At 60.8% G+C, this 193057-nt stretch carries 144 protein-coding genes, 5 tRNA genes, 6 rRNA genes and 2 pseudogenes (1 of these 157 running past the window's edge); 80 read left to right on the top strand and 77 right to left on the bottom strand.

Annotated features, from left to right (window positions below; translation table 11 throughout):
* The 8 genes from V6093_RS17150 to rrf (V6093_RS17115) form a co-directional block, all read left to right on the top strand.
* Nucleotides 1-2253 (top strand): 23S ribosomal RNA (locus V6093_RS17150) (it extends 640 nt beyond the left edge of the window).
* Nucleotides 2254-2384: 131 nt separating this feature from the next.
* Nucleotides 2385-2500: ribosomal RNA gene (gene rrf / locus V6093_RS17145) — 5S ribosomal RNA — on the top strand.
* A gap of 446 nt (nucleotides 2501-2946) precedes the next feature.
* Nucleotides 2947-4483 (top strand): 16S ribosomal RNA (locus tag V6093_RS17140).
* Nucleotides 4484-4568: 85 nt separating this feature from the next.
* Nucleotides 4569-4645 (top strand) — tRNA-Ile (locus V6093_RS17135).
* 24 nt (nucleotides 4646-4669) lie between these two features.
* Nucleotides 4670-4745 (top strand) — tRNA-Ala (locus V6093_RS17130).
* A gap of 243 nt (nucleotides 4746-4988) precedes the next feature.
* A 23S ribosomal RNA gene (locus V6093_RS17125) occupies nucleotides 4989-7881 on the top strand.
* Nucleotides 7882-8011: 130 nt separating this feature from the next.
* A 5S ribosomal RNA gene (gene rrf, locus V6093_RS17120) occupies nucleotides 8012-8127 on the top strand.
* 109 nt (nucleotides 8128-8236) lie between these two features.
* A 5S ribosomal RNA gene (gene rrf, locus V6093_RS17115) occupies nucleotides 8237-8352 on the top strand.
* The 16S, 23S and 5S rRNA genes sit together here with 2 tRNA genes alongside, the layout of an rRNA operon.
* A gap of 66 nt (nucleotides 8353-8418) precedes the next feature.
* On the opposite strand, the gene V6093_RS17110 is transcribed toward rrf (V6093_RS17115), so the two are convergent.
* From V6093_RS17110 to V6093_RS17095, 4 genes are all read right to left on the bottom strand, one after another.
* Nucleotides 8419-10833, bottom strand: a complete 2415-nt coding sequence (locus V6093_RS17110) for a TonB-dependent siderophore receptor (RefSeq protein ID WP_406669826.1) — start codon at nucleotides 10831-10833, stop codon at nucleotides 8419-8421.
* 165 nt (nucleotides 10834-10998) lie between these two features.
* Nucleotides 10999-11955: a FecR family protein gene (locus V6093_RS17105; protein WP_179052696.1), complete on the bottom strand. Its 957-nt coding sequence runs from the start codon at nucleotides 11953-11955 to the stop codon at nucleotides 10999-11001.
* Nucleotides 11956-11959: 4 nt separating this feature from the next.
* Nucleotides 11960-12463, bottom strand: coding sequence for a sigma-70 family RNA polymerase sigma factor (locus tag V6093_RS17100; RefSeq protein WP_003256011.1), 504 nt, complete (start codon nucleotides 12461-12463; stop codon nucleotides 11960-11962).
* Between the two features lie 106 nt (nucleotides 12464-12569).
* Nucleotides 12570-13259: a GntR family transcriptional regulator gene (locus tag V6093_RS17095; protein WP_003256010.1), complete on the bottom strand. Its 690-nt coding sequence runs from the start codon at nucleotides 13257-13259 to the stop codon at nucleotides 12570-12572.
* A 203-nt stretch (nucleotides 13260-13462) separates the two neighbouring features.
* Between V6093_RS17095 and lapG the strand changes: the two genes are divergently transcribed.
* Nucleotides 13463-14224: a cysteine protease LapG gene (gene lapG, locus V6093_RS17090; protein WP_346641668.1), complete on the top strand. Its 762-nt coding sequence runs from the start codon at nucleotides 13463-13465 to the stop codon at nucleotides 14222-14224.
* Nucleotides 14225-14234: 10 nt separating this feature from the next.
* Nucleotides 14235-16181, top strand: a complete 1947-nt coding sequence (lapD, locus tag V6093_RS17085) for a cyclic di-GMP receptor LapD (protein ID WP_003256007.1) — start codon at nucleotides 14235-14237, stop codon at nucleotides 16179-16181.
* Between the two features lie 155 nt (nucleotides 16182-16336).
* Here the strand turns inward: lapD and V6093_RS17080 are convergent, their stop codons facing one another.
* Nucleotides 16337-17695: an HlyD family type I secretion periplasmic adaptor subunit gene (locus tag V6093_RS17080; protein ID WP_014859068.1), complete on the bottom strand. Its 1359-nt coding sequence runs from the start codon at nucleotides 17693-17695 to the stop codon at nucleotides 16337-16339.
* Between the two features lie 7 nt (nucleotides 17696-17702).
* A complete protein-coding gene (locus tag V6093_RS17075) occupies nucleotides 17703-19859 on the bottom strand; it encodes a type I secretion system permease/ATPase (RefSeq protein ID WP_003256004.1) in 2157 nt (718 codons plus the stop codon).
* 997 nt (nucleotides 19860-20856) lie between these two features.
* Between V6093_RS17075 and V6093_RS17070 the strand changes: the two genes are divergently transcribed.
* The 6 genes from V6093_RS17070 to V6093_RS17045 all read left to right on the top strand — a co-directional run bounded on the left by V6093_RS17070 (nucleotide 20857) and on the right by V6093_RS17045 (nucleotide 54962).
* Nucleotides 20857-50592, top strand: a complete 29736-nt coding sequence (locus tag V6093_RS17070; RefSeq protein WP_406669565.1) for an immunoglobulin-like domain-containing protein — start codon at nucleotides 20857-20859, stop codon at nucleotides 50590-50592.
* Between the two features lie 145 nt (nucleotides 50593-50737).
* Nucleotides 50738-51079, top strand: coding sequence for a hypothetical protein (locus V6093_RS17065; protein ID WP_003255921.1), 342 nt, complete (start codon nucleotides 50738-50740; stop codon nucleotides 51077-51079).
* Nucleotides 51080-51277: 198 nt separating this feature from the next.
* Nucleotides 51278-52177 carry a TauD/TfdA family dioxygenase gene (locus tag V6093_RS17060; protein ID WP_003255919.1) on the top strand — a complete coding sequence of 300 codons (900 nt, stop codon included), beginning with the start codon at nucleotides 51278-51280 and terminating at the stop codon, nucleotides 52175-52177.
* Between the two features lie 17 nt (nucleotides 52178-52194).
* Nucleotides 52195-53214, top strand: a complete 1020-nt coding sequence (locus tag V6093_RS17055) for an ABC transporter substrate-binding protein (RefSeq protein ID WP_004576406.1) — start codon at nucleotides 52195-52197, stop codon at nucleotides 53212-53214.
* Nucleotides 53215-53220: 6 nt separating this feature from the next.
* Complete coding sequence (locus V6093_RS17050; protein ID WP_003255915.1) at nucleotides 53221-54084, top strand: ABC transporter ATP-binding protein; 864 nt, start codon at nucleotides 53221-53223, stop codon at nucleotides 54082-54084.
* A 14-nt stretch (nucleotides 54085-54098) separates the two neighbouring features.
* Nucleotides 54099-54962, top strand: coding sequence for an ABC transporter permease (locus V6093_RS17045; RefSeq protein ID WP_054889027.1), 864 nt, complete (start codon nucleotides 54099-54101; stop codon nucleotides 54960-54962).
* Nucleotides 54963-55079: 117 nt separating this feature from the next.
* Here V6093_RS17045 and V6093_RS17040 read toward each other — a convergent pair whose 3' ends face one another.
* The gene (locus V6093_RS17040; RefSeq protein WP_003255912.1) at nucleotides 55080-55640 is read right to left on the bottom strand and encodes a WYL domain-containing protein; all 561 of its coding nucleotides are present in this window, start codon (nucleotides 55638-55640) and stop codon (nucleotides 55080-55082) included.
* 207 nt (nucleotides 55641-55847) lie between these two features.
* Between V6093_RS17040 and V6093_RS17035 the strand changes: the two genes are divergently transcribed.
* From V6093_RS17035 to V6093_RS17005, 7 genes are all read left to right on the top strand, one after another.
* Nucleotides 55848-56642, top strand: a complete 795-nt coding sequence (locus V6093_RS17035; protein ID WP_003255910.1) for a tetratricopeptide repeat protein — start codon at nucleotides 55848-55850, stop codon at nucleotides 56640-56642.
* Between the two features lie 207 nt (nucleotides 56643-56849).
* A complete protein-coding gene (locus V6093_RS17030; protein WP_003255908.1) occupies nucleotides 56850-57302 on the top strand; it encodes a MarR family winged helix-turn-helix transcriptional regulator in 453 nt (150 codons plus the stop codon).
* Nucleotides 57299-59386 (top strand): FUSC family protein, encoded by a 2088-nt coding sequence (locus tag V6093_RS17025; protein ID WP_047603251.1) that lies wholly within the window; start codon nucleotides 57299-57301, stop codon nucleotides 59384-59386. Before V6093_RS17030 ends, V6093_RS17025 begins: the two co-directional genes overlap by 4 nt.
* Nucleotides 59383-59595: a DUF1656 domain-containing protein gene (locus tag V6093_RS17020; protein ID WP_003255905.1), complete on the top strand. Its 213-nt coding sequence runs from the start codon at nucleotides 59383-59385 to the stop codon at nucleotides 59593-59595. Before V6093_RS17025 ends, V6093_RS17020 begins: the two co-directional genes overlap by 4 nt.
* Entirely contained in the window at nucleotides 59592-60467 is an 876-nt protein-coding gene (locus tag V6093_RS17015) for an HlyD family secretion protein (protein WP_003255903.1), read from the top strand. The genes V6093_RS17020 and V6093_RS17015 overlap by 4 nt, the downstream gene beginning before the upstream one ends.
* Nucleotides 60464-61882 (top strand): efflux transporter outer membrane subunit, encoded by a 1419-nt coding sequence (locus V6093_RS17010; protein ID WP_047603250.1) that lies wholly within the window; start codon nucleotides 60464-60466, stop codon nucleotides 61880-61882. The genes V6093_RS17015 and V6093_RS17010 overlap by 4 nt, the downstream gene beginning before the upstream one ends.
* Before the next feature lie 110 nt (nucleotides 61883-61992).
* Nucleotides 61993-63936 (top strand): FTR1 family protein, encoded by a 1944-nt coding sequence (locus tag V6093_RS17005; RefSeq protein WP_182375466.1) that lies wholly within the window; start codon nucleotides 61993-61995, stop codon nucleotides 63934-63936.
* 62 nt (nucleotides 63937-63998) lie between these two features.
* Here V6093_RS17005 and V6093_RS17000 read toward each other — a convergent pair whose 3' ends face one another.
* Together V6093_RS17000 and V6093_RS16995 are read right to left on the bottom strand one after the other, a co-directional pair.
* Nucleotides 63999-64244 carry a TIGR02647 family protein gene (locus tag V6093_RS17000; protein ID WP_003255900.1) on the bottom strand — a complete coding sequence of 82 codons (246 nt, stop codon included), beginning with the start codon at nucleotides 64242-64244 and terminating at the stop codon, nucleotides 63999-64001.
* Between the two features lie 69 nt (nucleotides 64245-64313).
* Complete coding sequence (locus V6093_RS16995; protein ID WP_010951568.1) at nucleotides 64314-64616, bottom strand: hypothetical protein; 303 nt, start codon at nucleotides 64614-64616, stop codon at nucleotides 64314-64316.
* Nucleotides 64617-64764: 148 nt separating this feature from the next.
* Between V6093_RS16995 and V6093_RS16990 the strand changes: the two genes are divergently transcribed.
* Complete coding sequence (locus tag V6093_RS16990) at nucleotides 64765-65427, top strand: glutathione S-transferase (RefSeq protein WP_406669564.1); 663 nt, start codon at nucleotides 64765-64767, stop codon at nucleotides 65425-65427.
* A gap of 106 nt (nucleotides 65428-65533) precedes the next feature.
* Here the strand turns inward: V6093_RS16990 and argH are convergent, their stop codons facing one another.
* Nucleotides 65534-66928, bottom strand: a complete 1395-nt coding sequence (argH, locus tag V6093_RS16985) for an argininosuccinate lyase (RefSeq protein ID WP_003255897.1) — start codon at nucleotides 66926-66928, stop codon at nucleotides 65534-65536.
* A gap of 297 nt (nucleotides 66929-67225) precedes the next feature.
* Between argH and V6093_RS16980 the strand changes: the two genes are divergently transcribed.
* The 7 genes from V6093_RS16980 to V6093_RS16950 all read left to right on the top strand — a co-directional run bounded on the left by V6093_RS16980 (nucleotide 67226) and on the right by V6093_RS16950 (nucleotide 73605).
* Nucleotides 67226-67969 carry a LytTR family DNA-binding domain-containing protein gene (locus V6093_RS16980; protein ID WP_003255896.1) on the top strand — a complete coding sequence of 248 codons (744 nt, stop codon included), beginning with the start codon at nucleotides 67226-67228 and terminating at the stop codon, nucleotides 67967-67969.
* A gap of 118 nt (nucleotides 67970-68087) precedes the next feature.
* Nucleotides 68088-69029 carry a hydroxymethylbilane synthase gene (gene hemC / locus V6093_RS16975; protein WP_003255895.1) on the top strand — a complete coding sequence of 314 codons (942 nt, stop codon included), beginning with the start codon at nucleotides 68088-68090 and terminating at the stop codon, nucleotides 69027-69029.
* Nucleotides 69026-69793, top strand: coding sequence for a uroporphyrinogen-III synthase (locus V6093_RS16970; RefSeq protein WP_003255894.1), 768 nt, complete (start codon nucleotides 69026-69028; stop codon nucleotides 69791-69793). Before hemC ends, V6093_RS16970 begins: the two co-directional genes overlap by 4 nt.
* Nucleotides 69794-69838: 45 nt before the next feature.
* Entirely contained in the window at nucleotides 69839-70939 is a 1101-nt protein-coding gene (locus tag V6093_RS16965; protein WP_003255892.1) for a uroporphyrinogen-III C-methyltransferase, read from the top strand.
* The gene (locus tag V6093_RS16960; protein WP_003255891.1) at nucleotides 70936-72174 is read left to right on the top strand and encodes a heme biosynthesis protein HemY; all 1239 of its coding nucleotides are present in this window, start codon (nucleotides 70936-70938) and stop codon (nucleotides 72172-72174) included. The genes V6093_RS16965 and V6093_RS16960 overlap by 4 nt, the downstream gene beginning before the upstream one ends.
* Nucleotides 72175-72396: 222 nt before the next feature.
* Nucleotides 72397-72903 (top strand): disulfide bond formation protein B, encoded by a 507-nt coding sequence (locus V6093_RS16955; RefSeq protein ID WP_004576400.1) that lies wholly within the window; start codon nucleotides 72397-72399, stop codon nucleotides 72901-72903.
* Between the two features lie 231 nt (nucleotides 72904-73134).
* On the top strand, nucleotides 73135-73605 hold the full coding sequence (locus V6093_RS16950; RefSeq protein ID WP_003255887.1) for an Rsd/AlgQ family anti-sigma factor: 471 nt from the start codon (nucleotides 73135-73137) through the stop codon (nucleotides 73603-73605).
* A gap of 8 nt (nucleotides 73606-73613) precedes the next feature.
* Here the strand turns inward: V6093_RS16950 and V6093_RS16945 are convergent, their stop codons facing one another.
* Nucleotides 73614-74252: an FKBP-type peptidyl-prolyl cis-trans isomerase gene (locus tag V6093_RS16945; RefSeq protein ID WP_047603245.1), complete on the bottom strand. Its 639-nt coding sequence runs from the start codon at nucleotides 74250-74252 to the stop codon at nucleotides 73614-73616.
* A gap of 178 nt (nucleotides 74253-74430) precedes the next feature.
* Between V6093_RS16945 and V6093_RS16940 the strand changes: the two genes are divergently transcribed.
* On the top strand, nucleotides 74431-75459 hold the full coding sequence (locus V6093_RS16940; protein ID WP_265978618.1) for an AlgP family protein: 1029 nt from the start codon (nucleotides 74431-74433) through the stop codon (nucleotides 75457-75459).
* Here V6093_RS16940 and V6093_RS16935 read toward each other — a convergent pair.
* On the bottom strand, nucleotides 75438-75917 hold the full coding sequence (locus V6093_RS16935) for a TIGR02444 family protein (RefSeq protein WP_047603240.1): 480 nt from the start codon (nucleotides 75915-75917) through the stop codon (nucleotides 75438-75440). The genes V6093_RS16940 and V6093_RS16935 overlap by 22 nt on opposite strands.
* A 50-nt stretch (nucleotides 75918-75967) precedes the next feature.
* On the opposite strand from V6093_RS16935, the gene V6093_RS16930 reads away from it, so the two are divergent.
* The 3 genes from V6093_RS16930 (at nucleotide 75968) to V6093_RS16920 (ending at nucleotide 79197) form a co-directional block, all read left to right on the top strand.
* Complete coding sequence (locus tag V6093_RS16930; protein ID WP_003255882.1) at nucleotides 75968-77878, top strand: ATP-binding cassette domain-containing protein; 1911 nt, start codon at nucleotides 75968-75970, stop codon at nucleotides 77876-77878.
* Nucleotides 77878-78465: a mechanosensitive ion channel family protein gene (locus tag V6093_RS16925; RefSeq protein WP_003255880.1), complete on the top strand. Its 588-nt coding sequence runs from the start codon at nucleotides 77878-77880 to the stop codon at nucleotides 78463-78465. Before V6093_RS16930 ends, V6093_RS16925 begins: the two co-directional genes overlap by 1 nt.
* Nucleotides 78466-78564: 99 nt before the next feature.
* Entirely contained in the window at nucleotides 78565-79197 is a 633-nt protein-coding gene (locus V6093_RS16920) for a LysE family transporter (protein WP_003255879.1), read from the top strand.
* 45 nt (nucleotides 79198-79242) lie between these two features.
* Here the strand turns inward: V6093_RS16920 and V6093_RS16915 are convergent, their stop codons facing one another.
* Complete coding sequence (locus V6093_RS16915) at nucleotides 79243-79998, bottom strand: slipin family protein (protein ID WP_014861487.1); 756 nt, start codon at nucleotides 79996-79998, stop codon at nucleotides 79243-79245.
* Nucleotides 79999-80000: 2 nt separating this feature from the next.
* The gene (locus tag V6093_RS16910) at nucleotides 80001-81347 is read right to left on the bottom strand and encodes a nodulation protein NfeD (RefSeq protein ID WP_265978622.1); all 1347 of its coding nucleotides are present in this window, start codon (nucleotides 81345-81347) and stop codon (nucleotides 80001-80003) included.
* A 98-nt stretch (nucleotides 81348-81445) separates the two neighbouring features.
* On the opposite strand from V6093_RS16910, the gene V6093_RS16905 reads away from it, so the two are divergent.
* The 3 genes from V6093_RS16905 to V6093_RS16895 all read left to right on the top strand — a co-directional run bounded on the left by V6093_RS16905 (nucleotide 81446) and on the right by V6093_RS16895 (nucleotide 82916).
* A complete protein-coding gene (locus tag V6093_RS16905; RefSeq protein WP_003255874.1) occupies nucleotides 81446-81904 on the top strand; it encodes an aminoacyl-tRNA deacylase in 459 nt (152 codons plus the stop codon).
* 61 nt (nucleotides 81905-81965) lie between these two features.
* Nucleotides 81966-82208, top strand: a complete 243-nt coding sequence (locus tag V6093_RS16900; protein WP_161774164.1) for a DUF2789 domain-containing protein — start codon at nucleotides 81966-81968, stop codon at nucleotides 82206-82208.
* A gap of 69 nt (nucleotides 82209-82277) precedes the next feature.
* Complete coding sequence (locus tag V6093_RS16895; protein WP_003255871.1) at nucleotides 82278-82916, top strand: hypothetical protein; 639 nt, start codon at nucleotides 82278-82280, stop codon at nucleotides 82914-82916.
* A 6-nt stretch (nucleotides 82917-82922) separates the two neighbouring features.
* Here V6093_RS16895 and V6093_RS16890 read toward each other — a convergent pair whose 3' ends face one another.
* The 3 genes from V6093_RS16890 to V6093_RS16880 form a co-directional block, all read right to left on the bottom strand.
* Nucleotides 82923-83360 carry a CBS domain-containing protein gene (locus V6093_RS16890; RefSeq protein WP_265978626.1) on the bottom strand — a complete coding sequence of 146 codons (438 nt, stop codon included), beginning with the start codon at nucleotides 83358-83360 and terminating at the stop codon, nucleotides 82923-82925.
* Between the two features lie 170 nt (nucleotides 83361-83530).
* Complete coding sequence (locus tag V6093_RS16885) at nucleotides 83531-85261, bottom strand: dipeptidase (protein WP_367244074.1); 1731 nt, start codon at nucleotides 85259-85261, stop codon at nucleotides 83531-83533.
* Nucleotides 85262-85423: 162 nt separating this feature from the next.
* A tRNA-Arg gene (locus V6093_RS16880) sits at nucleotides 85424-85500 on the bottom strand.
* Between the two features lie 30 nt (nucleotides 85501-85530).
* Here V6093_RS16880 and V6093_RS16875 point away from each other — a divergent pair.
* The 4 genes and pseudogenes from V6093_RS16875 to V6093_RS16860 form a co-directional block, all read left to right on the top strand.
* Nucleotides 85531-85746: pseudogene (locus tag V6093_RS16875) on the top strand (aryl-sulfate sulfotransferase); the annotation flags it as partial.
* A 222-nt stretch (nucleotides 85747-85968) separates the two neighbouring features.
* A complete protein-coding gene (gene gabD / locus V6093_RS16870) occupies nucleotides 85969-87411 on the top strand; it encodes an NADP-dependent succinate-semialdehyde dehydrogenase (protein ID WP_003255867.1) in 1443 nt (480 codons plus the stop codon).
* Nucleotides 87412-87593: 182 nt separating this feature from the next.
* A complete protein-coding gene (gabT, locus tag V6093_RS16865) occupies nucleotides 87594-88871 on the top strand; it encodes a 4-aminobutyrate--2-oxoglutarate transaminase (protein ID WP_003255866.1) in 1278 nt (425 codons plus the stop codon).
* Nucleotides 88872-89008: 137 nt separating this feature from the next.
* Nucleotides 89009-90268, top strand: coding sequence for a response regulator (locus V6093_RS16860; RefSeq protein WP_003255865.1), 1260 nt, complete (start codon nucleotides 89009-89011; stop codon nucleotides 90266-90268).
* Between the two features lie 102 nt (nucleotides 90269-90370).
* On the opposite strand, the gene V6093_RS16855 is transcribed toward V6093_RS16860, so the two are convergent.
* Entirely contained in the window at nucleotides 90371-91399 is a 1029-nt protein-coding gene (locus V6093_RS16855; protein ID WP_003255864.1) for a sensor domain-containing diguanylate cyclase, read from the bottom strand.
* Nucleotides 91400-91498: 99 nt separating this feature from the next.
* Nucleotides 91499-92683: a delta-9 fatty acid desaturase DesA gene (gene desA, locus V6093_RS16850; RefSeq protein ID WP_003255863.1), complete on the bottom strand. Its 1185-nt coding sequence runs from the start codon at nucleotides 92681-92683 to the stop codon at nucleotides 91499-91501.
* Nucleotides 92684-92829: 146 nt separating this feature from the next.
* Between desA and dibA the strand changes: the two genes are divergently transcribed.
* The gene (gene dibA, locus V6093_RS16845) at nucleotides 92830-94725 is read left to right on the top strand and encodes a phosphodiesterase DibA (RefSeq protein ID WP_033726065.1); all 1896 of its coding nucleotides are present in this window, start codon (nucleotides 92830-92832) and stop codon (nucleotides 94723-94725) included.
* Between the two features lie 28 nt (nucleotides 94726-94753).
* Here dibA and V6093_RS16840 read toward each other — a convergent pair whose 3' ends face one another.
* From V6093_RS16840 to tcyJ, 9 genes are all read right to left on the bottom strand, one after another.
* A complete protein-coding gene (locus tag V6093_RS16840) occupies nucleotides 94754-95398 on the bottom strand; it encodes a methionine ABC transporter permease (RefSeq protein WP_014861478.1) in 645 nt (214 codons plus the stop codon).
* On the bottom strand, nucleotides 95388-96497 hold the full coding sequence (locus V6093_RS16835; protein WP_033726693.1) for a methionine ABC transporter ATP-binding protein: 1110 nt from the start codon (nucleotides 96495-96497) through the stop codon (nucleotides 95388-95390). Before V6093_RS16835 ends, V6093_RS16840 begins: the two co-directional genes overlap by 11 nt.
* 1 nt (nucleotide 96498) lies before the next feature.
* On the bottom strand, nucleotides 96499-97299 hold the full coding sequence (locus V6093_RS16830; protein WP_047603227.1) for a MetQ/NlpA family ABC transporter substrate-binding protein: 801 nt from the start codon (nucleotides 97297-97299) through the stop codon (nucleotides 96499-96501).
* Nucleotides 97292-98677 (bottom strand): LLM class flavin-dependent oxidoreductase, encoded by a 1386-nt coding sequence (locus V6093_RS16825; RefSeq protein ID WP_406669563.1) that lies wholly within the window; start codon nucleotides 98675-98677, stop codon nucleotides 97292-97294. The genes V6093_RS16830 and V6093_RS16825 overlap by 8 nt, the downstream gene beginning before the upstream one ends.
* A complete protein-coding gene (locus V6093_RS16820; RefSeq protein ID WP_060538820.1) occupies nucleotides 98677-99858 on the bottom strand; it encodes an SfnB family sulfur acquisition oxidoreductase in 1182 nt (393 codons plus the stop codon). Before V6093_RS16820 ends, V6093_RS16825 begins: the two co-directional genes overlap by 1 nt.
* Nucleotides 99859-99999: 141 nt before the next feature.
* Entirely contained in the window at nucleotides 100000-101241 is a 1242-nt protein-coding gene (locus V6093_RS16815; RefSeq protein ID WP_406669562.1) for an SfnB family sulfur acquisition oxidoreductase, read from the bottom strand.
* 317 nt (nucleotides 101242-101558) lie between these two features.
* Nucleotides 101559-102317 (bottom strand): L-cystine ABC transporter ATP-binding protein TcyN, encoded by a 759-nt coding sequence (gene tcyN / locus V6093_RS16810; RefSeq protein ID WP_003255850.1) that lies wholly within the window; start codon nucleotides 102315-102317, stop codon nucleotides 101559-101561.
* A 2-nt stretch (nucleotides 102318-102319) separates the two neighbouring features.
* Nucleotides 102320-102988 carry a cystine ABC transporter permease gene (gene tcyL / locus V6093_RS16805; protein WP_003255849.1) on the bottom strand — a complete coding sequence of 223 codons (669 nt, stop codon included), beginning with the start codon at nucleotides 102986-102988 and terminating at the stop codon, nucleotides 102320-102322.
* Nucleotides 102985-103779: a cystine ABC transporter substrate-binding protein gene (gene tcyJ, locus V6093_RS16800; RefSeq protein WP_003255847.1), complete on the bottom strand. Its 795-nt coding sequence runs from the start codon at nucleotides 103777-103779 to the stop codon at nucleotides 102985-102987. Before tcyJ ends, tcyL begins: the two co-directional genes overlap by 4 nt.
* Before the next feature lie 307 nt (nucleotides 103780-104086).
* Here tcyJ and epsC point away from each other — a divergent pair, with 307 nt between their 5' ends.
* The gene (epsC, locus tag V6093_RS16795) at nucleotides 104087-105019 is read left to right on the top strand and encodes a serine O-acetyltransferase EpsC (RefSeq protein ID WP_003255846.1); all 933 of its coding nucleotides are present in this window, start codon (nucleotides 104087-104089) and stop codon (nucleotides 105017-105019) included.
* Nucleotides 105020-105287: 268 nt separating this feature from the next.
* Complete coding sequence (betT, locus tag V6093_RS16790) at nucleotides 105288-107291, top strand: choline transporter BetT (protein ID WP_406669561.1); 2004 nt, start codon at nucleotides 105288-105290, stop codon at nucleotides 107289-107291.
* Nucleotides 107292-107354: 63 nt separating this feature from the next.
* On the opposite strand, the gene tauD is transcribed toward betT, so the two are convergent.
* From tauD to tauA, 4 genes are read right to left on the bottom strand one after another with little or no spacing between them, the layout of a single operon-like run.
* Complete coding sequence (gene tauD / locus V6093_RS16785) at nucleotides 107355-108188, bottom strand: taurine dioxygenase (RefSeq protein ID WP_108078826.1); 834 nt, start codon at nucleotides 108186-108188, stop codon at nucleotides 107355-107357.
* 48 nt (nucleotides 108189-108236) lie between these two features.
* The gene (gene tauC, locus V6093_RS16780; RefSeq protein ID WP_003255842.1) at nucleotides 108237-109076 is read right to left on the bottom strand and encodes a taurine ABC transporter permease TauC; all 840 of its coding nucleotides are present in this window, start codon (nucleotides 109074-109076) and stop codon (nucleotides 108237-108239) included.
* Nucleotides 109073-109861 (bottom strand): taurine ABC transporter ATP-binding subunit, encoded by a 789-nt coding sequence (gene tauB, locus V6093_RS16775; protein ID WP_265978638.1) that lies wholly within the window; start codon nucleotides 109859-109861, stop codon nucleotides 109073-109075. The genes tauC and tauB overlap by 4 nt, the downstream gene beginning before the upstream one ends.
* Nucleotides 109862-109874: 13 nt before the next feature.
* Nucleotides 109875-110846 (bottom strand): taurine ABC transporter substrate-binding protein, encoded by a 972-nt coding sequence (tauA, locus tag V6093_RS16770; protein WP_003255840.1) that lies wholly within the window; start codon nucleotides 110844-110846, stop codon nucleotides 109875-109877.
* A 518-nt stretch (nucleotides 110847-111364) separates the two neighbouring features.
* Between tauA and V6093_RS16765 the strand changes: the two genes are divergently transcribed.
* The 8 genes from V6093_RS16765 to V6093_RS16730 all read left to right on the top strand — a co-directional run bounded on the left by V6093_RS16765 (nucleotide 111365) and on the right by V6093_RS16730 (nucleotide 118440).
* On the top strand, nucleotides 111365-112705 hold the full coding sequence (locus V6093_RS16765; protein WP_108191881.1) for an OprD family porin: 1341 nt from the start codon (nucleotides 111365-111367) through the stop codon (nucleotides 112703-112705).
* A 165-nt stretch (nucleotides 112706-112870) separates the two neighbouring features.
* Nucleotides 112871-113509 carry a peroxiredoxin gene (locus V6093_RS16760; RefSeq protein ID WP_108078827.1) on the top strand — a complete coding sequence of 213 codons (639 nt, stop codon included), beginning with the start codon at nucleotides 112871-112873 and terminating at the stop codon, nucleotides 113507-113509.
* A gap of 218 nt (nucleotides 113510-113727) precedes the next feature.
* Nucleotides 113728-114321: an NADPH-dependent FMN reductase gene (ssuE, locus tag V6093_RS16755; protein WP_003255835.1), complete on the top strand. Its 594-nt coding sequence runs from the start codon at nucleotides 113728-113730 to the stop codon at nucleotides 114319-114321.
* Between the two features lie 85 nt (nucleotides 114322-114406).
* Nucleotides 114407-115372 (top strand): sulfonate ABC transporter substrate-binding protein, encoded by a 966-nt coding sequence (locus V6093_RS16750; protein WP_004576375.1) that lies wholly within the window; start codon nucleotides 114407-114409, stop codon nucleotides 115370-115372.
* Between the two features lie 59 nt (nucleotides 115373-115431).
* On the top strand, nucleotides 115432-116580 hold the full coding sequence (gene ssuD / locus V6093_RS16745) for an FMNH2-dependent alkanesulfonate monooxygenase (RefSeq protein ID WP_004576374.1): 1149 nt from the start codon (nucleotides 115432-115434) through the stop codon (nucleotides 116578-116580).
* Nucleotides 116581-116590: 10 nt separating this feature from the next.
* Complete coding sequence (gene ssuC, locus V6093_RS16740; RefSeq protein ID WP_003255831.1) at nucleotides 116591-117388, top strand: aliphatic sulfonate ABC transporter permease SsuC; 798 nt, start codon at nucleotides 116591-116593, stop codon at nucleotides 117386-117388.
* Nucleotides 117385-118197 carry an aliphatic sulfonates ABC transporter ATP-binding protein gene (gene ssuB / locus V6093_RS16735; protein WP_010951617.1) on the top strand — a complete coding sequence of 271 codons (813 nt, stop codon included), beginning with the start codon at nucleotides 117385-117387 and terminating at the stop codon, nucleotides 118195-118197. Before ssuC ends, ssuB begins: the two co-directional genes overlap by 4 nt.
* Before the next feature lie 27 nt (nucleotides 118198-118224).
* Complete coding sequence (locus tag V6093_RS16730) at nucleotides 118225-118440, top strand: molybdopterin-binding protein (protein ID WP_003255829.1); 216 nt, start codon at nucleotides 118225-118227, stop codon at nucleotides 118438-118440.
* Between the two features lie 142 nt (nucleotides 118441-118582).
* Here V6093_RS16730 and V6093_RS16725 read toward each other — a convergent pair whose 3' ends face one another.
* From V6093_RS16725 to V6093_RS16710, 4 genes are all read right to left on the bottom strand, one after another.
* Nucleotides 118583-119215, bottom strand: a complete 633-nt coding sequence (locus tag V6093_RS16725; protein ID WP_265978644.1) for a TetR/AcrR family transcriptional regulator — start codon at nucleotides 119213-119215, stop codon at nucleotides 118583-118585.
* Nucleotides 119215-120792, bottom strand: a complete 1578-nt coding sequence (gene gshA, locus V6093_RS16720) for a glutamate--cysteine ligase (RefSeq protein ID WP_029380490.1) — start codon at nucleotides 120790-120792, stop codon at nucleotides 119215-119217. The genes V6093_RS16725 and gshA overlap by 1 nt, the downstream gene beginning before the upstream one ends.
* 153 nt (nucleotides 120793-120945) lie before the next feature.
* Nucleotides 120946-121329 carry a PaaI family thioesterase gene (locus V6093_RS16715; RefSeq protein ID WP_003255824.1) on the bottom strand — a complete coding sequence of 128 codons (384 nt, stop codon included), beginning with the start codon at nucleotides 121327-121329 and terminating at the stop codon, nucleotides 120946-120948.
* Nucleotides 121329-123653: a Tex family protein gene (locus V6093_RS16710; RefSeq protein WP_004576371.1), complete on the bottom strand. Its 2325-nt coding sequence runs from the start codon at nucleotides 123651-123653 to the stop codon at nucleotides 121329-121331. The genes V6093_RS16715 and V6093_RS16710 overlap by 1 nt, the downstream gene beginning before the upstream one ends.
* Before the next feature lie 217 nt (nucleotides 123654-123870).
* On the opposite strand from V6093_RS16710, the gene ompR reads away from it, so the two are divergent.
* A complete protein-coding gene (ompR, locus tag V6093_RS16705; RefSeq protein WP_003255821.1) occupies nucleotides 123871-124611 on the top strand; it encodes a two-component system response regulator OmpR in 741 nt (246 codons plus the stop codon).
* Between the two features lie 13 nt (nucleotides 124612-124624).
* On the top strand, nucleotides 124625-125938 hold the full coding sequence (locus V6093_RS16700; RefSeq protein WP_003255819.1) for an ATP-binding protein: 1314 nt from the start codon (nucleotides 124625-124627) through the stop codon (nucleotides 125936-125938).
* A gap of 97 nt (nucleotides 125939-126035) precedes the next feature.
* Here V6093_RS16700 and rimK read toward each other — a convergent pair whose 3' ends face one another.
* The gene (gene rimK, locus V6093_RS16695) at nucleotides 126036-126941 is read right to left on the bottom strand and encodes a 30S ribosomal protein S6--L-glutamate ligase (RefSeq protein WP_003255817.1); all 906 of its coding nucleotides are present in this window, start codon (nucleotides 126939-126941) and stop codon (nucleotides 126036-126038) included.
* Nucleotides 126938-127420, bottom strand: coding sequence for an ATP-dependent zinc protease (locus tag V6093_RS16690; RefSeq protein ID WP_004576370.1), 483 nt, complete (start codon nucleotides 127418-127420; stop codon nucleotides 126938-126940). Before V6093_RS16690 ends, rimK begins: the two co-directional genes overlap by 4 nt.
* A gap of 109 nt (nucleotides 127421-127529) precedes the next feature.
* Between V6093_RS16690 and V6093_RS16685 the strand changes: the two genes are divergently transcribed.
* Entirely contained in the window at nucleotides 127530-127931 is a 402-nt protein-coding gene (locus tag V6093_RS16685; protein WP_014755033.1) for an RNA-binding S4 domain-containing protein, read from the top strand.
* Between the two features lie 27 nt (nucleotides 127932-127958).
* On the opposite strand, the gene V6093_RS16680 is transcribed toward V6093_RS16685, so the two are convergent.
* Nucleotides 127959-128753 carry a phosphatase PAP2 family protein gene (locus tag V6093_RS16680; RefSeq protein ID WP_004576368.1) on the bottom strand — a complete coding sequence of 265 codons (795 nt, stop codon included), beginning with the start codon at nucleotides 128751-128753 and terminating at the stop codon, nucleotides 127959-127961.
* Nucleotides 128754-128873: 120 nt separating this feature from the next.
* Here V6093_RS16680 and hslO point away from each other — a divergent pair, with 120 nt between their 5' ends.
* From hslO to V6093_RS16665, 3 genes are all read left to right on the top strand, one after another.
* Nucleotides 128874-129773: an Hsp33 family molecular chaperone HslO gene (hslO, locus tag V6093_RS16675; protein WP_003255808.1), complete on the top strand. Its 900-nt coding sequence runs from the start codon at nucleotides 128874-128876 to the stop codon at nucleotides 129771-129773.
* 179 nt (nucleotides 129774-129952) lie between these two features.
* Nucleotides 129953-131494: a phosphoenolpyruvate carboxykinase gene (locus V6093_RS16670; protein WP_003255806.1), complete on the top strand. Its 1542-nt coding sequence runs from the start codon at nucleotides 129953-129955 to the stop codon at nucleotides 131492-131494.
* A 281-nt stretch (nucleotides 131495-131775) separates the two neighbouring features.
* A complete protein-coding gene (locus tag V6093_RS16665; RefSeq protein WP_003255804.1) occupies nucleotides 131776-132216 on the top strand; it encodes a thioesterase family protein in 441 nt (146 codons plus the stop codon).
* 55 nt (nucleotides 132217-132271) lie between these two features.
* On the opposite strand, the gene V6093_RS16660 is transcribed toward V6093_RS16665, so the two are convergent.
* From V6093_RS16660 to fdhD, 3 genes are all read right to left on the bottom strand, one after another.
* Nucleotides 132272-132754: a glycine zipper domain-containing protein gene (locus tag V6093_RS16660; protein ID WP_003255803.1), complete on the bottom strand. Its 483-nt coding sequence runs from the start codon at nucleotides 132752-132754 to the stop codon at nucleotides 132272-132274.
* A 196-nt stretch (nucleotides 132755-132950) separates the two neighbouring features.
* Nucleotides 132951-135296 (bottom strand): FdhF/YdeP family oxidoreductase, encoded by a 2346-nt coding sequence (locus V6093_RS16655; RefSeq protein ID WP_406669560.1) that lies wholly within the window; start codon nucleotides 135294-135296, stop codon nucleotides 132951-132953.
* Between the two features lie 5 nt (nucleotides 135297-135301).
* Nucleotides 135302-136132: a formate dehydrogenase accessory sulfurtransferase FdhD gene (gene fdhD / locus V6093_RS16650; RefSeq protein WP_003255800.1), complete on the bottom strand. Its 831-nt coding sequence runs from the start codon at nucleotides 136130-136132 to the stop codon at nucleotides 135302-135304.
* A 175-nt stretch (nucleotides 136133-136307) separates the two neighbouring features.
* On the opposite strand from fdhD, the gene lysM reads away from it, so the two are divergent.
* Nucleotides 136308-136748: a peptidoglycan-binding protein LysM gene (gene lysM / locus V6093_RS16645; RefSeq protein ID WP_004575933.1), complete on the top strand. Its 441-nt coding sequence runs from the start codon at nucleotides 136308-136310 to the stop codon at nucleotides 136746-136748.
* A gap of 111 nt (nucleotides 136749-136859) precedes the next feature.
* Here lysM and yrfG read toward each other — a convergent pair whose 3' ends face one another.
* Nucleotides 136860-137522, bottom strand: a complete 663-nt coding sequence (gene yrfG, locus V6093_RS16640) for a GMP/IMP nucleotidase (protein ID WP_003255795.1) — start codon at nucleotides 137520-137522, stop codon at nucleotides 136860-136862.
* 64 nt (nucleotides 137523-137586) lie between these two features.
* Here yrfG and nudE point away from each other — a divergent pair, with 64 nt between their 5' ends.
* Together nudE and cysQ are read left to right on the top strand one after the other, a co-directional pair.
* Nucleotides 137587-138153 carry an ADP compounds hydrolase NudE gene (gene nudE / locus V6093_RS16635; RefSeq protein ID WP_003255794.1) on the top strand — a complete coding sequence of 189 codons (567 nt, stop codon included), beginning with the start codon at nucleotides 137587-137589 and terminating at the stop codon, nucleotides 138151-138153.
* Nucleotides 138150-138968: a 3'(2'),5'-bisphosphate nucleotidase CysQ gene (gene cysQ / locus V6093_RS16630; protein WP_003255792.1), complete on the top strand. Its 819-nt coding sequence runs from the start codon at nucleotides 138150-138152 to the stop codon at nucleotides 138966-138968. The genes nudE and cysQ overlap by 4 nt, the downstream gene beginning before the upstream one ends.
* Before the next feature lie 151 nt (nucleotides 138969-139119).
* Here cysQ and V6093_RS16625 read toward each other — a convergent pair whose 3' ends face one another.
* Genes V6093_RS16625 through rfbC form a run of 4 tightly spaced genes read right to left on the bottom strand, consistent with a single transcriptional unit; the run spans nucleotide 139120 to nucleotide 143380 of the window.
* A complete protein-coding gene (locus V6093_RS16625) occupies nucleotides 139120-139575 on the bottom strand; it encodes a YiiD C-terminal domain-containing protein (RefSeq protein WP_004575932.1) in 456 nt (151 codons plus the stop codon).
* Nucleotides 139575-140981 (bottom strand): sigma-54 dependent transcriptional regulator, encoded by a 1407-nt coding sequence (locus V6093_RS16620; RefSeq protein WP_014589347.1) that lies wholly within the window; start codon nucleotides 140979-140981, stop codon nucleotides 139575-139577. Before V6093_RS16620 ends, V6093_RS16625 begins: the two co-directional genes overlap by 1 nt.
* On the bottom strand, nucleotides 140978-142792 hold the full coding sequence (locus V6093_RS16615; RefSeq protein WP_004575931.1) for an ATP-binding protein: 1815 nt from the start codon (nucleotides 142790-142792) through the stop codon (nucleotides 140978-140980). Before V6093_RS16615 ends, V6093_RS16620 begins: the two co-directional genes overlap by 4 nt.
* Before the next feature lie 42 nt (nucleotides 142793-142834).
* Entirely contained in the window at nucleotides 142835-143380 is a 546-nt protein-coding gene (gene rfbC / locus V6093_RS16610) for a dTDP-4-dehydrorhamnose 3,5-epimerase (RefSeq protein WP_003255787.1), read from the bottom strand.
* Between the two features lie 277 nt (nucleotides 143381-143657).
* On the opposite strand from rfbC, the gene aguA reads away from it, so the two are divergent.
* Both aguA and V6093_RS16600 read left to right on the top strand, forming a co-directional pair.
* Nucleotides 143658-144764, top strand: a complete 1107-nt coding sequence (gene aguA / locus V6093_RS16605; protein ID WP_047603203.1) for an agmatine deiminase — start codon at nucleotides 143658-143660, stop codon at nucleotides 144762-144764.
* Between the two features lie 194 nt (nucleotides 144765-144958).
* Nucleotides 144959-145165, top strand: coding sequence for a hypothetical protein (locus V6093_RS16600; protein ID WP_033726529.1), 207 nt, complete (start codon nucleotides 144959-144961; stop codon nucleotides 145163-145165).
* A gap of 66 nt (nucleotides 145166-145231) precedes the next feature.
* Here the strand turns inward: V6093_RS16600 and V6093_RS16595 are convergent, their stop codons facing one another.
* The gene (locus tag V6093_RS16595) at nucleotides 145232-147301 is read right to left on the bottom strand and encodes a TonB-dependent receptor (protein ID WP_406669559.1); all 2070 of its coding nucleotides are present in this window, start codon (nucleotides 147299-147301) and stop codon (nucleotides 145232-145234) included.
* Between the two features lie 474 nt (nucleotides 147302-147775).
* Between V6093_RS16595 and V6093_RS16590 the strand changes: the two genes are divergently transcribed.
* Nucleotides 147776-149095, top strand: coding sequence for an OprD family porin (locus V6093_RS16590; RefSeq protein WP_003255784.1), 1320 nt, complete (start codon nucleotides 147776-147778; stop codon nucleotides 149093-149095).
* Between the two features lie 30 nt (nucleotides 149096-149125).
* Here the strand turns inward: V6093_RS16590 and V6093_RS16585 are convergent, their stop codons facing one another.
* From V6093_RS16585 to V6093_RS16575, 3 genes are all read right to left on the bottom strand, one after another.
* A complete protein-coding gene (locus V6093_RS16585) occupies nucleotides 149126-150793 on the bottom strand; it encodes an FMN-binding glutamate synthase family protein (protein WP_004575927.1) in 1668 nt (555 codons plus the stop codon).
* 245 nt (nucleotides 150794-151038) lie between these two features.
* Nucleotides 151039-152406 (bottom strand): ATP-binding protein, encoded by a 1368-nt coding sequence (locus tag V6093_RS16580; protein WP_265978653.1) that lies wholly within the window; start codon nucleotides 152404-152406, stop codon nucleotides 151039-151041.
* Nucleotide 152407: 1 nt separating this feature from the next.
* The gene (locus V6093_RS16575; RefSeq protein WP_060545248.1) at nucleotides 152408-153127 is read right to left on the bottom strand and encodes a response regulator; all 720 of its coding nucleotides are present in this window, start codon (nucleotides 153125-153127) and stop codon (nucleotides 152408-152410) included.
* 140 nt (nucleotides 153128-153267) lie between these two features.
* Between V6093_RS16575 and V6093_RS16570 the strand changes: the two genes are divergently transcribed.
* Entirely contained in the window at nucleotides 153268-155565 is a 2298-nt protein-coding gene (locus V6093_RS16570) for a TonB-dependent siderophore receptor (protein WP_088513480.1), read from the top strand.
* 167 nt (nucleotides 155566-155732) lie between these two features.
* Here V6093_RS16570 and V6093_RS16565 read toward each other — a convergent pair whose 3' ends face one another.
* The gene (locus tag V6093_RS16565) at nucleotides 155733-155939 is read right to left on the bottom strand and encodes a DUF3079 domain-containing protein (protein WP_014860378.1); all 207 of its coding nucleotides are present in this window, start codon (nucleotides 155937-155939) and stop codon (nucleotides 155733-155735) included.
* A 183-nt stretch (nucleotides 155940-156122) separates the two neighbouring features.
* On the opposite strand from V6093_RS16565, the gene V6093_RS16560 reads away from it, so the two are divergent.
* Entirely contained in the window at nucleotides 156123-157730 is a 1608-nt protein-coding gene (locus V6093_RS16560; RefSeq protein ID WP_054888469.1) for a sensor domain-containing diguanylate cyclase, read from the top strand.
* A 412-nt stretch (nucleotides 157731-158142) separates the two neighbouring features.
* On the opposite strand, the gene V6093_RS16555 is transcribed toward V6093_RS16560, so the two are convergent.
* From V6093_RS16555 to V6093_RS16520, 8 genes and pseudogenes are all read right to left on the bottom strand, one after another.
* The gene (locus V6093_RS16555; RefSeq protein WP_406669558.1) at nucleotides 158143-159072 is read right to left on the bottom strand and encodes a hypothetical protein; all 930 of its coding nucleotides are present in this window, start codon (nucleotides 159070-159072) and stop codon (nucleotides 158143-158145) included.
* Between the two features lie 106 nt (nucleotides 159073-159178).
* Nucleotides 159179-159877 (bottom strand): SLATT domain-containing protein, encoded by a 699-nt coding sequence (locus V6093_RS16550; protein ID WP_265978661.1) that lies wholly within the window; start codon nucleotides 159875-159877, stop codon nucleotides 159179-159181.
* A gap of 384 nt (nucleotides 159878-160261) precedes the next feature.
* Nucleotides 160262-160921, bottom strand: coding sequence for a hypothetical protein (locus V6093_RS16545; protein WP_265978663.1), 660 nt, complete (start codon nucleotides 160919-160921; stop codon nucleotides 160262-160264).
* Nucleotides 160922-160978: 57 nt separating this feature from the next.
* A complete protein-coding gene (locus V6093_RS16540; protein WP_265978665.1) occupies nucleotides 160979-161878 on the bottom strand; it encodes an SMEK domain-containing protein in 900 nt (299 codons plus the stop codon).
* 253 nt (nucleotides 161879-162131) lie between these two features.
* On the bottom strand, nucleotides 162132-162407 hold the full coding sequence (locus tag V6093_RS16535; RefSeq protein WP_265978667.1) for a hypothetical protein: 276 nt from the start codon (nucleotides 162405-162407) through the stop codon (nucleotides 162132-162134).
* On the bottom strand, nucleotides 162404-163384 hold the full coding sequence (locus V6093_RS16530) for an integrase domain-containing protein (RefSeq protein ID WP_265978669.1): 981 nt from the start codon (nucleotides 163382-163384) through the stop codon (nucleotides 162404-162406). Before V6093_RS16530 ends, V6093_RS16535 begins: the two co-directional genes overlap by 4 nt.
* A gap of 283 nt (nucleotides 163385-163667) precedes the next feature.
* The gene (locus tag V6093_RS16525; RefSeq protein ID WP_245150127.1) at nucleotides 163668-164045 is read right to left on the bottom strand and encodes a hypothetical protein; all 378 of its coding nucleotides are present in this window, start codon (nucleotides 164043-164045) and stop codon (nucleotides 163668-163670) included.
* A 261-nt stretch (nucleotides 164046-164306) separates the two neighbouring features.
* Nucleotides 164307-164627: pseudogene (locus tag V6093_RS16520) on the bottom strand (integrase); the annotation flags it as partial.
* Between the two features lie 173 nt (nucleotides 164628-164800).
* On the opposite strand from V6093_RS16520, the gene V6093_RS16515 reads away from it, so the two are divergent.
* Nucleotides 164801-165151 carry a type II toxin-antitoxin system RelE/ParE family toxin gene (locus V6093_RS16515; protein WP_265978737.1) on the top strand — a complete coding sequence of 117 codons (351 nt, stop codon included), beginning with the start codon at nucleotides 164801-164803 and terminating at the stop codon, nucleotides 165149-165151.
* Here the strand turns inward: V6093_RS16515 and V6093_RS16510 are convergent.
* The 3 genes from V6093_RS16510 to V6093_RS16500 form a co-directional block, all read right to left on the bottom strand.
* A complete protein-coding gene (locus tag V6093_RS16510; RefSeq protein ID WP_265978673.1) occupies nucleotides 165148-165471 on the bottom strand; it encodes a helix-turn-helix domain-containing protein in 324 nt (107 codons plus the stop codon). The two genes, V6093_RS16515 and V6093_RS16510, sit on opposite strands and share 4 nt — an antisense overlap.
* Before the next feature lie 287 nt (nucleotides 165472-165758).
* Nucleotides 165759-165834 (bottom strand) — tRNA-Thr (locus V6093_RS16505).
* A gap of 98 nt (nucleotides 165835-165932) precedes the next feature.
* The gene (locus tag V6093_RS16500) at nucleotides 165933-166181 is read right to left on the bottom strand and encodes a hypothetical protein (protein WP_265978675.1); all 249 of its coding nucleotides are present in this window, start codon (nucleotides 166179-166181) and stop codon (nucleotides 165933-165935) included.
* A 530-nt stretch (nucleotides 166182-166711) separates the two neighbouring features.
* On the opposite strand from V6093_RS16500, the gene V6093_RS16495 reads away from it, so the two are divergent.
* Nucleotides 166712-166999 carry a DUF3077 domain-containing protein gene (locus V6093_RS16495; protein ID WP_047603189.1) on the top strand — a complete coding sequence of 96 codons (288 nt, stop codon included), beginning with the start codon at nucleotides 166712-166714 and terminating at the stop codon, nucleotides 166997-166999.
* 354 nt (nucleotides 167000-167353) lie between these two features.
* Here V6093_RS16495 and V6093_RS16490 read toward each other — a convergent pair whose 3' ends face one another.
* The 5 genes from V6093_RS16490 to V6093_RS16470 form a co-directional block, all read right to left on the bottom strand.
* Entirely contained in the window at nucleotides 167354-168559 is a 1206-nt protein-coding gene (locus tag V6093_RS16490) for an adenovirus L4-33K/L4-22K family protein (protein WP_047603187.1), read from the bottom strand.
* A 111-nt stretch (nucleotides 168560-168670) separates the two neighbouring features.
* The gene (locus V6093_RS16485; RefSeq protein WP_010951649.1) at nucleotides 168671-169360 is read right to left on the bottom strand and encodes an ABC transporter permease; all 690 of its coding nucleotides are present in this window, start codon (nucleotides 169358-169360) and stop codon (nucleotides 168671-168673) included.
* Nucleotides 169360-170052, bottom strand: a complete 693-nt coding sequence (locus V6093_RS16480; RefSeq protein ID WP_003255749.1) for an ABC transporter permease — start codon at nucleotides 170050-170052, stop codon at nucleotides 169360-169362. Before V6093_RS16480 ends, V6093_RS16485 begins: the two co-directional genes overlap by 1 nt.
* Before the next feature lie 54 nt (nucleotides 170053-170106).
* Nucleotides 170107-170859 (bottom strand): ABC transporter substrate-binding protein, encoded by a 753-nt coding sequence (locus tag V6093_RS16475; protein ID WP_003255747.1) that lies wholly within the window; start codon nucleotides 170857-170859, stop codon nucleotides 170107-170109.
* 11 nt (nucleotides 170860-170870) lie between these two features.
* On the bottom strand, nucleotides 170871-171644 hold the full coding sequence (locus tag V6093_RS16470; RefSeq protein WP_003255746.1) for an ABC transporter ATP-binding protein: 774 nt from the start codon (nucleotides 171642-171644) through the stop codon (nucleotides 170871-170873).
* A 631-nt stretch (nucleotides 171645-172275) separates the two neighbouring features.
* Here V6093_RS16470 and gabP point away from each other — a divergent pair.
* Nucleotides 172276-173661 carry a GABA permease gene (gene gabP / locus V6093_RS16465; protein ID WP_003255745.1) on the top strand — a complete coding sequence of 462 codons (1386 nt, stop codon included), beginning with the start codon at nucleotides 172276-172278 and terminating at the stop codon, nucleotides 173659-173661.
* Nucleotides 173662-173910: 249 nt separating this feature from the next.
* Here gabP and V6093_RS16460 read toward each other — a convergent pair whose 3' ends face one another.
* Nucleotides 173911-174348 carry a hypothetical protein gene (locus V6093_RS16460; protein WP_003255744.1) on the bottom strand — a complete coding sequence of 146 codons (438 nt, stop codon included), beginning with the start codon at nucleotides 174346-174348 and terminating at the stop codon, nucleotides 173911-173913.
* A gap of 239 nt (nucleotides 174349-174587) precedes the next feature.
* Here V6093_RS16460 and V6093_RS16455 point away from each other — a divergent pair, with 239 nt between their 5' ends.
* The gene (locus V6093_RS16455; RefSeq protein WP_003255743.1) at nucleotides 174588-174815 is read left to right on the top strand and encodes a hypothetical protein; all 228 of its coding nucleotides are present in this window, start codon (nucleotides 174588-174590) and stop codon (nucleotides 174813-174815) included.
* Nucleotides 174816-175002: 187 nt separating this feature from the next.
* On the opposite strand, the gene V6093_RS16450 is transcribed toward V6093_RS16455, so the two are convergent.
* From V6093_RS16450 to V6093_RS16435, 4 genes are all read right to left on the bottom strand, one after another.
* A tRNA-Phe gene (locus V6093_RS16450) sits at nucleotides 175003-175078 on the bottom strand.
* Nucleotides 175079-175168: 90 nt separating this feature from the next.
* Nucleotides 175169-175441 (bottom strand): oxidative damage protection protein, encoded by a 273-nt coding sequence (locus tag V6093_RS16445; RefSeq protein WP_003255742.1) that lies wholly within the window; start codon nucleotides 175439-175441, stop codon nucleotides 175169-175171.
* Nucleotides 175438-176505, bottom strand: a complete 1068-nt coding sequence (gene mutY / locus V6093_RS16440; RefSeq protein ID WP_003255741.1) for an A/G-specific adenine glycosylase — start codon at nucleotides 176503-176505, stop codon at nucleotides 175438-175440. Before mutY ends, V6093_RS16445 begins: the two co-directional genes overlap by 4 nt.
* Nucleotides 176502-178748, bottom strand: a complete 2247-nt coding sequence (locus tag V6093_RS16435) for an AsmA family protein (protein WP_179052322.1) — start codon at nucleotides 178746-178748, stop codon at nucleotides 176502-176504. Before V6093_RS16435 ends, mutY begins: the two co-directional genes overlap by 4 nt.
* A 268-nt stretch (nucleotides 178749-179016) precedes the next feature.
* Between V6093_RS16435 and V6093_RS16430 the strand changes: the two genes are divergently transcribed.
* From V6093_RS16430 to hisF, 6 genes are all read left to right on the top strand, one after another.
* Nucleotides 179017-180678: an OFA family MFS transporter gene (locus V6093_RS16430; RefSeq protein ID WP_014860392.1), complete on the top strand. Its 1662-nt coding sequence runs from the start codon at nucleotides 179017-179019 to the stop codon at nucleotides 180676-180678.
* Between the two features lie 271 nt (nucleotides 180679-180949).
* Nucleotides 180950-181543 carry an imidazoleglycerol-phosphate dehydratase HisB gene (hisB, locus tag V6093_RS16425; RefSeq protein WP_003255736.1) on the top strand — a complete coding sequence of 198 codons (594 nt, stop codon included), beginning with the start codon at nucleotides 180950-180952 and terminating at the stop codon, nucleotides 181541-181543.
* Nucleotides 181544-182182 (top strand): imidazole glycerol phosphate synthase subunit HisH, encoded by a 639-nt coding sequence (hisH, locus tag V6093_RS16420; protein WP_003255735.1) that lies wholly within the window; start codon nucleotides 181544-181546, stop codon nucleotides 182180-182182.
* Nucleotides 182183-182443, top strand: a complete 261-nt coding sequence (locus V6093_RS16415; RefSeq protein WP_003255734.1) for a DUF2164 domain-containing protein — start codon at nucleotides 182183-182185, stop codon at nucleotides 182441-182443.
* 27 nt (nucleotides 182444-182470) lie between these two features.
* Nucleotides 182471-183208, top strand: a complete 738-nt coding sequence (gene hisA, locus V6093_RS16410; protein ID WP_003255731.1) for a 1-(5-phosphoribosyl)-5-[(5-phosphoribosylamino)methylideneamino]imidazole-4-carboxamide isomerase — start codon at nucleotides 182471-182473, stop codon at nucleotides 183206-183208.
* 10 nt (nucleotides 183209-183218) lie between these two features.
* Nucleotides 183219-183989 (top strand): imidazole glycerol phosphate synthase subunit HisF, encoded by a 771-nt coding sequence (hisF, locus tag V6093_RS16405; protein WP_003255729.1) that lies wholly within the window; start codon nucleotides 183219-183221, stop codon nucleotides 183987-183989.
* Between the two features lie 175 nt (nucleotides 183990-184164).
* Here hisF and choV read toward each other — a convergent pair whose 3' ends face one another.
* The 3 genes from choV to V6093_RS16390 form a co-directional block, all read right to left on the bottom strand.
* Nucleotides 184165-185343, bottom strand: a complete 1179-nt coding sequence (gene choV, locus V6093_RS16400; protein WP_010951660.1) for a choline ABC transporter ATP-binding protein — start codon at nucleotides 185341-185343, stop codon at nucleotides 184165-184167.
* Nucleotides 185340-186188, bottom strand: a complete 849-nt coding sequence (gene choW / locus V6093_RS16395; protein ID WP_172830946.1) for a choline ABC transporter permease subunit — start codon at nucleotides 186186-186188, stop codon at nucleotides 185340-185342. The genes choV and choW overlap by 4 nt, the downstream gene beginning before the upstream one ends.
* 81 nt (nucleotides 186189-186269) lie before the next feature.
* Nucleotides 186270-187217, bottom strand: coding sequence for a choline ABC transporter substrate-binding protein (locus tag V6093_RS16390; protein WP_010951661.1), 948 nt, complete (start codon nucleotides 187215-187217; stop codon nucleotides 186270-186272).
* A 452-nt stretch (nucleotides 187218-187669) separates the two neighbouring features.
* Between V6093_RS16390 and V6093_RS16385 the strand changes: the two genes are divergently transcribed.
* Nucleotides 187670-189046: an L-serine ammonia-lyase gene (locus tag V6093_RS16385; RefSeq protein WP_003255722.1), complete on the top strand. Its 1377-nt coding sequence runs from the start codon at nucleotides 187670-187672 to the stop codon at nucleotides 189044-189046.
* Between the two features lie 493 nt (nucleotides 189047-189539).
* Nucleotides 189540-190646 carry a GlxA family transcriptional regulator gene (locus V6093_RS16380; RefSeq protein ID WP_003255719.1) on the top strand — a complete coding sequence of 369 codons (1107 nt, stop codon included), beginning with the start codon at nucleotides 189540-189542 and terminating at the stop codon, nucleotides 190644-190646.
* Between the two features lie 120 nt (nucleotides 190647-190766).
* Here V6093_RS16380 and V6093_RS16375 read toward each other — a convergent pair whose 3' ends face one another.
* Nucleotides 190767-191024 (bottom strand): hypothetical protein, encoded by a 258-nt coding sequence (locus V6093_RS16375; protein WP_003255717.1) that lies wholly within the window; start codon nucleotides 191022-191024, stop codon nucleotides 190767-190769.
* Between the two features lie 366 nt (nucleotides 191025-191390).
* Here V6093_RS16375 and V6093_RS16370 point away from each other — a divergent pair, with 366 nt between their 5' ends.
* Complete coding sequence (locus V6093_RS16370; protein ID WP_223817354.1) at nucleotides 191391-193055, top strand: reprolysin-like metallopeptidase; 1665 nt, start codon at nucleotides 191391-191393, stop codon at nucleotides 193053-193055.
* Nucleotides 193056-193057: the final 2 nt, after the last annotated feature.

Genomic DNA, 193057 nt, shown 5'->3' with positions numbered 1-193057 from the left:
CGTTTAGTCGCTGGGTATAGACCCGAAACCGGGCGATCTATCCATGGGCAGGTTGAAGGTTAGGTAACACTGACTGGAGGACCGAACCGACTACCGTTGAAAAGTTAGCGGATGACCTGTGGATCGGAGTGAAAGGCTAATCAAGCTCGGAGATAGCTGGTTCTCCTCGAAAGCTATTTAGGTAGCGCCTCATGTATCACTGTAGGGGGTAGAGCACTGTTTCGGCTAGGGGGTCATCCCGACTTACCAAACCGATGCAAACTCCGAATACCTACAAGTGCCGAGCATGGGAGACACACGGCGGGTGCTAACGTCCGTCGTGAAAAGGGAAACAACCCAGACCGTCAGCTAAGGTCCCAAAGTCATGGTTAAGTGGGAAACGATGTGGGAAGGCTTAGACAGCTAGGAGGTTGGCTTAGAAGCAGCCACCCTTTAAAGAAAGCGTAATAGCTCACTAGTCGAGTCGGCCTGCGCGGAAGATGTAACGGGGCTCAAACCATGCACCGAAGCTACGGGTATCATCTTACGATGATGCGGTAGAGGAGCGTTCTGTAAGCCTGTGAAGGTGAGTTGAGAAGCTTGCTGGAGGTATCAGAAGTGCGAATGCTGACATGAGTAACGACAATGCGAGTGAAAAACTCGCACGCCGAAAGACCAAGGTTTCCTGCGCAACGTTAATCGACGCAGGGTTAGTCGGTCCCTAAGGCGAGGCTGAAAAGCGTAGTCGATGGAAAACAGGTTAATATTCCTGTACTTCCAGTTATTGCGATGGAGGGACGGAGAAGGTTAGGCCAGCCTGGCGTTGGTTGTCCAGGTTTAAGGTGGTAGGCTGAAATCTTAGGCAAATCCGGGATTTCAAGGCCGAGAGCTGATGACGAGTTGCCTTTAGGCGACGAAGTGGTTGATACCATGCTTCCAAGAAAAGCTCCTAAGCTTCAGATAACTGGGAACCGTACCCCAAACCGACACAGGTGGTTAGGTAGAGAATACCAAGGCGCTTGAGAGAACTCGGGTGAAGGAACTAGGCAAAATGGCACCGTAACTTCGGGAGAAGGTGCGCCGGCGAGGGTGAAGGACTTGCTCCGTAAGCCCATGCCGGTCGAAGATACCAGGCCGCTGCGACTGTTTATTAAAAACACAGCACTCTGCAAACACGAAAGTGGACGTATAGGGTGTGACGCCTGCCCGGTGCCGGAAGGTTAATTGATGGGGTTAGCGCAAGCGAAGCTCTTGATCGAAGCCCCGGTAAACGGCGGCCGTAACTATAACGGTCCTAAGGTAGCGAAATTCCTTGTCGGGTAAGTTCCGACCTGCACGAATGGCGTAACGATGGCGGCGCTGTCTCCACCCGAGACTCAGTGAAATTGAAATCGCTGTGAAGATGCAGTGTATCCGCGGCTAGACGGAAAGACCCCGTGAACCTTTACTATAGCTTTGCACTGGACTTTGAATTTGCTTGTGTAGGATAGGTGGGAGGCTTTGAAGTGGGGACGCCAGTTCTCATGGAGCCATCCTTGAAATACCACCCTGGCAACTTTGAGGTTCTAACTCAGGTCCGTTATCCGGATCGAGGACAGTGTATGGTGGGTAGTTTGACTGGGGCGGTCTCCTCCCAAAGAGTAACGGAGGAGTACGAAGGTGCGCTCAGACCGGTCGGAAATCGGTCGTAGAGTATAAAGGCAAAAGCGCGCTTGACTGCGAGACAAACACGTCGAGCAGGTACGAAAGTAGGTCTTAGTGATCCGGTGGTTCTGTATGGAAGGGCCATCGCTCAACGGATAAAAGGTACTCCGGGGATAACAGGCTGATACCGCCCAAGAGTTCATATCGACGGCGGTGTTTGGCACCTCGATGTCGGCTCATCACATCCTGGGGCTGAAGCCGGTCCCAAGGGTATGGCTGTTCGCCATTTAAAGTGGTACGCGAGCTGGGTTTAGAACGTCGTGAGACAGTTCGGTCCCTATCTGCCGTGGACGTTTGAGATTTGAGAGGGGCTGCTCCTAGTACGAGAGGACCGGAGTGGACGAACCTCTGGTGTTCCGGTTGTCACGCCAGTGGCATTGCCGGGTAGCTATGTTCGGAAGAGATAACCGCTGAAAGCATCTAAGCGGGAAACTTGCCTCAAGATGAGATCTCACTGGGATCTTGAATCCCCTAAAGGGCCGTCGAAGACTACGACGTTGATAGGTTGGGTGTGTAAGCGCTGTGAGGCGTTGAGCTAACCAATACTAATTGCCCGTGAGGCTTGACCATATAACACCCAAGCAATTTGCTGACGCAGATTGCGGTGGTGAAGACGAAAGACCCGAAAATTCGTAAGACCACAAATATCGCATATCCGGATTCGCTGGGCTGTCCATCTGGACATTCTGGCAACAGAATTTCTTGACGACCATAGAGCATTGGAACCACCTGATCCCATCCCGAACTCAGTAGTGAAACGATGCATCGCCGATGGTAGTGTGGGGTTTCCCCATGTGAGAGTAGGTCATCGTCAAGATTCATTTCGCAAAACCCCTATCTGCGCATGCAGGTAGGGGTTTTGTCTTTAAGTAGAAGCTATCGCTTCTCCTGGTAGGCTGAACAGCCAGCTGGTGGTGGTAAAAAGGTGGTTGACAGCGTTTTTGGATGCTGTATTATTCACCTCCCGCGACGAGAGATCGAAGCGAGCCAAGTGTCTGAAGTTAAACGAGTTTCTCGAAAAACTTCAAAATAAACACTTGACAGACTCTGAGGAAGGCGTAGAATGCGCGCCTCGGTTGAGACGAAAAGCTCTTAACCAAACGCTCTTTAACAAATTGAATCAAGCAATTCGTGTGGGTGCTTGTGAGTACGGACTGATAGTCAAAAAGATTATCAGCATCACAAGTGACCATGCGAGAAATCACATAGTCATTTGAGATTGCTGAGCCAAGTTTAGGGTTTCTTAAAAACCCAAGCAGTATTGAACTGAAGAGTTTGATCATGGCTCAGATTGAACGCTGGCGGCAGGCCTAACACATGCAAGTCGAGCGGATGACGGGAGCTTGCTCCTTGATTCAGCGGCGGACGGGTGAGTAATGCCTAGGAATCTGCCTGGTAGTGGGGGACAACGTTTCGAAAGGAACGCTAATACCGCATACGTCCTACGGGAGAAAGCAGGGGACCTTCGGGCCTTGCGCTATCAGATGAGCCTAGGTCGGATTAGCTAGTTGGTGGGGTAATGGCTCACCAAGGCGACGATCCGTAACTGGTCTGAGAGGATGATCAGTCACACTGGAACTGAGACACGGTCCAGACTCCTACGGGAGGCAGCAGTGGGGAATATTGGACAATGGGCGAAAGCCTGATCCAGCCATGCCGCGTGTGTGAAGAAGGTCTTCGGATTGTAAAGCACTTTAAGTTGGGAGGAAGGGCAGTAAGTTAATACCTTGCTGTTTTGACGTTACCGACAGAATAAGCACCGGCTAACTCTGTGCCAGCAGCCGCGGTAATACAGAGGGTGCAAGCGTTAATCGGAATTACTGGGCGTAAAGCGCGCGTAGGTGGTTTGTTAAGTTGGATGTGAAAGCCCCGGGCTCAACCTGGGAACTGCATCCAAAACTGGCAAGCTAGAGTACGGTAGAGGGTGGTGGAATTTCCTGTGTAGCGGTGAAATGCGTAGATATAGGAAGGAACACCAGTGGCGAAGGCGACCACCTGGACTGATACTGACACTGAGGTGCGAAAGCGTGGGGAGCAAACAGGATTAGATACCCTGGTAGTCCACGCCGTAAACGATGTCAACTAGCCGTTGGAATCCTTGAGATTTTAGTGGCGCAGCTAACGCATTAAGTTGACCGCCTGGGGAGTACGGCCGCAAGGTTAAAACTCAAATGAATTGACGGGGGCCCGCACAAGCGGTGGAGCATGTGGTTTAATTCGAAGCAACGCGAAGAACCTTACCAGGCCTTGACATGCAGAGAACTTTCCAGAGATGGATTGGTGCCTTCGGGAACTCTGACACAGGTGCTGCATGGCTGTCGTCAGCTCGTGTCGTGAGATGTTGGGTTAAGTCCCGTAACGAGCGCAACCCTTGTCCTTAGTTACCAGCACGTTATGGTGGGCACTCTAAGGAGACTGCCGGTGACAAACCGGAGGAAGGTGGGGATGACGTCAAGTCATCATGGCCCTTACGGCCTGGGCTACACACGTGCTACAATGGTCGGTACAGAGGGTTGCCAAGCCGCGAGGTGGAGCTAATCTCACAAAACCGATCGTAGTCCGGATCGCAGTCTGCAACTCGACTGCGTGAAGTCGGAATCGCTAGTAATCGCGAATCAGAATGTCGCGGTGAATACGTTCCCGGGCCTTGTACACACCGCCCGTCACACCATGGGAGTGGGTTGCACCAGAAGTAGCTAGTCTAACCTTCGGGAGGACGGTTACCACGGTGTGATTCATGACTGGGGTGAAGTCGTAACAAGGTAGCCGTAGGGGAACCTGCGGCTGGATCACCTCCTTAATCGACGACATCAGCCTGCTGATGAGCTCCCACACGAATTGCTTGATTCATTGTAAAAGACGATGCTGTAACGCGACCCTGTTATAGGTCTGTAGCTCAGTTGGTTAGAGCGCACCCCTGATAAGGGTGAGGTCGGCAGTTCAAATCTGCCCAGACCTACCATTACATGGTTCAGCCGTAGAATACGGGGCCATAGCTCAGCTGGGAGAGCGCCTGCCTTGCACGCAGGAGGTCAGCGGTTCGATCCCGCTTGGCTCCACCACTTTCGCCGTACACAGTAACTTGTCAGAACTTAGAAATGAACATTCATATTGAATGTTGATTTCTGACTTTTGTCAGATCGTTCTTTAAAAATTCGGATATGTGATAGATATAGACTGAACACCAGTTTCACTGCTGGTGGATCAGGCTAAGGTAAAATTTGTGAGTTCTGCTCGAAAGAGCAACGTACGAATTTTCGGCGAATGTCGTCTTCACAGTATAACCAGATTGCTTGGGGTTATATGGTCAAGTGAAGAAGCGCATACGGTGGATGCCTTGGCAGTCAGAGGCGATGAAAGACGTGGTAGCCTGCGATAAGCTTTGGGGAGTCGGCAAACAGACTGTGATCCAGAGATCTCTGAATGGGGGAACCCAGCCAGCATAAGCTGGTTATCTTGTACTGAATACATAGGTGCAAGAGGCGAACCAGGGGAACTGAAACATCTAAGTACCCTGAGGAAAAGAAATCAACCGAGATTCCCTTAGTAGTGGCGAGCGAACGGGGACCAGCCCTTAAGTTGGTTTGAGATTAGTGGAACGCTCTGGAAAGTGCGGCCATAGTGGGTGATAGCCCCGTACACGAAAATCTCTTATCAATGAAATCGAGTAGGACGGAGCACGAGAAACTTTGTCTGAATATGGGGGGACCATCCTCCAAGGCTAAATACTACTGACTGACCGATAGTGAACCAGTACCGTGAGGGAAAGGCGAAAAGAACCCCGGAGAGGGGAGTGAAATAGAACCTGAAACCGTATGCGTACAAGCAGTGGGAGCCTACTTTGTTAGGTGACTGCGTACCTTTTGTATAATGGGTCAGCGACTTATATTCAGTGGCGAGCTTAACCGAATAGGGGAGGCGTAGCGAAAGCGAGTCTTAATAGGGCGTTTAGTCGCTGGGTATAGACCCGAAACCGGGCGATCTATCCATGGGCAGGTTGAAGGTTAGGTAACACTGACTGGAGGACCGAACCGACTACCGTTGAAAAGTTAGCGGATGACCTGTGGATCGGAGTGAAAGGCTAATCAAGCTCGGAGATAGCTGGTTCTCCTCGAAAGCTATTTAGGTAGCGCCTCATGTATCACTGTAGGGGGTAGAGCACTGTTTCGGCTAGGGGGTCATCCCGACTTACCAAACCGATGCAAACTCCGAATACCTACAAGTGCCGAGCATGGGAGACACACGGCGGGTGCTAACGTCCGTCGTGAAAAGGGAAACAACCCAGACCGTCAGCTAAGGTCCCAAAGTCATGGTTAAGTGGGAAACGATGTGGGAAGGCTTAGACAGCTAGGAGGTTGGCTTAGAAGCAGCCACCCTTTAAAGAAAGCGTAATAGCTCACTAGTCGAGTCGGCCTGCGCGGAAGATGTAACGGGGCTCAAACCATGCACCGAAGCTACGGGTATCATCTTACGATGATGCGGTAGAGGAGCGTTCTGTAAGCCTGTGAAGGTGAGTTGAGAAGCTTGCTGGAGGTATCAGAAGTGCGAATGCTGACATGAGTAACGACAATGCGAGTGAAAAACTCGCACGCCGAAAGACCAAGGTTTCCTGCGCAACGTTAATCGACGCAGGGTTAGTCGGTCCCTAAGGCGAGGCTGAAAAGCGTAGTCGATGGAAAACAGGTTAATATTCCTGTACTTCCAGTTATTGCGATGGAGGGACGGAGAAGGTTAGGCCAGCCTGGCGTTGGTTGTCCAGGTTTAAGGTGGTAGGCTGAAATCTTAGGCAAATCCGGGATTTCAAGGCCGAGAGCTGATGACGAGTTGCCTTTAGGCGACGAAGTGGTTGATACCATGCTTCCAAGAAAAGCTCCTAAGCTTCAGATAACTGGGAACCGTACCCCAAACCGACACAGGTGGTTAGGTAGAGAATACCAAGGCGCTTGAGAGAACTCGGGTGAAGGAACTAGGCAAAATGGCACCGTAACTTCGGGAGAAGGTGCGCCGGCGAGGGTGAAGGACTTGCTCCGTAAGCCCATGCCGGTCGAAGATACCAGGCCGCTGCGACTGTTTATTAAAAACACAGCACTCTGCAAACACGAAAGTGGACGTATAGGGTGTGACGCCTGCCCGGTGCCGGAAGGTTAATTGATGGGGTTAGCGCAAGCGAAGCTCTTGATCGAAGCCCCGGTAAACGGCGGCCGTAACTATAACGGTCCTAAGGTAGCGAAATTCCTTGTCGGGTAAGTTCCGACCTGCACGAATGGCGTAACGATGGCGGCGCTGTCTCCACCCGAGACTCAGTGAAATTGAAATCGCTGTGAAGATGCAGTGTATCCGCGGCTAGACGGAAAGACCCCGTGAACCTTTACTATAGCTTTGCACTGGACTTTGAATTTGCTTGTGTAGGATAGGTGGGAGGCTTTGAAGTGGGGACGCCAGTTCTCATGGAGCCATCCTTGAAATACCACCCTGGCAACTTTGAGGTTCTAACTCAGGTCCGTTATCCGGATCGAGGACAGTGTATGGTGGGTAGTTTGACTGGGGCGGTCTCCTCCCAAAGAGTAACGGAGGAGTACGAAGGTGCGCTCAGACCGGTCGGAAATCGGTCGTAGAGTATAAAGGCAAAAGCGCGCTTGACTGCGAGACAAACACGTCGAGCAGGTACGAAAGTAGGTCTTAGTGATCCGGTGGTTCTGTATGGAAGGGCCATCGCTCAACGGATAAAAGGTACTCCGGGGATAACAGGCTGATACCGCCCAAGAGTTCATATCGACGGCGGTGTTTGGCACCTCGATGTCGGCTCATCACATCCTGGGGCTGAAGCCGGTCCCAAGGGTATGGCTGTTCGCCATTTAAAGTGGTACGCGAGCTGGGTTTAGAACGTCGTGAGACAGTTCGGTCCCTATCTGCCGTGGACGTTTGAGATTTGAGAGGGGCTGCTCCTAGTACGAGAGGACCGGAGTGGACGAACCTCTGGTGTTCCGGTTGTCACGCCAGTGGCATTGCCGGGTAGCTATGTTCGGAAGAGATAACCGCTGAAAGCATCTAAGCGGGAAACTTGCCTCAAGATGAGATCTCACTGGGATCTTGAATCCCCTAAAGGGCCGTCGAAGACTACGACGTTGATAGGTTGGGTGTGTAAGCGCTGTGAGGCGTTGAGCTAACCAATACTAATTGCCCGTGAGGCTTGACCATATAACACCCAAGCAATCTGCTACGCAGATTGTGGTGGTGAAGACGAAAGACCCGAAAATTCGTAAGACCACAAATATCGCATATCCGAATTCGCTGGGCTGTCCATCTGGACATTCTGGCAACAGAATTTCTTGACGACCATAGAGCATTGGAACCACCTGATCCCATCCCGAACTCAGTAGTGAAACGATGCATCGCCGATGGTAGTGTGGGGTTTCCCCATGTGAGAGTAGGTCATCGTCAAGATTCATTTCGCAAAACCCCTATCTGCACATGCAGGTAGGGGTTTTGTCTTTAAGTAGGAACTACAGAGATTCGCAGGCACGTCCTAGGGACGGGCCAGCACACAGAATTTCTTGACGACCATAGAGCATTGGAACCACCTGATCCCATCCCGAACTCAGCAGTGAAACGATGCATCGCCGATGGTAGTGTGGGGTTTCCCCATGTGAGAGTAGGTCATCGTCAAGATTCAAACCCAAAGCCCCTGTCTGCGATGCAGACAGGGGCTTTGTCTTTTTCGGGTTTCAATATCGGTTAGAACTGATAGCTGACTGTGGCGCTCACATTGCGCTCTTCACCCATGTAGCAGTAGTTCAGGCTGGCACATGAGGTGATGTAGCTTTCATTGGTAAGGTTGTTGGCGTTCAAGCGCACATCCACACCCGTCAGGCCGACCTTGCCCAGGTCATAGCCGATAGAGGCGTCGAACAGGGTGTAGGAAGGCACCTTCATGCTGTTTTCCGCATCGACCCAGCTGTACCCCACATATCGCACCCCACCGCCCAGCCGCAGGCCATCCAGTGCCCCCTGGCGGAAGATATAGTCGGCCCACAGCGAGAGCATCTGTTTCGGCGCCTGAGTCGGCGAATTACCCTTGTTGTCCACGTTGCCTGAGACAAGGCTCGGCATTGACTTCGAATACTCGATATCGGTGAAGGTATAGCCACTCAGCAGTTTGAGGCTGTCGGTCAGCTGTACATGGGCCTCAAGCTCCAGCCCTTGCGAGCGGACTTCACCGACAGGGCGATAGAAGTCTTCGTCAGGCTGTTTAGACGCCAAATTCTCCTGCTCGATGCGGAACACCGATGCGGTGAACAGGTTGTCGCTCCCTGGTGGCTGATATTTGATGCCGGCTTCCCACTGAGTGCCCTCTGTCGGTGCCAGCGGCCGGCCTTGCTGGTCGGACACGGTGTTCGGGTTGAACGACTCCGAGTAGCTGATGTAGGGCGCAATGCCGTTCTCGAACAGGTAGAGCACCCCTGCCCGGGAGGTGAACCTGGAGCGTTGATCACTGACCTTGCTGTCGCTGTCACGGTTCTCTTCGGACACCTTCACCCAGTCCTGGCGCAGCCCCAATGAAAAGCGCCACTGGTCCAGCTCCACCAGATCCTGCAGGTACACACCCGTTTGTTGCAAGCGCCGCTGGTAGCGGTTCTCGCCCAGTACCTGAAGATTGCCATTGCCGTACTGTGGATTGCCGGCATCCAGTGGGCCGACGGTGCCATAACGCCATGCCACGTCGGCTTTGCGCCGCTGGTAGTCAGCCCCCAGTAGCAAGGTGTGTTTGGCCGCCCCGGTAAAGAATTCTGCCTGCAGCATGTTATCAATGATGTACGAATGCAGACGCTCGTCGCCGCCGGTATAGGCGCGATTTAACATGTTGCTGTCAACATCTGCCCAGCCGGCGGAGTACACCTGGTCCATCGACACGTCGGAATCCTGATAACGGAAGTTCTGCCGCGCTGTGAACACATCATTGAAGCGATGCTCAAACTGGTAGCTGAAGGATTGCTGCGTGCGCTCGTAGTTGTCGATGCTCGGCTCGCCTTCGAAGAAATGGTCTGACAGGCGCAAACCGTTGCGCTTGTGCAGCATGCCATCAGCAGGGTTACCGCCGTGGTACCCACCGTCAGGGTCGTGCTGCAAATAGGCCTGCAGCGTGAGTGAGGTGTCTTCGGTGAAGTCGACACTGATAGCGGGGGCGATGGCGTAACGTTCTTCCTTGTTGTGGTCGAACTGAGTGTCGGAAGCATCCGCCAAACCCGTCAGGCGATACGCAATGCGTTTGTCGTCATCCACAGGACCACTGAAGTCGAAGCCCACGCCACGCTGGCCCTGAGTACCTACCGTGGCCTGAACCTGATGGTAAGGGGCAAAGAGTGGCTTCTTGGTGGTCAGGGCTACCAGGCCACCCGGCGAGCTTCGCCCGTACAGTACCGAAGACGGTCCCTTGAGAATGTCGATGCGCTCAAGAAAGTATGGGTCTACCTGCATCGTGCTGTAGGTGCCGTTGTCGCCCATTGACTTGAGCCCATCGACGTAGATGTTGTCCACCGAACCGTCGTTGAAGCCGCGCATGGCTACATAGTCATAGCGATGAGTGGCACCGTACGGGTTGGTCAGTACTCCAGGCGTGTAGCGCATGGCCTGGGCAACGGTCTGAGAGCCCTGATCGTCCATTTGTTGGCGAGTGACTACCGAGACCGATTGGGATGTCTCCACCAAGGGCATGCTGGTCTTGGTCGCCACCTGGCTGTGCGTGGCGTTGTAACCCTCCATGCTGCCCAGTGCGTTGCCGAGGGAGAAACTACGGATGTCGGTGTCTGGCAATGCCAGGGCGGCGCTCTGACGCTGTGCCTGCAGCACATAGTTACGTCCCCCCTGGCTGACGGCTTCCAGTCCGCTGCCATTTAGCAACTGGCGCAGCGCTTGATCGGTAGTGAACTTCCCCTGCAGTCCGTTGGAATGCAGGCCATCGGTCAGCTGAGGCGTGCTCGATAGGGTGATGCCGGCCTGACGAGCGATCTTGTTGAGCACATCGGTCAGTTGGCCAGCCGGTATTGCATAGTCATGGCTCACTTCGGCTGTGTCGGCCGCTATGGAAAGTTGCGGAGCAGTTGCCAGGCCCAGGGCGGTACCAAACAGAACAGCCCGGATGGCGTGGCGCAAGTGAGCTGATTGCAGGACTGGACGAAAATCATTCGGGATGAAAGTGTGGGTTAACACCGGGTTGGTAGGCATGAAGGGTCCGTTAAAGTGTCGAGGGCAGAAAGTGTTGCTTACTGTCCTAGCCGGACCTGGATTCAAAACCCGCCAGAAATCGATAACGCCTTATCAGGTCATGCTCTCTACATGCACCCACCAGCGTGTACGTCGACGAAGTCGTACGGGCAACGTCTGCGGTAGCAGCCGAAGCAGTTGTTCCGGGTCTTCGAGGCGGAACACCCCCGACAGGCGCAGGTCGGCAATCTCATTGCTGCAGCCCAGGTAACCATGGCGATAGCGGCTGACCTGCGCGAGGAAGTTGGAGAGGCGCATGTCCTGAGTGACGATCAACCCTTCAGTCCAGGCCATCGCATCCATCTCCATGTGCGCGAGCCGGTGCGCACCTTGAGCATCCAGGCGCCAGTTCTGGCCACCTTCGATCCACTGAAGTTGGCCAGTACCAGGCCGGTGTATCGCCACTTTGCCGTGGCTGACGCTGACACGTGTGCAGTCGCTATCCTGATAGGCCACAAAGCGTCCTTCGAAGCCTTCCAGCAGCGCGTCGCGGGTTTCTACCAGCAGGGGATGCCGGGGGTTGCAGTTGATCATCAATTCCCCAAGCTTCAGGCGGACCAGACGCTGTTGATCATGGAAGGCCAGGTCCACGGCACTGCAGGTATTGAGTTGCATCAGCGAGCCATCGGGCAGGGTGAAGACGCGTCGCTCGCCCGTGCCGGTGGCATAGTCTGACGTCCAGGCACTCACAGTATCGAGGTCTTTGGCCAGCCAGCTCGCAGATCCTGCCATGACAACGCCGCCAAGCAGCTTCAGCGCCTGTCGGCGGCGCAGGCGCTGCTGGCTGGTTTCCAGTGTCTGCAATGCCAGCCCGGCACCGGGAATAGCGCGCAGGTCAAGGTCCTGATGAAGGTGAACCACACGCTGCCAGGCCTGTTCGTTTTCGTGGTGGCTGCTGCGCCAATGCGCGCACTGTTGTTGCAGAGCTGGATCGTGCCCGCTTTCACGCAGCCGCAGCATCCACTGAATGGCCTGCCTGACCGTTTTTGTATCAGGGCGTGCGACGGTCATGGATTCAGCAGTCGTCTTCATAGCGCAGCACGTAGCAGTGATAGAGCGCATCGGCGATATAGCGCTCAACGGTGCGCACGGAGATCCCCATCTGTTCGGCGATGGCCTGATGCTTCAGCCCCTCGCATTGAGCCAGCAGGAATGCGCGACGGACCTTGGGTTTGAGGCCGTCGAGCATGCGTGCAATACGCTCAAGCAATTCCAGCAGCAGCTCGCGGGTCTCGACTGAGGGGGCCAGGGCTTCCGGCACATGGGCCAAAGCCTCCAGGTAGGCCCTGTGCAGTTCCTCGCGGCGCCAATGATCGATCACCAACCCACGCGCTACCGTGCGCAGGAAGGCCCTGGGAGCATTCAGCTGCAATTGCTCACGACGCTGTAGCAAGCGGACGAAGGTATCTTGGGCGAGGTCAGCCGCATCGGCTGCGTTGCCGAGCTTGCTACGCAGCCAGGTATGCAACCAGCCGTGGTGGTCACTGTAGAGCGTTTGCACGGAATCGTTGCTGGGCATGGAGGAGGGCGCCGGCATCAATGGACGTTAATGATAATTAGTCTCATTGTTGGCGGAGCAAGATTAATTTGCAACCCATCAATTACCGCGTAAAGCCGGTAATGGGCTAACGCCCCAATTGCGTATCCAGGTAATTGCGGATCACCCGCGCCCCGCCATTGAGGTGCCGTTCCAGCACCGCTACCGCTTCGTCCACCAGCTTGTCGCTGGCTGCATCTACCAGTGCGTTGTGATCGTCCTGAGTGAGCTTGCCCAGGCCCATGGACGAAAGATGGAAACGCAGGAAGCGTTCTTCCTCGTTCAGTTCGTTCTCGATAAGGCGCAGTAGTTTCTTGTTCGGCGCCTTGCTGTACAGCGCCATGTGGAGCAGGCGGTTGAGGCGGCCAATTTCGGTGTGGCTGGTCTCGTTCTCCAGTTGCTGGATATACCCGCGGGCGCTGGCGATGTCGCTGGCATCAAGCAGCGGGATAGACTGGCGCAGCGCCTCGCTCTCGAGCAATACGCGAAGGGCATAGGTGTCCACTGCATCCTCGCCGATCAGCGGTGCAACGACGGCGCCCTTATGCATCTCCACCTTCAGCAGGGACTGCGCTTCGAGCTGGCGCAGGGCTTCGCGCACGGGCATGCGGCTAACGCCGTACAAGGTGGCGAGCTCTTGTTGGCGAACCGCAGTACCAGGGGGCAAGCGCCCATCGAGAATGGCGCTGCGCAGGCGTTCTTCGATCACGGCACGGGCCTGATGCGGCAACAACTGCTCGCTGGCCAGCACATTGCTCAATTTGATTTTCTTGGCCACGCGACGCCTGCCTCAACGATGACTATATTGGATCCAATGACACTAGTAACAGCTTGTGAGGGTGTCAAACCTGCACCCACACTGGTACGGGCGCCCCAAAAGCGCGGCTATGGTGGAGGAAGTCGCACGTCAAAGGAAGCTGCCTATAGAAAGATGTAAGCAGAAAGTATAGGCGGGCTGACAGCCGGGTGCGTGATTGCAGGGTGCCATTGTCTTTTGCGGTGGCAAGCCCCACCATCGCTGCTTTCGACTGGTCTGAACAGGGCTTCGCAGTGGCGATATCCTGGTTGCTCAAAACCGTAGTGCGATATGTCGGCTTTGCCGCGCTGCTGGGCAGTCTTCTGCTGGGCGGCTTGCACGCGGATTGGGATTTCTCCCAGATCAGCCGCAAGTCGCAGGCTCTGTACGGCCCACTAGGTGCCGGGCAGGGGCGCATCGATGCCTGGCAGAGCCTGATGGCCACGCAGAAGCAGGGTACCGAGCTTGAACGGTTGCAAGTGGTCAACCGCTTCTTCAACCAGCAATTGCGTTATGTCGAGGATATCGATCTGTGGCATGAGGTCGACTACTGGGCCACACCTGTGCAGGCACTGATCAAAGGTGCAGGGGACTGCGAGGATTACGCCATCGCCAAATATTTCAGTCTACGGCGCATGGGAATCCCCAGCGAAAAACTGCGCATCACCTACGTCAAGGCGCTGCGGCAGAACCGGGCACACATGGTCCTGACCTATTATTCAAGCCCACAGGCCCAGCCTTTGGTGCTGGACAGTCTGATGGATGCCATCAAGCCGGCAAGCCAGCGTACCGACCTGCTGCCGGTGTACGCCTTCAATGGCGAGGGGTTGTGGCTGACGGGCGTCGCAGGGAACAAGAAGGTTGGTGATACCAAGCGGCTGTCACGCTGGCAGGATTTGTTGAAGAAAATGCAGGCCGAAGGGTTCCCGGCCGAGCCGGTTTACTGAAGGAGCACAGATGTCACTGTTCAAACAATTGCTGTTGGCCATTTGCCTGTTCCTGGTGGTCGCCTTCAGTGGCAGTTTCATGGTCAGCCTGGAAAGCTCGCGCAGCCAATACGTCAACCAGCTGCGCTCGCACGCCCAGGATGCGGCCACCGCGCTGGCGCTTTCGCTGACGCCGAATATCGACGACCCAGCGATGGTCGAGCTGATGGTCAGCTCGATTTTCGACAGTGGTTACTATGCAAGCATCAAGGTCGTCGACCTGGGTTCCAATGCCGTGCTGGTGGAGCGTCATGCCGAGCCAGACCCTGGCGGTGTGCCGCTTTGGTTCGTGCGCCTGATCGGCCTTGAGGCCGCCGGCGGCGATGCAATCGTCAGTCGTGGCTGGCAGCAGGCCGCGCGCGTTGAAGTGATCAGCCACCCGATGTTCGCCATTGCCAAGCTTTGGCAAAGTGCCTTGGGCAGCCTGGGTTGGTTGCTGTTGTGCGGTGCGGCCAGTGCCGTGCTCGGTGCTTTGCTGTTGCGTCGCCAGTTGAGGCCGCTGGACTACATGGTCGAGCAATCCCACGCTATTGCTCGCCGCGAATTTCTCAGCCTGCCAGAGTTGCCACGCACGCCGGAGCTACGCCGCGTAGTGCAAGCGATGAACCAGATGGTCGAGAAACTCAAAGCCCTGTTCACCGAGCAGGCCGAGCGCAGTGAGCGGCTGCGTGCGGAGTCCTACCAGGACAGCCTGACCGGGCTGTCGAACCGCCGCTATTTTGAAATGCAACTGAACAATCGGGTAAGCAACCTGGAAGACGCGCGCGCCGGCTACCTGCTGTTGCTGCGGGTTCAGGGCCTGGCTGGCCTGAACGCCCGCCTTGGCGGCCAGCGTACCGACCAGTTGCTGCAAGCGGTAGGTGAACAGCTGCGTCGTACTTGTGCCAGCTACCCGGAAACCAACGACCTCATTTCCCGCAGCCGCGGCGGTGAATTTGCAGTGCTGGCACCGGGCATGGTGCATGAGGAGGCCGTACACCTTGCCCAGGCCCTGGAGGCAACGTTGCAGAGCCTGCACGAAACGGGGGCAAGTGATATCGACCCGGTGGCTTGTATAGGCCTGGCACCATTCAGCCCTGGTGATTCACCACAGGCGTTGCTGAAGCTCGCCGACGAGGCTCTGGCCCGCGCTGAGAACCAGCCAACGCCGGGCTGGGTATGCCTTGAGCAAGGTGTTGCTGCGGTTGCCGCAGATAGCCAGCATGCCTGGCACGAACGGCTCGACCAGGCGTTTATCAATGGGCATTTCGAGTTGTTCTTCCAGCCAGTGATGGAGTGCGCTTCCTCGCAACGGGTACTGCACCACAAAGTTATTTCGCGTTTGCGCGATGGCCAGGGCGAGGCCTTGCCGGCGGGCCGCTTCCTGCCTTGGCTGGAGCGCTTCGGCTGGATGCCGCGGCTGGATGTGCTGGTGCTGGAGAAAGTGTTGGCGCACCTGCGAGGGCATGACCAGGTGCTGGCGTTGAACCTGTCCGCCGCCACCCTGGCCGACCCCAAGGCCCTTCAACGCATTTTCGAGCTGCTGGGCCAGAATGCGGCGCTCGGCCCGCGGCTGGTTTTTGAAATTGGCGAGGAGCAGTTGCCTGAGCAGGCAGCATTGGAGCAACTCACCCGGCGCCTGCATGGGCTTGGTTTCGGGTTGGCGTTGCAACGCTTCGGTGGGCGCTTCAGCATGATTGGCAACCTGGCGCACTTGGGCCTGGCGTACCTGAAGATTGACGGCAGTTACATCCGCAACATCGATCATGAGCAGCACAAGCGGCTGTTCATCGAAGCGATCCAGCGTGCGGCGCATAGCATCGACCTGCCGCTGATTGCTGAGCGAGTCGAGACGGAAGGGGAGCGGTTGGTGTTGCTGGAGATGGGAGTAGGCGGGATTCAGGGGCAACTGGTGGGTGAGCCTGCGCCTTGGCGCTGAATGGCCTCTCGCGCGCCGCTGTAGGAACAGCCTAGAGCCGCAAAAGGGCCGCATAGCGGCCCCAGGTTCACGTAGCGATGTGCAGGGCTGCTTGTACAGCCCTGTCGCGACACGAGGCCGCTCCTACAGCAATGGCGAAACCAGCAGGTCGGCTATCACCGCTCGCGCAGCGCTTCCGAGCGCGCCTTCATGATCGGCTTGAGCAGGTAGCTCATGATGGTTTTCTTGCCTGTCATGATATCCACCGTCGCCACCATCCCCGGAATGATCAGCAGTGGCTTCTCGTCGGTCCCTAGGTGACTGCGATCGGTGCGCAGCTTGATCAGGTAATACGTAGTCTTCTTGTCTTCATCGGTAATGGTGTCGGCGCCAATCTGCTCCAGCTTGGCCTTGAGCCCACCGTAGATGGTGTAGTCATACGCGGTGAACTTGACTGTCGCTTCCTGGCCAGGGTGCAGGAAGGCGATGTCTTTGGGCAGGATCTTTGCCTCGATGACCAGCGTGTCGTCCAGTGGCACGACTTCGATGATATCGCTGCCTGGCTGGATTACCCCGCCAATGGTGTTCACCAGCAGTTGCTTGACGATACCGCGTACTGGCGAAGTGACAAGTGTGCGGTGCACCCGGTCGTCCAGCGCCTTGCTGGTGGCGGTAGCCTTGTTCAGTTCGGTGCGTGCCTCGTTCAGCTGGGTCAGCGCTTCACTTCGGAACTTGCCACGCGTCTCTTCGATCTTGCTTTGCACCTCGCGGATGGCCGCCTCTGCGCGCGGGATCGCAAGCGCAGTGGAGTCCAGCTGACCGCGGTTTTCCACTTCAGCACGGCGCAGGCGCAGCACTTCAACCTGGGAAATCGCGCCGGTTGCCACCAGCGGTTCGGACATACTGATTTCCTTGCGCAGCAGCTCAAGGCTGTTGGCGTACTGGGTGCGCTTGGAGCTGTATTCGCGCAGTTCCTGCTGGCGTTGGACCAACTGCTGTTGCAGGCCGCCAATTTCGTCCTGCAGTTGCTGGCGCCGGCTCTGGTACAGCGACTCCTCACTGGCCGCCTGGTTTGGCGCGGCTTTACGCAGCTTTTCGTCGATTATCAGCGGGCTGTCCTGTACCTCGGCACTCAAACGTTCGACCCGCAGGGCCATGGCCAGGCGGTCAGCCTCGGTTTCACCAACGTTGGAGGCGAAGCGGGTTTCATCCAGGCGCAGCAATGGCTGGCCCACTTCGACGATCTGCCCCTCCTTGGCGAAGATTTCGGCGACGATGCCGCCCTCCAGGTTCTGGATCTTCTGTACCTTGGAAGAGGGAATGGCCTTGCCTTCACCCCGCGTAACTTCGTCGATGGGCGCAACGCTGGCCCATACAATCAAGAACACGAAGAACAGGATCACGCCCCAGATGGTCAGCCGCACCACCCGCGGTGCATCTTCGATCAGGGCTTTGTTTACCTCGGGCAGCGGCTGGCCGCCAAGCGAGTCGCTGCCTTTGAAATAGCGCCGCAGGCCGTCCTTGAACTGCCCCATATCCAGCTTATGCAACACTGATCTGCCCCTTCTTCAGTGCATCCATGACCGCGGCTTTCGGGCCGTCGGCGACAATCTGCCCGCGATCGATCACGATCAGCCGGTCTACCAGTGACAGCAACGAGGCACGGTGCGTGACCAGCAGTACCGTCTTGCCCTCCACCACCGCCTGCAGGCGCTGCTTGAGGCGTTCTTCACCGGTGTTGTCCATGGCGCTGGTCGGCTCGTCCAGCAGCAGGATCTGCGGGTTGAGAAGCAGCGCACGGCCCAAGGCGACGTTCTGCCGCTGGCCGCCGGACAGGTTCTGCCCGCGTTCACCCACTTGCAGCTCGTAGCCGTCGGGGTGCAGCCGGGCGAATTCATGTACGCCCGCCAGTTCAGCGGCCTGCAGGATCAATTCGTCCTCGATGTAGCGGGCGCCGCTGACCAGGTTGTCACGCAAGGTGCCGGCCAGCAGCTGGATGTCCTGTGGGACGTAGCCGATGTTGTGGCGCAGTTCGCTGACATCGATCTGGCGAATGTCGACGCCATCGACCAGCAGCGAGCCACCATCGGCCTCGTACAGGCCGACAATGAGCTTGGCCAGCGAGCTCTTGCCCGAGCCGCTGCGACCGATGATGCCGACCTTCTCGCCAGGGCGGATGGTCAGGTTGATATTCTTCAGGGCCAGGTTCTGCTGGTTCGGATAAGTGAAGTCGACACCGCGGAACTCGACGCTGCCCTGCAGCACCTTGCGGCTCAGCGGGCGCTCTTCGAAGTTGCGCTCTTGGGGTAGATCCATCATGTGGTCGGTGGAGACCATGGTCACCTTGGCTTGCTGGTAGCGGGCGAGCAGGCCGTTGAGTTGGCCCAACGGGCCGAGGGCGCGGCCGCTGAGCATGTAGCAAGCCACCAGGCCGCCCATGCTCAGGTTGCCGTCGATGATCAGGTACACGCCGACGCAGATCATTGCCACGCCTGCCAGTTGCTGGATCAGCAGGGTGATGTTCATCGCCAGGCTCGACAGCACTTTCACGCGCAGTTCCAGCCGGCTCAGGGTGCCGAGGGTTTGCTCCCACATATACTGGCGTTCGCTTTCGGCGTTGTTGACCTTTACCGCATCCAGACCCGCCAGGGTTTCGATCAGGCTGGACTGGCGCTCTGATGCCAAAGCCATGGTCCGCTCCATGGTCGCCATCAGTGGCCGCTGCAGGGCGTAGCCGATGCCCAGAGCCAGCGGGAAAGCGATGATCGGTATCCACACCAGGTGCCCGCCAATGATGGCGATGACGATCAAAATCAGGATGGTAAAGGGCAGGTCGATCAGGCTGGTCAGGGTCAGCGAGGCGAGGAAGTCGCGCAGGCCCTGGAACTCGTGAATGTTCTGGGCAAAGCTGCCGACCCGCGCCGGCCGGTACTTCATCGACATGCCGACGATACGTTCAAACAGCGTTGCCGAGATGATCAGGTCGGTCTTCTTGCCTGCCAGGTCCAGGCACAGGCCGCGAAGGCCTTTGAGGATCAGGTCGAAGATGTACGCGCCGGCGATACCGATGGCCAGTACCCAGAGCGTCGAGGTGGCCTGGTTTGGCACCACCCGGTCATACACGTTCATCACGAACAGCGGCGCGGCCAAGGCGATCAGGTTGATCACCAGGCTGGCGGCGATAGCGTCGATATACAACCACTTGCTGCGCAGCAGGGTGTCGCGGAACCACGACTTCGCGCGTGGGATGAGGTTGCCGTGGTTGACATCGAACTTGTGCTGCGGCTGCGCGAAGAACACGCGGCCGCTGTAGTCGCTTAGCAGTGCTTCGCGGCTGACGTGCACCTCGCCACCGTCGCTCTCGCTGAGTAGCAGGCGCGCGGTGTCATCGTTCTCCCAGCCGAGCAGGACGGCGCTGCGGCCCTCCTTGAGCAGCAGCATGGCCGGCATGGCGATACTTGGGATCTGCTCCAGCTTTCGCTGAAGCAGGCGCCCCTGCAGGCCTGCCCGGGCTGCAGCGCGGGGCAGCAGTTCAGGGCTCAGGCGCTGGGCGGGTAGCGGTAGGCCTGTTGTCAGCATGACCCGGCTGGCGGGCTTCTGGTGCAGGACACACAGGCTCAGCAGACTATCCAGCAGGGGATCGTCATGCTGACTGCGTGGATCGTGGCTGAGTTGGACTCGACTGACTTCGGATTCCACGCGGCGCTCTCTTCATCCTTGTGGTGGGTGGGGTGGGTGTGCCGTCGTTAAGGTCGGGTCGGCTCACCCTGGCTCTCTATTGGTACGGCAAAGCTGTGCTGATTAGGGTTATCACGCCCCGGTGCTTGAGCAGCTGGCCAATGTTCGCCTTGAATCGGTGTTGAGTAAACAATTCTACGTGCTTCATTTTCACCAGACTTAGCGGGGCAATGATTGTTTCATTTTTGATCCAGCCATCATCAGGCTTGTTGCAGCATAGCCTGCCACTCAGCCAAGGGAAGCAAGGGCTGTGGGTTCCAGCTTAGTCATTGTCAGTAAACAGGCGCTGGTTTGTTGGCGCATATCCGTGGCTTGTTAGTCAAAATTCATCTATAGAAAGCAGATCCTTTGCTTTCTTGCATTCAATATTCGCAAGCGATTTCCCATGATAGGGAGGCCAGTATTTGCGCACTCGTACGCCATGTCTTTGATTTGCGACAAATCGCTGCTTGTGGCTTGCGCAGCGTTGAAAGCCTGGTGTGCCTCGAGCGAGCAAGCGCTCCCGGGTCATGCTGGTTATCGACCTCTGCCTGGCCGCATTCCGGCAAGGTTTGTGCTTATTCGGCAATCAGTGACCGGGCATTTGACAGTGATCTGGATATTGACGCCAGTAATGCTGACATTGCCGAAGGAGGACAGTCTCGCCGCATGATTTACGGGTGTTGAGGTGTATGAAAAAGTGCTGGAGCTGACGGCTTAACACCCTTTAGATGATGTAAGACATTTGTCCTAAGGAAACGCTTGGCTAAGGTACAAATATCAATGTGACATTACATTGCCGATTGTTTAGGATGGCATGTATAAGGTCAATAGTTTGGCAGTTAGGCAATTCCAAAAAGTTATAGACGGAATATTGACGTCAAAAATCGTCAAGAGATCATCGACATAGTTCCGCCTGAAGTGGCTAGCAAGCGCCGCTCTGGCAGGGAAGTACCCATCGGGTCACACGGAGAGTCCAATGAGCAGCGTTGTAGCCATCGTCAAAAGCATTGTCGGCCAGGTTATTGCGGTATCCCCAGAGGGCATCCGGCGTGTACTTATCGAAGGTGACCGCCTGTTGACCGGTGAGGAAGTGCTCACCGGTCCTGGTGGCGCAGTTACTCTGGAGCTGGCTGATGGCCGTACGCTCGATCTGGGCCGTGACAGCCAATGGAGCGCCGATGCGCCTGACAGCAGCACCGACCTGAGCCAGGCGGCAGCCCAGGCCGCGCCTTCGGTGGAAGAGCTGCAGCAGGCTATTGCTGCTGGTGTTGACCCGACTACTGAGCTTGAAGCTACCGCCGCTGGCCCGTCATCAGCGGGTGGTGGTGCGCTGGGCGGTGGCCACAGCTTCGTGATGCTCGAAGAAACGGCTGGCCGTGTTGACCCGACGGTTGGTTTCCCGACTGACGGGCTGGGCTTTGCGGGCGTACTCGATAACGAAGAAGTGGGCCTGCTGGACACTAACGGCAACAACCTGGTGACCACACCTACGGATACCAACGTTGCTACTGAGCTGACGCTTGGCGCAACCCCTTCTATCAGTGAAGCGGGTGGCGTAATCGTTTATACCGCCACCGTTGGTCAGGCGCCGACCACCAACCTGGTAATTACGCTGTCCAACGGTGCCGTGATCGTTATTCCGGCTGGGCAGACCAGTGGTAGTGTCAACGTCGTAGTTCCGGCAAACGACACGCCCTACATCGACGGGGGCCAGATTTCGGCGACCGTGACCGGCAGTTCCGGGGGTGGCGGGCTGACGGTGACATTGCCGCAAACGCCAGCGGTCACCCAAGTGACCGATACAATCGACACCACCACTGCAACCCTGACGGCGAGCCCGTCGGTCACCGAAGGCGGCGTGATCACCTACACCGTGACCCTGAGCAACCCTGCCCAGACGCCGGTAACCGTGACCCTGTCTAACGGCCAAACCATTACCGTTGAAGCCGGCAAAACCCAGGGCAGCGTCGATTTCCAGACCCCGGCGAATGACGTCTACAACAACGGTTCGACCGTCAGCGTCACCATCGAGAACGCCACGGGCGGCAACTTCGAACAGCTGACCCCGAACCCGACGCCGGCTCAGACCACGATCAACGACTCGGTCGATACCACCACTGCAACCCTGACCGCCTCGCCAAGCGTGACCGAAGGCGGCGTGATCACCTACACCGTGACCCTGAGCAATCCTGCCCAGACGCCGGTGACCGTGACCCTGTCCAACGGCCAAACCATTACCGTTGAAGCCGGCAAAACCCAGGGCAGCGTCGATTTCCAGACCCCGGCGAATGACGTCTACAACAACGGTTCGACCGTCAGCGTCACCATCGAGAACGCCACGGGCGGCAACTTCGAGCAACTGACCCCGAACCCGACGCCGGCTCAGACCACGATCAACGACTCGGTCGATACCACCACTGCAACCCTGACCGCCTCGCCAAGCGTGACCGAAGGCGGCGTGATCACCTACACCGTGACCCTGAGCAACCCTGCTCAGACGCCGGTGACCGTGACCCTGTCCAACGGTCAGACCATTACCGTTGAAGCCGGTAAAACCCAGGGCAGCATTGATTTCCAGACCCCGGCGAATGACGTCTACAACAACGGTTCGACCGTCAGCGTCACCATCGAGAACGCCACGGGCGGCAACTTCGAGCAACTGACCCCGAACCCGACGCCGGCTCAGACCACGATCAACGACTCAGTCGACACCACCACCGCGACCCTGACGGCGAGCCCGTCGGTCACCGAAGGCGGCGTGATCACCTACACCGTGACCCTGAGCAACCCTGCCCAGACGCCGGTAACCGTGACCCTGTCCAACGGCCAGGTCATCACCGTTGAAGCCGGCAAAACCCAGGGCAGCGTTGATTTCCAGACCCCGGCCAATGACGTCTATAACAACGGCTCGACCGTCAGCGTCACCATCGAGAACGCCACGGGCGGCAACTTCGAACAGCTGACCCCGAACCCGACCCCGGCTCAGACCACGATCAACGACTCGGTCGACACCACCACCGCGACCCTGACGGCGAGCCCGTCGGTCACCGAAGGCGGCGTGATCACCTACACCGTGACCCTGAGCAACCCTGCTCAGACGCCGGTAACCGTGACCCTGTCCAACGGTCAGACCATTACCGTTGAAGCCGGTAAAACCCAGGGCAGCATTGATTTCCAGACCCCGGCGAATGACGTCTACAACAACGGTTCGACCGTCAGCGTCACCATCGAGAACGCCACGGGCGGTAATTTCGAGCAACTGACCCCGAACCCGACGCCGGCTCAGACCACGATCAACGACTCGGTCGACACCACCACCGCGACCCTGACGGCGAGCCCGTCGGTCACCGAAGGCGGCGTGATCACCTACACCGTGACCCTGAGCAACCCTGCCCAGACGCCGGTGACCGTGACCCTGTCCAACGGCCAAACCATCACCGTTGAGGCCGGCAAAACCCAGGGCAGCGTTGATTTCCAGACCCCGGCCAATGACGTCTACAACAACGGCTCGACCGTCAGCGTCACCATCGAGAACGCCACGGGTGGCAACTTCGAGCAACTGACCCCGAACCCGACGCCAGCTCAGACCACGATCAACGACTCGGTCGACACCACCACTGCAACCCTGACCGCCTCGCCAAGCGTGACCGAAGGCGGCGTGATCACTTACACCGTGACCCTGAGCAACCCTGCCCAGACGCCGGTGACCGTGACCCTGTCCAACGGTCAGACCATTACCGTTGAAGCCGGTAAAACCCAGGGCAGCATTGATTTCCAGACCCCGGCGAATGACGTCTACAACAACGGTTCGACCGTCAGCGTCACCATCGAGAACGCCACGGGCGGTAATTTCGAGCAACTGACCCCGAACCCGACGCCAGCTCAGACCACGATCAACGACTCGGTCGACACCACCACTGCAACCCTGACCGCCTCGCCAAGCGTGACCGAAGGCGGCGTGATCACTTACACCGTGACCCTGAGCAACCCTGCCCAGACGCCGGTGACCGTGACCCTGTCCAACGGTCAGACCATTACCGTAGAAGCCGGTAAAACCCAGGGCAGCATTGATTTCCAGACCCCGGCGAATGACGTCTACAACAACGGTTCGACCGTCAGCGTCACCATCGAGAACGCCACGGGCGGTAATTTCGAGCAACTGACCCCGAACCCGACGCCAGCTCAGACCACGATCAACGACTCGGTCGACACCACCACTGCAACCCTGACCGCCTCGCCAAGCGTGACCGAAGGCGGCGTGATCACTTACACCGTGACCCTGAGCAACCCTGCCCAGACGCCGGTGACCGTGACCCTGTCCAACGGTCAGACCATTACCGTAGAAGCCGGTAAAACCCAGGGCAGCATTGATTTCCAGACCCCGGCGAATGACGTCTACAACAACGGTTCGACCGTCAGCGTCACCATCGAGAACGCCACGGGCGGCAACTTCGAACAGCTGACCCCGAACCCGACGCCGGCTCAGACTACGATCAACGACTCGGTCGACACCACCACCGCGACCCTGACGGCGAGCCCGTCGGTCACCGAAGGCGGCGTGATCACCTACACCGTGACCCTGAGCAACCCTGCCCAGACGCCGGTAACCGTGACCCTGTCCAACGGCCAGGTCATCACCGTTGAAGCCGGCAAAACCCAGGGCAGCGTTGATTTCCAGACCCCGGCCAATGACGTCTACAACAACGGTTCGACCGTCAGCGTCACCATCGAGAACGCCACGGGCGGCAACTTCGAGCAGCTGACCCCGAACCCGACCCCCGCCTCGACGGTCATCAATGACAGCATCGATACCGTCACCGTAAGCATTGTCAGCAATGGAAATGTGACCGAAGACCAGCAACCTTCCTTTACTGTGAAAGTTAGCCAGGCGCTGGACCGTCCGTTGACCGTAACCCTGTCGAACGGCGACACCGTGACGATCGAAGCCGGTAAGACCGAAGTCGAGTACAAGACCTCGGTTCAGGGCGATGACGTCTATCTTGATGCAGGCTCCATCACGCTCAGTGTCACCGACGCTACAGTTCCGGGTGCCACCTTCGAGAAGCTGGCCTTGGGTGGCCCGGCTACCGTTGAGATCTCGGACACTATCAGTGAAGTGGTGGCCAAGCTGACCGCCACCCCGTCGGTCACCGAAGGCGGCGAGATCACCTACACCATCACGCTGACCAACAAAGACGGTCTGCCGATCAACAACCACTCGGAGCTGTACTTCAAGCTGACCGACGGCACCACTGTCGTTGTGGCAGCGAACAGCACCACCGGTTCGGCCACTGCAACCGCCCCGGACAATGTCTATGTCGGCACTAACGCGCCGGTGGTCAATGCCATCGACGCGGTCAGCGGCGCAGATGCGTGGAAGTTCGAAAACCTGAACCTGGACAAGACCCCGGTCAGCACAGAGGTCACCGACGAGCCAGGCACCCCAGGCAGCGAAGGCGACATCGTCAAGGTCACCATCACGGCCGACCAGACTTCGGTGGCCGAGAACGTCAAACCGACGTTCACCGTACACGTCAACCAGCCGCTGGCTCACGACCTGGTCGTGACCCTGAGCAACAACACCCAGGTCACCATCAAGGCCGGCGAAACCAGCGCGCCGTACACTCACGACGCGCAAGGCGATGACGTCTACCAAGATGCTGGCGAAATCAGCCTGGGTATCACCTCGGCAGTGGACGCCACTGGTGCGACCTTCGAGAACCTCGAGCTGGGCGGTGCGGCTTCGGTCCAAGTGACCGACACCCTCGACGAAGTGGTGGCCAAGCTGACCGCGACCCCGTCGGTCACCGAAGGCGGCGAGATCACCTACACCATCACGCTGACCAACAAAGACGGTCTGCCGATCAACAACCACTCGGAGCTGTACTTCAAGCTGACCGACGGCACCACCGTCGTCGTGGCAGCCAACAGCACCACCGGTTCGGCCACTGCAACCGCCCCGGACAACGTCTATGTCGGCACTAACGAGCCGGTGGTCAATGCCATCGAGGCCGTCAGCGGCGCAGATGCGTGGAAGTTCGAAAACCTGAACCTGGACAAGACCCCAGTCAGCACCGAGGTCACCGACGAGCCAGGTACCCCAGGCAGCGAAGGCGACATCGTCAAGGTCACCATCACGGCTGACCAGACCTCGGTAGCCGAGAACGTCAAACCGACCTTCACCGTGCACGTCAACCAGCCGCTGGCTCACGACCTGGTCGTGACCCTGAGCAACAACGCCCAGGTCACCATCAAGGCTGGCGAAACCAGCGCACCGTACACCCACGACGCACAGGGCGATGACGTCTATCAGGACGCTGGCCAGATCAGCCTGGGCATCAACTCGGCGGTGGACGCCACCGGCGCTGCGTTCGAGAACCTCGAGTTGGGCGGTGCTGCTTCGGTTCAAGTGACCGACACCCTCGACGAAGTGGTGGCCAAGCTGACTGCGACCCCTTCGGTGACCGAAGGCGGTGAGATCACTTACACGATTACGCTGACCAACAAAGACGGCCTGCCGATCAACAACCACTCGGAGCTGTACTTCAAGCTGACCGACGGCACCACTGTCGTCGTGGCAGCGAACAGCACCACCGGTTCGGCCACTGCAACCGCCCCGGACAACGTCTATGTGGGCACTAACCAGCCGGTGGTCAATGCCATCGACGCGGTCAGCGGTGCAGATGCGTGGAAGTTCGAAAACCTGAACCTGGACAAGACCCCGGTCAGCACCCAGGTCACCGACGAGCCAGGTACCCCAGGCAGCGAAGGCGACATCGTCAAGGTCACCATCACGGCCGACCAGACCTCGGTAGCCGAGAACGTCAAACCGACCTTCACCGTGCACGTCAACCAGCCGCTGGCTCACGACCTGGTCGTGACCCTGAGCAACAACGCCCAGGTCACCATCAAGGCTGGCGAGACCAGCGCACCGTACACCCACGACGCACAGGGCGATGACGTCTATCAGGACGCTGGCCAGATCAGCCTGGGCATCAACTCGGCGGTGGACGCCACCGGCGCTGCGTTCGAGAACCTCGAGTTGGGCGGTGCTGCTTCGGTTCAAGTGACCGACACCCTCGACGAAGTGGTGGCCAAGCTGACTGCGACCCCTTCGGTGACCGAAGGCGGTGAGATCACTTACACGATTACGCTGACCAACAAAGACGGCCTGCCGATCAACAACCACTCGGAGCTGTACTTCAAGCTGACCGACGGCAGCACTGTCGTCGTGGCAGCGAACAGCACCACCGGTTCGGCCACTGCAACCGCCCCGGACAACGTCTATGTCGGCACTAACGAGCCGGTGGTCAATGCCATCGACGCGGTCAGCGGCGCAGATGCGTGGAAGTTCGAAAACCTGAACCTGGACAAGACCCCGGTCAGCACCCAGGTCACCGACGAGCCAGGTACCCCAGGCAACGAAGGCGACCTGGTCAAAGTCACCATCACGGCCGACCAGACTTCGGTGGCCGAGAACGTCAAACCGACCTTCACCGTACACATCAACACCGCCCTGGCCCACGACCTGGTCGTGACCCTGAGCAACAATGCCCAGGTCACCATCAAGGCCGGTGAAACCAGCGCGCCGTACACCCACGACGCGCAAGGCGATGACGTCTACCAGGATGCTGGCGAAATCAGCCTGGGCATCAACTCGGCGGTGGACGCCACTGGTGCGACCTTCGAGAACCTCGAGCTGGGCGGTGCGGCTTCGGTCCAAGTGACCGACACCCTCGACGAAGTGGTGGCCAAGCTGACCGCCACCCCGTCGGTCACCGAAGGCGGCGAGATCACCTACACCATCACGCTGACCAACAAAGACGGTCTGCCGATCAACAACCACTCGGAGCTGTACTTCAAGCTGACCGACGGCACCACTGTCGTTGTGGCAGCGAACAGCACCACGGGCTCGGCGACTGCAACCGCACCAGACAACGTCTATGTCGGCACTAACGCGCCGGTGGTCAATGCCATCGACGCGGTCAGCGGCGCAGATGCGTGGAAGTTCGAAAACCTGAACCTGGACAAGACCCCGGTCAGCACCCAGGTCACCGACGAGCCAGGTACCCCAGGCAACGAAGGCGACCTGGTCAAGGTCACCATCACGGCCGACCAGACCTCGGTGGCTGAGAACGTCAAACCGACCTTCACCGTGCACGTCAACCAGCCGCTGGCCCACGACCTGGTCGTGACCCTGAGCAACAATGCCCAGGTCACCATCAAGGCCGGCGAAACCAGCGCGCCGTACACTCACGACGCGCAAGGCGATGACGTCTACCAAGATGCTGGCGAAATCAGCCTGGGCATCAACTCGGCGGTGGACGCCACTGGTGCGACCTTCGAGAACCTCGAGCTGGGCGGTGCTGCTTCGGTCCAAGTGACCGACACCCTCGACGAAGTGGTGGCCAAGCTGACCGCCACCCCGTCGGTCACCGAAGGCGGCGAGATCACCTACACCATCACGCTGACCAACAAAGATGGTCTGCCGATCAACAACCACAGTGCATTGACCTTCACGCTGAGCGACGGCAAAACCGTCATCACCGTGCCGGCCAACGGTACCGTAGGTACTGCTATCGTCACTGCCCCGGACAACGTCTACGTCGGTACCAACGACCCTGTCGTGAAATCGATCGCAACCGTTGAAGGTGCGGATGTCGGCAAGTTTGAGCAACTGACACTCGACAAGACCCCGGTCAGCACCCAGGTCACCGACGAGCCAGGTACCCCAGGCAGCGAAGGCGACCTGGTCAAGGTCACTATTACTGCTGACCAGACCTCGGTAGCCGAGAACGTCAAACCGACCTTCACCGTGCACGTCAACCAGCCGCTGGCCCACGACTTGGTCGTGACCCTGAGCAACAATGCCCAGGTCACCATCAAGGCCGGCGAAACCAGCGCGCCGTACACCCACGCTGCTCAGGGCGATGACGTCTACAACGACGCCGGCCAGATCAGCCTGGGTATCACCTCGGCAGTGGACGCCACTGGTGCGACCTTCGAGAACCTCGAGTTGGGCGGTGCGGCTTCGGTTCAAGTGACCGATACCACCGACGAAGTGGTGGCCAAGCTGACTGCCACCCCGTCGGTCACCGAAGGCGGCGAGATCACCTACACCATCACGCTGACCAACAAAGATGGTCTGCCGATCAATAACCACAGTGCATTGACCTTCACGCTGAGCGACGGCAAAACCGTCATCACCGTGCCGGCCAACGGTACCGTAGGTACTGCTACCGTCACTGCCCCGGACAACGTCTACGTCGGTACCAACGACCCTGTCGTGAAATCGATCGCAACCGTTGAAGGTGCGGATGTCGGCAAGTTTGAGCAACTGACACTCGACAAGACCCCGGTCAGCACCCAGGTCACCGACGAGCCAGGTACCCCAGGCAGCGAAGGCGACATCGTCAAGGTCACCATCACGGCTGACCAGACCTCGGTAGCCGAGAACGTCAAACCGACCTTCACCGTGCACGTCAACCAGCCGCTGGCCCACGACCTGGTCGTGACCCTGAGCAACAATGCCCAGGTCACCATCAAGGCCGGCGAAACCAGCGCGCCGTACACTCACGACGCGCAAGGCGATGACGTCTACCAGGATGCTGGCGAAATCAGCCTGGGCATCAACTCGGCGGTGGACGCCACTGGTGCGACCTTCGAGAACCTCGAGCTGGGCGGTGCGGCTTCGGTCCAAGTGACCGACACCCTCGACGAAGTGGTGGCCAAGCTGACCGCCACCCCGTCGGTCACCGAAGGCGGCGAGATCACCTACACCATCACGCTGACCAACAAAGATGGTCTGCCGATCAACAACCACTCGGAGCTGTACTTCAAGCTGACCGACGGCACCACTGTCGTTGTGGCAGCGAACAGCACCACCGGTTCGGCCACTGCAACCGCCCCGGACAATGTCTATGTCGGCACTAACGCGCCGGTGGTCAATGCCATCGACGCGGTCAGCGGCGTAGATGCGTGGAAGTTCGAAAACCTGAACCTGGACAAGACCCCGGTCAGCACCCAGGTCACCGACGAGCCAGGTACCCCAGGCAACGAAGGCGACTTGGTCAAAGTCACCATCACGGCTGACCAGACCTCGGTGGCCGAGAACGTCAAGCCGACCTTCACCGTACACATCAACACCGCCCTGGCTCACGACCTGGTCGTGACCCTGAGCAACAATGCCCAGGTCACCATCAAGGCCGGCGAAACCAGCGCGCCGTACACTCACGACGCGCAAGGCGATGACGTCTACCAAGATGCTGGCGAAATCAGCCTGGGCATCAACTCGGCGGTGGACGCCACTGGTGCGACCTTCGAGAACCTCGAGCTGGGCGGTGCGGCTTCGGTCCAAGTGACCGACACCCTCGACGAAGTGGTGGCCAAGCTGACCGCCACCCCGTCGGTCACCGAAGGCGGCGAGATCACCTACACCATCACGCTGACCAACAAAGATGGTCTGCCGATCAACAACCACTCGGAGCTGTACTTCAAGCTGACCGACGGCACCACTGTCGTTGTGGCAGCGAACAGCACCACGGGCTCGGCGACTGCAACCGCACCAGACAACGTCTATGTCGGCACTAACGCGCCGGTGGTCAATGCCATCGACGCGGTCAGCGGTGCAGATGCGTGGAAGTTCGAAAACCTGAACCTGGACAAGACCCCGGTCAGCACCCAGGTCACCGACGAGCCAGGTACCCCAGGCAACGAAGGCGACATCGTCAAGGTCACCATCACGGCCGACCAGACTTCGGTGGCCGAGAACGTCAAACCGACCTTCACCGTACATATCAACACCGCCCTGGCTCACGACTTGGTCGTGACCCTGAGCAACAATGCCCAGGTCACCATCAAGGCCGGTGAAACCAGCGCGCCGTACACCCACGACGCGCAAGGCGATGACGTCTACCAGGATGCTGGCGAAATCAGCCTGGGCATCAACTCGGCGGTGGACGCCACTGGTGCGACCTTCGAGAACCTCGAGCTGGGCGGTGCGGCTTCGGTCCAAGTGACCGACACCCTCGACGAAGTGGTGGCCAAGCTGACCGCCACCCCGTCGGTCACCGAAGGCGGCGAGATCACCTACACCATCACGCTGACCAACAAAGACGGTCTGCCGATCAACAACCACTCGGAGCTGTACTTCAAGCTGACCGACGGCACCACTGTCGTTGTGGCAGCGAACAGCACCACGGGCTCGGCGACTGCAACCGCACCAGACAACGTCTATGTCGGCACTAACGCGCCGGTGGTCAATGCCATCGACGCGGTCAGCGGCGCAGATGCGTGGAAGTTCGAAAACCTGAACCTGGACAAGACCCCGGTCAGCACCCAGGTCACCGACGAGCCAGGTACCCCAGGCAACGAAGGCGACCTGGTCAAGGTCACCATCACGGCCGACCAGACCTCGGTGGCTGAGAACGTCAAACCGACCTTCACCGTGCACGTCAACCAGCCGCTGGCCCACGACCTGGTCGTGACCCTGAGCAACAATGCCCAGGTCACCATCAAGGCCGGCGAAACCAGCGCGCCGTACACTCACGACGCGCAAGGCGATGACGTCTACCAAGATGCTGGCGAAATCAGCCTGGGCATCAACTCGGCGGTGGACGCCACTGGTGCGACCTTCGAGAACCTCGAGCTGGGCGGTGCTGCTTCGGTCCAAGTGACCGACACCCTCGACGAAGTGGTGGCCAAGCTGACCGCCACCCCGTCGGTCACCGAAGGCGGCGAGATCACCTACACCATCACGCTGACCAACAAAGATGGTCTGCCGATCAACAACCACAGTGCATTGACCTTCACGCTGAGCGACGGCAAAACCGTCATCACCGTGCCGGCCAACGGTACCGTAGGTACTGCTATCGTCACTGCCCCGGACAACGTCTACGTCGGTACCAACGACCCTGTCGTGAAATCGATCGCAACCGTTGAAGGTGCGGATGTCGGCAAGTTTGAGCAACTGACACTCGACAAGACCCCGGTCAGCACCCAGGTCACCGACGAGCCAGGTACCCCAGGCAGCGAAGGCGACCTGGTCAAGGTCACTATTACTGCTGACCAGACCTCGGTAGCCGAGAACGTCAAGCCGACCTTCACCGTGCACGTCAACCAGCCGCTGGCTCACGACCTGGTCGTGACCCTGAGCAACAATGCCCAGGTCACCATCAAGGCCGGTGAAACAAGCGCGCCGTACACCCACGCTGCGCAGGGCGATGACGTCTACAACGACGCTGGCCAGATCAGCCTGGGCATCAACTCGGCGGTAGACGCCACTGGTGCGACCTTCGAGAACCTCGAGCTGGGCGGTGCTGCTTCGGTCCAAGTGACCGACACCACCGACGAAGTAGTGGCCAAGCTGACTGCCACCCCGTCGGTCACCGAAGGCGGCGAGATCACCTACACCATCACGCTGACCAACAAAGACGGCTTGCCGATCAACAACCACAGTGCATTGACCTTCACGCTGAGCGACGGCAAAACCGTCATCACCGTGCCGGCCAACGGTACCGTGGGTACTGCCACTGTCACTGCCCCGGACAACGTCTACGTCGGCGCTAACGACCCTGTCGTGAAGTCGATCGCTACCGTTGAAGGCGCGGATGTCGGCAAGTTCGAGCAACTGACACTCGACAAGACCCCGGTCAGCACTACCGTCACCGACGAGCCTGGTACCCCAGGCAACCCGGGCGGCAGCAACGAAGGCGACCTGGTCAAGGTCACCATCACGGCCGACCAGACTTCGGTGGCCGAGAACGTCAAACCGACCTTCACCGTGCACATCAACACCGCCCTGGCTCACGACCTGGTCGTGACCCTGAGCAACAACGCTCAGGTCACCATCAAGGCCGGCGAAACCAGCGCGCCGTACACCCACGCTGCGCAAGGCGATGACGTTTACAACGACGCTGGCCAGATCAGCCTGGGTATCAATTCGGCGGTAGACGCCACTGGCGCTACGTTCGAGAACCTGCAACTGGGCGGTGCGGCTTCGGTTCAAGTGACCGACACCACCGACGAAGTCGTGGCCAAGCTGACCGCGACGCCTTCGGTGACCGAAGGCGGCGAGATCACCTACACCATCACGCTGACCAACAAAGACGGCTTGCCGATCAACAACCACAGTGCATTGACCTTCACGCTGAGCGACGGCAAAACCGTCATCACCGTGCCAGCTAATGGCACCGTGGGTACTGCCACCGTCACTGCCCCGGACAACGTCTACGTCGGCACCAACGACCCTGTGATCAAATCGATCGCTACCGTTGAAGGCGCGGATGTCGGCAAGTTCGAGCAACTGACCCTCGACAAGACGCCGGTCAGCACTACCGTCACCGACGAGCCTGGTACCCCAGGCAACCCGGGCGGCAGCAACGAAGGCGACCTGGTCAAAGTCACCATCACGGCTGACCAGACCTCGGTGGCCGAGAACGTCAAGCCGACCTTCACTGTGCACGTCAACCAGCCGCTGGCCCACGACCTGGTCGTGACCCTGAGCAACAACGCCCAGGTCACCATCAAGGCCGGTGAAACCAGCGCGCCGTACACCCACGCTGCACAAGGCGATGACGTTTACAACGACGCTGGCCAGATCAGCCTGGGTATCAACTCGGCGGTAGACGCCACTGGCGCTACGTTCGAGAACCTGCAACTGGGCGGTGCGGCTTCGGTTCAAGTGACCGACACCACCGACGAAGTCGTGGCCAAGCTGACCGCGACCCCTTCGGTCACCGAAGGCGGCGAGATCACTTACACCATCACGCTGACCAACAAAGACGGCTTGCCGATCAACAACCACAGTGCATTGACCTTCACGCTGAGCGACGGCAAAACCGTCATCACCGTGCCGGCCAACGGCACCGTGGGTACTGCCACTGTCACTGCCCCGGACAACGTCTACGTTGGCACCAACGACCCTGTGATCAAATCGATCGCTACCGTTGAAGGCGCAGATGTCGGCAAGTTCGAACAACTGACACTGGACAAGACCCCGGTCAGCACGTCGGTTACCGACGAGCCAGGTACGCCGGGCAACGAAGGCGACCTGGTCAAGGTCACCATCACGGCCGACCAGACCTCGGTGGCCGAGAACGTCAAACCGACCTTCACCGTGCACATCAACACCGCCCTGGCTCACGACCTGGTCGTGACCCTGAGCAACAATGCTCAGGTCACCATCAAGGCCGGCGAAACCAGCGCGCCGTACACCCACGCTGCGCAGGGCGATGACGTCTACAACGACGCTGGCCAGATCAGCCTGGGCATCACGTCTGCTGTGGATGTAGACGGTCGCACCTTCGAAAACCTGGAGCTGGGCGGTGCCGCTTCGGTCCAAGTGACCGACACCACCGACGAAGTTGTGGCGAAGCTGACCGCGACCCCTTCGGTCACCGAAGGCGGCGAGATCACCTACACCATCACGCTGACCAACAAAGACGGCCTGCCGATCAACAACCACAGTGCATTGACCTTCACGCTGAGCGACGGCAAAACCGTCATCACTGTGCCGGCCAACGGCACCGTGGGTACTGCTACCGTGACTGCCCCGGACAACGTCTACGTCGGTACCAACGACCCTGTGATCAAATCGATCGCAACCGTTGAAGGTGCGGATGTCGGCAAGTTCGAGCAACTGACCCTCGACAAAACCCCGGTCAGCACGTCGGTTACCGACGAGCCTGGTACCCCAGGCAACCCGGGCGGCAGCAACGAAGGCGACCTGGTCAAGGTCACCATCACGGCCGACCAGACTTCGGTGGCCGAGAACGTCAAGCCGACCTTCACCGTGCACATCAACACCGCCCTGGCTCACGACCTGGTCGTGACCCTGAGCAACAATGCCCAGGTCACCATCAAGGCCGGTGAAACCAGCGCGCCGTACACCCACGACGCGCAAGGCGATGACGTCTACAACGACGCTGGCCAGATCAGCCTGGGCATCAACTCGGCGGTAGACGCCACTGGTGCGACCTTCGAGAACCTCGAGCTGGGCGGTGCTGCTTCGGTCCAAGTGACCGACACCACCGACGAAGTAGTGGCCAAGCTGACTGCCACCCCGTCGGTCACCGAAGGCGGCGAGATCACCTACACCATCACGCTGACCAACAAAGACGGCTTGCCGATCAACAACCACAGTGCATTGACCTTCACGCTGAGCGACGGCAAAACCGTCATCACCGTGCCGGCCAACGGTACCGTGGGTACTGCCACTGTCACTGCCCCGGACAACGTCTACGTCGGCGCTAACGACCCTGTCGTGAAGTCGATCGCTACCGTTGAAGGCGCGGATGTCGGCAAGTTCGAGCAACTGACACTCGACAAGACCCCGGTCAGCACTACCGTCACCGACGAGCCTGGTACCCCAGGCAACCCGGGCGGCAGCAACGAAGGCGACCTGGTCAAGGTCACCATCACGGCCGACCAGACTTCGGTGGCCGAGAACGTCAAACCGACCTTCACTGTGCACGTCAACCAGCCGCTGGCCCACGACCTGGTCGTGACCCTGAGCAACAACGCCCAGGTCACCATCAAGGCCGGTGAAACCAGCGCGCCGTACACCCACGCTGCACAAGGCGATGACGTTTACAACGACGCTGGCCAGATCAGCCTGGGTATCAACTCGGCGGTGGACGCCACTGGTGCGACCTTCGAGAACCTCGAGCTGGGCGGTGCTGCTTCGGTCCAAGTGACCGACACCACCGACGAAGTAGTGGCCAAGCTGACTGCCACCCCGTCGGTCACCGAAGGCGGCGAGATCACCTACACCATCACGCTGACCAACAAAGACGGCTTGCCGATCAACAACCACAGTGCATTGACCTTCACGCTGAGCGACGGCAAAACCGTCATCACCGTGCCGGCCAACGGTACCGTGGGTACTGCCACTGTCACTGCCCCGGACAACGTCTACGTCGGCGCTAACGACCCTGTCGTGAAGTCGATCGCTACCGTTGAAGGCGCGGATGTCGGCAAGTTCGAGCAACTGACACTCGACAAGACCCCGGTCAGCACTACCGTCACCGACGAGCCTGGTACCCCAGGCAACCCGGGCGGCAGCAACGAAGGCGACCTGGTCAAGGTCACCATCACGGCCGACCAGACTTCGGTGGCCGAGAACGTCAAACCGACCTTCACCGTGCATACCAACACCGCCCTGGCTCACGACATGGTCGTGACCCTGAGCAACAATGCCCAGGTCACCATCAAGGCTGGCGAAACCAGCGCGCCGTACACCCACGCTGCGCAAGGCGATGACGTCTACAACGACGCTGGCCAGATCAGCCTGGGCATCACGTCTGCTGTGGATGTAGACGGTCGCACCTTCGAAAACCTGGAGCTGGGCGGTGCCGCGAAGGTGGATGTCACCGACACCACCGACGAAGTCGTGGCCAAGCTGACCGCGACCCCTTCGGTCACCGAAGGCGGCGAGATCACTTACACCATCACGCTGACCAACAAAGACGGCTTGCCGATCAACAACCACAGTGCATTGACCTTTACGCTGAGCGACGGCAAAACCGTCATCACCGTGCCGGCCAACGGCACCGTGGGTACTGCCACTGTCACTGCCCCGGACAACGTCTACGTTGGCACCAACGACCCTGTGATCAAATCGATCGCTACCGTTGAAGGCGCAGATGTCGGCAAGTTCGAACAACTGACACTGGACAAGACCCCGGTCAGCACGTCGGTTACCGACGAGCCGGGCACCCCAGGCAACGAAGGCGACCTGGTCAAGGTCACTATTACTGCTGACCAGACTTCGGTGGCCGAGAACGTCAAACCGACGTTCACCGTGCACATCAACACCGCCCTGGCTCACGACCTGGTCGTGACCCTGAGCAACAATGCCCAGGTCACCATCAAGGCCGGTGAAACCAGCGCGCCGTACACCCACGCTGCACAAGGCGATGACGTTTACAACGACGCTGGCCAGATCAGCCTGGGTATCAACTCGGCGGTGGACGCCACTGGTGCGACCTTCGAGAACCTCGAGCTGGGCGGTGCTGCTTCGGTCCAAGTGACCGACACCACCGACGAAGTAGTGGCCAAGCTGACTGCCACCCCGTCGGTCACCGAAGGCGGCGAGATCACTTACACCATCACGCTGACCAACAAAGACGGCTTGCCGATCAACAACCACAGTGCATTGACCTTCACGCTGAGCGACGGCAAAACCGTCATCACCGTGCCGGCCAACGGTACCGTGGGTACTGCTACCGTGACTGCCCCGGACAACGTCTACGTCGGCACCAACGACCCTGTGATCAAATCGATCGCTACCGTTGAAGGCGCGGATGTCGGCAAGTTCGAGCAACTGACCCTCGACAAGACGCCGGTCAGCACTACCGTCACCGACGAGCCTGGTACCCCAGGCAACCCGGGCGGCAGCAACGAAGGCGACCTGGTCAAAGTCACCATCACGGCTGACCAGACCTCGGTGGCCGAGAACGTCAAGCCGACCTTCACTGTGCACGTCAACCAGCCGCTGGCCCACGACCTGGTCGTGACCCTGAGCAACAACGCTCAGGTCACCATCAAGGCCGGCGAAACCAGCGCGCCGTACACCCACGCTGCGCAGGGCGATGACGTCTACAACGACGCTGGCCAGATCAGCCTGGGTATCAATTCGGCGGTAGACGCCACTGGCGCTACGTTCGAGAACCTGCAACTGGGCGGTGCGGCTTCGGTTCAAGTGACCGACACCACCGACGAAGTAGTGGCCAAGCTGACCGCGACCCCGTCGGTGACCGAAGGCGGTGAGATCACTTACACCATCACGCTGACCAACAAAGACGGCTTGCCGATCAACAACCACAGTGCATTGACCTTCACGCTGAGCGACGGCAAAACCGTCATCACCGTGCCGGCCAACGGTACCGTGGGTACTGCCACCGTCACTGCCCCGGACAACGTCTACGTCGGTACCAACGACCCGGTGATCAAATCGATCGCTACCGTTGAAGGCGCAGATGTCGGCAAGTTCGAGCAACTGACACTGGACAAGACCCCGGTCAGCACGTCGGTCACCGACGAGCCGGGCACCCCAGGCAACGAAGGCGATCTGGTCAAGGTCACCATCACGGCCGACCAGACCTCGGTAGCCGAGAACGTCAAACCGACCTTCACTGTACACATCAACACCGCCCTGGCCCACGACCTGGTCGTGACCCTGAGCAACAACGCCCAGGTCACCATCAAGGCCGGTGAAACCAGCGCGCCGTACACCCACGCTGCTCAGGGTGATGACGTCTACAACGACGCTGGCCAGATCAGCCTGGGCATCACGTCTGCTGTGGATGTAGACGGTCGCACCTTCGAGAACCTGCAACTGGGCGGCAACGCTTCGGTTCAAGTGACTGACACCACCGACGAAGTAGTGGCCAAGTTGACCGCGACCCCGTCGGTGACCGAAGGCGGTGAGATCACTTACACCATCACGCTGACCAACAAAGACGGCTTGCCGATCAACAACCACAGTGCATTGACCTTCACGCTGAGCGACGGCAAAACCGTCATCACCGTGCCGGCCAACGGTACCGTGGGTACTGCTACCGTGACTGCCCCGGACAACGTCTACGTTGGCACCAACGACCCTGTGATCAAATCGATCGCAACCGTTGAAGGCGCAGATGTCGGCAAGTTCGAACAACTGACACTCGACAAGACCCCGGTCAGCACGTCGGTTACCGACGAGCCAGGCACTCCAGGCAACGAAGGCGACCTGGTCAAGGTCACCATCACGGCCGACCAGACTTCGGTGGCCGAGAACGTCAAACCGACCTTCACCGTACACATCAACACCGCCCTGGCCCACGATCTGGTCGTGACCCTGAGCAACAACGCTCAGGTCACCATCAAGGCTGGCGAGACCAGCGCGCCGTACACCCACGCTGCGCAGGGTGATGACGTCTACAACGACGCTGGCCAGATCAGCCTGGGCATCACGTCTGCTGTGGATGTAGACGGTCGCACCTTCGAGAACCTGGAGCTGGGCGGTGCCGCGAAGGTGGATGTCACCGACACCACCGACGAAGTGGTGGCCAAGCTGACCGCGACGCCTTCGGTGACCGAAGGTGGTGAGATCACCTACACCATCACCCTGACCAACAAAGATGGTCTGCCGATCAACAACCACAGTGCATTGACCTTCACGCTGAGCGACGGCAAAACCGTCATCACCGTGCCGGCCAACGGCACCGTGGGTACTGCCACTGTCACTGCCCCGGACAACGTCTACGTTGGCACCAACGACCCTGTGATCAAATCGATCGCTACCGTTGAAGGCGCAGATGTCGGCAAGTTCGAGCAACTGACGCTGGACAAAACCCCGGTCAGCACGTCGGTTACCGACGAGCCAGGTACGCCGGGCAACGAAGGCGACCTGGTCAAAGTCACCATCACGGCTGACCAGACCTCGGTGGCCGAGAACGTCAAGCCGACCTTCACCGTACACATCAACACCGCCTTGGCTCACGACCTGGTCGTGACCCTGAGCAACAATGCTCAGGTCACCATCAAGGCCGGCGAAACCAGCGCGCCGTACACCCACGCTGCGCAGGGCGATGACGTCTACAACGACGCTGGCCAGATCAGCCTGGGTATCAATTCGGCGGTAGACGCCACTGGCGCTACGTTCGAGAACCTGCAACTGGGCGGTGCGGCTTCGGTTCAAGTGACTGACACCACCGACGAAGTAGTGGCCAAGTTGACCGCGACCCCGTCGGTGACCGAAGGCGGTGAGATCACTTACACCATCACGCTGACCAACAAAGACGGCTTGCCGATCAACAACCACAGTGCATTGACCTTCACGCTGAGCGACGGCAAAACCGTCATCACCGTGCCGGCTAATGGCACCGTGGGTACTGCCACCGTCACTGCCCCGGACAACGTCTACGTCGGCGCTAACGACCCTGTCGTGAAGTCGATCGCTACCGTTGAAGGCGTGGATGTCGGCAAGTTCGAGCAACTGACACTCGACAAGACCCCGGTCAGCACTACCGTCACCGACGAGCCTGGTACTCCAGGCAACCCGGGCGGCAGCAACGAAGGCGACCTGGTCAAGGTCACCATCACGGCCGACCAGACTTCGGTGGCCGAGAACGTCAAGCCGACCTTCACCGTGCACATCAACACCGCCCTGGCTCACGACCTGGTCGTGACCCTGAGCAACAACGCTCAGGTCACCATCAAGGCCGGCGAAACCAGCGCGCCGTACACCCACGCTGCGCAGGGCGATGACGTCTACAACGACGCTGGCCAGATCAGCCTGGGTATCAATTCGGCGGTAGACGCCACTGGCGCTACGTTCGAGAACCTGCAACTGGGCGGTGCGGCTTCGGTTCAAGTGACCGACACCACCGACGAAGTAGTGGCCAAGCTGACCGCGACCCCGTCGGTGACCGAAGGCGGTGAGATCACTTACACCATCACGCTGACCAACAAAGACGGCTTGCCGATCAACAACCACAGTGCATTGGCCTTCACGCTGAGCGACGGCAAAACCGTCATCACCGTGCCGGCCAACGGTACCGTGGGTACTGCCACCGTCACTGCCCCGGACAACGTCTACGTCGGTACCAACGACCCGGTGATCAAATCGATCGCTACCGTTGAAGGCGCAGATGTCGGCAAGTTCGAGCAACTGACACTGGACAAGACCCCGGTCAGCACGTCGGTCACCGACGAGCCGGGCACCCCAGGCAACGAAGGCGATCTGGTCAAGGTCACCATCACGGCCGACCAGACCTCGGTAGCCGAGAACGTCAAACCGACCTTCACTGTACACATCAACACCGCCCTGGCCCACGACCTGGTCGTGACCCTGAGCAACAACGCCCAGGTCACCATCAAGGCCGGTGAAACCAGCGCGCCGTACACCCACGCTGCTCAGGGTGATGACGTCTACAACGACGCTGGCCAGATCAGCCTGGGCATCACGTCTGCTGTGGATGTAGACGGTCGCACCTTCGAAAACCTGGAGCTGGGCGGTGCCGCTTCGGTCCAAGTAACCGACACCACCGACGAAGTGGTGGCCAAGCTGACCGCGACGCCTTCGGTGACCGAAGGCGGCGAGATCACCTACACCATCACGCTGACCAACAAAGACGGTCTGCCGATCAACAACCACAGTGCATTGACCTTCACGCTGAGCGACGGCAAAACCGTCATCACCGTGCCGGCCAACGGCACCGTGGGTACTGCCACCGTGACTGCTCCGAACAACGTCTACGTCGGCACCAACGACCCTGTCGTGATGTCGATCGCAACCGTTGAAGGTGCGGACGTTGGCAAGTTCGAGCAACTGACACTCGACAAGACCCCGGTCAGCACGTCGGTCACCGACGAGCCGGGTACCCCAGGCAACGAAGGCGACCTGGTCAAGGTCACCATCACGGCCGACCAGACCTCGGTGGCCGAGAACGTCAAGCCGACGTTCACCGTACACATCAACACCGCCTTGGCTCACGACCTGGTCGTGACCCTGAGCAACAACGCTCAGGTCACCATCAAGGCCGGTGAGACCAGCGCGCCGTACACCCACGACGCGCAAGGCGATGACGTCTACAACGACGCTGGCCAGATCAGCCTGGGCATCAACTCGGCGGTAGACGCCACTGGTGCGACCTTCGAGAACCTCGAGCTGGGCGGTGCTGCTTCGGTCCAAGTGACCGACACCACCGACGAAGTAGTGGCCAAGCTGACTGCCACCCCGTCGGTCACCGAAGGCGGCGAGATCACCTACACCATCACGCTGACCAACAAAGACGGCTTGCCGATCAACAACCACAGTGCATTGACCTTCACGCTGAGCGACGGCAAAACCGTCATCACGGTGCCGGCCAACGGCACCGTGGGTACTGCTACCGTGACTGCCCCGGACAACGTCTACGTTGGCGCCAACGACCCTGTGATCAAATCGATCGCAACCGTTGAAGGCGCGGATGTCGGCAAGTTCGAGCAACTGACCCTCGACAAGACCCCGGTCAGCACGTCGGTTACCGACGAGCCGGGCACTCCAGGCAACGAAGGCGACCTGGTCAAGGTCACCATCACGGCCGACCAGACTTCGGTGGCCGAGAACGTCAAGCCGACCTTCACCGTGCACGTCAACCAGCCGCTGGCTCACGACCTGGTCGTGACCCTGAGCAACAATGCCCAGGTCACCATCAAGGCCGGCGAAACCAGCGCGCCGTACACCCACGCTGCGCAAGGCGATGACGTTTACAACGACGCTGGCCAGATCAGCCTGGGTATCACCTCGGCGGTGGACGCCACTGGTGCGACCTTCGAGAACCTCGAGTTGGGCGGTGCGGCTTCGGTTCAAGTGACCGACACCACCGACGAAGTGGTGGCCAAGCTGACCGCGACGCCTTCGGTGACCGAAGGCGGCGAGATCACCTACACCATTACCCTGACCAACAAAGACGGCCTGCCGATCAACAACCACAGTGCATTGACCTTTACGCTGAGCGACGGCAAAACCGTCATCACCGTGCCGGCTAATGGCACCGTGGGTACTGCCACTGTCACTGCCCCGGACAACGTCTACGTCGGTACCAACGACCCGGTGATCAAATCGATCGCTACCGTTGAAGGCGCGGATGTCGGCAAGTTCGAGCAACTGACGCTGGACAAGACGCCGGTCAGCACTACCGTCACCGACGAGCCTGGCACTCCAGGCAACCCGGGCGGCAGCAACGAAGGCGACCTGGTCAAGGTCACTATTACTGCTGACCAGACCTCGGTGGCCGAGAACGTCAAACCGACGTTCACCGTGCACATCAACACCGCCCTGGCTCACGACCTGGTCGTGACCCTGAGCAACAATGCCCAGGTCACCATCAAGGCTGGCGAAACCAGCGCGCCATACACCCACGCTGCGCAGGGTGATGACGTTTACAACGATGCTGGCCAGATCAGCCTGGGTATTAATTCGGCGGTAGACGCCACTGGCGCTGCGTTCGAGAACCTCGAGTTGGGCGGTGCGGCTTCGGTTCAAGTGACCGACACCACCGACGAAGTGGTGGCCAAGTTGACCGCCACCCCGTCGGTGACCGAAGGCGGTGAGATCACTTACACCATCACGCTGACCAACAAAGACGGCCTGCCGATCAACAACCACAGTGCATTGACCTTCACGCTGAGCGACGGCAAAACCGTCATCACTGTGCCGGCCAACGGCACCGTGGGTACTGCTACCGTGACTGCCCCGGACAACGTCTACGTCGGTACCAACGACCCTGTGATCAAATCGATCGCTACCGTTGAAGGCGCGGATGTCGGCAAGTTCGAGCAACTGACACTCGACAAGACCCCGGTCAGCACTACCGTCACCGACGAGCCTGGTACCCCAGGCAACCCGGGCGGCAGCAACGAAGGCGACCTGGTCAAGGTCACCATCACGGCCGACCAGACTTCGGTGGCCGAGAACGTCAAACCGACCTTCACTGTGCACGTCAACCAGCCGCTGGCCCACGACCTGGTCGTGACCCTGAGCAACAACGCCCAGGTCACCATCAAGGCCGGTGAAACCAGCGCGCCGTACACCCACGCTGCACAAGGCGATGACGTTTACAACGACGCTGGCCAGATCAGCCTGGGTATCAACTCGGCGGTGGACGCCACTGGTGCGACCTTCGAGAACCTCGAGCTGGGCGGTGCTGCTTCGGTCCAAGTGACCGACACCACCGACGAAGTAGTGGCCAAGCTGACTGCCACCCCGTCGGTCACCGAAGGCGGCGAGATCACTTACACCATCACGCTGACCAACAAAGACGGCTTGCCGATCAACAACCACAGTGCATTGACCTTCACGCTGAGCGACGGCAAAACCGTCATCACCGTGCCGGCCAACGGTACCGTGGGTACTGCTACCGTGACTGCCCCGGACAACGTCTACGTCGGCACCAACGACCCTGTGATCAAATCGATCGCTACCGTTGAAGGCGCGGATGTCGGCAAGTTCGAGCAACTGACCCTCGACAAGACGCCGGTCAGCACTACCGTCACCGACGAGCCTGGTACCCCAGGCAACCCGGGCGGCAGCAACGAAGGCGACCTGGTCAAAGTCACCATCACGGCTGACCAGACCTCGGTGGCCGAGAACGTCAAGCCGACCTTCACTGTGCACGTCAACCAGCCGCTGGCCCACGACCTGGTCGTGACCCTGAGCAACAACGCCCAGGTCACCATCAAGGCCGGTGAAACCAGCGCGCCGTACACCCACGCTGCACAAGGCGATGACGTTTACAACGACGCTGGCCAGATCAGCCTGGGTATCAACTCGGCGGTAGACGCCACTGGCGCTACGTTCGAGAACCTGCAACTGGGCGGTGCGGCTTCGGTTCAAGTGACCGACACCACCGACGAAGTCGTGGCCAAGCTGACCGCGACCCCTTCGGTCACCGAAGGCGGCGAGATCACTTACACCATCACGCTGACCAACAAAGACGGCTTGCCGATCAACAACCACAGTGCATTGACCTTCACGCTGAGCGACGGCAAAACCGTCATCACCGTGCCGGCCAACGGTACCGTGGGTACTGCTACCGTGACTGCCCCGGACAACGTCTACGTCGGCACCAACGACCCTGTCGTGAAGTCGATCGCTACCGTTGAAGGCGTGGATGTCGGCAAGTTCGAGCAACTGACACTCGACAAGACCCCGGTCAGCACTACCGTCACCGACGAGCCTGGTACTCCAGGCAACCCGGGCGGCAGCAACGAAGGCGACCTGGTCAAGGTCACCATCACGGCCGACCAGACTTCGGTGGCCGAGAACGTCAAGCCGACCTTCACCGTGCACATCAACACCGCCCTGGCTCACGACCTGGTCGTGACCCTGAGCAACAACGCTCAGGTCACCATCAAGGCCGGCGAAACCAGCGCGCCGTACACCCACGCTGCACAAGGCGATGACGTTTACAACGACGCTGGCCAGATCAGCCTGGGTATCAATTCGGCGGTAGACGCCACTGGCGCTACGTTCGAGAACCTGCAACTGGGCGGTGCGGCTTCGGTTCAAGTGACCGACACCACCGACGAAGTAGTGGCCAAGCTGACCGCGACCCCGTCGGTGACCGAAGGCGGTGAGATCACTTACACCATCACGCTGACCAACAAAGACGGCTTGCCGATCAACAACCACAGTGCATTGGCCTTCACGCTGAGCGACGGCAAAACCGTCATCACCGTGCCGGCCAACGGTACCGTGGGTACTGCCACCGTCACTGCCCCGGACAACGTCTACGTCGGTACCAACGACCCGGTGATCAAATCGATCGCTACCGTTGAAGGCGCAGATGTCGGCAAGTTCGAGCAACTGACACTGGACAAGACCCCGGTCAGCACGTCGGTCACCGACGAGCCGGGCACCCCAGGCAACGAAGGCGATCTGGTCAAGGTCACCATCACGGCCGACCAGACCTCGGTAGCCGAGAACGTCAAACCGACCTTCACTGTACACATCAACACCGCCCTGGCCCACGACCTGGTCGTGACCCTGAGCAACAACGCCCAGGTCACCATCAAGGCTGGCGAAACCAGCGCGCCGTACACCCACGCTGCGCAAGGCGATGACGTCTACAACGACGCTGGCCAGATCAGCCTGGGCATCACGTCTGCTGTGGATGTAGACGGTCGCACCTTCGAAAACCTGGAGCTGGGCGGTGCCGCGAAGGTGGATGTCACCGACACCACCGACGAAGTCGTGGCCAAGCTGACCGCGACCCCTTCGGTCACCGAAGGCGGCGAGATCACTTACACCATCACGCTGACCAACAAAGACGGCTTGCCGATCAACAACCACAGTGCATTGACCTTCACGCTGAGCGACGGCAAAACCGTCATCACCGTGCCGGCCAACGGTACCGTGGGTACTGCCACCGTCACTGCCCCGGACAACGTCTACGTCGGTACCAACGACCCGGTGATCAAATCGATCGCTACCGTTGAAGGCGCAGATGTCGGCAAGTTCGAGCAACTGACACTGGACAAGACCCCGGTCAGCACGTCGGTCACCGACGAGCCGGGCACCCCAGGCAACGAAGGCGATCTGGTCAAGGTCACCATCACGGCCGACCAGACCTCGGTAGCCGAGAACGTCAAACCGACCTTCACTGTACACATCAACACCGCCCTGGCCCACGACCTGGTCGTGACCCTGAGCAACAACGCCCAGGTCACCATCAAGGCCGGTGAAACCAGCGCGCCGTACACCCACGCTGCTCAGGGTGATGACGTCTACAACGACGCTGGCCAGATCAGCCTGGGCATCACGTCTGCTGTGGATGTAGACGGTCGCACCTTCGAGAACCTGCAACTGGGCGGCAACGCTTCGGTTCAAGTGACTGACACCACCGACGAAGTAGTGGCCAAGTTGACCGCGACCCCGTCGGTGACCGAAGGCGGTGAGATCACTTACACCATCACGCTGACCAACAAAGACGGCTTGCCGATCAACAACCACAGTGCATTGACCTTCACGCTGAGCGACGGCAAAACCGTCATCACCGTGCCGGCCAACGGTACCGTGGGTACTGCTACCGTGACTGCCCCGGACAACGTCTACGTTGGCACCAACGACCCTGTGATCAAATCGATCGCAACCGTTGAAGGCGCAGATGTCGGCAAGTTCGAACAACTGACACTCGACAAGACCCCGGTCAGCACGTCGGTTACCGACGAGCCAGGCACTCCAGGCAACGAAGGCGACCTGGTCAAGGTCACCATCACGGCCGACCAGACTTCGGTGGCCGAGAACGTCAAACCGACCTTCACCGTACACATCAACACCGCCCTGGCCCACGATCTGGTCGTGACCCTGAGCAACAATGCCCAGGTCACCATCAAGGCCGGCGAAACCAGCGCGCCGTACACCCACGCTGCGCAAGGCGATGACGTCTACAACGATGCTGGCCAGATCAGCCTGGGTATCAATTCGGCGGTAGACGTCACTGGCGCTAAGTTCGAGAACCTGCAACTGGGCGGTGCGGCTACCGTTCAGGTTACCGACACCACCGACGAAGTGGTGGCCAAGCTGACCGCGACCCCTTCGGTCACCGAAGGTGGTGAGATCACCTACACCATCACCCTGACCAACAAAGACGGCTTGCCGATCAACAACCACAGTGCATTGACCTTCACGCTGAGCGACGGCAAAACCGTCATCACCGTGCCGGCCAACGGTACCGTGGGTACTGCTACCGTGACTGCCCCGGACAACGTCTACGTTGGCACCAACGACCCTGTGATCAAATCGATCGCAACCGTTGAAGGTGCGGATGTCGGCAAATTCGAGCAACTGACGCTGGACAAAACCCCGGTCAGCACCGCTGTAACCGACGAACCAGGTACGGGAACGCCGGGCACCGGCAACCAGGGTGACGTCACCACCGTTGGTATTACCGGCACGTCTTCTCTGACCGAAGGTGAAACCGGCCAGTACACGCTGACCCTGAGCAACGCGTCCAAGTCCGAAGTCACTATCACCCTTAGCTACAGCGGTACCGCCAAAAACGGTGATGACTTCACCGGTGTTGCGACCGTGAAGATTCCGGCCAACAGCACAGGCACGACGTTCAACATCGCTACCCTCGATGACAAACTGGTCGAAGGTACCGAGAACTTCGTCGTGAAGATCGAAACCGCCACGGGTGGTAACTTCGAGAACCTGCAGGTTGATAGCAGCAAATCGAGCGTGACGACCACCATTCTCGACAATGACCACCTGCCGGTTTCGCCTGGCGGCGCAGTATTTGGCGTGGAGGACACCGATTACGTGTTTGCCTGGAGTGATTTCAAAGTCACTGATGCCGACGGCAACACTAACCTGTCTGTGACCATTACCTCGCTCCCGGCCGCCGGCAACTTGCAGTTCTTCAACGGTACTGCCTGGGTGAATGTGGCCGTTGGCCAGGTGGTCAGCCAGGCTGATATCACTGCCAAGAACCTGAAGTTCGTTCCGGCCCTCAACCAGTCGGGTGCGGACAACTACGGTGGTAATGGCGTGGGTAACCAGAAGGCTGACTACGCCCAGTTCAAGTTCAAGCCGAACGATGGCACCAACTTGGGCAGCGAAGTGACCATGAAGGTCGATATCAGCCCGGTTGCCGACAAACCGACCCTGAGCTTCGGCAGCGCCGATATCGAGTCCAAAGGGCTGACCAAGGAAGTCTGGACCAGCCTCAAAGGCCTGGGTACTGGCGGCAACGGCATTACCGGCGAGGATCTGAAGACGGTCTTTGCCAACTCCGGCAGCGCGAACTCCAGCAGCACCACGACCAACGTGCAGTCCGATGGCAGCGTCACCGCTGGCACCGGTTCGAAAACGTCGGGCCTGATCTACCTGGAAGCCGGCAAGGTCTATACCTTCAGTGGCTTGGCCGACGACAGCTTCGTGGTCACCATCGGTGGCAAGACTGTAGTCACGGCCACCTGGGGAGCCGGTGGCGGGGTGTCGGGTACCTTTACCCCAAATACCAGCGGCTACTACCCGATCGAGGTCTACCATGCCAACCAGTCCGGTCCAGGCAGCTATGACCTGAACATCCAGGTAGGCTCCGGTGCCGTTACCGACCTGAGCAGCTCGAACGTCAAGATGTACCAGAACGTTACCGAGATGGCGAACGCAGGCCTGGGCGTGTCCGACCTGCACACCGTGAATGGTCAGAGCTACTACGACGGCTACAAGCTCAACGAAGGGCCTGAGGGTGGCTCGGTGAAACTGGTCGGTATTTCCACCGCCCTGACCGACACTGACGGCTCCGAAAGCCTGAACGTGACACTCAGCGGTATCCCGAAAGGTACCGTATTGAGCGATGGTGCAGGCCACACGGTCACGGTTGGTACTGCCCCGGTCGATGTGACAGGCTGGAAACTCAGCAGCCTGACGCTGACCCCGCCGGCCTATTACAAAGGCTCGTTCGACATCACGGTTACCTCGACTGCCACCGAAAGCCTGGGCGGCTCGGCCATCACCACCGGCAATATCCCGGTGACGGTGTACGCTGCGACCTACAAGGCCAGTGTGGGTACCTCGGGCAATGACACGATGACCGGTAGTGAAGGCAACGACATCATCGTCGCTGACGTATCCGGGCTCAACGTGGTTCAGGGCAAGAACTACAACATCGCCTTCATGGTCGACAGCTCGGGCAGTATGAGCGACAAGTCGATTGCCGACGCCAAGACGCAGTTGGCTTCGGTGTTCAACACGCTCAAGGCCAGCCTGGGCTCGGACACCTCGGGTACCGTAAACATCTTCCTGGTTGACTTCGATACCCAGGTAAACAAGAACGTGGCAGTGAACCTTGCCGACCCGGATGCTTTGAGCAAGTTGCAGGCGGTATTGAACTCGATGGTGGGCGGCTACTACGGTGGCGGTACCAACTATGAAGACGCGTTCAAGACCACGTCCAACTTCTTCAACAGCACCATGGCCACCGGCAACAAAGGTGCGGAGAACCTGACTTACTTCATTACCGACGGTAAGCCAACCTATTATCAGAGCGGTGAGTCCACCAACCCTAGCCTGTGGAAGAATGGCAAGAGCCTGGATGATGTAGTCAACGTCAACAATTACAAGATGGGTGACACGTTCAGCGCCTGGGCCGATGCGACTCACAAGGTCGAGATCAGCAGCAATGGTGTGGTCAAAGTGCTGACCTATACCGAGAACCGCCGCGGTGAGTTGGTGCTTGACTCCACCAAGACGGTCGGCACCCTTCACGCACAAGGTGATGGTACCTATGAACTCTCCAGCCTGGACGGTACCGGCTACGCGGATTACTGGAACTACGTCTACTCGGCCGCAGGTTCTACTGAAAGTTTCGCAGTATTGGGCGGCACCAATGGCTTGAGCAAAGTCCAGGCTATCGGCCTGAACAGCGATGTCACGCTGAACGATCTGAAACCTTACGACAGTGCCGGCAAGCCACAGACCAATATCGACCCGTCCGATTTGGCCAAGGCGATTCTCGGTCACTCCGAAGCAACGGTGCCAGGTGCCGACACCATTGATAGTGGTAACGGCAACGACATCATCTTCGGTGACCTGATCACCCTCAACGGTGTCGTCAGCGAGGGTTACCAGGCCCTGCAGACGTACGTTGCACAGAAGAGCGGTGTTGAAGTCAGTGCTGTCACTACCAGCAATGTTCACCAGTACATCACCGAGCACTACACCGAGTTCGATATCTCCGGTGCCAAAGACGGCAACGACATCCTGTCGGGCGGCAATGGCAATGACATCCTCTTCGGCCAAGGTGGCAGCGACACGCTCGATGGTGGCAAAGGTAACGACATCCTGCTGGGCGGTACCGGCAATGACTCCCTGATCGGTGGCCAGGGCGACGATATCCTGATCGGTGGCAGCGGTGCCGACACCTTCGTATGGAAGGCTGGCGACATCGGTAACGACGTGATCAAGGACTTCAACAAGGCCGAGGGTGACCGTATCGACCTGAAGGACCTGCTGCAGGGCGAGAAGGGCAGCACCATCGACAACTACCTGAAGCTCACCACGGTGGAGGGTACGACCACGTTGCAAGTCAGCAGCGAAGGCAAGCTCAACGCCGAAGGTGGTATCGCCAACGCCGACGTGACTATCAAACTGGAAGGGGTGAACTGGTCCAACCAGACGATCAACTCGTTGATCAGCGGTGCCGATCCGACCATCATCATCCACAACAAGGACAGCTGACAGACCACCGGGGCCGCACAGCGGCCCCGGCTCTTTCCTGCTACCCGCCAACAGCGCATACTCTGGCGCCGGGCCTGCGCGCCCGGCGATCTTTGCCTATGCTGCTGTCTACCAACAAGGAACCAACGTGACGAGGGACATCGCCATGTTCTACGTGCAACGCAACGCCGCCGGCCAGTTGCTGCGGGTGGAAGCAGCCGCGTTTGATCAGTTCACCGAAATGCTCCCTTCAGACCATGCCGATATCCAGGAATGGTTTGCCGATGATGTCGTGGAAAACAGCCTCAACCAGCTCAAACAAAGCGACCTGGACATGATCCGCGTGCTTGAGGACCTGATCGACGTGCTGACCGCCAAGGGCGTGTTCAAGATCACCGACCTGCCCGCCGGTGCGCAGGCCAAGCTGCTCAACCGTTCCACGGCGCGCAAGGCGCTCAGCAGCCTCAATAACCTGATTGACGAAGAAGAGCAGGGCGGGCTGATCTGACTGCAGGACGCTCCCGCGAGAGTGATATTGTTATTCCTTAATGGTATTTAAAATATTGGCTTTATGACTTTATAGTCGCTTTCACTGCGTACCCGTCGACCAATCGATGCGCCGCACGACTTGAACCCACACGGGAAATCCCCGTGCGTTTCTGATCGTTGCGCGCCATTGAGGTCGCGCATTGCGTGGGAGTGAAAAATGTCAGCCGCCTTGAACGCCTTGTCGTCCATCGACAGCGCCCAGCCGCAAGTTTTTGAAGTTCGCCCCTTCTCGGGTGCCGTCGGCGCCGAGATCATAGGTCTGGACCTGGCCAAACCGGTCAGCGCCGAGGATTTCACCCGTATCCATCGCGCCCACCTCGACCACCATGTGCTGGTGTTCCGCGACCAGCGTATCAGCCCGGAACAGCAGATCGCCTTTAGCCGCCGCTTCGGTGAGTTACAGATCCATGTGCTCAAGCAGTTCTTGCTGACTGGCCACCCCGAGATCCTGATCGTTTCCAACATCATCGAAAATGGCCAGAACATCGGCCTGGGTGATGCCGGCAAGTTCTGGCATTCGGACCTGTCGTACAAAGAGCTGCCAAGCCTCGGTTCCATGCTGCATGCCCAGGAACTGCCCAGTGAAGGCGGTGACACCTTGTTCGCCGACATGCATAAAGCCTGGGACGCTGTACCTGACACCCTGCGCAAAGTGGTCGAGGGCCGCAGTGCCGCTCACTCCTATACCGCCCGTTACGCTGAAACCAAATTCGAAGGCAACTGGCGCCCGACCCTGACTGCCGAGCAACTGGCGCAGGTAAAGGAGGTCATTCACCCGGTAGTCCGCACCCACCCGGAAAACGGCCGCAAGGCCCTGTTCGTCAGTGAAGGCTTCACCACCCGCATTGTCGGCCTGCCTGATGATGAAAGCCGCGACGTGCTGCAGCAGCTGTATGCCCTTAGCGTGCTGGAGCAGAACATTTACCGCCACCAGTGGCAGCCCCATGACCTGGTGTTCTGGGACAACCGCTCGCTGATCCACTTGGCCACCGGCTGCCCCGCGCACCTGCGGCGCAAGCTGTACCGCACCACCATCCAGGGCGATGCCCCGTTCTGACGACTGAGGAAACCATCATGCGCAAATCCATCAGCCGCCTGGCGGCAAGCATCGGCCTGGGCGCAAGCCTGGTCGTCGGCAGCCTAGCCGCCCCCGCCGTGGCCCAGGCCGAAGGCAAGATCCGTATTGCCGAACAATTCGGCATCGTCTACCTGCTGCTGAACGTGGTGCGTGACCAGCACCTGATTGAGAAACACGGCAAGGAGCAGGGCATCGACATCGAAGTCGATTGGGCGCAGCTGTCGGGTGGCTCGGCCATCAACGACGCATTGTTGTCCGGTTCGGTGGACATCGCCGGTGCCGGTGTCGGGCCGCTGTTGACCGTCTGGGACCGCACCAAGGGCCGGCAGAACGTGAAGGCCGTGGCATCGCTCGGCAACTTTCCGTACTACCTGGTCAGCAGCAACCCCAGCGTGAAGACCATCGCCGACATCTCCGACAAAGACCGTATCGCGGTTCCGGCGGTGGGTGTTTCGGTGCAGTCGCGCTTCCTGCAGTACGCCGCTGCCCAGCAGTGGGGCGACAAGGAATACAACCGCCTCGACAAATACACCTTGGCCGTGCCGCACCCGGACGCCACCGCCGCGCTGTTGGCGGGCGGCACCGAGCTGAACGGGCACTTCTCCAACCCGCCGTTCCAGGACCAGGTGCTGGCCAACAAGGACGTGCACGTGGTGCTCAACAGCTACGACCTGCTCGGCCCCAACTCGCCGACCTTGCTGTTTGCTACTGAGAAGTTCCGCAAGGACAACCCCAAGACCTACAAGGCCTTCGTCGATGCCCTGGCCGAAGCCGCAGACTTCGCCCAGAAAGACAAGGCCGCTGCCGCCGACACCTATATCCGCGTAACCAAGGCCAAGATCGACCGCGACGCGCTGATCAAGCTGATCGACAACCCGCAGTACGAATTTACCGTTACGCCCAAGAACACCTACAAGCTGGCCGATTTTCTCTATCGGGTAGGCGCCATCAAGCACAAGCCGCAATCGTGGAAGGATTACTTCTTCCAGGATGAACGCCCGCTGCAGGGGAGCTGACCGATCATGACCGCCCCATTGCCAGGCCACACGGCCAGCAACCTGAGCCGTGTTGCAGCGCCGCCTTTGCTCAAGGTGGATAACCTCAGCCTCGAATACCGTACCGCGCAACGCGTGGTGCGGGCCACCCATCAGGTCAGCTTCGAAGTCGACCGCACTGATCGTTTTGTACTGCTCGGCCCCTCCGGCTGTGGCAAGTCCACCCTGCTCAAAGCCGTGGCCGGTTTTATCCAGCCGCAAGAAGGCCAGATTCTGCTGCAGGGCCAGACAGTTCGTGGCCCAGGCCCCGACCGCATCGTGGTGTTCCAGGAGTTTGACCAGTTGCCGCCGTGGAAAACGGTGAAGCAGAACGTCATCTTTCCGCTGCTGGTGTCTGGCCAACTCAAGCGTGCGGAGGCGGAGGAGCGGGCGCTGCATTATCTGGAGAAGGTCGGTCTGGCCGCCTTTGCCGATGCTTATCCACACACGTTGTCCGGTGGTATGAAGGCACGTGTGGCAATTGCCCGGGCCTTGGCCACCCAGCCCAAGATCCTGTTGATGGATGAGCCGTTCGCCGCCCTGGATGCGCTGACCCGGCGCAAGATGCAGGAAGAGCTGTTGCTGCTGTGGGAGGAAGTGCGGTTCACCCTGTTGTTCGTCACCCACTCCATCGAAGAAGCGCTGGTAGTCGGCAACCGCATCCTGTTGTTGTCGCCCCACCCGGGGCGGGTGCGCGCCGAAGTGCACAGCCATCAATACGGCTTGGGCAGCCTGGGTGGCAGCGACTTCCAGGCCAGTGCCCGGCGTATCCACCGTTTGCTGTTCGATGAAGCCGATATCCCGGAACAGCCTGACAACCTTGGGTTCAACGATATTCGTATCGCCTACTGACAGGAGCCTCAGCCATGACCACTACACCTGTACGCCAGGAATACGAGGTGCAGCTGGAGCCCCTGCTCAGTGTGCCTGTAGAACGACAACTCCCCTTGGCCCAACGCCTGTGGCAACAAGGCTGGTTGAGAAAGGCGGTCATATTGCTGGTGATCGCTGTGCTATGGGAAGCCGTTGCCCGCTACCAGGACAATGACCTGCTACTGCCAGGTTTTCTGCAAACCGCCGCGGCGCTATGGGACGGCATGATCAGTGGCGAACTGCCCGCCAAGGTCGGTGTTTCGCTGGTAATACTGCTCAAAGGCTATGTGCTGGGTATCCTCCTGGCCTTTGGCCTGACCAGCCTGGCGGTGTCGACCCAATTGGGCCGAGACTTACTGGGCACGCTGACCTCGATGTTCAACCCGTTGCCGGCCATTGCCCTGCTGCCGCTGGCCTTGCTGTGGTTCGGGCTGGGTGACAACAGCCTGATCTTCGTGCTGGTGCATTCGGTGCTATGGGCGTTGGCGCTGAATACATATGCCGGCTTCCTCGGTGTGTCGGAGACGCTTCGCATGGCGGGCCGCAACTATGGTCTGAAGGGCCTGCGGCTGGTATTGCACATCCTCGTGCCAGCAGCCCTGCCGTCGATCTTGTCGGGGTTGAAGATCGGCTGGGCGTTTGCCTGGCGTACCCTGATCGCCGCTGAATTGGTGTTTGGTGCCAGCAGTGGCAAAGGCGGGTTGGGTTGGTACATCTTCCAGAACCGCAACGAACTGTATACCGACAAGGTCTTTGCCGGGTTGGCGGTGGTGATCCTGATCGGTCTGCTGGTGGAAGGGCTGGTGTTCAATACGCTGGAGCGGTTGACTGTTCGGCGATGGGGGATGCAGCGCTAGCCGGTAAGCCAGTACCGGCCTTTCCGCGGCAGATTGACGCTAGAATCCGCGTCTGCGGGATCTTCGTCCTTGAAAGAGGGGCGAGGCGCAGAACCGCCGCGAAAGACCCTGTACTGGCTACAAATTCTGATACTGAGCTGCCGCATTGCTCAGAATCCTGCCAATCTCCTCCCGCAAGCCGGCAGGCTGCTCTACCACCACCCTGTCCCCATGGCTCAACAGCCACCAGCGTAATGGCCAACCGTCACTTACCGTGCCGCGTAACCGATGCCCATGCTCCAGCGCCGTCAGTTGCATGTCGCTGCTCAATGGCGCATCCCGCAACTGCCGCGCCAGTGCATCGCTGATTCGCGCCACCAGCTCCACGCCCTCACCCTGCGATGGCTGCAACGCATCCCCTCGCAGATGTGTCAGCAAGTCGAAATTACCGCGCAATTCGCCCACGGCACTGGCCGACCAGTGCCAACCGAACGGAATGCTCTTGTCATTGCGCTCCAGCGGGAATATCAGCGAAAGCTCGTTGAGGTCACGCTCGACAGTGCGTTTGCTGACCGTGAACCCCACGTCACGCAGGCGCCAGACCAGCTCGGCGCTGGTTATGCCTGGGGAACGGCTGGGCAACTGGCGCAGCAGCGCCCACTGTCGGCTAAGGGTGGCGCGAGTGGTGGCGAACGGCAAAAGATAACGTCCTTGTCTAGGCTTGCCGCAATAGGATGGCGGCATGCGAGGGGCATGGCAATTGGCCACAGCCTGCTCAGATCAAGGAAGTCGCATTTGGTTGCCTCGTGCCGGTTCGTTCGCGACAGGTTTTGACGTGACATCACGCAGAATCACGCCTCATCACAGCCGAAGGTTGGGGTTGTGCGTCGTTCAATGAGGATGAACATGTCTGTTGCCAGCAATATCCATTCGCTACTTGCCCGCCTTCTGCCCGAGCGGGTCATCGCCCCTCCGGCTCCTGTAGGAAAGCGACAGCGGCTGTTCTCCGGTGTGGGCTTGCCCAGCCAGCGGTCGCTGCTGGTCAACCGCCTGGATGAGGCCAACGACCTGCAGGCGGTGTATGTCGACCTGCGCCGCCAGGCATTGCAAGGCAGTGTGCCAGCATTGAACGACCTCGGCTGGATCTGGCTCAACGGCAAGTACTGGCGGGCCGATACCGTGCTGGCCGGGCACCTGTTGCGCATGGCGGCCCTGCAGGGCAATGCTGCTGCCTGGTTCAACCTTGGCCAGCAGCACTACTTCGGCAAAGGCATCGACCCTTCCTATGTGCAGGCGGCGGAGTGTTACCGGCAGGCCTTCGACCGCGGCATGCTGCATGCCGCCGCCGCACTGGGTGACCTGTACGAGGAGGAGGTGTGCGACGGTGACCTGGAGTGGCAGGTTGACCTGGTGCAGGCCTACCAGTGGTTCATGCGTGGCGCCGAACAGGGCGAGGCGCGTTGTCGTTTTGAAGTGGGCTACCGGTTGATGCATGGGCTGCACGTAGAGGCCAACCTCAAGGCAGCGCTGTACTGGCTTGAGCTGGCAGCAGCGGCGGGGGTGGTGCAAGCGGCAGAGGAGCTGGCGGTGCATTTCAGCAGCCGTGATGCGGTGCGGTATCAGGAGTGGCGGGACCGGGCGGTGCAAATGGGCAGCACATTGGCCTTGACCATGAAGCTGGAAGACCAGATCCAGCCCTGAGTATTTCTCTCCAGTGCTGCACAGGGATTGCGTAGATCCCGAACCCGGTGCAGCCCCTGTGTGCGGGTTTACCCGCGAAGCGCGCCAGCACTGGCTGAAAAATGAACAACATTTCACCCCGGCTATCTGTCGCCCCCTGTTGACGACAGGGGGATGTCGGGGCGTATATTGATAGTTAGCAAACTATGAATATACTTGGTTCTCTTCATGTCCCTTGATTTCCTGCGCCTGCAAGTCAGCAGTGGCCTGGTAGTTGCTGCCCGCCACTGGCGGCGCATCTGTCATACCGCCTTGACCGGCTACGGCATTTCCGAGGCCTGCGCTGCGCCGTTGCTGATGATCGTGCGCCTGGGCGACGGCGTGCACCAGGTGGCTGTGGCCCAGGCCGCCGGCCTGGAAAGCCCGTCGCTGGTACGCCTGCTTGACCAACTGTGCAAAGCTGGCCTGGTGTGCCGCAGCGAGGACCCACTGGATCGCCGCGCCAAGGCACTGAGCCTGACTGCCGAAGGCCGTGCCCTGGCCGAAGCCATTGAAGCCGAACTGGTGCGCTTGCGCCGCGATGTGCTCGGCGGTATCGATCAGGCCGACCTGGAAGCTGCCTTGCGTGTGCTTCGTGCCTTCGAGGCTGCCGGCCTGGGCAGCGCAGGCGGGGTGGCATGAACGGTTTCTTCAGCTCTGTCCCTCCGGCCCGTGACTGGTTCTACGGCGTGCGCACCTTCGGCGCGTCCATGATTGCCCTGTACATTGCTCTGCTCATGCAACTGCCGCGTCCCTACTGGGCCATGGCGACGGTGTACATCGTCTCCAGCCCCTTCGTCGGCCCGACCAGCTCCAAGGCGTTGTACCGTGCCGTCGGCACGTTGCTCGGCGCTGGCGGGGCAATCTTCCTGGTGCCACCGCTGGTGCAGTCACCGTTGCTGCTGAGCATCGCCATTGCCCTGTGGACCGGCACCTTGCTGTTCCTTTCGCTGAACCTGCGCACGGCCAACAACTACGTGCTGATGCTGGCCGGTTATACCCTGCCGATGATTGCCTTGGCCGTGGTGGATAATCCGCTGGCAGTGTTCGATGTGGCCTCTTCTCGCGCGCAGGAAATCTGTTTGGGAATTGTCTGCGCGGCAGTCGTCGGGGCTATCTTCTGGCCACGACGGCTGGCGCCGGTGGTAGTCGGTGCCACCGGAAACTGGTTCACCGAGGCGATTCGCTACAGCGACACCTACCTGGCCCGCGATGCCAGCGCTGACAAGGTCGGTGGTATGCGCGGGGCGATGGTCACCACCTTCAACTCGCTGGAGCTGATGATCGGTCAGCTCGCCCACGAAGGTGCCGGCCCGCATACCCTGAAGAACGCCCGCGAATTGCGCGGGCGGATGATCCATCTGCTGCCGGTGATCGACGCCCTCGACGACGCACTGGTAGCCCTGGAAGGCCGCGCCCCGGCCCAGTTCGCCCAGCTTCAACCCGTGCTTGAAGCGGCTCGTGAATGGCTCAAAGGCACTGCCGACAGCGCTTCGGTAGCGCACTGGGCTACGTTGCACGAGCAGATCGGCCGCTTGCAGCCCGCTACAGCCGCCCTCGACCAGCGCGCCGAGCTGCTGTTGTCCAACGCCCTGTACCGCCTGACCGAATGGGCCGACCTGTGGCAGGACTGCTGCACCCTGCAGCATGCCCTGCGTACCGATGATGCCAAGCCTTGGCGTGCGGTGTATCGCCACTGGCGGCTGGGCCGCCTGACAGCGTTTTTCGATCGTGGCCTGATGCTGTACTCGGTAGCCTCCACGGTCCTGGCGATCGTGGTCGCCTGCGGCCTGTGGATCGGCCTGGGCTGGAACGACGGCGCCAGTGCGGTAATCCTCGCGGCAGTTGCGTGCAGCTTCTTCGCCGCCATGGACGACCCGGCACCGCAGATCTACCGGTTCTTTTTCTGGACGCTGATGTCGGTCATCTTCTCCAGTCTGTACCTGTTTTTGGTACTGCCCAACCTGCACGACTTCCCGATGCTGGTGCTGGCCTTTGCCGTGCCGTTCATCTGCATAGGCACCCTGACCGTACAGCCGCGCTTCTACCTGGGCACCTTGCTGACCATCGTCAACACGTCGACCTTCATCAGCATCCAGGGCGCCTACGACGCCGACTTCTTCACCTTCCTCAACTCCAACCTTGCCGGCCCCGCGGGCCTTCTGTTCGCCTTTATCTGGACCCTGGTGATGCGCCCGTTCGGCGTGGAGCTGGCGGCCAAGCGCATGACCCGCTTCGCCTGGCGCGACATCGTCGAAATGACCGAGCCTGCGACCTTGGCCGAGCACCGCCAGGTTGGCGTACAGATGCTCGACCGCCTGATGCAGCACCTGCCACGCCTGTCGCAAACCGGCCAGGACAGTGGCGTGGCACTGCGCGACCTGCGCGTAGGGTTGAACCTGCTCGACCTGCTGGCGTACATGCCGCGCGCCGGCCAGCAGGCTCGCGAGCGCCTGAACACTGTGGTTGAGGAAGTCGGTGCGCACTACGCCGCCTGCCTGCGTGCTGGCGACCGCCTGCATGCCCCGGCCGCACTGTTACGCAACATGGAACGCGCTCGCCTGGCGCTGAACCTGGACGAGCTGTACGAGCGCGGTGATGCCCGCACCCACCTGCTGCATGCCCTGAGCGGCCTGCGCCTGGCGCTGCTGCCGGGGGTGGAGGTGATGCTCGAGCCAGCTGAACAACCGCAACTGCCCCCCGGCCTCGACGGAGCACCCCTGTGATTGGTGAACTGGATATCAGCGGGGTGTTCCTGCCCACGCTGCTGGTGATGATGTTTGGCACCTACCTGCTGTTCCTTGGGGTGCACGCGGTGCTGGTGCGCCTGCATTTCTACCGCCTGGTCTGGCACCGGGCGTTGTTCAACGTTGCTCTGTATGCCGTGCTGCTTGGTGCGGTGGACCACTTTTGCCGAAACCTGATGCTGCCATGAAAAAACCTATGCTGACCTTGGGCCGTGTGGTCCTGACCTTGCTGGTAGTGACCTTCGCCGCCGTGCTCGTGTGGCAGATGGTGGTCTACTACATGTTTGCCCCCTGGACCCGTGACGGCCACATTCGCGCCGACGTGATCCAGATCGCCCCCGATGTGTCGGGATTGATCCAGAAGGTCGAGGTGCGCGACAACCAGACCGTCAAACGCGGCGACGTGCTGTTCACCATCGACCAGGACCGCTTCACGCTGGCCCTGCGTCAAGCCAAGGCAACCCTGGGCGAGCGCCAGGAGACCCTCGCCCAGGCTTCCCGCGAAGCGCAGCGCAACCGCAAGCTGGGCAACCTGGTGGCCGCCGAGCAACTGGAAGAAAGCCAGTCCCGCGAGGCCCGTGCCCGTTCAGCCGTCAGCGAGGCGCAAGTGGCTGTCGACACTGCCCAGCTCAACCTTGACCGCTCAGTGGTGCGCAGCCCGGTAGACGGCTACCTCAACGACCGCGCGCCGCGTAACCACGAGTTCGTCACCGCCGGCCGCCCGGTGCTGTCGGTGGTCGATAGCGCCTCGTACCATGTCGATGGCTACTTCGAGGAAACCAAGCTTGGCGGTATACACATCGGCGATGCCGTGGACATCCGTGTGATGGGCGACAATACCCGCCTGCGCGGCCATGTGCAGAGCTTTGCCGCTGGCATCGAAGACCGCGACCGCAGCAGTGGCGCCAACCTGCTGCCTAACGTTAACCCGGCGTTCAGTTGGGTACGCCTGGCCCAGCGCATTCCTGTGCGCATCGCCTTTGACGAAGTGCCGCAAGACTTCCGCATGATCGCCGGGCGTACTGCCACGGTGTCGATCATCGAGGGCCAGCGCCCATGAAACAGCTGATCCTGGCTGGCCTGTGCCTGTCGCTGGGGGCCTGCATGATGGTGGGCCCCGACTATGAGGTGCCTGGGGATGCGGCCGTGCAACGCAATGACTTGAACGGCCCGCTGCGCCAGGATGCCGATAGCGTCGTGTCGGCGCCGGTCCCCGAGGACTGGTGGCAGCTGTATCAGGATCAACGGCTGAACGAGCTGGTGCGTCAGGCGCTGAGTGCCAACACCGAACTGCGCGTGGCGGCGGCCAACATCGCCAAAGCTCGCGCCCAGGTGGAGGTGGCTGAATCGCAAGGCGGCTTCAACGGTGGCGTCAAACTCGGCGCTCAGCGGTTGCAGGAGTCGGGCGAAGCCTTCCTGCAGCCTGAGAAGGTGCCGGTAGCCAACATCGGTGAGGCCATCATCAGTGCCTCGTACCAGTTCGACCTGTGGGGCACCTTCAAGCGTGGTACCGAGGCTGCCAAGGCAAATGCCGACGCGGTGCAGGCCGCTGCCGACACTGCCCGCATCACGCTTGTGGCGGACGTGGTCAAGGCTTATACCCAGGTGTGCTCGGCCAACGAGGAATACCACATTGCCCGTGAGTCCCTCGATTTGCAGGAGCAAAGCGTGAAACTCAACCAGCGCCTGCGCGATGCTGGGCGTGGTGATGAAACCCAGGTCACCCGCTCGCAGACCCAGTTCAAATCGTTGCGTGCCGAACTGCCACGCTTCAAGGCCGAACGCGAGACGGGCATGTACACCCTGGCTGCGCTGCTGGCCAAGCCGGTCGACCAGTTGCCTGCCGGTACCGCCGATTGCGCCGAGCTGCCGCACCTGAACCAGCTGGTCCCAGTGGGCGATGGCGCGGCCTTGCTCAAGCGCCGCCCCGACGTGCGCCAGGCCGAACGCCAGCTGGCTGCCGCCACCGCCTATATTGGCGTGGCCACTGGCGCCTTGTACCCGGACATCAGCATTGGCGCCCAGGTTGGCACCATCGGTATCCTGGAGAACCTTGGTGAGCCTTCGACCAACCGCTGGGGTTTTGGCCCGCAGATCAGCTGGAGCATCCCCACCAACGGCACCCGTGCCCGCATTCGCATGGCCGAGGCCTCGACCCAGGCGGCACTGGCGAACTTCGATGGGGTTGTGCTGAACGCCATCCGCGAGACCCAGACCCGCCTGGCGCAATACAGCGCCTTGCTCGATCGGCGCGATGCGCTGGCCGAGGCGGAGAAATCGGCCAAGGAAGCGGCGGACCAGACGCACCGGTATTACCAGGCGGGGCGTGAGTCGTTCCTGGCGGATTTGCAGGCGACGCGGACCTATACCGATATGCGTGCGCAGTTGGCTGCGGCCAATAGCCAAGTGGCGCTAGGGCAAATTGGCGTGTTCCTGGCGTTGGGTGGGGGTTGGAAGGGTACCGCCAAGCCCTGATGCGATCCTTGAGGGCTGTTCCTCTATGCCCTCCACTTCATCGGATTTGTAGCAAGATTTTTCATGAAATCCGCCCAGCACCCTTGAGTGAAGCAAAGTGGAAGTGAACAATGTTCTCTTTCGCATTTCCTTCGAGACTGGCCATGAAAACCCGTTCCCGCCTGCTTGCCTGGCTGCCGGCTGTATTGCTCGGCCCGGTGCTGGCGCTGTGCAGCTCCTTGGCGCTGGCCGAGTCCCCCGCCGAAGCTGCCAAAGCCCATCACTTGCTGGACTACATTGGTGCCGACTACCCGCCGACCGTGCAGGACGGCAAGGTGATCGACGAGGGCGAATACCGCGAGCAACAGGAGTTCAGCGCGGTATTGGCTGACCTGGTCAAAGGCCTGCCCGCAAATACTGAACAAGCGGCTTTGGAACAGGGCGTCCAGGCGCTGCGCCAGGCCATCGACCAGCGTCAGGAAGGTACCGCGGTCGCTAAACAGGCCCGGCAGCTGGGTGCGCGACTGGCGGTGGCTTACGAGGTCAGCCAGGCTCCGGTGATTACCCCGGACCCCGCCCGCGGCGCTGCGCTGTACGCACAGAACTGCTCGATCTGCCACGGCGACACCGGCGCCGGCGATGGCCCGGCTGGCGTGGGCCTGGAGCCTGCACCCGCCAACCTGCGTGATGCCTCACGCCTGGACCAGTTGAGCCTGTTCGACCTCTACAACACGCTGGCCCTGGGTATCGACGGCACCGAAATGCCGTCGTTTGCCGACCAGCTGGACGACCGCCAGCGCTGGGACGTGGCCGCGTACATCGCCAGCTTCACCGCCAAGCCGGAAGCGGGCAAGGGTGACAAGACCTGGAACCTCGCCGACCTGGCTCGCCAGACGCCGGCCGAAGTCGCCGCCAACGAAGGCACTGCGGCCGTCGAGGCATTCCGTGCCCAGCGTGCCCAGCCGCCGCAGGTAAAGCGCGGCCCGGCGCAATTGCTCGAATACACGGCCAGCACACTGGACAAGAGCCTGGCGGCCTACCGCGCAGGCGACCACGATCAGGCTTATGACCTGTCGGTGGCGGCCTACCTGGAGGGTTTCGAGCTGGTGGAAAGCTCGCTGGACAACATCGACACCCAGGCGCGCAAGGACACCGAAAAAACGTTGATGGCCTACCGCCAGTCCTTGCAGGACGGCTTGCCCGTGGCCCAGGCCGAACAGCGTCTGGCCGACGCCAAAACCAAGCTCGAGCAGGCGGCCAAGCTGCTGGGCAGCGATGGCCTGAGCTGGACGCTGAGCTATATCTCCGGTTTGCTGATCCTGCTGCGTGAAGGCCTAGAGGCGATTCTGGTGCTGGCGGCGATCCTGGCCTTCCTGCGCAATACCGGGCAGCAGTCGGCAGTGCGTAGCGTCAACACTGGTTGGGGCCTGGCGCTGGTTGCCGGCTTCGCCACCTGGGCGCTGGCGGCCTATGTGATCGATGTGGGGGGCGCTCAGCGCGAGCTGCTGGAAGGCTGCACGGCGCTGTTCGCCGCGGTAATGGTGCTGTGGCTTGGCGTGTGGATGCATGATCGCCGCCACGCTGCCGCCTGGAAGGACTACATCAAGAGCAGCCTGGTCAGCGGTGGCGGGCGTTTCGGCTTTGCTGTGCTGGCATTCTTCTCGGTGTACCGCGAATTGTTCGAAGTGATCCTGTTCTACGAGACCCTGTGGCTGCAGGCAGGCGCCGCCGGGCATCAGGCGGTGCTGGCGGGTGGCGCGACGGCACTGGTGCTGCTGGTGGGCCTGGCCTGGGTGATTCTGCGGGGTTCGGCCAAGCTGCCGCTATCGCTGTTCTTCAGCATCAACGCCGCGCTGCTGTGCGCGCTGTCGGTAGTATTCGCCGGGCATGGCGTGAAGGCGCTGCAAGAGGCCGGCGTGCTGGGCACACGGCCAGTGGCGTTCTTTGAGTTTGACTGGCTGGGGATTCATGCCGATGCCTACTCGCTGTCGGCGCAAGCGGTGGCCTTGCTGGCCATCGTGTTCCTTTACGGCCGCTCGTGGCTGGCGGAAAAGCGCAGTACTGCGGCCAACTGACTGGAGCCTGCGCGGTCCCACAGGGACCGCGCAAGGTCTCAGATCTTGCGCAAGCCTGATGCTCAGGCCGGCTGTGGCGCCTTGAGAATGTTCTGTAGCAATTGGACACTTTCAACGGCGTCATGACCCAGGCTGGTCAGGTAGCCGCCATCCGGCTGATCGGTCAGCCCCTTCTCATGCAGGCGTTGCGCAGCCGCGATCAGGGCAGGGGATGCGGTGCTGGTTATCTTGATGCCTTCCTGGCTGCTGTCGTGTTTGAACAGCGCGAGTACTTCCATTTCGTCGATCAAATCGGGGGTAAAAGGCATGGCGACTCCTGACTTCCAGACAAGGATTGCGGCACTTTCTACGGTGCCTGATCTTCGAGTGTAGCCGGGTTATTCGTCGTCGCCTTGATCCATCTCAGGCGGCAGCTCCGGCAGTGCCCGCAGAGCGTTCTCATACCACTCGCCGTTGAACGCACGGTCCTCTACCAGCATGTTGTCGATCTCGAAGGCCAGCACATGGGCCATCAGGTTCAGAATGTCTTCACGCTCATAGCCGACCAGCGTCAGCTTGTTGAAAGTGGCCTTGGCTGCAGGCGGCTCGCCGCTTTCGATCTGGTTTTCGATGGCCTGGGTCAGCGTTGCCTCGGCGAAGGCTTCGTCGTCGTCATTGTCGATGTCGGTGGGCTCGCTCATCGCGGTACTCCTAGGATGGGATGCAACAGTGTGCCATGCCTGTGGCGGCAATGCCCGGGCATTGACGGGGTGCATGACGCTGGTCAGTGGCAGGTGTTCAGTCTATAAAGTCCACGCCAACCCCTTACGGCCTGGAGGCTGTTTCGTCATGCTCAAGCTTTATGGATTCTCGGTCAGCAACTACTACAACATGGTAAAGCTGGCCCTGCTCGAAAAAGGCCTGCCTTTCGAGGAAGTCACCTTCTATGGCGGCCAGGCGCCACAGGCGCTGGAAGTGAGCCCGCGGGGCAAGGTGCCGGTGCTTGAAACCGAACATGGCTTCCTCAGCGAAACCAGTGTGATCCTCGACTATATCGAGCAGACCCGGGGCGGCAAGGCGCTGCTGCCAGCCGACCCGTTCGGCCAAGCCAAGGTGCGGGAGCTGCTCAAGGAAATCGAGTTGTACATCGAGCTGCCGGCGCGTACCTGTTATGCCGAGTCGTTCTTTGGCATGTCGGTCGACTCGCTGATCAAAGAGAAAGCGCGTGCGGACCTGCTGGCCGGGTTTGCCACGCTCAAGCGCAACGGGCGCTTTGCCCCCTATGTTGCGGGCGAGCAGTTGACGCTGGCAGACCTGATGTTCTGCTTCTCGGTCGACCTGGCCAACGCGGTGGGCAAGAAGGTGCTGAGCATCGACTTCCTGGCGGACTTCCCGCAGGCCAAGGCGTTGCTGCAACTGATGGGGGAGAACCCGCACATGGCGCGGATCTTGGCGGACAAGGAAGCGTCGATGCCAGCCTTCATGGAGATGATCCGCAGCGGCAAGCGCTGAGATTTGTGTTGGGTCATTCGCGGGTAAACCCGCCCCTACAGGTACAGCACAACCGTTGTAGGAGCGGGTTTACCCGCGAACGAGGGCGAAGCCCTCGCCCCGGGAGTTAGCGAGACGCCAACAGGGCCTTGCCACGAACCACGGCAGCACGCACCTGCGCCGGCGCCGTACCACCAATGTGGTCACGCGCATTCACCGAGCCTTCCAGCGTCAGCACGGCAAACACGTCCTGCTCGATCTGATCGCTGAACTGGCGCAGTTCGTCCAGGCTCATCTCGGCCAGGTCCTTGCCAGTGTCCACACCATACTTCACCGCGTGGCCAACGATCTCGTGACAGTCACGGAATGGCAGGCCACGGCGAACCAGGTAGTCGGCCAGGTCGGTCGCGGTGGAGAAGCCGCGCAGGGCCGCTTCACGCATGATGGCGTGCTTGGGCTTGATCGCCGGGATCATGTCAGCGAAGGCCCGCAGCGAGTCGCGCAGGGTATCGGCGGCGTCGAACAGCGGTTCCTTGTCTTCCTGGTTGTCCTTGTTGTAGGCCAGTGGTTGGCCTTTCATCAGGGTCAGCAGGCCGGTCAGGGCGCCGAACACGCGGCCGCTCTTGCCACGTACCAGCTCTGGCACGTCCGGGTTCTTTTTCTGCGGCATGATCGAGCTGCCGGTGCAGAAGCGGTCCGGAAGGTCGATGAACTGGAACTGCGCGCTGGTCCACAGCACCAGCTCTTCGGAGAAGCGCGAAAGGTGCATCATCGCCACGCTGGCAGCGGCGCAGAATTCGATGGCGAAATCACGGTCCGACACGCCATCCAGCGAGTTGCCGGCCACGGCTTCAAAGCCCAGCAGCTTGCAGGTCAGTTCACGGTCGATCGGGTAGGTGGTGCCGGCCAGCGCGGCGCTGCCCAGTGGCATGCGGTTGGTGCGCTTGCGGCAGTCGACCAGGCGCTCATAGTCGCGGCTGAGCATTTCGAACCACGCCAGCAGGTGGTGGCCAAAGGTGACCGGCTGCGCCGTCTGCAGGTGGGTGAAACCAGGCATGATGGTTTCGGCTTCACGCTCTGCCTGCTCCAGCAGGCCCTGCTGCAGGCGGGTGATTTCGCCCAGGATCAGGTCGATTTCGTCGCGCAGCCAAAGGCGGATGTCGGTGGCCACCTGGTCGTTGCGGCTACGGCCGGTGTGCAGCTTCTTGCCGGTGATGCCGATGCGGTCGGTCAGGCGTGCTTCGATGTTCATGTGCACGTCTTCAAGGTCGACACGCCAGTCGAAGTTGCCGGCTTCAATCTCGCCCTGGATGGTTTTCAGGCCATCGATGATGGTGTCGCGCTCGGCATCACTGAGCACGCCGACCTGCGCCAGCATGGTGGCATGGGCAATCGAACCCATGATGTCGTGACGGTACAGGCGCTTGTCGAAATCTACCGAGGCGGTGAAACGGGCGACGAAGGCGTCGACGGGCTCACTGAAGCGGCCGCCCCAGGACTGATTGGTCTTGTCGGTGCTCATGGATTCACTCATTGCAGGCGTGAACGAAAAAGTGGCGTCGATGATAGCAGGGTTGGGCTGGCTGCCGCAGGGCGCCGGTCGAGAGAAATGCCCGGAAAATCGCATAGAAGGATTTCAAGGAATGAACGGCAGTGTTCCACGGACCGTCTACAGTTGGACAAAGGACTGGCAGTGAATCTGCCGGGCCGAGTGAATCTTTGGCCATCGCACCGGTCTAGAGCGTGACCGCAGTGTCGCTCGAACCACACCTGTCTACGCTATACCTGTGCGAGACTCATTCAGGAATCCAGCGCAATTATGAATGTCCTGATCGTTGATGACGAACCCCAAGGCCGTGAACGCCTCAGCCGGCTGCTCGGCGAACTGGAGGGTTACACTGTGCTGGAGCCCAGCGCCACCAACGGCGATGAGGCCTTGGCGCTGATTGAAAGCCTCAAGCCCGATGTGGTCCTGCTGGACATCGGCATGCCAGGCCTGGATGGCCTGCAGGTTGCCGCTCGCCTGTGCGAACGCGAGGCGCCGCCGGCGGTGGTGTTTTGCTCCGGGGATGATGAATACGGTGCAGAGGCATTCAAGGACAGTACCCTCAGCCATGTGACCAAGCCCTTCCAGGCCCAGGCCTTGCGCGATGCCTTGCGCAAGGCCGAAAAACCCAACCGCGCCCAATTGGCGGCGCTTACCCGGCCGGCCAATGAAGGCGGCGGCCCTCGCAGCCATATAAGTGCCCGCACGCGTAAAGGCATCGAACTGATCCCTTTATCCCAGGTGATCTATTTCATTGCCGACCACAAGTATGTGACCTTGCGTCACGAAACCGGGGAGGTGCTGCTTGACGAGCCACTCAAAGCCCTGGAAGACGAATTCGGCGAACGCTTCGTGCGCATCCACCGCAATGCGTTGGTCGCCCGCGAGCGCATCGAACGCTTGCAGCGCACCCCGCTGGGGCACTTTCAGCTGTATCTGAAAGGCCTGGACGGCGATGCCTTGACCGTCAGCCGTCGCCATGTGGCCGGTGTGCGCAAGATGATGCAGACCCTCTGAGGCCCTTGGACTCGGGCCGCTCCTGCACCTGACTGTGTGTGGCCTGTTGATCCGTATCTGCAAGCGATACCGGCGATGCTGTTATGATCGGCGGTATTTCTCTGGATCGGGGCGTTTCATGTCCACTCGCGAAATCCGCATTGCCACCCGTAAAAGTGCTTTGGCCCTGTGGCAGGCCGAATACGTCAAGGCCCGCCTCGAGCAGGCCCACACCGGTCTGCAGGTGACCCTGGTGCCCATGGTCAGCCGCGGTGACAAGTTGCTTGACGCGCCGCTGGCAAAAATCGGCGGCAAGGGGCTGTTCGTCAAGGAACTGGAAACCGCGCTGTTGGACAACGAAGCCGACATCGCCGTGCACTCGATGAAAGACGTGCCCATGGACTTCCCCGAGGGCCTGGGCCTGTACTGCATCTGCGAGCGTGAAGACCCGCGTGATGCCTTCGTTTCCAATACCTTTGACAGCCTCGAAGCGCTGCCCGCCGGCAGTATCGTCGGTACCTCAAGCCTGCGCCGTCAGGCCCAGTTACTGGCGCGCCGCCCAGACCTGCAAATCCGCTTTCTGCGCGGCAACGTCAACACCCGCCTGGCGAAGCTGGATGCCGGCGAGTACGACGCCATCATCCTCGCCGCGGCGGGCCTGATCCGTCTGGGCTTCGAGGACCGCATCACCTCCACCATCAGCGTCGATGACAGCCTGCCGGCAGGTGGTCAGGGCGCGGTGGGCATCGAGTGCCGCAGTGCCGACGTTGAGATCCATGCACTGCTGGCGCCACTGCACCATGTCGACACCGCTGACCGGGTGATCGCCGAGCGCGCGCTGAACAAACGCCTGAATGGTGGCTGCCAAGTGCCGATCGCCTGCTACGCGGTACTTGAAGGTGACCAGCTGTGGCTGCGCGGCCTGGTCGGCCAGCCTAGCGGCGGGACCTTGCTGGTGGCCGATGCCCGTGCACCCCGTGCCGCTGCCGAGGCCCTGGGCGTACAGGTGGCCGAAGACCTGCTGGGGCAGGGCGCCGAGGCCATTCTGAAGGAAGTCTACGGCGAGGCCGGTCACCCGTGAGCCAATGGCGCCTGTTGCTGACCCGGCCTGCCGAGGACTGCGCGGCGCTGGCGCAAAGCCTGGCGGCAGCGGGAGTGGGCAGCAGTTGCCTGCCACTGCTGGAAATTGAACCTATTACCGTGCAAGCCCCACAGCGACTGTCGCTGGAGGGCTTGCATGACTTCCAGGCGATCATTGTGGTCAGCAAGCCGGCCGCCCGGCTGTTGCTCGAGCATCTGGCCGAGACCAGCATCCAGCCTCCGCAGCGAGGCTGGTTCACCGTAGGTGAGGCAACCGCTGGGGTGCTGCAGGGTGCAGGGCTGGAGGTAAGCTTTCCGCCGCGTGGCGATGACAGCGAAGCCTTGCTGGCATTGCCGGCCCTGCGCCAGGCACTTACCGAGCCGGCACCGCGTGTCTTGATCGTTCGCGGCGTCGGAGGTCGCGAACTGCTGGCAGAGCGTCTTGCAGAGCAAGGTGCTAGTGTCGAATATCTGGAACTGTATCGTCGCTGCCTGCCAGCCTACCCGGCGGGTACGCTGATGCGCCGCATTGAAGCGGAACGCCTCAATGGCCTGGTGGTCAGCAGTGGGCAGGGTTTTGAACATTTGCAGCAGATGGCCGGTGCCGATTGGCTGCGGCTGGCCCAGTTGCCGCTGTTCGTGCCCAGCCCGCGGGTCGCCGAGCAGGCCAAGGCCGCTGGGGCCCAACAGGTTGTGGATTGCCGTGGCGCCAGTGCCACGGCCTTGCTGGCAGCCGTGCAGCGTAGCGCTGCACCTGCCTCTTAAGGCGCTAAGCTGAATGCGGTGCGCCCCCATGCAAAGGATGGATACGTGAGCGAGACTGTCTTGTCCAATAACGATCAACCGTCGGCACAGGCGCCTGCGGAACCCGTTACCACCCCACCTGCCAAGCGCTCCGGCAGTGGCCTGGCAGCGTTGGCCTTGCTGCTGGGTGCGGCCGGGGTGGCGGTAGGTGGCTGGGGTGTCTGGCAGGTGCGTCAACTGCAGGGCAGTGAGTTCAACCAGGGCCAGCACATCGAGGCGCTGACCCAGCGCGCCGAGGCGTTGCAGCAACGTGAACAGCAGATCAGTGCGCAACTGGCCAGTCTGCCAGCCGCCAGCGAGCTGGAAGACCGCCGGCGTTTGGTAGCCCAACTGCAGGGCGACCAGCAGCGGCTCAGTCAGCGCCTGGAAACCGTGCTGGGAGAAAGCCGCAAAGAGTGGCGCCTGGCCGAAGCCGAGCACCTCCTGCGCTTGGCTACCCTGCGCCTTTCCGCGTTGCAGGACATCACCAGTGCCAAAGCCCTGGTCGAAGGCGCCGACGAGATCCTGCGCGAGCAGAGCGACCCGGGTGCCTTCGCCGCCCGCGAGCAACTGGCACGCAGCCTGGCCACGCTCAACAGCACTCAGCAACCGGACCGCACAGGCCTGTTCTTGAAGCTGGCTGCGCAGCGTGAGCTGGTACAGCAGTTGAGCGCCCAGTCCCCCGAGTTTGACAGTAACGCCGATGCGCTTGGCGCCCTGACCGCCGACGGTGATGGTGCCAGCAGGCTGTCGCAGTGGTGGGCAGAAATATCCAAGTACTTCCAGATCGACTTCAACGCTGATGAAAACGTGCGTCCGTTGCTGGCCGGGCAGCAACTGAACCAGCTGCGCCTGGCCCTGAGCCTGACTATCGAGCAGGCCCAGTGGGCGGCGCTCAATGGTGATGCCAAGGTTTACACGCAGGCGCTGGACGACGCCCGCAGCGTACTGCTGGCCAACTTCAATGCAGACAACCCGCAAAGCAAGGCCATGCTCGACAGCCTCAATGCGTTGGCCGATCAGCCGGTGTCGGTGGTTACCCCTGACCTTAGTGAAAGCCTGGCGGCAGTGCAGGCCTATATTCAGCGCCGTCACCTGCCGGCCGAGGCTGAAGGGGGCAAGCCATGAAGCGTGTCTACCTGTTGGCCGTGCTTGCGATCGTGGTTGCTGCGGCACTGGGCATCGCGGTCGCCAAGCACAGCGGCTATGTACTGATTTCCTATGGTGGCTTCCGTTATCAGTCGGGGCTGTGGGCTGCCTTGGCGGGTATTTTGGCGGTCGTCCTGCTGCTGTGGTTGCTGCGCTATCTGGTCGGCCTGGTGCTGACTTCCAGTGGTGTGGTCAACCCGTGGTCACGGCGTAACCGCAGCCGACGTATCCGCCTGGCGATCGAACAGGGCCAGCTCGATCTTGCCGAGGGCCGCTGGGCCAGTGCCCAACGGCACTTGCACCGTGCCGCCGAGGCTGAGCGCCAGCCGTTGCTGTACTACCTTGGTGCCGCGCGTGCCGCCAACGAGCAAGGCCGCACCGAAGACAGTGACAACCTGCTGGAGCGTGCCCTGGAGCGCCAGCCGCAAGCCGAGCTGGCCATTGCCCTGACCCATGCCCAGTTGCAAATGGACCGTGGCGAAAACGATGGAGCCCTGGAAACCCTGCTGGCCATGCAGGAACGCCACCCGCACAACGGCCAGGTGCTGCGCTTGCTGCAACGCCTTTACGTGGAGCGCGGCGACTGGTCTGCACTGATCCGCCTGATGCCCGACCTGCGCAAGGGCAAGGTGCTGCCGGCCGCAGAGCTGGCTGCTCTGGAACAACGCGCCTGGGGCCAGAACCTGAGCCTGGCGACTACCCGTGGCGAAGATGCGCACAGTGCACGCCAATCCTTGGAGCGTGCCTGGCAGCAGTTGACCGCAGCCCAGCGCCAGGAGCCGCAACTGGTGCTGGCGTACGCCGAGCAATTGCGCCAGGTAGGTGCCCAGAACGAGGCCGAACAGGTGCTGCGCACGGCCCTCAAGCGCGACTACGAAAGCCATCTGGCCCGCCTTTACGGGCTGGTGCGTGGTGATGACCCGGTACGTCAGTTGCAAACCGCTGAAGGTTGGCTCAAGGCTCACCCGCAAGACGCCAGCCTGCTGCTGACCCTGGGCCGTCTTAGCCTGCAGAACCGCTTGTGGGGCAAGGCGCGTGACTACCTTGAAAGCAGCCTGCGCATGGAGCGCAACCCCGAGGCCTGTGCAGAGCTGGCTCGCCTGCTCGCGGGGCTGGGCGAGACGGAGCGCAGCAACCAGCTGTTCCAGGAGGGCCTTGGCCTGCTGGACGAGCGCCTGCTGGCGCTGCCTTTGCCAGAAGGCGTGCGCGCCTGACCTACCCCAAGGCCCGCGCAAAGGTGCGGGCTTTGGGGGCAGGTAATTTATCTTTCGCTGTCAGTTTGATCTGAAGTCTATTTCTTCAGTCGCCTCCTACGGCATATCTGGAAATTTCCTACGCGATTCAGTGACTTGTCGTTGCTGTCGTGCCTTGAAACAAAGCGTGTCTTTCCTCTACCGTTTCAAGCCACTACTTTTTCCCCGGGACCTTCACCGCCCATGCTGCCGGCCCGTTTGCGCACCTTTTTTCTTCCTGCCTGCCTGGTCGCATTGGCGGTACTGGTTGCGTCTTTCCGTCTGGAAAACACAGTGGGGCTGATGCCGTGCCCGTTGTGCCTCAGCCAACGGTTGCTGCTTGGCGTGTACGCGCTGCTGTGCTTCGCAGCCGTGCTGCAGGCGCCGGGCACGCGGGGCATCCTTCGTTATGCTCGCCTGGTGCTGGGCTGCTCGTTGGCCGGCGCATTGCTGGCAGCACGGCATGTCTGGTTGCAGGGGGCTGAGGGGGTCAATGAGGTATGCCCGGTGCCGATCGGGCGAGTGTTCGAGCAATCCTGGGGTGAGGCGGCACGGCAACTGTTGCTGGGTGGCCCGGATTGTCGTTCGCTTGCCTGGAGCTTTCTCGATCTGACACTGCCGGAATGGAGCCTGTTAGCCTTCCTGCTGCTGGCGGTGGTGCCCTTGAGTTGCCTGCTGGCGTATCGTTTCCGCACCCTGGCAAGAACATGACCTGGCGCAAGGTTGTGCCATTAGCGCGACCAATGGTGATGTAACAGGGTATTAAACACTTGTATGAACTTTGTGTGCTGCGTACCTTGAAGGGCAGCACGCGCGGGAATAATCTCCCAGCACGCATACCGGAAAAACAACTGCTCGATGCCGTCCTGCTGATGTCACCTTTGTGCTGCGCGGTCGTGGTGCGAGGTGCAGCGGCATCTACCCAGAAGGGAAGAGATCGCCATGCTCGATAGTTGTCAGAACGCCCAGGAACGCTGGGGTGGGGTTCACAAGCTGATCGACCGTTGGCTGGAGGAGCGCCAGGAACTGGTGCAGGCTTTTCGCGCCCTGCGCGATGTGAGGCCAGCCTTCGCCGACAAGGACACCAACGGGGACTTTTGCGCCCTTCTGGTCGACTACGTTTCGGCGTGGCACTTCGAAGTCTGCGAGCAACTGGTCAGCGAGGCCAAGGCGTTCGGAGACAAGAAGGCGCTGAAGCTGGCCGAAGAGATCAACCCACGGATCAACGACAGTACTCAGATCGCACTGGCCTTCAATGACCATTGCACCAAGGGGGAGTGCAAGGACACCGAACGCTTTGCCGAGAAGCTGGCCAAATTGGGCGGGTTGTTGCATGAGCGCTTCGAGCTTGAAGACTGCCTGATCGAAGTGCTGCACAACGCACACAAGGAAGAGGGTGCAGTGCAGGCCTGAGGTTGGCGTCAGTCGCCAACCGCCAGCAGTTCGATCTCGAATACCAAGGGGGTGTAGGGTGCAATCAGGTCTCCCGCCCCCTCGGCGCCATAGGCTTGCGCTGAAGGAATTACCAAGCGCCACTTGGCGCCAGTGTGCATGTTCGGCAAGGCGACCTGCCAGCCTTCGATAACCGAATCCAGGTTGAACCATTGGGGGGTCTGGTTCTGGTCGAAGACTGAGCCATCCGGCAATCTGCCCACATAGCGCACCTGCACTTTGCCGCCCGCTTTCGGCTGCACACCCGTGCCTGGTTGCAATTCGCTGTACAGCACACCTTCCGTTAGTTCGTGCACCCCATAACGCCCACGTTCATTAGCCATGAAACGCGTTTCGGCGGCCTGCAGCTTTTGCACAGCGGCGTCGCCTTCCTGGGCCTCATGCTGCTGCAGCACCGCCTGCATGCGTGCCTTGTCGAGTTTCATGGGTTGCCCCTGATAGGACTGCTTCAGGCCTTCGACCAGTGCATCCAGCTGCAAGCCCGGCATCTCCTGGCGCAGGCGCTCACCCAGGCTGGCACCCAGGCTGTAGGCCAAATCGTGTTCGTCGTTGTCGGCCAAGGCGAGCGGTGCCATCAGGCATAAACCCAAAACAAGATATCGAGGCAACGCCTGACTCCCAAATACCAGCAATGATTAATTCAGCAACTACACTTTCACGCAGCTGCAAGATAACAACTTTGCCCAGGCATGCAACGCGGCGTAAACATTACGGTCAACATGCCCTAGCGGCGGTAGCAGCAGAAGCATAGTATGAGCCGCAATCTCGTCAGCCAGGAGGTAAACCATGTCGGCCAAAAAGAAGCCAGTAAGTACGCCGTTACACCTGCTCCAGCAACTTTCGGGCAGCTTGCTCGAACACTTGGAAGAGGCCTGCTCGCAAGCGCTGGCTGATGCGGAAAAACTGCTGGCGAAGTTGGAAAAGCAGCGTGGCAAGGCGCAGGAAAAACTGCACAACGGTCGCCTGAAACTGCAAGACGCGGCCAAGGCAGGTAAAGCCAAGGCGCAAAGCAAGGCGCAAAAAGCCATCGGTGAACTTGAAGAGCTGCTCGAGTCTCTCAAGGAGCGTCAAACCCAGACGCGCTCTTACATTCAGCAACTCAAACGCGATGCTCAGGACAGCCTCAAGCTGGCTCAGGGTGTAGGCAAGGTACGTGAAGCTGCAGCCAAGGCCCTTGATCTGCGTGCGGCTAAACCCACCAAGCCCGCTACTGCCAAGCCTGCGGCCAAACCAGCTGCCAAGGCGACCACTGCCGCCAAGCCTGCGGCCAAACCAGCCGCCAGGGCGACCGCTGCCGCCAAGCCTGCGGCCAAACCAGCTGCCAAGGCGACCGCTGCCGCCAAGCCTGCGGCCAAACCGGCTGCCAAGGCGACCGCTGCCGCCAAACCTGCGGCCAAACCGGCTGCCAAGGCCACCGCTGCTGCCAAACCTGCGGCCAAACCGGCTGCCAAGGCCACCGCTGCTGCCAAACCTGCGGCCAAACCGGCTGCCAAGGCGACCGCTGCCGCCAAGCCTGCGGCCAAACCGGCGGCCAAGGCGACCGCTGCTGCCAAGCCTGCAGCCAAACCGGCTACCAAGGCGACCGCTGCCGCCAAACCTGCGGCCAAGCCAGCTGCCAAAGCCCCTGCTGCCAAGCCGGCCGCAAAACCAGCTGCCGCCAAGGCACCTGCACGCACGGCCGCCAAACCCGCCGCCAAGCCTGCTGAAGCCAAGCCCGCTACACCACCGGCGGCCACAACCAACTCGGTGAGCCCGCCTGCTGCTGCACCGTCGGCACCTGTGAGTACTCCGGCTCAGGCACCTTCGGCGTCCTGAAGCGCAGCCGCTGCGACGCGCAACTGAACTAGCGCGTCATGATGCAGAGCCTGGTCCGGTGCCAGCCGGGCCAGCCAGTCGTCCGCGGGCTCATGGGAGCCCACGGGCCACTGTTGTGAGCGTTCCTGCAAGCGCTCCAGCAAGGCTTTTTCAGCCCGCAACTCCAACCCCTTCACCTGCTCACGTAATGCCGCCAGTTGTGTATCACCCGATGCTGTGGCTCGCCATTGCTGGCGCAGGCTGCGTAGCGGAGTGACCACGTCACGCTGCCAGGGCTCGGCAAGTTCTTGCAGTGCTTGCGCGCGTTCGCCCAGTACGGCCACACCACGTGCTTGCAGCCAGGTCGCGCACAGCAGCAGGCAGACATCGCCACCCAGTGCCTGCAATTCAAGGCAGGCGGCTTCCACGCCGGGCCTGGCATACAGGGTCAGTGCGTAATTCCACAGGTCGGTGTGCATGGTTCCACTCGCGCTATGGGCCGAGGAAGCTGGTAGACTCCGCGACCATCATGATCAGACTATCCAACCTCACTTTACAGCGTGGTCCGCAGCGCTTGCTAGAAGGCGCCGAGATGACCCTGCACGCCGGTCACAAGGCCGGCCTGATCGGCGCCAACGGCGCCGGAAAATCCAGCCTGTTCGCCTTGCTGCGTGGTGAGCTGTCGCCCGATGCCGGTGACTGCCAACTGCCCGGCGACTGGCGCATCGCCCACATGCGCCAAGAGGTCGACACCCTCGACCGCCTGGCTGTGGACTATGTGCTTGACGGCGACGTGCGCCTGCGCAAGGTCCAGGCCGAACTGGCCGCGGCCGAGCACGCCCACGACGGCACCGCCCTGGCGCGCCTTCACAGTGAGCTGGAAAGCGCCGACGGCTATACCGCCGATGCCCGTGCGCGCAAGTTGCTGGCTGGGTTGGGCTTCACCAACGAACAGATGGACCGCCGTGTCGGCGATTTCTCTGGTGGCTGGCGGATGCGCCTGAACCTGGCCCAGGCACTGATGTGCCCGTCCGACCTGTTGCTGCTCGACGAGCCCACCAACCACCTCGACCTCGACGCGATCCTGTGGCTGGAAGACTGGCTCAAGGGCTACCCCGGCACGTTGTTGCTGATCTCCCACGACCGTGACTTCCTCGATGCCGTGGTCGACCATGTGCTGCACGTCGAGCAACGCAAGCTCAACTTGTACAAAGGCGGCTACACCGCCTTTGAGCGCACCCGTGCCGAGCGCTTGGCGCAGCAGCAGCAGGCCTACGAGAAGCAGCAGGCGCAGCGCGCGCACATGGAGAAGTACATTGCCCGCTTCAAGGCGCAAGCCACCAAGGCCCGCCAGGCGCAAAGCCGGATCAAGGCCCTGGAGCGCATGGAAGAGCTGTCGGCGGCGCATGTCGATTCACCGTTCGACTTTGTCTTCCGTGAATCGCAGAAAATTTCCAGCCCGTTGCTGAGCCTTTCCGAAGGTCGCCTGGGTTATGGCGACAAGGCCATCCTCGACAAGGTCAAACTGCAGCTCACCCCAGGCGCTCGTATTGGTCTGCTCGGGCCCAACGGCGCCGGCAAGTCGACCCTGATCAAGAACCTTGCAGGTGAACTGGAGCCGTTGTCGGGCCGTCTGGTTCGTGGCGAGAACCTGGCTGTAGGCTACTTTGCCCAGCACCAGTTGGACTCGCTGGACGACAAGGCCAGCCCGCTGCTGCACCTGCAGCGCATCGCCCCTGCCGAGCGTGAGCAGACGCTGCGCGACTTCCTCGGCGGCTTCGATTTCCATGGTGCCCGCTGCGACGAGCCGGTGGTTAACTTCTCCGGTGGCGAAAAGGCCCGCCTGGCACTCGCGCTGATTGCCTGGGAGCGGCCAAACCTTCTGCTGCTTGACGAACCGACCAACCACCTGGACCTGGAAATGCGTCTGGCACTGACCATGGCCTTGCAGGAGTTTGCCGGTGCAGTGGTGGTGGTGTCCCACGACCGTCATTTGCTCAAGAGCACCACGGACGACTTCCTGCTGGTGGCCGACGGTAAGGTCGACACCTTCGACGGTGACCTGGAGGACTACAGCCGCTGGCTGGTCGAGTACCGCCAGCGCAGTGCGCCGGCCAGTACTGCACCGGCCAACCCGGACAAGACCGACAAGAAAGCCCAGCGCCAGGCTGCCGCAGCCTTGCGTCAGCAGTTGGCACCGCACAAGAAGGCTGCCGACAAGCTGGAAACCGAGCTCAACCAGGTGCACACGCAATTGGCCGAGATCGAGACCGCGCTGGGTGATGGTGGCCTTTACGAGGCGGCGCGCAAGGACGAGTTGCGCGACCTGCTGGCGCGCCAGACCAAGCTCAAGCAACGCGAAGGCGAGCTGGAAGAGGCCTGGATGGAAGCGCTGGAAACCCTTGAAAGCATGCAGGCCGAACTCGAGGCGTTGTCCTGATGGAGGAACTGCGTTCGCTGCTGCCAGGGCAATGGATGGACACCTTCTGGCTGGGTTTGCAGATCCTCTTGATCCTGGCCGCGGCGTTCGTCCTGCAGCGCATCATTGCTCGCGGGCTGAGCCGCCTGGGCCAGCGTTACCCGTTGCCGCCGGAGCTGCTGGTGCCCGTGCGCGGTGGCCTGCGCTGGCTGATCATGGGCAGCGCGCTGCTGTTCGTGCTGGAGCGCATGGGCGTTTCGGCAACCGTGTTGTGGACAGCACTTTCCGGCTTCGTAGCGGTAGCGGCGGTGGCCTTCTTCGCCATGTGGAGCGTGCTGTCCAACCTGTTGTGCGCGGTGTTGATTTTCACGGTCGGGCCGTTTCGCATCGGCGATGTGGTCGAGCTGGTCGACACCCTCGACAAGCCAGGCGTGAAAGGCCGGGTGATCGCTATCAACCTGCTGTTTACCACCCTGCTGGAAGTGCCCGAAGCGGGCGGGGCGCTGGTGCAGGTGCCCAATAGTCAGTTCTTCCAGAAGTCGGTGCGGCGCTGGCGCGGGGCCGAGGTACAGGCCCTGCACAAAGAAACCGCTGCCGAAGCTGACTGAGCCTGCACTGGCCCCACAAATCCATCAGAAAGCACTGGTTATTTTTTCGCCAAAACCTTAGCTTAACGTTTTGCAACAAATGTTCGAGCGAGGTGTGTGATGTCGATGGAAGTTTGGTTAGGCTTCTTTGCCGCTTGCTGGGTGATCAGCCTTTCACCCGGTGCCGGGGCGATTGCCTCAATGTCCAGCGGCCTGCAATACGGCTTCTGGCGTGGTTACTGGAACGCCCTGGGCCTGCAGCTGGGCCTGATCATGCAGATCGCCATCATCGCCGCCGGCGTCGGTGCCGTCCTGGCCGCCTCGGCCACGGCGTTCCAGGTCATCAAGTGGTTTGGCGTCGCCTACCTTGTGTACCTGGCCTACAAGCAGTGGCGTGCCCTGCCGATGGACATGAGCGATGAATCAGGCGTGCGCCCGATCGGCAAGCCGTTGAGCCTGGTGTTCCGTGGTTTCCTGGTCAACATCAGCAACCCCAAGGCGCTGGTGTTCATGCTGGCGGTGCTGCCGCAGTTTCTCAATCCCCATGCGCCGCTGCTGCCGCAATATGTGGCGATCACCGTGACCATGGTCACGGTCGACCTGCTGGTGATGGCGGGGTACACCGGGTTGGCTTCGCATGTGTTGCGCATGTTGCGCACCCCCAAACAGCAGAAGCGTTTGAACCGCACCTTTGCCGGGTTGTTCATTGGTGCAGCCACCTTCCTGGCGACCTTGCGCCGCGCGCCGGTCTGACAGGCCGCATACAGGCCATTCGCGGGCAAGCCCGCGATTGGCCCATCACTCTTTCTCCTTGTCCACCAAACCCTTCAGCAGATCTATCGGCAGCGGGAAGACGATGGTCGAGCTCTTGTCCCCGGCAATCGTCCCCAGCGTCTGCATATAGCGCAACTGCATCGCCCCCGGCTCCTTGCTCAGCATTTGTGCGGCTTGCATCAGTTTCTCCGACGCCTGCAGTTCACCCTCGGCATGAATCACCTTGGCCCGACGTTCGCGCTCGGCCTCGGCCTGGCGGGCGATGGCGCGTACCATCGACTCGTTCAGGTCAACGTGCTTGATCTCGACGTTGGCCACCTTGATGCCCCAGGCATCCGTCTGCGCATCCAGCACCTGGCGGATGTCCAGGTTCAGTTGCTCGCGTTCTGCCAGCAGCTCATCCAGCTCGTGTTTGCCCAGCACCGCACGCAGGGTCGTCTGGGCCAGCTGGCTGGTTGCCACCAGAAAATCCTCAACCTGAATGATCGCTTTCTGCGGGTCGAGCACGCGAAAGTACAACACTGCGTTGACCTTGACCGAAACGTTGTCGCGGGTGATCACATCCTGCGGCGGCACATCCAGTACCACTGTGCGCAGGTCGACCCGCACCATTTGCTGGATCACCGGGATCAACAGGATCAGCCCCGGCCCTTTGACCTGCCAGAAGCGCCCCAGCTGGAACACCACGCCGCGCTCGTATTCGCGCAGGATGCGAAACGCCGACAGCACCAGCATGGCCAGCACAATCAGAACGGCGCCGAAACCGACTTGCATGAACATGGTCATTCTCCTTGCGTCGCTGGGGCGGCGGCGCTCACTTCCAGCATCACGCCATGGCGCGCGGTCACCCGTACGTTCTGGCCAGTTTGCAGCGGCGTTGCGCACTGCACTTGCCATTGCTCGCCCTGAGCCAGCACAACACCACAGAAGGGGTCGCTTGCCATCACCTGGGTGACGGTAACCAGGCTGCCGACCAGGCCGGCGTCGCCGCTGACCAGTGCCCGTCGGCGGGCCTTGAGGGCCATGCCCAGCACGCCACCGATCAGGAGTGCCGAGAGCAGCGCCAAGGTGCCGATCAAGGCCAGCGGGATGCCGAAACCGGGGGCGTCGGTGTCGATCAGGATCAACGCGCCGACCACAAAGGCAACGATGCCGCCGAAGCCGACCACGCCGAAACTGGGCAAGAAGGCTTCGGCGATCATGAAGGTGATGCCAAGCAGGATCAGCGCCACCCCGGCAAAACTCACCGGCAATAGCTGCAGCGCATACAGCGCCAGCAGCAGGCAGATACCACCGACCACACCGCCCACCGCAGAGCCGGGGTTCATGAATTCGAACAACAGGCCGTAAACGCCGATCATGATCAGAATCAGCGCTACGCTGGGGTTGGTGATGACCGCCAGAACCCGTGTGCGCCAGTCCGGCAGGTGCTCGACCACGCTGGCGCCTGCGGTCTGCAACTGGCGTGGCTGGCCGGCCACCTGGAGCGTTTTGCTGTCGAGCTCGCGCAGCAGGTCAGGCAGGTCATCGGCCACCTGATCGATCACGTTCAGCCGCAAGGCCTCGTTGGCGGACAGGCTGACCGCCTCGCGCACGGCCTTCTCCGCCCAGTCGGCGTTGCGGCCGCGCATCTGCGCCAGGCCACGGATGTAGGCGGCGGCGTCGTTGACCTGTTTGCGTGCGAGGGTTTCATCGTCGCCGCCTTTTGCCTTGTCATCACTGGGCGTGCCAGGCGCGCCGCCGATCCGCACCGGCGTGGCGGCGCCCAGGTTGGTCCCGGGCGCCATCGCTGCAATATGGCTGGCGTAGAGAATATAGGTGCCGGCGCTGGCGGCGCGGGCGCCGCTGGGGGCAACGTAGCTGGCGACGGGTACGGAGCTGGCGAGAATCGCCTTGATCATCTGGCGCATGGCACTGTCCAGCCCGCCCGGGGTATCCATGCGGATAACCACCAGTTGCGCGCCTTGCGCCTGGGCCTGGCCGAGGCTGCGCACCAGGTAGTCGGCGCTGGCCGGGCCGATGGCGTCGTCGATGCCCAGCACCCACACCGCGCCGGGCGCTGCCTGGCCACCTGGCGTGATGCCAAGCAACAACAGCAGCAACAGCCAACGCCAGCAGCGGGCGATCACCTGTCGTCACCTCATTTGCGCGTATTACACAAGTTTAGCCCCGCCCACCCGTACCCGGCCTAAAATTGAAGATTGGGGGGCGAAACCGGAGGTGCATCATGCGTATGGCAAAGACCCTGCAGGCCCGCCTGGACAAGGCCAACTGCGACTACGACATCATTCCCCACCCACATTCGGCCACCAGCCTGGAGTCGGCCCGAACGGCCGGCGTGCCCGCCGAGCGGGTCGCCAAGTCGGTGATGCTCGATGACCGTCATGGCAACTACATCATGGCCGTGCTACCGGCCAACCGGCACCTGGACATGACCAAGGTGCGTATGTCCGGGGCCTGGCATCTGACCCGTGAAAGTGGTCTGCCGAGCCTGTTCAATGACTGCGAACGCGGTGCCGTGCCGGCCCTTGGCGATGCTTACCAGATAAAAATGCTGCTCGACCCGAGTCTTACCCGCCAAGGCGATGTCTACCTGGAGGCGGGTGACCACGATCACCTGATTCACATGAGCATGGAGCAGTACATGAAACTGGTGCCGCACGCCGAAGTGCGCGAGCTGTGCTGATGTTTTCAAACCAATGCCAGGCGGGCGTCGTGGACGGCTTGCCTGGCGCTAAGGAGGAACCATGGAAGCGCCGATCCATCCCTTTGCCGAACTGTTCAAGCAGCTGGGCTTGCCCGACGATCCCACGAGTATCGATCAGTTCATCACCAGCCATTCCCCGCTGAAGAACGAAATCAGGCTGGTGGATGCGCCGTTCTGGAACGACTCTCAGCGGGCATTTCTCCAGGACAGCATCATTGAAGATTCCGATTGGGCCGTGCCCTTCGATCAACTCAACGAAGCCTTGCGCCGCCCCCGAAAATAAAGCGCCGAGCGGCACCTGACGAGTGATCGGCCGTTGCTATGCTCAGGAAAACAATAAGGGGATAGCGCGATGAAAGATCCCTACGCACCAGGTTTCTGGTGTTCCGTGACGATCCTGGGCACCCTGACGGCCAGTTACTTCTATGGCATCAGGCAGACGCAACAGATGAACCAGGCCGTGCATTTCCTGTACGCCGCTGCCGCAGTCACTGTAGCGGTTGCACTGGTGGCGCTGACATGGATCGCCTGGCAGCAGTTGCGCCTTAACAAGCGCGAAGTGGTGCAGGGGCGAACGTTGCTGACCATCTGGAATACCAAGGTTGCGCTACGCCGCGTCGAGACGGTTTTCGACCGTTATTTCTGGGGCAGCTACTGGCATTCGGGGCGTACCTTCGAAGAGGTCATGGGCGAGCTCAGGGGCACTCCGCTGGAGCAGAGCCTGGATGCGCTGAAGCGCCAGTGCCGGGTGCTCGACCGCGAAATCCATGACCGCCATCACCACTGGCTGGCCAACGCTCGCGACCTGTCCAGCGTGGCCCAGGCGATGGCCCGCGAACGCTACCAACTGGACCTCGGCGAGCCCACGCACAGCGGCCACGGCAATACGGCAGTGCTCAACCGTGACCTGGAAGTGCTGGTATACACCTGGTCGGCGCGCCTGCGTAGCTTCGACCATCAGCTGGACGAGCTGGAGCGCGCCTACCATTGAGGCGTTTCATTCGCCGCGGATGTACTGCTCCATTTGCTTGATCAGGCTCGCCTGTTCGTCAATGGTTTCCTTGACCAGGTCGCCGATCGACAACAGGCCGAGCAATCTGCCGTTGTCGACCACCGGCAGGTGACGCAGGTGCCGGTCGGTCATCAGGTTCATGCAGAAATCGAGCTTTTGCTTGGGCTCCACGGTGACCACCGGTGCGCTCATGATTTCGCGTACCGGCGTGGCGGCGGAAGAGCGGCCCTTGAGGACCAGCTTGCGCGCATAGTCCCGTTCACTGACGATACCCACTACGTGGCCACCCTCGACCACGGGCAGCGCACCGATGTTTTTCTCCGCCAGCAGTTTCAGGGCGTCGAGCACCGAGTCATCCGGGCCGATGGTGTACACGGTCTGGTGCTGGGACTTGGTCTTGAGGATTTGTTCGACGGTCTTCATACGGGCCTCTGCGGGTGAAAAAAGCACTGTCTCGGAGTAACTAAAGCATCCGGTACGGCGCTCTGCACGGCAATGCAGGAAACGGCATGGAGGCGATTGAAAAACGTCATGGCTGTTCGCTTGTAGCGGCCTTTTCGCGGCTAAAGCCGCGAAGAGGCCGGTACTGCGCATCAAAGCTTCGGCATCTGCCCGATCCGCGCCACCATTTCGCTCACCACCTGCAAGTCCAGCATAAACTGCTCCACGGTCTTGAACTCGTTGTCGTTGTGCCCGGTGTATTTCACGTCCGGCATGGCCAGGCCAAATTGCACACCGTTGGGAAGATCGTGCACCGAAGTCGCGCCGGCCGAGGTACCGAACTCATGCTTCATACCCAGGTTCTCGGTGGCCACAGCGAGCAGGGCCTTGACCCATTCGCCTTCAGGGTTGCGGTACATCGGCTCGTCCAGGCTGAAGTCGAACGCCACCGAGGTGTTGCTTTGCTGGGTCCATTTGCCCAGTTTGTCGGCCAGTTCGTCCTTGATCGTGGCGATCGGCTTCCCCTTGGGAATGCGCAGATTCACCGCCAGTTTCAAGCCTTTGTCATCCACCCCGACAAAAGTCAGCGAGGTGGTCAGCGGGCCCATGAACGGGTCCTTGAAGGCCACGCCGAGCGTGTTGCCCAGGTAGTCCAGGCCCCAGTTTTCGGCGGCGTAGCGGGCCGCGTCGGTAAAGTGGTTGTGCTTGAGCGACACCTGCTGGCCGAGGCCATTAATGAAGTCGAGCATACGCGCCACCGGGTTGATGCCGGATTCCGGCTCCGAAGAGTGTGCGGAAACACCGGTCACGGTGAGCAAGACTTGCTTGCCGTCGGCCTTGGCGTCGATGCTGAAGTCGCTTCCATGCTGCTTCACATATCTGGCACCGGCTTGCTGCAGGTGCTTGACCAGCTGTGCCGGGTTGTCAGAAATCAGGGTCGCAACCGAAGTTGTCGGGATCTGGTTGGTGGCCAGGCCGCCGGTCAGGTTGACGATCTCGGCACCCTTGCCGCTGGCTGGGCGTTTGGTGAAGCTGGCCATGACCGTGCCGTAGCCTTTCTCGGCAATCACTACGGGGTAGCCGCCGTCGAGGGCCAGGTTGTAATCGGGCGTAGGGTTGCGCTCAAAGTAGTAGGGGATGGCATCACCGCTGGTTTCTTCGGTGGTGTCGATCAGCAGCTTGAACTGCCGGGCGAGCGGCAGGTTTTCGTCCTTGGCCACTTTCAGTGCGTACATCGCCACCACGATGCCGTTCTTGTCGTCTTCGGTGCCGCGGCCGTACATGCGGTCACCCACCAGGGTGACCTTGAACGGGTCCAGGCGCGTACCGTCGGCCAGCTTCCAGTTGTCCGGGTTGACCGGCACGACGTCAGCGTGGGCATGGATGCCGATCACTTCCTTCCCGCTGCCCAGCGAGATCTCGTACACCCGGTTGTCGATGTTGCGGAAGGCCAGGCCGAAGCGGTCGGCCAAGGCCTTGATCTTGTCGGCGATCTTGAGGAATTCAGGGTTTTCGTACTGCGGTGTGCCCTCGACGTTGAATGTGGGGATGGCTACCAGTTCACGCAGGGTTTCGGTAGCGGCTTTGCCGTACTTGATGCGGGTATACAGGCCGAGCAGGCGGTTGATCTCGTCTTGTTGCCCGGCGGCCAATGGCTTGTTGGCCAGGTAGGCGTCGACGGTTGCCTCGAGGTTGTCGGCCTTGCCCAGGTCGCTGCCTTTGAGCTTGCCGAGGAATTGCCTGAAATCGCTTGGGTCGCTGCCGTCGAAGGCTTTGACGATAGCTGCGGACTGCTGCTGGGTGAGGTTGGCCTGGGCAGGCTGGGTGAACAGGCCGATGCTGGCCAGCAACAGGGTGGTGGCGGTGAGTTTTTTCAACTGCATGGTTGTGCGCATTCCTTCGCCAATCATTGTTATGGGTTACCCGTTCGGAGAACGGGAAGACGCCCACGCTAACATCAATGACCCGTGGCACGGGAGTACCAGAAAGGTGACATGGCGCACAAACGAAAAAGCCCCGGGCTCAGGCCCAGGGCTTTCTTGATATGGCGCACTCGGCGGGATTCGAACCCACGACCCCTGCCTTCGGAGGGCAGTACTCTATCCAGCTGAGCTACGAGTGCAACGCGCACGCATGATACCCATCTGTATCGTTGACGTCCATCGCCTTGATCTGTAGCTGTTTTTACCGTGTTGGCTGTGCAGATCCCCGGGGCCGGATACACGACAATACCGATCAAACTGTCGGCCAGGGTGGAACCGGCCGTAACTGGACCCGCGTCAATGCCGTCGACTACGCTGCCGATGGCGACAGCATCATCGTTTCAGCCCACCATCAGGGTGTGTCGAACATTGGCCGTGACAAGCAGTGAAACGATTTTTGGCGTCGCCCCGAGTCCGGCCGCCGCATCGTCTACCCTTTAGCGGCCATTCTGCGGGCGATTTCAGATGGGCTGTTCAACCATTCGTTCTTTTTTTCGAACAGCCTATTGTCCAACACCCCAGCAGCCGCTTAGCATTCGTTTGAGATTTCAAACGCTCGATGCCCTGCCTTGGGCGCTTTTCAACAATCAACAATTCGGGAAGCCGACATGCAGCTCAAAGACGCTCAGTTGTTCCGCCAGCAAGCCTATATCAATGGTGAGTGGCTGGATGCGGACAACGGCCAGACCATCAAGGTGACCAACCCGGCCACCGGCGAAGTCATCGGTACCGTGCCGAAGATGGGCACCGCGGAAACTCGCCGTGCCATCGAAGCCGCCGACAAGGCCCTGCCGGCCTGGCGTGCCCTGACTGCGAAAGAGCGCTCGGCCAAGCTGCGTCGCTGGTTCGAACTGATGATCGAGAACCAGGACGACCTGGCTCGCTTGATGACCACCGAACAGGGCAAGCCGCTGGCCGAAGCCAAGGGCGAAATCGCCTACGCGGCCTCGTTCATCGAGTGGTTCGCCGAAGAAGCCAAGCGCATCTACGGTGACACCATCCCAGGCCACCAGCCAGACAAGCGCCTGATTGTCATCAAGCAGCCAATCGGCGTTACCGCGGCCATCACCCCGTGGAACTTCCCGGCCGCCATGATCACCCGTAAAGCCGGCCCGGCCCTGGCCGCTGGCTGCACCATGGTCCTCAAGCCGGCTTCGCAAACCCCATACTCCGCTCTGGCCCTGGTCGAGCTGGCCCACCGTGCCGGCATCCCGGCTGGCGTGCTGAGTGTGGTGACCGGCAGCGCCGGCGAAGTTGGCGGCGAACTGACCGGCAACTCCCTGGTACGCAAGCTGTCCTTCACCGGCTCGACCGAAATCGGTCGCCAGCTGATGGAAGAATGCGCCAAGGACATCAAGAAGGTTTCCCTGGAGCTGGGTGGCAACGCCCCGTTCATCGTGTTCGACGACGCCGACCTGGACAAGGCGGTCGAGGGCGCGATCATCTCCAAGTACCGTAACAACGGCCAGACCTGCGTCTGCGCCAACCGTATCTACGTGCAGGACGGCGTCTACGACGCGTTCGCCCAGAAGCTGGCCGCTGCAGTTGCCAAGCTGAAGATCGGTAACGGCCTGGAAGAAGGCACCACCACTGGCCCGCTGATCGACGGCAAGGCTGTCGCCAAGGTCCAGGAGCACATCGAGGACGCTGTCAGCAAAGGCGCCAAAGTGCTGTCCGGTGGCAAGCTGATCGAAGGCAACTTCTTCGAGCCGACCATCCTGGTTGACGTACCGAAGACCGCTGCTGTCGCCAAGGAAGAGACGTTCGGCCCACTGGCGCCGCTGTTCCGCTTCAAAGACGAAGCCGAAGTCATCGCCATGTCCAACGACACCGAGTTCGGCTTGGCCTCGTACTTCTACGCCCGTGACATGAGCCGTGTGTTCCGTGTCGCCGAAGCCCTGGAGTACGGCATGGTGGGTATCAACACCGGCCTGATCTCCAACGAAGTGGCGCCGTTCGGTGGTATCAAGGCTTCGGGCCTGGGCCGCGAAGGTTCCAAGTACGGTATCGAGGACTACCTCGAAATCAAATACCTGTGCATCAGCGTTTGATAGCACGGTAAAGGCTTTACCTCTGCCAGCGGGGCGCGAGAGCGACGTCTCGCTGGCCTTTTTTACATTGCAGTACCTGGTGGCCAGGGCGTTCACGACAGTCGATCAACGAATACTGTTCGCGAGCACTCCCAGCCGCCCCCGAATAAAAGCGCCATTCCTGTCGGCGCAATGAGGGCATTATGAGCAAAACCAACGAATCCTTGATGCAACGTCGTGTAGCTGCCGTCCCACGTGGCGTCGGCCAGATCCACCCGATCTTCGTCGACACCGCGAAGAACTCGACCGTGATCGACGTTGAAGGCCGCGAACTGATCGACTTCGCCGGCGGCATCGCAGTACTGAACACCGGCCACCTGCACCCGAAAGTGGTTGCAGCCGTGCAAGAGCAGCTGACCAAGGTCAGCCACACCTGCTTCCAGGTGCTGGCTTACGAGCCCTACGTAGAACTGTGCGAAAAGATCAACAAGCTGGTACCAGGCGACTTCGACAAGAAGACCCTGCTGGTCACCACCGGCTCCGAAGCCGTTGAAAACGCCGTCAAGATCGCCCGTGCTGCCACTGGCCGCGCTGGCGTCATCGCCTTCACCGGCGGTTATCACGGCCGTACCATGATGACCCTGGGCCTGACCGGCAAGGTCGTGCCGTACTCCGCTGGCATGGGCCTGATGCCAGGCGGCATCTTCCGCGCCCTGTTCCCGAGCGAACTGCACGGTATCAGCGTTGACGACGCCATCGCCTCGGTCGAGCGCATCTTCAAGAACGACGCCGAGCCGCGCGACATCGCCGCGATCATCCTCGAGCCAGTACAAGGCGAAGGCGGCTTCCTGCCAGCGCCGAAAGAGCTGATGAAACGCCTGCGCGCCCTGTGCGACCAGCACGGCATCCTGCTGATCGCCGACGAAGTACAAACTGGCGCCGGCCGTACCGGCACCTTCTTCGCCATGGAACAGATGGGCGTTGCGCCTGACCTGACCACCTTCGCCAAATCCATCGCTGGCGGCTTCCCGCTGGCCGGTGTGTGCGGCAAGGCCGAATACATGGACGCCATCGCGCCTGGCGGCCTGGGCGGTACCTACGCGGGTTCGCCGATCGCTTGCGCCGCAGCCCTGGCCGTGATCGAAGTGTTCGAAGAAGAAAAACTGCTGGACCGCAGCAAGGCTGTGGGTGAGCGCCTGACCGCCGGCCTGCGCGAAATCCAGAAGAAGTACCCGATCATCGGCGACGTCCGTGGTCTGGGCTCGATGATTGCCGTCGAAGTCTTCGAGAAAGGCACTCACACCCCGAACGCTGCTGCTGTTGGCCAGGTTGTCGCCAAGGCTCGTGAAAAGGGTCTGATCCTGCTGTCTTGCGGCACCTACGGCAACGTCCTGCGTATCCTGGTTCCGCTGACCGCCGAAGACGCGCTGCTGGACAAAGGCCTGGCCATCATCGAAGAGTGCTTCGCTGAAATCGCCTGATGTGACGCGCTTCAGAAAAAACCCGCCTCGGCGGGTTTTTTTATGCCCAGATAAGCCATGTGGCGCTATGGTTATCGGAGGATTGGCTTTGGAAGCTGCGACGGACTGTGTGTCAGGGTATTCAGGAGTAGTTGGTGATGAGCGCTGCAGCCCCCACCCCACCAAGCGTACTGATTGTCGAAGGCGATCCTTGGGTACGGGACATGCTCAGCGAGATGCTGCTCAGCGTGCGCTGTGACGCCCGCCTGCAGGTATGCGCTGACGGCGCGCAGGCGCTCAGTGCCTTGTCCAGCAAGCCGGACCTGATCATCGCTGCCCGCGAGCTGGCCGGTGTCGACGGCCTCGACCTGCTGCGCAAGGTGCGCGCCAAAGGGCCAGGGGTGCCGTTCATTCTCATGAGTAACCGCAATGACAGCGCCAGTGTGCGCGAAGCGCTGCCCCTGCACCCCACGGCTTACCTGAGCAAGCCACTGAACCTGGATAACCTGCGCAAGCGCCTGCAAGAGTTGCTGCTGGCCGTTGGCGAGGAGATTGCCTGCCCGGTACCGGCGTTGCAGGCGGGAGCCAGCCTGCCAGCCTACCTTGAGCAGCGCCGCGCTACCGCCGATGGCGGGCCGCTGCTGGCCGATGTGCAGGTAGCGATCAATCGAGCGCTAAACCCTCAGGGCCTGAACCTCAGGGTGCTCGAAGAGGAGGTGCGTAACGACCCGCAGGTGACGGCGGTGCTGATCGCTGCCGCCAATAGTGCGGCATTGCACCGTGAAGCCCCGGTGCAGACGTTGCTGCAGGCCCTGAACAAGCTTGGCAGTACCCAAAGCATGAACCTGATCCTGGGCATGACCCTCAAGCGCAGCGCACGTCTCAGCGACCCACTGTTGGCAGAGCACGCCGCCCGTTACTGGGACCTGTCACTGCACACTGCCGAATATGGCCGCACCTTGGCGCGCATGCTCGAACTGGACGAGGGCCGTTGTTATTGCGCGGGCTTGCTGCATTGCCTGGGCGACCTGGCGGTGTTGCGCTGCCTGCAAGAGTGGCGGTTGGCCGGGGGAGACCTGGACGAGCGCAATGTGCAGCAATCGCTGGAAGAGTTTGGTGCGGCGTTCGGCTCGGCGCTGCGTACCCGCTGGCGTTTGCCGCTGGCACTGCGCGAGTTGATCGCTGCGATCTACCAGTTGGGCGGTGGCGTTTACTCGCGGGAGATCCTGGCCATGAACCTGGCTGGGCAGTTGTCGCGGCTGCCGGCTGGGCAGGGGCTGGAGAAGGTGGCCAGCGGCAAGACGGCGCGCCTGCTCAAGCTTGGCCTGCCGGAGCTGAGGCGGTTGCGCAAAGAGGAGAACCCGGAAGTAAAACCGCAGGAAGAACCGCCGGTGGCTGGGGCCGAGGTTTCCAGCTGAGATTCGGGGGCCGCATTGCGGCCCTTCGCGGGCTTGCCCGCTGCCACAGGTGTGGCGCCGGGCCCGCGAATACCGGCCAAAGCCGGTGCCCTTGCCGCCTGATCAGCCGCGGACTATCTGGTTCTTGCCCTGCCGCTTGGCCTGGTACATTGCCGCATCGGCCCGCGCATACAGGCTGTCCAGCGCCACATCCTCATCGGTCAGCTCGGTCAGCCCCTGGCTCACCGTCACCCCGTACGTCTGCTGGCCATGGCTGAAGCTCAAGTGCTGAATCTGCCGTTGCAAGCGCTCGGCAATCTGCTCCGCGACCTGGGCGTTGCAGCCCGGAAACACCGCCGCAAATTCTTCGCCGCCAATGCGTCCGAACAGGTCGCCCCGGCGTAGCACGGCCTTGCCGCTGTCGGCGATGTGTTGCAGCACCTGGTCGCCTTCCTGGTGGCCATAGCTGTCATTGATGCGTTTGAAGTCGTCGATATCCAACAGCAGGAAAGCCAGCGGTGTACCGTCCTCGCGTGCACTGTCGAAGGCTTGCTGAGCACATTCGAAAAAGTGCCTGCGGTTACTGCTCTGGGTCAGCACGTCGGTGGTGGCCAGGCGCTGCAGTTCGCCTTCAAGCTGCTTCTTCTCGGTGATGTCTTCGGCGATACCGACAATGATTACCCGGTCGCCATCGTGCTGCTGGTTGATGTAGCACTTGTCGCTCAGCCAGCGCAGTTGCCCATCGGCATTGAGGATGCGGTACTCGCGGTCTTCCACCGCCCCCTTGAGCAGTACCTGGGCCAGGCTACGTTCGGCGAACTCGAGGTCGTCGGGGTAGATGCTGTCACGCCATTCGTTGTAGTCAGCCAGCACCAGGCTGACCGGGCGGCCGAAGATGCGCTCGTAGGCTGGGCTCACGTACAGCACCTGACGGGTTTCCCAGTCGAAGGCCCAAAGCACTGCGTTGACGCTGTCGAGCAACGAGCTGAACAGCTGATCACGCTCACTCAGGCGGGCAACCTCACCTTGGGCGTGGAGCAACGCCAGTAAAGTCTGGGCAGCTTCGGGAGGAGGGGTGCCGGGGAAAATCGTTGGAATGTTCTTGGCCATGTGCACGGAGCAGGTCTCAACGTGAAAGCGTGCGGCCAACATCCGGCCCGCCACGCAGGCGATATTCCGGATTCGAGTGGAGAGGCGGGGGCGAAGTTCCGAACGGCACGCCCCGTTGCGGGGCGTGCCGATCAACGGCGGTCAGGCGCCGGTCGGGCGCAGCGAGTAAGTCTTGAGTTGTGCTGCGAAGTCGCGCAGTGCCTGGATGCCGCTGGTTTCGGCCTCGTGTACCCAGTCTTTCATGGCAGCCAGCATGTCGTGGCCGTTGGCACTGGTGCGCGCCCAGATCTGCTGCAGGGCCAGGCGTTTTTCGTAGATGGTTTTCAGTGCCTGGCTGTGCGCGAGCATGGACTCGATGCGCACGTGGTGGCGGTCTTCCAGCAGGCTGGTTTCGCGCGAGAGCAGCCGTTTGGCACGGCGGAAGCGGTGACGCACCGAGGCGTCGACACGGGCCAGTTCCTGTTTCACCAGCGGGCCGATCACCAGCTTGCGGTACTGGGCCATGATCTGGAAGCGGTTGTTGAGGATGGCCATGGCAGTGTCCATGTCCAGGCTGGCCTTGCCGGCCACCCGGTGGGCGATGGGCGCCACGCGCTGCACCTTGGCCAGACGCAGCAGGCAGAACAAGCGGATCCACGCCCAGCCCATGTCGAACTCCCAGCGTTTGACCGAGAGCTTGGCCGAGTTGGGGTAGGTGTGGTGGTTATTGTGCAGTTCTTCACCGCCGATGATGATGCCCCAGGGCACCAGGTTGGTGGCGGCGTCGCGGCATTCGAAGTTGCGATAGCCCAGGGCATGGCCCAGGCCGTTGACCACACCGGCGGCCCAGAACGGAATCCACATCATCTGCACCGCCCAGATGGTGATGCCCAGGGTGCCGAACAGCAGCAGATCGATCACCGCCATCAGTGCGATGCCGCCCAGTTTGTAACGCGAGTACAGGTTGCGCTCAATCCAGTCATCCGGGCAGTTCTTGCCATAGATGCGCAGGGTTTCGGGGTTGCGTGCCTCTTCACGGTACAGCTCGGCACCTTTGCGCAGCACCGTGCCCAGGCCCTTGTACACCGGGCTGTGCGGGTCGTCGGGGGTTTCGCACTTGGCGTGGTGCTTGCGGTGGACGGCGGTCCACTCACGGGTGTTCTGCGCCGTGGTCAGCCACAGCCAGAAGCGGAAGAAGTGCTTGAGCGCGCCGTTGAGCTCCAGGGCCCGGTGCGCGGAGTAGCGATGCAGGTAGACCGTGACGCTGACAATGGTCACGTGGGTCATCAACAGAGTGATGCCGACCAGTTGCCATGCCGACAGGTCGAGCAGGCCGTTATACCACATAGGTGCAAATACCCTCGAAATGCAGGGGGAAGGTCTGATTATCCCTTGGCGGGGAAATAAAACCAGTCAACCGTTGAGATAGGAGGTCACGACATGTTTCAGCCTTTATAATGCCCGCTCCTTTTTGATGGCCTTTCCCACCCGACATGTCTGTTTCCGTTCGCGACGCCTTGCGCATGGCTGCGCTGTATGTGGTGCTCTCGATCCTCTGGCTTGCGCTGGCAGAGGTGATGCTGCACAGCATGACTGACGACCCCTTGGCATTGACTGTGGGGCGGCAGATCAACGTGGTGGTCTGGGTGCTGCTCAGTGCCGTGCTGATCTACGTGTCGCGCGTGCGCCTGCTCAATTTCATCGGCCATGGCGCGCGTTTGCGTTGCGAAGACCGTGAACGGCTGCGCATGGCTGCCGCGGTGTTCGACAGTACCCTCGAGGGTGTGCTGGTGACCGACCGCCAAGGCCTGATCGTGCACGTCAATCGTGCCTTCATGCGCATCACCGGCTACCAGCAGGATGAGGTCATCGGCCATCGCCCGAGCAAGTTCAAGTCGGGCCGCCATGGCCTGGCCTTCTACCAGGAAATTTTTGCCACCCTGGCCGAGAAGGGCGAGTGGAGCGGTGAAATCTGGAACCGGCGCAAAAGCGGGGAAATCTACCCGCAGTGGCAGACCATTTGCGCCATTCGTGATGACGAAGGTGAGCTCAGCCATTACGTGGCGGTGTTCAGTGATATCAGCGCCATCAAGCATTCGGAACAAGAGCTTGCCTACCTCGCCCACCACGACCCGCTGACCGGCCTGCCCAACCGCCTGCTGTTTACCGACCGGGTGGAGCAGGCATTGGCGGCGGCGCAGGCCAACAAGCGCGGTTGCGCCCTGTTGCTGCTGGACCTGGATCATTTCCAGAGCATAAACGACGGCCTGGGCCATACCATTGGCGACCAGTTGCTGAAGCTGGTAGGCGAGCGTCTGGGAGAGGTGTTGGGTAACGGCATGACCCTGGCGCGTCTGGGCGGCGACGAGTTCGGCGTGCTGGCCGAAAACTGCCAGCAGGTTGGCCAGGCGGGCAAGCTGGCGCAGTGCATCATCGAGCGCATGCGTGAGCCGTTTCAGTTCGAGGGTAATCGTCTGTTCATCAGCGCCAGCGTCGGAATCAGCCTGTTCCCCAGCGATGCCTTGAGTGCCGAGCAGTTGCTGCGCAATGCCGACTCGGCGTTGTACAAGGCCAAAAGCAACGGTCGGGCCTGTTATGCGCTGTACACCGAAGAGCTGACCGCCCACGCCCAGCATCGGGTCGAGACCGCCGCCGAATTGCGTCGGGCCCTGGAGCAGGATGAACTGCGGGTGTACTTTCAGCCGGTACACGACTTGGCGACGGGCCGGCAGGTCGGGGTCGAGGCGTTGGTGCGCTGGCAGCACCCCGGGCGCGGCCTGGTACCGCCGAGTGAGTTCATCCCGATTGCCGAACGCACCGGCCTGATTGCCGAGATCGATACCTGGGTGCTGCAACAGGCCTGTCGGCAAATGGTGCAGTGGCAGGCTGAAGGCCGGCAGCTGGCATTTGTTGGGGTGAACATCTCCAGTCGCCTGTTTGGCCAGCATGAGCTGTATCGGCAGGTAGCCGAAGTGCTGCACGACACCGGCCTGGCCCCGGCCTTGCTGGAGCTGGAAGTGACCGAAAGCGCGGTGATGGAAGACCCTGAGGTGGCGCTGGAGCAACTGCACCGCTTGCGCGAACTGGGGGTGACCCTGGCCATCGACGACTTTGGCACGGGGTATTCGTCACTGCTGCGGCTCAAGCGTTTGCCGGTGCAGAAGCTGAAAATCGACCAAGGGTTTGTGGCTGGGTTGCCAGTGGATGAAGACGACATCGCCATTGTGCGGGTGATCATCGCCTTGGCCCGTAGCATGGGTATGCAGGTGCATGCCGAGGGCATCGAGCAGGCGGAACAGGCCAGCTTCCTGTTGCAGGAGGAGTGCCAGTTGGGGCAAGGGTACTGGTTCGGGCGGCCAGTGCCGGCTGCGGATCTTCGCTGGGATTGAGACCGGGCTGCAAAGCAGCCCTCAGATTTCAACGCTTGTTCAAACCCTTCGCCAGGCGGTCCCCGCCCAGCTGGATCAACGCCACTAACGCTACCAGCATGGCGATCACGGTCAGCATGATCTGGCTGTCGAAACGCTGGTAGCCATACCGATAGGCGATATCCCCCAGCCCGCCGGCACCAATCGCCCCGGCCATCGCCGACGAGTTGATCAAGGTCACCAAGGTAATGGTGAAGCCCCCGACGATCCCCGGCAGCGCCTCGGGCAACAGTACATGCCAGACGATGTGCCAGCGCCGGCAGCCCATGGCCTGTGCGGCTTCCACCAGACCATGGTCGACCTCACGCAGGCTGACCTCGGCAATCCGCGCAAAGAACGGTGTGGCGGCAATGGTCAGCGGCACCACTGCCGCCCACACACCATAAGTGGTACCCACCACCAGGCGGGTGAAAGGAATCAGCGCAACCATCAGGATCAGAAACGGAATCGAGCGGAACAGGTTGACGAAGGCGCCCAGCACCCGGTTCAGCGGCCGCGCCTCGAAGATCCCACCCTTGTCGCTGGTGACCAGCAGCACCGCCATGGGTACACCCACCAGCAGGGCGATCAGTGACGAAACCCCAACCATCAGCAGCGTATCAAGCAAGCCTTCCAGCAGGCGATCAAACCACATGGCCCAATACCTCCACGTCCTCGGCCCAACGGCGGGCACGTTCCAGCAATTGATGGGTGTCGTGCGGCGAGTGTTGCACCGAGAGGATGAGTTGCCCCAAGGCATGTTCGCCGATGGTTTCCACGCCGCCCTGCAGCAGACGCACACGCCCGCCCAGGTCGTTGAACAGGGCAGACAGCTCTGGCTCGCCAAGCACCGTCAGTTTCAGCACTACGGCGCTGTTGCCGCTCGCCGGGTGGGCCTGGAGGCTGGCTTGCAGTGCGGCGGGTAGCTTGGCCTGCAAAGGGGCGAGCAGGGTGCGGGTAACCTCGTGACGAGGTGAACCAAACACCCGCCAGACCTCGCCCTGCTCGACCACTGCGCCGCGTTCCAGCACCACAACCCGGTGGCAGATGTCGCGAATCACCGCCATTTCGTGGGTGATCAGCACGATGGTCAGCCCCAGGCGCTGGTTGATATCGCGCAGCAGCTCCAGGATCGAGGCGGTGGTTTCCGGGTCCAGCGCCGAGGTGGCCTCGTCGCACAGCAGGATCTCGGGGGTGTGCACCAGTGCCCGGGCAATGCCCACGCGCTGTTTCTGCCCGCCGGACAGTTGCGCCGGGTACACGTGATGTTTTTCCTGCAGGCCGACCAGTTCCAGCAACTCGCGCACCTTGCGCTGGCGTTCGGCTTTTGCCACGCCGGCGACTTTCAACGGCAACTCGACGTTCTGCCACACGGTCTTGGCCGACATCAGGTTGAAGTGCTGGAAGATCATGCCGATGCGCCGGCGCAGGGCCACAAGCTGGTCCTCATTGAAAGGCGCGATATCCACCTGGTCGATCAATACGCGGCCCTGGCTGGGTTGCTCCAGGCGGTTGATGGTGCGCAGCAGTGATGACTTACCGGCGCCGCTGCGGCCGATGATGCCGAAGATCTCGCCATGGCGGATGTTCAAGTCAATGCCTTGCAAGGCCGGTTGCGCCTGGCCCGGGTAGGTCTTGCCCAGGCCGATGAAGCGCACGTGGGCTTCATTGACCTCGGGGCGCAGGGCCTGTTCCCTGGCCATAGGTGGCAGTGCTTGGGGTGTAGGCGCCCTGAGCGCGCTGGCCTGGCTCATGTCAGCCTTCCCAGCCGGCTTGGTAGAGCTTGCCGTGAGCGTTGTTCAACGCAGCGCGCACCGCTGGCGAATGCTGGTAGATGTCGACGAACTTGGCCAGGCGTGGGTCGTCCTTGCTTTGCGGGCGAATGACGAACTGGATCACGTATTCCTTGTTTTCCAGCCCGTCGAACAGCAACGCCGAGGTGGCATCGAAGGTGTTGGCCAGGCGGATGTAGGCCGGGTAACCCTGCACCAGGTCGGCGTCGTCGTAGGCACGTACCAGTTGCACCGCCTCGACCTGAAGGATCTTCAGCTTTTTAGGGTTGGCGACGATGTCATCCTCGGTGGCCTTGTAGCCCACGCCGGGCTTCAGGGTGATCAACCCGGCCTTGGCCAGCAGCAGCAGGCCACGGCCGCTGTTGATCGGGTCGTTGGCGATGGCCACGCTGGCGCCTTCAGGCAGTTCGGCAAAGCTTTTGTACTTTTTCGAGTACAGGCCAACGTTGTTGATGATGCCCGGGGCGTAAGGCACGAGGTTGAAGCCTGCAGCAGCCTTGGCGTTTTCCAGGAACGGGATGTGCTGGAAGTAGTTCGCGTCGATGTCGCCGCTGTTGAGGCTGACATTGGGCGCAATCCAGTCGCTGAACTCGATCAGCTTCACTTCCAGGCCTTGCTTGTGGGCTTCTTCCACCGCGGCTTCCAGCGGAATGGCAAAGGCCGAGGTGGTACCGATCTTCAACGGCTCGGCAGCAAGGGCACCGGCGCACAGGCCGAGGGTGATGGCAATGGCCGCGACGGGCCGGAACAGTTTCTCAAGCATGGTGCAGGGCTCCAGTCGGGGCAGGGGTAAAGCGGTAAGCCGAGCCAGGATGGTCGGCGGGTAAGTGCGGGTGGTCGGCCTGGAACAGTTTTTCGCGCAGGGTGCCTTCGGTGTAGGCAGTCTTGTAGCGGCCACGCTGCTGAAGTTGCGGGATGACCAGCTCGACGAAGTCCTCGAAGCTCTCCGGGGTGACGGTGCGGGTCAGGTTGAAACCGTCCAGGCCGGTTTCATCGATCCACGCGATCAACTGCTCGGCCACCTGTTCCGGCGCGCCGACCAGGGTTACGTAGCGACCGCCCAGGGCGTGCTGTTGCAACAGGCGCCGGCGGGTCCAGGCGTTGTCTTGCAACTGGCGCGTGGCTGACTGGATGGCGTTGCCCTGGTTGAAGGCAATGGGTTGGTCCAGTTCATAGGCGGCGAAGTCGATGCCAGTGGACGCGGCGAAGTGCGCGACGCCCGCTTCGGCGCTGGCGTGGCGCAGGTACTCGGCGTGTTTGGCCTGGGCCAGTTGCTCGGTGGCCGCGACGATCACCGTGATGCCCATGAACACTTTGACTGCCTGCGGGTCGCGGCCGGCGACCTGGGCGGCCGCGCGAACCTTGTCGACCTGGGCACGGGTGGCTGCCTTGTCTTGGCCACTGATGAACACGCATTCGGCATGGTTGCCGGCGAAGGCCAAGCCACGCGCAGAGCTGCCAGCCTGGAACAGCACCGGGGTGCGCTGGGGTGAGGGCTCGCACAGGTGGTAGCCTTCGACCTTGTAGAACTCGCCCTGGTGCTGAACCTTGCGCACCTTGTCGGGCGTGGCATAGACGCGATGCTCGCGGTCGGCGACCACTGCGTCATCGGCCCAACTGCCTTCCAGCAGCTTGTACAACACCTGCAGGTATTCATCGGCCTGATCGTAGCGGCGATCATGCGCCGGTTGCTGCGCCAGGCCCATGGCCCGGGCAGCGCTGTCGAGGTAGCCGGTGACAATGTTCCAGCCCACCCGGCCATTGCTCAGGTGGTCGAGTGTGGAAAGTCGCCGGGCGAACAGGTACGGCGCCTCGTAGGTGAGGTTGGCGGTAAGGCCAAAACCCAGGTGGCGGGTGACCGCAGCCATGGCGGAGACCAGCAGCAGCGGGTCGTTGACAGGCAGCTGGATCGACTCCTTGAGGGTGACGTCCAGTGACTGGCCGTAGATGTCGTAGGTGCCGACGATGTCGGCAATGAAAAGCCCGTCGAACAGGCCGCGCTCCAGCAGGCGTGCCAGGTTGGTCCAATAGTCCAGGGTCTTGTACTGGGTTGAAGTGTCCCGTGGGTGGGTCCACAGACCGTGGTTGATGTGCCCGATGCAGTTCATGTTGAAGGCATTGAGCAGAATCTGCTTGGCCATCAGATGGTCCCCCGGCGTGGCGGGTTGGCATCGTTGAGGTAGTAGTTGCCGATGGCGTGGTACTTCCAGCGCACCGGATCGTGCAGGGTGTGCACGCGAGCGTTGCGCCAGTGGCGGTCGAGGTTGTGTTCGGCCAATGTTGCCTGGCTGCCGCCCAGTTCGAACAGGGTGGTACCGGCGGTGAGGGAAATTTCGGTGCTGATGGCGCGTGCTTCGGCCACGGCAATGGAGGCGGCGGCCACGTTGTCGGCAGTGCTGTCGTCGCGGGCGCGGTCGAGGTATTCGCCTGCGCGCTCCAGCAGGGCTTCGGCCGCATGCAAGCGGATCGCCAGATGGCCGAAGCTTTTCAGCGTCAGCGGGTCATCCGTGGCCTTGTCCAGGCCGGAGTCGACCCACGGACGGCTGCGGGTGCGCACGAAGTGCAGGGCGTCTTCATAGGCGGCGCGGGCAATACCGGTGTCGATGGCGGCATGGAGGATCTGCGCCAGCGGGCCGACCGGGGTAGGGCGCTCGAAGGCGCTTTGGAACGGCACCACGTCGGCTGCGCTGACGTACACGTTATCGAACACCACCGAACCGCTGCCGGTGGTGCGCTGGCCGAAGCCGCTCCAGTCGTCGATCACCTGCAGCCCCTGGCTGTCGGCCGGGACGAAGGCCAACTGTTGTATGCCTTGTTCGTCCACGACCGAGGTTGGAATGCGTTGGGCATAGATGGCGCCTGTGGAATAGAACTTGCGCCCATTGATGCGGAAACCGTCGCCGTCACGGCTCAGGCGGGTGGTGCGCTCGTGGGCGGTCTTGGTGCCCAGCTCGGCCAGGGCATTGCCGAAACGGCGGCCGGCCAGTACCTCGGTGTACAGGCGCTGTTGCTGTTCGGGGCTGCCGTTTACCCGCAGCACTTCCAGACCGTAGAAATGATTCTGCGGAATCTGCCCGAGCGAACCGTCGGCCTGCGCGATACGGGCGATGACCTTGGCCAGGGTGACGTTGGATACGCCGGCACCGCCGAAGGCTTTGGGCACGCTGATGGCCCACAGGCCGGAGCGGGTGAACAGCTCGAGTTCTGCCAGCGGCAGGCGGCGCTCGCGGTCGCGCAAGGCGCTGTCGCGGCGCAGTTGCTGGGCGATGTCTTCGGCGACGGCCAGGGCTTGGGCGTCGTTGGTGATGATAGCGATTGTCATGGAGTTCTCCGGGGGCCGCTTTGTGGCCCTTCGCGGGCTTACCCGCTCCCACAGGTGAAGTGATGCCCGTTCAGGCGGTGGCAATCCTGTGGGAGCGGGCAAGCCCGCGAAGGGCTGCGCAGCAGCCCCAAAGGCAGCAAATCAGATCCAGGAATGCCGTGCAGGCAGGGTGCCGTTAAGGTGGTAAGCGCCCACCGCGTGGTACTTCCAGCGCACCGGGTCGTGCAGGGTGTGCACCCGAGCGTTTCGCCAGTGGCGGTCGAGGTTGAACTCGGCAAGGGTGGCGCGGCTGCCGGCCAGCTCGAACAGCTTTTCGCTGGCCTGCAGGGCAATTTCGGTAGTCAGCACCTTGGCCTCGGCCACCGCAATCGAGGCACGTGCCGCACTGGCTGCGTCGATAGGCGCAGCATTGACCTCGTCGAGTACCCGAGCGGCTTTGCGCAGCAGCGCTTCGGCGGCGTGCAGCTCGAGTTTCAGGCGGCCGATGTCGGCAATTACATAAGGGTCGTCACTGGCACGGTCGACGTTGGCTTCAATCCACGGCCGGGACTTTTCGCGCACGAAGGTGATCGCATCATCGATAGCTGCTTCGGCGATGCCAGCGTCGATCGCCGCCTGGATCAGCTGCGAAGCGGCGCCCTGAATGTTGGGGATATCGCGCTGGCGCCAGTTGTCGATTACCAGTTCTGCGTCCACCGGCACCTGGTCCAGCAGCACGGTACCGCTGGCGGTGGTGCGCTGGCCGAACCCGGACCAGTCATCGACAATGCGCAACCCCGGGCTGCCCCGGCGCACGAATGCCAGGCGCTGGCGGCCTTCGTCGTCGAGGGCTTTTACCGCCACCCAATGGGCGAACAAGGCACCGGTGGAGTAGAACTTCTCGCCATTTATGCGGTAGCTGTCGCCGGCGCGCGTGATTCGGGCCTTGAGGGTGAGGGTATCCCTGGTGCCACGTTCAGGCCCGGCATTGCCGATGCGCCAGCCGTCGAGCACGCTGCGAAAGATCAGCGCTTGCTGCGCCTCGCTGGCCGTCAGGCGCAGCAGTTGCAGCATGCCGAACTGGTTCTGCGGGATCTGCCCCAGGGCGGGGTCGGCGGCGCTGATCAGGCGGAACACTTCGGCGACGGTTGCGAACGATACGTCGGGGCCACCGTAGGCCTTGGGTATGCTGATGCTGCCAAGACCGCTGCGGGTAAACAGTTCGATTTCTGCCCAGGGCAGTTTGCGTTGCTGGTCGCGCCGGGCAGCTTGCTCACGGGCGACCTTGGCCAGTTCGCGGGCCGCTTGCAGGGCTTCGGCGTCGTTGCGCAGTACCTTGGCCGGCAGCAGCGGGGGCGAGCTGTCCAGATCGCTATGGAATTGGGTGTTGGCTTGGCTGGGCATCAGTGCCGCTCCTTGGCTGCACTCAATGCCCTGGCGTTACGCACTGGGGTGATTGTGATCCTGACCATTCCTGACCTCACAAAATAGTTATGTCGCTACAGCTGATCGCGACAGATGTGTGCTGGTCCGGTGGTCCGGTTTATATACCCTAATGATTTATAAAAATTTTATGAACTAACTTTTTGGAATATTTATAGAAGGGGGGATTTGTTAAGGGCGTGCTGGCCTCTTCGCGGGTAAACCCGCTCCTACACATGCCTCAAGATCTGTGCATTCACTGTAGGAGCGGGTTTACCCGCGAAAGGGCCGGAACAGGTTTACTCGGAGGCCGCGGTCCCTAGGAACTTGCGCAAGAACTGCCGGGTACGTTCTTCCTTCGGCGCCGCGAACAGCGCCTTGGCTTCGCCCTGCTCCACGATCACGCCCTTGTCGAAGAAGATCACCCGGTTCGCCACGTCCCGGGCAAAGCTCATCTCGTGGGTGACGATGATCATGGTGCGCTTTTCCTCGGCCAGGCCGCGGATGGTCGCCAACACTTCACCGACCAGCTCCGGGTCCAGCGCCGAGGTCGGTTCGTCGAACAGGATTACCTCTGGTTCCATGGCCAGGGCACGGGCGATGGCCACGCGTTGCTGCTGGCCGCCGGACAGGCGCCGTGGGTAGGCGTCTTCCTTGCCCGCCAGGCCGACTTTGGCCAGCAGGCGCCGGCCGAGCTCGATGGCCTGTTCGCGAGGCGTCTTCTTGACGATCACCGGCCCCTCGATCACGTTCTCCAGGGCAGTGCGATGGGGGAACAGGTTGAAGTTCTGGAACACGAACCCGGCTTGCTGGCGCAAACGGCGAATCGCACCCTGCTGCCCGCCCAAAGGGCGGTTGGCATCGATGCTGATGGCGCCGATCTGGATCTGCCCGGCATCGGGGGTTTCCAGCAGGTTAAGGCAGCGCAAGAAGGTGGTTTTGCCCGAGCCACTGGGGCCGATGATGGCCACCACTTCACCGGGCTGCACGGTCAGGTCGATACCGTTGAGCACGGTCTGGCCCTTGAACCGCTTGGTCAGGCCTTTGACTTCAATCATGCTCAATGCTCCTGGTCATGCTGGTTGACCCGCGCTTCCATGCGGTTCTGGAAGTGCGCAAGGATGCTGCACAGCACCCAGTAGATGACCGCGACCGCCACGTACATGGTGAACACTTCGAACGTGCGCGCAGTAATCAGCTGGGCTTGGCGGAACAGCTCGGGCACCTGGATGGTCGCCGCCAGGGCAGTGTCCTTTACCAGCGAGATGAAGCTGTTGCCCAGCGGTGGCAGCGCGGTGCGCAAGGCCTGTGGCAGGATCGCCCGGCGCATGGCTTGCACGCGGGTCATGCCGATGCTGGCGGCTGCTTCCCACTGGCCACGGTCGATCGAGGAGATGGCTGCGCGCAGGATCTCGCAGATGTAGGCCGCCATGTTCAGCGACAGGCCGATCAGCGAAGCGGGGATTGGGTCGAGCTCGATGCCGATTTGCGGCATGCCGAAATAGATCACGAACAGCTGCACCAACAGCGGCGTGCCGCGGAAGAACGACACGTAGACCCGCGCCAGCCAGTTCAGCGGCAGAATCTTCGACAGCCGCATCAGCGCCAGGGCAAAGCCCAGCACCAGACCGAAGAACATGCCGCCGACACTGAGCAGCACCGTATAACCCGCGCCCTTCAGCAGGAAGGGCGCGGAGTCGACAACGAGTTGCAGGCTTTCAGCGATCATTTGGTGACATCGGCACCGAAGTACTTCTCGGACAGCTTGGCCAGCGTGCCGTCAGCTTTTAGCTTGTCGATGGCCTTGTTGATGGCTGCCAACAGTTCCGGCTCACCTTTGCGCAGGGCCACGCCGCTTTCCAGGCGCGAGAAGGCATCGCCAGCAAGTTGGGTGTCCTTGGCTTTTTGCGCGTATTCCAGCGCCGCCAGGCGGTCGATCAGGATGGCGTCGATACGGCCGTTGCGCAGGTCAGCGAACTTGCTTGGGTCGTCTTCATAGGTGCGCACATCGGCTTGCGGCACGTCCTTTTTCACCCACTGTTCGTAGTTGGTGCCAAGGCCTACGCCGACCTTTTTGCCGGCAAGGTCCTGTGCGCCCTTGATGTTCAGCTGCTCGGCTTTCTTCTTCAGGATCAGTGCCTGGATGCCGGAGACAGTGTAGGGCTCGGAGAAGTCGTACTTTTTCTTGCGCTCCTCGGAAATGGTCACCTGATTGACCACTACATCCAGGCGTTTGGATTCCAGCGCGGCGAGGATGCCGTCCCACTTGGTCGGCTGGATCTTGGCCTTGACCCCCAGCTCCTTGGCCAGCAGCTCAGACAGCTCCACTTCGAAGCCGGTCAGTTTGCCGTTTTCGTCCTGGAAGCTGAATGGCGGGTAGGTGCCCTCGAGGCCGACGTTGATGACGCCTTTTTCCTGAATGGTCTTCAATTGCTCGCCGGCGAAAGCCTGGCTGAGCAGGCCGGCACCCAGCAGGAGGGCCAGGCTGGCGTTGAGTAGCGGTTTGGCGAATTTCGACATGTCAGAGCCCCGCGCTTGTTGTCTAGGTAGTGAGGTGGCGACTATAGGGTTGGCTGATTAGGCCGGGAAATACTAAAAAATAACTTTAATATTCCTTTTTTGATTTGCGTCAGGTGCTGGCTGCTTTGAGGGTAGGCGACGATACCCACTCCGTCATCGCGGCTTATGCCTGACTTAGTGCAGGATGGAATAAAGCGTTGTTTTTTCCAAGCCTCAGATTTGCCGTAAAGTGGATTGCAGCAGGCAGGTTCGGCCTTTTCGCGGGCCTGGCAACAAAATCAGATGGCCTATACGGCAGGAGAACACCGTGAGCGAACAACCTTCATCCGCGCATTGGCAGTTGCAGAGCATTGTCACTGGCCTGCGCGGGGCCCGTGAGCAATGGCGCACCCGTAATGGCCGCAGTATTGGCGAGCAGGGCGGGCGCGAGCTGCCGTCGCGTGAAGCGATGCGACAGATTCTGGAGCAACTGTGCGGGGCGCTGTTCCCCATGCGCCTGGGGCCAGTCGACCTGCGCGAAGAAAGTGAAGACTTCTACGTCGGCCATACCCTGGATGCCGCGCTGACCGCCTTGCTGGCCCAGGCTCGTCTTGAACTTCGCTACGCGGCACGGCAAAGCAAGGCTGAGCTGGCGGGCGTCGACGCCCGTGCGCTGAGCCTGATCCAGGGCTTTGCAGCTGCGCTACCGGAACTGCGCGTTCTGCTCGACACCGATGTGCTGGCCGCCTACCACGGCGACCCGGCAGCGCGCAGCGTCGATGAAGTGCTGCTGTGCTACCCGGGCATCCTGGCGATCATCCATCACCGGCTGGCACACCACCTGTACAAGGCTGGGCTGCCGCTGCTGGCGCGGATCAGTTCGGAGCTGGCGCATTCGGCCACCGGTATCGACATTCACCCGGGGGCGCAGATCGGCCCGAGCTTCTTCATCGATCATGGTACGGGTGTGGTCATTGGTGAAACCGCGATCATCGGCGAGCGCGTGCGCATCTACCAGGCGGTGACCCTGGGCGCCAAGCGTTTCCCCAGCGATGAGTCGGGTACGCTGCATAAAGGCCTGCCACGCCACCCGATCGTCGAGGACGATGTGGTGATCTATGCCGGGGCCACGGTGCTGGGGCGTATTACCATCGGTAAGGGTTCGACCATTGGCGGTAATGTGTGGCTGACGCGCAGTGTGCCGGCTGAAAGCAACATTACTCAGGCCAACCTGCAACTGGATTGCCAGGACAAGAACTGATCCCGCATTGCGATTGAGTTGCTGGCCTCTTCGCGGGCAAGCCCGCGCCTACGACGGACGTACCAGATGTAGGTGCGGGTTTACCCGCAAGAGGCCGGAACAGGACGACACCAATCGGCGCCCCAATTCGCATTGAAATCCGATCCATGTTTAACTTGAACGCTTGTTCAATGAAAAACGCTGGTCCGCTGCCGGTGTTCAACAGGAGGATTCCTTTGCTGAACCCGTTCATTCCGAACCTCACGTCATTCGACGAGGTGCACGCCCTATGAGTGCACCGAACCCTTCCGCTGCCAACGGCAAAATCCGCATGAACCCCCCGGTGTTCTACTTTGCGGCGAGTTTCATCCTCATCTTTGGCCTGGTAGTCATCTCCAACCCGCAAGCCGCAGGTGACTGGTTGCTGGCGGCGCAGAACTGGGCGGCCAACACGGTCGGCTGGTACTACATGCTGGCGATGACGCTGTACCTGGTCTTCGTGGTGGTCACCGCCTTGTCTGGCTACGGCAAGATCAAACTCGGTGCCGACCACGACGAACCCGAGTTCAGCTACCTGTCGTGGGCCGGCATGCTGTTCGCCGCCGGCATCAGCATCACGCTGTTCTTCTTCTGTGTCTCCGAACCGCTGACCCACATGCTGCAACCGCCCCAAGGCGAAGCCGGCACGGTCGAGGCCGGGCGCCAGGCGATGCAGATCCTGTTCCTGCACTGGGGCCTGCATGGCTGGGGGGTGTTCGCCTTCGTCGGCATGGCATTGGCCTATTTCGCCTACCGGCATAACCTGCCGCTGGCCCTGCGTTCGGCGCTGTACCCGCTGATTGGCAAGCGCATCAACGGCCCGATCGGTTATGCGGTGGATGGCTTCGGCATCATCGCCACGGTGTTCGGCCTGGGCGCCGACATGGGCTTTGGGGTGCTGCATCTGAACGCCGGTCTGGACTACCTGTTCGGCATCAGCCACAGCCAGTGGGTGCAGGTGATCCTCATCACCCTGATGATGGGCGCGGCTGTGGCCGTAGCCGTGGCCGGGGTGGAGAAGGGGGTGCGGGTGATGAGCGACATCAACCTGTTCCTGGCCTGTGCGCTGCTGCTGTTCGTGCTGTTCGCCGGGCCTACCCAGCACCTGTTCAACACGCTGATCCAGAACCTGGGCGACTACCTGGGTGCGTTGCCGCGCAAGAGCTTCGACGTGTATGCCTATGGTGAAAACCGCGGCTGGCTGGGCGGCTGGACCGTGTTCTACTGGGCCTGGTGGATTGCCTGGGCGCCGTTCGTGGGCCTGTTCATCGCCCGCATCTCCCGTGGCCGTACCATCCGTGAGTTCGTCTTTGGCGTGCTGCTGATTCCGCTGGGCTTCACCCTGGCGTGGATGTCGATCTTCGGCAACAGCGCCCTGGACCAGGTGATCAACCACGGCATGACCGCACTGGGCCAGTCGGCGCTGGACAACCCATCGATGAGCCTGTACCTGCTGCTGGAAACCTACCCCTGGAGCAAGACAGTCATCGCCACCACGGTGTTCATCAGCTTCGTGTTCTTCGTCACCTCGGCCGACTCGGGCACCGTGGTGCTGTCGACCTTGTCGGCCAAGGGCGGTGACGCTGATGAGGATGGGCCGAACTGGCTGCGTATCTTTTGGGGGGCGATGACTGCGCTGATCACCAGTGCGCTGTTGTTCGCTGGCAGCATCGATTCGCTGAAGTCGGCAGTGGTGCTGACGTCGCTGCCGTTCTCGCTCATTCTGCTGTGCATGATGTGGGGGCTGCACAAGGCGTTCTACCTGGAGTCGCAGCGGCAGATCGCGCAGATGCACTCGCTGGCCCCGTTCGCCCAGTCGCGTCGCGGCCGTGGCGGCTGGCGCCAGCGCCTGAGCCAGGCGGTGCACTTCCCGTCACGTGATGAGGTGTACCGTTTCATGGATGATGTGGTGCGCCCGGCGATTGCCGATGTGCGTGAAGTGTTCGAGCAGAAAGGCCTGGTCCTGATTACCCAGGACGACCCTAGCCATGACAACGTCAGCCTGAAGATTGGCCATGGCGAGGAACAGCCGTTCATTTACCAGGTGCAGATGCGTGGCTATTTCACACCATCGTTCGCCTTGGGGGGGCTGGGTACGCAGGAGTTGAAGAACCGCCGCTATTACCGGGCGGAGGTGCACCTGAGCGAAGGCAGCCAGAACTATGACCTGGTGGGCTACAGCAAGGAGCAGATCATCAACGACATCCTCGACCAGTACGAGCGGCACATGCAGTACCTGCACCTGGTGCGCTGACCAAGCTCTCCTGTCCTGGGCTCTTCGCAGGCAAGCCCGCGAAGAGCCCAGGACAGGCAACCGCTAGTAGGGTGCATCCCCAAGGATGGTCGCCCGGTGCATCACCCGCCGGTTCGGCCGGTAATCATCCACCGCAAAATGCTGGGTCACGCGGTTGTCCCAGAACGCCACGTCATGCTCCTGCCAACGCCAGCGAATGCTGAACTCCGGTCGCGTCGCATGGGCGAACAGCAGCCTCAGCAGCGCATCGCTTTCCAGTTCGCTCAGTTCATTGATGCGTGTAGTGAACCCTTCATTGACGAACAACGCCTTGCGCCCGCTCACCGGATGCGTGCGCACCACCGGGTGCGACAGCGGTGGGTTGTTGCGCCGGGTGGCCTCCCAGCGCGTCAGGTCTTCCGGCGTGGTGCCAAAGCGCTCCAGCGGGAACGACTTGGTGAAGTCGTGGGTAGCGGTCAGCCCGTCCAGCATTGCACGCAGCGGCGCCGACAAAGCCTCGAAGGCCGCAATGCCGCTGGCCCAAAGGGTATCGCCACCGTAAGCAGGCAATTGCTTGGCGCTGAGTACCGCGCCCAGTGCCGGGGTCGGCAAAAAGGTCACGTCGGTGTGCCACACGGCGTTGTCGCGCACATCGGTAACCGCCGTGTCGAGCACCAGCACCTGCGGGGTGTCCGGCACGTTGGGGTAAATCGGGTGGATGTGCAGGTCGCCGAAGCGTGCGGCAAAGCGCGCCTGCTGTTCCGGGTTGATCGGCTGGTCACGGAGGAACAGCACCTGGTGCTGGAGCAGTGCCTGTTCGATGGCATCGCGCTCTTCTGCGCTGATATCGCGGCTGATGTCCACGCCGCTGATCTGGGCGCCGAGTGCTGGGCTTAGGGGAGTGATGGTCAGGCTCATGTCGGTCTCTTCAATCGGGCGCCAGTGTGCTGGCGTGGACAATGGAATTCAGTGAATCTGCCCATGCCAGGGCACCAGCTTGCGTTGCAGGGCACGCAGGCTCATTTCCAGAGCGAAGGCGATCAGGGCGATCAGCAGGATGCCCAGCACCACCACGTCGGTGACCAGAAACTGCGCCGCCGATTGCACCATGAAGCCCAGGCCGCTGGTGGCGGCGATCAGTTCAGCGGCCACCAGGGTCGACCAGCCGACCCCCAGGCCAATGCGGATGCCGGTAAGGATGTCTGGCAATGCACTGGGCAAAATGACGTGGCGGATCAGTTGGGCCTTGGTTGCGCCCAGCGACTGCGCCGCGCGCAGCTTGGCCGGATCTACCGTGCGCACACCGGTGGCTGTGGCAATGGCGATGGGGGCGAAGATTGCCAGGTAGATCAGCAGCACTTTCGACAACTCGCCGATACCGCACCAGATGACGATCAGCGGCAGGTAGGCCAGCGGCGGGATGGGCCGGTAGAACTCGATCAGCGGGTCGAGAATGCCGCGGGCTACGCGGTTGTAGCCGATGGCGATGCCGACTGGTATTGCGGTCAGGGTCGCAGCCACCAGCGCCAGGCCGATGCGGCCCAGGCTTGCGCCCAGGTGCTGCCACAGGCTGGCATCCATGTAGCCTTGGGTCAGCAAGGTCCATGCCTTGGCCAGGATGTCACCGGGCGAGGGCAGGAACAGGGGCTCTACCCAACCGGCAGCCGTCACCAGCCACCAGACCAGTAGCAGGCTGGCCAGGGTCAGGGTGCTGATCCAGCGGGTGGACAGTGGGCGGCGTAGCGTGGCGGCTGGCCGGGTTTGGGTGTTGTGTTTGCCGGCGACCGGCAGGTCCAGGCTGCTCATGCGCGCTCCTGCAGGCTTTGGCGTTGGGAAAACACCCGCGCCAGCACATGCTCGCGGGTTTCGATGAAGGCTGGATCGGACTTGATGGCCCGGGCCGATTCGCCAGCGGCATAGCGCTGGCCGAAGTTCAGATGCAGGCGTTCCACTACGCGTCCCGGGTTGGGCGCCAGCAGTACCAGTTCGCTGGCGAGGAACACCGCTTCTTCGATGTCGTGGGTAATCAGGAACACCGGCTTGGCGGTGCGTTGCCAAACTTGCAATAGCAGCTCTTGCATCTGCTCCCGGGTGAAGGCATCGAGGGCACCGAACGGTTCATCCATCAGCAGTACCCGAGGGTCAGCCGCCAGCGCCCGGGCAAGGCCCACGCGCTGCTTCTGGCCACCGGACAATTGCCAGATACGCCGTTCGCCGAAGCCATCGAGGTCGACCAGGGTGAGCATTTCGCGGGCCTTGGCCTCACGCTGGGCGCGGGGTACGCCGGCCAGTTCGAGGCCGAAGGCGACGTTGCCCAGCACGTTCTGCCATGGCAGCAGGGCATCGTCCTGGAACACCACGCCGCGTTCTGCACCGGGGCCCTGCACCGGCACACCATCGAGGGTGATGTGACCGCCACTGGGGGCGACGAAGCCGGCGATCAGGTTGAGCAGTGAGGTCTTGCCGCTGCCGGAAGGCCCCAGGGCCACCAGCAGTTGGCGTGGTCCCAGGCTCAGGTTGATGTCGGCCAGCACCGGGGTGCTGGCGCCTGGGTACTGTGCGCTGATGCGCTCCAGCTCGAGCAAGGCCATGACGGGCTCCGGATCAGTTTGGAAGGAACTTGGCGCTGACGTACGGCGAGTAGTCCGGCAGCACTGCTTCGACTTTGCCTTGCTGCTTGAGGAAGTTGGCGGTGTCCGTCAGCGCTTGGGTGGTCGGCGCGCCCAGGGCGTTGGCCTGGTCAGCGGCCAGCGGGTAGACGTTGCCCTCCAGCAGCACCGGGATGTCGCTGGCCTTGGCACCGGACAGCTTCACCAGCTTGTCTACGTTGCCCTTGTCGGCCAGCCAGGCTTTCGGGTCCTTGCGGTAGTCGGCGTAGGCATCGAGGGTGACTTTGGCAAAGGCCTTGACCACATCAGGGTGTTTCTCGGCGAAGTCCTTGCGCACGATCCAGGCATCGAAGGTAGGCGCGCCTTTCTGTGCCAGCTCACCAGAGGTGATCAGGACCTTGCCGTTTTCCTTGGCCACGCCCAGGGCCGGGTCCCACACGTAGGTCGCATCGATGTCGCCGCGCTTCCAGGCGGCAATGATGGCCGGCGGCGCCAGGTTGAGAATCTGTACCTTGGAAGGGTCGATATTCCAGCTTTTCAGTGCCGCAAGCAGGCTGTAATGCCCGGTGGACACGAACGGGACGGCGACCTTCTTGCCGATCAGGTCTTGCGGCGACTTGATGCTGTCACGGGCCACCAACGCTTCACCCGCGCCAATCTGGGTGGCGATGAGGAAGGTTTCAACCGGCAGCTTGCGGGTGGCGGCAGCGGCCAGCGGGCTGGAGCCCAGGTAGCCGATCTGCACGTCGCCGCTGGCCACGGCAGTGATCACGTCTGCGCCGTTATCAAATTTGCGCCAGTCAATGCTGGCCTTGCTGGCTTTTTCGTAGTCGCCATCGACCTGTGCCACTTTGGCCGGGTCGACAGTGGTCTGGTAGGCCACTGTCAGGTCGGCTGCCTGGGCCAACCAGCTGGTGCTGGCGAGGGTCAGGGCGGCGAACAGGCGCAGCGGAGCGTGCGGGATCATGGTTGAACCTCTCGTCAGGCAAGTCGGGTTGGATGACGAGAAGGCTAAATGATCTAAGAAAATTAAAATAAATAACTTTTTTGCATTAGCTTAGGAGCCAAACGCTTTAAAGCCAGGCGTTTCGCAGGCGAACAAGGGGTGAGTGCGCCATGACCCGTGGCGAAATCAGAGAGGCGTGCGAGGCGTTCTAGGCCCGATAGAACGATTTGGCATTAGGTTATGAGCAAACGTTTGCAAATAACCAAAAGTTATTAAACGAGTCGCAGCTACAACGAATGGCAGTAAAGGTTCCTAATATATTCCTTAAAAGTCTTACAAATTCATAAAACAGTCATTTTGGATTTATAGGATTGTCATTATCCTGTAGCGCAGGTGGCGTCTTAGACCAAAGTCGCGAAACGTTTAGAAACGATTGACTTAACGGTCACGCTTTGGGACTAAATCGCCCATCCCGGTGAGCGGGGCATCAGACCCCTCCGCCAGAGATACACAAAAATTAGAACGTAGAGGAGCAAAACATGTACAAGTCCAGCCTGGCTCTGGCCGTGGCACTGGGGGTTCTCGCCCAACAAGCAGGCGCTGCCGGTTTCGTTGAGGACAGCAAGCTGTCGCTCAGCTCGCGCACCATGTACTTCAACAACGACAACCGTGAAGATCACGCAAAACCGGGTGCGGAGCGCCCGGATCAGCGTGAGTCGGGCCAGGGCTTCAAGCTCGACTACATCTCGGGCTTTACCCAAGGCACCGTAGGCTTTGGTGTTGATGCCCAAGCGCTGTGGGGTATTCACCTGGATGGTGGCGAGGGTTACCACAAGTCCGGCTTCTTCCCGGATGACGGCAAAGGTTCTGCAGCCCAGTGGGCTCGTTTCGGTGCCAATGCCAAGGCGCGCTTCTCCAAGACCGAAGCGCATTTCGGTAGCGCGCTCGCACCGAACCTGCCGATCCTGGTTTCCAACGATGGTCGTCTGCTGCCACAAACCTTCGAGGGTGGCACCATCCAGTCGAAGGAAATCGACAACCTGACCATCAACGCGGGTCAGCTGACCCACGCCATGGGCCGTGCTTCGAGCAACCGTACCGGTCTGTCTGTCGCCGGTTCCAATGCCGAGAGCAACAAGTTCCGCTACGGTGGCCTGGACTACAAGCTCACTCCAGACCTGACCCTGCAGTACTACTACTCGAACCTGGAAGACTTCTACAAGCAGCACTTCCTGGGCGCGACCCACGTGTTCAAGATCGCTGACGACCAGTCGTTCAAGACCGACCTGCGCTACTTCGACAGCAGCAGCGACGGCAAGAATGGCAACGACAGCGCTTACAACTTCAACAACAACGGTGGCTACGCCAAAAACACCGGCGAGATCGACAACAAGACCTGGTCCGCCATGTTCACCTATACCTTGGGTGGCCACGCGCTGATGCTCGGTCACCAGCAAGTGGGTGACGACGGTGGCTTCGTATGGTTGAACCAGGGCAGCCTGAGCAACGACAGCGGCACCTCGGAAGGTGCTGGCGGCTCCAGCTTCTACCTGTTCACCGACAGCATGATCAACCAGTTCGCCCGTGCTGGTGAAAACACCACCTTCGGTCAGTACTCCTATGACTTCGCGGCGCTGGGTGTGCCAGGCCTGAAGGCATCGGTTGCTTACCTGCGTGGTGACGATATCCGCAACAAGTCGGGCAGCGGTACCTACAATGAATGGGAACGCGATGCGCGCATCGACTACACCCTCCAGGAAGGTGCCCTCAAAGGCTTGGGCTTCAGCCTGCGCCAAGGCGTGTACCGTGGTGCCGGCGAGAGCAGTGCCGACCAGGATCAGGCTCGCTTCATCGTGAACTACACTTACAGCTTCCTGTAAGTCGTAGCCACAAAGAAAGCCTCGCCTAGTGCGAGGCTTTTTTGTGCCTGCTAATTCGTATGCGTTATGGTTATAAATAAATCGTTATTTATTCTTTTTATTTTTAACTGAATGCAGGCACATTGAGCCCATACGGTACAGAACCCAGCCCAGGAGCCGCAGCCCATGAGCCTCAAACTCGGCGATATCGCCCCCGATTTCGAACAGGATTCCAGCGAAGGCAAGATCCGCTTCCACGAGTGGCTGGGCAACAGCTGGGGGGTGTTGTTCTCCCACCCGGCCGACTTCACCCCGGTGTGCACCACCGAGTTGGGCCTGACCGCCAAGCTGAAGGACGAATTTGCCAAGCGCGGGGTCAAGGCCATCGCCCTGTCGGTGGACCCGGTCGACTCGCATCACAAGTGGATCGATGACATCAACGAAACACAGAGTACCGTGGTCAACTTCCCGATCATTGCTGACGCTGACCGCAAAGTGTCCGACCTTTACGACCTGATCCACCCGAACGCCAGCGACACCCTGACCGTGCGCTCGCTGTTCATCATCGACCCGAATAAAAAGGTGCGCCTGACCATTACCTACCCGGCCAGTACCGGGCGCAACTTCAACGAAATTCTGCGGGTGATCGACTCGCTGCAGCTGACCGACAACCACAAGGTTGCCACACCGGGTAACTGGCAGGACGGCGACGAAGTGGTGATCGTGCCTTCGCTCAAAGACGAGGAGGAGATCAAGCAGCGCTTCCCCAAAGGTTACCGGGCGGTCAAACCCTATCTGCGCCTGACCCCTCAACCCAATCGTTAATGGATTCCTCGTTGCATTGCTCTTAGCCAAGCAGGGATTTTCGGGCCGTTTCGACGGCCCTTTTTTATGCCTGTAAAAAACTGTGGGAGCGGGCGCGCCCGCGAGGAGGGCTTTATGGGCAAAGACAATAATGGAATAAACAAATGAAAAAATATGATTTCTAGATATATGTAGCAGCTGTTAATGTCTCCTCCAACAGAACACAAGGAAGCGCAGCAATGCTGGTCGTCTCAATCGGTGGTAGCCCAAGTCTCCGTTCACGCTCCGGCGTGCTGCTCGAGCGTTCGCGCCAGTGGCTGCAGGATCGCGGCGTTGAAGTGGTGACATTCCAAGTGCGTGACTTTCCCGCCGAAGACCTGCTGCATGCCCGTTTCGACAGCCCGCATGTGCAACACTTTCAGCAGCTGGTGGCCCAGGCCGATGGCCTGATCGTCTCCACCCCGGTGTACAAGGCTTCGTTTTCCGGTGCCCTGAAAACCTTGCTTGACCTGCTGCCCGAGCGCGCCCTGGCCCACAAGATCGTGTTGCCCATCGCCACTGGCGGCAGCATCGCCCACATGCTGGCGGTGGATTACGCATTGAAGCCGGTGCTGTCGGCACTCAAGGCACAAGAGACCCTGCAAGGGATCTTTGCCGACGACAGCCAGGTGGCTTACGCAGAAGGTACAAAGCCCGCGCAGTTGGTACAGGCGCTGGAAGAACGCCTGCACGACTCGCTGGAAACCTTCCACGTCGCCCTGGCCCGTCGGCCGCGCCCTGTGGCCCCTGGCGTACTGAACGAACGTCTGATCAGCGCTCGCTGGAGCATCTGAACGGCATTACCCGCTTCACCACCTTACTCGCCCGTTAACGAGGCAAGCAGGTGCAACCCGAACCCCATTCGCACAGGAGAGCGCCATGCGCACAGTCTTCTTGCGTCGTGGTCTGGTCGCCCTGTTTGCGGCGGCTGTGTCCTTCGGCGCCATTACCCAAGCCCAGGCCGAGAGCCTGCGTATCGGTTACCAGAAATACGGCACCTTGGTGCTGCTCAAGGCCAAGGGCACGCTGGAGAAGCGCCTGGCCGAGCAGGGAGTACAGGTGCAATGGACCGAATTCCCCGGCGGCCCGCAGCTGCTTGAAGGGCTGAACGTCGGCTCCATCGATTTCGGCGTAACCGGCGAGACGCCTCCTGTGTTCGCTCAGGCCGCTGGCGCCGACCTGCTCTACGTGGCCTACGAGCCGCCAGCGCCGCACAGCGAAGCGATCCTGGTGCCCAAGGGCTCGCCGATCCAGTCGGTGAAGGACCTCAAGGGTAAAAAGGTCGTCCTCAACAAAGGCTCCAACGTGCACTACCTGCTGGTCCGCGCCCTGGAAGACGCCGGCCTCAAGTACAGCGACATCCAGCCTGTCTACCTGCCGCCAGCCGACGCCCGCGCCGCCTTCGAGCGCGGCAGCGTGGATGCCTGGGTGATCTGGGACCCTTACCAGGCCGCCGCCGAGCAGCAGCTGCAAGCGCGCACCCTGCGTGACGGCAAGGGCCTGGTCGACAACCACCAGTTCTACCTCGCCACCCGCAACTATGCGACACAGCACCCAGCGGTGATCAACACCGTGATCGAGGAAGTGCGCGCCGTGGGTGAATGGTCCCAGGCCAACCCGCAAGAGGTGACCGACCAGGTTGCCCCGCTGCTCGGCCTGCCTGCCGGCATCACCCTGACCTCTGTCAAACGCCAAGGCTACGGCGCTGCGCCGCTGACCCCGGACGTGGTGGCCGCGCAGCAGAAGATCGCCGACACGTTCCAGGCGCTGAAGCTTATTCCCAAGCCGCTGAGCATCAAGGACGTGATCTGGACACCCCCTGCCAAAGTCGCTAGCGCGCCTTGATTGACTGCCAGTGCCGGGGCGCCGCTCCGGCTAGAGCCACCCTTGAGGAGACGACTCCAATGAGCCTTAACATTTTCTGGTTCCTCCCAACCCACGGTGACGGCAAGTACCTGGGCACTTCCGAAGGCGCACGTGCGGTCGACCACGGTTACCTGCAGCAGATCGCGCAGGCCGCCGACCGCCTTGGTTTTGGTGGGGTGCTGATCCCGACCGGGCGTTCCTGCGAGGACTCCTGGCTGGTGGCCGCGTCGCTGATCCCCGTGACCCAGCGCCTGAAGTTCCTTGTAGCCCTGCGTCCGGGCATCATTTCACCGACCGTGGCAGCACGCCAGGCGGCCACCCTCGATCGCTTGTCCAATGGCCGTGCGCTATTCAACCTGGTGACCGGTGGTGATCCGGACGAGCTGGCGGGTGATGGCCTGCACCTGAACCACCAGGAGCGCTACGAAGCTTCGGTCGAGTTCACCCGTATCTGGCGCAAGGTGCTGGAAGGCGAAAACGTCGATTACGACGGTAAGCACATCCAGGTAAAGGGCGCCAAGCTGCTCTACCCGCCGATTCAGCAACCACGCCCACCGCTGTATTTCGGCGGCTCCTCCGAGGCCGCTCAGGACCTGGCGGCCGAACAGGTCGAGCTGTACCTGACCTGGGGCGAGCCACCGGCAGCCGTTGCCGAGAAGATCGCACAGGTGCGCGAAAAAGCAGCTGCTCAAGGGCGCGAAGTACGCTTCGGTATCCGCCTGCACGTGATCGTGCGGGAAACCAACGAAGAGGCTTGGGCCGCTGCCGAGCGCCTGATCTCGCACCTGGACGATGACACCATCTCCCGCGCCCAGGCCTCGCTGGCGCGTTTCGATTCGGTGGGCCAGCAACGCATGGCTGCCCTGCACGGCGGCAACCGCGACAACCTGGAGGTCAGCCCCAACCTGTGGGCAGGTGTTGGCCTGGTACGTGGCGGGGCGGGCACCGCACTGGTGGGCGATGGCCCCACCGTGGCAGCACGGGTTAAGGAATATGCCGACTTGGGTATCGATACCTTCATCTTCTCGGGTTATCCACACCTGGAAGAGTCTTACCGCGTGGCGGAGCTGCTGTTCCCGCACCTTGATGTGCAGCGCCCAGAGCAGCCGAAAACCGGTGGTTATGTAAGCCCGTTCGGCGAAATGGTGGCCAACGACATCCTGCCCAAATCTGTGTCGCAGAGCTGAGGGCCTGGCCATGAGTCGTGCAACTTCCTCCAACCTGACCCAGCGCCTGGCGCCGTGGGCGCTGCCGGTGCTGCTGTTGGCCATATGGCAACTGGCCGTCAGCGCTGGCTGGCTGTCGACGCGTATCCTGCCGGCACCTAGCGCAGTGGTAAGCGCGGGCGTCGAACTGGTGCGCAGCGGCGAAATCTGGACCCACCTGGCCATCAGCGGCTGGCGTGCAGGCCTGGGCTTTGTCATCGGCGGCAGCATCGGCCTGGTACTGGGCTTCATCACCGGCTTGTCGAATTGGGGTGAACGCCTGCTCGACAGCTCGGTACAGATGATCCGCAACGTGCCGCACCTTGCGCTCATACCGCTGGTGATTCTGTGGTTCGGTATCGACGAGTCGGCAAAGATCTTTCTGGTCGCGCTGGGCACGTTGTTCCCGATCTACCTGAACACCTACCACGGCATCCGTAACGTTGACCCAGCGTTGGTGGAAATGGCGCGCAGTTACGGCTTGTCCGGCTTCGGCCTGTTCCGCCAGGTGATCCTGCCGGGGGCGCTGCCTTCGATCCTGGTGGGTGTGCGTTTCGCCCTGGGCTTCATGTGGCTGACGCTGATTGTTGCCGAAACCATTTCGGCCAACGCTGGCATCGGTTACCTGGCAATGAATGCTCGCGAATTTCTTCAAACCGACGTGGTAGTGCTGGCCATCGTCCTGTATGCCGTACTCGGCAAGCTTGCCGACCTTGCGGCCCGGGGCCTGGAGCGCGTGTGGTTGCGCTGGCACCCGGCCTATCAAGTTGCCAGGAAGGAGGGCGCATGACCGTGCTCAAGGAACAGCCGCCACGCCTGCTGCGTGGCACCCCGCTGGCCTCCAAGGGCCTGCGCAAGACTTTTGGCCAACGCGAAGTTTTGAAGGGTATCGACCTGCACATTCCGGCCGGCCAGTTCGTGGCCATTGTCGGCCGCAGCGGCTGCGGCAAGAGCACTTTGCTGCGGCTACTGGCCGGGTTGGACCAGCCCACTGCCGGGCAGCTACTGGCGGGTGCCGCGCCGCTGGAAGAGGCCCGTGAAGAAACCCGCCTGATGTTCCAGGACGCGCGGCTGCTGCCGTGGAAGAAGGTGATCGACAACGTTGGCCTTGGGCTGTCTGGCGACTGGCGCCCGCGTGCGCTGGAGGCCTTGGATGCGGTTGGCCTGGCCGACCGCGCCAACGAATGGCCGGCAGCGCTCTCGGGAGGCCAGAAGCAGCGCGTGGCTTTGGCCCGAGCCTTGATTCACCAGCCCCGCCTGCTGCTGCTGGACGAGCCACTGGGGGCGCTGGATGCATTGACCCGTATCGAGATGCAGCAACTGATCGAACGCCTGTGGCGTCAGCACGGCTTCACTGTGCTGCTGGTCACCCACGACGTCAGCGAGGCGGTTGCCGTGGCTGACCGGGTGATCCTGATCGAGGACGGCGAGGTCGGGCTCGACCTCACTGTTGACCTGGCACGGCCCCGGGCGCGTGGTTCGCACCGTCTGGCCGCGCTGGAAAGCGAAGTGCTCAACCGTGTTCTGTCCACCCCGGGCACTGCGCCCGAGCCGGATCCTGTAGCCCCTCTGCCCACGCAACTGCGCTGGGCGCACTGAATCCCAAAAGCCAAAAGGAAGCAAACCATGACTATCAAAGCCATCAATGTTCGCAACCAGTTCAAAGGTACTGTGAAAGAAATCCTCGAAGGCCCGGTACTGTCGGAAATCGACGTGCAGACGGCTTCGGGTATCGTCACTTCGGTGATTACCACCCGTTCCGTGCGTGAACTGGAGTTGCAGGTGGGCAGTGAAGTGATTGCCTTTGTGAAGTCAACTGAAGTGTCTATCGCCAAGCTGTGATGCGGCGGGTCGATATTGGGGCTGCTTTGCAGCCCTTCGCGGGCAAGCCCGCTCCCACAGATACTTCGCAAGCTCCAGGGTGCGCGCGGGCTCTGTGGGAGCGGGCTTGCCCGCGAAGGGCCGCCAAGCGGCCCCAGATTTCTCAGCGGGAACGCTTGGCCAGAAACGGCGGCAGGTACAACCCCAGATACGCTTCGAACACCCGCTTGCCTTCCTCGGCCATGCGCAGGGTGATCGCCTCGTGCAACTGCACCGACCGCGCATACACCCGGTCGCTCAATTCCATGGCCAAGGCAAACACGTCCACATCCAGTGGCATCACCGGCAGGTGAAAATGCTGGTCGAACAACGTGTGCATCAAGTCGCCCAGTTCCATGTCGTGCTGCCGGTCGGCCTGCACCACCTCGCTCAGGCCATGCTGCGCCAGGATCAACTGCCGCGCCGCTGCATCCTCGTTATAGATATCAAGCATGCGTTGTTCGATCAGGCGTGACAGTTCGTGCCAGGTGCTGAACGCGCTGCTGTCGATCGGTGCGCTCAGGGCTTCGCGAAACGCCCGGTGCACATCTGCAGTAAGTGCCTCCAGCAAGGCCGGCACGCTGGCGAAAAAGTGATACACCGACGAAGGCGGAATCTGCGCCCGCTCGGCCACGCTGTAGATAGACAGTGCTGCCACCCCTTGCTCGGCCAACAGCTCACGCGCAGCCGCCAGGATCGCCTCGATCCTGGCCTGGCTGCTGGCGCGCGGTTTGCGCGGGGTGGTGGTGCGGTTCATCAGCTGCTGATTGCCAGGATGCTGGCCTGGTAGGCGCCGACGAACAGGTCGAAATCACCGACTTCGTCTCGCTCCAGCTCGGACTGCCTGGTGAGCGACTCGCGGGCCAGCGTCTCGAATGCTTGCTGCTTTTCGTTGCTCAGCGGTTGCTCGCGGAAAGTCTCGGCGTGCACACGGCTCTGGCGCAGCGAGAACTGGACGAAACTCTCGTCATGCTCGGTCATGCGTGCCAGCACCTGGGCCGACGGGGTCAGCGAGGTGTCGTCGACCTTGGCCTGCTGCGCATCCAGGGCCTTGGCGTGCTCATCAGAACCTTGCGCCTGGTCGAGCAGATTGGCCAATTGGCGGATACGCTCGATCAGCTCGCTGGCCCAGTCTTTCAGGCTGATCGGCTGGCCATTGCGGTGCAACTCCAGGCCCGGACGACGACCTTCCTTGACCACGGTCAGGAAGTTGCTGGTGCACTGGCCGCACTCACCGTTGTCCAGTTGCGGGCTGTCTTCCAAGGCGCAGAACAGCAGGAATGCGTCGAGGAAGCGCGCCTCGGTCAGGTCGATACCGACCGGCAGGAACGGGTTGATGTCCAGGCAACGCACTTCCACATACTGCACGCCCCGCGAGGTCAGGGCCTGGATCGGCCGCTCGCCGGTGTAGGTGACGCGCTTGGGGCGGATGTTCGAGTAGTACTCGTTTTCGATCTGCAGAATGTTGGTGTTCAGCTGAACCCACTCGCCATCCACATGCGTGCCGATTTCAACGTAAGGCGGGTAGGGCGTGCCAACGGCCTTGCGCAGGCTGTCGGTGTAGCTGGCCAGGTTGTTGTAGCAGGGCGTCAGGCCGGCCTGGGCGTTGCTCTGGTAACCCAGGTCGCTCATGCGCAGGCTGGTGGCATAAGGCAGGAACAGGGTTTCGGCATCCAGCTCTTCGAGCTGGTGCGGGCGGCCACGCAGGAAGCCTTTGTCCAGGGCCGGCGAGGCGCCGAACAGGTACATCAGCAGCCAGCTGTAGCGGCGGAAGTTACGAATCAGCGCGATGTAGGCCGACGACTGGTAGTCGCGGTCATTTTCCGTACTGCCTTCGGCTTCGCGCAGCAGTGGCCAAAGCGCTTCGGGCAGCGAGAAGTTGTAATGAATACCGGCGATGCACTGCATGGTGCGGCCGTAACGCAGGGCCAGGCCCTTGCGGTAGACGTGTTTGAGCTTGCCGATATTCGAGCTGCCGTACTCGGCGATCGGGATGTCCTCCTCGGCCGGCAGCGTGCACGGCATCGACGGGCTCCACAGGTATTCGTCGCCCAGCTTGCTGTAGACGAAACGGTGGGTCTCTTCGAGGCTTTCGAGCACCTTGGCCGGATCGGCCAGGGCCGGGGTGATGAACTCCAGCAGCGACTCGGAATAGTCGGTGGTGATCTGCTCGTTGGTCAGCGCCGATCCCAGTGCTTCCGGGTGCGGGGTCTGGGCCAGGCGACCTTCATCGGTCACGCGCAGGCATTCGCGCTCAATACCGTGCAGGCACTGCTTGAGCAGGGGGAGATTGGCGCCGAGCAGGCTCAGGCGGCGGTTGAGGAGTTCGCTCAAGATGTATTCCTTCACGCGTCAGTCGCCCCAATATGGGGGTAGAGATAACGGTCTACAAGGGTAGGAAGAAAGGAACTGGCGTTGTCGCCTGGTTTACGCGGTTCCAGCAGTGCCAGCGCACTGCTGAAAATACCGCAGATACTGCTTGGTGAGCTAGAGAACCGCGAAGGTTCCTTGCGCTTTGGCCACCAGCTTGTCGCCCTGAACTACGTCAGCGTCGACCACCAGGGTGCGCCGCCCGGCGTGCAGCACGCGGGCGGTGCACAGCACTTCGCCGTCGCTGACGGCACGCATGTAGTTGATCTTGCACTCGATGGTGACGCTTTGCTGGTCAAAGCCATGGCTGGCCGAGCAGGCCAGGCCCATGGCGATATCCACCAGGCTGAAGATCGCCCCGCCGTGCAGCTTCTGGCCACGGTTGCGCAACTGGGGCTCCAGCGCCAGGGCTACCTCGGCAACACCTGTGTCCAGGTGTTGCAGGCGGCAGCCCAGCAGTTGGCTGAAGGCGCTTTCGACGTATTCGCGTGGTACGTCCATTACTTCTTCTTCAATTGCTTGGCGTTGGCGAACAGCGAGGCCATGGCGTTGTTGGCCGGCGCAGCCGTGGCGGTTTCACGCTGGCGCGGTGCCTGCTGCTGGCGGCTGCCACCATTGCCGCGGTTACCACCGCGGTTGCCTTCGACCTTCTCGCCCGGGGTGTCGCTCATGCGCATGGACAGGCCGACGCGTTTGCGCGGGATGTCCACTTCCATGACCTTGACCTTGACCACATCGCCGGCCTTGACCGCTTCACGCGGGTCTTTGACGAACTTCTCCGACAGCGCCGAGATATGCACCAGGCCATCCTGGTGCACGCCGATGTCGACGAAGGCACCGAAGTTGGTAACGTTGGTCACCACGCCTTCGAGGATCATGCCCGGTTCCAGGTCCTTGAGGTCTTCGACGCCGTCCTGGAAGGTGGCGGTCTTGAACTCCGGACGCGGGTCGCGGCCGGGCTTGTCCAGCTCTTGCAGGATGTCGGTGACAGTTGGCAGGCCGAAGGTTTCGTCGGTGAACTTTTTCGGGTCCAGGCGCTTGAGGAAGCTGCTGTCACCAATCAGCGAGCGGATGTCGCGGTCGGTATCGGCAGCAATGCGCTGCACCAGCGGGTAAGCCTCAGGGTGCACCGCAGAGGCGTCCAGCGGGTTGTCGCCGTTCATCACACGCAGGAAGCCGGCGGCCTGCTCGAAGGTTTTCTCACCCAGGCGGCTAACCTTTTTCAGCGCTGCACGGGTGGCAAACGGACCATTGGCATCGCGGTGGGCGACGATGTTCTGTGCCAGCGTGGCATTGAGGCCGGAGATGCGCGTCAGCAGCGCCACCGAAGCGGTGTTCACGTCCACGCCCACGGCGTTCACACAGTCCTCGACCACCGCGTCCAGGCCACGTGCCAGTTTCAGCTGGGACACGTCGTGCTGGTACTGGCCGACACCGATGGATTTCGGATCGATCTTCACCAGTTCGGCCAGCGGATCCTGCAGGCGGCGGGCGATCGACACGGCGCCGCGGATCGACACGTCCAGGTCCGGGAACTCGCGGGCGGCCAGTTCCGATGCCGAGTACACCGAAGCACCGGCTTCGGAGACCATGATCTTGGTGATTTTCAGGGCTGGATATTTCTTGACCAGCTCGGCCACCAGCTTGTCGCTTTCGCGGCTGGCGGTGCCGTTGCCGATGGCGATCAGCTCCACCGAGTGCTTGGCGCACAGTGCGGCCATGATGGAAATGGTGCGGTCCCAGTCGTTCTTCGGCGCGTGCGGGTAGACCGTGGTGTGGTCCAGCAGCTTGCCGGTTGCGTCGACCACGGCGATCTTGCAGCCGGTGCGCAGGCCCGGGTCGAAGCCCAGGGTGGCGCGCGGGCCGGCCGGTGCGGCCAGCAACAGGTCGTGCAGGTTGTGGGCGAACACGTTGATCGCCTCGCCTTCGGCATTGTCACGCAGCTCGCCGAACAGGTCGGTCTCCAGGTGGGTGTACAGCTTGACCTTCCAGGTCCAGCGCACCACTTCTCCCAGCCACTTGTCGGCGGGTCGGCTGCGGTTTTCGATGCCGACGTGGTTGCCGATCATCAGTTCGCACGGGTGCAGGGTGCCGGGCAGTTCTTCGCCGACCTTCAGCGAGACGCTCAACACGCCTTCGTTGCGCCCGCGGAAGATCGCCAGGGCACGGTGCGATGGCGCCGTGCGCAGCAGCTCGTCATGAGCGAAGTAGTCGCGGAACTTGGCGCCTTCTTCTTCCTTGCCAGCCACGACGCGGGCGCTGAGCACGGCTTCCTGCTTGAGATAGCTGCGCAGCTTGTCGAGCAGGGCGGCGTCTTCGGCAAAGCGCTCCATCAGGATGTACTTGGCGCCTTCCAGCGCGGCCTTGACGTCGGCCACGCCCTTTTCGACGTTGACGAAGCGTGCGGCTTCGCTTTCCGGGGCCAGGGTCGGGTCGTTGAACAGGCCATCGGCCAGTTCGCCGAGGCCGGCTTCCAGGGCGATCTGGCCCTTGGTGCGGCGTTTCTGCTTGTAGGGCAGGTAAAGGTCTTCGAGGCGGGTCTTGGTGTCGGCCAGCTTGATCTCGCGGGCCAGTTCCGGGGTCAGCTTGCCCTGTTCCTCGATACTGGAAAGGATGCTGGCGCGGCGCTCGTCGAGTTCGCGCAGGTAGCGCAGGCGCTCTTCCAGGTGGCGCAACTGAGTGTCGTCAAGGCTACCGGTCACTTCCTTGCGGTAGCGGGCGATGAAGGGCACGGTCGAGCCTTCGTCCAACAGGCTCACGGCCGCCTCGACCTGCTGCGGGCGTACGCCCAGTTCCTCGGCGATACGGCTGTTGATGCTGTCCATGTAAACCACCTGACATTTGTGAATACGGGGGTCGCCTGTGGGCTTTTTGCCCGGCGGCGCTGGATGAAAGCCGCGCATTATACCCATCGCAAACGGCTTGCGGTGATGGCGCCCGGCCAGCCGGAACTGGCGCCGGGGGAAAAATCTGCTAACAATGCTCACGCAACGTGCAGCAATGGCTACGCCATAATGCGCGGCGATATCAGAGGAGTTATTCATGACCGGCACGCCAAACACCGCTGAAGGTGACAAGATTCTCATCGTCGACGACGATCCGGGGCTTAGCAGCCTGCTGGAACGTTTCTTCACCAGCAAGGGCTACCGTGCCCGTGCAGTGCCCAACACCGAGCAGATGGATCGCCTGCTGCAGCGCGAGGTGTTCAACCTGGTGGTGCTCGACCTGATGCTGCCAGGCGAGGATGGTCTGTCCGCCTGCAAGCGCCTGCGCCAGCAGAACAACCAGATCCCGATCATCATGCTGACCGCCAAGGGCGACGAGCTCAGCCGCATCAAGGGCCTGGAGCTGGGCGCCGACGACTACCTGGGCAAACCGTTCAACCCGGACGAACTGATGGCCCGGGTCAAGGCGGTGCTGCGTCGCCAGGCGCCGAGCGTGCCGGGAGCGCCGGGCAGCGAAGACGAGTCGGTCACCTTCGGCGACTATGAACTGTCGCTGGCCACCCGCGAGCTCAAGCGCGGCAACGAAGTGCACATGCTCACCACCGGCGAGTTCGCCGTGCTCAAGGCCCTGGTGATGCACGCCCGTGAGCCGTTGACCCGCGACAAGCTGATGAACCTGGCGCGCGGCCGCGAATGGGATGCGCTGGAGCGCTCCATCGATGTGCAGATCTCACGCCTGCGTCGCATGATCGAGCCGGACCCGTCCAAGCCGCGTTATATCCAGACCGTCTGGGGCGTCGGCTACGTGTTCGTACCGGACGGAAACGCCGGAAAATGATGCCTGAACGTCGATGAAAACACCGCTCTGGTTTCCGCAAAGTTTCTTCGCCCGCACCCTGTGGCTGGTGTTGATCGTCGTTCTGTTCTCCAAGGCGCTGACCCTGGTCTACCTGCTGATGAACGAGGACGTGCTGGTCGACCGTCAGTACAGCCATGGTGTAGCGCTGACCTTGCGCGCCTATTGGGCCGCCGACGAAGAAAACCGCGACAAGATCGCCGAGGCGGCAGGCCTTATCCGGGTGACCGGCTCGGGTGTGCCCGAAGGCGAGCAGCATTGGCCCTACAGTGAAATCTACCAACGGCAGATGCAGGCCGAGCTGGGTGACGACACCGAAGTGCGGCTGCGCATTCATGCACCGCCCGCGTTGTGGGTCAATGCGCCAAGCCTGGGGCCGGGTTGGCTGAAAGTGCCGCTGTACCCGCACCCATTGCGTGGGCAGAAGATCTGGAACGTGCTGGGCTGGTTCCTGGCCATTGGCTTGTTGTCCACAGCATCGGCGTGGATTTTTGTGCGTCAGCTCAACCAGCCGCTCAAACGCTTGGTATTCGCCGCCCGCCAGCTTGGCCAGGGGCGCAGTGTGCGCCTGCCGATCAGCGATACCCCCAGCGAGATGACCGAGGTGTACAAGGCGTTCAACCAGATGGCCGAGGATGTCGAGCAGGCCGGGCGCGAGCGCGAGTTGATGCTGGCCGGGGTTTCCCACGACTTGCGCACGCCACTGACGCGCCTGCGTCTGTCGCTGTCCTTGCTGAACAGCGACAACGAGCTGAGCGATGACATGGTTCGCGATATCGAGGACATGGACGCGATTCTCGATCAGTTCCTGGCCTTCATCCGCGATGGCCGTGACGAGCCGGTGGAAGAGGTCGACCTTGCTGACTTGGTGCGTGAGGTGGTGGCTCCGTACAACCAGCCGGAAGAGCGTGTGCGCCTGTGCCTGGAGCCGATTCCACCGTTCCCGCTGCGCCGGGTTTCGCTCAAGCGCATGCTGGGCAACCTGATCGGCAACGCCCTGCACCATGCTGGCAAGGGGGTCGAGGTGGCTGCCTATGTATCAGGTGATGAGAGTGCGCCGTATGTGGTGCTCAGTGTGCTGGACCGGGGCACCGGTATTGACGAGTCGGAGCTGGAAACCATTTTCAACCCGTTCATTCGCGGTGACCGGGCGCGGGGCGGCAAGGGCACCGGGTTGGGGCTGGCGATCGTGAAGCGGATTGCTGCGCAACATGGCGGGAACGTGGAGTTGCGTAACCGGTCTGGCGGCGGGATCGAGGCGCGGGTCAGGTTGCCGCTGGGGCTGCTGCTGCCGCGTAATGCTGTGTGAGGCTCACTGGCCTCTTCGCGGTTAAAGCCGCTCCTACAGGGACTCTGCAATACCTGTGGCAGCGGCTTAGCCGCGAAGAGGCGGGCACAGGCTTGAATCAGCCTTTGCCCTTGGTCCGGGTCTGATTGGGCCCGCCATTCTTCTCCAGGTGCTCGATGATCATCCCGGCGACGTTCTTGCCGGTGGTGACTTCAATGCCCTCCAGCCCTGGCGACGAGTTTACCTCCATCACCAACGGCCCGTGGTTGGAACGCAGGATATCCACACCCGCCACGCTCAACCCCATCACCTTGGCCGCCCGGATGGCGGTGATGCGCTCTTCTGGGGTGATTTTTATCAGGCTGGCGACGCCACCCCGATGCAGGTTGGAGCGGAACTCGCCCGGTTTGGCCTGACGCTTCATCGAGGCAATTACTTTGTCGCCTACCACGAAGCATCGGATATCTGCGCCACCGGCCTCCTTGATGTACTCCTGAACCATGATGTTTTGCTTGAGGCCCATGAACGCTTCGATTACCGACTCGGCCGCCTGGGGGGTTTCGCACAGCACCACGCCAATGCCCTGGGTGCCTTCCAGTACCTTGATCACCAGCGGGGCACCGTTGACCATCTGGATCAAGTCGGGGATGTCATCCGGCGAGTGGGCGAAACCGGTGATCGGCAAGCCGATGCCGCGCCGCGACAACAGCTGCAACGAGCGCAGCTTGTCGCGCGAGCGGGCAATGGCTACCGACTCGTTGAGCGGGTAGACGCCCATCATTTCGAACTGGCGCAGCACCGCGCAGCCATAGAACGTAACCGAAGCACCTATGCGCGGGATCACGGCATCGAAGCCTTCCAGCGGCTTGCCGCGGTAGTGGATCTGCGGCTTGTGGCTGGCAATGTTCATGTATGCCCGCAGGGTATCGATCACCACCATTTCGTGGCCACGCTGGGTACCGGCTTCGACCAGGCGGCGGGTGGAATACAGACGCGGATTGCGCGACAGCACAGCGATCTTCATGCAGCACCTGTGACAGGGGAAAGGGTGGCCGGGAAGGCCGGTTTGTCTTGTACGTATTTCAGGCCTGGGTTCACTACCAGCTGGCCGTGTATCAGGGCCTTGGAGCCAAGCAACAGGCGGTAGCGCATGTTCTTGCGGCAGGCCAGGGTGAACTCCACCTCCCACACACCATCACCCAGCGCCAGTGACGTGCGGATGACGTAGCGGGTCTGGGCGTGGCCGTTGGAGCTCTTGATGGTCTTCATTGTCACCAACGGTGCCTCGCAGCGGCGGTGGCGCAACTGCACCACCGAGCCCAGGTGCGCAGTGAAGCGAACCCAGGGCTGGCCGTCGCGCTCAAAGGGTTCCACTTCGGTGGCATGCAGGCTCGACGTGCTGGCACCGGTGTCGATCTTGGCGCGCAGCCCGGCCACGCCGAGGTCAGGCAGGGCGACCCACTCGCGCAGGCCGATCACAGTCAAATGGTCAAATGTCTTCACGAAGCGCACCCTGCGAATGAGGTGGAGAACTTTAAGCACGGCGGGGACTTTTTGCATCCGTATGTGAAGGTAGTACAGTTCGATGAAAGACAGAATCCGAGGTAACGGGATGGCACAAAAAGCCGAAGACGACGACAAGGTTCGCCTGGACAAATGGTTGTGGGCGGCGCGCTTCTACAAGACGCGAGCGCTGGCCAAGGCGGCGATCGAGAGTGGCAAGGTGCATTGCCGGGGCGAGCGTTGCAAGCCGGGCAAAGAGCCGCGGGTGGGCGACGCGTTCGTGCTGCGTACCGGCTTCGATGAGCGCACGGTGGTGGTGAAGGCGCTGTCGGTGGTGCGTCGAGGTGCCCCAGAGGCGCAGGCGTTGTACGAGGAAACCGAAGAAAGTGTGCGTCGCCGTGAACAGGCGGCTGAGATGCGTAAGGCCGGGGCCATGGGCGTGACCACCGATGGCCGGCCGACCAAGAAGCAGCGGCGGCAGATTCACCAGCTGCATGGAAGTTACGATTGAATGGGGCTGCTGCGCAGCCCCAGGAATCTAGCGCAACACCGCCATTCGTCCGACCAGCGGTAACGTGGACAGCAGCTTGAACAACGGCGCTGTCCAGCGCATCAACGCCTCGCTGCCTTTGGCCGCCAGGGGCGTGTAGTAGCTCCAGCCCAACGCCAGTACGGCCATCAGCAAGCCGCCGATGTAGTCGTCCTGCCCCCAGTGGGCACCGGCCACCAGGCGCGGCAGCATGAACAGCGCTGCGAGCCCCCAGACCACCAGGTATTGCACAAGGCGGCGGCTGAACACGCTCATGAACAGCGCCCAGATCAGCAGCACCGAGGCGTGATCACCCGGGAAACTTTTGCTGGAACGGTCCTTGAGTTCCCAGGCCGCCTCCAGGTTCGGGTAATAGTCACTCAGGTGCACGACGTCGTCGAAGATCATCGATGGGCTCTTGTGTTGCCACCCGGCTGCATCCACCCACTTGGAAAACAGCGCGCGAATCACCACTAAGAGGAGTAGCGTGACCAGAAAGCCGAAAAATGCCTGGCGAACCTGAGCGGCCTTGAACACCCAGTCACCACGAATGAGCACAGCGAGCAGGATCAGGCCGACGACGATGTCGAACGGGCGTAGGCTACCGATGGTCCAGATGTAGCGCCAGGTGGTGCTATCGGCCAGCGGCGCGTTCAGGCTGCGGAACAGCCACTCGTCGAAAGTCAGGCACAGGATCTGGCCAAAAGGCCATAACCAGAAACACAGTAGAGCGATGGGAAGCAGCGTACAGGCTGCCAATGGCCCCCAGGACCACCTTGCTTGGAACAGTGGTCGATTGTCCATAAAATACCTCTATTGCAAACAGGAATCGGAGCGCCTTGTGAGCGCTCTGTCACGGGTTCTCGCCGATTCTCGACAACCCTTGTAACCATTTTGTCATCATTTTTTAGATAGCCGAAACCTATGAGCGATTTGCCTGATACAGATTTCACCCAACGTTTCCTCTTCGACGAGCGCGATGTGCGCGGCGAGTGGGTGTCTCTCGATGACAGCTACGCCGCAGTGTTGGCGCGTCATGAGTACCCCCAGCCGGTCAAGGTGCTGCTCGGTGAGTTGATGGCCGCCACCGCCTTGCTGGTGGGTGCGATGAAGTTCGATGGCTTGCTGATTCTGCAGGCGCGTTCGGCTGGGCCGATTCCGCTGCTGATGGTGGAATGCTCCAGCGACCGCGAGATCCGCGGCATGGCCCGCTACGAAGCGGACCAGATTTCGGCTGATGCCACCCTGTCGCAGCTGATGCCCGACGGCCACCTGACCCTGACCATCGACCCGGTCAAGGGCCAGCGCTATCAGGGGACCGTCGACCTCGATGGCGCCAACCTGTCGGAATGTTTCACCAGCTACTTCGTCCAGTCGCAGCAGCTCAATACCCGTTTCTGGCTCAATGCCGCAGGCGGCAAGGCCCGTGGGCTGTTGCTGCAGCAACTGCCGCGTGATCGCCAGCCGGATGATGAAGAGCGTGAAGACAGCTGGCAGCACGTGGTGGCCCTGGCCAAGACGCTCAAGCCTGAAGAGTGGACAGAGGGCAACGAAACCCTGCTGCACCGCCTGTACCACGAAGACGCCGTGCGCCTGTTCGATATCCAGCCACTGCGCTTCAATTGCAGCTGTTCGCGGGAACGCTCCGGCAATGCGCTGGTCAGTCTGGGCGAACACGACGCCAAGGCGCTGGTGGACGAATGTGGCGGGACGGTAGAGATCGATTGCCAGTTCTGCAACGAGCGCTACTTCTTCGATGCCAGCGATGTGGCGCAACTGTTTGCGGGTGGCGGTACTGACGTGGCCTCAGAAACTCGTCACTGAAACGTTAAATCACAGGATAATCTCCTGTCGAATTGCGCAAAAGCGCAGTTCTGACAGGAGGGGCCTACTTTTTTTGGGCGTTTCTGGCATAATCCGGCCACTTTTTTCGCTGTAGTAGTTTTTTCAAGACAACTACAAAACGTTTGGAGCACTCGGCCTCGGGCCGGATGGGGTATCTCATGACGCAAGCCAACAACACCGTGTACACCGACCTGAGCGTCGATGAGCTGGTAAAAGAAGCGCTGCAACGCGGTGAAGGCGTACTAGCCGATACTGGCGCACTGGTCGTGGAGACTGGTCACCGTACTGGCCGCTCGCCGGCTGACCGTTTCATCGTCGAAGAACCTTCCACCCAGGACGCCATTTCCTGGGGCCCGATCAACCGCAAGTTCCCGGCTGACAAGTTCGATGCCCTGTGGGCTCGCGTCGAGGCGTTCAACAACGCCCAGGATCACTTCGTTTCCTATGTTCACGTAGGGGCCGCAGCCGAGCACTACCTGCCGGTGAAGATGACCACCCAGACTGCCTGGCAGAACCTGTTCGGTCGTTGCCTGTTCATCAACCCGGAGCAGTTCAACCCGGCTGGCCGCGACCAGTGGCAGATCCTCAACGTCGCCAACTTCGTGTGCGAGCCTGAGCGTGACGGCACCAACTCCGACGGTTGCGTGATCATCAACTTCGCCCAGAAGAAAGTGCTGATCGCTGGCATGCGCTACGCCGGCGAAATGAAGAAAGCCATGTTCTCGGTGCAGAACTTCCTGCTGCCGGCTGCCGACGTACTGCCAATGCACTGCGCAGCCAACATCGGCGAAGAAGGCGATGTGACCTTGTTCTTCGGCCTGTCCGGTACTGGCAAGACCACCCTTTCGGCTGACGAAAGCCGTTACCTGATCGGTGACGACGAGCACGGTTGGGGCGAAGGCGTTGTCTTCAACATGGAAGGCGGCTGCTACGCCAAGTGCATCGACTTGTCCGAAAAGAACGAGCCGGTCATCTGGAAAGCCATCAAGCACGGCGCAGTACTGGAAAACGTCGTTCTCGACGCCAACAAGCACGCCGACTACACCGACGTCAGCCTGACTCAGAACAGCCGTGCGGCCTACCCGCTGGAGCACGTTGCCAAGCGTTCGGAAGCGAACCTGGGCGGCGAGCCTAACGCAGTGATCTTCCTCACCTGCGACCTGACAGGTGTTCTGCCTCCGGTTTCGATCCTGAACAACGAGCAGGCGGCCTACCACTTCCTGTCCGGCTACACCGCGCTGGTCGGTTCCACTGAAATGGGCTCGGGCGGCGGCATCAAGTCGACCTTCTCCACCTGCTTCGGCGCACCGTTCTTCCCGCGTCCGGCTGGCGAGTACGCTGAGCTGCTGATCAAGCGTATCAATGGTTTCAACTCCAAGGTCTACCTGGTCAACACCGGCTGGACTGGTGGTGGCTACGGCGTTGGCAAGCGCTTCAGCATCCCCACTACCCGTGCCGTGATCGCTGCCATCCAGAGCGGCGCATTGGTCGGTGCCGAAACCGAGCACCTGGACATCATCAACCTGGACGTGCCGAAGGCCGTTCCGGGCGTTGAAACCGAACTGCTCAACCCGCGCACCAACTGGGCTGACAAAGCGGCCTACGACGAGGCTGCCAAAGGTCTGGCCAAGCTGTTCATCGAAAACTTCAAGAAGTTCGAAGTTTCCGACGCCATCAAAGCCGCTGGCCCGCAGCTGTAAGCCGAGCCCAGCCGCAACGAGAAAGCCGCCCCCAGGGGCGGCTTTTTTGTGGATGCGGGCTTGCCCGCGAAAGGGCCGGACCTGCTGGCCAATTTCCACCCGTGGTTCACCGTCGCAGCCGCCATCGTATTCGCGGGTAAACCCGCTCCTACACACTGATCGGTGGTGAGCGCAGGCCGTTGTAGGAGCGGGCTTGCCCGCGAAGGGGCCCGCATAGGCAGCGAAAGTCTGTTTTTTCTGTTTCACTGTCGGCATCCATAGCGAAGACAAGAGCCAGCCAGATGACCGAAGCCCCTCAGCGCACTGCCTTCTCCCACTTCCACCCGATCCTCACCCGCCCCCAGGACAACGACCTGAACGGCCACATCGCCGGTGCAACGGTGCACGGTTTTTTCGAAACCGCGATCCAGGCGTTTCTCGTCGAGCAGGCCGAACTGGACCTGCGGCACGGTGAACTGGCCGCCTTCGTGGTCAGTTCGGCTGCGGATTTCTACGCGCTACCGGGCTTCCCGGATTTGTTGGAGGTGGGGTTGGGAGTGACGCGACTGGCGGGCAGCACGGTAGAGTACCGGCTGGCGCTGTATCGCCCGGGCGAACCGGAGGCGTGCGCAGCAGGCACGGTAGTGCAGGTGTTCATCGAGCGCGACAGTGGCCGGCCTGTGGCGTTGCCAGAGGCGCTGCAGGTGATTCTGTCCGGCCTCGTGCTGGAGCGGCAGGCATAAAAAAGCCCCGCTGGCAGGGGCGGGGCTTTTGTTGCCGGGGCAGGGCCCTCAGGCGTTAGTCGCGCCAGTGGCGCTTGTGCTTGCGGTGGCCATAGTGGTGACCACGGTCCCAGTGACGACGGTCGTCGTCGTAGCCGCGACGATAGCGGCGGCCATCGCGGTAATCGTCTTCGTCGGCCTCTTTGCCCAGGTAGTTACCCAGCGCACCACCGGCACCACCGCCGGCTGCCGCGCCAATGTAGCTACCCGTGGTGCCGCCCACGGAGCGACCGACCACGTTACCACCTGCAGCGCCCAGCGCGCCGCCGATAGCGGCCTCACCACGCTGGCGTTTGTCTGCGCCCAGGGCGCCACCTGCCGCACCGCCCAGACCGGCACCAATGGCGCCGCCGGTGCTGCCACCGATGGAGTTGCCCACGACAGAGCCCAGTACCCCACCCAATGCGCCGCCAATGCCGGCCTCGGTGGTGCCGCCTGCCATGGCAACGCCGCTGAGCAAGCTGAAAGACAACAACAGAATCGAGGAGTACTTCTTCATCAAGAGAGCCTCATAGGGATGACGAGGCGAATTTGAGGCTAAGAGACGTGGCTGGCAACGGAAATCCGACGAGTAACACGAGTTGTACACAATTCTCTAACTTGCTGTATTTACTATGAAACTTTATCGTTTTTAGGCTGTCTGAGACCTTTATGACAAAGCCCTGAGCCGCCACGGAACAGGGCTTTTTTCATTTTTACAGGATACGCCCGTCCTCGCGCGCACGCTCCAGCTTGATGGCAATGAACTTCGATGTTGGCGTATGGCTACCAACACCAATGCTCTCCAGTGGCACCAGCGGGTTCACCTCCGGGTAATACGCCGCCGCCTGCCCGGCAGGTATGTCGAAGGCCAGCAGGGTAAAGCCTTGCACCCGGCGCACATGTTCATCCCCCCACAGCGAAACGATGTCGACCTTCTGCCCCGGCTCAAAGCCCAGGCGGATGATGTCGGCTTCGTTGGCGAACAGCACCTCGCGTTGGCCGCGCACACCGCGGTAGCGGTCGTCCAGGCCGTAGATAGTGGTGTTGTACTGATCGTGCGAGCGCATCGATTGCATGATCAAGTCTGGCAACTGGCCGCTGGCCCGTACGCGTTCGTCAAGCAGCGTGTCGGGCAGCAGGTTGGCCTTGAAGTTGGCGCGGCCGGTGCTGGTCGCCCATTCGCGGCTGGCCGCGCTGTTGCCCAGATAGAAGCCACCCGGATTACGCAGGCGCTGGTTAAAGCCGCTGAAACCGGCAATGGTGTCGCCGATCAGATCGCGAATGCGGTCGTAGTCGGCCACCAGCCAGTGCCAGTCCACCGGTTGCTTGCCCAGCGTGGCGGCGGCGATGCCAGCGATCACTGCAGGTTCCGAGCGCATTTGCGTCGACAGCGGCTTCAGCTGGCCGTTGGAGGCGTGGACCATGCTGAACGAGTCTTCCACCGTGACTGCCTGCGGCCCGTCGGCCTGCAGGTCGATGTCGGTGCGGCCCAGGCACGGCAGGATCAGTGCCTGCTTGCCATGGACCAGGTGGCTACGGTTGAGCTTGGTGCTGATGTGCACGGTCAGCTCGCAGTTGCGCAGCGCCTGGGCGGTACGCTCAGTGTCGGGTGTGGCTTGGGCGAAGTTGCCGCCCAAGCCGATGAAAACCTTGGCCCGGCCATCGAGCATCGCGTGAATGGCTTCGACGGTGTTATGGCCATTGCGCCGCGGCACGGGGAAGCCAAAGCGCTTTTCGATGGCATCCAGCAGCGCCTCTGGCGGGCGCTCGTTGATGCCCATGGTGCGGTCACCCTGCACGTTGCTGTGGCCACGCACCGGGCACAGGCCGGCGCCGGGCACGCCGATGTTGCCACGCAGCATCTGCAGGTTGACGATTTCCTGAATGGTCGGCACCGAATGACGGTGTTGGGTGATGCCCATCGCCCAGCACATGATCACCCGCTTGCCGCGGCAGTACATGCGCGCGGCCAGTTCTATATCCGCCAAGGTCAGGCCGGACTGTGCCTGGATGTGCGACCACGGCGTGGCGTCCACCACGGCCAGGTACTCGTCGACGCCATGGCCATGTTCGGCGATGAAGGCGTGGTCGAACACGGCCGGTTCGCCGTTGGCCTGGGCTTCGCGCTCCCATTGCAGGGCGAACTTGGCCATGCCACGCAGCATCGCCATGTCGCCACCCAGGGCCGGGCGGAAGAAGGCGGTGTTGGTCGGACGGTCACTGTTGGTCAGCATTTCCAGTGGGTTCTGGGGGTGCTGGAAGCGCTCCAGACCACGCTCCTTGAGCGGGTTGATGCACACCACCTGGGCGCCACGTTTTACCGCATCGCGCAGTGGGTCGAGCATGCGCGGGTGATTGGTGCCGGGGTTCTGGCCCCAGACAAAAATAGAGTCGGCGTGCTCGAAGTCGTCGAAGGTGACTGTACCCTTGCCGACCCCGACGCTTTGCCCCAATGCCACGCCGCTGGCCTCATGGCACATGTTCGAGCAGTCAGGGAAGTTATTGGTGCCGTAGGCGCGCACGAACAGTTGGTACAGGTACGCCGCTTCGTTGCTGGCACGTCCCGAGGTATAGAATTCGGCCTGGTCAGGGTTGGCCAGCTTGTTCAGTTCGCGGGCGATCAGGGCGAAGGCGGCATCCCAGCTGATCGGCAGGTAACGGTCGCTGGGTGCGTCGTAGACCATCGGTTCGGTCAGGCGCCCTTGGTACTCCAACCAGTAGTCGCTCTGCTGCAGCAGCGAGGTGACGCTGTAACGGGTGAAGAAGGCTGCATCGACACGGCGCTTGGTAGCTTCCCAGTTCACCGCCTTGGCGCCGTTCTCGCAGAACTTGACCATGCCGCTTTCCGGCGAATCCCCCCAGGCGCAGCCGGGGCAGTCGAAACCGCCGTTCTGGTTGGTCTTGAGCAGGGCGCGAATGTTCTTCAGCGCGTTATCGCTGCCGACCCATGCCTTGGCCACGCTACGCAGTGCGCCCCAACCGCCGGCGGGGCCGTGGTAGGGCTTGTAGCGAGGAGGGGAGGCTGGGGCGTTGTCCGGAAGATGTTGGTACGAGGTCACGACTGTTACGACTCCGCCGCTGGGCTGTAGACCCGCGGTGCGCTGTGCTTGGGCAAATGGATAAGGTTGAGGTTGTGCTTGCGTGCCCATTGCAGGGCAAGGCCGGTGGGCGCTGACAGGCTGACCAGGGTCTGGATGCCGGCACGCAGTACTTTCTGGATCAGCTCCAGGCTGCAGCGGCTGGTGACGATGGCCAAGCCACCCTGGCTGTCGATGCGTTGCCGCAGCAGGGCGCCGATCAGTTTGTCGAGGGCGTTGTGCCGGCCGATGTCTTCGCGGCCGAGCAGCAGTTCACCTTGGCGGTCCATGAACAGTGCTGCATGTACGGCGCCGCAATGCTGGCCCAGTGGCTGGAAGGCGTCGATGCGCTCGCGCAGGCCGACCAGCCACTGGGCCGGGGGCAGGGGCGCACCCGGCAACACGGCCAGATCCGGCAGCGCCTGCTCCAGCGCCTCGACCCCACACAGGCCGCAACCACTGGTGCCGGCCAGTTGGCGACGCTGGTTTTTCAGGTTCCAGAACGCCCGGCTGGAGATTTCCAGGTCGGCGTACATTGCCGAGCCGCTGCCGGAAAGCTTGAGGTCGTAGATTTCTGCGGTGCCTTCGACAATGCCGCTGCCGACGCTGAAACCGACCGCGAAGTCTTCCAGATCGGTAGGACTGACCAGCATCACCGCCTGGTTGAGGCCGTTATAGACAATGGCCAGGGCCACTTCCTCGGCCAGCGGGGTGCTGTCGCGTTTGGCGTCGCTGAGCTGGACGTAATCGTAGGTGTTGCTGGCGGCGGGCATGGACAAGGGCGATGAGGCCGCGCAGACCGGAGGCTTGCTGTTCATCGGGGCGCTGAATACCGGCGGCTTTCTGATAGCACAAGCCTAGGCGTGCGGGCCGGCGGCGTCTAATCGCTAGGGTCTATGCCTTGATAGACCGCGTCGATTGGTCGCGCAGGGCGGGAGTGGTAAAGCTGGCCTAGACTCCTGTGTCCAAGGTTTCGTCAACAAGGAGAGCGCAATGAGCCTGTTCAGTTTCGTGAAGGAAGCCGGCGAGAAGTTGATCGACCTGCTGACCCCTGGCAACGCCAATGCCGAGGAGCAGCTTAAGAAACACGTGGAAGCTGTCGGCCTGGGCAACCCCAACATCACGGCCACTGTAGAAGGGGACAAGATCATCCTCAAGGGTGAAGTGGCCAGCCAGGAAGAGAAGGAGAAGATCATCCTGGCGGCGGGCAACATCAGCGGCGTGGCCAGTGTCGAGGACCAGATCACCGTGACCGGGCCGGTAGTCCAGGCGGCAAGGTTCGTCACTGTGAAATCGGGCGACACACTTTCAGCCATTGCCGTGGTCGTGTATGGCAGTGCCAACCAGTACAACAAGATTTTCGAGGCCAACAAGCCGATGCTCAAGCACCCGGACAAGATCTATCCGGGGCAGGTGCTGCGTATTCCTGACTGATCGCTGAAGTCTGTGCCGGCCTCTTCGCAGGCATGCCCGCTCCCACAGGTTGAGCGCCCTCTCACGGCTGGCGCAGTATCTGTAGGAGCGGGTTCACCCGCGAAGAGGGCCTCATAGGCCTACCAGTAACTCCCGGTAATCCTCGACCGCCGCAAACTCTTCAGTATCCCGCGGCCCTGCTTTGCTATCTGGCTGGCGCACCGCCAGCAAGTGCCCCACACCAAACCGCCGTGCACTGCGCAGAATCGCCAGCGTGTCATCAATGAACAGGCTGCGTTCTGGTTCGAAGCCGATATCCGCCTGCAGGGCATCCCAGAACTGCGGGCTTTCCTTCGGGTAGCCATAGTCGTGCGAGCTGATCAGCCGCTCGAAGTACGGTGCCAGCTCCACCCGTTCCAGCTTCAGCGACAGCGAGTCACGGTGGGCATTGGTGATCATCACGACACGCTTGCCGGCCTGGCGAATCGCCGCCAGGAAGGTATCGGCATCCGGGCGCAGGGCAATCAGGTCGGCAATTTCCCGCTTCAGCTCGCGAATGGGCAGGCGTAGCTCGCGGCTCCAGAAGTCCAGGCAGTACCAGTTCAATGTGCCGGCATTGCGTTCGAACAGCGGTTGCAGCTCCATTTCCGCCATGGCCCGGCTAACACCGTGCAGCTCGGCATAGCGCTGGGGCAGGTGGTCCAGCCAGAAGCGGTTGTCGTAATGCAGGTCGAGCAGGGTGCCATCCATGTCCAGCAGGACGGTATCGATGGCAGACCAGGGAAGAACAGGCATGGGAAACTCTCGATCAGTCGGCAAGCCACGGTATAGTAACCCGTTCACGCCAAGGAGCCGCCCCATGCGCCAGAAACCCACCGTACTCAGCCGCGAAATTGTCGCCAGTAGCCGCCTGTTCCGCGTCGAAGCCGTACAGCTGCGCTTCAGCAATGGCGCCGAGCGCACCTATGAGCGCCTGGTGGGCCGGGGTAACGGCTACGGCGCGGTGATGATCGTGGCCATGCTCGATGCCGAGCACGCCGTGCTGGTGGAGGAATACTGCGGTGGCACCGATGAATACGAGCTGTCGTTGCCCAAGGGCCTGATCGAGCCGGGCGAAGACGTGCTGGCGGCAGCCGACCGGGAGCTCAAGGAAGAAGCCGGTTTTGGCGCACGCCAGCTGGAGCACCTGACGGAACTGTCGCTGTCGCCGGGCTACATGAGCCAGAAGATTCAGGTGGTGCTGGCCAGCGACCTGTACGAAGAGCGCCTGGAAGGCGACGAGCCCGAGCCGATGCGGGTCGACAAGGTCAACCTGCGTGAGTTGTCGGCCTTGGCCATGCATCCGCAGTTCACCGAGGGCCGCGCCCTGGCGGCGCTGTACCTGGCCCGTGACCTGCTGATTCAGCGGGGGCTGCTGGAGCTATGAACGACCTGCAACTGATGCACGAAGTGGTCAAGCTGGCGCTGACGGCAGGCGAGGCGATCCTGCCATTCTGGCGCGCCGATGTCGCGGTAACCAACAAGGCCGACGATTCGCCGGTTACCGCCGCCGACCTGGCCGCGCACCGGGTAATTGCCGATGGCCTGCTGGCGCTGGCGCCGCAGATTCCGGTGCTGTCCGAAGAGGACTGCAATATTGCGCTGGCCGAGCGGCAAAGCTGGAGCCGCTGGTGGCTGGTCGATCCGCTGGATGGCACCAAGGAATTCATTGCCGGCAGTGAAGAGTTCACGGTCAACATCGCCCTGATCGAGAACGGCGAGGTGGTGTTTGGCGTGGTGTCGATGCCCACCAATGGGCGCTGCTATTTTGGTGGGCGCGGCATGGGGGCCTGGCGTGCAGATGCCGGTGAGGCAGCCCAGCTGATCCAAGTACGCAACGCACCCGCGCAGGGCGAGCGTTTTACCGTGGTGGCCAGCCGTCGGCATTCCAGCCCGGAGCAGGAAGCGCTGTTGGCCGGCCTTGGGGCTGCGGTGGGCGAGCTGGAGCTGGCCAATATCGGCAGCTCGTTGAAGTTCTGCCTGCTGGCCGAGGGCAGCGCCGATTGTTATCCGCGCCTGGCGCCGACTTCGCAGTGGGACACTGCTGCGGCGCAGGGTGTGGTGGAGGGGGCCGGTGGCGAAGTGATCGGGCTGGATGGCTTGCCGTTCCGGTATCCGCCACGCGAGTCGCTGCTCAATCCGCATTTCCTGGCATTGCCTGCCAATGCTGCATGGCGCCAGGCCTTCCTGAACCTCATCTAACTGCCTGGCACGATCCTGTGGGAGCGGCCTTGCGTCGCGAAAGGGCCGCAAAGCGGCCCCGGCAATTCTGGCGGCGAAGCTGAAATCCTGGGGCCGCTTTGCGGCCCTATCGCGACGCAAGGCCGCTCCCACAAAGGCCGCGTTAGTCGTACTAGCGGTGCAGAACGTACTGGCCGCTGAATTTCACTGCAGGCTCGTCACTTCCGGCATTGCTCACGGTGGTTTCCAACGTCAACCGCGCCCGCCCACGGCGCTGGTACAGGGTCAGGAACCGCTCCCAGGTTTTCTCGTCTGGCGCGGCACAACGCGCCACTGCCGTGCCGGTCACTGGCAACGGGTAGCTGATCTGCCCTTCCTGGATGACGATATGCCCGTCATCGATCCCCAGTTCACGCAGGCGCAGGTGCAGCCAGCCCCAACCCACCAGCACTGCTGCGCAGTACAGGCTGCCGCCGAACATGGTGCTTTTGTGGTTGACGTTGGCCGCCAGCGGCAGTTGCAGGCGCAGGGTGTGCTGCTGCCAATCGATCACTTCCAGGCCCATCTCGCGGGTAAGGGGGATGTCGCTGTGCAGTACGGACTGCAGGTACTGGCTATTGGTGCTCATTAACGGTTGTCCTCTTGATCGTCATGTCCGCCGCTGCCGCCGTCGAAGTTCAAGCCATGCTTGCGCAGCTTGTCATGCAGGGTTTTGCGGGGGATACCCAGTGCTTCGGCCAGGCTCCGCATGGAGCCGTGTGGCTGGGCCAGTTCGGCGGCGATCAGCGAACGTTCGAACTGCTCGACCTGTTCGCTGAGGTTGCCGCTGAGCATGGGCGCTGCCGGCGCTGCTGCCGAGGGTGCCTGGCCATCGAGTGCTAGTTCCAGGCCAAGGGCGAAACGCTCGGCGGCGTTCTGTAGCTCGCGGACGTTGCCTGGCCAGTCATGACGCAGCAGCAGGGCGCGTTGCGCGGGTTGCAGCGCATGCGGCGACAGGCCATGACGTTGGCTGGCAGCATCGGCGAAATGCTGGAACAACACCAATATGTCGTCGCCGCGTTCACGCAGTGGCGGAATACGCAGCGGCGCCACGTTCAGGCGGTAATACAGGTCCGCGCGGAAACGCCCTTGGTCGGCAGCCTGACGCAGGTCTTCCTTGGTGGCGGCTATGATGCGGATGTCCAGCGGGATCAACTGGTTGCCGCCCAGGCGTTCGACCACCCGCTCCTGCAGCATGCGCAGCAACTTCACCTGTACATCCAGGCTCATGCTCTCGATTTCGTCGAGGAACAGCGTGCCGCCGTTGGCAAATTCGAACTTGCCGATACGGCGTTTCTGCGCGCCGGTGAACGCACCGGGCTCGTGGCCGAACAGTTCGCTTTCGACCACCGACTCGGCCAGCGCGCCGGCGTTGATCGCCACGAACGGCCCTTCGCTGCGGCTGGACAGGTCGTGCAGCGCGCGGGCCACCACCTCTTTGCCAGCGCCCGTCTCACCCAGAATCAACACGTCGGCGCGGGTGCCGGCCAAGGCGCCGATCTGCTCGCGCAGGCGCAGCATGGCCGGTGAATGGCCGACCAGGCGGGTTGCCAGTTGCTGGCGGTCGCTCAGTGCCAGACGCAGGCTACGGTTGTCCAGCACCAGTCGGCGCAAGGCCAGGGCGCGGCGTACGCTGTCGAGCAGGGCGTCTGTGGCAAAGGGTTTTTCCAGGAAGTCATAAGCCCCGGCACGCATCGCCTGCACCGCCAGCGGCACATCGCCATGGCCGGTTATCAGCAGCACCGGCAGTTCGCTGTCGCGGCCGTGCAGTTGTTCCAGCAACTGCAGGCCATCGATGCCCGGCATGCGGATGTCGCTGACCACCACGCCGGGCCAGTCGGCCTCGATACGTTCGGCCAGGCCTTGGGCCTCGGCCAGGGCGACTACCTTGAGCCCAGCCAGGTCCAGGGTCTGGCTCAAGGCTTGGCGCAGGTGGGGGTCATCGTCGACCAGGATGACCTGGGCTCGGCTGTCGATCAGTGTCTCGGTGGTCATGCCGAGGGGTCCTCCGAATTGGGCAAAGTAGCGCCAGATGCGGCCACACGCAGCTGGAGGGTCAGCATTGCACCACCTTCCGGGTGGTTGGCCAGCAGCAGTTCACCGCCCAGGGCGCGCATCAGGCTTTCACAGATGGCCAGCCCCAGGCCCAAGCCCTGGGTACGGGTCTTGGTGGTGAAAAACGGCTCCTTGGCGTGCTCCAGGGCCTGGCGGCTGAAGCCGGGCCCGTTGTCACGGATGTACAGGTAGACGCAGTCATCACGCTGCTCGGCACTTAGCCACAGGCGGCGCGGGTTGGCTTTTTCGGTCAGGGCGTCGAGGGCATTGGCCAGCAGGTTGCCTAGCACCTGGCGCAGGCGCGTTTCGCCGGCCTGTACCCACAAGGTGGCTTCCGGCAGGTCGCGGATCAGCTCTACGGCCATCGCCCGGCGGCGCTTGGCAAGCAGCGCCAGGGCATCGTCCAGGGCCGGCTGCAGGGCAACGCTCTCCGGGGCATGGCGGTCACGACGGGCGAAGGCACGCAGGTGGGCAATGATCGAGGCCATGCGCCCGGTCAGCTCGCCGATCAGCTTGAGGTTGCCGCGGGCGTCTTCGGTACGTTGGTGGTCGAGCAGGATCTCGGCATTTTCTGCGTAGCTGCGGATGGCGGCCAGGGGCTGGTTCAACTCATGGCTGATACTGGCCGACATGGTGCCGAGCACCGACAGCTTGCCGGCCTGCACCAGTTCGTCCTGTGCGCGCACTGCCTCTTGCTGAGCGTTTTCGCGCTCCAGCACGGCATTTTTCAGGCGGGTATTCAGGCCTTCAAGGTCGGCGGTGCGTTCGGCCACGCGCTTTTCCAGTTCCTGGCGGCCACGGGCTTCGAAGTCGATGCGGTCGATGTAATGGCGCCGCCGTTGCATCACCAGGCCTGCCAGCAACATCAGTACCAGCAGCGTGCCGGCACCGATGGCCATTACCGTCTGCACCGAGCGATCAACCAGCGTGCGCGGGGCAAGGATGCTGACTTGCCAGCCAGTTTCCTTGATGTCGCGGGTCTGGGTGATCCAGGCCTGCGGGTTGAGAACCAGCGGCTGTGGGGCCTGGGTCGGATAGGGCTGGATGGCGATGATGGCCTGGCGCTCGGCGTCGGTCAGCGTGCGGGTAGCACGGAAGCGCCAGTCGGGCCGTGAAGTCAGGATGACCACGCCATTGTGATCGGTCAGCAGCAGCTGCTCGGGCGTACGGCCCCACAGGGTTTCGGTGTGGTCGAGATCGACCTTGACCACCAGCACGCCGACGATCCGCTCGCGGTCCCGCACGGCCGCGGCAAAGAAGTAGCCGCGCTTGGCCGAGGTGGTGCCCTGGCCGAAGAAGCGGCCCAGGTGGCCAGCCATGGCTTCGTTGAAGTAGGGGCGGAAGGCGAAGTTTCGGCCGACGAAGCTGTCGTGCTTGTCCCAATTCGAGGCGGCCAAGGTGTTGCCGCTGACGTCCATCAGGTACATCACCTCGGCACCGGTCTGCTGCACGATGTCCTTGAGCAGGCGGTTGGCGTTGGTCACCGCTTCCAGGCGGAAAGGGTCGGCCAGCACGCCACGCAGCGCCGGCAAGTCGCCGAGAATTTGCGGCAAGGTCTCGTAGCGGTGCAGGGTGCCGAGCAGGTTGGCCACATACAGGTCGAGGGTCTGGCGGTTCTGCGAGGCCAGTTCTTCCTGGTAATAGCGTTCGGCCAAGTGATGCAGGGGCCACAGTAATGGGGCCAAGATCAGCGCCAGCAGGGCCAGGCTGCGCCAGCGGGGACGGCGTGGGGGCGTGGGCTTTGCAATCATCAGGTAAATGCGCCAGAAAAGTCTGACGCAATTATGCGCTAGTTAAGGCAGCAGTTCCGCCTCTGCCAATGGCAGGCCTACCTTGTCCTTGTCCGACAACAGCGGTGGTTGCTGCAGCCCCCAGTCGATGGCCAGTTGCGGGTCGTCCCAGCGGATGCAGCGGTCGGCGCCCGGGTTGTAGTAGTCGGTGGTCTTGTAGAGGAACTCGGCCGATTCACTCATCACCGCAAAACCGTGGGCGAAGCCAGGCGGAATCCACAGCTGGCGATGGTTGTCGGCTGACAGGTGCACCGCGACCCATTTGCCGAATGTTGGCGAGCTTTTGCGCACGTCCACGGCGATATCGCGGATCTCCCCGTGCACCACGCGCACCAGCTTGCCCTGGGTGTTTGCCACCTGGTAGTGCAGCCCACGCAGCACGCCCTTGATGGAGCGCGAGTGGTTGTCCTGAACGAACTCCACGTTCACGCCGGTTTGCTGTGAGAACTCACGGGCGTTGAATGCCTCGAAGAAAAAACCACGGCTGTCAGCGAACACCTTTGGCTCGATGATCAGTACTTCAGGGATTGCTGTAGGGATGATGTTCATAGCGGCTCGCTGGCCCGTCGTTCAAGTATTGACCCTAGTCGGCCTTGCCGGAAATTTCCGCGCGTAGCTGTAACAGGATGCATAAGGTGTGGCTATGGTAGACAGCAGGCCGCTCCTTTCACCAGACCAGCGCTGACTGGTATCGATTGTTATCGATTTAAATTCGCCGAATGGCGCGGCATTCTTCGATTATCAGGCTTCAAATATCGATATATATCGGTTATAAATTGGCAAACGCCCCAGCACCCCCGGCTCAGGGCCATCACAGAGGTCACCCATGAAAACCCTCAATTCCACGCCCCGTGCCGATGGTTTCCACATGCCCGCCGAGTGGGCCCCGCAGACTCAGGTGTGGATGGTCTGGCCGGAGCGCCCGGACAACTGGCGCCTGGGCGGCAAGCCGGCGCAGGCTGCCCACGTAACCCTGGCCAAAGCCATTGCCCGTTTCGAACCTGTGACCGTCGCGGCCTCCGCCGGCCAGTACGAAAACGCCCGGCGCCAACTCGACCAGCCGAACATTCGTGTGGTTGAAATCAGCAACGACGATGCCTGGGTGCGTGATACCGGCCCGACCTTTGTCATCGACGGCCATGGCGAAGTGCGCGGTGTCGATTGGGGCTTCAATGCCTGGGGCGGCTTCGACGGCGGCCTGTACGCACCCTGGAACCGCGACGAGGAACTGGCCGCCAAGGTGCTGGAAATGGAGCGTTGCCAGCGCTACCAGACCGAAGGTTTTGTGCTTGAAGGTGGTTCGATCCACGTAGACGGTGAAGGCACCGTGATCACCACTGAGGAATGCCTGCTCAACCGCAACCGCAACCCGCACCTGAGCCGCGAGCAGATCGAAGCGGTGCTGCGCGATCACTTGGCGGTCGACACCGTGGTATGGCTGCCTGATGGCTTGTACAACGACGAAACCGACGGTCACGTCGACAACTTCTGCTGTTACGTGCGCCCGGGCGAAGTGTTACTGGCCTGGACCGATGATTCCAACGACCCCAACTATGCGCGCTGCCACGCGGCCATGGATGTGCTGAAGAACACCCGCGACGCCAAGGGCCGCGAGTTCATCGTGCACAAGATGCCGATCCCGGGCCCGCTGTACGCCACCGCCGAAGAGTGCGCCGGTGTCGACCAGGTCGCCGGCAGCCAGGAGCGTGACCCGTCGGTGCGCCTGGCGGGTTCGTACGTGAACTTCCTGATCGTCAACGGTGGCATCATTGCCCCAAGCTTCGACGACCCGGCAGATGCCGAAGCCAGAGCGATCCTGGCAAGGATCTTCCCCGACCATGAGGTGGTGATGATCCCGGGTCGCGAACTGCTCTTGGGGGGCGGCAACATCCACTGCCTGACCCAACAGCAGCCGGCGCCGGTCAAGCGCTGAGCGCGTGATGAATAAAGAGGCCCGTCATGTGACGGGCCTCTTTTTTGCGCGGGCGACGCCCGGAGGCCCGAGCTGGCATACGTTTTGTATTGTTTTTCAAGCAGATAGCGAGATGGCACGGCCAGGCCGCGCCTCTGATCTGTAACAATACCTACGTAAATTAGCCGCTCACGGGCCAGGGAGTACGTGTGGACATGAACGCAGCAAGTGAGTCGGCTTTGCGCCCATCGGCAGTTGATCGCCAATCGCTCAGGCTTTTGGCGAAGCGGTTGAAACACCATGGAAGCATCAGGGTCAGGACGACCGACTCGACCGACCCACGACGTCTGCTTGCCGGGCGATACCCCCAAGGGTTGATCAGCGAAGCAGAGATGCAGGCGCTGATGGCGGTGTGGCACTGATTGATTGCACCTGTACCTGCCTCTTCGCAGGCATGCTCGCGAAGAGGCAGGTACAGGCAACTAAGATCAGAAACTGTAGCTACCCGTCACCACAAGGCTACGCGGATCGCCCACCTGGATCTGCGCCGCACTGGTCGCCGAGCTGTAGTAGGTCTTGTCAGCAATGTTGCTCAATGCCGCCCGCACATCCCAGTCATGGGTCCGATACCCCGCCAGTGCATCCCAACGGCCATACCCTGGCAATACCGTGGTGTTCTGGTTGTCCGCATAACGTTCGCCCACCAGTGTCAGCCCGGTTTCGGCGTACCACCCCAGTTCTGGCTTCCAGGTCACGAACAGGCTGCCATTGCGCTTGGCCACGTCATTGATGCGGTTGCCTTCCTGGCCGTTATTGTCCTTGACGATGATCGCATCCTGCAGGCCAATGCCGCCGCGTACATACCAGTTGCCGACGATGTTGCCGGTGGCAGTCAGCTCGATGCCGCGCGAACGCTGCATGCCGCTGAGCAAGATGATGTTCGGGTCGTTCGGGTCGCGGGTGCGGCGGTTGTAAAGTTCCAGCTCGTAGATGGCCAGGGTGGTGGTCAGGCGCTGGTCGAGCCAGTCACTTTTCACCCCGATTTCCTTCTGCCGGGTCTGCTCCGGACGGGTGTCGTTGGTATTGCCCGGCGCCCCAGGGGTGATGCCGATCAAGCCGCCACCCACCGGTGAGAAAGTCTTGCTCCACGAGGCGTAGAACGAATGGTCGCGCCATGGCGTGTAGACCACGCCCAGGCGTGGGCTGGTGCTGTTGCTGTCCTGCGGTTCGCGCAAGCCATCCTTGTTGGTGGTTTCCACTTCGAACTGGTCAAAGCGCACGCCGGCGAGAACCTGCCACTGATCGTTCAGGCGAATCTGGTCCTGCAGATAAACCCCGCGGCTGTCGACCACGGTGTGGTTGTTGCTCGATAGCGCCAACGTACCATTGTGCGGCTGGCTGGGTTTGCCCAGGCCTGGCAGGTTCTGGCTGCCGGCGCTGTATAGCAGCGGATCGCGCCGCTGGTTGCCGAACTCCAGGCCCAGCAGCAGCTTGTGTTCAAGGCCCAAGGTGTCGAAGTCGCCCTCGGCCTCCAGGTTGTTGAACAGGTTGCGGGTGTTCAGGTCCTGCTGCCAGCGTTGGCGGGTCAAGGTATTGGTGCCGGCGTTGTAGCCCGTGACATAGGTGTTGTCGAACTCGCTGTCGAGTTTGAACAGGCCCAGGGTGTGGCGCAGCTGCCAGGTTTCGTTCAGCTGGTAGTTCAGCCGCGAGCGCAGCGATTGGGCGCGGTCGTCAATGTAGTCGCGATGGTCGCCGTAGGTGGCGCTGCGGCTGACGTCTGCCGGGCGGCCGTTGACACTCGGGATGCCGCGGTCTGGTGTGCGGTTGTAGCGGCTGTATTCATACTGCACCAGCCAGTTCAGGTCGGGGGTGATCTGCCAGCTGATCGACGGGGCGAACAGTTGGCGGCTGCCGTCGATACCATCGCGAAAGCTGTTGTTGTCCTGGTTGCCCATGTTCAGGCGCAGGCTGACCGTGTCGCTGGGGTCTGCGCTGAGGTCGGCATACAGGCTGCGCAGGTCTTCGCTGCCGGCCTGCGCTTCGATGGTCGAGCGGCGACCCGGCTCTGGTGCCTTGCTGACCCTGTTGACGATGCCGCCCTGGCTGCCACGGCCATACAGTACCGCTGCAGGCCCCTTCAGCACTTCGACCCGCTCGATGTTGTGCAGGTCGCGGATGTACTGGCTGTCGTCGCGGATACCGTCCAGATAGAAGTCGTTGCTGGCCTCGAAGCCGCGGATGCGTACGCTGTCAAAACGGGTGTCGGCGCCGCTGCTGACGTTGGGGATACCCTCCAGCGCCTTGCCCAGCGTGTTGCTGCCGTAATCCAGCACATTGGCGGTTTTCACCGTATCGATGGCCTGCGGCACATAACGCACGGGCGTCGAGGTGCGGGTTGCGGTGCTCACCTCCTTGACCCGCGGGTTGTCCTTCTCGCGTTCGCTGTCGGCGGTAACCGACGACTCCGGCAGTGTGGTGGTGGCGGCACTGGCCAGGCTGGCGCTGAAAAGCAGCGACAGGCCAAGCGTCAGGGGTGAAAGACGGCAGGGTACAAGCATGGGCACATCCGGAACGGGCAGTTGAAAATAAAGTGCGGATGGTAATGCTTGTTATTTGCTCTCGCTCGGCTATTTGTAAAGGCTTGTCTTTACATATGTGTCAGTTTGTAACTACCTCTACGGCCACGCTTTGCCTGCTTTCAGGAAATTGTCCGCTCGATCAAAAGGCAATTTCCTACACAAGATAAATTGCCCGCTGATAGCGCAAACCTGCATGGAAATGCACCAGACAGGCCGGTAATTTTGGTTATATCAACCTGCATTTCACGACTTTTTGACATTTGTAATCGCACACGGCTAGGATTCGGCCAACGCCAGCTGGCCATGTTATTGGCCAAGCTGCTGCCAAGGGCCGCCGTAAACTTACCGGTCGGCCCGCCCGGCTGGATCCGCATAGCGTCGAACCTACGAAGGGGCGTTGGTTCCTGGCGTCATATTGCAGAGCGTTTTTGATTAAGAAATAAGGAAAACAACATGTTGAAAACCAGGATCAGCCTGGTCGCCCTGGCGATGATCGCCGCGACCCAGGCTCAGGCCAATGACCAGGCTGACAGCAAGGGCTTCATCGAGGACAGTCACGCCAACGTCCTTCTGCGCAACGCCTACATCAACCGTGACAAGAAGCATGGCACCGACGACCAGATCGAATGGGGCCAGGCGTTCATCGCCAACTTCTCCTCCGGTTTCACCCAAGGCACCGTTGGCGTCGGTGTTGACGCATTCGGCCTGTACGCCGTGCGCCTGGATGGTGGCAAAGGCCACAACGGTGGTGGCGGCGTTGACTTCTTCAAACCGCACGAAACCACCAATGCCGAAGGCAACGCCAGCTCGCCGCACAACCTGGCGCGTGGTGGTGCTGCTGTGAAGTTCCGCATTTCCAACACCGTGCTGAAGTACGGTGACCAGATGCCAGCACTGCCAGTGCTGCAGTACGACGATGCACGTCTGCTGCCAGAAAGCTTCACCGGCACCCTGATCACCTCCAAAGAGATCCAGGGCCTGGAACTGAACGCCGGCCGCTTCACCCAGGAAGCGCGCAAGAGCGCCGAGCGCCGTGATGGTGGTGGCCTGAAGTCGATCAACGTCTTAGGTGGCAGCTACAAGTTCACCGACAACTTCACCGCTTCGCTGTACACCGCCGACAACGAAGATGTGATGAAGAAGCACTACCTGGGCTTGAACTACGTCTTCCCGATCGCCAGCGACCAGTCCCTGACCCTGGACTTCAACGGCTACAAGTCGGACATCAACAACAAGTACGTAAAAGCCGCAGGCCTGAACGGCGACTCCAACACCATCTGGAGCCTTGCAGCCACCTACGCGTACGGTGCGCACTCGTTCACCCTCGCTCACCAGCGCAGCACCGGCAGCACTGGCTACAACTACGGCTTCTACCAGAACGCCGGCGGCGTGGGTGACGGTGGTTCCACCATCTACCTGGCCAACTCGTACTGGTCCGACTTCAACGCCGAAGACGAGCGCTCCTGGCAGCTGGGCTACGGCCTGGACTTCGGTGCCTACGGCATTCCGGGCCTGACCTACAAGCTGGCTTACGTGGTGGGTGACAACATCAACACCCGTAACGTCGCCAACCCGCAAGGCTTCGGCGAAGGTAAAGAGCGCGAGATCTTCAACCAGATCCGTTACGTGGTGCAGGACGGCCCGGCCAAGGACCTGTCGATCAAACTGCGTAGCTCGTTCTTGCGTACCAACAACGCCGTGCAGCAGAACGGTTACAACGACGACGGCAACGAAGTCCGCGTATTCGTCGAGTACCCGATCAGCATCTTCTGATTCTGATCTGATGTATCGAACAGCCCCGGCCTATGCCGGGGCTGTCTCTTTTCGGCGAACGGTTACTGGTTGAGCCGGCGCTGGGCTTACGGTCTCCGGCGCAAAACTGTCGCTACGCGCCATCCGCCACATCCGCGCATAAAACTCGCTTTCGATCGAGCCACTGAGTAATTCGCCCGGCTTGAGGAATGTGTGCAAGTCCGAAAACAACCCGATTTCGCTGGGGCTGATGCGCCGTGCCAGGTGCTTGGGCTTGAGCTCCGAAGGGTGCTCCAGGCCTGCGGCAGCCAACATCTCGGCCAGCGCGTGCAGTGTGTTGCGGTGGAAGCTGGCCACCCGCTCGGCCTTGTCTGGCACCACCAGGGCGCGCTGGCGCAGAGGGTCTTGGGTCGCCACGCCGGTCGGGCACTTGTTGGTGTGGCAGCTCTGCGACTGAATACAACCAATGGCAAACATGAAACCGCGTGCCGAATTGACCCAGTCAGCGCCGATGGCCAATACGCTGGCAATGTCGAAGGCGCTGACGATCTTGCCCGCCGCACCAATGCGGATGCTGGAGCGCAGGTTCAGGCCGACCAACGTGTTGTGCACGAACATCAGGCCTTCGCGCATTGGCACGCCCATGTTGTCGCTGAACTCGCGAGGTGCCGCGCCGGTGCCGCCTTCCTTGCCATCGACAACGATGAAGTCAGGGGTGATGCCGGTGGCGAGCATGGCCTTGGCAATGCCCATGAATTCCCAAGGGTGGCCCAGGCAGAACTTGAAGCCCACGGGTTTGCCGCCCGAAAGCTCGCGCAGGCCGGCTACGAACTGCAGCAGCTCGACCGGTGTGCGGAAGGCGCTGTGCGCCGCTGGCGAGATGCAGTCCTCGCCTACACGTACGCCACGGGTCTCGGCAATCTCGGGGCTGACCTTGTGCCCCGGTAAAATGCCGCCGTGGCCAGGCTTGGCGCCCTGGCTGAGCTTGATCTCGATCATCTTCACCTGTGCCGAGCGGGCTTGTTCGGCGAAGCGCTGTGGGTCGAAACGACCGTCCTCGGTGCGGCAGCCGAAGTAGCCGCTGCCAATTTCCCAGATCAGGTCGCCGCCGTGTTCACGGTGGTACGGGCTGATACTGCCTTCGCCGGTGTCATGGGCAAACCGGCCCATGCGCGCGCCGCGGTTGAGCGCAGCGATGGCGTTGGCGCTGAGGGCGCCGAAACTCATCGCCGAGATGTTGAAGATCGAGGCCGAGTAGGGCACTCGGCATTGCGGCCCGCCGATGGCAATGCGGAACGACGCAGGGTCTGGCGTGGCCACCGGTAGCATGGAATGGCTGATGAATTCGAAACCAGGTTTGTAGGCGTCGTTGAGTGTGCCGAACGCTTTCTCGGCGCTTTCGTTCTTGGCGCGGGCGTAGACCAGCGAGCGTTGCGAGCGGGAGAACGGCAGCTTGTCGTCGTCACCTTCGATCAGGTACTGGCGGATTTCCGGGCGGATGGTTTCGATCAGGTAACGGATATTGCCCAGGATCGGGTAGTTGCGTCGCACCGCATGGTGGCTTTGGCGCAGGTCATTCAGGCCGACCAGGCTGAGCAGCGCGGTGATCAGCGTTACCGGCCACAGCCAGGCATGTTGGGCCAGCAGGGGCAGGCTGGCGAAAGTGAAGACAAGGCAGAGTACGAGGCAGGCGTAGCGGCTGGGAAGAGAGTGTTTCATGGGTCCATCGCAGGCAGGATGACCGGGCATAGGATAGGCAAACGCAGGGGACGGAAAACCTGGGTAATCGGTAAAAGACTGTTACCTGATTGCGAATTCCCAGGTCTGCGCAGCCCTATTTTGTGGGAGCGGCCTTGTGTCGCGATGGGCTGCGCAGCAGCCCCAGATATTGGTGTCACGGCACTAATCGTCGGGGCTGCTGCACAGCCCATCGCGACACAAGGCCGCTTCCACAGAAGATCGCGTTAGCCTGGCAGCAGTATGCTGACCCGCAACCCACCGCTCTCACGGTTCGACAGCATCAGCTCACCCCCATGGCTGGTGGCGATCCGCTGGGCAATGCTCAACCCCAATCCATATCCGCCGGACGCCTGGTTACGCGACCCGTCACCGCGCACGAAGGGGTCGGTAATGGTCGCCAGCAGGCCCGGGGCAATCCCTGGCCCGCAGTCGTCGATATGGATCAATACACCTGTGGTGGCCCGTTCCAACGTGACTGAAATGTTCTTGGCGTAGCGCAACGCGTTGACCAACAAGTTTTGCAGGCAGCGCTGCAACAGCAAGGCATCTACCCGCAAGCTGCCCGCCTTGCCGTGCACCGGAAGTGGTTCTGCGGCAGTGGCCAGGTCCGCACACTGGCGCGCGACCAATCGGTCCAGGTCCACCTGCTGCAGATTCCGCTGCTCCCCCGCACGCAGGTAGTCCAGAACCTGACCAATCATATCGTCCATCTGCGTGATGTTCTGCCGCAGGCGCTGGCGGTGTTCGTCATCGGGTAATCGCTCCAGACGCAGGCGCATGCGGGTCAGTGGGGTGCGCAGGTCATGAGACACGGCGGCCAGGAAGTAGGCCTTGTCATTGACCATGGCAATCAGCCGCTGCTGCATCGCGTTGAATGCCTGCGCCGCCTGGCGCACTTCCTCCGGGCCATCCAGTGCCAGGGGTGGCTGCTCGAGGTTGCTGCCCAGGCCGCGTGCGGCATCGGCCAGGCGCCGCAACGGGCGCAGGCACAGGCGCACGGCAACCAGGCACACCAGCAACACCGCGACGATGCGCAGCGCATACACCCGCAGCAGGTAATCGCTGATCAGCACCCAGGCCGACTCGCCGCTCCAGCCCTGCAGTTCCTGGCCCGCAACGGTCAGCCAGTGGCCATCGGGTAACGGCACCGCGAACTGGATATGCGCCTGGGCCGTGCGCAGGCCGAACAGGCTGCGCCAGACGATCGGCTGGCCCAGCTCGTCGGTGAGTTGCACGTGCATCAGGCGCACGTCCTGGGCATGCCCCAGCTCGTACTTCAGGGCCTGCTGCAACAACAGCTCGACCCGCCTGTGCCCGCGGCGCTCGTCATGCTCTTGCGCAGGCGGGCTTTCGACGCAGTGAAGCTGGTAGTGGGCTGGCGCCTGCAGCGTACCGCCGTGGCAGTCGGCCTGGGCAATCAGGGGGGCGCTGCGTGCAGCAACCAGTCGTACGGGCACCTCTAGCGCCTGAGCGAAACGCACGTCGAACCAGATGCTGCTCGACATCAACTGGATCACCAGCGTGCCACTGACCATGATCAGCAGCAGCTGACCAAACAAGGTGCGAGGCCATAGCCGGTGAAACCAGCGCATGTCAGGCACCAGCCGCGAGGGGGGCGAGACTCAGCAGGTAGCCTTCGTTACGGATGGTCAGGATTTGCGCGGTCCCCGCCGGCGCCCGGCGCAGCTGCTGGCGCAGGCGGCTGACACACATGTCCACCGAACGGTCGTCGGGCAGGTGGTCGCGGCCGAACGCGCTGCGGGTCAGTTGGTCACGGGAGACCACACGGTTGTTGGCTTCCAGCAGTTCGCGCAGCACGCGGTAGTCGGAGCGCGGCAGGGTCAGGGTCTCGCCATCCGGGCGGGTGAGCAGGCGCTTGACGTGTTCCAGGCGAAAGCCTGCGAACAGCTGGGCGTCCACCACGGGTTCTTCGGCAGAGGTGCCCAGGCGTTGCGGACGACGCAGTACGGCTTTGATCCGGGCGATCAGTTCGCGTGGTTCGAAGGGCTTGGCCAGATAGTCGTCGGCGCCTACTTCCAGGCCGATGATGCGGTCCAGCGTGCTGCCCTTGGCTGACAGCATGATCACTGCCAACCCAGGTGTGGCCTGCAACTGCCTGCACAGGCTAAGGCCGTCCTCACCCGGCAGCATCAGGTCGAGCACCACCAGCTCCACTTTGTGCCGGGCCAGCTGGTCACGCATCTGTTGACCGTCGGCTGCCGCCAGCACGTTGTAGCCGGCATCGGTCAGGTAATCACAAAGAAGTTCGCGGATCTCGTCGTCATCATCGACAACCAGCAGGGTCGTGCTCATGCAGAAAAACACCTGTTAGGTGAGGGCCGGCGGCGCTCGTTACGTTCAATTACATCCCCGTACATGTCGGGTCTGGAGCCCGGAGGGCTGATCCCTAGAATCCTAACAAAAAATCATCTGCAAATACGAAGCCTTCCCAAATGAATCCCCAAAGCATCACGACAGTGTTCACCCCCTTCAGTCAAAGCGGCAATTGCCTCAAGCCGCTGGCCTTCTGCGTCGCCGTCGCAATCAGCGGTGGTGCAGTGGCTGCCGACGGCAAACCCCTTGAACTCGACGCCACACAGATCGAAGACAGTGCATTACTGCCTGCCGACGATGCCGGCCAGTTGGGCTACACGGTCGAGAGCACCCGCAGCTCCACTGGCCTGGCACTGACGCCACGGCAGACACCGCAATCGGTTACCACCATCACGCGCCAGCAGATGGATGACCGCGACATCCACACCATCGAGCAGGCATTGGAAACCGCCCCAGGCGTAACGGCCAACAAGTCCGAGGTGGGTGGGCGCACCGACTACCGCGCGCGTGGTTACTCGATCAGCAACTGGAAGGTTGATGGCCTGCAGACCCAGGGCGGCTCCGATTTCAGTGGCAGCGGCAATGCGCTGAACATGGACCTGTACGAACGCATCGACATCGTGCGCGGCGCCAACGGCCTGCTGGGCGGCACCGGCGACCCCTCGGCCACCGTCAACCTGATCCGCAAGGCACCGACCAAAACCTTCGGCGGCAGTGCCTATGCCACTTACGGCAGCTGGGACAAGCGTCGTCTAGGGGCGGACTTGAACCTGCCGCTGTCCGAAGATGGCCGCCTGCGTTCGCGCTTCGTGATGACCCAGCAGGATGCCAACTCCTTCCGCGACAACCAGTCCGAACGTTCCCGCGCCGCGTTGGCCAATTTCGAGTTCGACCTGGACGACGCCACTACCTTGGGCGCCGGTTACCAGTATGAATACAACAAGGTCGTGGGTGGCGGCTGGGGCGCGAACATCCCGATCTGGTACCGCGACGGCAGCAAGACCGACTTGCCGCGCAGCACCAACGTGGTGCCCAGCTGGAGCTTTGGCGAGTACACCACCCGCACTGCGTTCGGTTCGCTTGAGCACCGCTTCGACAACGACTGGACCCTGGACCTGAAAGCCGCCCAAGCCACCACCGAAGCCCTGAACCATCGCGGCCTTGCCAAGGTGAACTCAGCTGGGCGCGGCAGCTACGGTGGCTATTGGGACCAGGACGGCAGCGGCGCCGTGCTGAACGGTTTGCACAGCTCCAGCGACACCACCCAGCAGTCGGCGCAGATCGACCTCTCCGGCCCGTTCCAGCTGTTTGGCCGCACCCACCAGGCCATGGTCGGCTACAACGACAGCCGCACCGTCGGCTGGTCGCCTCAGTACACCTGCACCATGGTCGGCGACGGCATGACCAGCGCGCCTGCACTGGGTTGCCAGTTCCGCGCCAACAACGGCTTCCCGGTGACCGACTGGCACAATGGCGTGGATGACGACTACGACCTCATCGCCTCGCGCACCGGCCTTCACAGCAAGACCACCACCCGTCTGCAGGGCATGTACGCCGCCACCCGCCTGAGCATCACCGACCCGCTATCGGTAATCGTGGGCGTGCGCACCAGCAACTATTCCTCGGTCACCCGCAGCGTGGCTGGCGAGCGCAGCAGCCAGGAAGAAAACGGCATCGTCACCCCCTACCTGGGCGCGGTGTATGACCTCAACGACAACTACTCGGTGTATGCCAGCTACACCGATATCTTCACGCCGCAAACGTCTGAAACCAGCAGCGGCAGCAAGGTCGAGCCGATTCGTGGGCAAAGCTACGAGACAGGTATCAAGGGTGAGTGGTTCGATGGCCGCCTGAACGCCTCGGCGGCGTACTTCCGCACCAAGCAGGAAAACAAGGCCGTGTTGGACGGCGACCTGACCACCCCGACTGGCGGCAGCGCCTACAAGGCCGGCTCCGGGCAGGAAACCGACGGTATCGACCTGGAAGTCGCAGGCGCCCTGACCCCCAACTGGAACGTCTACGCCGGCTACACCTATCTGCACTTCCGCCGCGTCGACAGCGACGGCCGCAGCGACCCGTCGCACCTGTTCAAGGCCTCCACCACCTACCGCCTGAGCGGCCCGCTCGACCGCCTGACCCTGGGCGCCGGCGTGACTGCGCAGACCAACATCCGCGCCATCTCCAGCCCGGCTGGCCAGCCCACGAACGGTGTGAGCAATGGTGCCACTGACGTGAACTGGTCCGGTTATGCCATTTGGAATGCCATGGCCAAGTACCAGCTGACCGACAACACCAGCGTCAGCCTCAACGCCAACAACCTGTTCGACAAGCACTACTACAGCCAGTACGGGTTCTATGCCGGGGCGATCTACGGCGACCCGCGTAACCTGTCGTTGACGGTAAGCACCGCGTTCTGATCAAGCCCTTCCACAAGGCCTGGCGCTGTACCTGTAGGAGCGGGTTCACCCGCGAACACCGGCGCAGCCGGTGCCTGCACGCGCATCGCCAGCTTCGCGGGCAAGCCCGGTCCCATAGAGCCAGCGCTGGGTTCAAGGCCTGCGCTGGGCCGCCAAGCGGCCCTTTCTTACCTGGGCTCTACCGCTTGCCCTGGATCAACCGGCTTCTCCAGCTGGCCCTCGAAGCTATCCCAATCCTCGCCAAACAGCTCCACCGGATGCATGGTCCGGTCTGCGCCATTGCCACAGGCTAGCGCCTTGGCAGGGCAGTACAGGTCGCAACCCCAGCAGATACGCTCGGGGTGGCGAGGGTTTGTGGGGAATCTCTTGGCCATGCTCAAACTCCCTCAGGGCTACCTGATCTGAACGTAAACCCCTCGCCCAGCCCGTCGTTTGACCGTCATCAATCCATTGGCGATCCAATGAGGTGAATGTCTTACAATCTAGCGAGCTTCGCCTTGGCGGGGTATCGCAGGGTCGATGATGCACATTGCTGTATCGCAAAAGGAGTTGCTTTGGTGCCCCATTCAACCGGCAAGCGCGGCGTGAGTTACGATCCGTCGCAACGGCGGCAACGCAGGGACATTCCATCCATCGTGCGCCGGGTGACGCTAGGCGTTGTGGTCGTCTGGTTGGCACTTGTGGCAAGCCTGAGCGGGTGGGTAGCGCAGCGCCTTACGGCAGAAGAACTCGACAACCTGGCGGCAGGCGCCGAATACGAAGCCCAGATCACGGGGCGAGTCGTAGACCGCCTGTTCACCGAGATGGCCAGCGTGGCCAACATGGTGGCCCGTCAAAGCGAGGTGATCCAACTCGCTGCCCGATATCGCCATGATCCGCCCGGTTTCGCGGCACTCACACGTGAGGAGCGCGCTTCGAAGTTCACCCGTGACCCGTTGGTGCGAAGCGTGGGTGATTTCATGGATAGATTGGCCGGTGATCTTCACTATGCCCGTATCTACATGAACAACCTCTCAGACGATACGGTGACGGCCAGCAACTGGGCGGAGTCATTCAGCATCGTTGGCCAGATCTATACGGGCAGGGCCTACCTCCTCGACGCATTGCGCACCGGCAGTGGTGAAATGTTCGGCATTGCCCGCCTGAACAAAACCCCCTCCTATTTCGTAGCCAGCCGCATCGACGATGCTGACGGCAAGCCACTCGGCTCTGTCACGGTCAAGTTCGATGCCCCGGACATCGCCCTTTACCTGACAGGGCGTCACATTGCCTTGATTGTGAACCGTCAGGGGCGCGTGACCACCGCGTCCAGCGAACCCTTCATGCTGCGTAACGTGGCGGCACTGCTCCCGCCCGATATTCGCAGGCCTCTGGATGGCGACGAAGAGCCGGGCGAGCCCATGGATATCCGCGCAGTGGCAGCCGCGGCTCAGGCCGATCAATGGCTGATTGGCGGGCACCCTTATCTGGTGCATCGCCAGCCCCTGAACGACGCGCAATATCAGCTGCTGACGCTGGCAAAGCTTGATCACCTGCAGCCGATGCGTCAGCAGTACTACTGGACCGGAGCCTCTGTGGCAGCGCTCGGGTTGATCTTGATCTTGCTCTCCAGCCGTGTGGCCGGGCAGATGCTATTGCGCCGCCAGGAAGAACGCTATGCAGCCAACTATGACGCGCTGACCGGGTTGAAGAACCGGCGTGCGATCCTGGCTGCCTTGCATCGGCATTTCGCGTTGGCGAAGCGAACGGGGCAGGGGGTGCTGGTGGCATTTATCGACCTCGACGAATTCAAGGCGATCAACGACACCTACGGGCACGAGGTGGGGGACAAGTTCCTGATCGAAGGCAGCCGGCGCTTGCAGGGCGGGTTGCGGGCAACGGATGAACTTGGGCGCTGGGGTGGTGACGAGTTCGTTGTGATCGGCTTGACCGCTTCGATCAACCCGGACGAAATGGCCAAAACTGCCGCAGCGATGCGCAGACGGCTGGTGCCGCTGCTGATTGGTAGCTACGAGTTTGACGACTGCCGGTTCGATTACGCGGGTGCGAGTTTTGGTATTACGAGTGTTGATCCCGCTGCGACTTCGCTGCAGGCCGCGCTTAAAGCGGCGGATCAGTTGATGTATGCCGATAAAGAGGTGCGGCGGGGGTTGCGGAGGGTTTGAGAGGGGGGAGGGCGAGGGGGCATAACGACACTGAAAACAAAAAAGGCCCACCTTTCGGTGAGCCTTTCTTGATACTGCGTATGGGCACCAGGAGTCGAACTATATTCTATATATATGATTTTTATATATTCTTTTTCGTCGCTCAGTCGTTCTATCTCTTTGGATACCCTTTACCTTGGTACTGATTTAGTACGGTTAATGCGACTGATTTTCAGCTATGCCTAGTCTTATTTGGATTGCTACCTAATTATGAAGCTTTGGCGGCATTTGAATGGGCGGGAATATAGAAGGCGGCCAGATGCAGCCGCTTCAGAGGCTTTGACTCGAATATCTGTAACGTTGGCTAACGGTTGTTTAAAGGACGGGTTCTAATCCGTCCCGAGTTAGATAATTGAACGACTTGAGCAACTTATTAGCCATTAGCACCACGGGCCATTTGATAGTAGCTGAAGTAAATGTTTCCGGTCTGAGCTGCATGCCGCTTTTTTCGAAGCAATAGGCTCGTGAAATCTATGCGCTCCTCAAATACAGCCATTAGGTCGCCGCCATCCATTAGTAAGATAGAGGCACCCCCTGCTTGATGAGCAGCGACGCCATCCTGAGAAAAGCCATTTATAGACAAGAACACACCTAAAGTGTTTTCAAGCTTTGTTCTTACCTTCTCGGAAAAAACAGCTAGGTCGGCTTTATTGACAAGATCTTTCTGCCACTTTGCTTCGAAGAGATACTCCGTGCCATCTAACGAAAACGCACCATCTAGCTGTTCTCCAAGATTCTTGAATGACGCCTTGGGGTCAAGATCAAAAAGCTCGAATAACTCATACATGATTTTTTCTAGTTCAAACCCACGGCCCTGAGCATTGTCTGTCCCAACAAGAGGCATGTACCTGTTTTTGATTTCTTCAAGCTTTCGGCGAACGGCTATGTTCGCCTTTAGTTTTTCGGCTGCTTCCTCTTGTCTTCTCTTGATCTCATCTTGCTCTTTTTTTATTTCTTGATGAGGTTCAACGAGCTGTTTTAATTGGTGTACTGAGCTTCGCGCCTTCTCTACTTTCTGAGGGCCGTCATCTAGAGATTTCAGATGTGAAAAATCAGAAATCTTACAAACTTCATAACAGATTTTTGTCAAATCGCCAAGATGAGAATTTTGGTTGGCAACCAGATAGTCAATGATGTCCGAGGCGATTTGTCTCTTGTAGTTTTCCCAATTGAATTTATTAAGTATAGAGGGGTTAGATAAACAAAGCTGGAGGAAGCCCCTTAACTCGGACTTGTACCAATAGACGGAACACAAAGCTTCTTTCAGTGCCATGATTCCGGCGGGGGATATCTGCTTTGCCATACGCAGTACCTTTTAGTGACGGCTAACGTTTGGTTAAGGAGTGAATTTTAGCTTGTTCTCATAAATTTAGTAAGCAATTACAGCTGTTAATTATAGCCCATTGGGGCTAGGTGGTATGAGCAGTTACAAGATATGGGCTTAGAATCTTAGTAATTCCGATCATATCGCTAATGAATATAGCCTCTAGCAAGAGCATTACGATTGGGAGAAGATATGGAAGCAATGTTGCTACTAGTGAGGTGACATGAAGCCTTGCACGATTTAAACCTGTAATACTGTAGTCGCGCCGCATTTCTAATGTAGCCAATATATAGTCCCGCTGACTATGGTTTTCTGTGTCGGTTACAATGTCGGAGTATCTTTCCTGGTACTTGTCAAGGATTTTAACCTTGTCGTGTTCACCAGCTGTTTCTTTGCTGATTGACCTATTCAGGTCTTTTAGCTTGTCACCGCACTCAGTCAGATTCTCTGCGCGCAATTCGTATCTAGCTGTCCCTATTACCACTGAATATACAAGAACGGCAACTGCAAGAAATATAGATACCATGTTAAGCACGCTGGCGGAAAATGCCAACTGCACGCCTGAGTTTTGCATTAGAGGAATAAAAATCAGGCCGAGTGAGAGAATCGTGGTTGTGAAAAAAGCAAATTTCCCTTGCCGTTGTAGGCGTGATGCGGCGTTATAGCGGCATTTGGCAGTTACACGAATGCTAATTTGTAGTCGCTGGATTACATCCTTGTCAGGCCTATTTACCTCTCCTTTTGAAAAGAGCCAATAGAAGAATTTTCTAAGAAATGCCAACATATTCACTTCTGGCCTAATGTTCAGATTAAGTTTCCGGATATGCCGGTCCCGACAAGCGCAGCAAGTGGTTTGAGCTTCTCGATAGGCAGAGAAAACCCGGCCAACGCTGCTGATTATTAGGATACAATAACTGAGCCGCTGCAGAGACTCAAGTGCGTAGAGAACGGCGGTAATGAGTTGTACACAGAACATTTATGTCCGCCAAGCCGGCGATGGGTTGATACCTCACGCAGTCCTCATGGCAAGTTTTCATGTGGCGAACGAGAAGTGGTTGAAATTTGAATTCTGAAGGTTTGTGCTAGTTTGAAAATTAATGCAACTACAACGCTTGGTCAAAATGCGAGGCATTTGCTCTGCTCAAGTGTGTTGGGGGTTAAACGGTTGTTAGAATAATAATTCTTGGTTGCGTTGGGTGTCGGTTATTTTGAAGTCGTCATCGAAGTAGAAACCAAGATTTTTAATTAGCTTTTCTGTTAGTTCAAAAAATGCCTTTGCTACTTGATATGAAAGCTCTGCGTCTTGCACTGAGCATGTGTTTGCCTGATGTGCAATTTTGTTCCTCAGCGCCTGGATTGTTTCCCGTTCTTTCCATAGGGAGGTGTTAGAGTTTTCCCTGCAATATTTAGCAGCGCCAACAGGGATTTCTATATTGTCTTCTAGTATTCTGAATATTAAGTCCTTGAAGCGATCAACTCCGGTTTGCTTGACGAGTAGTGTAGAAATAAGCTCGGCGACGGATTCACTATGCACTAACCCTGATACAATGGGTTTTAGAATTACAGATTTAAGAATTACTTCTGTGCCAATCGCTGAGTAGAGAAGTGACGCGGTTGGGTCTGAGGAGACTCTCATCGAAGAAAGAGTTAAAAAATTTACTGCTTTGGTAGCAATAAATGGATTCGAACGATAATAAGACTGAAGTCTTTCAGTCACAAATTCATCTATTGCCTGGCCCCTGTGTTCTTCATAAAGCTCTTCAGCTAGTGATGATACAAACTCGTCGTAGGCCTCTTCTCTTTCTGCTTCGTAATGGTCTATTGACACAGCTGTGCTCTCTGCTTATTTATAGTGTAGAGTTTAGTGGCGAGGTTCAACGTCATATTAGAAAGATTTTAGGTTGATCGCGATGTCGATTTGTTTCGCCTTGGCTATCTCTGACGTTTTTTTGGAAATTTGCGTTTTTAGTTCATCGATCTTCATCATTCCTTGTTGGTCAATAGCCACAAAATCGTCATTGCTAGATTTTGAACCGTTTACTATCGCTTGAATATCAGAGACAGAGTCCATTATTTCTCGAAGAAATTTGATCATCGTCTGATCGTCGAAGTCAGATATTGATTTTGCCCGATCCTTTCCGCGTATGGTGCCCTTGCTAATTAGCTCGGATATTTCTTTGAGCCCTTGAGTCATGTCGGAGATATTGCCTTCACATGACATCATGTGTTTAATAGCGTTGCGATTTATGGTGTTAAGAATAATTTCTAGAGAGTCCTTGTCATTCCAAGGATGCAATGAAGAATAATCATGATGTCGCCGCACTGCATTCAGCATACTTTGTATTTTATCTTCATCCGCCTTGTCGCAGAGCTCCCCAATAAAATAGCTCGGGTCAATTACTTTGCAGTAGGCTGGGGTTGGGGATTTTGAAGCCTTACAGAAGCCGAAAATATAAAGAGTTGCATAGCTATCTTTCAGGCTCACGCCAGCTTCGTTTTTACTCTCGAAAGCTTTGATTGTCTTCTCAATCTTTGCCGGGCTAGCATTCGATGTAACCTGAACGGCAATCTTTTTTTTGTCGTCCGCTAAGTCAATTGCTGGGAAATTAACATTAAGCTGATTCTTGTTAGATAAATCCCCGATGCTTAGTGCGCGGAACATATGAATGGATAATGCCTCAAGCATTCGTTCCATGTCGTGGAACCCAGCCTTTTGGCGTTGGATAATGTAGGTTTGAAGCAGCGCGATATCTGCTTGCAGGTTTCTGATGAGTGCATCAATCATAGTAAGCTCTTCCTGGTTTCTAGCTATAACTAGGCGACATTTGTGGCGTGATTTATTTTACCCATTCTGTCTGGCAACGTTCCTTGTACATCTTAACCCCTTGTCCGGCTTCTGCATCACGCCACAACCGTGACATGAGGCAGGGAGGAAATCGATATGATCGGAACACACATTACTTGCGCACTCGCAGCGTGTCCATGGTCTGCTATCTGGCCGATAGCTGCTGGTAGTAACAATCAGGATCCGGCTCTACTCAGAGATAGAAGGTCCATGACGCTTGTAGGCGCCGAGCGAGCAGTCGGATCGTCAGTAGATAGTAATACCGCGTCGCCTTACTACGTTGAGTCAGATGATGCTCAAGAAACCACGCCAGATGCTTCCTCTGCCAAGCCCAAGGCGTCACTCTCTGCCAGCGCTCTGCAATTTCAGCCTGGATTATTTTCGCCTCTTGTACATGACGTTGTCGTGTTGCGTGCGAGCCGATCAGCACGCCAGCCAAGAACAGTTCCATATCGAATGCCTTACTCATGTGCATCCTCCAATGTAGGCAGCGACCACCTCGAACCGACCATGTCCCAACTCATAGCTGATTTGCCTTCGGGCCTCACGATCTAGGTTACTTTCTGCTTGGCAAAATTGGCCGCCGTTGATAGGCACTCGGTGTTGGGTGATTCGCTCATAGCGTTCACACGCGTACGCCGCTCGTAGCTCGTGGAAGCCTTTGAGGTTGTGTGCATGCAGAATGTCCCGCGCGGGGCGGATGGTTTCTTGCAGAAGATTTAGGTAGCTCTCGTGTGGGGCAATCAGGTTGCGGCTACCCGTGGGTGAAACCTGCCGTGCGAATCCAAGTGCACCTCGAACGTGATCGTCCACCGCAATCCAGCGGGGAGCCGAGGCTCCGGCTCGGCCGCCTTTGGTGCCATCCTGAATGTTGATCCTGCCTAGGTCATTAGCCTCACGGCTTAGCCGTGGCAGGTCCGCCAAAATAGCCTCACGCAAGCGCATGCCGGTGGCTCGCGCCAACATAACGACCGCTGCTGCCCGCCGCTGATCACGGCTGCAAAGCGCATCGACGATCTGTTTAACCTGTTCGCGGTCTTGACCCTGCGGCACTGAGTGTCGGCCCCCAGTGCGCTGCATACCCAACGCCTTGCTCGGACTTGGCAATTTCACGTACTGATCACCGCGAAGCGCCGCCATGGTCTTGTTAACGCTGGATAGCCGGTTTTGTGCGGTGCTGATGGCGAGGTCACCGCGTCGAACCACGTCGCTCAGGTACGCCGCGTAGTCAGCCAACACCTTCCGATCAATCTGCCGGGCATCATTGATACCAGGGCCATGATCGGAGCGGCACCACTTCACGAATGCCTGCCACCGATCACAGTGCGCCTTGACCGTGCCGTAGTGGCCGCCGGCGAACATATCTTTCAGCGCCTGCGGCCCTGCATAGCTCAATTGCCTGCCGTAGCCGAAATTGCGGCCATCGCGTTTACCCACCAATGCCATGTCGCTCACCTCATCTTTCGATCTCCGTTCCTCGCCCCACGTCATCCCGCCAAGAATGCTGAGTGTTATCAGGGATCAAGGCCCCTGCGACCTGTGGGGAATGTCCACTACGCGGGACTGGCGGCTCCTTACGTCCGGGAGCAAGGGCATCTCATGATCTGGCCTCCTGAGCACCGTTACCGGTGGGCGGGTGGAGGCTGCATTGGCTGACGAGACCAATGCCGCGAGATCCTGAGCCAGGTGCAAGCAGCAATGCGATGACCGGGGCATGCCTGACTGTCAGTCAGGTGCAGTCCATTCCTTGGTCTGCGGCACCATCATCTGCAGCGCTGTTGCTGATGACATCGGCGTTTGTCACGCCGATTGTCACGAGTGAGGTTGCCGCAAAGCCAAATGCGATGAGGGCTGCAGCAGTGTCAGGAGCGCCCGTCTCTTTCCGGTGAAAGAGACGGGCGCAGGTTGGCGCACGTGAAATGGCCAAGCGAATAGGCTGCTGCTGAGCAGATGGGTAGGTTGGTTGCCGCAGGGGCAACAATATTGAGTTGGCATCCATCACATGGGTAGTGACCGTACGAGCTGCCGGACGCGAATCGTACTTGCGGGTGAACCACCGCGGGAGCGACGTGACCTTAAAGGTTCGGGTCACCTGGGGTGCTGTCATCGACAGCTCTTGCGACTCCCGGTCCACGCTTATGGACAATGTTCGTCAAGCAAAGCGATTTCAGGGATTTAGCGCCTGTGGATAAAGCTATCCCCCGGTGGACATCACTGGTTTTCCACAGACGTACGCTGTGCCAGCGGTTTTTTTCTTAGGTATGGTCCTTTCAAACGGGGCGGCTTTGCAGCCCCGTTTGAAAGGACCCGCGTGGATTGCGGTGCTGTGGGTAACTTCACAGCGAGTTTGAGGTGGTGATGCGCCGGGTTACTCAGTCCTCTTGGCACTGCGAAGCCGCGTGACGTTCTCGCCCGTCTGCTTGGCAAACTCATGCGGCGTCACATGGTCCTCGCGGTTCGCCTCCAGAAACCGGCTCCACCAAGTCATGATCATTCGGCGCTCTTCGAGGAACTCAGCCTTGTGGGTATAGGCGGCGCGCACGTTGTTGCGTTCCTTGTGGCTCATCTGCCGCTCGATAGCCGTCTCCGACCACAGCCCGGACTCGACCAGCGCACTGCACGCCATGGCTCGGAGGCCGTGTCCGCAGATATCCACCTTGGTGTCGTAGCCCATCGTCCTGAGTGCGGCAAACCCCGGCCCCAAATGAGGTCGAACTGATTTCAGCGGGCGAGAGAAACACGATATTTCAGGGTCAAACCGCGAAACATTTCTAATTCCGCCAACTGCAAGCCACTGCGCTAGATTCCCTCCTCCTGGCATCCATGCCGTCCCCAATCCAGCATCTCGCCGTGGGTAGACCGTTGAAAAAGTTTGCGTTTGTGAGTGCAGCTGCTGAGCGTGAATATAAAGGCCTTCCCAAGGACGTTCAGGACGATTTTGGTAAAGACCTGCGACGCATCCAGTATGGCCAGGACCCAGAGCGGCCGATCAAGTCGTTGACGGAATCGGTGGGGACGGGTGCGATTGAGCTCATCATCAACGGCAGCCCTGCATTCCGACGCGTGTACGTGGCCAAATTTGCAGACATGGTCGTCGTGTTGCATTCGTTCGTAAAAACGACCAACAGGCCCGACCGGCACGCGATGCAAGTCGCCGAAGAGCGGATGAAGGAGTTGAAGCAAGAACTGAGAAAAATGGGATACAGGGTTTAGCTGCCAGGCGTTTGGGTGATCACGATCTGGGGCGGTGAACCGGCATCGTTCGAGGGCAGGGTCAGGGTTGTGCGAAAGCCGAGCTTGTCCAGCATGTCCATCATGGCGTCCAAGGTGAATTTCTCGATCTTGCCATTTGCAAGCTCGGATATGCGGGATTGGGTTACGTTCAGCTTGGCTGCGGCATCATGCTGTTTGAGGCCCATTTTTTTGATGTAGTCAGTGATGAAAATGGACAAGTCCATTTTCAAGGCCATTTTGCTGGCGGTATCTGCGTCGTGGGTGGCGTGGAAAGGGCTTTCGTGGAATTGAAGCGCCATTGGCTTGCCTCGGCAGAAATATCTAAAATTTGCGATAAATCGTAGTGGGGATTGGTTGGCGAGTCAAAGCGTTTGTGTCGGAGGGTGTGTCTGTTTTTGAGCTGGGCTGTGATCAGAGAATTGCATCTGCTTGGGGGGGTTGGGGCTGCTGCGCAGCCCATCGCAGGCAAGCCAGCTCCTACACCGATCGCGGTGGCTTCAGGGCATCCGTAAGGCAGGGGATTGGGGGCTGCGGGGGGAAAACAACAAAGGCCCACCTTTCGGTGAGCCTTTTTTGATACTGCGTATGGTGCCGGCACCAGGAATCGAACCCGGGACCTACTGATTACAAGTCAGTTGCTCTACCATCTGAGCTATACCGGCAATGGGGCGTCATTATAGCGATCGTTTGGCGCCTGTAAACCACTTCCTTGCGAATGTTCGCAAAAGACCTAAGTCACCGGCCCAAAAGAAGAATTTTCCTACCAGCCGCGGTGCATGGTGGTGACGCTAGGCTCGCTTTTACCCGGGTTGAAGAACAGCTTGTCGTTGTCGCAGCCGCGCTTGCGGCATGGGGCTTCTGTGCGCAGGGGCAGGCCTTTGTCGCCGCCCAGTTGCATGCCGGGGTGGTTCCAGCCCAGGTTGCTGTTGGGGTGGGGCGAGGTGCTGCCGGCGCAGCCGGTCAGGGCCAGGGCGAAGGTCAGCAGGGCGAGGGGGGTGGCTCGGGTCACGATGCTCAGGTCCGGTGGTCCATTGTCGGTTCTGGCGCAACGCCAGAAGGTCGCGGGGCTGGCGGGCAGCGCGCGACGTCACTTTTTAATGATTTGGGGGGCGGATGATACACCGTTGCGGGGGTGGAGCATTAGCCTTGTGTTGTCTGGTATGGCCTCTTCGCGGGTGAACCCGCTCCTACAGGGGGGCGGGTAAGCCGGGTTATCTGTGTAAGGGAATTCTGAACCATGGGGTCAAAAGCTTCAGGGTTTGGATGCTTCGGAAGTATCCTACGCGCGCCGCCGAAGTAACGCTGTTGTCGGGGAAGTGGCTCACGGATACCGTTTTCGGGTCGCTCTGGCGACCGGGTGTGAGAACCCGACTACGAATTTAGCGGCTGCGTAATGGCGACCGTGCGCGGGCAGACTTCGGTCTGGCCGAGGCTTCCTATATTCACTCGGTTTCTCACCCCGTGCACGGTTGCCGCCATTTGTTCCGGTGAGAAAGAATGAATGCTGCAACTCCTTGAGGAATATAGGAGTTCGAAAAATTGAAAAGCCTTCCGCCAGATAACACCCCCAAACCAATCACAACCGCAGGCGTGGAAACCTTCCTCGCAGCCGGTAACCCATCCCTCAATCTGCTACGCGTAGAGCCCGGCGTCCCCGTCGACGCGGCCTACGAGCATGTCTCGATCCTCATGGGCTACATCAAGCACCTGGTGCGCGAGGGGGATATGGAGGACGACCATAAATTCCTGGGTGCAGCCGATTACCTGTGCGACATGGCCAAGGCGCTGATGAACGATATCGAGATTGCCAAGGGCAAGGCGCATTAGGCATTGACGCGGTCATTTGTGGGAGCGGCCTTGCGTCGCGAATGGGCTGCAAAGCAGCCCCGGCGATTTCAGAGATTGTGTCGAAAACGGGGGCCGCTTTGCGGCCCATTCGCGACGCAAGGCCGCTCCCACAAAAGCCGCTTGCGCTAACCACAAGAAATGTTTATGCACAAGTGGCATTTGGGACCTGAGCGAAAGGCATGCCGGATCGCTACGCCGCTTGTCTTTGCGCAAACGCCTGTTTTTACTGGGCTGTAGCCGCAAGCAGGAATAAGCCAAGCGCTTGAAATAGCGCTTGGATCCAACAGGTAATCACAAGCTTGTTCACAGACTTATCCACAGGTTGTGCTGCGGCTAACCGTCGCGTTCCGCGAGAATGAGCAGGTTGCGCGGGGTCAGTGGGTAATCGCAAAACAGGCCCAGGCGCACGTCATAGCCTTGTTCTTCGAGGAACAGGGCGCGATCAAGTACCAGCCACAGCTCCAGTGGCCGACGGAACAGGTTGCGTACGCGCTCCAGGTTCCGGACCTCGGCCAGGCGTTGCCAGCCCGCAGCTTCCAACATTGCCCAGTCCGGGTTGCCGCTCACTGGCAATTGCTTCAGTTCAGCCAAGTCACGGCAGTATTGCTCGAAGGGCTTCTCCAGCCAGGCCACCGGCAGGGAAGGCGTCGGCAGGTATTCATCGCTCTGGCGCTGCTGGCGTTGCAGCAGGTCGAAGCCCAGGCGCCGGGCCATCGAGGTGTCGCGTTGGCGCCGCACGCGGGCGCCGGCAGTGACGGTTTCGCTCAAGGGCAGGCCCAGGTCGTCCAGCGACAGCTGCAGGCTCGACGCCTGCGCGGCTGTGGATAACGCCTGGTATTGCTGCGCGGCGATGCGGTTGTAGCAGCAGGGGGCTATGGCCAGTTGCCGGCAACCTTGCTGGCTGGCCAGTTGCATCAGGCGGACATGCAGATCGCCACAGGCATGCAGGGCAACCACGCTTTTATCGTTAGCCAGGTGGCGAGCGCTGTCGCTGGCCATCACATCCTGATGTACGTGCTGTGCTTGCAAGTGGTGGTGTGCACTCAGGGCCTGACCGGCAGCGACCAGGGCGGCGTCGTACTCCAGGCAGGTCAGGTGTTGCCCAGGTTGCAGCAGGCGACGGCCGAGGTGGCCTTTGCCAGAACACCAGTCCAGCCAGTGCCGGGGCTGCTCGCGGAAGGCCAGGTGGCTGGCGAAGGCTTCGATCTGCTGCCATTTGCGGCCGGGGACGGCGACGTCCAGGCGGTGGGCGGCAGGCGGTAGATTGGTTTGCGCAAGGCTGCCGAGCGTGGCGAGCTGTCGGGCTTGTTCGGCCAGTTGCGGGAATGGGGCAGGCAAGCGGTCAGCGGCGCTGTCGGCTTCGGCGTCTGCCAGGGAACGTTGGCGTAGGTGGGCGGCAAGCTCTGGGTGGGTGGTTTCCCAAGGCAGTTGCAGGGTGGTGAAGGGGCGGGGTTTCCACAGCTGTTGGTGCTCGATCAGGAACTGGTCGAGGGCCTGGAAGCGGGCGCTTAGGTGGTGGCTGTGGAGGGGGCTGGGCATGGGGATGTGTGTTGGGGTTGAGGGCCTGTTCGCGGGTAAACCCGCTCCTACGACGGTTCAGCATAGGCCTGTTGTAGGAGCGGGCGTGCCCGCGAAGAAGGCTAGGAGATGTCAGCGGCCTTGGCAGGCATCCACGCGCAACCAGCGCTCCAGCAGCTTGAAGCCTTGCACCAGCATGAACGAGATCACCAGGTAGAACACGCCTGCGGCGAAGAAGATTTCCACCGGCAGGTAGGTGCGGGCGATGATGGTACGGGCCATGCCGGTCAGTTCCAGCAGGGTCACGGTACTGGCCAGGGCACTGGCCTTGAGCATCAGGATCACTTCGTTGCTGTACGCCGGCAGGCCGATGCGCGCAGCGCGTGGCAGCATGATGTAGAACAGCGTTTTGCCACGCGACATGCCCAGCGCCCGTGCCGCTTCAATCTCACCTTTAGGGATCGCCTGCAGCGCGCCACGCAGGATCTCGGCGATGTACGCAGCGGTGTGCAGGGTCATGGTCAGCACCGTGCACCAGAACGGATCGCGCAGGTACGGCCACAGCGAACTGGAGCGCACCGCATCGAACTGCGCCAGGCCGTAATAGACCAGGAACAACTGCACCAGCAGCGGCGTGCCACGGAAGAAGAAGATGTAGCTGAACGGCACCGCGCGCACGTACCAGTGGCGCGAGGAACGGGCGATGCCCAGCGGGATGGCCAGGATCAACCCGGCAACCACGGCGATGGCCACCAGCTCCAGGGTCAGGGTCGCGCCTTCGGCCAGGCGTGGCAGCCATTTGAAGATGACTTCCCAATTCATTATTCAGCCCTCGCAAAGCCGCGAGCGGCGCGTTTTTCCATGAAATGCATACCGGTCATGGCAAGCACGGTCAGGCCCAGGTAGATGCAGGCCGCGACCATGTAGAAGGTGAACGGCTCTTTGGTCACGGTCACGCCAATTTGCGAGTGGCGCATGATTTCTTCAAGGCCGATTACCGATACCAGGGCGGTGTCCTTCATCAGGATCATGAACAGGTTGCCAAGGCCGGGCAGGGCGATGCGCCACATCTGCGGCAGGATGATCCGCGAGAGGATGCGGCCCTTGGACAAGCCCAGCGCCAGGCCGGCTTCGCGGTGGCCCTTGGGGATCGCCAGGATGGCGCCACGGAACACTTCGGTGGCGTAGGCGCCAAAGCACAGGCCCAGGGCGATCACGCCCGCGGCGAAGGCGCTTAGCTCAAGGCCCGGCATGTTCAGGGCTTCGCCGAGGCTGTTCATGAGCCCGACGGTGCCGAAATAGATAAGCAGTACCCACAGCAGTTCGGGCACGCCGCGAACCAGGGTCGAGTAGAAGCCGCCAAGCCATTGCAGCGGCTTGAGCGGTGAGGTTTTGGCCAGGGCGCCGAGCAGGCCCAGGACCAGCCCCAGCAGCAAGGCGCAAAGCGCCAGTTTTACGGTCATCAGGGTGCCGGCCATCATGGCCGGACCGAATCCGTGCAGGTCGATATTCATGGGCAGGTCATTTTAGGGACTGGCGCGCCACTTGGGCGCGCCGGTCAGGGCGGGTCATTCGATACTGAACGGGAAGTACTTGTCGTTGATCTTCTTGTACGTGCCGTCGGCCTTGATCTCTGCCAGGGCTTTGTTCAGGTCGTCGCGCAGCTTGGTATCACCTTTGCGCACGGCAATGCCGATCTTGTCGCTGTCCATCACCGGCTCGCCCTTGAACTCGAAGTTCGAGCCGTCTTTGCTTTTCAGCCACTCGTACTGCACGTACTTGTCGGCCAGGATGCCGTCGATACGACCGGAGACCAGGTCGAGGTAGGCGTTTTCCTGGGTGTCGTACAGCTTGACGTCGACGCCCTTGAAGTTGTCTTCAAGGTAGGTGCCGGCCAGGGTGGCGCGCTGGGTGCCGATGACCTTGCCTTTCAGCGACTCTTTGTCAGTCTTGAAGTCGACGTTTTTCGGCGCGATGAACTGCAGCTTGTTGGAGTAGTACGGCTCGGTGAAGTCCACAGCCTGCTTGCGTTCGTCGGTGATCGACAGCGACGACACCAGGAAGTCGAACTTCTTGGCGTTCAGGGCCGGGATGATGCCGTCCCAGTCGGAGGTAACGACCGAGCATTCGACTTTCATCTTGGCGCACAGGGCGTCGCCGATGTCTTTGTCGAAGCCAACCACGTTACCGCTGGCATCCTTGTTGTTGAACGGTGGGTAGGCGGCTTCGATGCCCATGCGCAGTTTTTCTGCGGCCATGGCGTTTGCCGACATCACCAGCGTGGCAGCAGCTGCCAGGAGAAACTTCTTGTAGGTGTGCATGTATTGCTCCGTTAGCGGTGGCTGGACATGAATTGCTTGCAACGCGCCGAGGTCGGGTTTTCGAAGACCTGCTGCGGCGATCCCTGCTCTTCGACCAGGCCCTGGTGCAGGAAGACGACTTCACTGGACACATGGCGGGCAAAGCTCATCTCGTGCGTCACCAGCAGCATGGTACGGCCTTCTTCGGCCAATGCGCGGATAACGTTAAGCACTTCCTGGACCATTTCCGGATCGAGTGCCGATGTAGGCTCGTCGAACAGGATGACCTTGGGCTTCATGGCCAGGGTACGGGCAATGGCGGCGCGCTGTTGCTGGCCACCGGAAAGCTGGGCGGGGTAGCTGTGGCGTTTGTCGTAGATGCCGACCTTGTTCAGCAGCGCTTCGGCGGCTTCGATGGCCTCGGCCTTGCTTTGGCCGAGCACGCGGCGTGGCGCCTCGATGATGTTGTCGAGGATCGACATGTGCGGCCACAGGTTGAAATTCTGGAAGACAAAGCCGATTTCGCTGCGCAGGCGATTGATCTGGCGGTTGTCGGCTGCGATCAGGTCGCCATTCTTGGCGGCCTTGAGCTTGAGGGCTTCGCCGGCGACCAGGATTTCGCCCTGGTGCGGGTTCTCGAGCAGGTTGATGCAGCGCAGCAGGGTGGACTTGCCGGAGCCGGACGACCCCAGGATGGAGATCACGTCACCGTCGCGAGCGGTCAGCGAAATGCCCTTGAGAATTTCCTGCTCGCCGTAGCGTTTGTGCAAATTGCGGATTTCCAGCGCGGGCGTGGCCTGAGCCATGTGCGGTCCTCATGTGTTCGGGTGCGTTCCCAGCTGTTGGCGGCCTTCCTGGCGTGCGCCAAGCTAGCATAGCGGCATTATGACGGCCAACAGGGTCGCCGGGGACTGGGGGCGCTGGTGGGGCAGTTTGTCGCATCGCTACAGCGTAACGTCGCGCAGATGTCCGCGAAGGTGTCGCCCAGCACCAGAGCCTTGATGAAAAAAGGCGCGATGGTGCCAGCTTTGGCCGGCGCATGGAAGCTGTTTTGACCCATTGGAGGGGTAAACCCGACCTTTTGCCAGTGCAAACGGGTTCACCCACGAATGCCATGTTGATGTCACAAGGTTGTACCTATGGGTTGCACTTTTTTGCATTGCGGTGGTGCACAGGTGTTACCGAGGAGCACCTTTGGTGCATTTGTAAGTGGGTATTTCAGTAATCCGATGATTTGATGCCCTTTCGGTCATGCAATGGCCGAAAGCCCTCCAAGCCGCATCCTAAAAGGCCTGCAGAATTTTCTGACGGGTGTATTCGGCATGTGGCGCGCTTATTGCCAGTTGGAAACCGCCGATTGCAGCGACGCCTGGGTCAACCCCTGGCGCGCTCTGTACCCGCAGTCGGCGTGGTCCACTCCTTACAAAGGTAGTTTCAATGAGCGGTAACAATTCCAATGACCTCGCTCAGGGGCTCAAACAACGGCATGTGACCATGCTGTCCATCGCTGGCGTCATCGGTGCCGGCCTGTTCGTAGGCTCCGGCCACGCCATCGCAGCTGCCGGCCCTGCCGTGCTGCTGGCTTACGCTGCTGCCGGTACGCTGGTCGTGCTGGTCATGCGTATGCTGGGTGAAATGGCAGTCGCCTCGCCTGACACCGGTTCGTTCTCTACGTATGCCGACCGTGCCATCGGGCGCTGGGCCGGTTTCACCATTGGCTGGCTGTACTGGTGGTTCTGGGTGTTGGTAATTCCGCTGGAGGCCAACGCCGCCGCGGCCATTCTGCATGCCTGGTTCCCGGCGGTTGACCTGTGGGCGTTCTCCCTCATCATTACCCTGGCACTGACACTTACCAACCTGTGCAGCGTGAAGAACTACGGTGAGTTCGAGTTCTGGTTTGCCCTGCTCAAAGTGCTGGCGATCATCGGCTTCATCGCCGTGGGCTGTGCTGCCTTGTTCGGCTTTGTACCGAGCAGCCAGGTGAGCGGTGCCAGCCACCTGTTCGATACCCAGGGCTTCATGCCCAACGGCCTGGGCGCAGTGCTGGCAGCCATGCTGACCACCATGTTCTCGTTCATGGGTACCGAAATCGTCACCATCGCCGCTGCCGAGTCGAAGGACCCGGGCAAACAGATCAGCCGTGCCACCAACTCGGTAATCTGGCGTATCTGCCTGTTCTACCTGGTGTCGATCTTCCTGGTCGTGGCCCTGGTGCCGTGGAACGACCCGGCCTTGGCCGAGACGGGCTCCTACCAGACCGTGCTGAGCCGTATTGGTGTGCCGAATGCCAAGCTGATCGTCGACATTGTTGTGCTGATTGCCGTGACCAGCTGCCTGAACTCGGCGCTGTACACTTCTTCGCGCATGTTGTTCTCGCTGAGCAAGCGTGGCGACGCCCCGGCCATCGCCCAGCGCACCACCAAGGCGGCGACCCCGCATGTGGCGGTACTGCTGTCCACCGCGGCTGCGTTTCTCTGCGTGTTCGCCAACTTTGTGGCACCGGCCCAGGTGTTCGAGTTCCTGCTGGCCAGCTCTGGCGCCATCGCGCTGCTGGTGTACCTGGTGATTGCCGTGTCGCAGCTGCGCATGCGCGCCCAGCGTGAAGCCCGCGGCGAGAAGATCACCTTCAAGATGTGGCTGTTCCCGGGCCTGACCTGGGCGACCATTGCCTTCATCGTTGCCATTCTGGTGGTCATGGCGCTGCGTGAGGATCACCGTGCGGAGATCATTGCGACTGCGTTGCTGAGTATTGGTGTGGTGGCGGCTGGCTTGCTGGTGCACCGCAAGCGCGAGGCTGCCGGGCGGGCGGCGCTGGACAGCTGATCCGCGCTGGCTGAAATGAGAAGGCCGCGCCCTGTGAAGGGTGCGGCCTTTTTTTGTTGCCTGTGATGGCCCTTTCGTGGGCAAGCCCGCAGGTTCGCCACAGGCCCGTAGGAGCGGGTTTACCCGCGAAAGGGCCGGGCCTGCTGGCCAATTTCCCTGGCTTATCACCGTCGCAGCCGCCATCGTATTCGCGGGTAAACCCGCTCCTACAGGGGCCGCGCGGAGGCCACAACGGGTTACATGGCCCTGTCAGCCAAACTGCTTCTGCTGTTGCTTGGCCACGAGTTCGGAAGCAGCGATATAGGCGTCCTGGAACTCATCACTCTCCAGCCAGGCCATGGTGGTCTCTTCGTCAGCGCCGTCCAGCCATTTGCGGTAGGCGTTGAACACCAGCACGATGTAGTCGGTGGCGTGTTCTTCCTTGTGCCCCTTGAGCACCAGGGCGAGCAGCGGATCCACCAGGAACACCGAGATCATTGGCACCAGGCCGCCTTCCTGGGCTTCCTTCATCTTGTTGAACATCGCGTCGTAGCTGCCCGACTCCATGGCCTTGTTGTACACCTGCTCGACGCTGGCGCTGTCGCCGGCGCTGGCCTTGACCGCTTGGCCGCTGCGTACCATGCGGTTCTGCTTGGCCTTGCTGGCGGCGCGCTTGGCGCGTTTCTGTTGCTTGGTAGGGGTGGCCATGGGGAAATCCTTGGGTGTGTCTGAAAGTGCGCGTATTGAAGCGCAATTGCCCGATAAACCCAAGCCGTGCGCCTGGGCGCTGCAGCTTGAGATGTCTGTGGGATACATATCCAGATTATGCGAACCGTGGGCCCTGCGTAGCTTCTCTCCTGCTGCCAGCCATGCTGGCTGGCAGCCTGTCACTGCGCCAATTCGGCGTCTGTGAGTGATGCGCACGTTTGCGTTACAAAGGAGGAGTCATGAAGCACTTTTATCTGGTCACCCTGTACGGCTACACGGACGATGGCAGGGTTTACTATCCAACCGGTTTCGCCGATTGCGACGAGCAAAGGATTACAAAGGCTGACATCGCCGCCATTATCGAAAAAGGCAAGCAACACGGCCACCTTCAGTTGCACAGCATCTCCTACATGGGGCACATGACCGAGGACGCATTCAATCATCTTCGTTCCATGTCGGACGAGTAAGGTTTGGCCCGCAGTCTGCTTATGGCTGCGGGTTTCTCGATTGCATGGCGAGCCTTCAGGTTGCGTTGTGAAATCTGGTGTTCTTCGAAGCTGCTGAAGTTAAAAATCACAGGCAACAAAAAACCCGCACTAGGCGGGTTTCTTGTTGTCGCTTCGGGTAACTTTGCAACCACCAGAAGCTTGAAGGTGGTGCCCAGAGACGGAGTCGAACCGCCGACACGAGGATTTTCAATCCTCTGCTCTACCGACTGAGCTATCTGGGCGACGAGGTGAATTAAATAGATTTCCGGACCGCTCGTCAACGACTTTTTGAAAAAATTTTAAATTAATTCCGTCGCTTACGATTTTTGGGGTCATTCGGCCGGTGGAACGTAGCCTTCGGCCTGGGCGTATTCTTCGCCGGCGAAAAACTTGTCCATCTCAGCCTGGAGGAATTTGCGGTCCTCGGCGTTCATCATGTTCAGGCGCTTCTCGTTGATCAGCATGGTCTGGTGCTTCTGCCAGTCGGCCCAGGCTTTCTGCGAGATGTGTTCGAAGATGTCCTGGCCCTTGGCACCGGGATAGGGCGGGCGTTCCAGGCCTGGCAGTTCTTCTTGGTATTTGCGGCACATCACGGTGCGGGTCATCGGGCGTCTCCTGCAATCAGTTCGTCGGTCGCGCGTTCAAGCAGCTTTTTCACCGGAGCGGCGAGGCCCAGGCGCGGCGGGGTGGCGAGGTTATACCAGAGCCAGTCGGCCTCGACCACGTGCTCGCCGACCGGGTCGACGCGCACGAGCCAAGGCTCGATCGCCAGCTGGAAGTGGCTGAAGGTATGGGTCAGGCCGTCCATGGCGTGGCGGCCAGCCAGGCGCAGGCCGTGCTGGTAGGCCAGGTCGTCGAGCTGGGCGATGTCGTCCAGCTCCGGGAGGCTCCACAAACCACCCCACAGGCCGCTGGAAGGGCGGCGGTAAAGCAGGATGGCACCTTCGTGGTTGGCCAGCAGTGGCATCAGTGTGCGCCGTTGCGGCAGCGCCTTGCGCGGTTTGGGCTCGGGGTAGCGGGTTTCTTCGCCGTGCAGGTGCGCTTCGCAGCCGCGCTGCAACGGGCAGATCAGGCAACTGGGCTTGCTGCGCGTACACAGCGTGGCGCCCATGTCCATCATCGCCTGGGTGTAGTGGTTGGCGCGTTGTTGCGGGGTAAAGCGCTCGGCGGTGGCCCATAGCTGGTTGGCAACCTTGGGTTCGCCGGGGTAGCCGGCCTGGGCGGTGTAGCGTGCCAGCACGCGCTTGACGTTGCCGTCGAGGATCGGTGCGCGGATGCCCATGCTGATGCTGGCGATGGCGCCGGCAGTGGAGCGGCCAATGCCGGGCAGCTCGGTAAGCTGCTCGACGCTGCGCGGGAATTCGCCGCCATGTTGCTCGACGACGACCTTGGCGGCCTTTTGCAGGTTGCGTGCGCGGGTGTAGTAACCCAGGCCGGTCCACAGGTGCAGCACTTCGTCCTCCGGTGCCTCGGCCAGGGCTTGCACGGTTGGCAGGGCCTGCATGAAGCGGTCGAAGTAGTTGAGTACGGTGCTGACCTGGGTCTGCTGCAACATGATTTCCGACACCCACACCCGGTACGGCGTGATGCCCTGTTGCCAGGGCAGGTCGTGCCGGCCGTGCTCGTCATACCAGTCCAGCACTGCGCTGGAGAACTGCTCGGGGCTCATCGCTTGAACAGCCCCTTGAGCGCGTCTTTCAGTTCCGGGCTCACTTTGTCTCCAAGTTTTTCATCAAGCTTTTCATCGATCTTGTCCTTCAGGCGGTTGCCGGCCAGTTTGGCGGCAACCTTGCCCAGGCCGTTCTGGTCCAGGCGGCAGGCCTTTGCGCCGAGTTCCAGCGGACCACGGCAGCGCAGGGGTACTTCAACACCTACATAACGTTCGTTGACCTGGCAGGCCGGGTCCGGCATGGCACGCTGGTCGCCTTCGACGACTACACCGACGTTGTAGTCCATGCCCAGCACGCGCAGGTCGAGGTCACCATGGCCATTGACGGTGAGGCCCGGGATGCGCGCCTTGAGGTCCGGGTTGCTGGCGACGCCATTGCGTACTACCAGGCTGCCGCGCAGTTCCTGGAACGGGGTGTCCTTGCCGCGTGGTTCGCTGCTCAGCGTCTTGCGATTGAGCGTGGCGATGGCCTGGCACAGCTGCTGTTCCAGGTTGGCATTGACCAGCACGCCATCGTTGATGGCGAAGTTTGCGCTGCCGTTCAGGGTGTCGACCAGTGCTTTCTGGCTGTTACCGGTGGCTGTCAGATCACTGGTCAGGGTCAGCAGGCCCTTGACCGGCGGCGTCTGTTCCTTGCCTTCGGCCTTGATGAAGTGTTCCACCGGCACCCGCTGGATATTGGTGTTCACACCCAGCTGTGGCACGGCAGGGCGAACGTCGACCGTGCCCTTGGCTTCGAAGGTGCCGTTGTACAGCGCTCCGCGCAAGGTTTGCAGGGTCAGCAGGCCGCCTTGGCCAACGGCCTTGAGCTGGGCGTCCTCGATCGGCAGCTTGTCCAGGGTCAACGAGCCGAAGGCCAGGTCGGCCTGCAGGTCGAGGGCGCGCAGACGGTCGACCGGCAGCAGCTTGTCGTCGCTCCATGCCACGTGTGTTGGGGCGTTGGGCAGTGGTGTGGTGCCAGCACCGGCTACGGCGCTGGCCTCTTGTTGCTTGATCTCGGCCTGGCGCGCAGCGGTGGCGCCCTTGGCTTCTTCGCTCTTGGCCGGCAGGTAGCGGTCGGCGTCGAAGGTGTCGCCCTTAAGCTGCAGGCGCAGGGCTTGTTTGGCGAAATCTTCGACGGCCACGCGGCCGCTGAAGGTGCTGTCGTCCAGCTTCACCGCCAGGTCTTCCAGGGCCAGGCTGCTGGGCGTGCCCTGCAGGCGAGTCACCAGCTCCAGCTTGGCGAAGGCGGCCGGGTCGTTGGTGGCCGGCAGCGGGTGGCCAATGCTTTCAAGGAAGGCGCGCAGGTTGAACTGGGCGATGGACAGGCCGCCGCTCAGCTGGGGTGCTTTGTCCAGATCACGCAGGTTCAGCTCACCGAGGGCGCGCAGTTGGTTGGCCGAGACTTTCAGGCCGTTCCACGAGGCGACATTGGCGGCCAGGTCGACCAGCAGTTGGCCCTGGGCGGCGAAGGTCACGGTCTTGCCGCCGGTAGGCTCACCCGAGGTCTCGCCCGACAGGCGCATGTCTTCGAAGTTGTAGCGCTTGAGCTTGCGGTCGAAGCGCAATTCGCCGGCCAGCTCGGTACGGGCCTTGATGCTCGGCTGGCTGGCGCTGATGAAGGCGCTGGCCTTGAGCGGGATGTTTGCGCCTTCATGGACCGGGCCGGTGCTCAGCTGGATGCTCTCGGCGCTGTAATTTTGGCCGGTCTTGGCATCGGTGTACTGCACGCGGGCGTTGTTCACGGTCAGGCTGTCGATGTCCAGCTTGATGGCGCGGTCGTTGCTGTCGGTGGTCGCAGGCGCCTGCTCGGCAGGTGCCTGTGCCTGTGCATCGGTGCCTGCGCCATTCTGCGCGGGTAGCGGCTTGCCGATGTCCTCCCAGTTGCCATGGCCCTGTTCGTCACGCGCCAGGGTCAGGTTCAGGCCCTCGACACGTACGTCGCTCATTTGCACTTCGCGGCGCAGCAGCGGCAGCACACGGACTGAAAGGCCAAGCATCTGCAGGTCGGCGAACGGTTCCTTGGGTTTGTTCAAGGTAGCGATGCTGGCTTCGTGCAGCTCCAGACCCAGCCACGGGAACAGGCTCCAGCCGATGTCACCATTGAGGGTCAGTTCGACGTGGGCCTTGTCGCGCGCCAGCTGGCGAATCTCGTCTTTGTAGTCGTTGGGATCAAAGAGGTGGGTCAGGGCGAAGCCCAGCGCCACGATGATCAGCAGTAACCCGAGAAGCCCCAGTCCCAGGATTTTGCCGAACGCTTTCATGGGCGAGTCCTTTTAGTCCGTTAGTGAGTTCAGGCGGCAGAGTATAACGCTGTAGCGGTTACCCCTGCTTGTACGACTAGAGATGTAGAAAATTCCTACGCCTGCATCAGAGGGTACGGCTTTCGACAGCTTAATACTGAGCTTTTGCCGGGGACATGACCGATTCAGTTAGGCAAAAATGGACGATGGCAGATTGCTTTCATGCTGCTTGATGCTGCTACCCTTGCGCCGCTTCGCGAGCACCCTCCCTATAACAAGGATCAGATTCATGACCAGTACCGTCGCGACGGGAAGCTCGGCCAGTGAGCCAGGCTTCCTGTCGAAGGAACGCATAATCGCCCGCCCGGGCTTCAACCGCTGGCTGGTCCCGCCAGCTGCCTTGGCCATTCACCTGTGCATCGGTATGGCCTACGGCTTCTCGGTATTCTGGCTGCCCTTGTCGCAAGCCCTGGGGATCACCGCCCCCGTCGCCTGTGCGGCAGACATGGGCTTCATGGCCCGGATGTTCAGCGCCGAATGCGACTGGCCAATCTCGATGCTGAGCTGGATCTACACCCTGTTCTTCGTCTTCCTCGGTTGCTCGGCGGCGGTGCTGGGCGGCTGGCTGGAGCACGCCGGCCCGCGCAAGGCTGGCCTGGTGTCGGCCTTGTGCTGGTGCGGTGGCATGCTGCTTTCGGCGATAGGTGTGAAAACCCATCAATTGTGGCTGATGTGGCTTGGCTCCGGCGTGATTGGCGGTATCGGCCTGGGCCTGGGCTACATCTCACCCGTGTCGACCTTGATCAAGTGGTTCCCGGACAAACGTGGCATGGCCACCGGTATGGCTATCATGGGCTTCGGCGGCGGGGCCATGGTCGGGGCGCCGCTGGCCACCGCGCTTATGGGGCATTTTGGCAATGAGCACGAAGTTGGCGTATGGCAGAGCTTTGTCGCCATGGCGGCGATCTACTTTGTGTTCATGACCGCTGGCGCCCTGGCGTATCGCGTACCACCGACCGGCTGGAAGCCTGAAGGCTGGGCTGCGCCGTTGAAGAATGCCAGTAACGCCATGGTCACCGACCGCCACGTGCACGTCAGTGTGGCCTGGAAGACCCCGCAGTTCGCGCTGATCTGGCTGGTGCTGTGCCTGAACGTGTCGGCGGGCATCGGCATTTTGGGCATGGCGTCACCGCTGCTGCAGGAAGTGTTCGCCGGTAAGTTACTGGGCAACGAACTGACCTTCAGCCAGCTGAGCACTGCGCAGTTGGCGCAGATTGCCGCGATCGCCGCCGGCTTTACCGGCCTGCTGAGCCTGTTCAACATTGGCGGCCGGTTCTTCTGGGCATCGTTCTCCGACTACATCGGCCGCAAGAACACCTACTTTGCCTTCTTCGCCTTGGGCGTGGGCTTGTACAGCCTGGTGCCGAACATGGGGCACCTGGGCAACGTGGCACTTTTCGTGGCAGCGTTCTGCATCATTCTGTCGATGTATGGCGGTGGTTTTGCAACGGTGCCGGCTTACCTGGCCGACCTGTTCGGCACGCAGATGGTGGGTGCCATCCATGGCCGCCTGCTGACCGCCTGGGCGGCAGCGGGGGTGCTGGGGCCGGTGCTGATCACCTACCTGCGCGAGTATCAACTGGCAGCAGGCGTGGAGCGGGCGGCGGCTTATGACATGACCTTGTACATTCTCGCGGGTCTGCTGGTGCTGGGCTTTATCTGCAACATGCTGGTGCGCCCGGTGGCCGACAAGCACTTCATGAGTGATGCCGAACTGGCGGCCGAGCGCGCGTTGAGCCATGACAAGGGCGCCGATGGGGCGCGGTCGCTGGAGTGGAAGGCGGCGCCAGGCAGCCTGCCACTGGTGCTGCTGGCCTGGGCGGTGGTGGTTGTGCCGTTGGCCTGGGGTGTTTGGGTGACACTGCAGAAGACTGCTGTCCTGTTCCATTGATGTAACTGCATGGGTGCGCTTTGCGCCCCTTTCGCGACGCAAGGCCGCTCCCACAGGGACCGCGTACGCTTCAGGGTTGCGCGGTCCCTGTGGGAGCGGCCTTGTGTCGCGATGGGCTGCAAAGCAGCCCCCATTACGCAGTTGTATAGACCTGTAGCAGCATCCAGCCCGCGTAAAACCTGGCTTTGCCATATGTCATCCGCGTTTCAAGCTGGCGCGTTCTGGGCCTATAATGAAACCCTTTTCGCCCAATGATTTTGCGGAGCTGGTGATGGTCGAACGTAAGGCTTCCGTCGAGCGCAATACCCTGGAAACCCAGGTCAAGTGCTCGATCAACCTCGATGGCAGTGGCAAGGCCCGATTCGATATCGGTGTGCCTTTCCTTGAACACATGCTGGACCAGATTGCCCGCCATGGGCTGATCGATCTGGATATCGAGTGCAAGGGTGACACGCATATCGACGATCACCATACCGTCGAAGACGTCGGCATCACCCTGGGCATGGCATTCGCCCAAGCTATCGGTGACAAGAAAGGTATCTTCCGCTACGGCCACGCCTACGTGCCGCTGGACGAAGCGCTGTCACGCGTGGTCATCGACTTCTCTGGCCGCCCAGGCCTGCAGATGCACGTGCCGTATACCCGTGCAAGCGTTGGCGGCTTCGATGTCGACCTGTTCCAGGAGTTTTTCCAGGGCTTCGTCAACCACGCCCTGGTAACCCTGCACATCGACAACCTGCGTGGCCACAACACCCACCACCAGATCGAAACCGTATTCAAGGCTTTCGGCCGTGCCCTGCGCATGGCCATCACCCTCGACGAGCGTATGGCCGGGCAGATGCCTTCCACCAAAGGGTGCCTGTAAATGCAAACGGTAGCCGTAATCGACTATGGCATGGGTAACCTGCACTCGGTGGCCAAGGCGCTTGAGCACGTAGGTGCCGGTAAAGTGCTGGTGACCAGCGATGCCTCAGTGATCCGCGAGGCCGACCGTGTGGTGTTCCCGGGCGTGGGCGCGATTCGCGACTGCATGGCCGAAATCCGCCGCCTGGGCTTCGACAGCCTGGTGCGCGAAGTCAGCCAGGACCGCCCGTTCCTCGGCATCTGCGTCGGAATGCAGGCGCTGCTCGAGCACAGTGAGGAAAACAACGGCGTCGACTGCATTGGCCTGTTCCCTGGCCAGGTGCGCTTTTTCGGCAAAGACCTGCAAGAAGAGGGCGAGCACCTGAAGGTGCCGCACATGGGCTGGAACGAAGTCAGCCAGACCATCGACCACCCGCTGTGGCACGACATCCCTGACCGCGCACGTTTCTACTTCGTGCACAGCTACTACATCAATGCCGGCAAGCCGGGCCAAGTGGTGGGACGCGGTCACTATGGCGTCGACTTCGCCGCAGCGCTGGCCGACGGTTCGCGTTTTGCCGTGCAGTTCCACCCGGAGAAGAGCCATACCCATGGCCTGCAGCTGCTGCAGAACTTCATCGCCTGGGACGGGCGCTGGTAAATGAGCAGGTCGAAGACCAAGGCCCCGACCATCACCCTGGCCCCCGAGCAGGAGCGCGAAGCGCTCGATACCTTGAAGCGTTTTCTCGAAGACCGCTTCGAGCTGCAGTTGGGGTCGTTCGAGGTGGCCGAGGTCCTCGAGCTGTTCAGCAAAGAGATTGCACCCCATTACTACAACAGGGCGATTGCCGATGTTCAGCTGCACCTCAAGGAGCGATTCGAGAGCATCGAAAGCGACCTGTGGGCACTCGAGAAGCCCTGAAACCCAACAAATAGACAGGTTCCCAAGATGCTGATTATCCCCGCTATCGATCTGAAGGACGGTGCTTGCGTGCGCCTGCGCCAGGGCCGCATGGAAGACTCTACGGTATTTTCCGACGACCCGGTGAGCATGGCCGCCAAGTGGGTCGAGGGTGGCTGCCGCCGCCTGCACCTGGTCGACCTCAACGGCGCCTTCGAAGGCCAGCCGGTCAATGGTGAAGTGGTTACCGCCATCGCCAAGCGCTACCCGAACCTGCCGATCCAGATCGGCGGCGGTATCCGTTCGCTGGAAACCATCGAACACTACGTCAAGGCTGGCGTCAGCTACGTGATCATTGGCACCAAGGCCGTCAAGCAGCCCGAGTTCGTCGCTGAAGCGTGCAAAGCCTTCCCGGGCAAGGTCATCGTCGGCCTGGACGCCAAGGACGGTTTCGTCGCCACCGACGGTTGGGCCGAAGTGAGCTCGGTGCAGGTCATCGACCTGGCCAAGCGTTTCGAGGCCGATGGCGTCTCGGCGATCGTCTACACCGACATCGCAAAGGACGGCATGATGCAGGGCTGCAATGTGCCCTTCACCAAGGCACTGGCTGAAGCCACCCGTATCCCGGTGATCGCCTCGGGCGGCATTCACAACCTGGGCGACATCAAGGCGCTGCTGGACGCCAAGGCCCCGGGCATCATCGGTGCCATCACCGGCCGTGCCATCTACGAAGGCACCCTGGATGTTGCTGAGGCCCAGGCCTTCTGTGACAACTACCAAGGCTGAGGACTGAACCATGGCACTGGCCAAGCGCATTATCCCTTGCCTGGACGTGGACAACGGCCGGGTGGTCAAGGGCGTCAAGTTCGAGAACATCCGTGATGCCGGCGACCCGGTGGAAATCGCCCGTCGCTACGACGAGCAAGGTGCTGATGAAATCACCTTTCTCGACATCACCGCCAGCGTCGATGGCCGCGACACCACTTTGCATACCGTCGAGCGCATGGCCAGCCAGGTGTTCATCCCGCTGACGGTAGGGGGTGGCGTGCGGACCGTGCAGGACATCCGCAACCTGCTCAACGCCGGTGCCGACAAGGTCTCGATCAACACCGCCGCGGTGTTCAACCCAGAGTTTGTTGGCGAGGCGGCGGACCGTTTCGGTTCGCAGTGCATCGTTGTCGCCATCGATGCCAAGAAAGTGTCCGGGCCAGGTGAAGCGCCGCGCTGGGAGATTTTCACTCACGGCGGGCGCAAACCGACCGGGCTGGATGCAGTCGAGTGGGCGAAGAAGATGGAAGGCCTGGGCGCTGGCGAGATCCTGCTGACCAGCATGGACCAGGACGGCATGAAGAACGGCTTCGACCTGGGCGTTACCCGCGCTATCAGTGATGCGCTGGGGATTCCGGTGATTGCCTCGGGGGGTGTGGGTAACCTGCAGCACTTGGCTGACGGTATTCTGGAAGGGCATGCCAGCGCGGTGCTGGCGGCCAGCATCTTCCACTTTGGCGAGTACACAGTGCCTGAAGCCAAGGCTTACATGGCTTCGCGCGGGATCGTCGTTCGCTGATCCATTGATCGGGGCTGCTTTGCAGCCCTTCGCGGGCACGCCCGCTCCCACAGAGATCTCAGCAAACCTGGACTGCCCCCAAGAGTTGGATTGGTGTCCAACTTCTTGGGGGCAGTCCACAAACCTGTGGGAGCGGGCGTGCCCGCGAAAGGGCCGCGAAGCGGCCCCAATTGCCTCAACCGTGGTTCTTGCCGAGCAGCGCGTGGTAAAGCTCGGTATCCCCAAGTATCCCCACCACCCTGTCGTTATCCTGCAGCACCAGCTTGTTGCCGGTTTGATAGCGAATCTGCAGTGCCTCACGCATGCCGATGTCAGCGTGCACCACGGTCGGCCTGCGTTCCAGCAGCTCCACATCTTGCCCCGGTGCCCATTTCTGCATGTCCAGCCCGTTCTGGCCCTGGCGTGCACGCTTGAGCGCGCCGCCTTCGCCAAGGTCCAGCCACGAATCGATACCTGGGTCCAGGCACACCGAGCCATTGACCCGTTTGCAATTGTCCAGGCTGCGCATCAGGCTGCGCCCGCACAGCACGTTCAGCGGGTTGGTATGGGCGACGAAGGTGCGCACGTATTCGTCAGCCGGGTTCAGCACGATCTCCTCCGGCTTGCTGTACTGGATGATCCGCCCGTCCTTCATGATCGCGATCCGGGTACCCAGTTTCAGCGCCTCGTCCAGGTCGTGGCTGACGAACACGATGGTTTTGCTCAACTTGGCCTGCAGGCCAAGCAGCTCATCTTGCAGGCCCTGGCGGATCAGTGGATCCAGTGCCGAGAACGGTTCGTCCATCAGCAAGATGTCGGCATCCATCGCCAGCGCCCGGGCCAGGCCCACGCGCTGCTGCATGCCGCCAGACAGCTCATCCGGCTTCTTGTTGCGCCACTGGGTCAGGCCCACCAGCTCAAGCTTCTCGTCGACCAGCTTGCGCCGTTCCTTTTCCGGGCGACCCTGCATTTCCAGGCCAAAGCTGATGTTCTCGCGCACCGTCAGCCAAGGCATCAGGGCAAACTTCTGGAACACCATGGCAATGCGCTTGGTGCGCATCATCTTCAGCTCGGCCGCGGAGCAGTTGGCAATGTCGATGTGCTTGCCTTCGTGCTCGACGAACAACTTGCCACGGCTGACGGTGTTGAGGCCGTTGATGCAGCGCAGCAGGCTCGACTTGCCCGAGCCAGACAAGCCCATCAGTACGCAGATCTCGCCTTTGTTGATATCGAGGTTGGCCTTTTCGACACCCACCACCAGGCCGGTCTGCTTGAGGATCTGCTCGCGGGTCTGGCCTTGGTCCAGCAGCGCCAGTGCCTCGCGCGGCTTGTTGGAGAAGATGACGTCGACGTCTTCGAAACGAATGATGCTCATGCCTCACCCCTTACCGGCAGTTCCGGTTGCTTGCAGATACGGTCGAGCATGATTGCCAGCAGCACGATCGCCAGGCCCGCTTCGAAGCCCAGGGAGATATCGGCGGTGTTCAGTGCGTTGACCACAGGTTTGCCCAGGCCGTCAGCGCCAACCAGGGCGGCAATGACCACCATCGACAGCGACAGCATGATGCATTGAGTGACACCGGCGGCGATGCTTGGCATCGCGTGCGGCAGTTCGATACGGGTAAGCAGTTGACGACGCGAGCAGCCAAAGGCCTTGCCGGCGTCCATCAACTCTTGTGGCACGTCGCAGATGCCCAGGTAGGTCAGGCGAATGGGCGCGGCGATGGCGAACACCACGGTGGAAATCAGCCCCGGCACCACGCCCAGGCCGAACAGGGTCAGGGTAGGGATCAGGTAGACGAATGTGGGCACCGTCTGCATCAGGTCGAGCACCGGGCGCATGGCGGTATAGAACATCGGCTTGTGCGCGGCGAGGATGCCCAGTGGCACGCCGATCACCACACATACCACCGTGGCGAAGGTGACCTGCGCCAGGGTTTCCATGGTTTCCTGCCAGTATCCCAGGTTGAGGATCAGCAGGAACGACAGGGCGACAAATGCGGTCAGGGCCCACTTGCGCTGGATGAAGTGCGCCAGGGCGGCGAACAGGGCGATAAGCACGAACGGGTTGAAGAAAGTCAGGGCGCTGGTGACGCCATGGATCATGAACTCCAGGCCTTGCGCGATGGCGTCGAAGTAATTCGCGCCGTTCTGGGTCAGCCATTCGACGAACGACGCGATGTACTGGCCCAGAGGTATTTTCTGATCGATAAGCATGATAGCGAGCTTCCACCTGCATAGATTGAAATCAACCCGGGGCAGGCACGGTCCTGCCCCGAGGTAGCGCTACTGCGTAGTTCGTTATTGCGTAAGCTTGGCCTTGACCGCCTCCAGGCCAGGCTTGCCATCAACGGTGGTAACGCCGGCCAGCCAGGCATCCAGCTTGCCTGGGTTGTCCTTGATCCATTTCTTGGCGGCGGCCTCGGGTTTCATCTTGTCGTCCAGGACATAGCCCATCATGGTGCTTTCATCCTTGAGCTCGAACGACAGGTTCTTAAGCAGTTGGCCAACGTTGCTGCATTCCTGCGTGTATCCTTTGCGGGTGTTTGTCAGCACGGTCGCCTTGCCGAAGTCGGGGCCGAAGAAGTCGTCCCCGCCGGTCAGGTACTGCATCTTGAAGCGGGTGTTCATCGGGTGTGGCTCCCAGCCCAGGAACACCAATGCCTCGCCGCGTTTCTGCGCGCGGTCAACTTGCGACAGCATGCCCGCCTCGCTGGACTGCACGATCTTGAAACCGGCGTCCTTCAGGCCAAAGGCGTTCTTGTCGATCATGCTCTGGATGGTGCGGTTACCGTCGTTACCCGGTTCGATGCCGTAGATCTTGCCGTCCAGTTCCTTCTTGAACTTGGGTATGTCGCTGAAATCCTTCAGGCCCTTGTCGTACAGCGCCTGGGGGACTGCCAGGGTGTACTTGGCGTTCTCCAGGTTGGCGCGCACGGTTTCTACCGTGCCGGCGTCGCGGTACTGCTTGATGTCGTTCTCCATGGTCGGCATCCAGTTGCCGAGAAACACGTCCAGGTCCTTGCCGGTGGCCAGCGACTTGTAGGTCACCGGTACCGAGATCATGGTGGTGTGGGTCTTGTAACCCAGTGCTTCGAGCACAACGCTGGTGGTCGCGGTCGTGACTGTGATGTCGGTCCAGCCGACATCGGAGAAGCGTACAGTCTGACATTGCTCGGGTTCGGCTGCTTGGGCCAGCAATGGCGCGGACAGCAACGCAACCAGTAACAGCGAGGGTGAACCTTTCATGGATGGACTCCTGAGATATTGTCTTCGGGTTCGCGTGGGTCGCCGGGCTTTCTGAGGGTCCGGTCGACCAGGCCTGCAGAGGGCAGGATGCGTGGCCGTGCTTTACGAGTCGCTTTCGATAATCCTCCAGCTCCGGGCAATCGCCTACTGGTTGGGTCGTATCCAGTACGGAACGGGTCGTATCCAGTATGGGCGATGTCGCTTATGGATTTTTCCACCCCCTCGCGCGCATTTTTGCGTCACCAGGCCGCTGGAAAACGGCGCGGTGGGCGCAGTTTCTGGTTGAGAACAGCGCGGCGCTGCTGGACAAAAGTACGTCGGTTGCAGACGGCGAGGTGGGCGGTAAAAGCCCGATGATGCTGGCATTCAAGGCGGCCCGCTGTTTGAGCCTAGCAGCTACCCCGCCCTGCGCATGGCGCGCAGAGACAAGCCCAGCAAGAGGTGATTCGACAATGGCCATCAGCGTGTTCGACCTGTTCAAGATCGGTGTCGGGCCCTCCAGCTCCCACACCGTCGGCCCCATGCGTGCTGGCGCCCTGTTCGTTCAGGGCCTGCGCGAACGCGGTGAGCTGGAGCGTGTAAAACGGATCGAAGTGCGCCTGTATGGCTCGCTGTCGGCCACCGGTATTGGTCATGGCACCGACAACGCCACCATCATGGGCCTGATGGGCGAGTGGCCGGACGCCATTGACCCGACCCAGATCGTGCCGCGTATCGCTGACCTGCGCGAAACCAACACCCTGCAGCTGGATAGCCGCTTGCCTGTCGAGTTCGTCTGGGCCCGCGACATGCTGCTGCTGGACGAGAACTTGCCGTATCACCCCAACGCCATGACCCTGATTGCCGAAGGCGAGCAGGGTGAGTTGCACCGCGACACCTATTACTCGGTGGGCGGCGGCTTTGTGGTCGATGCAGCCCAAGCCGCCAGCGGTGTGCTGGATGCTGACCAGACAGTGTTGCCGTACGACTTCAACAGCGCCGCCGAACTGCTGCGCCTGTGCAAGCAAAACGACCTCAGCGTGTCGCAATTGATGATGGCCAACGAGAAGGTCTGGCGCAGCGAGGAAGACATCCGCGCTGGCCTGCACAAGCTCTGGGAAGCCATGCAGGAATGCGTCAACAACGGCCTCAAGTACGAGGGCACGCTACCCGGCGGGCTGAACGTGCGCCGCCGTGCCGCCAAGCTGCACCGCAGCCTGCAGGAAATCGGCAAGCCCAACGTGATCGGCTCGACCATGAGTGCCATGGAATGGGTCAACCTGTTCGCCTTGGCGGTCAATGAAGAAAACGCCGCCGGCGGGCGCATGGTGACCGCGCCTACCAACGGCGCGGCAGGCATCATCCCGGCGGTGCTGCATTACTACATGCGATTCAGCGATGCGGTGGATGAGTCCAGCGTTGTCGATTACTTCCTGGCTGCCGCCGCTGTGGGCATCCTGTGCAAGAAGAACGCCTCCATCTCTGGTGCCGAAGTGGGTTGCCAGGGGGAAGTCGGCTCGGCCTGCGCGATGGCCGCAGCGGGGCTTGCCGAAGTGCTCGGCGCCACCCCGCCACAGGTTGAGAACGCCGCTGAAATTGCCCTGGAACACAACCTTGGCCTGACCTGCGACCCGGTTGGCGGGTTGGTGCAAGTGCCCTGCATCGAGCGCAACGCGATTGCTGCGGTGAAGGCCATCAACGCGGTGCAGATGGCGTTGCGCGGCGATGGTGAGCACTTCATTTCCCTCGACCAGGTAATCCGCACCATGCGCGATACCGGGGCCGATATGCACGACAAGTACAAAGAGACCTCGCGCGGCGGCCTGGCGGTCAGCGCTATCGAGTGCTGATTTCCTGAACTGACCTTCTGGGCCTCTTCGCGGGCAAGCCCGCTCCTACAGGAACTGTGCAATCCCTGTAGGAGCGGGCTTGCCCGCGAAGAGGCCCTTGAGGCTGATGCAGGTGCAACACAACCGCCAATGCCTCTTTATGGTGCGGCGCCACGCTACCGATCGTCGGATGTCGCGATCAGTGTGAGGGTTGTCGGTGACACTTAAAGGTGTCGCTTCTGGGAAACCCACGCGGCGCGTGTCACTAAACTGCTCAACCGTTACAGGCAACGCGCTAGCTCGCCTGTTCTGGACGACTGGCCAACACGATGCAAGCACTTGAATTGCCCCATAAAGGCGTCGTTTTCAGGTTTTTTTGGATGGCCGTTCAAGTTTAGGCACGGCGTTTGCGTTGAGATTGGCAAGCCTACCCTCGGAAAATGACCGAGGGGTCATAACAAGAAGTAAGTGCCCGCCTGAGGCACACCCTGCATTTGTGTGAGGAGAAATCGCGATGACGTCGTACACCTCCGGGAATCCAACCCAGAACCGCACAGCACCCCAGTCCATCGGGTTTCTTCTATTGGACAATTTCACCCTGATTTCCCTGGCATCGGCGGTCGAGCCGCTGCGCATGGCCAACCAGCTGTCTGGCCGTGAGCTGTATCGTTGGCACACGCTGACCATCGATGGCGGCCAGGTGTGGGCAAGCGATGGTCTGCAAATCACACCGGATGCCGCCATCAGCAATGCTCCGCCTATCGACACCGTGATTGTCTGTGGTGGTGTTGGCATCCAGCGTTCCGTCACCCGTGAACACGTCACCTGGCTGCAAGCCCAGGCCCGTCAGTCGCGCAGGTTGGGTGCCGTGTGCACCGGCAGTTGGGCACTGGCCTGCGCTGGCCTGCTCGACGGCTTCGATTGCAGCGTGCACTGGGAATGCCTGGCCGCGATGCAGGAAGCCTTCCCGCGGGTGAACATGAGCACCCGCCTGTTCACCCTTGACCGCAACCGCTTCACCAGCTCCGGTGGCACCGCGCCGCTGGACATGATGCTGCACCTGATCAGCCGTGATCACGGCCGCGAGCTGTCGGCGGCGATCTCCGAGATGTTCGTCTACGAGCGTATTCGCAACGAGCAGGACCACCAGCGTGTGCCGCTCAAGCACATGCTTGGCACCAACCAGCCGAAGTTGCAGGAAATCGTCGCGTTGATGGAGGCCAATCTGGAGGAACCGATCGACCTGGACGAACTGGCGGTCTATGTGGCGGTTTCGCGGCGTCAGCTGGAGCGCCTGTTCCAGAAGTACCTGCACTGCTCACCTTCGCGCTACTACCTGAAGTTGCGCCTGATCCGTGCGCGGCAGTTGCTGAAGCAGACGCCGATGTCGATCATCGAAGTGGCATCGGTGTGCGGCTTCGTGTCGACCCCGCACTTCTCCAAGTGCTATCGCGAGTACTTTGGCATTCCGCCGCGTGACGAGCGCGTGGGCTCCAACACCGCGCAGCAGGTGGCCATGATGCCGATTCCTCAGGCCATGACCCTGTCGCCGCACAGCGGGCCGATGGCGGCCCTGAGCCAGGCACGCAACGAGTCGACATTTGCCAGTGTAAGGCTCTGATACCGAGTCGACTTTTTCGCGGGGCAAGCCCGCTCCCACAGGTCACCCGCTGAGCTTGAGCCAGCGGTGATCTGTGGGGGCGGGCTTGTTCCGCGAAGGGGCCGGTCCTGGGTAAATGAATTACGCGCGTTTGTTGAACTGCGCCAGCGCCGGCAACAGCTGCTTGTCGATGGCTTGGCGCACTGCCGGCAGGATCGTCGCACTACCGGTGTACATTTGCTCCACCATCCCCTTCAGCGCCCGCGCATTGGGCTCGGTCAGCCCACGAACCACCGCTTCACACGCCTGTTCGGCACTGGCCCCGGCAGGAATATCAAAACCGCGCGCGCGCAGGTGGCCGGCGAGGTCGTCCTGATCAATCAAATCCGCATGCATCATGGCTGTTGTCCCTTTTATCGCTAAGAGAGTGCTGCTGTGATTTACGACCGATTCTGTGACGTGTGCGACAGCCTCGCAAGGACAGAATGTCGCCATGGCTGCTTTGGCTAAGAACAGGTCGTTTACGACTAAATCCCCTGCCAGGCAAGCACGCACACTGAAGCCATTCACGGTACAGAGGGTTTGGTCACCCTCGCTCACGCACAGTGGATGTTGCTCGCTCTTGGCCCCGGTAGCTCACGGCTTTCCGGGGTTATTTTTATTCCGCCAGACTCCCCTATACATACACCTAGCATTTATGTCAGGTGACGGACTGCAGAAGTCTGTGCTCTTTTGTGGAAGATGGATTCCACAGGAGCGGAAAATGTGAAAAAGAATATCTGCATGATCATTGTCCTAGGCGCGACTTTGATAATGGCTTCATGTTCGTCATCTACCCCGTCAATGAGCACTGTTGGCAGTGTTGTTCCGCAGCTGTTTACACTGCAGCCTACTCAAAACCGCCAGATGCTTCAGAAAACAGCAAAAGGCTATCTGAAAACGTTGTTGGCCGACCCCGCTAATGAAGAATTCACGCTAGTGAAGGTTGAGGCGTCATTGATTGGGGGGAACGCTGAAAACATCGCTATAACACTACCGGATCGAAAGGCTGAAAAGTTTAATCGGAGAAACTTCAATGCCTTGGCTGATGGGTATGAAGGATGGGTTGGCTATCAGCCTTCACAGTGGAAGGCAGGCCACTCGGGGTCGGAAGGAGAAATTGATTTCGATCCTAAATACTATATGTCAATCGTCCGTCTTGATAATCAGCTGGCAGGCAATTTTTTGGTGGGTGGCCAGCGGTACCGATTGGTTTATATCGGTTCAGGTATGCACGTGCTGATCAAGGTTGACGAGTCAAAGCTGCCCTCTGAAGATGCACGGGGCGTAGAAGTTGAGAATACGGTATATCCTGCTCTAGAAGAACCGCAGCAGGTCTCGTCTGCCTACAGTATAATAAGACTGCTATTTGTAAGTACCGTTCAGTCTCGCGCGAAAAATCCAAACTATCGTGCTGATTTGATGTTAGGGTTGCAGGATGTAAATCAAATTGCAAAAAACAGCAAGGTGAATATTACTTACGAGTTTGCGGGGTTTATAGATTCTGCTATTGACGAAGAGGGGAAAGACTTTGGAACGCTGCTCAATGAGGTTCAATATAACAATCCCGCTGTCAATGCCAAAAGGGTGGAGCTCAGGGCAGATCTAGTTTCGATGTACGTTGCCAATAATGAGCTCTGCGGCGCGGGTAAGCCGTCGAGTAATAAGACGCAAGGCTTTTCGGCGATTAGTTGCATTACCTCGTTAGGCCACGAGATTGGCCACAACTTTGGCATGGTTCATAACTGGGATGGGCAAACGGATACTTATATTCATGGGTATCGCTACGGTCCGGATGGGGGGAACCTCAGGTTCCGAACTCAGATGTCTTATGACTGTAGCCCGACATGTCCGAGAGTACCGTTTTACTCCAATCCGCGGCTGAGTTATCAAGGACAACCTCTGGGTACTGTCGCACATCATGATGTCGCCCGCGCGATCAACGAGCGTAGGGCAAGTATAGAGAGTTTCTACCCTCCCATGCCGGGCGTGCTTAAAAATAAAGGTCGGCTGGAGCAAGGTTCCCCTCACCCCTGCTTGCAGGATTTTGCCGGGTCAAATATCCAGTTCGTCGCGTGCTCTCCTGGCCCGCAGCAGAAGTGGACCTTAGAGCCGTGGGGCGATGCGGGTACGTTCAGGATTGTGGCGCCGGGCGGTAATTGTATGGTCGCGCGCGCTGACAATTATGTTTTGGCTGAGCCATGCCCCGCAACAGTCAAAGATGGTCTTCTCTGGATGGTATCAGCGCAGCCCGATCACACCTTGAAAATACAGAGTTATAACCGCAACCTTTGCCTAGGCTCTCAGCCCAGCTTGAGGCCGGGGCCTGAGTTACTGGCATGTGATAACGGTAGGTACCAAAGTTGGATAAATCTCGATATCCCACAATAACC

Source organism: Pseudomonas putida group bacterium ESBL64, assembly GCF_045277175.1.
GTDB classification, from domain to species: Bacteria; Pseudomonadota; Gammaproteobacteria; order Pseudomonadales; family Pseudomonadaceae; genus Aquipseudomonas; species Aquipseudomonas alloputida.
This window is presented reverse-complemented; position numbering and strand designations above follow the sequence as displayed.

What these genes read in the sequence shown, in the direction of transcription:
- V6093_RS17105 (WP_179052696.1), bottom strand. Translation starts at nt 11,955, where the DNA reads ATGACCGTCGCACGCCCTGATACAAAAACGGTCAGGCAGGCCATTCAG.
- V6093_RS17100 (WP_003256011.1), bottom strand. Translation starts at nt 12,463, where the DNA reads ATGCCCAGCAACGATTCCGTGCAAACGCTCTACAGTGACCACCACGGC.
- lapD (WP_003256007.1), top strand. Translation starts at nt 14,235, where the DNA reads ATGTCACTGTTCAAACAATTGCTGTTGGCCATTTGCCTGTTCCTGGTG.
- V6093_RS17080 (WP_014859068.1), bottom strand. Translation starts at nt 17,695, where the DNA reads ATGGGGCAGTTCAAGGACGGCCTGCGGCGCTATTTCAAAGGCAGCGAC.
- V6093_RS17070 (WP_406669565.1), top strand. Translation starts at nt 20,857, where the DNA reads ATGAGCAGCGTTGTAGCCATCGTCAAAAGCATTGTCGGCCAGGTTATT.
- V6093_RS17065 (WP_003255921.1), top strand. Translation starts at nt 50,738, where the DNA reads ATGTTCTACGTGCAACGCAACGCCGCCGGCCAGTTGCTGCGGGTGGAA.
- V6093_RS17060 (WP_003255919.1), top strand. Translation starts at nt 51,278, where the DNA reads ATGTCAGCCGCCTTGAACGCCTTGTCGTCCATCGACAGCGCCCAGCCG.
- V6093_RS17055 (WP_004576406.1), top strand. Translation starts at nt 52,195, where the DNA reads ATGCGCAAATCCATCAGCCGCCTGGCGGCAAGCATCGGCCTGGGCGCA.
- V6093_RS17050 (WP_003255915.1), top strand. Translation starts at nt 53,221, where the DNA reads ATGACCGCCCCATTGCCAGGCCACACGGCCAGCAACCTGAGCCGTGTT.
- V6093_RS17045 (WP_054889027.1), top strand. Translation starts at nt 54,099, where the DNA reads ATGACCACTACACCTGTACGCCAGGAATACGAGGTGCAGCTGGAGCCC.
- V6093_RS17035 (WP_003255910.1), top strand. Translation starts at nt 55,848, where the DNA reads ATGTCTGTTGCCAGCAATATCCATTCGCTACTTGCCCGCCTTCTGCCC.
- V6093_RS17030 (WP_003255908.1), top strand. Translation starts at nt 56,850, where the DNA reads ATGTCCCTTGATTTCCTGCGCCTGCAAGTCAGCAGTGGCCTGGTAGTT.
- V6093_RS17025 (WP_047603251.1), top strand. Translation starts at nt 57,299, where the DNA reads ATGAACGGTTTCTTCAGCTCTGTCCCTCCGGCCCGTGACTGGTTCTAC.
- V6093_RS17015 (WP_003255903.1), top strand. Translation starts at nt 59,592, where the DNA reads ATGAAAAAACCTATGCTGACCTTGGGCCGTGTGGTCCTGACCTTGCTG.
- V6093_RS17010 (WP_047603250.1), top strand. Translation starts at nt 60,464, where the DNA reads ATGAAACAGCTGATCCTGGCTGGCCTGTGCCTGTCGCTGGGGGCCTGC.
- V6093_RS17005 (WP_182375466.1), top strand. Translation starts at nt 61,993, where the DNA reads ATGTTCTCTTTCGCATTTCCTTCGAGACTGGCCATGAAAACCCGTTCC.
- V6093_RS17000 (WP_003255900.1), bottom strand. Translation starts at nt 64,244, where the DNA reads ATGCCTTTTACCCCCGATTTGATCGACGAAATGGAAGTACTCGCGCTG.
- V6093_RS16995 (WP_010951568.1), bottom strand. Translation starts at nt 64,616, where the DNA reads ATGAGCGAGCCCACCGACATCGACAATGACGACGACGAAGCCTTCGCC.
- V6093_RS16990 (WP_406669564.1), top strand. Translation starts at nt 64,765, where the DNA reads ATGCTCAAGCTTTATGGATTCTCGGTCAGCAACTACTACAACATGGTA.
- argH (WP_003255897.1), bottom strand. Translation starts at nt 66,928, where the DNA reads ATGAGCACCGACAAGACCAATCAGTCCTGGGGCGGCCGCTTCAGTGAG.
- V6093_RS16980 (WP_003255896.1), top strand. Translation starts at nt 67,226, where the DNA reads ATGAATGTCCTGATCGTTGATGACGAACCCCAAGGCCGTGAACGCCTC.
- hemC (WP_003255895.1), top strand. Translation starts at nt 68,088, where the DNA reads ATGTCCACTCGCGAAATCCGCATTGCCACCCGTAAAAGTGCTTTGGCC.
- V6093_RS16960 (WP_003255891.1), top strand. Translation starts at nt 70,936, where the DNA reads ATGAAGCGTGTCTACCTGTTGGCCGTGCTTGCGATCGTGGTTGCTGCG.
- V6093_RS16955 (WP_004576400.1), top strand. Translation starts at nt 72,397, where the DNA reads ATGCTGCCGGCCCGTTTGCGCACCTTTTTTCTTCCTGCCTGCCTGGTC.
- V6093_RS16950 (WP_003255887.1), top strand. Translation starts at nt 73,135, where the DNA reads ATGCTCGATAGTTGTCAGAACGCCCAGGAACGCTGGGGTGGGGTTCAC.
- V6093_RS16940 (WP_265978618.1), top strand. Translation starts at nt 74,431, where the DNA reads ATGTCGGCCAAAAAGAAGCCAGTAAGTACGCCGTTACACCTGCTCCAG.
- V6093_RS16935 (WP_047603240.1), bottom strand. Translation starts at nt 75,917, where the DNA reads ATGCACACCGACCTGTGGAATTACGCACTGACCCTGTATGCCAGGCCC.
- V6093_RS16930 (WP_003255882.1), top strand. Translation starts at nt 75,968, where the DNA reads ATGATCAGACTATCCAACCTCACTTTACAGCGTGGTCCGCAGCGCTTG.
- V6093_RS16925 (WP_003255880.1), top strand. Translation starts at nt 77,878, where the DNA reads ATGGAGGAACTGCGTTCGCTGCTGCCAGGGCAATGGATGGACACCTTC.
- V6093_RS16920 (WP_003255879.1), top strand. Translation starts at nt 78,565, where the DNA reads ATGTCGATGGAAGTTTGGTTAGGCTTCTTTGCCGCTTGCTGGGTGATC.
- V6093_RS16915 (WP_014861487.1), bottom strand. Translation starts at nt 79,998, where the DNA reads ATGTTCATGCAAGTCGGTTTCGGCGCCGTTCTGATTGTGCTGGCCATG.
- V6093_RS16905 (WP_003255874.1), top strand. Translation starts at nt 81,446, where the DNA reads ATGCGTATGGCAAAGACCCTGCAGGCCCGCCTGGACAAGGCCAACTGC.
- V6093_RS16900 (WP_161774164.1), top strand. Translation starts at nt 81,966, where the DNA reads ATGGAAGCGCCGATCCATCCCTTTGCCGAACTGTTCAAGCAGCTGGGC.
- V6093_RS16895 (WP_003255871.1), top strand. Translation starts at nt 82,278, where the DNA reads ATGAAAGATCCCTACGCACCAGGTTTCTGGTGTTCCGTGACGATCCTG.
- V6093_RS16890 (WP_265978626.1), bottom strand. Translation starts at nt 83,360, where the DNA reads ATGAAGACCGTCGAACAAATCCTCAAGACCAAGTCCCAGCACCAGACC.
- V6093_RS16885 (WP_367244074.1), bottom strand. Translation starts at nt 85,261, where the DNA reads ATGCAGTTGAAAAAACTCACCGCCACCACCCTGTTGCTGGCCAGCATC.
- gabD (WP_003255867.1), top strand. Translation starts at nt 85,969, where the DNA reads ATGCAGCTCAAAGACGCTCAGTTGTTCCGCCAGCAAGCCTATATCAAT.
- gabT (WP_003255866.1), top strand. Translation starts at nt 87,594, where the DNA reads ATGAGCAAAACCAACGAATCCTTGATGCAACGTCGTGTAGCTGCCGTC.
- V6093_RS16860 (WP_003255865.1), top strand. Translation starts at nt 89,009, where the DNA reads ATGAGCGCTGCAGCCCCCACCCCACCAAGCGTACTGATTGTCGAAGGC.
- V6093_RS16855 (WP_003255864.1), bottom strand. Translation starts at nt 91,399, where the DNA reads ATGTTGGCCGCACGCTTTCACGTTGAGACCTGCTCCGTGCACATGGCC.
- desA (WP_003255863.1), bottom strand. Translation starts at nt 92,683, where the DNA reads ATGTGGTATAACGGCCTGCTCGACCTGTCGGCATGGCAACTGGTCGGC.
- dibA (WP_033726065.1), top strand. Translation starts at nt 92,830, where the DNA reads ATGTCTGTTTCCGTTCGCGACGCCTTGCGCATGGCTGCGCTGTATGTG.
- V6093_RS16840 (WP_014861478.1), bottom strand. Translation starts at nt 95,398, where the DNA reads ATGTGGTTTGATCGCCTGCTGGAAGGCTTGCTTGATACGCTGCTGATG.
- V6093_RS16835 (WP_033726693.1), bottom strand. Translation starts at nt 96,497, where the DNA reads ATGAGCCAGGCCAGCGCGCTCAGGGCGCCTACACCCCAAGCACTGCCA.
- V6093_RS16830 (WP_047603227.1), bottom strand. Translation starts at nt 97,299, where the DNA reads ATGCTTGAGAAACTGTTCCGGCCCGTCGCGGCCATTGCCATCACCCTC.
- V6093_RS16825 (WP_406669563.1), bottom strand. Translation starts at nt 98,677, where the DNA reads ATGGCCAAGCAGATTCTGCTCAATGCCTTCAACATGAACTGCATCGGG.
- V6093_RS16820 (WP_060538820.1), bottom strand. Translation starts at nt 99,858, where the DNA reads ATGACAATCGCTATCATCACCAACGACGCCCAAGCCCTGGCCGTCGCC.
- V6093_RS16815 (WP_406669562.1), bottom strand. Translation starts at nt 101,241, where the DNA reads ATGCCCAGCCAAGCCAACACCCAATTCCATAGCGATCTGGACAGCTCG.
- tcyN (WP_003255850.1), bottom strand. Translation starts at nt 102,317, where the DNA reads ATGATTGAAGTCAAAGGCCTGACCAAGCGGTTCAAGGGCCAGACCGTG.
- tcyL (WP_003255849.1), bottom strand. Translation starts at nt 102,988, where the DNA reads ATGATCGCTGAAAGCCTGCAACTCGTTGTCGACTCCGCGCCCTTCCTG.
- tcyJ (WP_003255847.1), bottom strand. Translation starts at nt 103,779, where the DNA reads ATGTCGAAATTCGCCAAACCGCTACTCAACGCCAGCCTGGCCCTCCTG.
- betT (WP_406669561.1), top strand. Translation starts at nt 105,288, where the DNA reads ATGAGTGCACCGAACCCTTCCGCTGCCAACGGCAAAATCCGCATGAAC.
- tauD (WP_108078826.1), bottom strand. Translation starts at nt 108,188, where the DNA reads ATGAGCCTGACCATCACTCCCCTAAGCCCAGCACTCGGCGCCCAGATC.
- tauC (WP_003255842.1), bottom strand. Translation starts at nt 109,076, where the DNA reads ATGAGCAGCCTGGACCTGCCGGTCGCCGGCAAACACAACACCCAAACC.
- tauB (WP_265978638.1), bottom strand. Translation starts at nt 109,861, where the DNA reads ATGGCCTTGCTCGAGCTGGAGCGCATCAGCGCACAGTACCCAGGCGCC.
- tauA (WP_003255840.1), bottom strand. Translation starts at nt 110,846, where the DNA reads ATGATCCCGCACGCTCCGCTGCGCCTGTTCGCCGCCCTGACCCTCGCC.
- V6093_RS16765 (WP_108191881.1), top strand. Translation starts at nt 111,365, where the DNA reads ATGTACAAGTCCAGCCTGGCTCTGGCCGTGGCACTGGGGGTTCTCGCC.
- V6093_RS16760 (WP_108078827.1), top strand. Translation starts at nt 112,871, where the DNA reads ATGAGCCTCAAACTCGGCGATATCGCCCCCGATTTCGAACAGGATTCC.
- ssuE (WP_003255835.1), top strand. Translation starts at nt 113,728, where the DNA reads ATGCTGGTCGTCTCAATCGGTGGTAGCCCAAGTCTCCGTTCACGCTCC.
- V6093_RS16750 (WP_004576375.1), top strand. Translation starts at nt 114,407, where the DNA reads ATGCGCACAGTCTTCTTGCGTCGTGGTCTGGTCGCCCTGTTTGCGGCG.
- ssuD (WP_004576374.1), top strand. Translation starts at nt 115,432, where the DNA reads ATGAGCCTTAACATTTTCTGGTTCCTCCCAACCCACGGTGACGGCAAG.
- ssuC (WP_003255831.1), top strand. Translation starts at nt 116,591, where the DNA reads ATGAGTCGTGCAACTTCCTCCAACCTGACCCAGCGCCTGGCGCCGTGG.
- ssuB (WP_010951617.1), top strand. Translation starts at nt 117,385, where the DNA reads ATGACCGTGCTCAAGGAACAGCCGCCACGCCTGCTGCGTGGCACCCCG.
- V6093_RS16730 (WP_003255829.1), top strand. Translation starts at nt 118,225, where the DNA reads ATGACTATCAAAGCCATCAATGTTCGCAACCAGTTCAAAGGTACTGTG.
- V6093_RS16725 (WP_265978644.1), bottom strand. Translation starts at nt 119,215, where the DNA reads ATGAACCGCACCACCACCCCGCGCAAACCGCGCGCCAGCAGCCAGGCC.
- V6093_RS16715 (WP_003255824.1), bottom strand. Translation starts at nt 121,329, where the DNA reads ATGGACGTACCACGCGAATACGTCGAAAGCGCCTTCAGCCAACTGCTG.
- V6093_RS16710 (WP_004576371.1), bottom strand. Translation starts at nt 123,653, where the DNA reads ATGGACAGCATCAACAGCCGTATCGCCGAGGAACTGGGCGTACGCCCG.
- ompR (WP_003255821.1), top strand. Translation starts at nt 123,871, where the DNA reads ATGACCGGCACGCCAAACACCGCTGAAGGTGACAAGATTCTCATCGTC.
- V6093_RS16700 (WP_003255819.1), top strand. Translation starts at nt 124,625, where the DNA reads ATGAAAACACCGCTCTGGTTTCCGCAAAGTTTCTTCGCCCGCACCCTG.
- rimK (WP_003255817.1), bottom strand. Translation starts at nt 126,941, where the DNA reads ATGAAGATCGCTGTGCTGTCGCGCAATCCGCGTCTGTATTCCACCCGC.
- V6093_RS16685 (WP_014755033.1), top strand. Translation starts at nt 127,530, where the DNA reads ATGGCACAAAAAGCCGAAGACGACGACAAGGTTCGCCTGGACAAATGG.
- V6093_RS16680 (WP_004576368.1), bottom strand. Translation starts at nt 128,753, where the DNA reads ATGGACAATCGACCACTGTTCCAAGCAAGGTGGTCCTGGGGGCCATTG.
- hslO (WP_003255808.1), top strand. Translation starts at nt 128,874, where the DNA reads ATGAGCGATTTGCCTGATACAGATTTCACCCAACGTTTCCTCTTCGAC.
- V6093_RS16670 (WP_003255806.1), top strand. Translation starts at nt 129,953, where the DNA reads ATGACGCAAGCCAACAACACCGTGTACACCGACCTGAGCGTCGATGAG.
- V6093_RS16665 (WP_003255804.1), top strand. Translation starts at nt 131,776, where the DNA reads ATGACCGAAGCCCCTCAGCGCACTGCCTTCTCCCACTTCCACCCGATC.
- V6093_RS16660 (WP_003255803.1), bottom strand. Translation starts at nt 132,754, where the DNA reads ATGAAGAAGTACTCCTCGATTCTGTTGTTGTCTTTCAGCTTGCTCAGC.
- fdhD (WP_003255800.1), bottom strand. Translation starts at nt 136,132, where the DNA reads ATGAACAGCAAGCCTCCGGTCTGCGCGGCCTCATCGCCCTTGTCCATG.
- lysM (WP_004575933.1), top strand. Translation starts at nt 136,308, where the DNA reads ATGAGCCTGTTCAGTTTCGTGAAGGAAGCCGGCGAGAAGTTGATCGAC.
- yrfG (WP_003255795.1), bottom strand. Translation starts at nt 137,522, where the DNA reads ATGCCTGTTCTTCCCTGGTCTGCCATCGATACCGTCCTGCTGGACATG.
- nudE (WP_003255794.1), top strand. Translation starts at nt 137,587, where the DNA reads ATGCGCCAGAAACCCACCGTACTCAGCCGCGAAATTGTCGCCAGTAGC.
- cysQ (WP_003255792.1), top strand. Translation starts at nt 138,150, where the DNA reads ATGAACGACCTGCAACTGATGCACGAAGTGGTCAAGCTGGCGCTGACG.
- V6093_RS16625 (WP_004575932.1), bottom strand. Translation starts at nt 139,575, where the DNA reads ATGAGCACCAATAGCCAGTACCTGCAGTCCGTACTGCACAGCGACATC.
- V6093_RS16620 (WP_014589347.1), bottom strand. Translation starts at nt 140,981, where the DNA reads ATGACCACCGAGACACTGATCGACAGCCGAGCCCAGGTCATCCTGGTC.
- V6093_RS16615 (WP_004575931.1), bottom strand. Translation starts at nt 142,792, where the DNA reads ATGATTGCAAAGCCCACGCCCCCACGCCGTCCCCGCTGGCGCAGCCTG.
- rfbC (WP_003255787.1), bottom strand. Translation starts at nt 143,380, where the DNA reads ATGAACATCATCCCTACAGCAATCCCTGAAGTACTGATCATCGAGCCA.
- aguA (WP_047603203.1), top strand. Translation starts at nt 143,658, where the DNA reads ATGAAAACCCTCAATTCCACGCCCCGTGCCGATGGTTTCCACATGCCC.
- V6093_RS16600 (WP_033726529.1), top strand. Translation starts at nt 144,959, where the DNA reads ATGAACGCAGCAAGTGAGTCGGCTTTGCGCCCATCGGCAGTTGATCGC.
- V6093_RS16595 (WP_406669559.1), bottom strand. Translation starts at nt 147,301, where the DNA reads ATGCTTGTACCCTGCCGTCTTTCACCCCTGACGCTTGGCCTGTCGCTG.
- V6093_RS16590 (WP_003255784.1), top strand. Translation starts at nt 147,776, where the DNA reads ATGTTGAAAACCAGGATCAGCCTGGTCGCCCTGGCGATGATCGCCGCG.
- V6093_RS16585 (WP_004575927.1), bottom strand. Translation starts at nt 150,793, where the DNA reads ATGAAACACTCTCTTCCCAGCCGCTACGCCTGCCTCGTACTCTGCCTT.
- V6093_RS16580 (WP_265978653.1), bottom strand. Translation starts at nt 152,406, where the DNA reads ATGCGCTGGTTTCACCGGCTATGGCCTCGCACCTTGTTTGGTCAGCTG.
- V6093_RS16575 (WP_060545248.1), bottom strand. Translation starts at nt 153,127, where the DNA reads ATGAGCACGACCCTGCTGGTTGTCGATGATGACGACGAGATCCGCGAA.
- V6093_RS16570 (WP_088513480.1), top strand. Translation starts at nt 153,268, where the DNA reads ATGAATCCCCAAAGCATCACGACAGTGTTCACCCCCTTCAGTCAAAGC.
- V6093_RS16565 (WP_014860378.1), bottom strand. Translation starts at nt 155,939, where the DNA reads ATGGCCAAGAGATTCCCCACAAACCCTCGCCACCCCGAGCGTATCTGC.
- V6093_RS16555 (WP_406669558.1), bottom strand. Translation starts at nt 159,072, where the DNA reads ATGGCAAAGCAGATATCCCCCGCCGGAATCATGGCACTGAAAGAAGCT.
- V6093_RS16550 (WP_265978661.1), bottom strand. Translation starts at nt 159,877, where the DNA reads ATGTTGGCATTTCTTAGAAAATTCTTCTATTGGCTCTTTTCAAAAGGA.
- V6093_RS16540 (WP_265978665.1), bottom strand. Translation starts at nt 161,878, where the DNA reads ATGATTGATGCACTCATCAGAAACCTGCAAGCAGATATCGCGCTGCTT.
- V6093_RS16535 (WP_265978667.1), bottom strand. Translation starts at nt 162,407, where the DNA reads ATGAGTAAGGCATTCGATATGGAACTGTTCTTGGCTGGCGTGCTGATC.
- V6093_RS16530 (WP_265978669.1), bottom strand. Translation starts at nt 163,384, where the DNA reads ATGGCATTGGTGGGTAAACGCGATGGCCGCAATTTCGGCTACGGCAGG.
- V6093_RS16525 (WP_245150127.1), bottom strand. Translation starts at nt 164,045, where the DNA reads ATGACAGCACCCCAGGTGACCCGAACCTTTAAGGTCACGTCGCTCCCG.
- V6093_RS16510 (WP_265978673.1), bottom strand. Translation starts at nt 165,471, where the DNA reads ATGGCGCTTCAATTCCACGAAAGCCCTTTCCACGCCACCCACGACGCA.
- V6093_RS16490 (WP_047603187.1), bottom strand. Translation starts at nt 168,559, where the DNA reads ATGCCCAGCCCCCTCCACAGCCACCACCTAAGCGCCCGCTTCCAGGCC.
- V6093_RS16485 (WP_010951649.1), bottom strand. Translation starts at nt 169,360, where the DNA reads ATGAATTGGGAAGTCATCTTCAAATGGCTGCCACGCCTGGCCGAAGGC.
- V6093_RS16480 (WP_003255749.1), bottom strand. Translation starts at nt 170,052, where the DNA reads ATGAATATCGACCTGCACGGATTCGGTCCGGCCATGATGGCCGGCACC.
- V6093_RS16475 (WP_003255747.1), bottom strand. Translation starts at nt 170,859, where the DNA reads ATGCACACCTACAAGAAGTTTCTCCTGGCAGCTGCTGCCACGCTGGTG.
- V6093_RS16470 (WP_003255746.1), bottom strand. Translation starts at nt 171,644, where the DNA reads ATGGCTCAGGCCACGCCCGCGCTGGAAATCCGCAATTTGCACAAACGC.
- gabP (WP_003255745.1), top strand. Translation starts at nt 172,276, where the DNA reads ATGAGCGGTAACAATTCCAATGACCTCGCTCAGGGGCTCAAACAACGG.
- V6093_RS16460 (WP_003255744.1), bottom strand. Translation starts at nt 174,348, where the DNA reads ATGGCCACCCCTACCAAGCAACAGAAACGCGCCAAGCGCGCCGCCAGC.
- V6093_RS16455 (WP_003255743.1), top strand. Translation starts at nt 174,588, where the DNA reads ATGAAGCACTTTTATCTGGTCACCCTGTACGGCTACACGGACGATGGC.
- V6093_RS16445 (WP_003255742.1), bottom strand. Translation starts at nt 175,441, where the DNA reads ATGACCCGCACCGTGATGTGCCGCAAATACCAAGAAGAACTGCCAGGC.
- mutY (WP_003255741.1), bottom strand. Translation starts at nt 176,505, where the DNA reads ATGAGCCCCGAGCAGTTCTCCAGCGCAGTGCTGGACTGGTATGACGAG.
- V6093_RS16435 (WP_179052322.1), bottom strand. Translation starts at nt 178,748, where the DNA reads ATGAAAGCGTTCGGCAAAATCCTGGGACTGGGGCTTCTCGGGTTACTG.
- V6093_RS16430 (WP_014860392.1), top strand. Translation starts at nt 179,017, where the DNA reads ATGACCAGTACCGTCGCGACGGGAAGCTCGGCCAGTGAGCCAGGCTTC.
- hisB (WP_003255736.1), top strand. Translation starts at nt 180,950, where the DNA reads ATGGTCGAACGTAAGGCTTCCGTCGAGCGCAATACCCTGGAAACCCAG.
- hisH (WP_003255735.1), top strand. Translation starts at nt 181,544, where the DNA reads ATGCAAACGGTAGCCGTAATCGACTATGGCATGGGTAACCTGCACTCG.
- V6093_RS16415 (WP_003255734.1), top strand. Translation starts at nt 182,183, where the DNA reads ATGAGCAGGTCGAAGACCAAGGCCCCGACCATCACCCTGGCCCCCGAG.
- hisA (WP_003255731.1), top strand. Translation starts at nt 182,471, where the DNA reads ATGCTGATTATCCCCGCTATCGATCTGAAGGACGGTGCTTGCGTGCGC.
- hisF (WP_003255729.1), top strand. Translation starts at nt 183,219, where the DNA reads ATGGCACTGGCCAAGCGCATTATCCCTTGCCTGGACGTGGACAACGGC.
- choV (WP_010951660.1), bottom strand. Translation starts at nt 185,343, where the DNA reads ATGAGCATCATTCGTTTCGAAGACGTCGACGTCATCTTCTCCAACAAG.
- V6093_RS16390 (WP_010951661.1), bottom strand. Translation starts at nt 187,217, where the DNA reads ATGAAAGGTTCACCCTCGCTGTTACTGGTTGCGTTGCTGTCCGCGCCA.
- V6093_RS16385 (WP_003255722.1), top strand. Translation starts at nt 187,670, where the DNA reads ATGGCCATCAGCGTGTTCGACCTGTTCAAGATCGGTGTCGGGCCCTCC.
- V6093_RS16380 (WP_003255719.1), top strand. Translation starts at nt 189,540, where the DNA reads ATGACGTCGTACACCTCCGGGAATCCAACCCAGAACCGCACAGCACCC.
- V6093_RS16375 (WP_003255717.1), bottom strand. Translation starts at nt 191,024, where the DNA reads ATGATGCATGCGGATTTGATTGATCAGGACGACCTCGCCGGCCACCTG.